Annotated in this window: 162 protein-coding genes, 2 tRNA genes and 2 pseudogenes (1 of these 166 only partly in view); 82 read left to right on the forward strand and 84 right to left on the reverse strand. The window is 42.6% G+C overall.

The genetic code is table 11. The annotated features are described in order from the left end of the window. The 5 genes from HMPREF9447_RS17075 to HMPREF9447_RS17095 form a co-directional block, all read left to right on the forward strand. Window positions 1–916, forward strand: the final stretch of a protein-coding gene (locus tag HMPREF9447_RS17075) for an ATP-binding protein (protein ID WP_009131006.1). The gene continues 1,040 nt to the left of window position 1, outside the view; the window shows 916 of its 1,956 coding nt (coding positions 1,041–1,956); its start codon lies beyond the left edge, outside the window; its stop codon occupies window positions 914–916. A gap of 95 nt (window positions 917–1,011) precedes the next feature. Further along, window positions 1,012–2,331, forward strand: coding sequence for a signal recognition particle protein (ffh, locus tag HMPREF9447_RS17080; protein ID WP_009131007.1), 1,320 nt, complete (start codon window positions 1,012–1,014; stop codon window positions 2,329–2,331). Between the two features lie 173 nt (window positions 2,332–2,504). After that, window positions 2,505–3,386, forward strand: coding sequence for a bifunctional methylenetetrahydrofolate dehydrogenase/methenyltetrahydrofolate cyclohydrolase FolD (gene folD / locus HMPREF9447_RS17085; protein ID WP_009131008.1), 882 nt, complete (start codon window positions 2,505–2,507; stop codon window positions 3,384–3,386). A 164-nt stretch (window positions 3,387–3,550) separates the two neighbouring features. After that, entirely contained in the window at window positions 3,551–4,687 is a 1,137-nt protein-coding gene (locus HMPREF9447_RS17090; protein WP_009131009.1) for a CapA family protein, read from the forward strand. Between the two features lie 92 nt (window positions 4,688–4,779). Then, window positions 4,780–4,856: transfer RNA gene (locus tag HMPREF9447_RS17095), tRNA-His, on the forward strand. Between the two features lie 260 nt (window positions 4,857–5,116). Here HMPREF9447_RS17095 and HMPREF9447_RS17100 read toward each other — a convergent pair. Continuing rightward, window positions 5,117–8,722, reverse strand: a complete 3,606-nt coding sequence (locus tag HMPREF9447_RS17100; protein ID WP_009131010.1) for a PL29 family lyase N-terminal domain-containing protein — start codon at window positions 8,720–8,722, stop codon at window positions 5,117–5,119. 426 nt (window positions 8,723–9,148) lie between these two features. Here HMPREF9447_RS17100 and HMPREF9447_RS27860 point away from each other — a divergent pair. The 6 genes and pseudogenes from HMPREF9447_RS27860 to HMPREF9447_RS17125 form a co-directional block, all read left to right on the forward strand. After that, window positions 9,149–9,382 (forward strand): annotated as a pseudogene (locus HMPREF9447_RS27860) (Txe/YoeB family addiction module toxin); the annotation flags it as partial. 131 nt (window positions 9,383–9,513) lie between these two features. Further along, window positions 9,514–11,430 (forward strand): PAS domain-containing hybrid sensor histidine kinase/response regulator, encoded by a 1,917-nt coding sequence (locus HMPREF9447_RS17105; RefSeq protein ID WP_009131012.1) that lies wholly within the window; start codon window positions 9,514–9,516, stop codon window positions 11,428–11,430. 159 nt (window positions 11,431–11,589) lie between these two features. After that, entirely contained in the window at window positions 11,590–11,886 is a 297-nt protein-coding gene (locus HMPREF9447_RS17110) for a hypothetical protein (RefSeq protein WP_009131013.1), read from the forward strand. 113 nt (window positions 11,887–11,999) lie between these two features. Beyond that, window positions 12,000–13,637, forward strand: a complete 1,638-nt coding sequence (locus HMPREF9447_RS17115; RefSeq protein ID WP_009131014.1) for a B12-binding domain-containing radical SAM protein — start codon at window positions 12,000–12,002, stop codon at window positions 13,635–13,637. A 218-nt stretch (window positions 13,638–13,855) separates the two neighbouring features. Then, window positions 13,856–14,272: an HU family DNA-binding protein gene (locus tag HMPREF9447_RS17120; protein ID WP_009131015.1), complete on the forward strand. Its 417-nt coding sequence runs from the start codon at window positions 13,856–13,858 to the stop codon at window positions 14,270–14,272. Window positions 14,273–14,316: 44 nt separating this feature from the next. Then, complete coding sequence (locus HMPREF9447_RS17125; RefSeq protein ID WP_009131016.1) at window positions 14,317–14,874, forward strand: pentapeptide repeat-containing protein; 558 nt, start codon at window positions 14,317–14,319, stop codon at window positions 14,872–14,874. Here HMPREF9447_RS17125 and HMPREF9447_RS17130 read toward each other — a convergent pair. The 6 genes from HMPREF9447_RS17130 to HMPREF9447_RS17155 form a co-directional block, all read right to left on the reverse strand. After that, entirely contained in the window at window positions 14,823–15,953 is a 1,131-nt protein-coding gene (locus HMPREF9447_RS17130) for a sensor histidine kinase (protein ID WP_244267639.1), read from the reverse strand. The two genes, HMPREF9447_RS17125 and HMPREF9447_RS17130, sit on opposite strands and share 52 nt — an antisense overlap. Window positions 15,954–16,208: 255 nt before the next feature. Next, on the reverse strand, window positions 16,209–17,945 hold the full coding sequence (locus HMPREF9447_RS17135; RefSeq protein WP_009131018.1) for a helix-turn-helix domain-containing protein: 1,737 nt from the start codon (window positions 17,943–17,945) through the stop codon (window positions 16,209–16,211). A gap of 4 nt (window positions 17,946–17,949) precedes the next feature. Then, window positions 17,950–18,387, reverse strand: coding sequence for a Fur family transcriptional regulator (locus tag HMPREF9447_RS17140; RefSeq protein ID WP_009131019.1), 438 nt, complete (start codon window positions 18,385–18,387; stop codon window positions 17,950–17,952). A gap of 5 nt (window positions 18,388–18,392) precedes the next feature. Continuing rightward, window positions 18,393–20,342, reverse strand: coding sequence for a heavy metal translocating P-type ATPase (locus tag HMPREF9447_RS17145; protein WP_009131020.1), 1,950 nt, complete (start codon window positions 20,340–20,342; stop codon window positions 18,393–18,395). A 69-nt stretch (window positions 20,343–20,411) separates the two neighbouring features. After that, a complete protein-coding gene (locus HMPREF9447_RS17150) occupies window positions 20,412–21,293 on the reverse strand; it encodes a methylated-DNA--[protein]-cysteine S-methyltransferase (protein ID WP_009131021.1) in 882 nt (293 codons plus the stop codon). A 41-nt stretch (window positions 21,294–21,334) separates the two neighbouring features. After that, window positions 21,335–21,862: a methylated-DNA--[protein]-cysteine S-methyltransferase gene (locus HMPREF9447_RS17155; RefSeq protein ID WP_009131022.1), complete on the reverse strand. Its 528-nt coding sequence runs from the start codon at window positions 21,860–21,862 to the stop codon at window positions 21,335–21,337. A 222-nt stretch (window positions 21,863–22,084) separates the two neighbouring features. Here HMPREF9447_RS17155 and HMPREF9447_RS17160 point away from each other — a divergent pair, with 222 nt between their 5' ends. Further along, window positions 22,085–22,735 carry an NAD(P)-dependent oxidoreductase gene (locus HMPREF9447_RS17160; protein ID WP_009131023.1) on the forward strand — a complete coding sequence of 217 codons (651 nt, stop codon included), beginning with the start codon at window positions 22,085–22,087 and terminating at the stop codon, window positions 22,733–22,735. A 112-nt stretch (window positions 22,736–22,847) separates the two neighbouring features. Beyond that, a complete protein-coding gene (locus HMPREF9447_RS17165) occupies window positions 22,848–23,273 on the forward strand; it encodes a DUF3795 domain-containing protein (protein WP_009131024.1) in 426 nt (141 codons plus the stop codon). A 61-nt stretch (window positions 23,274–23,334) separates the two neighbouring features. Here the strand turns inward: HMPREF9447_RS17165 and HMPREF9447_RS17170 are convergent, their stop codons facing one another. Together HMPREF9447_RS17170 and HMPREF9447_RS17175 are read right to left on the reverse strand one after the other, a co-directional pair. Further along, window positions 23,335–23,985 carry a DUF1349 domain-containing protein gene (locus HMPREF9447_RS17170; protein WP_009131025.1) on the reverse strand — a complete coding sequence of 217 codons (651 nt, stop codon included), beginning with the start codon at window positions 23,983–23,985 and terminating at the stop codon, window positions 23,335–23,337. Window positions 23,986–24,015: 30 nt separating this feature from the next. After that, the gene (locus HMPREF9447_RS17175; protein ID WP_009131026.1) at window positions 24,016–24,573 is read right to left on the reverse strand and encodes a sugar O-acetyltransferase; all 558 of its coding nucleotides are present in this window, start codon (window positions 24,571–24,573) and stop codon (window positions 24,016–24,018) included. Window positions 24,574–24,686: 113 nt separating this feature from the next. Here HMPREF9447_RS17175 and HMPREF9447_RS17180 point away from each other — a divergent pair, with 113 nt between their 5' ends. From HMPREF9447_RS17180 to HMPREF9447_RS17200, 5 genes are all read left to right on the forward strand, one after another. Further along, window positions 24,687–25,445 (forward strand): response regulator transcription factor, encoded by a 759-nt coding sequence (locus HMPREF9447_RS17180; RefSeq protein WP_009131027.1) that lies wholly within the window; start codon window positions 24,687–24,689, stop codon window positions 25,443–25,445. Between the two features lie 36 nt (window positions 25,446–25,481). Then, entirely contained in the window at window positions 25,482–26,159 is a 678-nt protein-coding gene (locus HMPREF9447_RS17185; RefSeq protein ID WP_009131028.1) for a response regulator transcription factor, read from the forward strand. Next, a complete protein-coding gene (locus HMPREF9447_RS17190; protein WP_009131029.1) occupies window positions 26,156–26,338 on the forward strand; it encodes a hypothetical protein in 183 nt (60 codons plus the stop codon). Before HMPREF9447_RS17185 ends, HMPREF9447_RS17190 begins: the two co-directional genes overlap by 4 nt. An 81-nt stretch (window positions 26,339–26,419) precedes the next feature. Further along, on the forward strand, window positions 26,420–27,898 hold the full coding sequence (locus HMPREF9447_RS17195; protein ID WP_009131030.1) for an IS1182 family transposase: 1,479 nt from the start codon (window positions 26,420–26,422) through the stop codon (window positions 27,896–27,898). A gap of 301 nt (window positions 27,899–28,199) precedes the next feature. Then, window positions 28,200–30,326 carry a Tex family protein gene (locus HMPREF9447_RS17200; protein ID WP_009131031.1) on the forward strand — a complete coding sequence of 709 codons (2,127 nt, stop codon included), beginning with the start codon at window positions 28,200–28,202 and terminating at the stop codon, window positions 30,324–30,326. On the opposite strand, the gene HMPREF9447_RS17205 is transcribed toward HMPREF9447_RS17200, so the two are convergent. After that, the gene (locus HMPREF9447_RS17205; protein ID WP_009131032.1) at window positions 30,244–31,176 is read right to left on the reverse strand and encodes a CPBP family intramembrane glutamic endopeptidase; all 933 of its coding nucleotides are present in this window, start codon (window positions 31,174–31,176) and stop codon (window positions 30,244–30,246) included. The genes HMPREF9447_RS17200 and HMPREF9447_RS17205 overlap by 83 nt on opposite strands. A 112-nt stretch (window positions 31,177–31,288) precedes the next feature. On the opposite strand from HMPREF9447_RS17205, the gene HMPREF9447_RS17210 reads away from it, so the two are divergent. From HMPREF9447_RS17210 to HMPREF9447_RS29445, 3 genes are read left to right on the forward strand one after another with little or no spacing between them, the layout of a single operon-like run. Next, a complete protein-coding gene (locus HMPREF9447_RS17210; protein WP_009131033.1) occupies window positions 31,289–32,347 on the forward strand; it encodes a leucine-rich repeat domain-containing protein in 1,059 nt (352 codons plus the stop codon). Window positions 32,348–32,387: 40 nt separating this feature from the next. Next, complete coding sequence (locus HMPREF9447_RS17215) at window positions 32,388–33,140, forward strand: DUF1016 N-terminal domain-containing protein (RefSeq protein WP_394330298.1); 753 nt, start codon at window positions 32,388–32,390, stop codon at window positions 33,138–33,140. Window positions 33,141–33,153: 13 nt separating this feature from the next. Further along, on the forward strand, window positions 33,154–33,423 hold the full coding sequence (locus tag HMPREF9447_RS29445; protein WP_374937427.1) for a PDDEXK nuclease domain-containing protein: 270 nt from the start codon (window positions 33,154–33,156) through the stop codon (window positions 33,421–33,423). A gap of 68 nt (window positions 33,424–33,491) precedes the next feature. On the opposite strand, the gene HMPREF9447_RS17225 is transcribed toward HMPREF9447_RS29445, so the two are convergent. Further along, complete coding sequence (locus HMPREF9447_RS17225) at window positions 33,492–35,108, reverse strand: ABC-F family ATP-binding cassette domain-containing protein (protein WP_009131036.1); 1,617 nt, start codon at window positions 35,106–35,108, stop codon at window positions 33,492–33,494. A gap of 217 nt (window positions 35,109–35,325) precedes the next feature. Here HMPREF9447_RS17225 and HMPREF9447_RS17230 point away from each other — a divergent pair, with 217 nt between their 5' ends. From HMPREF9447_RS17230 to HMPREF9447_RS17250, 5 genes are all read left to right on the forward strand, one after another. Beyond that, on the forward strand, window positions 35,326–35,961 hold the full coding sequence (locus HMPREF9447_RS17230; protein ID WP_044138327.1) for a nucleotide exchange factor GrpE: 636 nt from the start codon (window positions 35,326–35,328) through the stop codon (window positions 35,959–35,961). Window positions 35,962–35,971: 10 nt separating this feature from the next. After that, entirely contained in the window at window positions 35,972–37,144 is a 1,173-nt protein-coding gene (dnaJ, locus tag HMPREF9447_RS17235; protein WP_009131038.1) for a molecular chaperone DnaJ, read from the forward strand. A 226-nt stretch (window positions 37,145–37,370) separates the two neighbouring features. Beyond that, the gene (locus HMPREF9447_RS17240) at window positions 37,371–39,998 is read left to right on the forward strand and encodes a zinc-dependent metalloprotease (RefSeq protein WP_009131039.1); all 2,628 of its coding nucleotides are present in this window, start codon (window positions 37,371–37,373) and stop codon (window positions 39,996–39,998) included. A 177-nt stretch (window positions 39,999–40,175) separates the two neighbouring features. After that, window positions 40,176–43,442: a SusC/RagA family TonB-linked outer membrane protein gene (locus HMPREF9447_RS17245; RefSeq protein WP_009131040.1), complete on the forward strand. Its 3,267-nt coding sequence runs from the start codon at window positions 40,176–40,178 to the stop codon at window positions 43,440–43,442. 20 nt (window positions 43,443–43,462) lie between these two features. Continuing rightward, the gene (locus tag HMPREF9447_RS17250; protein ID WP_009131041.1) at window positions 43,463–44,791 is read left to right on the forward strand and encodes a RagB/SusD family nutrient uptake outer membrane protein; all 1,329 of its coding nucleotides are present in this window, start codon (window positions 43,463–43,465) and stop codon (window positions 44,789–44,791) included. A 90-nt stretch (window positions 44,792–44,881) separates the two neighbouring features. Here the strand turns inward: HMPREF9447_RS17250 and HMPREF9447_RS17255 are convergent, their stop codons facing one another. From HMPREF9447_RS17255 to HMPREF9447_RS17425, 35 genes are all read right to left on the reverse strand, one after another. Next, window positions 44,882–45,586, reverse strand: coding sequence for an SGNH/GDSL hydrolase family protein (locus HMPREF9447_RS17255; protein ID WP_009131042.1), 705 nt, complete (start codon window positions 45,584–45,586; stop codon window positions 44,882–44,884). A 71-nt stretch (window positions 45,587–45,657) separates the two neighbouring features. Next, the gene (locus tag HMPREF9447_RS17260) at window positions 45,658–47,811 is read right to left on the reverse strand and encodes a glycoside hydrolase family 97 protein (protein WP_009131043.1); all 2,154 of its coding nucleotides are present in this window, start codon (window positions 47,809–47,811) and stop codon (window positions 45,658–45,660) included. A gap of 2 nt (window positions 47,812–47,813) precedes the next feature. Beyond that, window positions 47,814–48,983: an FN3 domain-containing metallophosphoesterase family protein gene (locus HMPREF9447_RS17265; RefSeq protein ID WP_009131044.1), complete on the reverse strand. Its 1,170-nt coding sequence runs from the start codon at window positions 48,981–48,983 to the stop codon at window positions 47,814–47,816. Window positions 48,984–49,003: 20 nt separating this feature from the next. Next, entirely contained in the window at window positions 49,004–50,206 is a 1,203-nt protein-coding gene (locus HMPREF9447_RS17270; protein WP_009131045.1) for a glycoside hydrolase family 27 protein, read from the reverse strand. A gap of 33 nt (window positions 50,207–50,239) precedes the next feature. Beyond that, on the reverse strand, window positions 50,240–51,319 hold the full coding sequence (locus HMPREF9447_RS17275) for a PHP domain-containing protein (RefSeq protein WP_009131046.1): 1,080 nt from the start codon (window positions 51,317–51,319) through the stop codon (window positions 50,240–50,242). Window positions 51,320–51,339: 20 nt separating this feature from the next. After that, window positions 51,340–53,334, reverse strand: a complete 1,995-nt coding sequence (locus HMPREF9447_RS17280; RefSeq protein WP_009131047.1) for an NPCBM/NEW2 domain-containing protein — start codon at window positions 53,332–53,334, stop codon at window positions 51,340–51,342. A 311-nt stretch (window positions 53,335–53,645) separates the two neighbouring features. Then, window positions 53,646–54,788, reverse strand: coding sequence for a glycan-binding surface protein (locus HMPREF9447_RS17285; protein ID WP_009131048.1), 1,143 nt, complete (start codon window positions 54,786–54,788; stop codon window positions 53,646–53,648). 31 nt (window positions 54,789–54,819) lie between these two features. Next, window positions 54,820–56,547 carry a RagB/SusD family nutrient uptake outer membrane protein gene (locus HMPREF9447_RS17290; protein ID WP_009131049.1) on the reverse strand — a complete coding sequence of 576 codons (1,728 nt, stop codon included), beginning with the start codon at window positions 56,545–56,547 and terminating at the stop codon, window positions 54,820–54,822. A gap of 14 nt (window positions 56,548–56,561) precedes the next feature. Beyond that, window positions 56,562–59,813, reverse strand: a complete 3,252-nt coding sequence (locus tag HMPREF9447_RS17295) for a SusC/RagA family TonB-linked outer membrane protein (RefSeq protein ID WP_009131050.1) — start codon at window positions 59,811–59,813, stop codon at window positions 56,562–56,564. 100 nt (window positions 59,814–59,913) lie between these two features. After that, window positions 59,914–61,470, reverse strand: a complete 1,557-nt coding sequence (locus HMPREF9447_RS17300) for a DUF4434 domain-containing protein (RefSeq protein ID WP_009131051.1) — start codon at window positions 61,468–61,470, stop codon at window positions 59,914–59,916. Between the two features lie 13 nt (window positions 61,471–61,483). After that, entirely contained in the window at window positions 61,484–63,034 is a 1,551-nt protein-coding gene (locus HMPREF9447_RS17305) for an ADP-ribosylglycohydrolase family protein (protein WP_009131052.1), read from the reverse strand. A 200-nt stretch (window positions 63,035–63,234) separates the two neighbouring features. Continuing rightward, on the reverse strand, window positions 63,235–65,421 hold the full coding sequence (locus tag HMPREF9447_RS17310; RefSeq protein ID WP_009131054.1) for a DUF4434 domain-containing protein: 2,187 nt from the start codon (window positions 65,419–65,421) through the stop codon (window positions 63,235–63,237). Then, window positions 65,418–66,827, reverse strand: coding sequence for a sialate O-acetylesterase (locus tag HMPREF9447_RS17315; protein WP_009131055.1), 1,410 nt, complete (start codon window positions 66,825–66,827; stop codon window positions 65,418–65,420). The genes HMPREF9447_RS17310 and HMPREF9447_RS17315 overlap by 4 nt, the downstream gene beginning before the upstream one ends. A gap of 8 nt (window positions 66,828–66,835) precedes the next feature. Continuing rightward, a complete protein-coding gene (locus HMPREF9447_RS17320; RefSeq protein WP_009131056.1) occupies window positions 66,836–67,900 on the reverse strand; it encodes a DUF4434 domain-containing protein in 1,065 nt (354 codons plus the stop codon). Window positions 67,901–67,913: 13 nt separating this feature from the next. After that, on the reverse strand, window positions 67,914–69,089 hold the full coding sequence (locus tag HMPREF9447_RS17325; RefSeq protein ID WP_009131057.1) for an AGE family epimerase/isomerase: 1,176 nt from the start codon (window positions 69,087–69,089) through the stop codon (window positions 67,914–67,916). Window positions 69,090–69,126: 37 nt separating this feature from the next. Beyond that, a complete protein-coding gene (locus HMPREF9447_RS17330; RefSeq protein WP_009131058.1) occupies window positions 69,127–70,530 on the reverse strand; it encodes a sugar porter family MFS transporter in 1,404 nt (467 codons plus the stop codon). 7 nt (window positions 70,531–70,537) lie between these two features. Next, window positions 70,538–71,962: a calcineurin-like phosphoesterase C-terminal domain-containing protein gene (locus HMPREF9447_RS17335; RefSeq protein WP_009131059.1), complete on the reverse strand. Its 1,425-nt coding sequence runs from the start codon at window positions 71,960–71,962 to the stop codon at window positions 70,538–70,540. A 1-nt stretch (window position 71,963) separates the two neighbouring features. Then, the gene (locus tag HMPREF9447_RS17340; RefSeq protein WP_009131060.1) at window positions 71,964–73,064 is read right to left on the reverse strand and encodes a DUF4434 domain-containing protein; all 1,101 of its coding nucleotides are present in this window, start codon (window positions 73,062–73,064) and stop codon (window positions 71,964–71,966) included. Between the two features lie 630 nt (window positions 73,065–73,694). Next, on the reverse strand, window positions 73,695–75,254 hold the full coding sequence (locus tag HMPREF9447_RS17345) for a DUF4434 domain-containing protein (protein WP_009131061.1): 1,560 nt from the start codon (window positions 75,252–75,254) through the stop codon (window positions 73,695–73,697). A gap of 32 nt (window positions 75,255–75,286) precedes the next feature. Further along, entirely contained in the window at window positions 75,287–76,294 is a 1,008-nt protein-coding gene (locus HMPREF9447_RS17350; protein WP_009131062.1) for a GRP family sugar transporter, read from the reverse strand. Between the two features lie 35 nt (window positions 76,295–76,329). Continuing rightward, window positions 76,330–77,226: a ribokinase gene (gene rbsK, locus HMPREF9447_RS17355; protein WP_009131063.1), complete on the reverse strand. Its 897-nt coding sequence runs from the start codon at window positions 77,224–77,226 to the stop codon at window positions 76,330–76,332. Between the two features lie 64 nt (window positions 77,227–77,290). After that, complete coding sequence (locus tag HMPREF9447_RS17360; protein ID WP_009131064.1) at window positions 77,291–78,928, reverse strand: DUF4434 domain-containing protein; 1,638 nt, start codon at window positions 78,926–78,928, stop codon at window positions 77,291–77,293. A 5-nt stretch (window positions 78,929–78,933) separates the two neighbouring features. Next, on the reverse strand, window positions 78,934–80,451 hold the full coding sequence (locus HMPREF9447_RS17365) for an ADP-ribosylglycohydrolase family protein (protein WP_009131065.1): 1,518 nt from the start codon (window positions 80,449–80,451) through the stop codon (window positions 78,934–78,936). A gap of 14 nt (window positions 80,452–80,465) precedes the next feature. Then, on the reverse strand, window positions 80,466–81,569 hold the full coding sequence (locus HMPREF9447_RS17370) for an SGNH/GDSL hydrolase family protein (protein ID WP_009131066.1): 1,104 nt from the start codon (window positions 81,567–81,569) through the stop codon (window positions 80,466–80,468). A gap of 10 nt (window positions 81,570–81,579) precedes the next feature. After that, window positions 81,580–82,965 carry a DUF4434 domain-containing protein gene (locus tag HMPREF9447_RS17375; RefSeq protein WP_009131067.1) on the reverse strand — a complete coding sequence of 462 codons (1,386 nt, stop codon included), beginning with the start codon at window positions 82,963–82,965 and terminating at the stop codon, window positions 81,580–81,582. Between the two features lie 15 nt (window positions 82,966–82,980). Continuing rightward, complete coding sequence (locus HMPREF9447_RS17380) at window positions 82,981–83,964, reverse strand: metallophosphoesterase family protein (RefSeq protein WP_009131068.1); 984 nt, start codon at window positions 83,962–83,964, stop codon at window positions 82,981–82,983. Between the two features lie 7 nt (window positions 83,965–83,971). Further along, a complete protein-coding gene (locus HMPREF9447_RS17385; protein ID WP_244267640.1) occupies window positions 83,972–85,009 on the reverse strand; it encodes a glycerophosphodiester phosphodiesterase family protein in 1,038 nt (345 codons plus the stop codon). Window positions 85,010–85,097: 88 nt separating this feature from the next. After that, window positions 85,098–86,771, reverse strand: a complete 1,674-nt coding sequence (locus tag HMPREF9447_RS17390) for a DUF4434 domain-containing protein (RefSeq protein ID WP_009131070.1) — start codon at window positions 86,769–86,771, stop codon at window positions 85,098–85,100. A 69-nt stretch (window positions 86,772–86,840) separates the two neighbouring features. Beyond that, complete coding sequence (locus tag HMPREF9447_RS17395; RefSeq protein WP_009131071.1) at window positions 86,841–88,259, reverse strand: DUF5018 domain-containing protein; 1,419 nt, start codon at window positions 88,257–88,259, stop codon at window positions 86,841–86,843. A gap of 15 nt (window positions 88,260–88,274) precedes the next feature. Beyond that, window positions 88,275–89,849, reverse strand: coding sequence for a RagB/SusD family nutrient uptake outer membrane protein (locus tag HMPREF9447_RS17400; protein ID WP_009131072.1), 1,575 nt, complete (start codon window positions 89,847–89,849; stop codon window positions 88,275–88,277). 12 nt (window positions 89,850–89,861) lie between these two features. After that, window positions 89,862–92,972, reverse strand: coding sequence for a SusC/RagA family TonB-linked outer membrane protein (locus HMPREF9447_RS17405; RefSeq protein ID WP_009131073.1), 3,111 nt, complete (start codon window positions 92,970–92,972; stop codon window positions 89,862–89,864). A gap of 37 nt (window positions 92,973–93,009) precedes the next feature. Continuing rightward, complete coding sequence (locus HMPREF9447_RS17410; RefSeq protein WP_044138427.1) at window positions 93,010–94,185, reverse strand: AGE family epimerase/isomerase; 1,176 nt, start codon at window positions 94,183–94,185, stop codon at window positions 93,010–93,012. A gap of 85 nt (window positions 94,186–94,270) precedes the next feature. Continuing rightward, a complete protein-coding gene (locus HMPREF9447_RS17415) occupies window positions 94,271–95,791 on the reverse strand; it encodes an ADP-ribosylglycohydrolase family protein (protein WP_009131075.1) in 1,521 nt (506 codons plus the stop codon). A gap of 17 nt (window positions 95,792–95,808) precedes the next feature. Then, entirely contained in the window at window positions 95,809–97,215 is a 1,407-nt protein-coding gene (locus HMPREF9447_RS17420; protein ID WP_009131076.1) for a sugar porter family MFS transporter, read from the reverse strand. Between the two features lie 2 nt (window positions 97,216–97,217). Continuing rightward, window positions 97,218–98,318 (reverse strand): DUF4434 domain-containing protein, encoded by a 1,101-nt coding sequence (locus HMPREF9447_RS17425; protein ID WP_009131077.1) that lies wholly within the window; start codon window positions 98,316–98,318, stop codon window positions 97,218–97,220. A 380-nt stretch (window positions 98,319–98,698) separates the two neighbouring features. On the opposite strand from HMPREF9447_RS17425, the gene HMPREF9447_RS17430 reads away from it, so the two are divergent. Further along, the gene (locus HMPREF9447_RS17430; RefSeq protein ID WP_009131079.1) at window positions 98,699–99,910 is read left to right on the forward strand and encodes an ROK family transcriptional regulator; all 1,212 of its coding nucleotides are present in this window, start codon (window positions 98,699–98,701) and stop codon (window positions 99,908–99,910) included. 2 nt (window positions 99,911–99,912) lie between these two features. Here the strand turns inward: HMPREF9447_RS17430 and HMPREF9447_RS17435 are convergent, their stop codons facing one another. The 5 genes from HMPREF9447_RS17435 to HMPREF9447_RS17455 form a co-directional block, all read right to left on the reverse strand. Beyond that, entirely contained in the window at window positions 99,913–100,371 is a 459-nt protein-coding gene (locus HMPREF9447_RS17435; protein WP_009131080.1) for a WbuC family cupin fold metalloprotein, read from the reverse strand. Beyond that, a complete protein-coding gene (locus HMPREF9447_RS17440; protein ID WP_044138336.1) occupies window positions 100,371–100,721 on the reverse strand; it encodes a UpxY family transcription antiterminator in 351 nt (116 codons plus the stop codon). Before HMPREF9447_RS17440 ends, HMPREF9447_RS17435 begins: the two co-directional genes overlap by 1 nt. Further along, the gene (locus HMPREF9447_RS17445) at window positions 100,697–101,809 is read right to left on the reverse strand and encodes a GNVR domain-containing protein (protein WP_009131082.1); all 1,113 of its coding nucleotides are present in this window, start codon (window positions 101,807–101,809) and stop codon (window positions 100,697–100,699) included. Before HMPREF9447_RS17445 ends, HMPREF9447_RS17440 begins: the two co-directional genes overlap by 25 nt. Before the next feature lie 9 nt (window positions 101,810–101,818). Next, the gene (locus HMPREF9447_RS17450) at window positions 101,819–104,257 is read right to left on the reverse strand and encodes an SLBB domain-containing protein (protein ID WP_009131083.1); all 2,439 of its coding nucleotides are present in this window, start codon (window positions 104,255–104,257) and stop codon (window positions 101,819–101,821) included. Window positions 104,258–104,393: 136 nt separating this feature from the next. Then, entirely contained in the window at window positions 104,394–106,070 is a 1,677-nt protein-coding gene (locus HMPREF9447_RS17455) for a polysaccharide biosynthesis protein (protein WP_009131084.1), read from the reverse strand. Window positions 106,071–106,270: 200 nt separating this feature from the next. Between HMPREF9447_RS17455 and HMPREF9447_RS17460 the strand changes: the two genes are divergently transcribed. From HMPREF9447_RS17460 to HMPREF9447_RS17480, 5 genes are all read left to right on the forward strand, one after another. Further along, a tRNA-Thr gene (locus tag HMPREF9447_RS17460) sits at window positions 106,271–106,343 on the forward strand. 85 nt (window positions 106,344–106,428) lie between these two features. Beyond that, window positions 106,429–107,466: an endolytic transglycosylase MltG gene (mltG, locus tag HMPREF9447_RS17465; protein ID WP_009131085.1), complete on the forward strand. Its 1,038-nt coding sequence runs from the start codon at window positions 106,429–106,431 to the stop codon at window positions 107,464–107,466. 98 nt (window positions 107,467–107,564) lie between these two features. Then, window positions 107,565–109,157, forward strand: a complete 1,593-nt coding sequence (locus HMPREF9447_RS17470) for a thiamine pyrophosphate-dependent enzyme (protein ID WP_009131086.1) — start codon at window positions 107,565–107,567, stop codon at window positions 109,155–109,157. 4 nt (window positions 109,158–109,161) lie between these two features. Continuing rightward, window positions 109,162–109,743 carry an indolepyruvate oxidoreductase subunit beta gene (locus HMPREF9447_RS17475; protein WP_009131087.1) on the forward strand — a complete coding sequence of 194 codons (582 nt, stop codon included), beginning with the start codon at window positions 109,162–109,164 and terminating at the stop codon, window positions 109,741–109,743. A gap of 21 nt (window positions 109,744–109,764) precedes the next feature. Then, entirely contained in the window at window positions 109,765–111,072 is a 1,308-nt protein-coding gene (locus tag HMPREF9447_RS17480) for a phenylacetate--CoA ligase (RefSeq protein ID WP_009131088.1), read from the forward strand. Window positions 111,073–111,684: 612 nt separating this feature from the next. Here HMPREF9447_RS17480 and rplT read toward each other — a convergent pair. The 11 genes from rplT to HMPREF9447_RS17535 form a co-directional block, all read right to left on the reverse strand. Then, window positions 111,685–112,035 (reverse strand): 50S ribosomal protein L20, encoded by a 351-nt coding sequence (gene rplT, locus HMPREF9447_RS17485; protein WP_007214085.1) that lies wholly within the window; start codon window positions 112,033–112,035, stop codon window positions 111,685–111,687. 94 nt (window positions 112,036–112,129) lie between these two features. Then, window positions 112,130–112,327, reverse strand: a complete 198-nt coding sequence (rpmI, locus tag HMPREF9447_RS17490; protein WP_007214084.1) for a 50S ribosomal protein L35 — start codon at window positions 112,325–112,327, stop codon at window positions 112,130–112,132. A 67-nt stretch (window positions 112,328–112,394) separates the two neighbouring features. Then, window positions 112,395–112,979: a translation initiation factor IF-3 gene (gene infC, locus HMPREF9447_RS17495; protein ID WP_044138338.1), complete on the reverse strand. Its 585-nt coding sequence runs from the start codon at window positions 112,977–112,979 to the stop codon at window positions 112,395–112,397. Between the two features lie 124 nt (window positions 112,980–113,103). Beyond that, on the reverse strand, window positions 113,104–115,044 hold the full coding sequence (gene thrS / locus HMPREF9447_RS17500; RefSeq protein ID WP_009131090.1) for a threonine--tRNA ligase: 1,941 nt from the start codon (window positions 115,042–115,044) through the stop codon (window positions 113,104–113,106). 78 nt (window positions 115,045–115,122) lie between these two features. After that, window positions 115,123–117,174, reverse strand: coding sequence for a tetratricopeptide repeat protein (locus HMPREF9447_RS17505; protein WP_009131091.1), 2,052 nt, complete (start codon window positions 117,172–117,174; stop codon window positions 115,123–115,125). Between the two features lie 116 nt (window positions 117,175–117,290). Then, entirely contained in the window at window positions 117,291–117,845 is a 555-nt protein-coding gene (gene def, locus HMPREF9447_RS17510) for a peptide deformylase (RefSeq protein ID WP_009131092.1), read from the reverse strand. Window positions 117,846–117,903: 58 nt separating this feature from the next. Then, window positions 117,904–118,326 carry a Holliday junction resolvase RuvX gene (ruvX, locus tag HMPREF9447_RS17515; protein WP_009131093.1) on the reverse strand — a complete coding sequence of 141 codons (423 nt, stop codon included), beginning with the start codon at window positions 118,324–118,326 and terminating at the stop codon, window positions 117,904–117,906. Between the two features lie 612 nt (window positions 118,327–118,938). Continuing rightward, window positions 118,939–120,060, reverse strand: coding sequence for an OmpA family protein (locus HMPREF9447_RS17520; RefSeq protein WP_009131095.1), 1,122 nt, complete (start codon window positions 120,058–120,060; stop codon window positions 118,939–118,941). Between the two features lie 50 nt (window positions 120,061–120,110). Then, complete coding sequence (locus tag HMPREF9447_RS17525; RefSeq protein WP_394330300.1) at window positions 120,111–120,860, reverse strand: YjbH domain-containing protein; 750 nt, start codon at window positions 120,858–120,860, stop codon at window positions 120,111–120,113. 48 nt (window positions 120,861–120,908) lie between these two features. Then, window positions 120,909–123,011, reverse strand: a complete 2,103-nt coding sequence (locus tag HMPREF9447_RS17530; protein WP_009131097.1) for a carboxypeptidase-like regulatory domain-containing protein — start codon at window positions 123,009–123,011, stop codon at window positions 120,909–120,911. Between the two features lie 15 nt (window positions 123,012–123,026). Beyond that, window positions 123,027–124,043 carry a hypothetical protein gene (locus HMPREF9447_RS17535; RefSeq protein ID WP_009131098.1) on the reverse strand — a complete coding sequence of 339 codons (1,017 nt, stop codon included), beginning with the start codon at window positions 124,041–124,043 and terminating at the stop codon, window positions 123,027–123,029. Between the two features lie 301 nt (window positions 124,044–124,344). On the opposite strand from HMPREF9447_RS17535, the gene HMPREF9447_RS17540 reads away from it, so the two are divergent. From HMPREF9447_RS17540 to HMPREF9447_RS29455, 6 genes and pseudogenes are all read left to right on the forward strand, one after another. Further along, entirely contained in the window at window positions 124,345–125,484 is a 1,140-nt protein-coding gene (locus HMPREF9447_RS17540; protein WP_009131100.1) for a site-specific integrase, read from the forward strand. Between the two features lie 757 nt (window positions 125,485–126,241). Next, window positions 126,242–127,492: a hypothetical protein gene (locus tag HMPREF9447_RS17545; RefSeq protein WP_009131101.1), complete on the forward strand. Its 1,251-nt coding sequence runs from the start codon at window positions 126,242–126,244 to the stop codon at window positions 127,490–127,492. A gap of 12 nt (window positions 127,493–127,504) precedes the next feature. Further along, window positions 127,505–128,452 (forward strand): DUF3869 domain-containing protein, encoded by a 948-nt coding sequence (locus tag HMPREF9447_RS17550; RefSeq protein ID WP_009131102.1) that lies wholly within the window; start codon window positions 127,505–127,507, stop codon window positions 128,450–128,452. Window positions 128,453–128,501: 49 nt separating this feature from the next. After that, on the forward strand, window positions 128,502–129,257 hold the full coding sequence (locus HMPREF9447_RS17555; protein WP_009131103.1) for a YjbH domain-containing protein: 756 nt from the start codon (window positions 128,502–128,504) through the stop codon (window positions 129,255–129,257). 56 nt (window positions 129,258–129,313) lie between these two features. Next, window positions 129,314–129,767 (forward strand): annotated as a pseudogene (locus tag HMPREF9447_RS29450) (OmpA family protein); the annotation flags it as partial. Between the two features lie 410 nt (window positions 129,768–130,177). Beyond that, window positions 130,178–130,507, forward strand: coding sequence for an OmpA family protein (locus HMPREF9447_RS29455; protein WP_394330303.1), 330 nt, complete (start codon window positions 130,178–130,180; stop codon window positions 130,505–130,507). Window positions 130,508–130,598: 91 nt separating this feature from the next. Here HMPREF9447_RS29455 and HMPREF9447_RS17565 read toward each other — a convergent pair whose 3' ends face one another. From HMPREF9447_RS17565 to HMPREF9447_RS17630, 14 genes are all read right to left on the reverse strand, one after another. Then, complete coding sequence (locus HMPREF9447_RS17565; protein WP_044138340.1) at window positions 130,599–131,573, reverse strand: PCMD domain-containing protein; 975 nt, start codon at window positions 131,571–131,573, stop codon at window positions 130,599–130,601. 91 nt (window positions 131,574–131,664) lie between these two features. After that, window positions 131,665–132,771, reverse strand: a complete 1,107-nt coding sequence (locus HMPREF9447_RS17570; RefSeq protein ID WP_009131106.1) for a sulfotransferase family protein — start codon at window positions 132,769–132,771, stop codon at window positions 131,665–131,667. 101 nt (window positions 132,772–132,872) lie between these two features. After that, window positions 132,873–134,336 (reverse strand): sulfate adenylyltransferase subunit CysN, encoded by a 1,464-nt coding sequence (gene cysN / locus HMPREF9447_RS17575; protein WP_009131108.1) that lies wholly within the window; start codon window positions 134,334–134,336, stop codon window positions 132,873–132,875. A 120-nt stretch (window positions 134,337–134,456) separates the two neighbouring features. Further along, entirely contained in the window at window positions 134,457–135,365 is a 909-nt protein-coding gene (cysD, locus tag HMPREF9447_RS17580) for a sulfate adenylyltransferase subunit CysD (protein ID WP_009131109.1), read from the reverse strand. Window positions 135,366–135,375: 10 nt separating this feature from the next. Beyond that, entirely contained in the window at window positions 135,376–135,981 is a 606-nt protein-coding gene (gene cysC, locus HMPREF9447_RS17585) for an adenylyl-sulfate kinase (RefSeq protein WP_009131110.1), read from the reverse strand. Window positions 135,982–135,988: 7 nt separating this feature from the next. Further along, entirely contained in the window at window positions 135,989–137,542 is a 1,554-nt protein-coding gene (locus HMPREF9447_RS17590) for an SLC13 family permease (protein WP_009131111.1), read from the reverse strand. An 18-nt stretch (window positions 137,543–137,560) separates the two neighbouring features. Then, a complete protein-coding gene (gene cysQ, locus HMPREF9447_RS17595; protein WP_009131112.1) occupies window positions 137,561–138,382 on the reverse strand; it encodes a 3'(2'),5'-bisphosphate nucleotidase CysQ in 822 nt (273 codons plus the stop codon). A gap of 257 nt (window positions 138,383–138,639) precedes the next feature. Then, on the reverse strand, window positions 138,640–142,011 hold the full coding sequence (locus tag HMPREF9447_RS17600; protein ID WP_009131113.1) for a glycoside hydrolase family 2 TIM barrel-domain containing protein: 3,372 nt from the start codon (window positions 142,009–142,011) through the stop codon (window positions 138,640–138,642). 62 nt (window positions 142,012–142,073) lie between these two features. Further along, window positions 142,074–143,318 carry a glycoside hydrolase family 88 protein gene (locus tag HMPREF9447_RS17605; RefSeq protein WP_009131114.1) on the reverse strand — a complete coding sequence of 415 codons (1,245 nt, stop codon included), beginning with the start codon at window positions 143,316–143,318 and terminating at the stop codon, window positions 142,074–142,076. A 126-nt stretch (window positions 143,319–143,444) separates the two neighbouring features. Then, on the reverse strand, window positions 143,445–145,118 hold the full coding sequence (locus HMPREF9447_RS17610; RefSeq protein ID WP_009131115.1) for a RagB/SusD family nutrient uptake outer membrane protein: 1,674 nt from the start codon (window positions 145,116–145,118) through the stop codon (window positions 143,445–143,447). Window positions 145,119–145,130: 12 nt separating this feature from the next. Continuing rightward, window positions 145,131–147,908: a SusC/RagA family TonB-linked outer membrane protein gene (locus tag HMPREF9447_RS17615; RefSeq protein WP_044138341.1), complete on the reverse strand. Its 2,778-nt coding sequence runs from the start codon at window positions 147,906–147,908 to the stop codon at window positions 145,131–145,133. A 30-nt stretch (window positions 147,909–147,938) separates the two neighbouring features. After that, window positions 147,939–149,801 carry a RagB/SusD family nutrient uptake outer membrane protein gene (locus HMPREF9447_RS17620; RefSeq protein ID WP_009131117.1) on the reverse strand — a complete coding sequence of 621 codons (1,863 nt, stop codon included), beginning with the start codon at window positions 149,799–149,801 and terminating at the stop codon, window positions 147,939–147,941. A 12-nt stretch (window positions 149,802–149,813) separates the two neighbouring features. Continuing rightward, entirely contained in the window at window positions 149,814–152,963 is a 3,150-nt protein-coding gene (locus HMPREF9447_RS17625; RefSeq protein WP_009131118.1) for a SusC/RagA family TonB-linked outer membrane protein, read from the reverse strand. 279 nt (window positions 152,964–153,242) lie between these two features. Further along, entirely contained in the window at window positions 153,243–157,211 is a 3,969-nt protein-coding gene (locus HMPREF9447_RS17630; protein ID WP_244267641.1) for a hybrid sensor histidine kinase/response regulator transcription factor, read from the reverse strand. A 309-nt stretch (window positions 157,212–157,520) separates the two neighbouring features. Between HMPREF9447_RS17630 and HMPREF9447_RS17635 the strand changes: the two genes are divergently transcribed. The 3 genes from HMPREF9447_RS17635 to HMPREF9447_RS17645 are packed head-to-tail and all read left to right on the forward strand — an operon-like array spanning window position 157,521 to window position 163,247. Beyond that, the gene (locus tag HMPREF9447_RS17635; protein ID WP_044138342.1) at window positions 157,521–159,899 is read left to right on the forward strand and encodes a glycoside hydrolase family 95 protein; all 2,379 of its coding nucleotides are present in this window, start codon (window positions 157,521–157,523) and stop codon (window positions 159,897–159,899) included. Between the two features lie 41 nt (window positions 159,900–159,940). Next, the gene (locus tag HMPREF9447_RS17640; protein ID WP_009131121.1) at window positions 159,941–161,050 is read left to right on the forward strand and encodes a glycoside hydrolase family 88/105 protein; all 1,110 of its coding nucleotides are present in this window, start codon (window positions 159,941–159,943) and stop codon (window positions 161,048–161,050) included. A 46-nt stretch (window positions 161,051–161,096) separates the two neighbouring features. Continuing rightward, window positions 161,097–163,247 carry a polysaccharide lyase 8 family protein gene (locus HMPREF9447_RS17645; RefSeq protein ID WP_009131122.1) on the forward strand — a complete coding sequence of 717 codons (2,151 nt, stop codon included), beginning with the start codon at window positions 161,097–161,099 and terminating at the stop codon, window positions 163,245–163,247. A gap of 188 nt (window positions 163,248–163,435) precedes the next feature. On the opposite strand, the gene HMPREF9447_RS17650 is transcribed toward HMPREF9447_RS17645, so the two are convergent. Both HMPREF9447_RS17650 and HMPREF9447_RS17655 read right to left on the reverse strand, forming a co-directional pair. Beyond that, window positions 163,436–163,942, reverse strand: a complete 507-nt coding sequence (locus HMPREF9447_RS17650; protein ID WP_009131123.1) for an SPOR domain-containing protein — start codon at window positions 163,940–163,942, stop codon at window positions 163,436–163,438. A 50-nt stretch (window positions 163,943–163,992) separates the two neighbouring features. Then, on the reverse strand, window positions 163,993–164,403 hold the full coding sequence (locus tag HMPREF9447_RS17655) for a lipocalin-like domain-containing protein (RefSeq protein WP_044138343.1): 411 nt from the start codon (window positions 164,401–164,403) through the stop codon (window positions 163,993–163,995). 626 nt (window positions 164,404–165,029) lie between these two features. On the opposite strand from HMPREF9447_RS17655, the gene HMPREF9447_RS17665 reads away from it, so the two are divergent. From HMPREF9447_RS17665 to HMPREF9447_RS17675, 3 genes are read left to right on the forward strand one after another with little or no spacing between them, the layout of a single operon-like run. Continuing rightward, entirely contained in the window at window positions 165,030–165,236 is a 207-nt protein-coding gene (locus tag HMPREF9447_RS17665) for a YtxH domain-containing protein (RefSeq protein ID WP_009131127.1), read from the forward strand. 32 nt (window positions 165,237–165,268) lie between these two features. After that, complete coding sequence (locus tag HMPREF9447_RS17670; RefSeq protein WP_044138433.1) at window positions 165,269–165,628, forward strand: phage holin family protein; 360 nt, start codon at window positions 165,269–165,271, stop codon at window positions 165,626–165,628. A gap of 7 nt (window positions 165,629–165,635) precedes the next feature. Then, complete coding sequence (locus HMPREF9447_RS17675) at window positions 165,636–165,896, forward strand: hypothetical protein (protein WP_009131129.1); 261 nt, start codon at window positions 165,636–165,638, stop codon at window positions 165,894–165,896. Window positions 165,897–165,959: 63 nt separating this feature from the next. On the opposite strand, the gene HMPREF9447_RS17680 is transcribed toward HMPREF9447_RS17675, so the two are convergent. Further along, window positions 165,960–166,937, reverse strand: coding sequence for a type I phosphomannose isomerase catalytic subunit (locus HMPREF9447_RS17680; protein ID WP_009131130.1), 978 nt, complete (start codon window positions 166,935–166,937; stop codon window positions 165,960–165,962). A gap of 198 nt (window positions 166,938–167,135) precedes the next feature. On the opposite strand from HMPREF9447_RS17680, the gene HMPREF9447_RS17685 reads away from it, so the two are divergent. The 3 genes from HMPREF9447_RS17685 to galK are packed head-to-tail and all read left to right on the forward strand — an operon-like array spanning window position 167,136 to window position 170,824. Further along, entirely contained in the window at window positions 167,136–168,233 is a 1,098-nt protein-coding gene (locus HMPREF9447_RS17685; RefSeq protein ID WP_009131131.1) for an aldose epimerase family protein, read from the forward strand. 44 nt (window positions 168,234–168,277) lie between these two features. Beyond that, window positions 168,278–169,621 (forward strand): MFS transporter, encoded by a 1,344-nt coding sequence (locus HMPREF9447_RS17690; protein WP_007214525.1) that lies wholly within the window; start codon window positions 168,278–168,280, stop codon window positions 169,619–169,621. A gap of 48 nt (window positions 169,622–169,669) precedes the next feature. Next, a complete protein-coding gene (gene galK / locus HMPREF9447_RS17695) occupies window positions 169,670–170,824 on the forward strand; it encodes a galactokinase (RefSeq protein ID WP_009131132.1) in 1,155 nt (384 codons plus the stop codon). 127 nt (window positions 170,825–170,951) lie between these two features. Here galK and HMPREF9447_RS17700 read toward each other — a convergent pair whose 3' ends face one another. From HMPREF9447_RS17700 to HMPREF9447_RS17710, 3 genes are read right to left on the reverse strand one after another with little or no spacing between them, the layout of a single operon-like run. After that, entirely contained in the window at window positions 170,952–171,932 is a 981-nt protein-coding gene (locus HMPREF9447_RS17700) for a glycoside hydrolase family 43 protein (protein ID WP_009131133.1), read from the reverse strand. A 5-nt stretch (window positions 171,933–171,937) separates the two neighbouring features. Beyond that, on the reverse strand, window positions 171,938–173,920 hold the full coding sequence (locus tag HMPREF9447_RS17705; RefSeq protein ID WP_009131134.1) for an alpha-L-arabinofuranosidase C-terminal domain-containing protein: 1,983 nt from the start codon (window positions 173,918–173,920) through the stop codon (window positions 171,938–171,940). 26 nt (window positions 173,921–173,946) lie between these two features. Further along, window positions 173,947–175,434: an arabinan endo-1,5-alpha-L-arabinosidase gene (locus HMPREF9447_RS17710; protein ID WP_044138346.1), complete on the reverse strand. Its 1,488-nt coding sequence runs from the start codon at window positions 175,432–175,434 to the stop codon at window positions 173,947–173,949. A gap of 170 nt (window positions 175,435–175,604) precedes the next feature. Between HMPREF9447_RS17710 and HMPREF9447_RS17715 the strand changes: the two genes are divergently transcribed. Both HMPREF9447_RS17715 and HMPREF9447_RS17720 read left to right on the forward strand, forming a co-directional pair. Beyond that, on the forward strand, window positions 175,605–179,867 hold the full coding sequence (locus HMPREF9447_RS17715) for a hybrid sensor histidine kinase/response regulator transcription factor (RefSeq protein ID WP_009131136.1): 4,263 nt from the start codon (window positions 175,605–175,607) through the stop codon (window positions 179,865–179,867). Window positions 179,868–180,240: 373 nt separating this feature from the next. Continuing rightward, a complete protein-coding gene (locus tag HMPREF9447_RS17720; protein ID WP_009131137.1) occupies window positions 180,241–182,532 on the forward strand; it encodes an ABC transporter permease in 2,292 nt (763 codons plus the stop codon). Between the two features lie 174 nt (window positions 182,533–182,706). Here the strand turns inward: HMPREF9447_RS17720 and HMPREF9447_RS29150 are convergent, their stop codons facing one another. Further along, window positions 182,707–182,985 (reverse strand): hypothetical protein, encoded by a 279-nt coding sequence (locus HMPREF9447_RS29150; RefSeq protein WP_244267642.1) that lies wholly within the window; start codon window positions 182,983–182,985, stop codon window positions 182,707–182,709. 476 nt (window positions 182,986–183,461) lie between these two features. Here HMPREF9447_RS29150 and HMPREF9447_RS17730 point away from each other — a divergent pair, with 476 nt between their 5' ends. The 29 genes from HMPREF9447_RS17730 (at window position 183,462) to HMPREF9447_RS28520 (ending at window position 221,156) form a co-directional block, all read left to right on the forward strand. After that, window positions 183,462–185,309 carry a LamG-like jellyroll fold domain-containing protein gene (locus HMPREF9447_RS17730; RefSeq protein ID WP_009131138.1) on the forward strand — a complete coding sequence of 616 codons (1,848 nt, stop codon included), beginning with the start codon at window positions 183,462–183,464 and terminating at the stop codon, window positions 185,307–185,309. Window positions 185,310–185,382: 73 nt separating this feature from the next. Then, window positions 185,383–188,448, forward strand: a complete 3,066-nt coding sequence (locus tag HMPREF9447_RS17735) for a SusC/RagA family TonB-linked outer membrane protein (protein ID WP_044138434.1) — start codon at window positions 185,383–185,385, stop codon at window positions 188,446–188,448. A 5-nt stretch (window positions 188,449–188,453) separates the two neighbouring features. Then, the gene (locus tag HMPREF9447_RS17740) at window positions 188,454–190,208 is read left to right on the forward strand and encodes a RagB/SusD family nutrient uptake outer membrane protein (RefSeq protein WP_009131140.1); all 1,755 of its coding nucleotides are present in this window, start codon (window positions 188,454–188,456) and stop codon (window positions 190,206–190,208) included. A gap of 21 nt (window positions 190,209–190,229) precedes the next feature. Further along, window positions 190,230–193,439, forward strand: a complete 3,210-nt coding sequence (locus tag HMPREF9447_RS17745) for a SusC/RagA family TonB-linked outer membrane protein (RefSeq protein ID WP_009131141.1) — start codon at window positions 190,230–190,232, stop codon at window positions 193,437–193,439. 19 nt (window positions 193,440–193,458) lie between these two features. Further along, window positions 193,459–195,273 (forward strand): RagB/SusD family nutrient uptake outer membrane protein, encoded by a 1,815-nt coding sequence (locus HMPREF9447_RS17750; RefSeq protein WP_009131142.1) that lies wholly within the window; start codon window positions 193,459–193,461, stop codon window positions 195,271–195,273. Between the two features lie 77 nt (window positions 195,274–195,350). Further along, window positions 195,351–195,794, forward strand: coding sequence for a hypothetical protein (locus tag HMPREF9447_RS17755; RefSeq protein WP_009131143.1), 444 nt, complete (start codon window positions 195,351–195,353; stop codon window positions 195,792–195,794). An 85-nt stretch (window positions 195,795–195,879) separates the two neighbouring features. Next, window positions 195,880–197,793: an arabinan endo-1,5-alpha-L-arabinosidase gene (locus tag HMPREF9447_RS17760; protein ID WP_009131144.1), complete on the forward strand. Its 1,914-nt coding sequence runs from the start codon at window positions 195,880–195,882 to the stop codon at window positions 197,791–197,793. Window positions 197,794–197,818: 25 nt separating this feature from the next. Further along, window positions 197,819–197,995, forward strand: a complete 177-nt coding sequence (locus tag HMPREF9447_RS28515; protein ID WP_157225282.1) for a hypothetical protein — start codon at window positions 197,819–197,821, stop codon at window positions 197,993–197,995. Between the two features lie 161 nt (window positions 197,996–198,156). Next, a complete protein-coding gene (locus tag HMPREF9447_RS17765) occupies window positions 198,157–199,296 on the forward strand; it encodes an aldose epimerase family protein (protein WP_009131145.1) in 1,140 nt (379 codons plus the stop codon). 25 nt (window positions 199,297–199,321) lie between these two features. Next, window positions 199,322–201,016, forward strand: coding sequence for a sodium:solute symporter (locus HMPREF9447_RS17770; RefSeq protein WP_009131146.1), 1,695 nt, complete (start codon window positions 199,322–199,324; stop codon window positions 201,014–201,016). Window positions 201,017–201,026: 10 nt separating this feature from the next. Then, window positions 201,027–201,704, forward strand: coding sequence for an NUDIX hydrolase (locus tag HMPREF9447_RS17775; RefSeq protein ID WP_009131147.1), 678 nt, complete (start codon window positions 201,027–201,029; stop codon window positions 201,702–201,704). Window positions 201,705–201,716: 12 nt separating this feature from the next. After that, the gene (locus HMPREF9447_RS17780) at window positions 201,717–202,400 is read left to right on the forward strand and encodes an L-ribulose-5-phosphate 4-epimerase (RefSeq protein WP_009131148.1); all 684 of its coding nucleotides are present in this window, start codon (window positions 201,717–201,719) and stop codon (window positions 202,398–202,400) included. A 34-nt stretch (window positions 202,401–202,434) separates the two neighbouring features. Further along, complete coding sequence (gene araA / locus HMPREF9447_RS17785; RefSeq protein ID WP_009131149.1) at window positions 202,435–203,943, forward strand: L-arabinose isomerase; 1,509 nt, start codon at window positions 202,435–202,437, stop codon at window positions 203,941–203,943. A 2-nt stretch (window positions 203,944–203,945) separates the two neighbouring features. Continuing rightward, window positions 203,946–205,544, forward strand: a complete 1,599-nt coding sequence (locus HMPREF9447_RS17790) for a xylulokinase (RefSeq protein ID WP_009131150.1) — start codon at window positions 203,946–203,948, stop codon at window positions 205,542–205,544. A 169-nt stretch (window positions 205,545–205,713) separates the two neighbouring features. Beyond that, on the forward strand, window positions 205,714–208,092 hold the full coding sequence (locus HMPREF9447_RS17795; protein ID WP_009131151.1) for a beta-L-arabinofuranosidase: 2,379 nt from the start codon (window positions 205,714–205,716) through the stop codon (window positions 208,090–208,092). 41 nt (window positions 208,093–208,133) lie between these two features. Beyond that, window positions 208,134–209,678 carry an alpha-N-arabinofuranosidase gene (locus HMPREF9447_RS17800; protein WP_009131152.1) on the forward strand — a complete coding sequence of 515 codons (1,545 nt, stop codon included), beginning with the start codon at window positions 208,134–208,136 and terminating at the stop codon, window positions 209,676–209,678. A 177-nt stretch (window positions 209,679–209,855) separates the two neighbouring features. Next, a complete protein-coding gene (locus HMPREF9447_RS17805; protein WP_009131154.1) occupies window positions 209,856–211,865 on the forward strand; it encodes a transketolase family protein in 2,010 nt (669 codons plus the stop codon). A 104-nt stretch (window positions 211,866–211,969) separates the two neighbouring features. Then, entirely contained in the window at window positions 211,970–212,404 is a 435-nt protein-coding gene (gene rpiB, locus HMPREF9447_RS17810; protein WP_044138348.1) for a ribose 5-phosphate isomerase B, read from the forward strand. Between the two features lie 325 nt (window positions 212,405–212,729). Continuing rightward, entirely contained in the window at window positions 212,730–212,855 is a 126-nt protein-coding gene (locus tag HMPREF9447_RS29280; protein WP_262482451.1) for a hypothetical protein, read from the forward strand. A 29-nt stretch (window positions 212,856–212,884) separates the two neighbouring features. After that, complete coding sequence (locus tag HMPREF9447_RS17820; protein WP_009131156.1) at window positions 212,885–214,288, forward strand: glycoside hydrolase family 28 protein; 1,404 nt, start codon at window positions 212,885–212,887, stop codon at window positions 214,286–214,288. A gap of 170 nt (window positions 214,289–214,458) precedes the next feature. Continuing rightward, entirely contained in the window at window positions 214,459–214,734 is a 276-nt protein-coding gene (locus tag HMPREF9447_RS17825) for a tetratricopeptide repeat protein (RefSeq protein WP_009131158.1), read from the forward strand. Between the two features lie 21 nt (window positions 214,735–214,755). Next, window positions 214,756–214,983 (forward strand): indolepyruvate ferredoxin oxidoreductase subunit alpha, encoded by a 228-nt coding sequence (locus HMPREF9447_RS17830; RefSeq protein ID WP_007663880.1) that lies wholly within the window; start codon window positions 214,756–214,758, stop codon window positions 214,981–214,983. Window positions 214,984–215,002: 19 nt separating this feature from the next. Beyond that, the gene (locus HMPREF9447_RS17835; protein WP_009131159.1) at window positions 215,003–216,088 is read left to right on the forward strand and encodes a 3-methyl-2-oxobutanoate dehydrogenase subunit VorB; all 1,086 of its coding nucleotides are present in this window, start codon (window positions 215,003–215,005) and stop codon (window positions 216,086–216,088) included. Then, a complete protein-coding gene (locus tag HMPREF9447_RS28220; protein WP_007215001.1) occupies window positions 216,085–216,258 on the forward strand; it encodes a hypothetical protein in 174 nt (57 codons plus the stop codon). Before HMPREF9447_RS17835 ends, HMPREF9447_RS28220 begins: the two co-directional genes overlap by 4 nt. A gap of 12 nt (window positions 216,259–216,270) precedes the next feature. Then, a complete protein-coding gene (locus HMPREF9447_RS17840; protein ID WP_009131160.1) occupies window positions 216,271–217,032 on the forward strand; it encodes a thiamine pyrophosphate-dependent enzyme in 762 nt (253 codons plus the stop codon). Between the two features lie 25 nt (window positions 217,033–217,057). After that, window positions 217,058–217,600, forward strand: a complete 543-nt coding sequence (locus HMPREF9447_RS17845; RefSeq protein ID WP_009131161.1) for a 2-oxoacid:acceptor oxidoreductase family protein — start codon at window positions 217,058–217,060, stop codon at window positions 217,598–217,600. A 198-nt stretch (window positions 217,601–217,798) separates the two neighbouring features. Beyond that, the gene (locus HMPREF9447_RS17850) at window positions 217,799–220,000 is read left to right on the forward strand and encodes a putative porin (RefSeq protein WP_009131162.1); all 2,202 of its coding nucleotides are present in this window, start codon (window positions 217,799–217,801) and stop codon (window positions 219,998–220,000) included. Window positions 220,001–220,012: 12 nt separating this feature from the next. After that, entirely contained in the window at window positions 220,013–220,849 is an 837-nt protein-coding gene (locus HMPREF9447_RS17855) for a transporter substrate-binding domain-containing protein (protein WP_009131163.1), read from the forward strand. Window positions 220,850–221,009: 160 nt separating this feature from the next. Next, on the forward strand, window positions 221,010–221,156 hold the full coding sequence (locus HMPREF9447_RS28520; RefSeq protein ID WP_009131164.1) for a hypothetical protein: 147 nt from the start codon (window positions 221,010–221,012) through the stop codon (window positions 221,154–221,156). Between the two features lie 27 nt (window positions 221,157–221,183). Here the strand turns inward: HMPREF9447_RS28520 and HMPREF9447_RS17860 are convergent, their stop codons facing one another. Continuing rightward, on the reverse strand, window positions 221,184–223,109 hold the full coding sequence (locus HMPREF9447_RS17860; protein WP_009131165.1) for an NAD(+) synthase: 1,926 nt from the start codon (window positions 223,107–223,109) through the stop codon (window positions 221,184–221,186). A 137-nt stretch (window positions 223,110–223,246) separates the two neighbouring features. Between HMPREF9447_RS17860 and HMPREF9447_RS17865 the strand changes: the two genes are divergently transcribed. The 4 genes from HMPREF9447_RS17865 to HMPREF9447_RS17880 all read left to right on the forward strand — a co-directional run bounded on the left by HMPREF9447_RS17865 (window position 223,247) and on the right by HMPREF9447_RS17880 (window position 230,624). Next, a complete protein-coding gene (locus HMPREF9447_RS17865) occupies window positions 223,247–225,130 on the forward strand; it encodes a sensor histidine kinase (protein ID WP_009131166.1) in 1,884 nt (627 codons plus the stop codon). A gap of 132 nt (window positions 225,131–225,262) precedes the next feature. Beyond that, window positions 225,263–225,673 carry a Fur family transcriptional regulator gene (locus HMPREF9447_RS17870; RefSeq protein WP_009131167.1) on the forward strand — a complete coding sequence of 137 codons (411 nt, stop codon included), beginning with the start codon at window positions 225,263–225,265 and terminating at the stop codon, window positions 225,671–225,673. Window positions 225,674–225,724: 51 nt separating this feature from the next. After that, window positions 225,725–226,282, forward strand: coding sequence for an NADH peroxidase (locus tag HMPREF9447_RS17875; RefSeq protein ID WP_009131168.1), 558 nt, complete (start codon window positions 225,725–225,727; stop codon window positions 226,280–226,282). A 334-nt stretch (window positions 226,283–226,616) separates the two neighbouring features. Beyond that, window positions 226,617–230,624: a hybrid sensor histidine kinase/response regulator transcription factor gene (locus HMPREF9447_RS17880; protein ID WP_407918963.1), complete on the forward strand. Its 4,008-nt coding sequence runs from the start codon at window positions 226,617–226,619 to the stop codon at window positions 230,622–230,624. Window positions 230,625–230,686: the final 62 nt, after the last annotated feature.

Below are 230,686 nucleotides of genomic sequence, written 5' to 3' on the forward strand. Positions count from 1 at the left end.
GGAAGCTTTGCCACTCTATGAAAAATCCAATCGTATTCAGGATTCATTAACTGTGGCCATATCAGCCAAACAGCTCGAAGAAATCAAAGATATATACCACCTTAATCAATTAGTATGGGAACAAGGAAAACTGAGAAGCCACGTGCAAGTGACAATTCTCCTCAGCCTCTCAATTATACTTGTTCTATGTATCGCCTATATGTTCCGCATCAACCGGATAAGAAGGGCTCTGAAAATATCGGAAAAAGAAACACAGAAAGCCACCCGGCAGACAGAAAAAGCTAATGAAATGAAAAATCGCTTCCTATCTAATATGAGCCATGCCATCCGGGTACCACTGAATGGAGTATTAGGCTTTTCACAAATCATAGCCAACGAAGTGGAGGTAGACGAGCTTACTCGCAAAGAATATGCAGACATCATTCAGCAAAACACAGAACAGTTAATGCGTTTGGTAAACAATGTGCTTGACCTGTCACGCCTGGAAGCCGGTATGATGAAGTTTCAGATGAGCGATTACGACATCGTACAACTCTGCAACGATGCCGTAGGGATGGCACATATGCAGAATCCTACTTTGCACACTCATTTCCACAGCAACATTGACGAGTACATTATCCATACAGACACCAACCGGATTATGCAACTCATTGTCAGCATCCTTATCTGCCCTCTTGCTTCCTTCAAAGAGGAGCGTGACCTTCAATTCACTTTAGACAAAAACGGAGAGATATTATGTTTCAAAGTTACTAACTGCCCATTGGCAGACCTTAAATACGCCAATCAAGACTCTGCTTTGCGCAACGATGTCAACCATCTGTTGCTGAAACACTTCGGTGGCACCTATCAAGTAATTCCCGACAGCAAAGAAGGTCCGACTATTCTTTTCACCTATCCCGCTACCTCGACTGAATAATATTCTTGCCTCAAATGAAGGTAGATACGTGGATTTTTTGTACTTTTGCGCCTCAATAAGAGTAATTTGTAATTTATAAATAGAATTATATCATCATGTTCGATAATTTAAGCGAAAGACTGGAAAGGTCGTTTAAAATTCTGAAAGGTGAAGGAAAAATCACCGAAATCAATGTTGCAGAAACCCTGAAAGATGTACGTAAGGCATTGTTGGACGCCGACGTAAACTACAAAGTAGCTAAGACTTTCACAGATACCGTTAAGGAAAAGGCATTGGGACAAAACGTGCTGACAGCCGTAAAACCCAGCCAGTTAATGGTAAAAATCGTGCACGATGAGCTGACCCAGTTGATGGGTGGCGAAACGGCCGAGGTTGACTTGGAAGGAAAGCCGGCAGTTATCTTGATGTCCGGTCTGCAAGGTTCGGGTAAGACGACGTTCTCAGGTAAGCTGGCGCGGATGCTGAAAACAAAAAAGAACAAGAAACCGCTGTTGGTGGCTTGTGATGTATACCGCCCTGCTGCTATTGAACAATTACGCGTATTGGCAGAGCAGATTGGAGTTCCGATGTACTCAGAACCGGATAGTAAGAGCCCGGTGAAGATTGCGGAAAATGCAATTCAGGAAGCTAAAGCAAAAGGATATGATGTGGTCATCGTCGATACTGCCGGACGTTTAGCTGTAGACGAAGAGATGATGAACGAAATCGCAGCTATCAAAAAAGCGATTAATCCGAATGAGATTCTTTTTGTAGTAGACTCCATGACCGGCCAGGATGCTGTGAATACGGCAAAAGAATTTAACGAACGTCTTGACTTCAATGGTGTAGTACTGACAAAATTGGATGGTGATACTCGTGGTGGTGCCGCTCTTTCTATCCGTTCGGTAGTGAACAAACCCATCAAGTTTGTCGGTACGGGTGAAAAGCTCGATGCTATCGACCAGTTCCATCCTTCGCGTATGTCAGACCGTATCCTCGGTATGGGTGACATTGTTTCACTGGTAGAACGCGCACAGGAACAATATGATGAAGAAGAAGCAAAACGCCTGCAAAAGAAGATTGCCAAAAACCAGTTCGATTTCAATGACTTCTTGAGCCAGATTGCCCAAATCAAGAAAATGGGTAATCTGAAAGACTTGGCTTCCATGATACCGGGTGTGGGCAAAGCTATCAAAGATATTGATATTGATGACAATGCATTCAAGAGCATTGAAGCTATCATTTACTCCATGACCCCGGCAGAACGCAGCAATCCTGCTCTTCTGAACGGCTCGCGTCGTCAACGCATTGCTAAAGGTAGTGGCACGAATATTCAGGAGGTAAACCGCCTGCTGAAACAATTTGACCAGACTCGCAAGATGATGAAGATGGTGACAGGCAGCAAGATGGGCAAAATGATGCCGAAGATGAAATAATAAAGATAAACTGTAAGCATAACAATCCCGCTAATTTCATTTTCTTAATGAAGTCAGCGGGATTGTTGCTATATTCGGTTATTTGCTCTATATTTGCGATGCATGAAGTCACAAAAAATAGTAAGTGACGGAAATAATACAAGATAAATTATAACTAAAACAAGAATATTGATATGACATTAATTGACGGAAAAGCAATCTCAGAACAAGTTAAGCAAGAGATTGCTGCGGAAGTAGCGGAAATTGTGGCAAAAGGTGGTAAACGTCCTCACCTTGCTGCGATTCTCGTAGGTCACGATGGTGGTAGTGAAACATACGTTGCTGCTAAGGTGAAAGCATGTGAAGTTTGCGGATTTAAATCCAGCCTTATCCGCTATGAAACGGATGTAACAGAAGATGAACTCTTAGCTAAAGTACGCGAACTGAACGAAGATGCAGATGTAGACGGATTTATCGTACAACTCCCGCTACCAAAACATATTTCTGAGCAAAAAGTAATAGAAACTATTGACTACCGTAAAGACGTGGATGGATTTCACCCCATCAATGTGGGACGTATGTCCATCGGACTGCCTTGCTATGTATCGGCAACTCCAAATGGTATTCTGGAGTTATTGAAACGCTACCAGATAGAGACTTCCGGAAAGAAGTGCGTGGTATTAGGACGTAGCAATATCGTCGGCAAACCAATGGCAGCACTCATGATGCAGAAAGCTTATCCAGGAGATGCAACCGTAACCGTATGCCATAGCCGCAGCAAAGACTTGGTAAAAGAGTGTCAGGAAGCCGATATCATCATCGCTGCATTAGGGCAACCCAATTTTGTGAAAGCTGAAATGGTAAAAGAAGGCGCCGTAGTTATCGATGTAGGTACTACTCGCGTACCGGATTCCACAAAGAAATCAGGATTTAAATTGACCGGTGACGTAAAGTTCGACGAAGTAGCTCCGAAATGTTCATTCATCACTCCCGTACCAGGGGGCGTGGGACCGATGACTATCGTTTCTTTGATGAAGAATACACTACTGGCAGGTAAAAAAGCAATCTATCAATAATCCCGAATACCGGAAGAAGACAAACGGACATAATTGTCTTCTTCCGGTATTTATTTTAATCTATAATACTCATGAACACACAACAAAAAAAATCACAAGTTTTCTTTTTCTTACTTGTGCTACATACACGCCAAACAAAAAAGAGTTTTAATTCCTAAATAGTTATGAGAAGAACATTCCCCCTCGCACTACTTTTCTTTTTTGTATCATGCAGCAGTGTAGCACAAGAACAAGTAGTACCCGAAGCATCTGACACTGTTTTTCCTGCTAAGGTCACACTATTATTTGTCGGTGACCTGATGCAACATAAAGCGCAACTTGAAGCTGCACGTACAAGCCAGGGGACCTATGATTATTCTCCATGTTTTTCTCTCGTGAAAGAGCAAATCAGTAAAGCAGATATTGCTATTGCTAATCTTGAAGTCCCTTTGGGTGGAAAGCCTTATACAGGCTATCCTGCTTTCTCTGCACCAGATGAGTTTTTATACGCCATCCAGAATGCCGGTTTTGACATTCTATTAACTGCAAATAACCATTGTCTTGACCGCGGAAAGAAAGGATTGGAGCGCACCATCCTAATGCTAGACTCCTTGCATATTCCATACACAGGCACTTATAGAAACAAAGAAGAACGCCACCAACATTATCCGCTACTTATCCATAAAAATGGATTTCGTATTGCCTTTCTCAACTACACCTATGATACTAACGGCATCAAACCCTCTTCACCTAACATAGTGAACTACATCGACAAGAAAGTCATACAGCAAGATATTGATACTGCACGGGCATGGCAACCCGGCGCCATCATTGCTTGCATGCATTGGGGAAATGAATATCAGTCACTCCCCAGCCGGGAACAACGACAGTTGGCAGATTGGTTATTGGAACAAGGGGTAACACATATCATCGGTTCACATCCACATGTCATACAGCCAATGGAGTTACGCACTGATAGTCTTACCGGAATGCAGCATGCCGTAGTCTATTCTTTAGGGAATTTCATATCCAATATGAGTCAGATAAATACTGACGGTGGCCTCATCTTCACATTAGAGTTGGAAAAAGATACAGTTGCTTCACTTATCCCCCATATTCGCGTTCGCCATTGCGGATACAATTTAGTATGGACAGCTCGTCCTACCCTCTCCAACGAAAAAAATTATATCATCTATCCAACTGATTCCATACCTGCCTCAAAGCTCCCGGATACAGCACGTAACTCTCTGAATATCTTCGTCAAAAACGCCCGAAAGCTCCTCCAGCAACACAATGTAGGCATTAGGGAAGATAAAAAATAATGCAGGTATCTACAAAAATATCCCTCTAAATATTTGCAATATAAAAGATAATGTCTATCTTTGCACCGCGTTTGAGAAATGACGCAAATATGGTGACTGTAGTTCAGTTGGTTAGAGCGTCAGATTGTGGTTCTGAATGTCGTGGGTTCGAGTCCCATCAGTCACCCCAAAAGAAAGAGGAATTTCAGTAATGATTTTCCTCTTTTTTGCTATATATCAGGCTTTTAAGAGGATTAGGGGATGTACTTGTTAAGCCGAGGTATTGTTGCATGCATCATTTATTTTAGTATCTTTGAACCATTGGAAACAGCACATCCGAACTTAGATACCGCCCGGACACAATTGTGACTTACTTTCATTCTAGTATCAAAAACAGCACTTACTTTGGTAAGTGCTGTTTTTGATACTAAACCTTCACGAAGAAAGAACTCAAGGATTATTTCCTGAAATAATAGACCATTCTACAGAATTATAAGATGATTGATATATTCTAACATAGTTAGAGCTCTCCATTATTCCACCTCTCGAAAAAGTTGCCTTCAAAATCAAGGTACCATCATAAGTGATATTTTGCCTAAAAAACATAGATAAGCTTGTTGATTGCATAGGATGTTTCCCATCTGAAGATAATTGACCAGCAATTGTTGTTTCTTTATGTTCTATTGCCCCAACAGGCAATGTATTTACGCATTCGATAGAAGCAAATCGTAAGAACAACCTACCAGTACAATCCCAATAAATCACATCACTTCCTTTTGAACTTCCTCCGAATCCACCTGTTCCCCAATCTACAAGTGTGTCACTTGTCCTATTTGGGCGTCCCAAACCAGTAATTTTAATTGTTGGAGTTTCGTTATAATCAAAAATATCCGATGCTATTTCCACATCGTCTTGCCCATAAACATCTCCTGTATTATTATATTCATAATAAGTAAAAAACACTTTACTCTCTTTTAATTGTGCATGATACCTTGTCCAGTCTATATCATATTGAGTTTCAGAAATACCAATCATATGAGTTTCCGTATTTGCTTCTGGATCAGTCCCGACTATCCTACGTGAATATCCAGTAATGCCTTCTATCCCAAGATGACCATTATATTTTGAGGAATTCCCAATCACTAATGGATTATCTTCAAAAAAATATGTAATTTTATATTTGTTTCTCCATTCTATTCCTGTGTTATACACATTACTTATCTCATCCCCTACATATTCTACCTTTACATCCTTTAACGTTTTCCAATTCACATAGAAACTCTTTGTTCCGTAATCTTCATAAATTTTATCTGTATTCTTCTCGACAAAAACTTTTAATGAAAGTTCGTTTGTCCCTGCATACAAATTATCAAAATCTATATAGGTTTCTCCCCCTTTCTTTATCATAACAGACTTTACTTGAGCATACTGTTGATACCCACTAGGAAAACAAGTACACTCTATATAAGAAACAACTTCTTCTTTAGGAGCAAAACCACTGACATTAAAATACATTCTATATGAACCTGTCTTTTGGGAGATTTTATGAATTCTCATAAGTCCAACATTAAAACCATCTCCAAGATACCCATCAACCGTATCCGGATCTTTTTCTGTTGTAAAAGTCTGTATATCACCATACTCATAGTCATTATCACACTTTACATAAGCACGCCAATAATAAGTTTGTCCTGCTATAAGTTTCCCTATGTTGACCGAAAAGTTTCCATCTAAAATATTATGCGCAGGAACTATTACTTTATTTACAAAACTTGGGGTTGTTGAATAGCAGATCCCATACATATCTGTACCAGTTATATCATACCCAATAACCCTGCCAGATAGGGTAACACTATTTTTCGTAATATTATTTGCACTTCCTGTTATTATTTTATTATTCAAGGAAGCTTTAAAATAAACAGGCTCTGATATATCTTTCTCTGTTATTCTATCATAAACAACTGCCCTAACAAGCTGCTCTCCATGTTTTCCTAAACTCCAATCAATGCTTGCCGTCTTGGTTACCGGATCTATATCTACATTTTTTACATTTCTTTCCCCTACATAGCCACCACCAGAAACCACTTGAAATCTTACGACATGATAGTCTCCAAACATAATCTCTGTTCCATCATCAGCTATAGTTTTCACAGAGACAGTCAAAGGTAATTTAAGCGTTTCACCAGATAACCCCGACTGATTATTACCGCTGACTATTTTTAATTCCGTCTCTGTACAACAAGTAACACCACCTATATTATACGAGCATAAATGAAAATCTATTGAAGGCTCAGCACGGTATGCTTGAAAAATTCGCGTATAATTATTTCCTATACCTTTCAAAACATCATATACAACAATTAATTTGCTAATTACTTTTGTTGCTTTTTCCAAGTTCAAAGCCCCTATTTTCTTTAGCTGCTTATAAAAATTAGTTCCTTCTACAAACTCATCAACAGCACTTCCAAATACCTTTTCCACCCAAGACACTCCTTCATTCTTTAATAAAGAGATGAGAACCTCACGTATAAAATTCCAGCCATCAGGAGGAGTTATTCCAGCATAAACAGATGATATATAAGACTGAAAATCAAAACCATGCGTAGCTACTAAACCATTATTTATCAATCCATTTAACTCAAGATCACTATATCCTGCTCCAAGTATTCCCCAAAGATCAGACATTAATGTCCAAGATAGTGCCAAAATAGCTCTTTCTGTATATTTTTCAAAAACAAAATAATAACTACCTTCATCAGTAAGAACAAAATCAATAGGTTCCCCATAGTGATTTGCACCCATATTTTGAGACAGAATATCCAAAATTCCATGACTTGAAGCAGAAGGAATTATTTCATCAGCAATCCTCGAATTGCTATAAAATACCTGGCATTCATAAGGAGGTTTCAATCCTGTATTCCGTATAGAGACAGTTTTCCCTATAGCCCTAACATCTAAATGATGATTATCAATCCCTGTGACAACACTTCTCGTTTGGTTAGGAACACATATGTTCTCAATTAGTTGGCCTACCGCCGCAAATAAAGTAGTATTCTCTGTACTAAAAATATCCTTTTTTTCAGCTATAATCCGACTCATTTCACTAACAATAATTGGGAAATTAGCCGAATTAGCTATAGTAGTAGTCAACTCATTAAAGTTTTTATTCGCGACACTAAGAAAAGGAGGCATCAATGATATAAAAGCCAACGCAGAAGTCGTAGCATTAATTTCCAATGGCTGATTTTGAAAAAAGCCACGTGCCATCATTAAAATTTGATCACTAGAATCAGTTATATAAATCAGCTGTGGAATGGAATCATTGAAAACCTCAATATTAAAACCATTCTCCGACAAGACTTCTTCCGCAAGAGGAGAAGCCACGAACAAACCATCAGATTCCTCTATTCTTACAGTGCCATTAATTAACATAGTGGCATTACCTTTATTTACAATTGACATCTTCAACACTGTTCCATCTGCCAAAATTAGCGATAAAACATCATCTTCTACTGTTACAGATTTAAAAAGAGAAATATTGTTATCTATCTTACCATTGTCAATCACTTGAATAGTATTCCCATTCTTATCTAAAAGGGGAATATATGTTATACCTTTATCATAACTAATAGCCCAACATCTCTCCTTTTCCATTATTTTCAAATTAGGGATAGTTCTATTTGCACGATTATTATTGCCTTTTTCATCCGTCAAATAAGTTTTCACCCCTCCACTTGTCAATGTCCAGCAATAGCCACCTTTCCATTTTCCAATACCAACAAGAGGAACCTCATTAATACTTGTCCCATTTTTAACAGTAATCTTTTTCCCATCAGCAAATGAGATTTGACAACCATCCCCTTCTTGAGTGATATTCGCAACAAGAATATTATTATCAAGAGCATTTGCCAAAATACTCATGCTGTTAATATCTTCATTTATTCGATTTAATTGCTCTTTAAATAAAGTAACATCCAATACTATATCATTATCTGATTTACAAGCAATAGCTCCTATCAACAATAAAGCTAATAATAAAAAATGCGTTCGTTTCATAACAGTATATATAAGTTTTTTGTATTTCAAATCACTAGTCTTCACTCTTTTTCTCACTAAAAACCAAAAGTGCGACTACCAAGGTGAAAAATAAAGAACAATAGTTCCAACTTCTTTATTACAGTTTTTCTACTTGCAAAAATAATACCTTCAAAACAAAGAAGCAATTGTACGCTTATCAAAAAGATAGATAAGCAGTCGTATTTACGGATATTATGCAGAAATAAAGGATTAAATGGGATAAAATATCCAATTTACAAATATACAAAGGCTACAAATAGTCTCTTTCATTCTCTAGAAATCTTGTATAGCTTTTCAATAAAGAACAGCATTTATTATCTAATTTCAACAAAGCTGTATCCAATAAAAGAACATATTATTTTTATGTCATTATGAAGTCTCCTGCTATGATACTTAAATAAGCTAAAAACAGACTTGGAGCATCGGAAGAAAACAGACAATAAAGCAATTATGAATAAAATAACGGCTCTGCTTAAACATATTTCTGAACATCCATACACTGGCATAGGAAAACCTGGGCCCCTAAAATATGAACTCGCAGAAAAATGCTCAAGGCGGATTAATTCAGAACACCGAATCATCTATTCAATAGATAAAGATACGATTGAAATCTATCAACCTAACTACGTTCCTTGCTAAGATTACCCAGCTTCTCTATGATATTATTGTAGGATGCTACAAATAATTATTCTCCATAAATTATAAAGTTCTGTTTTTTTGCATAGATTTGCAGATTCTTATAAAAAAGACATCAGAGATGCAATAAAAACATGGAAAATGAGCTTCTTTCGCTTGTCCCTGAGTATATACCATTGGGACTTGGTGTTTATGACAGAGATGGTTACCTGAAATACGCCAATAACACCACACTAAAGATGTTCGGTGTAACCATGAAAGACATCTACAATATTAATATTTTCGATGATCCTAATATAACAGCGGAAGATAAGGAACTGCTTAAACAAGGACTGAATGTATCCTTTGAAACAGATTATGACTTTGACCTCTGCGAAAAATTCTACGAAACAGCCATCAAAGGAATCCGGAAATACTTCGTTACTAAAGTTACCATCATGCAAGACTCCGAAGGTAACCGACAGGGATACATATTAACTTGTGAAGACGTAACCCTGAAAAAGATGCAAGAACAGAAAATCATTGAAAGCTACAAAAAGATTAAATCGACACAAAAGGAACTATCATTGGCTTTAAATGCAGGAAAACTGACTTCATGGAATTACTACGTAAGCGAAGGCATGTTCTACAAATTCGATGTCCAAGTCGAGAATATCGAAAAACGGTCACTTCAATTCATATACGAAAGCATCCATCCTGACGACAGAAGTAAATTCGTGGCATTGCTGGAAGCCGTTACCCACAAACAAAAGCTCCCGGAAAACAAAATCACATTAAGAGTCCTGGAAATAAATTCGGAAAACTACTGTTATTATAGCTTCGTTTATAGCGCAGTAGAGGACGAAGAAGGACGTGTAGTTATCATCACTTTTATTCAACGGGATATCACTGAAGACATTATATATCAGCAAAATTTGATTATGGCCAAAAACAAAGCGGAAGAAGCAGACAAGCTGAAGTCTACGTTCCTCGCTAATATGAGCCACGAAATCCGTACTCCACTTAATGCAATTGTCGGTTTCTCCGAACTACTGACGGAAACTGACGACACAGAAGAAAAGTTAGAATATAAACAACTGATTGAAACCAACAGTGAAATACTTCTAAAATTAATCGGCGATATTCTTGATTTGTCTAAAATAGAAGTAGGCTCCATTGACATAAACCGCCAGAAATTGAACTTATGTCAGCTTTGCGACGAATTATACCGATCTTTCCAGCAACGTATTAAAAATCCCAAAGTCACCCTCAAATTTATAAACCCGTATACCAAATGCGTAGCATATTTCGATAAATACCGCTTCATACAAGTGTTCACCAACTTTGTAACGAATGCCATCAAGTATACACCACAAGGTGAAATTACAATGGGATATGAATGCACACCGGAACGGGTGAGAATCTATGTAAGAGATAGTGGTATCGGTATTCCTGATGAAAAGAAGCACCGTATCTTCAACCGTTTCGAAAAGCTGGATACTTTTGCCCAGGGAACCGGTTTAGGACTTTCCATTTGTAAAGCCATCGCCGACACTACAGGTGGTGAAGTGGGCTTTGAGTCTAAAGTAAATGCAGGCTCTGAGTTTTGGTATATCGGATATTCCGAGGTCGAATACATCGAAAAGTCTGAAATGTCGGATACAGAAAAAAGTCCCAAAGACATAGAACATTCCTTAGTAACTTCCTCCATAAAAATAAAAGACCTGAGTATCCTTATTGCGGAAGATAACAACAGTAATTTCCTGTTAATAAAGAAATTGCTTAAAGATAATCAGCTGACTCGTGCAATTACCGGAGTAGAAGCCATTGAAAAAATCAAAGCCCAAACCTTTGATATCGTCTTTATGGATATAAGAATGCCGGTAATGAATGGTTTGGAAGCAACTGCCTCCATCCGGGAGTTTAATCAGATTACACCAATAATAGCTCTCACTGCCAATGCTTTCGAGTCTGACAGAGAAAATGCTTTAGCGGCGGGATGCAATCATTTTATGACGAAACCAGTCAAAAAGCATGAATTAATGGAGTTGCTTTCCAAATATTGCCGATAGTAGGTTTATTCCTGATTCAACCAACGATTTCCGATAGTGACTTTTAGGGTTCTCTGCATGAAAGCATTTGTAAAAAAGGTGAATGCATGAAACCATAAAAACGTTTCAATTGTTATTTTGAAGATAGCATGACAACATGTATAACTAAAATAAATAATTATGGAAACAAACAAAAAACTAATCGCAGTCGTAGAAATTGGTGGTGACAAAGCAATTCAATTCTGGGCAAGAGCCGATGACTTGGCGCAGCAATATAATGAAAAGTCAACGGATATAGTTTATACAGTGGCGAAACTTCCCGACTCTGATAATCTGTTCCGCTTCTTTGCCACTTCAAAAGAAGAAATGACACAGGAAACTTTGCTGGAATGCAGCCGTGAGTTTCTGGATGAATTGCTGACATTAGTCCCCAGCGACTGTGTCAGGATAAAGATTGCGGAAGGTAAAGAAGAATAAAAAGAAGTACACCGGATACAGGTGGGACGAAGGATTGGGGGCACAGAAAGAGAGCAAATAGAAATACATTCACTATCTTTGCAATCGTTTTTGTAAACCCAACCCTATATAAAATGAAGTTACTCTGGCTCGACCTGAACAGTTCATACGCCCACTCCTCACTGGCACTCCCCGCACTGCATGCACAGATAGCCGACGATGCCTCCATCGAATGGGACATCGTATCCGCCACCATCAACGAGAATGTGGGCATGGTAGCGGGCGAAGTCTACCGCCGCCGCCCCGACCTGCTTGCCGCCACCACCTGGTTGTTCAACCACGAGCAACTGTTGCACATCATTTCAAGAGTAAAAGCCCTGCTGCCCCAATGCTGCATCGTATTGGGCGGACCGGAATTTCTGGGAGACAACGAATTCTTCCTGCGCAGCAACCCGTTTGTCAGTTGCGTGTTCAGGGGAGAAGGCGAAGAAGTGTTCCCGCAATGGATACCCCACCGCAACCATCCGACGGAATGGAAGAATATCCCCGGACTCTGTTACCTCGACTCCAATGGAAATTACATCGACAACGGCATCGCCCGCGTACTGGATTTCCATCACCTCGTTCCCCCCGAGAAAAGCCGTTTCTTCAACTGGAGCAAGCCTTTCGTTCAACTGGAAACCACACGGGGCTGCTTCAACACCTGCGCCTTCTGTGTCAGCGGCGGAGAAAAACCCGTGCGCACCCTGTCCATCGAAGCAATCCGCGAACGGCTGCAAATCATCCACCGACACGGAATAAAGAACGTGCGTGTGCTCGACCGTACTTTCAATTATAATACCCGCCGGGCAAAAGAGCTGTTGGAACTGTTTCTTGAATTTTCCCCCGATATACGTTTCCACCTGGAAATGCACCCTGCCCTACTTTCCGAAGAGCTGAAAGAGGAGTTAAAACGTCTGCCCGAAGGGTTACTGCATCTGGAAGCCGGCATACAAAGCCTGCGCGAACCGGTGCTTGTGCAAAGCCGCCGGATGGGGAAATTGGCGGATGCGCTGGAAGGACTAAAATTCCTGTGTGCCCTCCCCAACATGGAAACGCACGCCGACCTGATTGCCGGGCTCCCGCTCTATCACCTTTCGGAGATATTCGAAGACATCCGCGTACTGGCGGAATATGGTGCCGGAGAAATACAACTGGAATCCCTGAAGCTGCTTCCCGGTACGGAAATGCGCCGGAGAGCGGAAGAACTGGGCATACAATATTCCCCATTCCCGCCCTACGAGGTGCTGCAAACCCGCGAAATCAATGTGGACGAATTGCAAACCGCCCGGCAACTTTCGCGTCTGCTGGATGGATTTTATAATGCCCCCGCCTGGCAAGGTATAACCCGAAGACTGATTCTGGATAACGAAACGTTCCTGCACGAGTTTCTGGAACATCTGATACGGATAGGATTGATAGACCAACCGATGAGTCTGGAAAAGCGGGGCCTCATCCTGTATGAGTTCTGCAAGCAGCATTATCCTGAATATCAGTCAGAAGCAAGCATCGCTTGGATAGAAGCGGGCATGTCGCTAAAAAAGCTCCCGGCAGAACGGGTAAAGACCAAGCGGCAGGTTCCTCCCGTACATTGGGAAGTGCTGTATGGGGAATACAGGGAGAACCTCCGGCTTTGTTTCCTGCCGGTCGGCGAGGAAGAAAAGCGGGGATATTGGTTCGGCTTTGAGTCGGAGATACAGAAAATAGAGCCGGTGTTCAAGGCAAGAAATTAATTTATCGTACGAGGCTGAAATACTACCTTTGCCATACACAGGTTACGGATTAGTTATGCTACCTTTGCGACTCGGCATATCATCATTGGCATTGATGGTAGCCATCATTGGCATTGATGGTGGTCATCATTGGCATTGATGATAGGCTAAGGATATAGGTATGCCCTGCTTAGTCATGGCATCAACGTAGCTAAATCATAAAGAAAGGAGAACTCAACATGGCTTTTTACAAGAAACAGAAACTGAATGGGAAATGGTATCCGAGAGCAATAACCAAAGGTCGCACAGCTACAACGGATGATGTGGCAAAACGTCTGTCGCTTATATCTACGGTAAGTCCGGGAGATACGTATGCAGTACTCGTGAATTTGGGTGAAGTTCTGGGCAAACTGATGAGTGAAGGCCGGTCAGTACGACTGAAAGGCGTAGGTACATTCTATCTCTCCTGCCGGTCGTCAAGTCAGGGAGTGGACACGCCCGAAGAAGTCAGTCCCCAGCAAATCACTGATACAAAAGTGCGCTTCATCCCCGAATACAGCCGTGAGCAAAACAACCGAGTGACCGACCGAACCCTCATCGACCCTTATCTGGAATGGATAGACTTTGACGAAATAGGCAACAACAGCAACAAATAACCCCTCTTCAAGAGGCTGAACAAGACCAATTTCAACCCCACTATATGGAAAACCAAATCATCGAAAAAGTCGATTTCACCATCGACGAACTGGAACCCAATTACTACGAATGTACCTTCGACAAATGTAACTTCTCCGGCCAGAGCATCGGCAGAGTTATCTTTGAGAGATGCACCTTCAAAGAATGCAACCTGTCACTGGTGAAAACCAACAACACCTCCTGGCTGGATGTCCTCTTCACCGACTGCAAGATGACAGGCATCAACTTCACCCTCAGCAACCGCTTCGGCCTGTCCATAGAGTTCCGCAACTGCCTCCTCTCCTACGCCCTGTTCACCGAAATGAAACTGAAAGGCACCCGCTTTATCCGCTGCGACCTGCAAAATGCTGACTTCATGGAGACGCAACTCCCCGAAGCCAAATTCACCGAGTGCGACCTCTGCTACGCCTCTTTCCACCACACCAACCTGGAAAAGGCCGATTTCAGCACCGCCCGCAACTATGCCTTGAACCCTGCCGCCAACCGCCTGAAGAAAGCTAAATTCTCCCGCTACGGGTTGGAAGGACTGCTGACAGGGTTAGGAATAGAGGTAGTTGACTGACGGGATTCATAAACCAACTTAGGAGCGGGTGCCGTGCAACAAGGCAATGAAACCCAGAACGTACTGCCTGCCCCCACTTCCGAAGTCAACCCGATGGTTCCGCCCATACTTTCGGCAATAGACTTGCATATGGGCAACCCTAACCCAACTCCTTGCATGAACGAATTCACCTTCTCGAAACGTTCGAAGATAACTGATTGCTTGTCTTGCGGAATACCACATCCCGTATCCGTCACACTAATCTTGATACCTTTTTCCGTTACGTCGTAAGCTATATCTATACAGCCGCTTTGTGTATTTTTCAAAGAGTTCGACAGAAAATTATCCAGTATCTGCTTGACGCGCTGCGCATCAAGTTCCACCATGTAATCCTGTTCGGGTTTATCCACACGGACTTCCAGTTTCCCTTCGCCCTTTGCCCGGCAGTTTGCAGCACTCTCCGCAACAAGGTCCGACAGGCAGAACCACGTAGGATATAAGTCGATGTGTCCCGCCTCTATCTTCGAAATGTCCAGAATGTCATCCACCAATTTCAGCAACAACATATTGTTATTATGAATCAGGTGGTTATATTCCTCCTTTTCCGCTATGCCCTCCGTCTGGGCCATTATGCTGGAAAAACCGACAATCGCATTCAGCGGCGTACGTATCTCATGACTGATATTGGCAAGGAAGGCAGACTTCAACTTATTAGCTTCCTCCGCTTTCTCCTTGGTCTTCTGCAACTCCGTGATGTCCATGGCCGCACTAATCAGCCAACGGGGTTCACCTTTATAATATAGCAACTGCTTATGCATGCTCAACACATGTTCGCATCCGTCAGACAGCACCAGGCGCTGAGTGGTATCCGAGCAACCGGAACGTATCGCCTCATCATCTGTCTGCCTGAAAGCCGCATAGACTTCAGGAGAAAGAGCACTTGCATTCTTCCCGATTAAATCGTCTTGAGAAACACCATATAATTCTTGGGATTTCTTGTTCCAAAAGAGGTAGTTACAATCATTCTTAATATCCTTCACCGTGGCCGGAATAGGAAGATTATCCAGCAATTCGCGCATCAGGAAATTGTCTTCCTGCATTTCTTTCCATTCCTTTACCGATATGCCATGAAGTTTATACAATCGAAAGTAATAGACTACCGCTATTATTGAAACAACAAAAGCAACTTGGATTGCTAGACACAATATAGACATTGTATATACAGATTTTTTGCCATTATAATATTACAAAGGAATAAAATATCACAAAAACAACCGATATACAATTTGTCATACATATAAAGAATTGTCCTCAACTATATTAAAAAAAGTAATACCACACTGATATACAGAATATTACTTTCTCAATTCTTTCTCTGTATTCTTAAATTCGGAAGGAGTCATTCCCGTCCTTGCCTTGAATAATTGGTGGAAAGTAGGCATACTGTTGATGCCTGACGCTTCGGCAATGGCACGCAATGTATATTCAGGATGTTCCTTCAATAAATGCATGGCATAATTCAAGCGGAGATTATTGAGATATCCGTTCAGATTGGTATCCGTATTCTCTTTTATCATCCGGGCAAAACGGGTATTGTTCATCTTGACCATCCGGGCAAGTTCTTCTCTCGATATGTCAGCGGACAGATACAGGTTATCCCGTTTGATAATATAATCCAGTTTGCCGAAGATTATCTTATTCATCTCTACTTCTTCTTCATCGCCATCGGACGCTTCCGACTCTGTCTGCTCCGTCTCCGGGAAAGGTTGGTCTTCCGACACTCTCTCGGCATCAGCCTGCAAGCGGTTCATCTTCGTCTGCATGGACATCTGCTCGTTGATGCGCTCCACCAGCACTTGGTTCTTACGCTTGATTTTGCGGTTCTGCACCCACATACGCCACAGGAAGAACAGCGACAACAACGAAACGCAGAGGATGAAGACTAACGTAATGGTACGTATGGTAAGCTGGAAAGCCTGTTCCGCAATGCGGGCTTCCTTCTCGTTCACTTCGTAAAGGTTGTCCAGTTCCAGCGCGGCATTGGTTTTATCGCGCCGATAGATGCTGTCCGTTATGGACAGAATGGAAGCACGCAGTGCAGCAACTTTCTCATACTCTTTCAGGGCAAGATAGGCGTCTATCTCCCGTTGCAGAACGCCGACGTACTGAATATTCAAGGTGTCTTGCCGGCGCATCAGCTCCTTGAAGTCGCGGCAATGGTCGAGTACGGCCTGATACTGCTTGGTTACGAGCAGGTACGGGGTGGCATCACGCTTACCGGCAGGAGTGTTATAGGCATGGGTGGACTGGTATTTTTTATGGTACTCTTTCCCACGCTCCACATCTCCCAGCAAATGGCAGATGCGGGACAATTTGGAATAGACATATCCGTATTGCTGGTCGAGGAAAGCCTCACGCACTTCCGGATTGCCTTTCATTCCGTCCAACAGTTTCTCACGTTGCAGGCCTATCTGCAAGGCGTCTTCCAGCCGGTTGTCATTAATCAGGTATCCCATCTTTACCCCATAGAAATAAGAGAGCATCGACTTGTTCTTCACATCTTCCGTAGTATCCAGCAGGGCAATTGCTTTATCGAAGAACTCATACCCTTCGTCTTTTAATGACAGCATCCATTTGTTCTCGCCCATACAGAAAAGCAGCTTACACTCCGCTTCCCGGTCGTTGAGCCTGCGGGCCAATTCCAGACCTTCAACCGCGTAACGGTTGCTTTCTTTGTATTCGCTCAGGGTATGGGAGAGGTCGGCCAAGGTTATGGTCATCTTCAACAAGTGGTCAGGGTGGTTCCCGGAGATAGAATCATGTACATAGGCCCGGCGGGCATAGTGGAATGCCGATTTGTCCTGATACAGATGCGAGTAGACCATGCTACGCAAACCATCCACCATGTATATGGGTAACGCTTGCTTTGTTTCAGCTTCGTTCAGCAGTTGCAACGCGCGTTTCGGCTCATCCATATAGATGTCCGCGATATACTGTTCCGTATATATATCCTTTGTTCCTTTATCTCCGCTTGCCAAGGCAGATACCGGCAGAAAGCCTAACAAGAGGAGACATATATAGAAATGTCTCATACGTTCAATCGTCTGTGTCTATTCCCTTATGGACTGCGCAGTCGGCGCAAATCCCTTTGATTACATAATTAATTCCCGTCTGCATGAATCCCTCCGGAAGCGTGACTGACGGGGCGTGCACACTCCGGATGCAATAGGTTTTATGACAATGTTCGCAATAGAAGTGCATGTGCTGGTCTTCCACCGTACACATGCAGCAGTCTTCGCAAACGGCATACTTCAATGAACCACTTCCATCGTCCACACCATGTATCAGGTGGTGGGAAAGGAACAGGGTCAGTGTCCGGAAAATAGTGGATTTATCAACCGTATCGAGTTTCTCTTCCAAATCTGCCATGGACACAGCCCGCCTCATCTCCATCATGGTGCGGAGAATCAACAGCCTCATCGCTGTAGGTTTGATATCCCGAAGGGACAATTTATGTAGATATACGTCTTTCATACTACTCAGAACTTCTTACCTAATATGCGGACCGAATTGAGAACAACCAGCAAAGCCACTCCGACATCGGCAAACACCGCCGCCCATAGTGTGGCAAAGCCAAAGGCGCCCGCAATCAGAACCAATATTTTCACGGTGATAGCACCGATAATATTTTGCATCACAATCCGTCTTGTGGCCCGTCCGATGGAAATGGCTGTCGCCACCCGCGACGGTTGGTCGGTCTGGATAACTACATCTGCACTTTCGATAGCGGCATCCGAACCCAGCCCTCCCATCGCAATCCCCACATCACTGAGAGCCAGTACGGGAGCGTCATTCATACCATCGCCCACAAAGGCTACGGACACGTCCGGGGCAGAATTGAGCTGTTCCAGATGGACGGCTTTATCTTCGGGAAGCAGGTCACCGTAAGCCTTATCAATGCCCAATTCTGCGGCAAAGATATCAACAATCTCCTGTTTATCACCAGATAACATTTGAATATTATCTATTTTTAAAGCCTTTAATTTTTTTATAGCATCCGTGGCATCCTCCTTCAGAGTGTCCGAAAGCAGCAGACAACCGGCATACCGCCCGTCGACGGCACAGACTACGACAGTGGCTACACAGTCTGTCAGTTCTTCGGGTACGGATATCTTGCGGTCCTTCAACAGGCGGATGTTGCCGACAAGGGCTTTGCGGCTCCCTACTTCGGCCTCCAGACCATAGCCTGCCAGTTCATTCAATGTAGTTACTTCCAGAGGTTCTACACCCCGTTCGGCTGCGAAGCGGGCAACGGCTTGTGCCACAGGATGGGTGCTCTTCTTTTCTACGGACAGCACCAGGCGCAGCAATTCATCTTCCGGAAGACCTGCCGCCTGTATGGATGTCACGCTGAAACTGCCGGTGGTCAGCGTACCCGTTTTGTCGAAGACGATGGCATTCACGCGGGTAATGGCATCCAGATAATTACTTCCCTTAAACAGGATACCCATACGGGAGGCCGCCCCTATTCCTCCGAAATAGCCCAACGGGATACTGATAATCAGTGCGCACGGGCAGGATATTACGAGAAACACCAGGCCACGATAGAGCCAATCGTTGAACACATAGTCGAAGCCCGGATGCACCGCCGCAACAAGTGCGGGAAGGGCTACTATCAGGACAGCCAGAAGCACGACTATCGGTGTATAGATGCGGGCAAACCGCCGGATGAATAGTTCGGCAGGCGCTTTCCGCTCTGCTGCGTCCTGTACAAGGTTAAGGATGCGTGCCAGCGTGCTGTGGTCGTAAGGTTTCGTCACCAGTATGCGCACTGCCTGTCCGCTGACAATCATACCGGCAAGGACATCACCGCCTGCGGAAACATTGCGGGGCATGCTCTCCCCGGTCAGCGCCGAAGTATCGAAAACGGCCTGCGGGTTTTGCAGAGTTCCGTCCAGAGGGACACGTTCGCCTGGTTTTACTTCAATGGTTTCTCCCACATTGACGTCACGGGGAGAGACGGTGCGGAGCGTGTTTTCACGATACACATCCACCCGTTCGGGACGCACATCGAGCAGGCCACGGATATTGCGGGTAGCCTGGTTCACGGCTTTATCCTGCAACATCTCTCCTAAAGTATAGAGCAGCATCACGGCAAGCGCTTCCGGATATTCTCCGATATAGAATGCTCCGAGGGAAGCTAAGGCCATCAGGGAGAATTCATTGAACCAGTCTTTCCGCAAGATGCCCTCCCATGCTTCGCGCATCACAGGAAGTCCCACGGGCAGGAAGCCCAGCAGGAACCAGCAGAATTCAACCACCGGATGGCTGAACCATCCCCATTCCTGATGCTGGAAGATGATACCTAAAATAAGGAATATACCTGATAACACCGGAGCTCCTATCTTACGGATCATAGATTGCTCTTTCTCTTTGCTTTGCGGAGAGGTATGTGTATGTGCACAACAACACTGACATTTTGTTTCCATAATCTGAATCTTATTATTTTGTCCGGTGCAAAGGTAAGAGATGAGGAGTGCAACCGGGTTGCAAAAGGCTTATACTTTTTCTTTCGGGCAAGCGAAAGAAAAAGTATCAAAAAGAAAGTACGCCGCTTCCCAACCGATAATCGCATTCTTCCGCACTTCTCCCCAATGGTAATTTCCTATATCCCCGGTAGATTTTATCACGCGATGGCAAGGTATCAGGAAAGCAACCGGATTTCTCCCGATAGCCGTCCCTACGGCTCTGCAAGCCCCTTCATGTCCCGATTTCATTGCCAGGTCGGCATAAGTAGTCAAACCACCCGCCGGAATTTTCAATAACGTCTCCCATACTTTCAACTGGAATGGAGTGCCTTTTAAGTGAAGTTTAATTTCATCCGGTTTACTCCAATCCCGATTAAAGACAGAGAGAGCATCTTCCTGTTTCCCGTCGAGACTTTTTTCATAGACAGCATTAGGAAAAAGCTGTTTCAAAGAACCCAATGCCTCCTCCTCCCCTTCATCCACAAAAGCGAGATGGCAGATTCCCTTATCAGTAGAAGCAACAATCACCTGACCGAACGGAGTGTCAGCAAAAGAATAGTTGATATGGAGAGCCTGACCACCGTTTTTATATTCCCCCGGCGTCATCCCCTCGATGTTGACAAACAAATCATACAGACGTCCCGTCCCCGACAAACCAACCTCACAAGCTGTATCGAAAAGTGAAGCATGCGTCTGTTTCAGAATACGCTTGGCATACTCAATATTCAAATATTGCAGGAAACCCTTCGGACTTATCCCTGCCCACTCCTGAAACATCCGTTGGAAATGAGCCGGACTCATATTTACATGCCCGGCTATCGTCTCCAACCGGGGCTGTTCCTGCCTATTCTCCTTGATAAAGCGAATGGCAGCAGCAATGCGTTCGTAATTCAATTCCTGTTGTCGCTTCATTTAGGCAAAGGGATTATGGCAAAGCCTTATTAATAAAAGAATCATAGCAAAGACACCGCCGATATCTCCAGTTCCAGCAAGAACTGTTTGGCAGGAAGCCCCCCGCCATACCCCGTCAGCTTCCGATTACTGCCGATGACACGGTGGCAAGGCACAAATATGGAAATAGGATTCGCCCCATTCGATGCCGCCACGGCACGGACAGCCTTGGGATTCCCCAACTTCCGGGACAGTTCTCCATACGATACCGTCGTCCCATAGGGAATATTCAACAGCTCATGCCACACAGACTTCTGAAACTCCGTCCCTACAAAGAGTAGCGGCACACTGAACGTAGTCCGTTTACCCGCAAAGTATTCATCCAGTTGGGTAACGGCTTGCGCCGTCACTTCCGAACTACCTGTTTCATAACCGGCATGCAGTCCATCCTGCATCCTCTTGTCAATGATACCTCTACGTTTTTCATCCACCCAGTCGCACATACAGAGCTTATCTCCGAAAGAGCCAAGTATCAACTCTCCACATGGGGATTGATAATGTTGTATCAGAATTGTATCTATCGCCATCATACACGTTTTTTGATTTTATTCTTGTTCAGCATACAAACATACGGACTTTACACATGAAAAACGACCCGAAACATGCGAAAATCACTTCCACAGTCCTATTTTTCCTTTTTCGACAAGTATCAGTACTTAGAAGATTAAACATTCCCTAAAAGAATGCCGTCCGTAAAACTTCTTTCACAGAAAGACAGTTGTTATCATATAAACCCTAAAAAAACGAACAACATGAAGAATGTAGTATTGATAGGAGCAAGTGGTTTCGTAGGAACCGCCATCCTGAACGAATTGCTGAACAGAAACCATAAAGTAACCGCCATTGTGCGTGATGCTAAAAAAATGAACGCCAGCAACCCGAACCTGACAATCGTCGAAGCCGACGTCACCGACACAGATACCCTGAAAGAGGCCAGCAAAGGAAAAGACGCCGTAATCAGCGCCTACAACCCCGGCTGGAAGAATCCCCATATATATGAAGACACCTTGAAGAACTATCCCCTGATAGTGGAAAGCGCGAAACAAGCCGGCGTGAAGCGTCTGCTCATTGTAGGAGGTGCCGGAACCCTGTTCTATGCCCCCGGCAAGATGGTGATGGATGCTGATGATGTGCCCGCACAGCTTCTGCCCGGCATTAAGTCTCTAGGCGAATTCTACCTGAACACGCTCCGCAAGGAAAAAGACATCGACTGGATATTCCTCTCTCCCGCCGCCAACATGACACCCGGCAAACGCACCGCAAAGTTTCGCATCGGAAAAGACGACCTGGTGGTGGATGCCAACGGAGACAGTAACATATCTGTTGAAGACTTTGCCGTAGCCATGGTGGATGAACTGGAACAGGAAAAACATCATAAGGAACGGTTTACCATAGGATATTAAAAAAATAGAGTGTAACGAAGAATCTTTCTTTTTACTTAAATAAAGAAAAGATAGATTCTTCGTTACACTCTATTTTTCCGTATCTTTGCAACATTAACAAACACCTGGTACTATGTTCAAGGAAAATATGATTGCCCCCTGCGGACTTAATTGCGGCATCTGCCACGAAACCTTACGAAAAGAGAATCCCTGCACCGGTTGTCTGGGTCCCAACGAAACAAAATCCGACTATTGCGCCAATCACTGTAAAATCTCCGTTTGCGATATTCGCCAAACACTACCCGATCGCTTTTGCGACCAATGCCCACAATTCCCTTGTAGCGAAATGACGGATAAAGAAATCTGGTATGCCAACACCTATCCCATGGTGGAGTCGCTGATGGGAAATTTAGCCCTCATACGAAAAGAAGGTATGGAAAAGTTCCTGCAATTGGAAGCAGAACGGTGGGGATGCCCGTGCGGAGGAACTATTTGTGTGCACACAGGCATTTGTTCCGGTTGCGGAAAGGAGTATACCATCAGAAAACACAAAGAGTAGCTGTTCCTGACCGGACAGCCACTCTATGCTCTATTACCTGAAGTGGCATAAACACAGCGTGTTATTCCGCATTCTTCTTCAACCAATCCAACCTGCGCATATCAGGCAGATGCTTCACCTTAAAATTCTCAAACTTAACCTTAAATCCGTCTCCGTCCGGGCAGGCTGCCATCAACCCCACCTTAACGGGAATATTGTCTTGTAACCATGCATTGCGCATCATTATATACGTCTTATCATCAAAGGAATAGAAGATTTCAACCGCATCCAGACGACGGACTGCCTTAATCCAGATATATGGAACCGGCTTATCCAGAGTAATCACACTCCAATCACTTGTCTTATGGGTGACTACTGTACTCACATTAAACTTTCCGTCCACAAACTCTATACCTGCTTTGATATAGTTCTCATGGTCGATGCGGAGCATTAGTCCCGCCTGGTCGAAACGCGCTTTATAATCACCTGTTATCTTCACCTTCGCCTCGAACTCGCCACCATAAACCGAATAATAGAAAGGAGCGTCATCTACCGTAAAACCATAATGGGAGATGCGCCAGTAATCGCTTTGCGGAGTGACAAACATCGAAAGGGTTTTATCTTTTATCTCCCACTGTTCGGGTTCATTAAACCATTGCATTTTCTCTAACGTCTGCGCAAAAGAAGTTTGCGCCACAACAGCCATCAACAGACCAAAAAGTAATTTCTTCATTTTCCGTGTTATTTTAATTAATCGTTATTCTTATATCTGACGAACCACCCGGCAAGGATTGCCGACAGCCAGCACATTGGCAGGAATACTTTTTGTAACCACACTCCCAGCACCAATAATCGTATTATCACCAATCGTCACTCCCGGCAACACACAGACCTGGGCACCAATCCACACATTATTTCCGATAGTGATAGGATAGGCATATTCAAGCCCCTGGATTCTCTGTTCCGCATCCAAAGCATGCCCGGCAGTATAGAAACCACAATTCGGAGCCACAAAAACATTATCGCCAAATGTAACTTTCACTCCATCCAGAATGACGCAATTCACATTCGAATAGAAGTTCTCCCCTATTTCGATATTATATCCGTAATCACAATAAAACGGTTGTTCTATCAGGAAAGATTTTCCGGTCTTACCGAACAATCGGCGGATAATGTTCTCCCGTTCCTTCTTTTGTGAAGGACGCAAGCTATTCAGTTCATAGCACCTCTCCTTGCAGACGTCTCTCTCCGCTAAAAGTTCCGCATCACTATTGGCATCATACAACTTTCCGGCCTTCGCCTTTTCCTTTTCAGTCTCCATAATTTCCTTATTTTGATGAAATAACAATCTGTTTTACTTACCTTTGCAAAGGTAAAGGCTTGCAGGCAAACAGGCAATACTGATTAATAACCATTTTCGCCCCCTTACATACCATGGACATCGTAGATAAACTGAATGAAGAATTGCTGAAACAAACGTTCGCGGAAGAACAGAAACTGACGGAACATCTGGACGAATATAAGCACATCGCCTCCATGTATGCACGTACCGAGAATGCCATAGCCGTATTGAGCGACATGAAAACAAACACCAGCTACCTATATTATGGCGGGGTAGCGGAAAAGCTCGGACTAGCAGAACGGGACACCAGCAAGACGGTTCATTCGATATGGGAAGAAGAAATATTCGGCCTGATGCACCCGGACGATTTACTGGAAAAGCATTTGCAGGAACTCCGCTTCTTTCACTTCCTGAAAAGCGTCCCAAGCCGGAAACGCCGGGACTATTACCTTACGCACAACATGCGTATGCTGGATAATTCCGGCAGATATATGCATGTCCTGCACCGGATATTCTATATAGCCAATGACTCAAACGGCAGTGTATGGCTGTCCCTCTGCCTCTACAACTTTTCCATAAATACCTCTCTGAACTGCATCATCATCAACTCCACCAACGGACAAGCCTTGGAATTGGAAAAGCAAAACTGCAACAATCTGCTGTCGGACAGGGAAAAAGAAGTCCTGCAATTAATTGATAAAGGGAAAATGAGTAAAGACATTGCCCGGATATTATCAATCAGCATAAATACCGTGAACCGGCACCGGCAGAATATTCTGGAAAAGTTGCAAGTGAGTAACTCCATTGAAGCCTGCCGGGTGGCTAAGGAGTTGAAATTGCTGCACGCCTGACAAATGACTCATCAAAGTATTTATATTATCCATCATATGAAGCTACTGATTATTGAAGACGAACGTGAACTGTCGAACAGTATTGTCACTTATCTCAGTTCCGAAAATTATTTGTGCGAGCAAGCTTTCACTTATAATGAAGCAAAAGAAAAGATCGACTTGTATGATTATGACTGCGTACTGCTGGACCTGATGTTGCCGGGAGGAAACGGACTCGATATTCTGCATCGTATTCGAACAAAGAATAACCCGGTAGGGGTTATCATCATATCTGCAAAAGATTCTTTGGACGATAAAGTAAAAGGACTCGAAATCGGTGCGGACGACTATCTTGCCAAACCCTTTCATCTGCCTGAACTCAGAATGCGCATTTATGCCATCATCCGAAGAAAGAACTTCTCTGTCAGCAATATCCTGCAAAGCAATGGAATCAGCATCAATCTACTGAGCAAGGCAGTCAGCATTAACGATGAACCAATTCTATTGACGCGGACGGAATATGACCTATTGCTATTCCTCATCAGCAACAAAAACAAAGTAATTTCCAAAGGAGCCATAGCGGAACATCTGAGCGGAGATATGGCGGACATGCTGGATAACCACGATTTTGTCTATACGCATATAAAGAATCTGAAAGCCAAACTGGCAGAAGCCGGTTGCAAGGACTGTATTAAAAACGTTTACGGAACCGGTTATAAATGGACAGAACAATGAAAAAGAAGAGCCTGCTAAACAAGACGCTTACGCAGTTCATCATCTGCACAGCCATTATACTGCTGTTAGCAACACCTCTATTCTATCTTCTGACAAAGCATTATTATGCCGAAGACATGATAGACATCATAGAAGCGACACAGCAAGGGCATCCTCTACCCGAACTGGAGGTTGTGTAAAAAGTAAGAATCAAGTGTTCTTTGACATATTGTATAAAAAGGATTTTATATCTTTGCTTTGATAACAATAGGATTAATTTTATGGGCTATATTCAACCTTTTGATCGAAATCAACTGACTCTTCCCGAGTCTTTAGATTCTTATATCTCTTGTGAGAACCCTGTTCGTCTGATTGATGTTTTTGTCGATCAGTTTATCAAATTGCACCCTGATTTTTCATCTTATAAAGGTAACAGTCCTACAGGCCGTTCGGCTTATAGCTTTGGTACTTTACTCAAGCTGTATGTCTACGGCTATTTAAACAGTATCAGTTCTTCCCGTAAACTGGAGCGCGAGACTCTGCGTAATATGGAGTTGATCTGGCTTCTGGGTAATCTCCATCCCGATCATAAGACTATTGCCGATTTCCGTTCCAAACAAACTTCGGGCATTCATGAATGTTGCCTTGATTTCCGCCGCTTTCTGGTCAGTTCCGGTTATATTTCAGGCAAATTGGTAGCTGTTGACGGCAGTAAAATCAAAGCCAATACCAATCGTGACGGTCTTACTTTAGATGGTATTAATCGACAGTTAGCCTTGTTGGATACCCGTTTAGAGAAGTATCTGCACCAGCTTAATGAAAATGATCTGGTGGAAACAGCCCAGGAACAATTATCCGAACTCTCGGACGAGCTCGGTGTGGAGAGCTCCCTACTGGAGAAGATAGCCCGTTTGAGCCAACAGGTTGAAGAACTTCAGGCGGAAAAACAGCGTATGCTGGATGAAGGTTCCAAAAGAAGCTTTCCCTCTGACCGCGAAGCTCGCCTGATGAAGACCCGCAACGGTTTTCTTCCGGCTTACAATGTCCAATCAGTGGTAGATTCCCAACATCATCTGATAGGTGCCATGCAGGTTACCGACCACCCGAATGACTTTGAAGACCTTCAATCTTCGATTCATGCCATGCAGGAAGACCTTCAGGTAGAAGTAACCCAAGCCGTTGCCGACACCGGTTATGCCAATGAAGAACAGATCCTGGCCCTTGAAGAAGAAGGCAAAGTGATTGCCGTTCCTTTCAATGAAGGAGACCATTCTCCTAAAGAAGATCGGGAGCACGGAATCTTTTTTACCTATGATGCAGACAATGACTATTATATATGCTCCCAAGAAAAGATATTACCTATTAAAGACAGGCAAGTTCGTAAACATGGAAAGCTTTATAGAAAATATCAGGGAAGAGACTGCAAGGGTTGTCCCCTGATAAAGTTCTGCACCACATCGAAAAAAGGTCGGATTATCTACCGAAGGGCAGATGCCGAACCCATAAGACAGTATATGAAGAAGTGTAAGGGGATGAAATACAAAGCGCTTATACATTTACGAAAAACATTGGTAGAACATCCCTTCGGAACTCTTAAATACTGGATGGGGCAAATACCACTCCTACTCAGAGGAAAGGAAAAGGTACAGGCTGAAATAGATTTGTACGCAACATGCTATAACCTAAGAAGGGTGACTAACATTCAAAGCATACAGGTACTATTGCAACAAGTCCACTATTGGGGTATTAAGTATACCTAATAGCGGTCATTTGCCAAAGGACAACAATAGAAATTCCAAAATAAAGAGATAAAGAGCATTTCCTTTTTAATACAAAATGTCAAAGAACACTTGATTCTTACTTTTTACACAACCTCCCGGGAGGAGGAGAATTGAGATAGTGTTGTTTATCATTTGCCTCATTACTAATCACTAAACGCTAATCACTAATCACTTTTGTTCCTTTCTTATATCAATATTGAGTTTAATTCAACTCCCCATTCGCATTTTTATATAATTCTTTTGTACCTTTGACGCTCATTATTCAAAAAAACGATTCAACATGATGCAATTATTCCACCGAATGATTTCCGCCGCCCTCGGCATTTCCGAAAAGCAAATCGGCCATACGCTCGATTTACTGGGAGACGGAGCCACTATTCCCTTCATCAGCCGTTATCGTAAGGAAGCCACCGGCGGACTGGATGAAGTGCAAATCGAAGCTATCAAAACGCAATATGAAAAGCTGAACGAGACTGCCAAGCGGAAAGAAACCATCATCAGCACCATCAACGAACAGGGGAAAATGACCCCTGAACTGCAAAAGCGCATTGATGAAACATGGGACAGCACCGTACTCGAAGACATCTACCTGCCCTATAAACCCAAACGCCGCACCCGCGCAGAAGTGGCCCGGCAAAAAGGTCTGGAACCCTTGGCAACCTTATTGATGCTGCAACGTGAACCCAACCCCGGAAAGCGTGCGGAAGCATACGTCAAAGGAGAAGTGAAAGATGCCGAAGATGCCCTGAAAGGTGCACGTGACATCATTGCCGAGCAGGTCAGCGAAGATGAACAGGCACGCAACACCGTGCGCTTTGCTTTCTCCCGGCAAGCCGTCATCACGGCCAAAGTGGTGAAAGGCAAAGAGAGTGAAGCTGATAAATACCGGGATTATTTCGAATTCAGCAAACCGCTCAAGAAGTGCACCTCGCACCAACTGCTCGCCATCCGCCGCGCCGAAGCCGAAGGACTGCTGAAAGTCAGCATTAGTCCTGACGATGAAGAGTGCGTAGAGCGGCTGGAACGCCGCTTCGTGCGCAGCAACAATGCTTGTGGCGAACAAGTGGCAGAGGCCGTGCAGGATGCTTATAAACGTCTGTTGAAGTCGTCCATCGAAACCGAATTTGCCGCACAGAGCAAGGAACAGGCGGACGAAGAAGCCATCCGGGTGTTCGTCCAGAACCTGCGTCAATTGCTGCTTGCCTCCCCACTGGGACAAAAGCGGGTGATGGGCATTGACCCCGGATTCCGCACCGGTTGTAAAGTGGTGTGCCTGGATGCGCAGGGCAACTTGCTGCACAATGAAAATATCTACCCGCATGCCCCGGTGTACAAGACCGCAGATGCCGTATCCAAAATACAAAAAATGGTGGAAGCCTATCAGATAGAAGCCATTGCCGTAGGAAACGGAACAGCAAGCCGTGAAACGGAAGAGTTCCTGAAGCACCAGACGTTCAGAAAGGAAATTCAGGTATTCGTGGTGAGTGAACAAGGTGCTTCCATCTACTCTGCATCCAAGATTGCCCGTGATGAATTTCCCGAATATGACGTCACTGTGCGCGGAGCGGTATCCATTGCCCGTCGCCTGATGGACCCATTGGCAGAGTTGGTTAAAATCGACCCGAAATCCATCGGCGTAGGACAATACCAGCATGATGTGGATCAATCCAAGTTAAAGAAGTCACTGGATTCTACCGTAGAAAGTTGCGTGAATCTGGTCGGAGTCAACCTGAATACGGCAAGCAGCCACCTGCTGACTTACATCTCAGGTTTAGGGCCCCAACTTGCACAGAACATCGTGAACTACCGTGCTGAAAACGGTGCATTCACCTCCCGCAAGCAACTGATGAAAGTGCCGCGCATGGGTGCCAAGGCATTTGAGCAATGCGCCGGCTTCCTCCGCATTCCGCAAGCCCAGAACCCATTGGATAACTCGGCCGTGCATCCCGAAAGTTATTGCATCGTAGAGCAGATGGCAAAAGACCTGGGTTGCAGTGTGGCAGAGCTCATCGCCAGCAAAGAACTCCGCCTGAAAATTCAACCGGAGAAGTACCTCACTCCCACCGTGGGAATGCCGACTCTGAAAGATATCTTGCAGGAACTGGACAAACCGGGACGTGACCCGCGAGGCCCGATAAAGATTTTTGAGTTCGACAAGAATGTGCGCACCATCAACGACCTGCACGAAGGCATGGAACTGCCCGGCATCGTGGGCAACATCACTAATTTCGGCGCTTTTGTCGATATAGGAATCAAAGAAAACGGCCTGATTCACCTTTCACAACTGGCTGACCGCTTCATTTCAGATCCGAACGAGGTCGTATCTATTCACCAGCATGTCCGGGTTCGGGTGCTGAGTGTGGACATGGATCGCAAGAGGATTGCCTTGAAGCTGATTTCAGAATAATTACAGTCATTATAATCATCAACGCGGTGCACACCACAGAGCCTTCGAAGCCAAAAGCACCGCCGTTGATGATATTTTTTTCAGGAAGCTCCAGGCTCAACAGGGTGTTGCCGAATTGTCCGCCACTCACCTCGAAACCAAGAACCGGGCCTTGCAACCAGTTCCAGAAAAGGTGGAGGGCAATGGGAAACCACAAGTTTCGCGTATAGATATAAGAGGCGCCCAGCATCAATCCGGCCAGCAGAATATTCAGAAAAGCAATAAGGGAGAAATTAGGATTAAAGATATGGAGCAGGGAAAACAGGGCTGCTGAAATAAACAATGCCATAAAGCGGTTAACTCCTGCATTCAGCAGGCGTCCCAGCACAAAACCACGAAGGGCGGTTTCCTCTGTAACGGCTACCAACAGCATGAATATCCACATCAGCAACAAGTTAGCTCCATCCCATTGCACTCCGGTTATTTTAATTTCACCGGAAAGATACAACACGCCAAAGCCAATGCCATAGAGTGCAAATGCAACAAATGTTCCCCAAAGAAAGTCCTTCAATCTTCCTTTCACAGATAGTCCCAAGTCAGAAAAGGGTAAGCGGTCCCACCACCTCAACAAAATGAATGCAGCTACCAAAACACCGGCCAGGAAACAACTCTCCTGTACAATGAGCTCCAATGCCCCATTCTGTGCCAAAGCCGGAACCAATGCGAGTAAATCACCCGCCAGAAAAGCAAATGCAGCAGCAAATCCTAATATCAAAAACACATAGACTACAATCTTCGCCGCCACAGACAGATAGATGACTACTTTCGACTCTTGCAGAACGGCACCTGCATTTTCATTCATTGATTCCATATCTCTGTTTCTATATGTTAATACCCCGGCAAAAATACCTATAAAATTAAAACATAGAAAATAACTTCCTGTAAAAAACCGTATATTTGTCTGAAACATATCTGTAACAGCTATGAAAATAAAGAAAGTCTTCACTATCATAATGTTGGCTGCATGTACTTATGTAGCAGCTCAAAATACAGGCACACCCGCCGGAAACAAAACATTTTTCGTCTCCAAAGCCGGTACTTTGGTATCCATGCTCACCGAAGATGAAGCCAACAGCATCACCCATCTCACCCTGACCGGAAAATTGAATGCCATTGACTTCAAACATCTGCGGGATGAATTCAAAAACCTGCAAGTGCTGGACATTTCCAATGCTTCCATCAGTACATACGCCGGCAAGGGCGGCACTTTCCCCGACCGTTTTTATATTTACCCACCCAACTGCGTGCCTGCATATGCATTCTGCCGGCAGACAAGCGACAGCACTTTTACCGGAAAGTCCACTCTGCAAAAAGTTATCCTTTCGGAGAAAATCAAGAATATAGAAGATGCGGCATTCAAGGGTTGTGAGAATCTGAAAATATGCCAGGTGAGAAAGAAGACCGCTCCCAATTTATTGCCGGAAGCGCTGGCAGACAGCATAACAGCCATTTTCGTGCCCCTGGGCAGCAGTGATTCCTACCGTGCCAAGAAGCACTGGGATACGTTTGCTGTGATAGAGGGTGAGCCGGTAGAGGCATTTGTACAGGTAGGTTTGATGGGAAGCCTCGCCAGTGAATTGGTAGAAGCCGGCCTGCAACCCAAAGATGTGAATTTCCTTACTGTAGAAGGAAAACTGGATGCAGCGGACTTCATCCTGATACGAGACTATATGCCCAATCTGGTAGCTATCGACCTGAGTAATTGCAATGCCACCGCTATTCCCGAATATACATTCACACAGAAAAAGTACTTGTTGCGTATTCAGCTTCCAAAGGGGTTGAAAAGCATCGGTCAACGGGCATTCAGTGGTTGCGGACGCCTGTGCGGCACACTGGTGCTGCCGGCAGGAGTAACGGCTATCGAATATGGGGCATTCATGGGATGTGATAACCTGCGGCATGTGGTAGCTACGGGAAATAAAATCACGACGCTGGGAGATAATCTGTTTGGAGACGGGAAGAGTAAGTTGATATATAAATAAACTGCCTCTATACAGGTATTAATTATTCAGTTAAATGACAATGGAACAAAGTCAATTATCACCGTCAACATACAATCATGCCGCGGAAGTAATAAAGACCGCCATACTGCAAGGCCAGTACGAAGCTCTTAAAGGTGAAAACCGCATACAACTTGCAGTCTATTTCGGCATAGGTAAATATGTGTCTCAAAACTCTCGCAAGGAAAAGTGGGGCAGCAGTGCACTTGCAGTCATCAGTGAACGGCTAAGAAAGATTCTGCCCGGATTACGAGGATTCTCTGCAGAAAGTCTCAAGAAAATGAGACAATTTTATGAGAGTTGGACAATGTTAGAATCTGAAGCCACCGTTGCTGTACAAAATGGGTATGAAAACAATTCGGTAATTGCAATTACCGAATTTGACGAAAACGAGATTGACATCTATCATGGAATGTCCGTACCTAATACGACTGATTTCCCAGCCACAGAGTTTTTGACAGTTCCCTTCACTCACCACTCACGTATTTTGAGCAAGGCGAAAACACTGTCAGAGCGGTACTATTATATCCGGCGTTGTGCTCACGAACATTTGTCGGTTGATGCCGTGGTACAACTGATGAAAGAGGATGCCTTTCATACCCAGCAATCAATTCCGAACAATTTCTCCAAGACTATGATGAATGCCAAGGGGGCACGTAAGGCTGTTATGATGTTCAAGGACGAGTATGCCCTCGACTTTATCAACGTAGAGGAAATTGGCGAGCGCGACAGTGAGGACATAGACGAACGTGTGGTAGAGCAGCAGAGAGCTTAATGCCATGGTTTGTGTGGAATTAAAAACGGGAAAGTTTAAGCCCGGCTATCTCGGACAGCTCATGGCCTATCTACGCATCCTTGATGACCATGTGAAGAAACCACATGAGAACCCCACCATCGGCATCGTGCTTTGTAAAGAAGCCAACAAGGAGTACGTAGAATACATCATACAAGATTATGACAAACCCATGGGTGTGGCAACTTATACCAACTCCTCAGACATGCCCGAACGGTTGCGCATGGCTCTGCCGGATATTGAAGAATTAAAGAAACTGCTTTAACAAAAAAAACATCGCCTTGCAATAACTGAATATTGCAAGGCGATATTTTTTATTGCAAGAGCAAATCTTTAGTTTCCGTACATCTTCGCCCTCAGTTCCTTGATATGATCCGAAGTGATATATTCATCGTATTCCATCATCTTATCAATGATACCGTTCGGCGTCAATTCAATAATACGATTGGCTACAGTCTGAATGAACTCGTGGTCATGAGAAGAGAACAGGATGTTGCCTTTATACGTCTTCAGATTGTTATTGAATGCCTGAATAGATTCCAAGTCCAGATGGTTGGTCGGAGTATCCAATATCAGACAGTTGGCATTGCGCAACTGCATGCGGGCAATCATACAACGCATCTTTTCACCTCCCGACAATACACTTGCTTTTTTCAGCACCTCTTCACCGGAGAACAACATACGGCCGAGGAAGCTCTTCATATAGACTTCATTCCCTTCGCCAAACTGGCTCAACCAATCCACCAGGTTCAGGTCGGTATTGAAATATCTGGTATTATCCAGCGGCAAGTAAGCAGTAGTGATGGTGACACCCCAGTTGAAAGTTCCCGCATCCGGTTTCGTCTCTTCATTTATAATCTCGAAGAATGAAGTCATGGCACGGGGATCGCGTGAAAGGAACACTATCTTGTCTCCCTTTTCCACATTGAAGTTAACGTCGCGGAAAAGTACCGTACCATCCTCCAGAGTCTTGGTCAGACCGGAAACTTCCAGAATCTGATTACCCGGCTCACGTTCGGGAGTAAAGATGATACCCGGATATTTACGTGAAGACGGCTTGATTTCTTCCACATTCAGTTTCTCCAGCATCTTCTTACGGCTGGTGGTCTGCTTGCTCTTTGCCACATTGGCACTAAAACGGCGGATGAATTCTTCCAACTCTTTCTTTTTCTCTTCAGCCTTAGCTTTCTGGTTCTGCTGCTGACGCAAAGCCAACTGGCTTGACTCGTACCAGAAGCTATAGTTACCGGCAAAGAGGTTGATTTTGCCATAGTCTATATCGACCGTATGCGTACAAACAGAGTCGAGGAAGTGACGGTCGTGGCTCACAACCAATACGGTATGTTCAAAGTTTGCCAGATACTCTTCCAACCACATCACGGTTTCCATATCCAGGTCATTGGTAGGCTCATCCAGCAACAGGTTATCCGGATTACCGAAAAGAGCTTGCGCCAACATTACACGCACCTTCTCCTTTCCGCTAAGGTCCCCCATCAACATATAGTGTTTGTCTTCCTTGATGCCCAGGCCACTCAACAAAGCGGCAGCGTCACTCTCGGCATTCCAGCCATCCAGTTCCGCAAATCTCTCCTCCAGTTCGGAAACCTTCAAACCGTCTTCATCGGTGAAGTCTTCTTTGGCATAAAGCACTTCACGTTGTTTCATTATATCCCACAGGACAGTATGCCCCATCATCACTGTATCCATTACCGTAAGTGCATCCCACTTAAAGTGATCCTGGCTTAGCACGGAAAGACGTTCGCCCGGGCCTAGCATAATAGAACCGGTAGTAGCATCCAGATCACCCGATATGGTACGCAGGAAAGTAGATTTTCCGGCACCGTTGGCGCCAATGATACCATAACAGTTACCACTCGTAAACTTCAGGTTTACATCATTAAATAACACTCTTTTTCCAAACTGTACGGAAACGTTCGAGACTGTAATCATTGAATTATTTACTATTTATCGATTTACAATTTACTATCTAACACCTATCATTCTGCATTTTGCGGGTGCAAAGATAGGCATTTTTCTACGAATACTCGTAGAAATGCGCTGTCAATCTGACATAAAAGTATTACCTTTGCGGCGTTTTCGACAAAAGCTGCCCGTTTGGCAAAGTTTTTGTTGTATAGCGGTATACTAACTTAAACCTTTGACAGCAATGAAAACAAATCCTTTTTTTAAGAATAATAAAAATAGAAATATGGACCCGAAAGAAAAAGAAAACATCAACGAAGAAGAGTTGGAATCCGGAGCTGTTCAAGAAGAAGCTGCGGAAAATGAAGAGATTCACGAAGAAGAAGAAGTGCAGGAAGAAGCTCCTCTGACCGAGGAAGAAAAGCTCGCCAAGGAACTGGAAGAAGCCAACAAGGTGATAGAAGACCAGAAGGACAAGTATCTGCGCCTCTCTGCTGAGTTTGACAACTACCGTAAACGCACCATGAAGGAAAAGGCTGAACTGATCCTGAACGGCGGTGAGAAAACCATCAGCACCATCCTTCCTGTAGTAGATGACTTTGAACGCGCCCTGAAAAACATGGAAACTGCCACCGATGTGGCAGCCGTGAAAGAAGGAGTGGAATTGATCTATAATAAGTTCATGGCTGTACTGGCACAAGACGGCGTGAAAGTTATCGAGACGAAAGACAAGCCTCTCGACACGGACTATCACGAAGCTATCGCCGTTGTTCCGGCACCGGATAAAGCCCTGAAAGGCAAAATCCTGGATTGCGTACAGACAGGTTACACGCTAAACGACAAAGTAATCCGCCATGCCAAAGTGGTGGTAGGAGAATAACATAATATATATGGAAAAAAGAGATTACTACGAAGTACTGGAAGTAGAGAAGACAGCATCGGTAGAGGAAATTAAGAAAGCTTACCGGAAAAAAGCCATCCAATATCACCCTGACAAAAACCCGGGTGACAAAGTGGCTGAAGAGAAATTCAAAGAAGCGGCAGAGGCATACGATGTACTAAGCAATCAGGACAAGCGTGCCCGTTATGACCAGTTCGGCCATGCCGGAATGAGTGGTGCTGCCGGTAACGGAGGTCCGTTCGGTGGTTTCAGCGGTGGTATGTCCATGGATGATATATTCTCCATGTTCGGAGATATCTTCGGTGGACGTGGCGGTGGCTTCAGCGGCTTCGGAGGAGGCTTTGGCGGCGGAGGCTCGCAGCAGCGTGCACGTTTCCGCGGTTCGGACCTGCGCGTAAAGGTGAAGCTGAACCTGAAAGAAATCTCCACCGGTGTAGAGAAAAAATTCAAACTTAAAAAATACGTTCCCTGTAATCATTGTCACGGAACAGGTGCCGAAGGTGATGGCGGTGCGGAGACTTGTGCAACCTGTAAAGGTAGCGGTACGGTGATCCGTAACCAACAGACCATTCTTGGCACAATGCAGACACGAGCTACCTGTCCCACTTGTGGCGGTGAAGGTAAAATCATCAAAAACAAGTGTAAGGAGTGTGCCGGAGAGGGTATCGTTTACGGCGAAGAAGTGGTAAGCGTAAACATCCCTAAAGGTGTAATGGAAGGCATGCAGCTTTCTATGGGCGGCAAAGGAAATGCCGGCAAGCACAATGGTGTGCCGGGCGACTTGCTGATTCTCGTGGAAGAGGAACAAGACAAGGATTTGATTCGCGACGAGAACGACCTGATTTATAACCTGCTTCTCAGTTTCCCGACCGCCGCCCTGGGCGGTGCGGTAGAGATACCGACCATTGACGGAAAGGTGAAAGTGAAGATTGAATCGGGAACGCAACCGGGCAAAGTACTCCGCCTGCGCGGAAAAGGTCTGCCGAGTGTGAACGGATACGGTACGGGTGACTTATTGGTAAACGTCAGCGTATATGTGCCGGAAACTCTTAATAAAGACGAAAAGAAAGCGCTCGAAGAAATGGAAACGTCAGACAACTTCAAACCGAATACCTCAATTAAAGAGAAGATATTCAAGAAGTTCAAGAGCTTGTTTGATTGACAAGATTCCGAATTCTTAAAAAGCATAATATAAACAGTGTCAGTTAAAGTTTGTATTCATTCTTTAACTGATACGTTTTTTTTATAAATCAACGAACATTTGGTTTATTAAACAAAAAACGTCAAAACGAACCACAATCATCCATTCGTATAGATAGTTTTACTATATTTGCAATCCTTTACTCTATAGAGTAGAGTAAGGGGATGATGATAATTGATAATAGCTGATGAAACTTAAAACAATCCTACTGACTACAGTGGCCACAGGCGCTTTCATGTGCGAGCCTGTTGTGTTGCATGCTGTAAATTCTACACCCGATTCTATGGGATGGTTCCGAAAGAAAAAGAAAAGCGAACCTAACGACAGTGTTAAATCCCCAAACGAGTACGAAAAACTGACCGGAGACGGTAGCACCCTGCGCCGTGGTATGTTCAACGTGTACCAAAAAAAGAATGATTATTACTTTGAGGTACCCACCCACCTGCTGGGCAGGGACATGCTGGTAGTGAACAAGCTGCAACGCGTTCCATCCGAGCTGAATGAAGCCGGAGTGAACCGTGGCACGAACTACGAGAACCAGATGGTGCGCTTCGAGCTGGACAAGGCAACAAATAAATTGCTGATTCGCCAGAGCCGCCCTCTCCCACTCGCTCCTGCCGGAGATGCCATCAGTCAGTCCGTACGCGATAATTACATCTCACCGCTGATAGCCGGTTTCAAAATCGAGGCATTCAATAATGACTCCACTACCATGGTTATCAAGGTGAACGATATTTACGACGGTACGGAAACAAGCATCAATAACGTATTCACGAACATCAACCTGGGAACTTCTTCTATCAAGAACCTTTCCCGTATCCTCTCGATCAAAGCATTCGAGAACAATGTGGTGGCCACCTCCGAACTGACAACGAAAGTGACCGAAGGAACGACTTCTGTTTATGTGACGGTTGAAGTAAGCTCCTCGCTGATGTTGCTGCCGGAAACGCCGATGGCGGGACGACTGGATAATGCCCGGGTGGGGTACTTCACCAATCCATTGCTGAGCTACAGCGACGGACAGCAACGGGTAAACAAACAGCAATTCATCACCCGCTGGCGTCTGGAACCGAAACCGGAAGACCGCGAACGCTATCTGCGTGGTGAATTGGTGGAACCGACAAAACCCATCGTGTTCTACATAGAAAATTCTACGCCGTATCGCTGGCGTAAATACATCAAACAGGGCATTGAGGACTGGCAGGTAGCCTTTGAGCGTGCCGGCTTTAAAAATGCAATCATTGCCAAAGATATCACCGACAGCATGGCGATAGATATGGACGACGTGAATTACTCCGTCCTGACTTATGCCGCCTCAACCAAGGCTAACGCCATGGGTCCCTCAATCCTTGACCCCCGTTCAGGAGAAATCCTGGAAGCGGACATCATGTGGTGGCACAATGTGTTGAATATGCTTCAGGAATGGATCACCGTACAGACTGGAACCGTCCGCCCCGAAGCCCAAGGTATCAAGTTGTCCGACGAACTGATGGGCGACGCTATGCGCTTTGTGGCCTGCCATGAAGTGGGGCACTCATTAGGTTTGCGCCACAACATGATGGGTTCGTGGGCATTCCCCACCGACTCACTCCGTTCCAAGTCGTTTACCGGCCGGATGAACTCTACTTCCTCGTCTATCATGGATTATGCCCGCTTCAACTATGTGGCACAGCCGGGTGACGGTGTCACTGCACTATCCCCGCATATCGGTCCCTATGATATTTTTGCTATTGAATACGGTTACCGTTGGTATGGCAAGGAGACTCCGGAGGAAGAGAAGGATTTGCTTTATGATTTCCTGAGTCGCCATACCGACCGTCTGTATAAATACAGCGAAGCGCAGGATGTGCGCGACGCCGTAGACCCTCGTGCACAGAACGAAGACTTGGGAGATGATGCCGTACGCTCCTCCCAATATGGTATTGCAAACCTAAAGCGGATCGTTCCGGAAATTATAAAGTGGACGACGACCGGAGAAAAAGGACAGACTTATGAGGAAGCTTCACGCTTATACTATGCCGTAATCAATCAATGGAATAACTATCTGTACCATGTACTCGCCAACATCGGTGGTATCTATATAGAAAATACAACTGTGGGTGACGGACAGAAGACTTATACTTTTGTAGAAAAAGAAAAGCAGCAAGCTGCCCTGAAGTTCTTGCTGGATGAAGTGCTGACTTATCCGAAGTGGTTATTTGACACGGAAGTTGGCGAATATACTTATCTGCTTCGCAACACTCCGCTGGGTGTGGTAGAAAATGCACCGACGCAGATATTGAAGAATGCACAGTCGTATATTCTTTGGGATCTCTTGGGCAATAACCGCCTGGTGCGCATGCTCGAAAACGAAGCGGTGAATGGTAAGAAAGCTTTCACGGCTGTAGAGCTGATGGACGGCTTGCATCGCAGCATCTTCGCAACTACCGAGCGTGGTGCGTTGCCCGATGTCATGACGCGTGCCTTACAGAAGAACTTTGTGGATGCGCTGATTACGGCTGCTGCCGAAAGCGAAGGCGTGAAGATCAATAAGAAGTTAATGGATAATCATTTCCTGCTGGATAATCAGTTGCCGCTATGTAGTTGCGACGAGCATGCCCACCGTTCATTGGATGCCGACCGCATGGGTGCCCGCCGCGAATTGAACTTCTACGGCTCGCAACTGAACCGCATCTCAGATGCCATTTCCGTGAAACGGGGCGAATTGCTCCGCATCAAAGAGTTGCTTCAAAGTCGTCTGGGAACATCGGACGTAGCAACCAAATATCATTATAAAGACATGATTCTCCGTATCAACACGGCATTGGGACTTTAAGAAATGACTATTTATCAGCGTTAAATAAATAAGAGTATCTTAATTCTCCTCCTAAGAGGAGGGGAGTTGAGATACATCACGTTGATAAATTATCATCCTGAACCATTTCTAAGAAGGATGATTAAAACACACCTTTTACAGTTTTCAATATAAGTATTAATTTTATTTTTTTAATAGATGAAAAGACGCTTATCTATCACATTCCTATTACTAATAGGAGCCCTTAGTTACGCCCTTGCCGCAAACCGGCAGATAGAGGGTGTAGTAATTTCTTCGGAGGATAATTTACCTCTCATCGGTGCTTCCGTCTATGTGACGACTGATGATTTGAAGAAAAACGGGAATAACCAGTCGACTATCGGTGTCATTACGGATATTGACGGTAAGTTCTCAATCTCCATTCCGGAAGGTATTACCCGCTTTTATTGTAGCTATGTGGGCTATGATGTAGTGGAAGTAAAGCTCATACCGGGCAAAAATAAATATGATATCACTCTTCAACCTTCCGCCCACATGCTCGATGCGGTAGTTGTGACGGGATATCAGACTGTAGAACGTCGCAAACTGACGGCTGCCGTATCGAAGATCGATATTTCGGACCAGATGGTAGGTGCCACCAAAAGCATAGACCAGGCATTGGCCGGACAGATTGCCGGACTTTCCGTAAGCAACATTTCCGGTACTCCGGGTGCTCCTGCCAAAATCCGTATTCGCGGTACATCCTCCCTGAATGGTACGCAAGACCCTTTGTGGGTGTTGGATGGTATTCCATTGGAAGGAACCAATATTCCCAATATGGAGGTACTGAAAGACATCGACAATATTGGTCAGACTGCCATTGCCGGACTTAATCCTGCCGACATCGACAATATCACCGTACTGAAAGATGCTGCCGCAACCGCCATTTACGGTGCCCGTGCAGCCAATGGTGTAATCGTGATTACTACCAAGAAAGGTAAAGTAGGCAAACCGGTTATCAACTTCTCCACCAAACTAACCTATTCTCCGAAGTTGAACATAGACCGCTTGAACCTGTTGAACTCGGAAGAAAAAGTAGGTCTGGAACTCGACCTGCTGGCAGCCGGCTATCCTTACAGAGAAACCAAAGGTGAAGTATACCGCATCATCTCTGGCATGAACGAACTCAAAAACTTCAAAGACGGAGGTTGGGACGCTTTGTCGCCAAACGCTCAAAGTGCCATCAACAAACTGAAAGCAACCAATACGGATTGGAGTGATATACTTTTCCGTGATGCATTTACGCAAGAGTATAACCTGTCTCTGTCCGGTGGTAGTGAAAAGGCAACTTACTATACTTCTTTCGGATATATGAAAGAGAATGGTAACGTTCCGAATGTATCGGCCGAGCGATTGAACTTAGTGATGAAGACCAGCTATAAGGTGAACAGTATCCTGAAAGTCGGTGCTTCGATGTTTGCCAACCGCCGTAAGAATTCGAGTTATCTGCCGGATTCAGATGGCTTAACCAATCCGATATTCTACTCGCGTCTGGCTAATCCTTACTTCACGCCCTATGATGCCAACGGTAACTACAATTACGACATCGACGTGGAGAATGATGTGGACATGGACTTTGGATATAATCCATTTGAAGAACAAAGAAATACCACTAACGAAACCACCATCAACGGGCTTTCCTCCATCTTCGATGCAGAGTTACGTTTTGACGACCGGTTCAAGCTTACTACTCAACTCGGACTGCAACTCGATAAGACTTCTATCGAAAAGATTGCCGACGAAGAATCTTTTGCCATGCGTAAGGAAAAAAAGAACCATCGCTATAATGGTGTGACTTATCTGCCGGAAGGAGGATTCCATAAGGCTAACGAAAACTCGTTGTCTCAACTCACCTGGAAAGCGATGGGAGAATATCGAGATACCTACAACGACATCCATGAGTTTGAAGTAATGGTGGGAACGGAAATCCGCAAGACATGGGAAGAGAAACTGTATAGTGCCGGTTATGGATTTGACCGTAAAACGCTGACAACAAAGCCGATTATCTTCCCGGAAGAGAGCCAGGCTTTCAAGTTGCATGAAAAGGGTCATGTGGAGAATGCATATGTATCCGCTTTCTCAACCCTGTCTTATTCGTTGCTGAACCGCTATACATTGGGCGGAAGTATCCGCTTCGACGGTTCCGACCTTTTCGGTGTAGACAAGAAGTACCGCTATCTGCCCTTATATTCAGTAAGTGGTTTATGGCGTGTTTCTCAGGAACCTTTTATGGCAGGCGCCAAATGGATAGACAATCTGGTAGTCCGTGCATCCTATGGTTTGCAGGGAAACATAGATAAAAACACCTCTCCTTTCCTTTTGGGAAACTACAGAGTTGAAAACATCCTGCCGGGAGGTTCAGAAGACATGATTGACGTTTCCGGCGCACCGAATAAAAAACTGCGCTGGGAAAAGACCCACTCAGTAAATGCCGGTTTTGACTTTGCAGTCTTGAATCAGGGTATCAACCTGAGCGTGGATTACTATTATCGCAAAGGGGTAGATTTGATTGGTACGCAGATGCTGCCGCTGGAAACTGGCTTTGAAATGCTGACCGTCAACTGGGCCAGTATGCAGAACCAGGGTGTCGAAGTTGCCCTCAGCACACGCAATGTCCACACCAAGAACTTCATGTGGACCACTAACTTCAACTTCGCATACAACAACAATAAAGTACTGAAAGAAGCACTGCGCGAAGATGCTCTGGAACCGGGACGTGAAGGTTATCCCGTAGGAGCCTTGTTTGCCCTGAAAACAGCCGGGCTGGATGAAGAAGGTTATCCGAAGTTTCAGGATAAAGACGGAAAAGCCGTATCGGCTATGGAATTCTTTAAATTGCAGGAATGGGGATTCGGAGCAACCGACCTGACAGCCCGCGAGCGTCGTGAACTTTACACGTATGTCGGTACTGCTGACTGCCCTTATACAGGCGGTTTCAATAATACTTTCACCTATAAGGCTTTTGAACTGGGCGTCAACTTCAGTTTCGACTTTGGTGGAAAAGTACGCAGCCAGCCCACCTACTCTATCGTTGATTTCGACAAAGGACGTAACACGAACCGTGACATCCTGAATCGTTGGACTCCGGAAAATACAGAAACGATCTTCCCGGTTCTGCTGAGTCAGAACGAACGTCTGGACGAATATATGTGGTATTCAAATCAAAGTGAAATATACCGTAACCTGGATATTTGGATCAGAGACCTGAACTATGTGAGACTGCAAAATATTCGGTTGGGCTATACATTGCCCACTAACTTCAGCCGCACGTTGGGAATGACTTCCGCCACGGTTGCCATAGAGGGACGTAACTTATTGGTATTCGGCTCAAGCTATAAAAACTATCTCGATCCGGAAACCATGTCCAATGCTTATGCAACACCGGCTCCCAAGTCCGTGACCTTGAGCCTGAACCTGATTTTTTAATTTTATAGAGAGTAACAACAATGAGAAAGATATATATCATGTTATTGATGAGCAGTGTAGTATTGCTGACTGCTTGCGATATGCTGGATATCCAGCCTACGGGAAAAGTGATACCCCAGACCTTAGCTGAGTACAGAGCGCTGATTGCCACAGCTTATAAGAGCGTTCCCGATGCCAGAGGACTGGCTTGCTTCCGCTCTGACGAATTGTATGTAAAAGATGATAGTTGGGAACAGGATCGTTACGGAAAAATAGAATGTTGGGATGATTTCAGTGCTCCGGGACAGACTACTTCCTTTGAGTGGAAGAACTTCTATAGCATCATGTTCACCGTGAACTATACTATGGAAGAACGGAACTCAATCAACGAAGGAAGCGAAGAAGATATCAACCAATTGATTGGTGAGTGTTATCTGCTCCGTGCCTACATGCATTTCCTGTTGGTAAACCTTTACGGACAGCCTTACACCCGTCCGGGAGCGTTAGAAACGAAAGCTGTGCCGTTGAAACTGAACAGTGATATCAACGAAATTCTGAAGAAGAATACAGTTGCACAGATTTATGAGTCTGTACTCTCAGATATCAATGAAGCTGAAAAGTTGATTAATAAGGAATCCTGGGAACAGAAGTTTTCTTATCGTTTCACCACCTTATCCGTAAAAGCTCTCCGTGCCCGTGTATATTTGTATATGGGACAATGGGACAATGCATATAAGGCTGCTGAATCCGTTCTTGCCGAGAAGAATACACTGGAAGATTTCAACGACGAAGCGTTTATGCTGCCGAACAACTACCAGTCCGTAGAGAATATTACAGCTTTGGAGCGCGGCATGTCCTCCAACTACACTCAGGCGGCTGTTCTATCCGAAGCTTTGGCATCTTCATACGGAGAAGGAGATTTGCGTCTGGATGCTTACTTCAAACCGGCTGACAAGAACGGTTACCGTTTTAGTCAGAAGAGTGGAAAAGATGATTTCCGTTGCTCCTTCCGTGTGGGCGAAATGTATCTGAATTCAGCAGAAGCGGCTGCACAATCGGACAAACTCCCCCAAGCACGCACCCGATTGCTGGAGTTAATGGAGAAACGCTATACACCGGAGGCATATACAGTAAAAGCAACTGCCGTGAACGCAATGAACAAAGAAGCCCTGATACAGGAGATTCTGGATGAACGTGCGCGTGAATTAGCTTTTGAAGGACATCGCTGGTTCGACTTACGCCGTACCACCCGCCCTCGCATTGAAAAAGTGCTCAAAGGAGGAACCTATGTATTGGAACAGGATGATTCGCGTTATACAATTCAAATTCCAAGAGAAGCGATAGCTGCTAATCCGGAGTTGTCAAACTGATAAATAAGTAGAGTTGATAAACAAGAAAACCTCCTTTCTCATCCTGTTATGGTAATTGAGAAAGGAGGTTTTTATTGTGAGTTATCTATCTTAAAGCGTATCTTCAATAGCCTTTTTGATAATTGGTTCCATTATATCATACCCTTCACTTGTCGGATGTACTCCATCCTTCGTATATTGAGGATTTAATGCTCCGCTTTCATCCAACACCATCGCCTGGTAATAATCCACATAAGGAATCTTGTTTGCTTTTGCATACGCTGCCACACGGGCATTTAATGATTGGATTTTCTGAGGAGCATCCTTTATTTCCGGTCTCCATTTAAAAGTTGCTGCCGGCAGCACAGATGTCAAAATCACTTTTATCTTATTTGCTTTAGCCAACTCTACCATAGAAATAATATTTCCAAATGTATACTCTTCATTGTAGGAACCTACATTTTCAGCAACATCATTAGTTCCAGCATTTATGACTACTAAAGCCGGAGAAAGATTAATAACATCCTCACGGAAACGCAATAAGAATTGGTAAGAGGTTTGTCCACTAATGCCGCGGCCTATATAACCATTTGTTTTAAAGAAGTCCGGATGAGTTCTCACCCACCCTTCCGTAATGGAATTTCCCATGAAGACAACTCTTTTCTCTTTCTTTACGGGCTTTGGAAGTGCAGCGTTTTCTTTTGCATAACGAGCTAAATTGGCAAAATTGTTCTTTTGAGCATATGCCTCACTGATTGATAATCCTCCCAGAATAGTAATTAACAACAAACATTGTTTTAATCTTTTCATTTTCATACTTAGATATTAATTATTAGGATATGCAAAGATAAAAAGATTCCTGCAAAGAAATTGTTTCTTCTACCACTTTACTTCCATTTCTTCACAGCCTTTTTATCTACTCCCATAGCCTCAATCAAGCTCAAAGCAAACCCACCACTGCGTGCCATTTTTACAGATATTTTGGTCTTATTGGTTACAATACCCTTCTTTATCTGATATGCAGCAGGATTCTTTTCATAATCAGCAGCTTTGCCATCAGCATACAGCGTAGCTACGTACTCTTTTCCCGGTTCCAGAAAGTCGAGAGTAAAAGTAGAAACACGGGCATTTTCATCCGTAATGCCACCCACAAACCAGTTGCCTGTACCCTTAGCTTTACGAGCTACGGTTATATAATCGCCCGGTTCAGCTTCAAGATACTTACTGTCATCCCAATCAACAGCAACATCTTTAATGAATTGGAAAGCATCCAAATGGCGTTCATAACTTTCCGGCAGGTCAGCCGCCATCTGCAACGGACTGTAAAGAGTGACATACAAAGCCAGTTGCTTAGCCAGAGTCGTATGAATCTGACCATGATTCTCACGATTCAGGAATGTCAGGCAGATATCAAAAATACCTGGAGTATAATCCATCGGACCACCTATTAGACGGGTAAAAGGAAGCAATGTAGTATGAAATGGTTTATTCCCATCATAAGGTTCAAACTCAGTACCACGAGCAGATTCATTACCGATCAGATTCGGATAAGTGCGGCACAAGCCGGTAGGACGTACTGCCTCATGAGCATTTACACAGATTTTATACTCAGCAGCTTTCTTCACTGCATATAGATAATGATTATTCATCCATTGCCCGTAATGGTGTTCACCCCGAGGAATGATATCACCAACATAGCCGCTCTTCACTGAGTTGTATCCATTATCTACCATAAACTGATAAGCTTTATCCAGATGACGTTCATAGTTACGAACGGAAGCCGACGTTTCATGATGCATCATCAATCTTACTCCTTTACTCCGGGCATAATCATTCAGCATTTTTACATCAAAATCAGGATAAGGAGTAACAAAGTCAAAGACAAAATCTCTGGAACTTCCTCCCCAACTTTCCCAACCTTCATTCCAACCTTCCACCAAGACCTGATCCATGCCATGCTCGGCTGCAAAATCGATATATCTTTTCACATTCTCATTATTGGCAGCATGACGGCCGTTTGGCTTGATCTTCGTATAATCGTTTTCACCGAATCTCATAGCAAGCAACTCATCTGTATAGCTCCATGACTTCATGCCTGTAATCATCTCCCACCAGACGCCGATATACTTCACCGGCTTAATCCAAGAGACGTCCTCATAAGCACAAGGTTCATTTAGATTCAAAGTCAGTTTCGATGCCAGAATATCCCGTGCATCATCACTGACTATAATAGTACGCCAAGGAGTTCTGGAAGGAGCTTGCATATAAGCTTTGTTACCCAAGACATCAGGTGTCAACCATGACTCAAATATCAGATTATTATCATCCAAGTTTAGGTGCATACAGGAGTAATCGACCAAAGCGGCTTCATGCAAATTGATATAGATGCCATCATCCGTCTTCATCTGTAAGGAGGTTTGAACACCTGTAGGAGAAAATACAAATTGTGAAGCATTTACCGTTACGGCACTTTCCATTAAACCCCGTATTTCTGATAATTTAGACTCAGTATAGTCATACTCCTGTGTATCATAGTCACCCGGTATCCAAAAGGCAAGATGATCGCCTGCCATGGCAAACTGGGTATGTTCTTCTTTCACTATAAAATAGTTCAGATTCCTTTGCAAGGGAAATTCATACCGGAATCCTAAACCATCATTGTAAAGCCGGAAACGAATAATCATATTACGATTCTGAGCTTTCTGTTCCAGAGTCACAGCCAGTTCATTATAGTGATTACGAATTTGCGCAACTTCTCCCCATACCGGCTTCCAGGTTTCATCAAAAGTTGAAGTCTCAGTACCAGTTAATGTAAAATTATTCATCAATCCGGGATCATCTTTCAATTCCAAGCCCAATTTTGAAGGTTTCACTACAGCCTTGCCTTTATAGAAAAGCTGATATACCGGTTCTCCCTGTGCATTTACTGTAAAATCTAAATGAAGATTTCCATCCGGTGAAGTGATACTTTCAGCCATTATTGCTCCACAGGTTAGCAGAAATAGCAAGAAACTAAATAATCTTTTAGACAAACATTCCATATTCAATGATTTATATATATTTTATCTACCAAATCTCCATTCATATTCTTTATTTCCAGATACAGTTTATCTTCCTGCACCACGCCTTTCAACACTGTATTACTGGAATTATCAATAACCGGGAAACGTACTTTTTCCGTCGGTTTATTATTAAAGTACTGGTGTAAATGCCCACAAAGCATCACGTCTACTCCGGCTTCATTCAATATAGGAACAAATTTTTCCGCAACTTCTGCCTGCCCATGCCATAAGTCTTCATCGGGAAGAGGAGGCATATGGGCAATAATCACCTTAAACTTCGCATCCAGAAATTCCTGCGACTTTACGGCTTCGGAAAGCCACTTGGCTTGTTCCGTACGGTAATTGTCATAATCCGTTATACCATGATACTCTATATCCGAGTCAGGTTTGTCCTCGCCTGTATCTAGAAAAATGAAACAGACCGGACCTTGACGCAACAGGAAGTACAGATGAGGTTCCTTAGGAGAGAAATAGTGCTGGAAGGAAGTTGCAAACAAACCACGGGTCTCATGATTTCCACGAGCGTAATACATCGGTTTCTTTGTAGCAAACAGTTCGATGGTGATATCCATAAAACCTCTGAACAGGTCTTCTTCATCCATCAACCAGTTCATCATGTCACCGTTGTAAATAATCATATCCGTTTCTTTGTAACCGGCAATATCCAACAGTTTCGGGATATAATCTGTATTGCCATGAATGTCGTTCAGCATGATAAAAGAAGTCGTCGGCTTATTGCGGTCATTTGTCGTGAACTTCAGAGTGCGACGATCATAAATACTGGGAGCAGCCACATTTCCATAAATGATTTCTTCTCCTTTACGCTCCAAAACTTCCTGGGAGTAAATACGATAACGATAACTGGTGCCTGGCTTAAGACCAGTAACCCGGACGGTATGCAACTGCGATACATTCTTCACCCCGTTCGTCGCATCGAAAAATTTGGTTCGTTCAAAACGGTAATAACTTGTACCATCATCCGGTGCCACCTCTACCCAGCCAACAGAGGCTTTATTGGATACCCATACAATTGTAGTCTCCGTCTCTTTCAGGTTCTGAAGATAAGGGCCGTGTTTGATAGCGATTTGTTCCTGGGCAAATCCGGCAATAACCGTAAGCGCACATATTACGCTAAATAAAAATCTTTTCATGACAATAAAGTTTATCTATCTTATTTTTTATTTTTAGGAGTCAACTTTACCAATACAACCCCATGCGCAGGAACCTTAAAACTCAGATTATCACTGGAAGTTCCAAGATATTTGTTTTTGTTCCAGATGTCATACACATCATACTCCAGTTCCCAAAACCTGATATCTGCAAAATGATAGTTGTCTTTTCCAATCTTATACTCGAATGTCCAGGGCTGTTCATCACGATTAAAGAAACAAACAGCGGCTTCTCCATCCGCCAATTGTTTTACCCATACCTCATGTTGTTCTATTTTCATATATCGGCGTCCTTGTACACCCAGCTTATCCTGATTTACAGCAATCACATCCTTATTCGTCAGAATAGATAACGTCTCCTTATCCATGTTCCTCAAATCATTTCCCGCCAACAACGGTGCAGCCAGCATACACCACATTGTGAAGTGTGAACGATTTTCGTCAGTGGTCAATACCCCATTACCCACTTGCAGCATATCCGGATCGTTCCAGTGTCCCGGACCGGCATAAGGATACAAATCAGCATTCTTATCAATGATGTCTACCACACTACAGCCTCCCCAGTGCACCGTACCTTTAAAGGCATTGATAATATCGCCCGTAGTTCTCCACAAATGGCCGACACCCTTTGCCCACGTCCAAGGTTTGCTGCTTCCCCATTCGCAAATAGAAAATACAATAGGGCGACCACTGGCTCTTAAAGCATCGCGCATAGTACGATAAGCTCCCTGAGGACTTTGGGCCTCATCAAAACACCAGTCATATTTCAGGAAATCAACTCCCCATTCCGCATAAGTACGGGCATCCTGAAACTGGTATCCACGGCTTCCCGGGCGTCCGGCACAAGTCAGCGAACCGGCACAGGAATAGATACCGAACTTCAGTCCTTTGGAATGTATATAATCCGCCAGCGCCTTTATGCCGGAAGGGAAACGTACTGAGTCGACCACGATATTCCCGTCTGCATCACGGCCCACCTGCCAGCAATCATCAACATTTACATAAGTATAACCGGCATCTTTCATCCCGTTTGCCACAATCAGGTCTGCCATATCCCGTATCTGTTGCTCATTGACATCACAGCTAAAACAGTTCCAGCTATTCCAACCCATAGGGGGAGTTAACGCCAGTGAATCGGCACCCTCAGCACGAACAATAATGAACGTACACACAACTATTACAAAACACAAAATTCTTTTCTTCATAGTACTATTGGTTTTAAAATTAAAAATAGAGTTCTATCGCAAAGACGCCACATCAATCACCAACTGGCTGTTATCCGTAATATAAGTATTAGTGAACTTCACCTTATCATTCAAGCGAACCTTGAATTCTACTGTAGCATTTCCTAAAATAGTACCCGCCTTATTATCCAGTAAAATTTCAAAATTCAGTGTCGACTTATTCACTACCTTCACCAGTGCCTGGTTACCGCTTACCTCCTTCACTTCGTATGCCAGACACGCCTTTACCAAAGCTGTCAGATTCTTTTCCGAACCAATCAGAATATCCCCGAACTTCACAACGGAACGTCCGGCAAACAATGCTTCTTTCACACCTTCGTGCGAACGTTCCCTGGCAAAGATTATAGTCATCGGACCATACTGTTTGTCTGTTCGATAGGTCTGTTTATACACACCGTGGATATCGGTATTGCCCATATACGTCAGATTATACTCCTTACAATAGTTAAATGCTTTCGGATAATACTCAAAGCCGTTCACCAACTCCACACCATGTATCTTCTTTTGCTTAATCAAATCCTTATGGACTTTATAGATAGTGCTCGTATCATTCGGCCAACCCGGATGATTCCACATGATGAAGGCCCCCTGTTCCAAAGCATTGTCTATGGCCACCAACGGGTCTTCTACATCCAAAGCGTTCGCATCTTTCAGGAAAAGAGCATTGATATGCCCCAGTGGTTTGGAACGGGTTATCTCAGCACCCGGAATCACAACCAGATTAGAACTGTTTTCCACAGTTTTCGCTCTTTTATAGGACTCATTATGATCGGCTGTGATAAACTTGTTCGGACGATACTCTATGTGATCAGTTATAGCAATCACATCCAATCCGCGGATAGCACCTTCCCATACCCGGTTTTCAGGTTTCACATCTCCGTCAGAGAAGATGGTGTGAGTATGGAAATCACACTTCAAGGTTTTGTATCCCTCTACGTCGGGAATATAGACATACTCTCCCGAATAAGGCTGCTGTGCCTCCGGAACCTTCACCACATCCAGGCCCTGCAATTGTGCAGAGACCCGGAAAGTGAAAGCCGACAAAAAAGCTAAGGACAGATATAACTTTTTCATTCTTTTCTATTTTGCTGATTTTATTTCGTCGGAGTGATCTTTACGAAAGTAACACCATGATAGGGCACTTTAGTCTGGAAGCTGCCATTCACCTCTCCCAAGTCTTTTTGCCGCCACAAATCACGAACCGTTGCCTTGCCGTCAATACCCAGTTGCTTCAAATCGAAGTTAAAGCCATAGTCACGCATCTGCATAGCCTCGGCATCATCCTGATCCCAAAGGATAAAATAAGGATCTACGTGGAAGAAACCTACTGCATAAGAACCGTCATACAACTTCTTAGACCAGATTTGCCCGTTCTCCACCATCATCTTCCTGGCAGGAGCTACCAACGGATCCTGGCTGACTGCTATCACTTCATTGTTCGTCAGAAGATTCAACGTGAAGTCATCCATATTTGCCATGTCACAACCGATCAATAAAGGAGATGAAAGAAGACACCACAAAGAGATATGAGAATATTGTTCGTCCGCGGTCAGATAAGAATCGTGCACCTTGCTTCCCCAACCCTGGCCGAGTTTTCCTACCACCAGCATATCAGGGTCATTGTTTCTGCCCGGAGCAGTAGCCTCGGCACAAACATCCTGGAAAGTACCGATGGCAGTCACCACATTCCACTCATCCGTAATATCGCGGGTGGTACGCCATTGGTTGCCGCCTGCTTCGGGAGCCCAGTTCCATACATTGGGCGCTCCGTAACCCACACAATAAACGATGTCGCGGTTCACCTTGTCCAATGCTTTGCGCATTACGATATAGGGTTCCTGGATTGTTTTTTCTTCCGAGTTTTTCTCAATCTCCAGATAACCGCAATAGTCATACTTCAAGTAGTCGACGCCCCAGCGCTCCCACGTCTTGGCATCAATTTCTTCATGCTGGTAACTGCCCACATGTCCACCGCAAGTAATGTGTCCCGGAGAAGAATAAATACCAAACTTCAGCCCCAGACCATGAATATAATCAGTCAGTGCTTTAAAATCAGGAAACTTGTCATTGGAGAGAATTTCACCTTTTTGGGTACGCTCAGGTGCTTCCCAACCATCGTCGATATTTACATATTCCCATCCGTAAGCATGTAACTTCTCATTCATCATCCGGGCAGCGTCACGCACTTTCTCATCGTTAACGGAAAGTCCCCAGCAGTTCCAACTGTTCCAACCCATTGAAGGAGTCAATGCAATCTCGTCACCGATTTTAATGGTCACCTCTTTTACAGCTGTACCTTTATCGTTGGTAGCCTTCAACTGTACTTTATACTCACCTTTAGTGGTTGCTTTACCAGTGATATGACCAGTAGACGGATTCAGTTTTACACCTGCAGGAAGTCCGGTAGCCTCAAACTTCATCGGACGGTTGCCGGTAGCCATGACCGACCACAAAAAAGGATTTCCCGGACGTGCTCCATACACCAACGGATTATTGATGACCGGAGCTTCGGGAGCCGGCGGTGTCAGGATGTACTTTTCCTTAGCAACCGGTTTAGCCCATGCGGGGATAGGTTTCACATCACCACGGGTAGTAATCTTCACATTCAGCCAGTCGGCATGGTCGTACATGATGCCGTCGCCACACTCTTCTACCAACAGCAGCACTTTATCCACTCCCTTCAGTTTCACATCGAACTCCTTAACCGGATCGCCTTTCTTCATAACGCCGCTCGTCCAAAGTTCCTTCTTATCGCCAATGATCTTGAATTGAAGTTTTCCTGCAAACAAATTCTTATCGTCAGCACCTGCCAAACCGGATATTGACACTGCCTTGCCACCAAGATCATAGAGTAAACGGCTGATGGAGTGGGCACCAAGTCCACGTTCATAAACCACTCCATTCACCGTAAGAGGTGTATGCACCACGGAACGATTAATCTCGACCATACCCCAATCCTGAACATAACAGGAGTCTTGCCCGAATTCGTCTAACCAGACTTCTTTAGTAGGCCCATTATCACAAGACTGCAAACTCCAGGTGCCTATCAACATTGCAGCAAAGAACGCCGCGCATTTTTTTATTTTCATATTCTTTTAATTCTAATAAACTGTATTTCAAAATGTGGTTCATCCGGCAAATGCGTAATTTAATAGATATCCATCTATAATCTTATTTATCAAAGCATTGCATTTACCGATATTTTTTCATAGATGTAAAAGCATTTACCACTGTATGTAACGACCTTTACCCCTTATTGTAACGGCCTTTACCTCCTATTGTAACGACCTTTACCTCGGCATGTAAATGGAGTTACCATTCAGTGTAAACAGAGTTACCATTGGGAGTAAACTGAATTACCACTACTACATTCACCGGATGAACCTTAAATAGTTTGGTTTTAATCACCCTTTTTATAGATACGGATATTGTCGAATGAGAAATTACGGGCAATATTGGCATCTATTTCAAGACGCATATTGAAACTGGTATAAGATCCCGGGTAGTTATCCGGATAGTCAGTAGATTGAATGACAGTAAACGGCAATGTAATGGTTTCCCAGCGATTGAAGTTCTGAATATTGAAATCCGTTGCAATCCAGTCACAAGTAGGAGCCGCCCAATAAAGGTAATTACAGAACTTAATCTTATCCAGAATAAACTGGTTTGCCGTGCGGAACTCACATTTCACCACATAGTTTTTACTGGATTCAAGTCCCAGCATATCGGCAGTGTATTCAATACCTCCCCTTTCGGCAATATACCACCAACCGGAATATTCTGATTTATCGTCGATACGCAGGAAGTTACCGCTAAGGCGTTGAGGATCTTTGATGTCAGTCACCACATTGGTCATACTGGTAGGCAAGTATTCGTCAAAATCCATAATCATGAACTCACGGTCATAATAACGGCCCGGACAGATAGCTTCCACATCCCACTTCGTACCCTTCACCTTTACTTTGATATTCTTATCAACATTTACGGGCACCTGGGCAGTCAGGTAATTATTACCACTGCTGATGACTTTGGAGACTTTACCGTTAAAATCGACTACCGCATTCAGAGAGTCTATTTCATAAAGTTCGAAGAAGTCGCCATAAATCATAATGGTATCGCCCGGACTGGTATATTCATTGAACATACGATCCAAACGGAGTTGGGGAGCATTAGCCTTGAAAGGCACTTCCTGGCAACCGTGAGCATTATATATATAAATCTTATCCGTCTCTTTCTTAGGAAGTTTCACCGGAATCTTCATGAACAGAATATTGTTTTCCGTATATACTTCCAACATATCCAACGCCACATCATTAATCAAAACCGAATCGATATTGCGTACATCAAGCCCTGTGCCGTGTACGGCTATAAAGTCGCCCATAGCAGCCTCCGTAATCGGAGTATTCATATCATCAAGAGTTGTCACGTTGGTAAGCTGTATAGGCATTGAATTATCCTCATCGTCCGAACAAGCCGTAAACGACAGTCCCAGCAACAGCACACCACCCAAACATATATTTCTGAAATTCATTATATTTTTCATTGCATTATCTATTAATCATTAATAAATAAGATTACCATCCCGGATTGTTCCTATCGATATAAGGATTCGTATTGACAACATCCGGCGGGAACGGCAATAACAGATGCTTTTCTTCGCGGCGTTTTACTATCTCATTTTCATCCACAGTGCCAATGGCATTCATCACTTGCAGATAGATACCCCAACGAAGCAGGTCATAACGACGGATACCTTCGGCTGCAAATTCCTTTGCACGTTCTTCAAGAATAAATGAACGGAAAGATTCTTTAGTGAACGGGGTCTTTTCATTACGCTTACTTACCAATGTACTGTTGTTGCGTTTGTTCAGCAACTCCATCTTATCAAAAGCATCCGTTGTAGGGCCGTTCAATTCATTGTCTGCTTCACAATAGATAAGAACCAGATCGGCATAACGCAGATAAGGCCAGTTCCAATCCGTACGGTTACCATTGTTTTCAGCTGTTACGGCTGTGAACTTTTCAAGTTTGGCTCCATATTCGTGGGCACCGTTTCTGACAACGTCTGTCGGTTCGTAATTATACGGACATCCTTCATACGGTGGCAATCCCTGGCGTACTTTCACACTGTCGCGTTCGGGATAGAAATACCACTCCATTTTCTCGTAAGTCTTGTTCCAGTTATACGGAACACGGTGCTTAACCCCCCAGGTGATACGTTCGTCATCCCAGTCGTCGAATGTTTGCAACCAGTGGTCTCTCTGAACATAATAGCCGGAAGTCCACTCCCCGTTATATGCCGGATCGGGCCATCCGTAATAGTCTTTGCTGACGTAATTGTAGAAATCGTCACCCTGACCGGCCATGGTTTGCAGACAGAAAAGAAATTCCGGTCCGTTCTTGTAGGCAGGGCTCCACAATTCTTTTTGGCTTGCCGCCAATGAAACCTCACCGCTGCTGATTACTTCTCCGGCTTTTTCTCTTGCCAGACGATAATATTCCTGAGAGTCAAATTCCTCGTAGCCCGCTACTACATTTTTACTGTGAGTGATAGCCACCGGCATCAGACGTGAAGTTGAGCCATCAGGATTCAGCTTGCTTCCGGGACCACCTTTCACCGTGATTTGTCCACTCTTCATAGAAGCCGATCCGATAGTGGCATATACCTTGGCCAACAGAGCTTTAGCAGTGGCACGACATACATGTCCCTTCTTATAGCTTTCATCGGTACGCGGCACCAGCAGGTTTTCAGCTTCTTTCAGCGTCTCGATGATGTGCTCATAGACCTCTTTTATAGAAGAACGGGGCAATTCGGAGGAGTTACCCTCTGCAATAGAATACGTGTACAAAGGTATGGGACCGAAGAACTGAACCAACTGGAATTGAGACCAGGCTTTCAGGAAGCGAAGTTCACCCAGCGCATTGTTCTTTTCTTTTTCGGTAACTCCCGATATCTTCTGCACCAAATAATAGTGGTAGTTGGCCCTATGGATAGTGGTACAGTAATATTGATAGAAGTTCTTTGTTGAATTCTTGTCGTAAAAGTTACCGGCACCCTCGTCACCAAAAGCCCAGCTCGGCCCAGTCTGGTAGTCACAATCGAAGTTTACGACATTATGATAGTTACCCCATGTGAAAGGCCAGTGTAAAGTGTGATAAGCACCTGCCACCAATTGGTCATACGAACCTTCGGCAGCAACATCTTCACCTGCAACAAAGGTAAATGTTTCCTCCTCCAAGTCACAAGAGGTAGTCAGAAACAACCCTGCAGCACATAAGCTTAATATTTTTAATAGTTTCATATTCCTACTTTTTTTTAGAATGCTAATTGAATACCTAAGTTAAATGTACGGGCACTCGGATATGAAGACATATCCACACCTCTACGAGTCGGATCGCTGCCGAAGGCGTTTACATCCGGGTCATACCATTCATAACCGGAAATCGTAAACAGGTTAGTAATACTCGCTACAATATTGACAGACTCTACAAACTTCACCGGACGAGTCCAGTTATAGCTCAAGCTGATATTCTTGCAACGCAGATAAGAACCATCTACAATATAGCGATCGGAAGCTTTCATCGCGCGAGTAAACGTACCATCGGCACGCGGCCACTTAGCATTCGCCCTGTTTTCGGGTGTCCAACGGTTGTCGAACACGAAATAAGGCATGTTACCTGAACCTACAGCTACATCAAACTGCTTCAGATTCACATTCAGGATATCATTTCCCTGTGTACCTTGCAGGAAGAAACTGAACGTCCACTTCTTCCAGTTCAACGTACTGGTGATACCGTACTGGTAATCGGGATTCGTATCGCCGATAATAGTCTTGTCACGGTCGTCAATCACCGGATCATCATCCAGATTCTTATATTTCACCTGACCAACCATAGACTTAACTTTAGAGGGAGTAGCATCTCTGTAATACGGATCGGCACGCACCTCCGCCTCATTATCATAGAAACCATCTTCTACATAGCCGTATAAAGTGCCGATGGGATGGCCGTTTCTTCTCAGGAACATACTTTCAATACCCCAAGCCACATCCGAAAACTGGTCGGCATTCAAACCGCCAATCTCATTGCGGTTGAAAGATATGTTGGCATCCAATGTCCACATCCAGTCACGGGTTTTCACCGGAATGACGTGTGCGGTGATTTCAAGCCCTTTGTTGGTAACGCTGCCATAATTGCAGGCTATCTGGTTGAAACCGGAGCTCATATCAATATAGCGGTATTGCAGCAAGTCGGTAGTTTTCTTATAATACAAGTCCACAACCAGGTTTACCCGATTATTCAAGAAGGCCGCATCCAGACCCGCATTAAACTGATTGGTCGTCTCCCATTTCAGATTGGCTGCTGCCGGGCCTCCCCATCTGTCTTCACCGGCTCCCGGAGTCATCGTTCCGTCAAACGGATAGTTCTGAGCTTCGAAGCGTGAACGGGTAGCATAAGCACTGATACCCTGATTACCGGTCTGTCCGGCACTAAGACGCAACTTCAGGTTGTCAAAGAAATTAAGGTTCTTAATGAAAGCCTCATCAGATATACGCCATGCAAAGGCACCGGAATAGAAGTTAGACCAGCGATTCAGAGGATTGAAACGGCTGGAACCATCACGACGAAACGATGCCGTGAATAAATAACGATCCAGCAAATTGTAATTGGCACGAGCCAGATAAGACATCAACTGTGAACGCCATCTGCCGCTTCCAATTTCTTTCTCACCCACTGCCGCATTCATGTCGTTATCTTCCGTTATGTCATTCGGAAAGTTCTTGGCAAGCATATATTTGCTTCTTCCCATCGACTTTTCATAAGTCATACCGGCAACCAAGTTGATGGCATGTACACCAAACTTCTTATCGAACGTCAACAGAGACTCCAACGTCAGACCTTCGTAAGCATTGTCATCTTTTCTTCCGTAACCGTTGGTAGGATTCTGTCCGGAGCCGGTATAGCGGTTGTAATACTGGCTGCGTTCATTATAGGTATAGCCATAACCGATGTTCTGACGGAACTTCAGCCAGTCGGTGAAAGTTATTTCTCCAAAACCCGAAGCGTAAATACCGTAAGTCTCCAACACATTCTTTTCGGTATGGGCACTCAGATACGGGTTGGCCAAACCGGAAGCAAAGTCTTCGGAAAACTTAGAGTCAGCGTCCGGGTCGAACACCGGGCGGGTCGGATTAAATGCGATTGCAGATTCAATCACACCATAGTTTTCCGTATTGGTACGTGCCAGACGATTCTCCGATTTTGTAAAAGTCAGGTTACTGCCTATCTCCACATAATCATTGATTTTACGATTATTATTAGCGCGAACGTTATAACGCTTATAATAGGAGTTCACAATAACACCCTGCTGATCGAGATAGCCACCGGAGTACATATAAGAGCCTTTCTGGTCACCACCTGAGATATTCAGACTGTATTCCTGACTAAATGCGTCGCGGAAAATTTCATCCTGCCAGTTAGTGCCATAGAACATGTTTCCGTCTTCGCGCAAGTCAAAACCATTGCGGAAATCATCAGGACTGGGTAGATACGTTTTCTCCAGAATGATTTCTTCACCTGTTACCGGATCAGTACCTTTCTTAATAGACCATCTACCGGGGATAGGATAAGGAAGATTTTCATCGGAAACGTAATTCTTGCCATCATACATATAACCGAAGATTGTGCACTCATTCTTGAACTGTGCATAATCGCCCGCACTCAGTACATCAATCAGTTTTACAGGCTTAGACATACTGAAATTAGCACTGAACTGTACTCTCGCCTTACCCTGAGCACCGCTCTTGGTAGTAATGATAACAACACCATTGGCAGCACGCGAACCATAAATGGCAGTTGCGGACGCGTCCTTCAAAACCTGAATGGACTCTATATCCTGCGGACTGATCAAACTTAACGGATTGTTATTGGACTTCGTACCAAAGTCTGTGGAAGGAGCTTCACCGGCCGTAAACGGTACACCGTCCAATATATACAATGGTTCTGTATTCGTTGTGAACGAGTTGGCACCACGAATCTGAATCGTCACACCTGCTCCCGGAGCACCATCGGCCTGGGAAACCTGTACACCGGCCATTTTCCCTTGCAAACCCTGGTTGATACTTGTCGGATTCGTCTTCAGCAAATCCTCGCTTTTCAGAGAAGAGATAGATCCTGTAAGGTCTCTCTTAGGTACGCTACCGTAACCGATAACCACCGTTTCTTCCAACATGTGGCTATCTTCCTGTAACACTACATTGACAGTAGTCTTACCTTTTACCGCTACTTCCTGGGTTTTAAAACCTATGGAAGAAAAAATCAGAGTAGCCGTATTGGAGGCATTGACAGAGTAACGACCGTTTACATCCGTAATAGCTCCCGTATTCGCATTCTTCACGCGAACTGTAGCACCAATTACAGGTTCACCAAAATCATCAGTCACAACACCCGTAATTTTAGACGTTTGAAGGATTTCTGTAGTTTCGGCCCTCAAACCATTCGGAACTATCATCAGTGCCATCAGAAGCACTCCAATAATTCCACTCATCGATTTGTGTAATCTTTTCATAGACTCATTTTTGGATTAATTAAATAAAGAAGTTTTTCAATGTATTGATATTTATGCCACATCACTTTCATGAAAGAATGAATGATACGGCAATTGTTTTCTATTTTATTGCAGGATTAATAAATAATTCATCCATATACACTTTCTGAGGCGCATCAAAAGCAACCTTCAGATAACGTGCATTCTCATTCAACTTATCAAACAGTATCCCGTCAATCCAGGCGTCATACTTGTTATTAGGGAAGTAAGGAGCATCTTTGACGGAGGCCAGACTATAGTTTTTTCCATCTTCTGAAGCATAGACATAAACTTTTAGCGGAGTGTTAATCCCCTCCGGATTATAATTCAGTGTACGAACCATGACACTCTTAACCGGAGTTTTCTTTTGCAAATCCACCACTATTTCATGGTGTCCCTGCTCAAACTTCACCCATCGGTGGTCTTCACTACTTTCTTCAGCCACCTTACCATCCAGCAAGGGTTGCATACCGGCTTCACTCACCATTTCAGAAGTAGCCGCATTCACCAGTTTCTCAAGCAAAGTAGCTTCAAACATTTTCCAGTAGACATCACCGTTTTTCCATGCCATATATTTATTGCATACATCATTGGACCACACCGGTTGGCCCAGTTGATAAGGAGATTCCGGATCTTCAATGATACCGCCAAACATGAATGAAATGATACGGTCTACTCCTGCCGCCGACGCAGTCGCCTGTTGAGAGAGCAGACGGGAATAGGCTGCCGGAATTAACGCCGACTGACGGTCGTTCGTGCCTTCTTCCCATGTAAATGTTTCGCAGTTAGCCCACATCTCAATATTCAGACGATTGTGAATATCGCGCATTCTTTGCCAGTTCTTCTTCAAACGTGGAAGGGTGAATTTATCGCGTACACACCCTACTTCATCCTGATAAGCAATGATATCGACTTTCAGCTTTGCCATCTGCTTTTCATAATCCGGATTATCAAATTCCGACAAGCCAATGCCATAAGGAGAGATCAGAGTTTTTTTGCCGGGAGTCAGAGTTCTGGCTTTCTCAACCAGTGTATTGACTGATTGTACGGCATGTTCGGCAAAAATAGGGCAAAGGCAGTCTTCTACCGGTAAATACCAGCCATAGAAAGCTTTGTGGTTTTTATAAAGGGATGTCAACTCTTCCATAATCTGAAGCTGACGCTCCCTGATTGCCGGGTCGAGCAGATTATCATCCTGGTCTTTCGCCCAACCGGTACTCATAAACACCTTCATTTTGTGTTTAGCCGCTTCGTCAAGAATAGCATCTACCGGGCTTTTCATACCCTTATCGTATAACCAGGGCATCATTTTAGAAGGATAGTAAGCCTTACCCTCATTAGCCACTTCCATGAAAACCAGGTATTCAATGCCCATAGTCGATAGTTCACGCACCTTGGCTTCCCACAACTTCGGATCTGTATTATCAAAGTTCTGAGGATTCGTATATTTATTGCGTACATCCTTATAGGCCAGATTTATCCATGTACCGGTTATGGGTTTTACCTCCGTTGCCGGTTTATCGGCTTTTTCCGTTGCCGGCTTACCGGAAGTGCCATTACCGGCGCAAGCGGTTATTGCCGGTAATGAAATCGACATTGCCAACAAACTCAATAATATCGCTCGAAAATTCTGTTTCATAGTATATATGTATTTAATGATTAAAGTTTTGTTTATCCGAATAAATCACTGCCTCGCCCAAATAGACTTGTGCATCCTTACGGGGATTCAGCCATTTAAAGCCCACCTTATGGGTAGTGTTCTGCAACTGATATCTGTGGAAAAGATCCACTCTCCTGTCGTCAATGGAGGATGCTTTGGCAACCGGCAGGTTGGCGGTTTCAATCAGATTGCCGTCAATATGCATTTCAACCTGTGCCACATAGTCCTCATCCGCACATTTCACATACCCTTTCAACACGAAGCCTATACCGTCGAACATCCATTCCGTCTTATCTTGCAAAACCGTGTTGACGGCCATCTTATCTACGGGATAATGTCCCTCGAATGCTTTTTCATATTTCACGGCAACGGGCTTTTGGGTTTTAATGGTTACCTGGGATTCCTCTACTTTACCACCTTCTTTTTCGATCATTTGCAAAGCATGTTTCAAGCCCAGTTCCGACAACTTATTCAAAGACACATCGGTATATGCAAAAGGTATATCCTCAATTTCATAAAGGCTTTCTTTCCAGATTTCCGGAATATTGGCATACCCTGTTATCGTTCCTAAAATGCCTGCGGCAGTAGCTGCATTACAGTCGGAATCCTGTCCACAACGGGCAGCTATATCAATCGTGGTAAAGAAGTCCTTCCGGCCATACAGCAATCCCATTATCACATAAGCACTGTTTATTTTAGCATCAATATCGAATGGTGCGAACACGCCATCCGGACAGCCCACTTCCGACGTCCACTTCTTCTGACATTCAAACCAAGTTTGTTTCCAGTCGTCCGGATATTGTCTGTACCAACCTATCACGTCTTTCATGCAACGATAGAAATCACTCTGCGCGGGAATAGTCTTCAACGCCTCCGAAACCACCACTTCCACGTCATCCGAAACGAAAGCCATCGAGTACAAAGCACCGACATATACACCACCATACCAGCCATCGCCATAAGTGAAGATGTGTCCTACTCTATCAGATATTTCAGAAGCCGTATTAGGCATACCCGGCGTCATCAGGCCTGCAAAGTCTGCTTCAATCTGATAATCGATGTCGTCAGCATGAGGATTATTCAGCCAATGACCGGACATGGGCGGCATGATGCCTTGCTTTATATTGTACTTGGCAACCTGATTGGCGTGCCACAACGGAAATCCTGCATTGGCAAAACTTATTGCGAATGAATCGGCCGGAGCATCCAAGCCTAAACGTTCAAATACATTAACGAAAATGATATCTACATACAAGTCATCATATAAACCGGGAAAAGTGTCAAAGTAAAATTTCACCCGGTCTTCGGACCATTTTATGGGAGTATAATCTTGAATCATTGTACCGTTGTGCAGGAATTCCACAGGTCCGCCATAGGTGCAGCCAATGGTCTTGGCTGCCCAGCCGCCTTTTATTTTGTCGGCCAGCACCTCTTTCGTCATCGTCACCTCAGACGGAACTGCTGTTTGAGACGGTGCAGAACTGCATCCTGCACACAGTACAACAACTACAAAAATATAAACGATAAAGGTTATATTCTTCATAGGTCTTTTTTAGTTAAAAACAAGATTTATATTTATGACTTCCGCATTCTTTCCCGGAGTAATGCCGCATTGCAGTGTATAGAGGGTTAACCTCTGTTTGGCAAGTGTAAACCTCTACTTGGTGAATGTAATGTTGAGGTTTATGGTATAAAACCTCAACGTTTGCATTCGGCACTACCTTTGGGAAATAATGCATCTATTCATTTTTTATTTATTGCTTTTTGTTTGGCAGACTCTTCATCCAGCACATTGTAGGTGGATACTTCATATACATTATCTTCATTGCCTTCTTTGTCCGTGAAAGAAGTCGGGAAATCATTTCCATGTACCTGAAGTTTCTTTAATAATGTACCGTTACTGTAAATATTGAAACCGGCTACATGCTCCAGGCTACCCGGAATCCAACTGATTTCCATCCCCTTGGATGCCTTTAGCATCAGGACGTTTTTCACATCCTGAGGAACATTCACTTTAGGGAGTTTCCCTTCTTTACAATATTGCAGGTAGGCTTGATGATATTCATTGCTCACCACAAACGGACTGTTGTAATGGCTATAAGCAAAGCAAATAATATTGCTTACATATCCATTCACAATATCCAACTGTTTCTTTACACGTGTCAGCGGAGCGCTAACCCAGAACTGTTGGTCGAACGTCTCTACATTTCCCCAGAACTTCAAGCCCGGTTTGGTATTGACCGCCTGCTTCAATTTAGAAAACCAATCCGACAGATTATCCAGGTTCAGACCACCCGCCCCGACGCAATCCTGCGGAGAAAAAATATCACCGAACCTGAAATGGGTCTGTGCAAAGACAGTCTCCCACATCTTTCCGTACTCTTCCGCATTTCCTCCCACTTTATGATTCATGAAAGGGGACAGCATGAATGGCATATCGGGAGTTATTTCAGAGAGATGATCCAGATTCGTATTCAAAGCCTTTGCCAGAATGGCCTGACGCTCAGCCGTCATGCAGTTCAGATTATCCACTTCCCAAACCCAATACCAACCATACATGGCATCAGGATACTTGCCCTTATATAAAGCGACCAACTCATCCGCTACTTTATTGCCAATCTCCATTTGGCCTACCAGCCAGTCCGCATCGTAATCCACTTTCCACCATCTATCGTTGAAGTTCAGTCCGATAAAAATCTTAATTCCGTTTTTCTGAGCACTACGCAGACATTTCTCCAACGTCTTGTTCTGTTGCTTCTTCTTCGTCAGCGACGACGGGTAATTGGTAGTAGTCTTTCCTTTTTCATCAGTCAGAAGTGCGGGAGCATAGATTAAATACTTCATACCGGCTTCCTTAAACATTTCCATCTCCTGGTCCCAGCGTGCATCCTCCCAGTTGGCTACCAAAAATTCTTGTATAAAAGAGCCACTGAAACGGGGAATACCGGTACCCTGATTTTTCTGTTCGAACGTATAGTGAAAGTAAGTCCCATCCAGGTCTATGATATACGAATCAAAGCTAGCCTCCTCTTCATGCAGGTTGATGACGCGGGCACCCCGGCTCAGAACCTCGTTATAGGCAGAGGGATATCCCGTCTTACGTCCGTAAGCTAAAGCGATATTACCGTTCCAGTCCACCATATAGTCATTATTATGGTCATGCCCCACAAACACACCTATCACGTCTTTCTTCTCGATAAAGGAGGAAAGTAATCCCGAATTGATGTTGGAAGCACAAACTCCTTCTTGCTTTTCACCGAATTCACGGCATACCCACCTTGCTGTTTCATGTTCGGGCAAAGGAATATGGAAGAATGCCAATGATGGCAGAGTACGTTTGTTGCGTGTCGTAAACTGATCGCTCGTCCTACGATACCAGTCAATCTGGTCGTGTTTAATCCAGTCGTAATATCCGAAAGAGCGGTCTTGGGTAAGATTGTGGGAATCCATCAGATACAAGACCCACTTCTCCGATTTCCCGTCAGATGAAAGAACCGGAAGTGCACAGTTGCCGGAACCGGAAAGCTTTTCCGCATCATATGTCAGATTATAGGGAACCGTACGCAGATACTCAAGTATTTGGGCATTGTTCATATCTGTCTCTTCATCGTGGTTTCCGAAAGTTACGGCAAACGGCATCTTTTCTTCTGCAAACAGGCCGGCCAATCTTTTCCAACCCCGAAGGGCATTCCAAGAGACAACTACATCACCCGTCAGAATCACAAGGTCAGGACGCTCCGTGCGGATAATCTCACGCATCAGATTGTAAGTACTGTCATTCTTCAGTTTATAAGAATCGCTTTCCACCCAGTGCAGGTCTGTGAACTGCACAATCTTGAACTTTCCGTCATGGAACTTCAAACCGGAAGTCTGAGCCAAACAGGAAAAGCACAGCAGGCAACTAAATATGATTAATAAATATTTTTTCATTTCTTTCTGTCTGTTCTAAATGGTGCCAATGGCAACCCGTTACTATCAAATAAATCAGGAACCGCATCATTCGTAAAGCAATAGCGCACGGCAACCGGCACTCTTACCTTCGCAGAGGACACGCTGATCTCGCCATTTTTCAGCAGTTTGGCATCTGCCGGATATACTTCTCCCGCCTGATCCACCATCTCAAAATTCCGGATGGTTTTATTTTTACACGTCAATTTACCAAGGGCGGTAGTGGTAACAATCATTTTACGTCCTTCCGTACGGACAGACTTTAACATCGGGGAATAAGGTTGTATCTCCTCCTTGTGGTATGTCTTTCTCAGCGCCATATTGGCCAGACGAACACCCACCTGCTTTTTCAAGCTTGGATGAATATCAGCTATATCATTCACCAAATCACCGACTACCACCATTCCGGTGTTGTGCAACGTTGCAGCAACGTCGGCCTGCTGCTCACGCAGGTAAGCTGCATTTCTGCCGGCATATCCGTTCCACGGAGCAATCTGCACAAAATAGAAAGGCAAAAAGCGATGGAACTCATTTCTCCAGCCTCTTATCATGCCGTCAAACAGAGGACCATAATCGGCAGCCCGCTCATTATTGGCTTCTCCCTGATACCAGATAACTCCCGCAATAGTGTAGTTCTTGATAGGATGGATCATTGCATTGTAAATGGAAGAGTTAGCCGTAGGAGACCAACCGGCAACTTGCTGCTTCTGTGACAACACATACAATTCTTTTTCGTGATTGAAAGTAAATTCATCAATCCAGGGTTCTACGGCTGTTCCACCCCAATAAGAGCCGATTAGTCCCACAGGCACGCCTAACGCTTCATTCAAATGCTGTCCAAAAAAGAAGGCAACGGCGCTGAAATCTTTGTATGTCTCCGGAGAGCAGATTTCCCATTTCCCCTGGATGCGTTCCACCGGATATCTGGAGGTTGCTTTAGATACTTTGAAAAAACGTACTTGCTTATTCTCCAAAGCTTTTGTGATATCACCGGCATCCTGAACCGGATAGCTCATTATATATTCCATATTAGACTGACCGGAACACAACCATGTTTCTCCCATCAGGATGTCATTCACTTCCCTTTCCAACTTGTTTTCCCAACCATAAAAACGAATACTGTGGGGGCCTGCCGATTCGGGAGTACGAATATAGGCTTCCCAGGAACAGTGCATATCTGATTTCGCATGAATCGTATCCGCAGGAGCCCAGCTGCATACAATCTTCAAATCCCATACACTCGGACACCATCCCCAGAGTTTTACCTCGGAGTTCCGTTGCATCACCGCATGATCGCTGATGATGGAAGGAAGAGCAAATTCCGGGTTCTGTGCCGAAACATGGGTAAATGCCAATATGAAGGTTATGATAATAAATAGTCGTTTCATAGTATTCATTATTTAAAGTTCTGCTTTCTATACCAGTTCATATACTGATTATACAGTCTGACTGATTCATCGCGCAACCCGGCGTGAGCCAATGAACCGGGCTTGTTCATAATACCAAGATATTGATATACCAGAATCTTATCTACGAACGGAGATATGGCCTCCATCTGATGGATAATCCTTTTGTCAAAGTCGGCTGAAATCAGGCTGCCATGAGTGGTCTGTTCAAAGTAGAAAAGTTCCATGTCCGCCCATATTCTTGAACGACCGGCTTTCTGATGCGCCTTAGATAGATTTTCAAAGGCACGGGCTGATTGTTCGAATGTAGTCACGCCCACCCCTACACCATCCTGATAGGCTACAATCTCCACATTAAGCTGCTCTAATTGCCTGATAAATGTATCATCGCATTTTTCGGCCTTAATATTATAAGGCGCGATGATATTAACGCAATTGGCATTCAATGATTTGGCTATCTGCGCACACTCATTCACATACGGGATAACATATTCACCGAAATAGGGATCCAACCATGATTCATTAGGAAAATACCAGCCATAGAAACTCTTATGATGCCCGTATCTCGCATAAATCTCTTCCATAGATTTGGCTCTCTTTCTTCCTAACTCTTTATCGGTCATCATCTTCACAGCATCCAGATCCAACGCCCAGTAGTCATTGCTGACAAAGAATTTAACCCCAAACTCATCAGCTGCCGCAAGAACCGTTTCAATGGGATCTTCACATCCCATCTTGAACTTAGGAGCCAAATCCGTATCATAAAATGCGAAACCATGGGAAGCCACATTCATCATAACCAGATATTCCATACCTGTTTCACGGATTTCACGGATTTTCTCCCGCCACTGAGCTGCGGTAAAATTTCTCAAATCCTTATCCCAATACACACCTTCTTTTCCTCCCGGATGCTGAAACTCAAACCAGGAACCGGATATCGGCTTAATTTTAGGATTTTGGACAGCTTCCTGCAAAATCCCGGCCTGCGAAATACCCGGTATTAGCATGCCGGCAGCTCCCAAGCCTAAAGTCGTTAGAAAATTTCGTCGATTCATAGTATTAAATATTTTATTCTGATTTTATTATCTCTTCCAGAACTGTCCAACATTGGTAAAGCCCTCTGGGTACGTGGAAACAGCCTTTCCATTTCCCGCCTTTCAGCGGTAGCAGCACCTCACCCCTCCTGTTCAAGTAACCAAACCACTCTGGATATTCCGAATCTTTGAAATGCCCCCATGTATAGTCATGAACTTTTTCGAACCATTCCAGGCACTTTTTATCACCCGTAAGCTGATATCCTTTCAACAGGGAAATGAGCGTTTCGATGTGTACCCACCAAAGTTTTTGATCCCATTCCAATTGCTGGGGAGGACATCCTTTGCGATCCATGAAGTAGTAAATACCTCCATATTCTTTATCCCAGCCATAATCGAGCATGGTTAAAGTCACATTTTTAGCTTTTTCTATCAGCTCGGGACGGTTCAGGCGCTTTCCTAAATCCATAATGAACCACATAGCTTCAATATCATGTCCCGGAGTCACCTGCCGGCCTTCGAAAGAATCGGAAAGTTCGCCATTGCTCTGCACATTCTCTACAATAATGCCTCCCAGCTCCGGACGGTAAAATACTTCCATCACCTCGCGAATACATACTTCCATCGTTTTCTTCAGGTAATCCTTATCGAGCAAATGTTCTATTTCCAAAGCCAGGTTACACATGATCATAGGAAGAGCAAAATTCTTCAAATCACGCGTGCCGGAATGAAGTTTATTCCACTTGCCTTTCGGATTGTCTACTTTGGACAGAATGATTTCGAACGTTTTTTTAGCAATATCCGCATACTCCTGATTTCCGGTGGCAAGGCTAAGTTGCCCAAAAGCCATGGTTGCGAAAGTGTAGGAGAAAATATTGTAAGGATCGACCAGGGGGCGTCCCATACGGTCAAGAGAGAAATACCAATTGTAATTTCCATCATGACCGTACTTTTTCAGGAACTCTCCGCCTTGAATGGCGCAATCCAACCATTCCCGGCGCTTCTCTACCTTATTGTAGAGCATTGAAAACAACCATACCTCACGGCCTTGCAGCCAAATAAACTTATCTGTATCGAAAACATTACCTTGACGGTCCAGACAGGTGAAATATCCGCCGAACTCGTGATCCTGAGAATGTTTTAGCCAGAAAGGAAGAACGTTATCCATCAGTTCGTCCTTATAAAGAGCAGCCAATTTTTTAAAATCCATAATTCTCTATTTTTATATTGTATATTAAGGTCGATTTCTATTTGGAACTGGTCCAGTAACGTTCTATTTCCTCCAATGACTTTCCTGTCGTTTCGGGAACAAGTTTCCAAACAATAAGTATATAGGGGACGCACATAACGGCAAACAAGAAGAATGTTCCGGCGGGGGTAAGATTCTGGAGCATCCAAGGGGTCAGCTGGCCGATAAGATACGTTCCGATCCATAAAGCAAATCCGGCAATGGACATAGCCAATCCACGAACTTTGGTAGGATACATTTCAGAAAGGAGCACAAACACCACTGCACAAATAGAAATAGCACAGCAGAATACATAAGATAAAAAGAATATAAGCAGGAATATACTTGAAATGCCTAAAGACTCTCCAAACAGGAAATAGATACCGATAAGCAGCAAAGTAACAATCATGCCGGAAACTCCATAATAAACCAGTTTCTTACGTCCGACTTTATCAATGATAATCAGTGCCAGCACCGTAGTCAGAGTATTTACCAGTCCTACCAGAACCTGATAGTAAAGAGAATCTCCACCCGACAAACCCGCATTTTCAAAAATAGACGGGCCGTAATAAAGAACCGCATTTACTCCCATAAACTGTCCCAATATTGCAATGCACACCCCGATAATGACAGCCTTCAGAATTCCGGGTTGCAACAGGAGAGACCATTCGGATTTTGACTCGAAAGTTAATACCGATTTCGTTTCGTTCACCTGGAACGTAGCTTCTTTAGCAGAGACGTAGATTTTCTTCAGAATATTCGTTGCCTTCACATCCTGCCCCTTCAGTATCAGCCAACGCGGACTTTCAGGTATAAAGAATATTATAATAAAGAATAATACAGCCGGAAGAGTCTCCATTCCCAACATTCCCCGCCACACTTCGGTAACAAAAATCAAATCGAACCAATCGGTCCCCGGATTAGTATGGGTTTCCGCGTAGGCAAGCAACTGATAGTTTACCAGATAAGCACCCAAAAAGCCAACTGTCACAGCCAATTGATACAAAGAAACCAGACGCCCTCTATACTGAGCAACGGAAACCTCCGATATATATAGCGGAGAAATAATAGAAACGACTCCAATGCCGATACCACCGATTATGCGGTAAATCACCAACTGATTAAAGTCAGCACACAAGGCACATCCGATAGCTGATGTGGAAAATAGAACCGCTGAAATAACCATAGTAAGTTTACGACCGAACTTATCACTCAAAACTCCGGCAAAAAGTACGCCGACAATGGATCCTACCAAGGCACATCCCACATACCATCCTTGTTGCAAGGCATCAAGCCCGAACAGTTCCGTTACCTGTGCGATGGTTCCGGAAATAACGGCGGTATCATATCCGAACAGGAAACCACCTAAGGCAGCAACCACTGACAGGAAGACAAGATAACCTATATTAATTGTAGATTTCATAGATATATTATTTTATATTTTGCTTATATACATTTCCGAAACGGTCAGTCACGACGACTTCTATAGCTGCATTTTTATCTTGTGGAGTCGCTTTAAACAGATGCTCTGTTTTTATCGGCATAATCCAGTCATACACCATCCGTTCTTTATCGGAGCAAATGATTTTAGCTTCCGGATCGTATCCTTCAAAACGCTGCATTTCACCCATACATTTGCCATTTTCATACCACTCTACTTTCCACTGTTCATCCCAGTTCCATACATTAGCAATAATATCTTGCGGATTTTCTTCAGATGAACCAACCGGATAACCTTTGAACTGGTAATCAAGTGGATATCCGGCACTCTTATATTTCCAAGTCACCTGATTACCATTTACTTCATAAACCCCATAACCACTCGGAGTACCGTCTGTACAGATTTCAGCTTTCCAGAAAGTACCGCAAACCGCAGCCGTATTATGTTCCATGAGTTTATCGTTGAACACAACATTCCAATTGTAATGAGTATGACCGGTAAATATATGCGCGTCATATCCAGCCAAAAGGTCATATATGCTGGAAGCATTACTCGTTTCATCGGGAAGCAAAGCATTGAACTTCAACTCTTTGGTTGAGCTGGTCGGGATATGCATGGTCACAAAAACCAGATGGTCTTTCGGCACAAAGGATAAGTCTTTTTCAATCCATTGTAAAGTACGCTCGTCAATATAGCCGATATAGCGATAATGGCGATTGATGTAGAAACAATTGTTCAGTACAATATAGTGAGCCTTACCGCGATTGAACGAGTAATAGATAGGTCCGAAATATTCCTCAAAAGTTTTGTAAGAATGTTCATAAGAGCGTACGCCATATTCCATATCATGATTACCTACAGCACGATAAAAAGGAAGATCCAAAACATCGGAAGATTGGATATAAGAAGGAAATATAGCCGGAGCATTACCTACGATATCACCGCAGTCCAATACAAAGATATCACTGCTCTTCTGCTTATCAACGAACTGGCGGACATCTTTCAGATACTTCACATACCCTTCAATATCACTCGCCTTTGCTGCTTGCACATCGGACTGTACCAGACAAATGTGTTTATTGTCATTCTTCGGATTCTTCGTCAAAGTAAAATCATAGCTTCCCACCGAACTCTCTATTCTTTTATAATAATGTGGAAGACTCTTTTCTCTTTGAGGAAGATAACCTGCCGGAGTCGTTACATAGACAAAACGTGCATCCCGGTGATATGGCAAAGCATATCTACCTTCCGCATCAGTCAATACACAATCAAAACCATTTGTCACCACAACATTGGAGAGCCCCTTACCTTGACATTTCACCTGTCCCTTAACATCTGCAACCGGCTGAGCCATCACACTCATGTTAACAGCACAGACAAAACAGACAAATAAATATTTCAATAAATGTTTCATATTATTTGATATTAAAGTATTCCTTATATCTATCATACAAATGGCCGGCTTGCAGATAGGCAGACTGAGGACTCATAAAATGAGAAAATTCAAACGTAATAGCTTTATCATATCCGGCTCTCTTCGCAGCTTCCAATTTCATTCTGAGTTTATCAAACTTAATCGGCAAGAAATTAATCGGCATATCCCGGTCAAACGTTTCTGCATTTGTCCAACACTTCATTCCATATTTATCTGCCAGCTTTTTATTAACCGTGAAAAAAGCATCCAACTCATCATAATCAATATGACCGTCCTGAAAAGCACAGGCATCTACCACTTCATGAATCCCGTCAAATATTTCATTCCATTCCCTTTCATGCTCCTGAACTGAAACAGCATCTTCCTTAGTCAATTTATCTGTTCCCATTACAGCTTTCTTGCCATCAATCCAAGGAGATATGAAAGTCGGCAAACCGCCGGACACATCTTTACACTGTTTTCCCATCGCACGGAAAGCATCAATGGCACCTTTCGTTTTACGGCTAATCTCACCACTTATATACCATCCACCAAAACTTTTATATTTTTCGCCATATCCGTTCCACACTTCATCAATGACGTACTTATTATCTTCAATTTCCCATGACAGTTCTCCCGTATCCCAGTATTTCCCGGAATCATATAAACCGAAATAAAATTTCATTTGGTATTTCTCCGCCAACCGAAGGTACATATCCACCAAATCAAAGGATGGCATATAACATCCTTTCTTCAATAAATATGCAGAGGGATAAGTGATAAACTTACGATAACCGGAACGAATCATAATAACAGTATCGATGCCAATACTCTTCATGTGACAGAAATCTTGTTCCCACTCTTTTTCACCCCAATTCTGATGAGGTATATCATGAGAAATTTCATCTAAAAAAGTTCCGGTAATCTTCAAACCATTTGCTTTGGGTATAATAAACTTGTTAGCATCGCCACCACTCCAAGGTATTGAAGAAGATGAAGCCATCCCTATTCCTTCAGCCGCCAGCAATCCAGGAGCTACCAAAGCGGAAGCTCCTGCCAAAGCGGCTTTCTTTAAAAATTCTCTGCGATTACTTGTTTTCATAGTATTTTTCCTCGTATATTATATATGTTAACCTATTGAACTCTAAGTTTAAGCTTTATTATAATGAAGCTTTTATTCATTATAATACGATGCAAATATAGATATATTTATTAAATAAACAATATATAATAAATAATTTCATTATTAAAATCTTATTTATATTCATATTTAACGAAATAAGTCTCTGTTTTTAGCCTAAAACAAAGAAAATAGCAGAATGAATATAAACCTCAAACAAATGAATAGAAAGAGAAGCCATATTTTATTAATCATGTTTAACTAAAACTAAAAGGAAGTATTTATTTTCCATCATAAAACCCTATATTGATAAATATATTAATTATATAAATACAATATAATAAATGCATCAATGACACATATCAGTTTCTTTTAAGAGAAATGAGATTGAATTATAGGAGAAGCATGAAAAAGTGCTCTGTTAATGTCGAATAAGTCTATCTGAAAAAGGAATATAAGTGACGAAGAACTATCAAGTTAAGAAAAAAGAATAGATTATACTAATCTGAAGGAGAAATAAGAAGGGAACGACAGTGCCTCATCAAAGGATTATGACACCCAGTAAGGAGACAATTATCGTTCCCTGAAGAAGAAAGAGATCTTAATATTTTTTTATTTATTTGCCGGATTAATGAAGAATTCATCTGCATACACCTGTTGCGAAGCATCAAAAGCTACCTTCACATAACGCACATTCTCATCTAAACCGTCAAACAGGATATTTTCAATCCATGCATCATGTTTGTTGTTCGGGAAGTGAGGAGCATCCTTGATGGAAGCCAGGTTATACTCTTTTCCATCCAGCGAAGTGAACAGGTAGACTTTCAGCGGCATGCCTATTTCTTCTAAATTATAGTTCAACATACGAAGCATAGCTTTTTGAAGCTTAGTCTTTTTCTGCAAGTCCACCACAAACTCGTGATAACCTTTTTCAAATTTCACCCAACGGGTATCTTCACTATCCTCTTCAGCTACTTTGCCATCCAGCAATGCCTTCAAATCAGCTTTGCCAAGCATCATTTCCGTTGTTGCCCCATTGACCAGTTTTTCCATCAAGGCAGCTTCAACCAATTGCCAGTATTCCGTCCCGTTCTTCCAATCCATATAGTCATTATAGACCTTGTTCGAACCTACTGGCTGTCCCAACTGATAAGCAGATTCCGGATTTTCAATGATACCACAGATCATAAAGGAAATAATCTTATCAACTCCCCCCGCAGAAGCCGCCACCTGCTGGGACAAGAGGCGCGGATATGCAGCCGGAATTAAAGCGGAAGTACGGTCATTGGTTCCTTGTTCCCAAGTGAAAGTTTCACAATTTGCCCACATCTCAATGTTCAGGCGATTATGAATGTCGCGCAACCGTTGCCAGGTCTTCTTTAAACGAGGCAACATAAACTGATCGCGCACACAGCCCACTTCATCCTGATAGGCAATGATATCGACTTTCAGTTTCGCCATTTGTTTCTCATACTCCGGATTATCAAATTCAGACAGTCCGATACCATAAGGTGAAATCAAGGTTTTCTTGCCGGGAGTCAACGCTTTAGCTTTTTCGGTCAATACATTGGCTGATTGCACGGCATGCTCTGCAAAAATGGGGCAAAGACAATCTTCTACAGGTAAATACCAGCCGTAGAAGGCTTTATGATTCTTATAAAGAGCGGTCAACTCCTCCATAATCTGGAATTGGCGTTCCTTGATGGCAGGGTTTAGCAAATTATCATCCTGATCCTTTGCCCATCCGGTACTCATAAAAATCTTCATATTATGCCGGGCAGCCTCATCAAGAATAGCTTCTACCGGGCTTTGCTTATTCTTATCATACCACCAAGGCATCATCTTAGAGGGATAATAAGCCTTACCTTCATTGGCTACTTCCATGAATACCAGATATTCAATGCCCATAGCCGACAGTTCCCGCACTTTAGCTTTCCACAATTCGGGGTCTGTATTATCGAAGTTTTGTGGATTCGTATATTTATTACGAACATCTTTATATGCTAGGTTTATCCAGCTACCGGTAATAGGTTTCACACCTAAGGCCGATTCTGTTGTTTTCTCTTTTTTCTGTTTGCCGGAGGCACCATTACCAGCTAAAGCCATTACTGCCGGCAATGAAACCGATGACATCAATAGGGCAAACATAATCATCCGAAAATTATTTTTCATAGTATACAATCTATTATTCATTTATAAAAATATCAATTACCTCCCGACACAATAATCAATACCAGACCGGAGATAAAAAGAATAAGCATCAGTGTAAGCAGCAGATTGGTGGACTTGGAAGCACCTTTAAATTCCTTCCAGATGAACAGTCCCCACAATGCGGCAACCATCGTTGCACCTTGTCCTAACGCGTAGGATATAGCCGCTCCGGCTTTTCCGGCAGCAATATAACTGCATGCAGTTCCCAACGCCCAGATAATACCACCCAGAATACCCACCATATGAGTATTGAAATTGCCTTTGAAATACTGGCTGTAAGACACCGGTTGTCCCACAAAAGGTTTCTTCATCACCAAGGTGTTGAACAGGAAGTTACTGATAAAGATACCTATTGCAAACACAAACAAGGCAGAATACGGAGTCATCATGCCGGCAGTAGGTGATTCCAGGTTCTCCAAATCCATAGCAGCAGCTACAAAGCGATAGAAAAACGCCATCAGGACACCGGCACAAACAGCAATCAGAATACCTTTCTTCCGGGTAGTCTGACCGGAAGCCTTGGATACTTTTCCGGAAGCTATTCCATTACAAATAATGGCCAGTACAATCAGGAAGACACCCAGGAAAAGAATAACAGGGTCGCCCTTCGGGACACTGAAGTAATTGACAAACACGCCTAACACCAATGCCAGTCCCACCCCTATCGGGAAAGCAACCGACATGCCGGCTAACGACATGGAAGCCGACAGCAATATATTAGAAGCATTGAAAATGACACCACCCAGGAAAGCACTCCAGAAGTTTTCCGGACTAACTTGCAACAAGTCCTGTATAAATCCGCGACCTGCTTCTCCGGTACTACCCAAAGTCAATCCCCAAACCAGAGAGAAAAGCAGGATGCCAATCACATAATCCCAATAGAACAACTCATAGCGCCATGTTTTGGCAGCCAATTTTTGAGTATTCCCCCATGATCCCCAGCACAACATCGTAACCCAGCACAATGCTACTGCCAATCCGTAACTTTCAACTATAAACATAATCGTTATTTTTAGAAGTTAATTCATTCTTTTGATTACAATTCTTCGCGGCGAGGAATAGAAGACTGGGCTCCCATTCTGGTCACAGCTATGGACGATGCTTTGGAAGCCATCACAGCAGCCTGCTTCAACTCCATACCCTCCGCCAATGCAACGCATAAAGCTCCGTTGAATGTATCTCCGGCTGCGGTGGTATCGACAGGTTCCACTTTGAAGGCATCCACACGATAGGAAGCACCGTTTTCTCTTATGAGACAGCCTTTCGAACCCAGAGTAACAATCACATTCTGCACTCCCATGGCATTGATTTCCTTCGCTACGTCTTCGGCATCAACATCGTTGGTAATCTTTATGCCTGTCAGCATTTCAGCTTCGATGCGGTTCGGAGTAATCATATAGAGATACCGGAGCAGCGCTTTCGGAAGATTACGGGCGGGAGCCGGGTTGAGAACAACCTTCACTCCTTTCTCAAAAGCTTTTCTGGCAGCATACTCCACCGTTTGAAGCGGAATCTCCAGTTGCATCAAGAGGATATCTCCTTCGCACATTTCTTCCACTACCTTATCCACATCCTGTTCATCCAACAACATGTTGGCACCGGAAGCCACTACGATGCTATTTTCAGCATGATCGTCCACGCTAATCAAAGCCACTCCGGAGGCTGAATTCTCATCAAGGGCAATGTATCTTGTATCGATGCCTTCCTTCTTGAAATACTCAATCGACTGCTGTCCCAATATATCATTCCCCAATTTCGCCATAAATATCAGATTGCCACCCAGCCGTTCTACTGCAACTGCCTGGTTGGCTCCTTTCCCACCTTGGTTCATAAAGAATTCGCCACCCAGAATCGTTTCACCGGGAGCAGGCAGATGAGAGGTTTTCACCACCATATCCATATTAGAACTGCCAATCACTATAATTTTCTTCATCGTACTATTTTTTTTATGAATAAATTCATATGTTACTTCAAGTTTAATGTTGACCTTGGCAAGTCTAGTATTGACCTTTACAGGCGCAGTGCTGACCTTTGGCAAGATACTTCTTATAACCTTCGTAGGTATCCGTTCCCGGTTTAAAAGTAGCCCAACTGAAGTTTGTGATATGCTCGGTAAACATTCCCGCCACTCTCAACTGCTCCTCCAACTCCACCCAAGGCTTAGTTGTCATAGGTATATCCGGGCACCAACAACTTTTGAACGACTCTATGTCTACTCCAAAAATTACTCCGTTGGCATCGCAGGCTTTCTTTATTTCAGCAAACCAGTTAGGCAGGTCTACATCAAAGTCTACCAGGCAGCGTCCGCCTATATCCTGAAGGTAGAGTACATCGACATCAGGTGTCTGGGCAAATATCTTACCGAACCACTCTCCACAGAGGTCAGCCGGCATCCCACGCCACAAAGCGGGAGCAATGCAAACTTCTTTGGGAGATTTCGATTTTACATAAACAGCTACCGTCTGCAAATAGTTGGCAAGCATGGATAATGCAGGTTCCTGTTGCCATCCCACGGGATAGGAACCGTCATGAAATTCCTCCGTTATATACCAGCCTGCCAGACTGGGATGATTTCCCCAAAGGGCAAACAATTCATCAAAGACCTGCTTATTGCGCTCTACAAGGAATTCATATTGCTCGGGTGTCGTAGTGTCTTCTTTGCTATAGTCACCGGGATAAAGCCCCACAATCAGCTTCATGTCATTGCGTCCGGCAGCCTCGAACATGCGATTCATGATATCATACTGTTTCGTGACCCACGGTAGTTTTGTAGGAGCATAGAAGGAGGATTTCTCTTCCGTGCGGTCATTGAACCCTTCGGCATACTGGATAATCCAGGTGTCGATGCCCACCTCACGGCTTGCCTTGAACTCTTTATCCCAATCAGTATCTTTATAGGCAGCATCCAACTGGATGAAAACACTGGAAAACTTCGGGGTTCCTTTGAACTCGGGAGTATAAGAAGTCAACTGTTCCAGATTATCGATGCAGAATGAGCCGGTACACGCTGCGCCATCATCATTTGTCACTTCAATACGGTATCCTTCAAGGCGGTTCAGCACCAATTGATTATCGCCCATGTCACGTCCTTTGGCAAAGGTAAAAGCCTCGTAAGGCATCACAACACGCGTCCATTCTTCCTTGGTCAGCACATCCTTGTCCACATATTCAAAGAATTGCCAACGGTCTTTGTCATGAAGCGCATCCTGAGTAAACATATCCGTATCCTGGATTACCATAAAACGGAACGTACCTTTGTTGTTTTTATTACCTTTCACCCAAATGGAAAGGGCCAACGGATGGAAGGACAAGTCACTGCGATAGTCTCCGCCGCTTTGCTGGATATATACGGATTCCGGTTCGGGGGAATTGCCGGAGAAAGAGTATTTAATTTCGAAGCTTCCAGTACCTTCTACACAGTCGTCACTGATAAAACGGTCTATCGAAGTTTGAGGCGATGCAGGAAGTCCTTTCATGTCGTACACCACACAGCTCATTTCATCATAAGCGTTCAAGGTCTTCACTGCATGCGTTTTTGCCAGTATCTCCTCTGTTGTGGAAGCCTGCTTATTGACACAAGCCGTCATCATCAGCAGCAGAGAAGAAAAACTGATCAGGGATATTATCTTTTTCATGGTTGCTATTTCGTTGTATAGATTATAATTTCAGTTATCCATATCTTGCCGTTAGGTACAGGATTCTTCCATTTAAAGGTCACGGTGTGTTGCCCTGCCGGACGGTCGTAACAAAAAAACAGTTCACACTTCCGGTGATTGAGTTCCTGAGGCAAAGCGGTGGTTTCATAGAACTTTCCATCTATATATACTTCCATTTCTGCTGTATAATCAGCAGGCAGTCCTCCTGCCACATATCCTTTCACCACCAGTCCCGTGCCCTCGAAAGAAAACGGATTCACATCATCTATCGATTTCTCAATGGTAAGTTTATCGCTGACTTTCAGGTTCTCAAAAGCAACTTCCAGCGCTACGGGGCGGATGTTCTCCCGCCGGATGATAAAGTCGTTTCCGGCTTTCACATTCCCGTGCTTCCGAAGCATGTCACAAGCATGCCTGTAAGTCATATCATAGGCTTTATTCAGGCTTATATCGGTATTGGAGAAAGGAATATCTTCCACTTCATGCAGAGCTTCTTTCCAGTATTCGGGAATATTGCTGTATCCTATCATCGTTCCCAGTATTCCTGCTGCCGATGCCGGGTTACAGTCAGAGTCCTGTCCGGCACGGGTGGAGATGTCGATGGTCTTTGTAAAATCGCCCTGCCCGTAAAGCAATCCCAGAAGTATGTAGGCCCCGTTAATTTTCGTACCTATATTGAAGGAGTTGTGGATGCCTTCGGGGCAACTGATTTCTTCACTCCATTTGTTCTGCAACTCAAACCAGGTACGTTTCCAGTCATTCGGGTACTTTCTGTGCCAACGAATGACGTCGGACATGCACTTATGGAAATCGCTTTCTTCCGGTATGACTTTGAGGGCTTCTTTCACGATATACTCCACATCGTTGCTGACATAGGCCAGAGAATACATGGCGGCAACGTATACGCCGCCATACCAGCCTTCGCCATAGGACATTATGTGCCCCACCCTGTCGCAGATTTCAGCAGCCTGGTTAGGCATCCCCGGTGACATGATTCCGGCAAAGTCAGCCTCTATCTGGAAGTCGATGCAATGTGCATGGGGATTGTTCTTCCAATAACCGCTCTGAGGGGCTTTCATGCCCTGCAACAGGTTGTAGCGTGCCACTTGATTGGCGTGCCACAAAGGGTATTCCGCCCGTCTGAAAGCAGCGGCAAACGAGTCTACTGGAGCATCCAGTCCGCATCTTTCGAAGACTTCGACAAACGTCAGGTCTACATACACATCATCATACAGTCCGGGAAATGTGTCATACCATTTCTTGACCATGTGTTTATCCCAGGGAATAGGAATATAATCCTGAATAATAGTCCCCAGGAATTTGAATTCGGTAGGGCCTCCATAGCTACACCCCAGAGTTTGCCCTGCCCAGGCACCTTTCACTTTATCACGTAAGGTTGGTTCCGACAGAACTACTTCTTTCTTTCCTTTATGGACAGCGGCAGTCATATGGGGCATAAAAAAGAAAGCCAGCAGAATCCATATTATATTTCTTTTCGGCATACTCATTCGTTATTTTATTCAATCACTTTATTAGTCAGTTCCCAACCTGTGATAGTCGAGATATAAGGAATCATCCACATTGCCATTTTCTGATGTCCACGGTATCCAGGATGCCAGGCAGCTCCCATATCAGTGGTACGGTTATAGAGGTCTTTATCCAGTTTCAGCAGAAAGACTTTCGGGTCATTCAACTCTGATACTATAGTTTCATAGTAACTGTACACTGGTGCCTGCATAGCTACAGGATAAATACACAATACAGGAATATTGCCATAATACTCACGTAACTGAGCAATAATCTGTTTATACGCTTTTACGAACTCACTTTTATAAGGATGAGGTTCTGTTGAGAAATCATTCGATCCTAAATTAATTACTACAAGGTCGGGACGATAGCCGGTAAAATCCCATTTATGGGTAAGGTCTTCATCAAACGTATTCAGCATCCGGTCTTTCATCGTTACTTTGGACACGCGCACCGAATCGCCGTAATTGCGGACTGCTCCCCTACCGGAATGTGCTATCAGCGTGTAGTCTGCATCATAATAGCGGGCTACCATGGTAGCAAAGGCCATGTTGCAATTTTCCGTTTCTACCAGGAAAGGATCATTACGGTCTTTTCCTTCCGTACCGTATCCGCAGGTCAGCGAGTTACCGATAAACTCGATATGGCGGGTACGCACCACAGGCTCTTCCATCAAACGCCCCGAAACGGAAAGGACGAACTGATGAATAGTAGTTTTTCCGAATTCACCTTCGGAACGCTTCTGTATCTTCAAGTTATGAAGGCGCTTATCTATCCCTGATACCACATTGATTAGCGTATCTGTTCCGCACACTTTTACAACCCGGTGCAGCTTATTGTCGACAAATACGTTGTAATAACTCGTTCCGGTTTCGGAAACTCTTACTGATACGTTACCACCCGTAAAACGGGTTTCAAAGTATGTCCCCACCCAGTCGAAAGCCACCGAACCATCCGGAGAAACCAACGTTCTGCCAATATATCTCACCGCCGGATCATTCCCATTGAAAACTTTGCCGGTATTTTTAGCTTTTACTTCTGAAAAGCAACAGATCCCTATCAGGATAAACAGGTATAGATAATAGCACTTCATCACTTTTTATTTATTTACGTTTCTTATTTTTAGACTTTAGTTCTTTCAAGTATTTCATGTAACCATTGAATAAGTCGATTGTACGGGCTTCACCGATACGGATGGACATCTTCGGATCATTGAAAACGCCGGGGAACTGGTAACAAAGGATTTTTTCGAAGTTATCCAGCAAATTCAGGTCGCGGATGATTTCTTCCACCGGACGGGGATACAGGGAGTTATCCGGATTGAACAAGAAAGTTTCCAGATCAAACCATAAATGGGACTTTGTCTCATCGCAAACCTTTTGCAGCATGAGGGCAGCTTCCTTACCAGTCAGGTCCCCCTCAGGCATACGGGCAAAGCCAAACGGACATAGAATATCCAGATGTTCCATCAATGACGGATAGGTATCCATTCCATTAGGTACTTCAAAGCTATTGGTGGCCAGCATCACAGGTTTACTTGGTGCGAAACTGTTGCAATAGGCCTTGAATTCCTTGAAGAAGTTCACGATATCGTCTTTCCTTTTCTTCCGCATTTCGGGACGTTGTTCCCAGTTATCCAGACCGCCTCCGCTTTCTTCGGACACATAGAACGAATAAAAGGATTCGTGATGCCCATACATATCCCACAATTCTTTGGCTACCCGCTTGTGCCATTCCAAAGATTCGGGCGTAAAGTCGAACCAGGCAAACATACCTACTCCCACCAACACATTCATGCCCAACTTGTCTGCTTCCGACAAGATAGCTTCAATAGGGTCTTCGGCCGTGATGTCCATGCGTCCGGGATACAATTTGGAGGGATAGAATGCTTTACCAGCATAATTATCAACAGTAGTCGTATGTTTACCTACATACTCCTCATTACGGAACACTTCCTGAATGACTACCAAATTCATTTCCAACTTATTCATAGAGCGTATCAGTTCTTTCCACTGTTCATCGGTCACCTTCTTGATGTCCTGGTTCCAATGTTTTCCTTCTATTTCACTCCAATGATAGATACCTGTCCAAGCACCGGAAATTTGCCGGATGGAACGGATATCCGATTCTATGACTTCAATATCTTTGGTTTTCCGGTAAGTTTTGTCAGCACCAGCTACTTTAAAGATAACTTTATGCTTCCCTACCCGTTCCTTGGTAGGTATCACCACCTTTACCGTTTCGGCTTTTCCTGCGGGGATGGTCACAGTGGTTTCATGCAGCAATGCATCCTTTTTCTCTTTGTCCCAGTATAAAGAAACCTGATAGGTTTGCTGCGAAGCGCTTTCATTGACAATACCTCCACGAATATCCAAATCTACTTTATTGGTTATTTTTCCCGGAGGAATCAAAGTCAAACTTACCTTGTTTTCCGCTTGCAGACCAACAAGGGTGAATAAAGAAAAGAGTAGTAAAAAAATACGTTTCATAATCATCATTTTAAATTAGTAAAAACTACCCGGATAAGAAATCCGCGATTCTATCTCTCCATCGGCCAGACGAATATAAGAATCGAACTTACGCTCACCTTCTTGCAAAATAATCACACGGGCGCCGTTAGCCAGATTATTATATACAGTGTTTCCGCCAGTATAACGTCCATAGGCAAGCAATACTTCCTTATAGGCAACTGCATAATCATTATTATGGTCATGTCCTACGAATGTACCCATGACATCGCCACATTCCTTGATAGCAGTGAATAAACCGGAATTAGTGGTAGGACAAGCCACGCCTTCGCCCTTCACCCCGAACAGTCTGTTCTTGTCTTCCATCACGGCATCTTTATATTCAGGTATCGGAATATGGAAAAAAGCCAATGCCGGAAGAGGAACGCCCTCATTCAGCTCCGTGAACTCCATGCTCTTATTTCTGTACCAGATTATCTGGTCAAGTTTTATCCAATCATATCCGGGTACTGACTTTATCTTTGTATATGAGTGGGAATCAATGCAATATAACAAAGCGGCATTCTTCTTATCTTTTGATGATTTCACCGTCAATACATAATCGGGAGCCACATCCCCTGCACGGGCAGGCATCAAACAACCTTTCTTTTTGGCAATATAATCATAAAGTTCGGGACGTGCATAGTCATACTCATCATCATGATTGCCAAATACAACCCCAAAGGGAATATTACGTTTAATGCAAGGCTCCAAAACAATATCCAGCCCTTTGAAAGTCTCATTGGAAACCACCACATCACCCGTGAAAATAACGAAATCAGGATGTTCCGCATCCAACACTTCGTTTATCCGCTCCAAGGAAATTTGAGAATTGGCCTGGTCATCATATTTATAATGCACATCAGTGAACTGAACGATTTTGAATTTACCGTCACGGCTGAACTTCAACACATCTTTCTGGGCAGAACCCGTAAGAGCACTGAATAATACAGCTAAACATAAAACAAGTTTCTTATACATCGTCTTTCTATTTTAAACTATCAATAATCTTCAATAATAATTCCGGCTCATCAGTGGTAATGTAATCAACACCCAACAAGTAATACTGCTGTAGTTCTTCTGCATTATTCACTGTCCAAACATTAGTTAGCAAACCCGCCTCTTGGGCTTTTCGGGTCAAATCCTTGTCCTTCCGATATGCATAATAAGAATAATCAATTCCTGAGATGTGGTCGTCAACCAGTTCTTTCAGATCCTTCTTTCCTTCCATCAGATAGAGGGTTTTCGCTGTCGGGTCCAGTTGCCGGATACGTTTCAAGACTTCATAATTGAAGCTGATATATTCCACATATCCCTGCATCTTCATGCGATGTACAATGCTGACTACCGAATCGGTCAACTGCAATGTGCGGGCCAATCCTTTTTGGGAGTCTTTTATTTCGATGACAGGATGAGTGGTGTTCTGTGCCCTGGCAGCCAGCAGGAGTTCTTGCAGGGAAGGAACCGGGTCTTTCTCATGAATGGTTTTCTGAAACAGTTGCAGCAAACTCGTATTTTCTACTTCTATTCCATATACATGAGGATCGTGAGAGAGTACCACTTTGTTATCAGCCGTCAGCCAGACGTCCAGCTCCGAACCTTGGCATCCCAGTTCTACTGCGTTCTGAAAAGAACGGATGGAGTTTTGCATCACTCCTTTTTGTTTCCAGACACCACGGTGGGCTACTACTTTATTTTTGCTGAAACCATCTTTCAATAATTCAAAGTCATATTCCTGCCCATCAATCAAAAGAGTAATGCCATATCTATAGGCAGCCTGCCCCTTCGATAAAGTCTTATTCTTTTTCAAACTGATTGTCTTCTCTTTCGGGTCAATTCTGAAAAGAGAAGATGTATCAGAGAGTAAACGAATATCCGATGGTGACGGATAGATATGACCAATCATAATCCCCGGCTTGTCAACAGGAATCAGATAATTATCCAGCACATACTTCGAAATATCACCGGCTCTCAAAACCAAAGAACTCAGGAGCATTCCTGCTGTCAAAATTACATTTCTCATCATATTTTATTAATCATAAATATACACATCTATAAAATATACATTTATATCTGTTTACCACTACACCTTTCGAACAGGGAGTCTTCATTGTTTACAAAAGCCCATTATCTTCCAGGTACTTCTTATAACTTGTATAATTGTTTGTACCCTTCTTGAAAGTAACCCAACTGAAATTCGTTATATACTCGGTAAACAAGCCTGCTACAAATAGCTGTTCCTTTAGTTCACTCCAGCCCTTTTCCCGATAAGGAACATCCGGACACCAGCAGCTCTGGAATGATTCTATATCAACACCAAAATGTACGCCGTTGGCATCACATGCCTTTTTAATCTCAGCAAACCAATTAGGCAAGTCTACATCCACGTCAACCAAACAGCGTCCACCCAGGTCCTGAAGGTATAAGTAATCAATATTGGGTGTCTGTGCGAAAATCCGCCCGAACCATTGGCCGCAAAGATCGGCCGGCATACCTCGCCATAAAGCCGGAGCAATAGAAACAGGTTTATCCGATTTTGTCTTGATATAGGAGGCCACCCCTTCAAGATATTTAGCTAACATGGACAAAGAGGGTTCCTGCTGCCAGCCCACAGGGTAAGACCCGTCGTGAAATTCTTCGGTTATGTACCAGCCTTCAAGACAAGGATGATTTCCGAACTGCTCAAAGACCTCATCAAATACCATCTTATTTCTTTCCAAATTGAGATTATACTTCTCCGGCGATGCCGTGTTCGTTTTACTGTAATCACCAGGGTAAAGACCTACAATCAATTTTATTCCATTCCGTTCGGCAGCCTCGAACATTTTGTCTACAAAGTCATACTTCTCGGTAATCCAAGGCACATTGGTATTCTTATAGAATGAAATACTGGTATTCTCCCCATCCGTAAACTGCTCCACATACTGAATTATCCACGTATCAATACCGATGGCACGGCTATCCTGGAATTGCTTATCCCAGTCTTCATTGATATAAGCGGTATTCAATTGTACAAAAATACTCGAGAACTTGGGTTTGCCGGGTTTCAGTTCGTAGGAAGTCAACTGTTCCAATCCATCGATACCCACCTCGCCGGTGCAAACTTCATGTTTAGTATTTACGATTTCAATACGAAAACCTTCAAAACGGTTTAAAAGCAAGCCATTGGCCGTAGCGCCTTGTCCCTTTTTATATAATTTAAAAGCACTGTAGGGCATAACCAAACGGTTCCAGCCTTCTTTCGATAATATTTCGTCGTCTTCGAAAGCATAATATTGCCATCTCTTACGTGTACTATCATGCGGTTTATCGGCATTAAACTGCTTCTCATCTTCCATGATGATAAAGCGGAAAATACCTTTATTTTCTTTTTGACCTTTTACCCAAATGGAAAGTCCCAAAGGATGAAAAGACAGATCAGGGCGATAATCTCCCCATGTTTCTTCAAAATATACATATTCAGGATTTGCGGTCATAGGAGTACCGGAAAAATGATACTTGAGTTTAAAACTCCCGACTCCTTCTTTATAATCATCACCTAATTCATAATCAATGGTTGCCTTGGTAGGTTCTTCACTACTCGTCGGACCAATACGATAAATCTCACATCCCAATTCATCAAAAGGATTAATGTTTTTAGTAGCTTTCGTGCTATTCAGTACTTTGCGTATCTCTTCTTTCAGGTTATAGTCACCATCCTGACCGTTTCCTCCTCCGTTATGATCATCACTTCCACAGGAAGCCAAAATAAAACAGAACAGACTTACCAATATAGCAGTTGTTTTCATAAGGCATTAGTTTTAAAAGAGAGTGCCGCCGGATTAGCGGCACTCCCGATTTGAATTAATCAATGTGTCTTATTGACGGAAATAACTCATCTTATACATTCTAACAATAGACTGTGATAAATCAAAGCCAACAACAGAGGTTGCAATGTACACGTCATATCCGGTTGAGGTTGCTTCTTTGTAGACAGCAATGTCTCCCCAGCTAAAGTAATTCTGACCCCATGCGGACATATCGCTTGTAAATACACAGAAGTCACTATATCCGTCATCGTCCGGCCCCAGTTCCATCTTAGAGGTATTGGTAATGTCGAATACCTTGAGGGTAGCACCACCACCGGCCCATTGGTCAGCACCTTGGTCATTGAGTGCCAGATAGGTATCATTTTCCACCTTAAATACATTGAAGCCAAGCAAACGGTATTCATGGTCGGCAGCATTCAAGGCCGTAACCTCCATGGATGTCGTAAAGATATTGAAGCGGCTCTTCAAAGCCTCATCACTGTTTCCATTTACCCACTTCGTATAACTGATGTAATGGTCCGAATCATCGGCCAATGAAACACGCTGTATGGCAGGTGCGGCAGTCCAAGAACTTCCGGCCGGTCCGTAACGTAGTTTATTAGGCTGATTGGCAGGAGTTACTAACTGGCCATCTTGTAATTTCCAATAATAAATAGTCATATCATTAGGCCCTGTACCATAAATATAAGCTGTACCGCTGGTTACATCACCCGCTACATTCATGTTATACCCCAAATCTCCCGGGCAACCATCACCGGCAGTATAGTCAAGCAGCAACTTATGTTCCTGATCCGCTTCAGAATAATAGAAGACCATGAAACCTGCACCGTAAATATTTTCACGGGAAGTAATCAAGTGGCCAGCATCATCCGTACGAGCCTTCATCATAAACGATCTTGCTGCATCTATAGTCTTAACCGCTGCTCCCGTCTTCATGTCATACAGGTAGATAGGACCATTGTATTCCTGAACTGCCAGATATTGACCGTATATTGCCAAGCCTGTATTGTTGCGGCTTGCCAATCCCAGATCGGTACAATTCTTTTCCCACACTTTGGAGAACTTGGTTTTAGGCGGTGTCGGTACCACACGAATCGTATTGTTATGACGATTGCCCAATGCATCGATTACAGTTATTTTATAAGGCTCAGTGAAATCCATTTCACCCCCAACTCCTGGAACAACATAACAATTATGCTCCACACTTACAGTACAAATCAGACGGCTTACATCGAGCGGGTCCTCATCCGTGGTAGGAACTTTCACCGTAATTTCTTCTCCCTCTTCATAAGGACCTTTCTTGGTAGCATAAAACTCCGTCGGATTATCAGGTATCTGAATGGTTACATTAAGTAGACCATTTACTTGGCTTTCATGTGCTGTGCTCAAGTCAGGAGACTCACAGGATACCAAGAGCACTGCCCCAAACAAACACGCTATTGCTGCAATTCTATTAAGTATTTTCATAGCTTCATTTTTTAATTATTTCCATTCATCAAACTGTTCACAAGCAGAGTTCTGCTGAATTTCTGCAATAGGAATAGGGAAACGGTTGTATTTTTCCAGATAAACACGCGTTTTACCAGCATCACAATCCACAACATTGTATTCATATCCGTCGCCTACTTTTGTCGGCTTCACTCCTTTCATATGAGTATCATTCAGGACTGTAGTTGCCAGTCCCCAACGGCGGAGATCCCAAAAACGATGTCCTTCAAAAGCTAACTCTACCATTCTTTCGTGGCGGAGAAGTTTCATGAATTCAGTCTTTGTACTGGCAGATACTGCCGGCAAATCAACTCTGTCTCTCACTTCATTCAATGCTTCCAATGCTTCAGTAAGTTTATCTTGCATTGCCATTGCTTCCGCATAGATCAATAAAACTTCAGCATAGCGCATATAATAGAAAGTCAAGTCAGTTCTACGCATTTGGCTTTTACTAATTTCCGGATCAAACAACTTACGCATATAGTAGCCCGTACAAGTAGTACCACCACCTAAGCCATAGCCATCCACACTACCTTCGTATGTATAAAGTGTTTCTCCTTTCCATTGACAACCGTTATAAAGTATGGAAGCGTAGAAACGTGGTTCACGGCCTTCATAGGGATTGGCAGCCATTTCTGGATTGTTCCAGTCAAACTCTTTACCATCAGCCATCTGATAAGCTGATACCAACGTTTCTGTCGGACTGATTTCAGCATAACCTCCATCACTGGGCGGACAATTGAAATAATCAAAAGAATAATCCAACGTTTCATAAACATAGCCAAACTCTATAACACTTTCATTATTTGCAACCGGTTTCGCTCTTCTATTTAAGAACAACTTTCCATAATCTTCATACAATTCATACCCTTGCTTTTTCAATTCGGCAGCAGCATCGGAAGCATCTTTCCAACGTTCAGCATAAAGCATAGCACGAGCTTTCATTCCATAAGCTGCACCACTTGTCAACTTACCGGCCTCTACAGTACCTCTCAGAGGCAAATTTTTAGCTGCAAAGTCCAAGTCCTCTGCTATGAAATCCCAGCAATCATCCGGTGTACAACGTGCATGCTCCTTTTGTCCAAGTTCAGGTAACTGCTTGTACAGGATAAAACTGGCTCCATAACGTTTCGCTAAATCGAAATTAGCCACAGCACGGAAAAAACGGAATTCCGCCTCTGCGCGTTGGACGACCTCCTCGGTAAAGTTTTCACGGTGTTTTTCCAATCCTTCCAAAGCACGACAACAAGTCAATTGCCAGGAATGCCTATTATTCCAGTTATCAAAAAGATTACTGGCAGAAGTAATAGGAGTAGAACCGAATACAAACAAATTAGTATTGGCAACCGGATTGTTGGCTTTCAAAAGATCAGCACATGCATCATCAGTGATTGAATAATATCCTCCGATCAAAGAATAAAAGCCATTAATATACAATTGCAGATTCGTTTCATTCGACCAAGTGATATCGTCAGGATAACTACTTGTCAGAACAGGATCAATATCACAACTACTCAGCGTGAAGCAAGCAGAAGCAAATACTGTTAATATCTTATTTACTGATTTCATTGTATTAGTTTTTTAGAAAGTTACATTTAATCCAAATTCATACGTACGCTGTTGAGGATAGTATCCCTGATTTACACTTGGCATTTCAGGGTCCATGTGCTCCAGATGGGATAAAGTAAACAGATTACCACCAGCCACATAAGCACGAATTCTTTCAAAGCCAGCCTTTTTACTCCATTTCTTTGGTATGGTATATCCCAACTGAATAGATTTCAGACGTACATAAGAACCGTCTACTACCCACCAGGAAGAGAATTTTCCACCATTTGATCTCGAATCGATTCCTAAACGAGGATATTTAGCATCGGTATGATCCGGACGCCAAGCACCTTCCACTAAATAATAAGGAGTATTTCCATCAGCATAGAAAGGACGTGTATAGAATGTATCATCACGAATTCCACTACTATACAAACCGCATAAATTTACATCAAACAGAGCGGCACCTTGCAACAGCATATTAAAATCAAAACCTTTCCATTCAGCACCTAGATTCAAACCAAACATCATTTCCGGTGTATTGCTACGACCAATTGGAACCATATCCTGATCCCAGGTAATCTTACCATCGCCATTAATATCCTTCAGTTTGATATCACCGGGCAACGTCGGACCGAAAACAGCGCTATGGGCTATTTCTTCTTCCGATTGGAATAAACCATCTGCAACAAATCCCCAGTATCTTCCCATTGAGCCACCAGTAGCACGTTTATAATCAGGCACATTGGCATCTTCCGTCATTTTCAACACTTTGTTACGAGCCCAAGAAAGATTACCTCTTACGCGATAAGTAAAATCTCTTATCTGATTATTATGAGATAATACGAGCTCAAAACCACGGTTATCATGAGAACCATAATTGATATATGTTGGATAGTAAGATCCCAATGAAGGTGGGAAGTTGGCTGATTGCGACTCCAATGAACGGGTAGTCTTCATATAGAACACGTCCAATTCAACGCCTAACAAACCATTCCACATGCTGGATTCGATACCAATATTATAAGTATCAGTCAACTGCCACTTCAAAAGAGGATTTACCGGACTACTCAATCCCAAATATTTCTGAGGACTGGTACCGAATAATACTGTCGGGTCAGCTGATAAACTGGCTGTAGAGAAATAAGTCATCGTATTGCTAATGGCACGATCGCTACCCAAACGCCCTACAGATGCGCGAATCTTCAGATTTTCCATAAAAGGAACGGCTTCTTTAAAGAAATCCTCCTGAGAAAGTCTCCATCCTACCGAAACACCTGGGAATATACCCCATCTGTACTTCTTGGGAAGTGCTGTAGAAGCATCAATTCTACTGGTGAACTCTAACAAATATTTATCATCATAAGAATAGTTCAAACGAATTACATAACCGGCACGTTTAGCCTGACTGTGTCCGCCTTTCACCAAATCTTTATTCACCTCAAGTCCATAGTTTAAATCCATGATATCAGTTATAGGAAAATCCGTTCTGCCGGCAGACATACTGGACTCGTCTGTTCTAGAAAATTCATACAAGAATAATCCGGATACGGCATGCTTACCAAATTTGTTTGAGTACTCAAGAGCGGGTTGAATTGTATAACCTTCACTTTCTGTAAACCACTGATTCAAAGAAACTTTATTAGCAATTCTACCCGTTTCCACATTACCTTGCCGAGTAGTCTGATTCCAACCGTACACATCATAAGTTAAAAAGTACTTCTTCTGCATAGTATAATTCTTCAAATAAGAAGCATTCAACTTAACAGATAATCCTTTCACAAAAGGTAACTGATACTTCATGGCAATATTACCCTGGAAATATGTCTTCTTTACGTTATTATTACCAGACAAATCTCGTGCTGCAATAGGGTTGTTATTTCCATTACCAGCCGTATTTATACTGGCTATAGGCATTCCATCAGCCGTATAAGGCTTCAAGTAAGGATATGATAACAACGCTTGCTGGAAAATAGAAGCATAAGAACCTACCCCTGCAGAAGCCCCTGGCTCATCTTGCTCAGAAACATAACCCGATAAGTCAAGAGACAAATCAAAATTATCAGTAATCTTTGCATCCATGTTGGAACGGAAATTATACTTATCATAAGAAGTACGTTTAATGATACCTTCCTGATTGTATGCACCAACCGAAGCAAAGAACTTAATTTTTTCCGTACCACCAGAAACAGAAACATTGTTTGTATAGGTAGGAGCTGTATTACGGAATAACAAATCAAACCAGTCTGTATTTCCATAGATGTGCTCATTTTCTCCCGGGTTAGTAATGCGGTCTATTTCTTCAGGTGAGAATCTCAGGTTTTCCTCCGCAACTCCGTCCAAAAGCTGAGCCTTATTATACCAATAGGCATAATCCGGTCCATTCAGGAATTTCGGAAAATCAGTATTCTGACTCAATGTAAGCGATCCGTTATACGTTACGGTAGGCTTTTGGACAGCACCACGCTTCGTCGTAATAAGAATTACACCAGCAGCAGCACGCACACCATAAACAGCAGCAGCAGTCGCATCTTTCAAAATAGTAATAGATTCTACTTCGTCAGGAGAAAATGATGGAAAGTAATCAGTAATAACGCCATCAATAACAATCAATGGACTGCCATCTCCAGCACCATTACCACGGATGTACAAGTTAGCACCATCGGCTCCTGGCTGTCCGCTGCTCTGTTTGGAAATCAAACCGGGCAAACGGCCGGCCAGCATACCGGAAAGGCTTCCGCTTGGCGCCATCTTCAATTCTTTGTTATCAACTTGCGCAATAGCACCGGTCACATTTATTTTCTTCTGTGTACCGTATCCCACTACCACAACTTCATCCAACAAATTGGCATCTTCCTTCATTATCACTTTCAGAAGTTTTTTTCCTTTCAGTGGCAACTTCTGAGTGATATAGCCCACATAAGAGAAAGTCAAATGCGTATTAGCATTAGGTACCATAATCGAGAAATGACCGTTTACATCAGTAATAGCCCCCGTCTTTCCTCCTTCGGTTACAACGGATACGCCAATCAATGGAATGTCATTCTCATCAAACACATTACCCTCTACCTTAATTTGAGCATGTGCACTCATACTCAGCAAAGAGAATAATAAAAATAGCAAACAAAGATACTTGTTTTTCATATTACTAAAATTTAAAATTAGGAATTGTATTCTCATTTCATACGTTCTTAGTTATATCTTCTAATATTTGCCAGCATTGGTAAAGCCCTCTCGGAACATGGAAACAGCCTTTCCACTTTCCACCCTTCAGAGGCAATAGCACTTCACCTCTCCTATTCAGATAACCATACCATTCCGGGTATTCTTCATCTTTGAAATGGCTCCATGTGTATTCATGTACCTTTTCAAACCAGTCATGACATTGCTTATCTCCGGTCAGTTGATAACCTTTAAGCAATGAAATCAGGGTTTCTATATGAACCCACCACAATTTCTGGTCCCATTCTAGTTGTTGGGGTGGATAGCCTTTACGATCCATAAAATAGTAGAGGCCACCAAATTCTTTGTCCCAACCATAATCAATCATTCTCAAAGTAATGTTCTTTGCTTTTTCGATCAGGTCCGGACGGTTCAAACGAGTTCCAAGGTCCATAATGAACCACATAGCCTCAATATCATGCCCCGGAGTAACCTGGCGTCCTTCGAAAGAATCGGAAAGTTCTCCATTTGCCAGAACATTCTCTACAATAATGCCTCCAAGTTCCGGACGATAGAAAACTTCCATAACTTCATGAATACATACTTCCATCGTCTTTTCCAGACAACCCTTATCCAGCAAATGCTCTATTTCCATAGCCAGATTACATAGTATCATCGGCAAGGCAAAATTCTTCAAATTACGTGTAGCCGGATGAAGCTTATTCCATTTTCCTTTAGGATTATCCACTTTCGATAAGACAATATCAAAAGTCTTCTTAGCTATATCCGCATACTCCTGATTTCCAGTAGCCAGACTTAGTTGTCCAAATGCCATGGTGGCAAAAGTATATGAGAAAATATTATAAGGGTCAACCAATGGACGGCCTGTGCGATCCAAAGAAAAATACCAATTATAATTTCCATCATGACCATACTTTTTCAGGAACTCACCTCCCTGAATAGCACAGTCCAGCCATTCCTGACGTTTCTCCACCTTATTGTAAAGCATTGAAAACAACCACACTTCCCGACCTTGTAGCCAAACAAATTTATCTGTGTCAAAGACATTCCCTTTTCGGTCCAAGCAAGTAAAATATCCACCATATTCATGGTCCTGGGAGTGCTCCAACCAGAAAGGAAGAACATTATTCAAGAGTTCATCCTTGTACTGATTCGCTAATTTCTTAAAATCCATCATCTTCATTAGTTTTTTAGACAGGAGACTGGAAACGTTTTTTATCCGGCATGCATCTAAACCAGTCTCCTCATATTTTTTTTAATTATTTATCTGTCGTGTAGGTGATGACATCTCTTACCCAAATGTCAGCACCTTTTACAGGATTTATCCATTTGCAAGTCACCGTATATTTATCGTAAGGTTGCACATAATTGAAGAACAATTCATGTTTACGGTGATTATACTTCAATGGAAGCTTGCACACTTCTATCAATTTATCATTGAAGTAAACTTCTAATTCAGCAACATATTCTTCGGGAACATTTTCACCTTTAAGTTCTCCTTTGATTACAGCTCCTGTTCCTTCAAATTCTATTGGCGGGAAATTGGCAATCCAATTATCCACAACCACTCTCTTATCGAGTTTCAAACCTTCAAAACTAATTTCCAATTTTGCAGGAACCGGCTTTTGGAAATTGATCTTTACTTCACTTCCAGAAATCTTCCCACCTTCTTTTTCTATCATTTGTAAAGCATGTCCATAACTCAACTCAGAACCTTTATTAAAGCTCACAGTATTATTGAAAGGCATATCTTCAACAATTACCATTTCCGCCTTATATTTCTCCGGAAGACGATTATAGCCAAGCATGGTTCCCAAAATACCTCCGGAAGAAGCCGGATTACAGTCGGAATCTTGTCCTGCACGTGTAGAAATATCAATTGTCTTTTCAAAGTCGCCCTGTCCGTAAAGCAATCCCAAAATGATATAGGCTCCATTTACATAAGTTTCAATGTTAAAAGGTACCTCAACACCATCGGGACAAGCTATATCGTTGGTTCCCCACTTTTTCTCAATCTCTTCCCAACACTTTTTCCAATTAGTCGGATATTGTTTATGCCAGTTGATAACATCAGTCATACACGCATGAAAACGGCTTTCCCGGGGAATAACTTTCAATCCTTCTGTCACGATATACTCGATGTCATCACTCACATAAGCCAAAGAATACATCGCTGCTACATATACACCACCATACCATCCATCTCCGTATGCCATGATATGCCCAACACGGTCACAAATTCCCACTGCACTGTTCACCATACCAGGAGACATAATACCTGCAAAATCAGCTTCTATCTGGAAATCCAGACAATTGGCATGAGGATTATTTTTCCAATATCCACTGGCATGGGGAGGCAAGCCTTGTAACAGGTTATAACGAGCCTGCTGGTTTGCATGACACAACGGATATTCTTTAGCCAAGAATGCGGCTGCAAAAGAATCGACCGGAGCATCCAATCCACACCTTTCAAAGGTCTCTACAAATGTCAGATCTACGTAAACATCATCATAAAGCCCACCACCACCATCAAACCATTTCTTTATTTCACCATTTCCCCACGGTATAAGTACAGAATCAGGAATTATGGTAGATAAATACTGAAACTCAGTTGGACCACCATAAGTACATCCTAAGATTTGCCCAGCCCAAGCACCTTTTACTTTATCAAATAGTACATCTTTCGATAAGGTGAGGTTTAGGTTCTCTTTTTGAGAAGTACCACACGAGCATAATGCCGTAATAAGACAGCCGCTCAATAAAAAATTTCTAATCTTCATTCTATATAATATTAAGGTCAATTTTTAGTTGTCATCCAGTAACGCTCAATCTCTTCCAAAGACTTTCCAGTTGTTTCAGGAACAAGTTTCCAAACAATCAGCATATAAGGTACACACATGATTGCAAACAGCAGGAATGTTCCGGCGGGGGTAAGATTCTGGAGCATCCAGGGGGTTAACTGTCCAATCAGGTATGTACCTATCCACAAAGCAAAGCCGGCAATGGACATGGCGAGTCCTCGTACCCGGGTCGGGTACATTTCAGAAAGAAGCACAAATACCACAGCACATATAGACACGGCACAACAAAATACATAGAAGAGGAAAAAGACCAGAAGGAAAATACTGGAAATTCCCCAAGATTCGCCATAGATAAAGTAAGTCGCAATTAGTATTAAAGAAACTACCATACCAGACACACCATAATAAACCAACTTCTTGCGACCTACCTTATCAATAATAACGAGAGCCAATATAGTAGTCAATGTATTCACCAAACCTACCAAAACTTGATAAAATAAAGAATCACCTCCGGATAAACCAGCATTCTCAAAAATAGCTGGTCCATAGTACAAAACCGCATTCACTCCCATAAACTGTCCCAGCATGGCTATACATACACCTATAATAACAGCTTTCCTAATACCGGGTTGCAATAAGAGGCGCCATTCAGACTTGGACTCAGAAGTTATTACAGATTTAGTCTCTGTCAATTGAAATAAAGCTTCTTTGGAAGAAACATATATTCTTTCGAGAATATCCGTAGCCTTTTCTTCCCTCCCTTTCAAGATTAGCCAGCGAGGACTTTCAGGAATAAAAAAGATAATAATAAAGAACAGTATGGCAGGTAGTGTTTCCATACCTAACATTCCTCTCCACACTTCTGTTACAAATATCAGGCTCCACCATCCTGTAGTAACATCGGGATTACTTGTGGAATATCCCAGAAGCTGATAATTCACAAGATAAGCACCTAAAAATCCAATTGTAACCGCCAACTGATACAAGGAAACTAAACGTCCACGATATTGTGCCACAGCTACTTCTGAAATATAAAGTGGAGAAATGATAGAAACGACTCCTATTCCGACACCACCTATAATCCGATAGACCACCAATTGATTAAAGTCCATACATACAGCACAACCAATGGCAGATGTGGAAAATAAAATAGCTGAAAGGATCATAGTAGATTTTCGTCCGAACTTATCACTCAAAATACCTGCAAAAAGTACTCCGATAATAGATCCGACCAATGCACACCCTACATACCATCCTTGTTGTAAGGCATCCAGTCGAAACTGTTCTGTTACTTGAGCAATAGTACCGGAAATAACAGCAGTATCATATCCGAATAAGAAACCGCCCAAGGCCGCCACTACTGAAAGGAAAACTAAATAGCCTAAATTAATTGTCGACTTCATTTCTATTTTATATTAAAGTATTCTTTATATCTATTATACAGATGCCCTGCTTGCAGATATGCAGATTGCGGACTCATAAAGTGAGAAAATTCAAAAGTTATAGCTTTATCATATCCAGCTCTTGTAGCTGCCTCTAACTTCATTCGGAGTTTATCGAACTTTATCGGCAAAAAGTTAATCGGCATATCACGATCAAATGTTTCTGCATTTGTCCAACATTTCATTCCATATTTATCTGCCAGCTTTTTATTAACAGTGAAAAAAGCATCCAATTCATCATAATCAATGTGTCCATCCTGAAAAGCACAGGCATCAACAACTTCATGAATTCCATCAAATATTTCATTCCATTCTTTTTCATGCTCCTGAACAGAAACAGCATCTTCTTTGGTTAATTGACCTGTTCCCATTACAGCTTTCTTGCCATCAATCCAAGGAGATATGAAAGTCGGCAAACCGCCGGACACATCTTTACACTGTTTTCCCATCGCACGGAAAGCATCAATGGCACCTTTCGTTTTACGGCTAATCTCACCACTTATATACCATCCACCAAAACTTTTATATTTTTCGCCATACAAGTTCCAGACTTCATCAATCACATATTTATTATCTTCGACTTCACAAGATAAATCACCCGTATCCCAATATTTACCAGAATCATATAAACCAAAGTAAAACTTCATCTGATACTTCTCTGCCAAACGAAGATACATATCGACCAAATCAATAGACGGCATATAACATCCTTTACCAAGCAAATATTTAGAAGGATAGGTCATAAATTTACGATAACCGGAACGAATCATGATAACAGTATCAATTCCAATGCTTTTCATATGACGAAAATCCTGCTCCCACTCTTTTTCACCCCAATTCTGATGAGGAATATCATGAGAGATTTCATCTAAGAAAGTTCCCGTAATCTTCAACCCATTATCCTTAGGAATAATAAATCTATTGGCATCTGGACCATTCTTGGTTGCCGGGGAGGACAAGGTATTTTCTCTCTCTTCCGTTGCCAGCAATCCAGGAGCCACCAAAGCAGAAGCTCCCATCAGTGCGGCCCTTTTAAAAAAATCCCTGCGACTACTTGTTTTCATAGCTTTTCTTTTATATAATATATATGTTAACCTATCGAATACTAAGTTTAACCTTTATTATAATTAAGGTTACTACCATTATAACACGATGCAAATATAGATATATTTATTAAATAAACAATAGATAATAAATAATTTTATTATCAAAATCATATAATTCTTTGCATTTAATTATATAGCACCATATTATTAACCAATAATAAAGATGAAAACAGAAGAAACATGAACTAAATATAAAAGGAGAAGAAAGAAAAAAAGAATGATATAGTGATTATAAGCTAAAATAAAAGAAGAAATAATATTCTTTTTCATCCAGAAAGATTGAATTTAATAAAAATATTAATTATATTTGTAGTCAATAATGAAATTAACAAAGAGATATGTATCAGCAATTCCTAAAAGAAATAGAAATGGGGTCTAAAAATGCCCTCATAAAAAAAAGGATTATTACCTATTATATATATAATGGTAGTTCTACAATCCCTGATCTTTCAAAAGAGTTAGATTTGAGTATTCCCACAGTCACAAAATTAATTGGCGAAATGTTTGAGGAAGGTTATATTAATGATTATGGAAAGTTAGAAACAAGTGGAGGACGCCATCCACATTTATATGGCTTAAACCCTCAATCCGGATACTTTATTGGAGTAGATATAAAAAAGTTTTCAATAAATATCGGATTAATCAATTTTAAAGGGGATATGGTAGAACTTAAGATGGATATTCCATATATCTTTGAAAATTCCCTGGAGGGGATGAATGAGCTCTGTAACCTTATTCTTGACTTCATTAAGAAACTTACCATTGATACCGAAAAAATATTAAACATCAATGTAAATGTATCAGGCCGGGTAAATCCTGAATCTGGATATAGTTTCAGCCAATTCAACTTTGAGGAGCGCCCGCTTGCAGATGTATTAAGTGAAAAATTAGACTATACTGTGACCATTGATAATGATACCCGAGCAATGACTTATGGAGAATATATGCAAGGATGCGTAAAGGGAGAGAAAGATATCATCTTTGTAAATGTCAGCTGGGGATTAGGAATAGGAATCATTATCGATGGAAAAATCTATAAAGGAAAATCGGGATTCTCAGGAGAATTCGGCCATGTGAACACATTCGATAATGAAATTATTTGCCATTGTGGCAAGAAAGGTTGCTTGGAAACAGAAGCTTCCGGATCGGCACTACATCGCATTTTATTAGAACGCATACTTAAAGGAGAGAATTCCATTCTATCCAACCGTATAAATATGGAAAATCCACTAACACTAGATGAGATTATAGCTGCAGTGAATAAGGAAGACCTACTATGTATTGAAATTGTAGAAGAAATCGGTCAGAAGCTAGGCAAACAAATAGCAGGACTTATAAATATCTTTAATCCTGAATTAGTCATCATCGGAGGAACATTGTCTTTGACCGGAGACTACATCACTCAACCCATAAAAACAGCAGTACGAAAATATTCCCTGAACCTCGTAAATAAGGATTCAGCCATTACAACTTCTAAATTAAGAGATAAGGCCGGCATTGTAGGTGCATGCATGTTAGCGCGAAGCCGAATGTTTGAAGGTGCTAATTAAAATCAAACCTCCAACATCCGTTTCATATACACAGCTGCACTTTCCAAGTCGGAAGGTGCAGGCGCCCAAGGTGCAATATCTTCAAGAGGAAGTGGCCGATAAGGGCCACTTTTTATTTCAAAAATTACAGTACCTGATTCCAAAGCGATAATACTATGCCAGGTACCAGAAGGTATTTCCAGACCGTAAACTCCGGCTGACGGACTCAAATTTACTTTTTCAGTCACATTACCCAAGTCATCATAAAAAAATGCCAACAGACTTCCGCGTAACACAACATAAGTTTCTTCCTTATCTCTATGGCGATGAGGCGGAAGATAAGTTCCCGGCTCTAACGCATTAAGCAAACGATGGATAGGCGCATCCAATGACTCATGAAAATTATAATTCATACGCAGACGAGGACTCTCTTGCGCCTCATGAGTAACACCGTCCAATAGTTCTTCGGAAATCAGCTTCATCACCATTTCAATAATTGAGCAAACTTCCCAGGAAGATTTGCCTTATCCGACACAATAGAAAGCTCTTTACCGTCAGCATTCACTAAGAAAGCTGCTTTTTGAGAAGCCACAACAGAAGCCATAGCTTTCAAATCCCCTTCTACAAAAACACAACCGGAGAAAAAAGGCACAATAAGTTCCTTTGTTTTTCCATTCCAATTCACATAAACTGTTTGCATAGGACAATAAGTCTTATATCCGGCAACATTCAAATACCGCATCAATTTACGTTCTAATCTTGGTGCTGTATATAGAACATACCAGCAACGCGCATTTTCATCCATCATCATATTGTTGTTTGCTTTTTCCATCCTTTCAATAAATCCTTAACAAATAAAATCCAACCTACACTACCTACTCCAGCTAAGAAAATAAAACCAATCAAAATCATAATTTTATTTGGTTTTGCAGGACGCAAGGGAACCGATGCCGGTTGCACAACTGTGTATACCGGAGTAATTTCTTGCACCTTAGCTTTAGCCATCTGTAACTGTTGGGCAACTTGAGTATATACATTATATGCCAAATTCATTTCATTTTGCAAGCGCTCCTGTTCTGCACGATAACTTAACAAAATAATATTTTGGTTAGCATCTACAAAAGATGCATATTTAGCTTGTGCAGTAGTATAATTATCTTTAGCTTCTTTATAAAGTTTCTCTGTAAAAGCTAAATCATGGCGCGCTTTATTTGTTCGATAATCTGTAATATAGTTCTGCAAACAACGCATCACCGTATCCGTCAATGAAGCAGAAATCAGCGGATCCTGCATTGTAACAGACAAAGTCGTAACCCCTGTTTTCTTATCAACTGAAACTGAAATACGTTTACTCAATGCATCCGCAATTGCAGCTTCATCTCTAGTAAGTCTGAATGGATCTACTTTTGCAGACACTCCTTCTTCTCCTTCATCCTTAAATAAAGAAATCACCCAACCTAATGCCTTAAAAGGAGCCGAAGTGATAGCGCCCCACCAAGGTCCACGTTGATACTTATCCAAATATGCATAAAGAGTAGTATCAATCTTATCTTTTTGATCTTTCACTTTTACATCAAAGAGCTCAATTAAAAAAGGAGTAGAACTCACAATATCAGGATAAAGTTCTGGTGAAAGCGCATCTTCACCACTGGAAGTTCCTAAATTAATACCTGCCATAGCCGCCAGTGCCCCCATACTACCACCGCCTGACTTACTTCCAGTTTCTGGTGCCAGAGTTACACTTGTTGAGTATTCTTTCGGGATACTGAATGCCACAATCAGCCCTACCAGTACAGCATACCCACATGCTTTAAAAACCAGTTTTCTACTTGCCCATACCTTCTGAGCAAGTTCAATCAAATCAATTTCCTGCTCTTCAGGCTGTTGAGGAGTTGTATTCGGTTTGTTTTCTTCACTCATAACTTCTATTTACTTAAAGAGGTTAACCATGGTTGCAATCATAGCAGCAATGGAAGCAGTTGTACTACCCATACCCAATATTTCAGCTGTACTCATCCGTTTCTTTTCTTCTTTACTCGGAACTATAATTTCGCATCCTGGCTCTATAGCCTTTCTATCCCGAGCTTTCAGACGAGATACTGTACCATTCATATATACAACATAAGCTTTCTTCTTCTTAGCCATATTTCCATAACCACCTGCCTGATTTATATAATAACGCAAGCTTTCACCTTTCTTATACAAGACAGTGTTAGGATACATAACGGCTCCACTAATTTTCACAGTATTTATATACTCAGGAATAAATAAAATATCTCCTTCACGTAGGACTAAATCAAAATCACTGCCCGGATTAGATATAGCTTTTCCCAGATCAATACCTACAGTATAGGTATCTGATATATTCAATTTTTCAACAGAAATAGAGTCTTTACCCTCTCCCATCCGTGCCATTCGGACAGCATCTGCCTGGCGGCGTTGTTCTTCCTCTGTCATTCTACGAATCAAACGCGCCCCTTTCACATAAGCATCAGGAGTTACTCCACCAGCTTTTGAGACCAAATCAGATAAGCGCTCATTCTTTTTTATTAAAGCATAATTACCGCCAAAAAGAACTTCACCTGCAACAACTACGTTCTGTTGTTTACGATACGCAGGACTTTTACGAACATATACTTCATCAAATGGTTCCAAATAGAAATTATCTTCTCCCCCGACTACCAAACCATCTTTAACATCAAAAGAGAACGTTTTTCCCAAAACACTGCTGAAAGAGGTACTCTTGGGATCTTTTATGCGACGGGTTACATCTACCTTTGTCGTCGCTGCTGCTTCCAGTAATCCACCAGCCTGAATGAGCAAGTCTTCAATAGTCATCTTATTTGAGAAAAGGAATGTACCTGGATTTGCTACTTCACCATGGATAGATATAGTCTCTTCTTCTTTCAAATCATTGATACTTGGTATATACAGAATATCATTTTTCTGCAAAGGAATATCAGCAACAGTTCCTTTCATCATACCAGCCAAATCAATCGCAATAATCTCATGAGATAAATCTTCATGTTCACGATCCAAAAGCACGCGATTCAGGAAAGCATCACCTCTCACACCTTCAGCTCTCTTTATTAATTGTTTCACTGTATTTACCGTACCACTCAATTCATATAAACCGGAACGGTAAACAGCACCACGAATTTCCACACGATTTTCAAAACGCTTCAAAACACCATCTACAGAGATTGAATCCCCATCATCCAAACGGAAAACAGAATAGTCCATCTCATCAACATTATACACCTGATGTTCACGCCCACTCTTACGTATTATACGGACTGCTTTCTTATAGGCATCTCCGGTAAAACCACCTGAATAATCCAAGATAGTAGCCACTGTCTCAGTTGGTTTCATTTCATAGAACATAGGACGTTTTACCTTACCAGTAATTCGCACCAAAGATTCATAAGGATTAACTATAATCACATCACCTTCTTGAAGGCGTATATCATCCTTCATCTTACCTTTCATCAAGTAGTCATATACATCCAGATCGGCAACCGTCTTGCCATCGCGAATTACCTTAATGCTACGCAAGCTACCTATTTTATTAACACCACCAGCACGATACAAAGCATGGAATACAGAAGAGAATGAAGATAATGTATAAGTTCCCGGAACAACTACCTCACCCATTATATTAATCTGTATAGTTCGAATATCTCCTAAGGTTAATTTTATTTGAGAGTTAGGTTCATTGCCGGATATTCCAGAATATATTTTCGAAAACTCACGTTGCAAATATGCATTAGCATCCTTTACTGTCATTCCACTCAACTGAACAGGTCCCAAGCCACTGACAAGGATAGTACCTTCCGGTGAAATGCTTTGACGGATTGTATTCTCTGAAGCCCCCCAGATATCAATAATAACCTCATCACCAGGTCCTAAACGATAATTTACCGGAGTAGCCAAATTAATACTAGGCTCAAATGTCAAGTTTCTGTTAGTAAATAAATCATGACCAAAGATTTGAGGAGCACTAATTTTTGTAGTAATAGCACTATCTGGTTTCAGTTCAAAAGTTTCACCAGCCAAATCTAGCTCAGATAATTCAGAAGTTCCTCCCCGAGGAGCTCTGCCATCAACAAGAGTACGTTGGCGCAGTTGCGTAGACACATCACTGGATTTACTAATAGAACTATTTCCTGAATATTTCTGCTGTATCCTGGTAACCTGTTCTTTAGTCACTCCCCTACGTAACAACTCTGTAGAAATCTGTTTCTGCGATTTTCCACTTTTATTTGCTTCTTTTACGTATTGAATAACTTGATCATCCGACATCTGTTGGGCTATAGCCATCCCAGACAGGACGAAAATTAAGAAAAAGAGTGTTATTAATCTGCGCATAAGTATTGGACTAATATTTAGTATTCTTAATAATTAAATTTAAATCGGGCACAAAGGTAGCATATTATTTCATAACGCCCATTTATTTTACATCTAAATTTTGGAAAAAGAATTTAAAACGGTCTCTATCAGCACCTCAGACCTCTATTGAAGATTCCGCAATGCTTGAAATTATTTTTTTCATTTCGTTAATTATTGTCAGAGATTCACATGATTCACTATTTTCAATCAAAGAAGCAACCTGTTTACACGCCACATCAGTCCCAGCAATGGTTTCCTTACTTTTTTTCACTCTCACACAGCATGTAGGCTCGTTTTCCAATGTTCCTTCATCTTCAAATACATATATATCACCATTTTCCCCAATATCTCCCACTTCCAATATCAATTGACATGCTTCCGACAATGTCATTAGACTACGAGGAGCATCCGGATACACATCTGCAAAACGAATTATAACTAATTTAGTAGCAAGTTTTTCCTGTACGATTTTTTGAGAAAGACCTTGAATGTAAATTTCCGCTAAGCGTTTACTATATCCCATTACATGAACTGGCGCAAAGGCATGATCAGTAGAAATCATCATACATTTATATACTTTATATTTCATCGCCAGATCTGCAATATTTTTAGTACCGGCCACATTAACCTGAACAGCCTCAGTAACATAATCTTCCAGCATACAAATATTCTTGTAAGATGCAGCATGAAACACCAACTGTGGCATATACTGTTTAAAAATAGCTTCCATACGACTATAATTCACAACATCAGCCACTAATACCCGTACCTCGAGATTTTTCCAATTATCCGATAATTCTAATTGAATATCATACAAAGGAGATTCTGCCTGATCAATCAAAATCAACTGATACGGATTAAGCGCAGCTAGCTGACGAACGATTTCCTGTCCTACAGCACCAGCAGCGCCCGTTATCAATACCCGATGCCCTTCAACATAGGCCGCTATTTTACGAATATCAACCTGAACCGGCTCACGACGGAGCCAATCTTTTATATGGATATCTTTTATAATTCCATCGTTCAGACAATCACTCAAAGGAGGCACAGTCATCACATTAATCTCTTCAGCCAATATCCGTCCCATTGCACCAGATGACTCCAAATCCACCAGCTTATCCGGTGATACAATAATTGTATGTACTTTCTTCTTTCTCAAGTGCTCAAACAACCTATTATCGTTAGCATACACTCTACATCCCATCGTATGTTTACCTATCATCCACGGCTCGTCAGAAATGAAGCCACATATACGATAATGATTGTTCCGGCTTACACGCATAGATTTAGCTATATTTACCCCAGCACCGCGAAAGCCATATATAAACACATTAACGCAATGCCTATTATCAAAGGACAAGGTCTCATGCAGCATCTTCACCAAAATACGCAAACACACCATAAATGTAAAATTAAGAATATATGCAATGAAGATAATCCCGCTAGGCAATGTCTCTCCTAGCCCAAAAGCCGACCAACAAAAATTCCCTATGCCTAGTACTCCATAGCTTATCGTAAGAGAAATGAACACCCTGTAAACATCCACAAATGAAGAAAAGCGAATAACTCCGACATATGTGCAGAAAACAGAAAAGAAACACAGATTACAAAATAGAGAGAAAAAAATCATCCACACATACAATGACGTTTTATATGTCATAGATGATACTCCTAATTGGAGAATACATGCTAAAAGCATAGAAATCACCACCAAACAAATATCAACAGCCAAAATGGTCCATCTTGAAGCGATACGGGATGAGAAATTCTTATAATAAATTTTTAAATTCATAATTATTGTCATATTTTAGATTGACAAAAGTATTTGCAAAGATGTATTTTTTAGTTCGATAAAACAATTTTTTCAAAAGAAAAAATGACAGAATAAATAGAGTGAATAGTAGTAAGAAAGATTTTCTCAAAAAAATCTTCTTTTCTTTTCGTAGTTTCGAAGAAAGCTGTAAATTTGCACCCCGTAAACGAAAAGTCACTGCCGCTATAGCTCAGTTGGTAGAGCAACGCATTCGTAACGCGTAGGTCGCCAGTTCAAGTCTGGCTAGCGGCTCAGAAAGAGAGATGCTTATGCATCTCTTTTTTTATTCCATAGATTCTTCTTACCTTTGCAGGATTAAAGAAAACTGCAGAAACAGATGAAAAAAAAGACAAAAAGAATTCTTATAGGAGGATTAATAATCCTGCTCCTTATTGGTGCAGCTTGCACTGGAACAGTATATTACTATTTATTTTATCCACAATTTCATCCTCAAAAGACAACTTATATTTATATCGACAGAGACGATACAACAGACTCCATATATAATAAGGTAAAAGCACAGGGGCATCCCAAAAACATCACAGGTTTTCTTTGGATGGTTCAATGGCGTGACTACAATTCAAATATCCATACCGGACGTTATGCCATTCGTCCGGGAGAAAATGTCTACCATGTCTTTAGCCGTCTATATAGAGGTTATCAGGAGCCAACAAACCTGACTATTAGCAATGTACGCACTTTAGATAGACTTGCACGCAGTGTAGGAAAACAACTCATGGTCGACTCTGCTGAAATCGCAGTTATAATGAACGACAGCACATTCCAGAAAAAACTGGGATATACCAAAGAGACACTATCTAGTTTATTCATCCCCGAAACTTATCAAGTTTATTGGGATATAAGCGTAAATGAATTCTTCAAACGCATGCAAAAAGAGCATGAAAAGTTCTGGAACCAAGATCGACTGGCTAAAGCTACAGCCATTGGCATGACGCCAGAAGAGGTATCCACCCTTGCTTCCATTGTAGAAGAAGAAACAAACAACAATGAAGAAAAGCCTATGGTTGCAGGTCTGTACATCAATCGGTTGCATAAAAACATGCCATTACAGGCAGATCCTACGATCAAATTCGCTCTTCAGGATTTCGGCTTAAGAAGAATCACCAATGAACACTTGAACGTTCATTCACCTTATAATACATACCTGAACGCCGGATTGCCCCCAGGTCCGATACGCATCCCCTCTCCTATCGGCATTGATGCCGTACTAAACTATGCAAAGCACGATTACATTTACATGTGTGCCAAAGAAGACTTTTCAGGCACTCACAACTTCGCATCCAATTACGCTGACCATATGAAAAATGCCAGAAAATATTGGAATGCCTTAAACGAAAGAAAGATTTTCAAGTAAAATCATAATAAAATAAAAGCAAAAGCCTATATTTGCGAGTGAAAAACGCAGATTATTTCCTTTTTAATAATCCATGACTAACATTAAAATAATCAGATATGAGCAAGCAACTCTTACTTGGCGATGAAGCCATTGCACAAGCTGCATTAGATGCCGGGCTTTCGGGTGTTTACGCCTACCCCGGCACTCCATCCACGGAAATTACAGAATACATCCAGACGGCACCCATTACGGCTGAACAGAATATTCACAGCCGTTGGTCTTCTAACGAAAAGACAGCAATGGAAGCTGCTTTAGGTATGTCATTTGTCGGAAAACGGGCATTAGTCTGCATGAAACATGTAGGTATGAATGTAGCTGCCGACTGTTTTATTAACTCAGCCGTTACAGGCGTAAAAGGCGGATTAATAGTCGTAGCCGCAGACGACCCCAGCATGCACTCCTCGCAGAATGAGCAAGACAGCCGTTTCTACGGTGATTTCTCACTCATCCCCATGTACGAGCCAAGCAATCAGCAAGAAGCGTATGACATGATTTACAATGGTTTCGCTTTCTCTGAAAGAATCAGTGAGCCAATATTACTACGCATGGTCACCCGCTTGGCACACTCCCGTTCCGGCGTAGAACAAAAGACACAGCAACCTCAGAATGAAATATCTTTTAGCGAAGATCCCCGTCAGTTCATCCTACTTCCGGGTAATGCACGTAAGCGCTACAGAGATCTACTGGAACGCCAGGCTGAATTCATCGAAGCATCTGAAAATTCTCCATACAACAAATACATTGACGGACCAAACAAAAAAATGGGTATTATAGCCTGTGGTATCGGCTATAACTATCTGATGGAGAACTATCCTGAAGGTTGCGAATATCCCGTATTGAAAATAGGACAATACCCATTACCCAAGAAACAGCTCCTGCAACTGGTAGAAGCCTGTGACGAAATTTTAGTATTAGAGGACGGGCAACCTTTCGTTGAAAAACAATTGAAAGGTTATCTTGGTATTGGCGTGAAAGTTAAAGGACGCTTGGATGGCACACTGTCACAAGACGGTGAGTTGAATCCGGATAAGGTAGCACGTAGCGTGGGAAAAGAAAATAAATCAGGCTTTGGCATTCCTTCTCTCGTAGAGATGCGCCCGCCCGCATTATGTGAAGGTTGCGGTCACCGCGACATGTACACAGTGCTGACACAGGTCTTAAAAGAAGAATACCCTGCACACAAGGTGTTCAGCGACATCGGTTGCTATACTTTAGGAGCTAGTGCTCCATTCAATGCCATTAACTCATGTGTAGACATGGGTGCATCCATCACTATGGCAAAAGGCGCCGCAGATGGTGGGCTCCATCCGGCAGTAGCCGTGATTGGTGACTCCACGTTCACCCATTCCGGCATGACAGGACTTTTAGATTGCGTCAACGAGAATACAAATGTCACCATCATTATCTCCGACAATGAAACCACAGCCATGACAGGCGGTCAGGATTCTGCCGGAACAGGACGTATCGAAGCAATCTGTACCGGTATCGGTGTAGCTCCCGAGCACATCCGTGTAGTAGTTCCCCTCAAAAAGAACTACGAAGAAATGAAGCAAATTATCCGCGAAGAAATCGAATACCGTGGTGTATCCGTGATTATCCCGCGCAGAGAATGTATTCAAACGTTAGCACGTAAAAAACGAAACAAGTAAAGCCATGAAAAAAGACATCATACTTTCCGGCGTAGGTGGACAAGGTATCCTCTCTATTGCCACCGTAATCGGTAAAGCCGCCCTTAAAGACGGATTATATATGAAGCAAGCGGAAGTACACGGCATGAGCCAACGCGGTGGAGATGTACAGTCCAACTTGCGCATTAGCGACCAACCTATCGCTTCTGACCTCATCCCTTCTGGGAAATGTGACTTGATTATTTCACTTGAACCTATGGAAGGATTACGTTATCTGCCCTATTTAAGCCCTGAAGGTTGGTTGGTGACCAATGAAACACCATTTATTAATATCCCCAACTATCCCGCAGAAGCCGATGTAAGAGCGGAGCTAGACAAACTGCCTCATAGAATTGTTCTTAATGTAGACAAAGTAGCCAAAGAAATCGGTTCCATCCGCGTAGCAAACATTGTTTTGCTCGGAGCTACCATCCCTTTCCTTGGCATTGATTATGAGAAAATACAAACCAGTATCCGCGAAATCTTCGAACGCAAAGGCGAGGCCATCGTAGAGATGAATCTCAAGGCACTTGCTGCCGGAAAGGAAATCGCTGAAAAATTAATGTAAGACCCTCAAAACCCCAAAACCATGAATAACAAATACTGGGAAGAAGAAATAGAAATCATGAGCCGTGAGAAGTTGCAGGAATTGCAGCTTCAACGGCTTAAGAAAACAATAAGCATTGCTGCAAATTCACCATATTACAAGAAAGTATTCCAAGAACACAATATCACCGCCGACAGCATCCAAACTTTGGATGACATCCGCAAAATCCCATTTACAACCAAAGCAGATATGCGTACCACCTACCCATTCGGGCTAGTTTCAGGTAATATGAAAGAAGATGGTGTACGTATCCACTCCTCAAGCGGAACAACCGGTACACCGACTGTCATAGTCCACTCACAACATGACCTAGACTCTTGGGCAAACCTCGTAGCACGTTGCCTGTATATGGTAGGCATACGCAAAACAGATGTTTTCCAGAACAGTTCCGGCTATGGCATGTTCACTGGAGGATTAGGCTTTCAATACGGTGCGGAACGCCTAGGAGCCCTCACTGTTCCCGCTGCAGCCGGAAATAGCAAGCGCCAGATTAAATTCATCACTGATTTTAAAACAACCGCGCTTCATGCCATTCCCAGCTACGCCATTCGCTTGGCCGAAGTATTTCAGGAAGAAGGTATAGATCCAACAAGTACCAGCCTTAAAACGCTCGTTATCGGCGCTGAACCTCACACAGATGAACAACGCAGAAAAATCGAACGTATGTTAGGTGTCAAAGCCTATAACAGCTTCGGTATGACAGAAATGAATGGTCCCGGTGTAGCATTTGAATGTCAGGAACAAGAAGGCATGCACTTTTGGGAAGACTGCTACCTTGTCGAAATTATCAATCCGGAGACAGGAGAACCTATTCCCGAAGGAGAAATTGGCGAATTGGTTTTGACGACCCTTGACCGTGAAATGATGCCACTTTTGCGTTACCGTACCCGCGACCTCACCCGTATTCTTCCCGGAAAATGCCCTTGTGGCCGTACTCATCTCCGCATAGACCGCATCAAGGGGCGCAGTGATGATATGTTTATCATTAAGGGAGTCAATATCTTCCCTATGCAGGTAGAAAAGGTATTAGTACAATTCCCTCAGTTGGGTAGCAATTACCTCATCACTCTGGAAACAGTAAACAACCAAGATGAAATGATTGTAGAAGTGGAACTCAGCGACCTCTCCACTGATAACTATATCGAATTGGAGAAAGTGCGCAAAGAAATTACCCGCCAACTGAAAGACGAAATCTTAGTTACTCCAAAACTAAAACTCGTGAAAAAAGGTTCCTTACCACAGAGCGAAGGAAAAGCAGTCAGAGTAAAAGACTTACGTCAAAACACATAAGCGTTTTCTAAGCCTTTAAAGAACTAAAAGCCGTCCCCGTAAGACAAACCAACTGCCACACGGGACGGCTTTTTATTTAGAAATCCCTCTATTTCCAAATACTGCACCTCAATGAGTTAAATGCCATATCTCAGCATCCCAAATGCCACACCTTAATGTATGTAAAGTGCGGCATTTGCCTTGACAAAGTGTAGCATTTTGGTCGTTAAAGTATGGCATTCAAAAAGAAAAAGGAACGGTAACCAACCAAGATTACCGTTCCCCTTTATAAAAAGCCGCACCGATGATGTGATGAAACTCCGAATGACATGATTTGAGCGCTCGTCCTCTTTGTAATCCACCGACTCAAAGGTTACCCCGAAGGGCGTGGCCCGCCATTGAGAAGCGAAGCTTGTCTCGGTATTTCATAATAGTTTGATGAGTTTCCCGATCCAATCAATGCGGCTATATTTTCTACAACAAATGTAGTAAGTTTCTGTCAAAGAAACAAGGAAAAACATGAAATTGTTTCTTCTATACAGTATATTTTATGCTATATTCTCCCTTATATAAGCAAAAAGTGCCGATTACTCATTCGTAATCAGCACTTTGTAAACTATTTGCTAAATAAACTTAAGCAGCTTTTGCTTTAGCTACGATAGCCTTGAAAGCTTCCGGATGATTCATCGCTAAATCAGCCAAAACTTTACGGTTGATTTCGATTCCTGCTTTGTGCAAAGCACCCATCAGTTTAGAATAAGACATACCTTCCAAACGAGCGGCAGCATTGATACGCTGAATCCACAGAGCGCGGAAGTTTCTTTTCTTGTTCTTACGGTCGCGGAACGCATAAGTCAAACCTTTCTCCCAAGTATTTTTGGCAACGGTCCATACGTTCTTTCTTGCACCAAAGTAACCTCTGGTTAATTTCAAAATTTTCTTTCTTCTTGCTCTGGAAGCAACGTGATTTACTGATCTTGGCATAGTTTTACTAATTTTTGAATGTTAGCGCCATTACTTCACGCAACGGACTTAAAGCTAATGCATTCGGTTAATACTTAAATACTTTGTACGCTTTTTACTTCATTGCTAAGAGTTCCTTAACCTGGCTTACATTCGTCACGTCAACTGTAGTCGAATGGCACAGATTTCTTTTTTGCTTCTTAGTTTTCTTAGTCAAAATGTGACTGTGAAAAGCGTGCTTTCTTTTGATTTTACCTGTTCCGGTAAGAGTAAATCTCTTTTTAGAACCGGAGTTAGTCTTCATCTTTGGCATCTTACTTATTTTTAAATTATTTAAATTATATGGCAACGCACTATACCTGTGGCGTTACTCATTTCTTTTATTCTTCTGTTTTCTCAGCCGGAACTGCTGCTTTCTGTGCAACCGGCTTCTTGGGTGCCTCCTTTTTCTTCGGAGAGAGCTGAATTGTCATCCTTTTCCCTTCCAAAATCGGCATTTGATCCACTTTCGCATATTCTTCCAAGTCATTGGCAAAACGAAGCAGCAATACCTCTCCTTGTTCTTTAAACAAGATTGAACGCCCTTTGAAGAACACATAGGCTTTCACCTTGTCACCATCTTCTAAAAAGCCTATGGCATGCTTCAACTTGAAGTTGTAGTCGTGGTCATCAGTCTGAGGACCGAAACGAATTTCCTTCACGTTCACTTTCACCTGCTTTGCCTTCTGTTCCTTCTGACGCTTTTTCAGCTGATAAAGAAATTTAGAGTAATCGACGATACGACAAACAGGGGGTTGTGCATTTGGAGAGATTTCTACGAGATCCACTTCATGCTCTTCAGCAAGTTTCAATGCCTGAGCTATTGGATACACGTTAGGTTCTACTTCATCGCCCACTATGCGGACTTCTTTGGCACGGATTTGTTCATTGATCCGATACTGCCCTTTTAAGCTGTCATTTTTCATTAAATAACCTCTATTTCCAGTTTGTTTCTTATTTACTACTCCCAAATTATTATTTTTTAATGTTAAGTAAAAGCTATCTTTAGAACATCAATAGTATGCTATGCTTTCACAAGTGGGCGCAAAGTTACCATTTATTTATCATATTCTGAACTTCTTCGTTCAAAATTTTAGCAAATTCTTCAAATTTCATGGTTCCTTTATCGCCTTCCCCCTGCTTGCGGACAGAAACTTCTCTATTTTCAGCTTCTTTCTCACCAACAATCAGCATGTAAGGAATACGCTTCAACTCATTATCACGAATCTTACGTCCGATTTTCTCATTGCGCTCATCCACAATCGCGCGGATATCATATTGTTTCAGGAATTTCTTCACCTCTTGTGCATAATCATTGAATTTCTCACTGATAGGGAGAATAGCAACCTGCTCAGGCGTCAGCCATAATGGGAATTTACCCGCTGTATGCTCAATAAGCACAGCTACAAAACGCTCCATCGAACCAAACGGCGCACGATGTATCATTACCGGACGATGCTTCTGGTTATCAGCACCCGTATATTCCAGTTCAAAGCGCTCCGGCAAGTTATAATCCACCTGGATAGTTCCCAACTGCCAACGACGACCAATAGCATCTTTCACCATAAAGTCCAACTTCGGACCATAGAAGGCAGCTTCACCATATTCAATTCTGGCAGTCAACCCTTTTTCTGCACAAGCTTCAATGATAGACTGTTCAGCTCTTTCCCAGTTCTCATCGCTACCGATATATTTCTCACGGTTCACTTTGTCACGTAAGGAGATTTGCGCTTCCACATTAGCAAAATCCATAGAACGGAATACGATAGAAATAATGTCCATTACGCGTAGGAATTCATCTTTCACCTGATCGGGACGACAGAAAATATGCGCATCATCCTGCGTAAAACTACGCACTCGCGTCAATCCATGCAACTCTCCGCTCTGCTCGTAACGACAAACTGTGCCGAATTCAGCCAAACGTAAAGGCAAATCCTTATACGAACGGGGGGAATTTTTATAAATCATACAGTGATGAGGACAGTTCATAGGTTTCAAGAAGTACTCCTCTCCTTCTTCCGGTGTATGGATAGGCTGGAATGAATCCTTACCATATTTTGCATAGTGACCGGAAGTGATATACAACAGTTTGTTGCCAATCGGCGGAGTAATAACCTCCTGATAGTCATAACGTGCCTGGATACGGCGCAGAAACTCTTGCAAACGCAAGCGCAAAGCAGTACCCTTCGGTAGCCACATCGGCAAGCCTTTACCTACCGTATCAGAGAACATGAACAAATCCATCTCCTTACCAATCTTGCGATGATCACGTTTTTTGGCTTCCTCCACCATGACCAGATATTCATCCAGCATTTTCTTTTTCGGGAATGTAATGCCATAGATACGTGTCATCATCTTGCGGTCTTCATGTCCACGCCAATATGCACCTGCCACCGACATCAACTTGATAGCCTTGATAGGAGCAGTAGTCATCAAATGCGGACCACGGCACAAGTCCGTGAAAGCACCCTGTGTATACGTCGTGATATGACCATCTTCCAGTTCGGAAATCAATTCACACTTATAGGTTTCGCCACGGTCACCGAATTTATTCAATGCATCCGTTTTTGAAATACTTTCTCTTATAACTGCTTCCTTTTTAGCTACCAGTTCCGCCATTTTAGCCTCAATAATCGGCAAATCAGCCTCTTTAATGGTAGTTTCGCCCGGATCTACATCATAGTAGAAACCATTTTCAATGGCAGGACCGATGCCGAACTGGATGCCCGGATATAATTCCTGTAATGCCTCAGCAAGCAAGTGAGCACTGGTATGCCAAAATGCATGCTTACCTTGTTCATCTTCCCATTTATAGAGAACAAACTCAGCGTCCTCATTAATAGGACGTCCCAAATCATAAATCTCACCGTTTACTCCACATGCCAGCACTTCCTGTGCCAGGCGAGAGCTGATACTTTCTGCAATCTGCAGCCCCGTTACTCCTTCGTTATATTCACGTACAGAGCCGTCTGGAAATGTTATCTTTATCATAATGTTGTGTATATTTCAATTTTCAGAACGCAAAAATAGCTAATTCTTTTTGATATTTTATTTTTTAGCAAAAAAATGTTATTCACGCGTATCGGTAAATCGCTTAATGATATTGTAAGCTGACACAATACCCAACTCACCTGCTTTGCTTAAATCCGTTATACCAAGCTTATTGTTACCCAGGAAAATATGAGTCAATCCACGGTTGAAGTAAGCTTCTGCAAAGTCATCATTCAGTTCAATCGCCTTATTATAATCCTCCAATGCCCCACGATAATCTTTCAGCATGGATAACACATTGGCACGATTATAATAGGCATAAACAAAATCAGGAGCCAATTGGATGACATGATCCAAATCATTTTTCACAATATCATAATCCAGTGCTGTTACTTCAGGCTGTTTCTTATTATCGGCCGAAGCACCAGGAACCCCTTCAGTCAAGCCAGCTTCCGCTTTCTTATATTCCAATTGTTTGTAACGTACTAACGCCCGCATAAAATAAGCAGGGAAGAACTTGTCATCCAGCAAGATTGCCTGCGTAAAGTCATCTATAGAACTGGCAAAGTCCTGAACCAAATAGAAGTCAAGTCCACGCAGAAAACGCTTTTTAGCATCCTTATCATTTGCCACAATATCCGAAGTATGGGAATCAACCAAAGCAAAGTGGAACCTCACCTGCTCTTCCGTCAACGGAGCTTCCATATTAGTGATTCGCAACGGTTTCGGGAATATTTTCGAATGGTTCAGCTCTTCAATATATTTATGGAAATGAACAATACGTTTCACCTCACTAGATTTCTCATAATATGTCAACGCATACATTGGTTCCATCTTAATGCTCACATTACGATCTTGTACACGTCCGCGATAATCGCTCTTATACTTCTGGTCCGCTTCCGAATCATCTGCAATCACAATCTTCCGATAGTTCTCCATATTCTTATCGGACTTTTTGCGCGTTTTGTTCCCCTCATCACTATCTGCAAGATCCTTATCATCCGATGCATCTTTACTGTCTTTATTATCCGCAGTGGCACCGTTACGCTTATCAATCTGCATTTTCATGATTTTAAACTCATCCTGTTCCGCCCCTTTACGATCGCCAGCTTTCTTTCTAGCTTCGGCACGATGATAATATCCGGCCATGAAATTAGGATATTCATCAATCACCTTCGAGTAATCACTGATGGCACCACGATAATCCCCCGTCTGTGCACGCAACAAACCACGATTGAAAGTCGCCATCATATTATCTGGTTCTATTTGCAGAACAAAATCAAAATCCTCAATTGCACGGTTGTCGTCACCAACCTGAGCACGCAGCAAACCACGATTATAGTGCCCAAGGAAATTATTAGGATCAATATCCAATGCCAAGTCATAGTCACTCATGGCACCTCTCAAATTCTTTTGGTGAAAACGCGCCAATGCACGGTTGATATAATTACCAGCATTCTTTGCACTTAAATGGATGGCTTGATCCAAATCACCTTCTGCATCCGCATATTTTCCTTGTTGCAAACGAACGATGGCACGCGCTCCCCATCCATCAGGATCATAGCGATCCATATCAATCGCTTTCTCAAAGTCATTCAAAGCCTGTATCGTATCCTTTTGCTTCAACGACACTTCACCGCGCATCAAATAAGCACGTGTATATCGGGGGGCAATTTTCAGCAGTTTTCCCAAGTCTTCTTTAGCTGAATCATAATCTTCCTTCTGCATATGGCAGAGAGACAGATTATGCCAAAGCACAATATTCTCCGGGTCATACTTCAAAGCCATCGTATAATCCTCAATAGCACCATCATAATTATTCTGGCGGATACGCGCCAATCCACGTATCTGATAAGCCCCCACTACAAAGGGATTACGATGGATAGCAGCATCACAATCCGCTTCCGCACCCTGGAAATCATCCAAATTTATCTTTGCCAAACCACGAAAGAAGTAAGGCTCATATAAATAAGGCTTAGCGTTAATTACCTGGTTGAAATATTGGATAGAAAGCACATAATCCTCAAAATATAATGCGTTACGTGCAATTGTCATCACACGTTCCGTATTGATTTGCGCGCACAATAATGTGGGAAGCAACAGGAAAGCCGTCAATATTTTTTTTATCATCTTGTCTTATAAATGCTTGTAAACGAAACAAATTTAATGCTTTTCGTCTACTTGGCAGGATTAACGGAAGACTTTTTATATTTTTTGAGCCTTTTATACCTTATTATAAGATTAAGCTATCTTACGGTCTTCACCTTATATGTACAATGAGCCTTTCCTTTCAGCATCGCATTCAGTTTTCCCTTAACCATTTGCTTACGCAAAGGCGACAAATGATCGATAAACATCTTTCCTTCCAGATGGTCGAATTCGTGTTGCATCACACGTGCCAGATAACCTTCAACAATTTCATCATGTTCCACCATATTCTCATCCATATATGTTACATGAATCTTGTTACCACGTTTCACCGATTCGTGAATACCCGGAAGACTTAAACAACCTTCTTCCATGGATACCTCTTCACCTGACACCTCTAAAATATGGGGATTAATGTACGCCTTCCGAAAATTCTTATATTCAGGATAATCTTCAGACAATACATCCAGATCAACAACTACGACGCGAATAGGAAGCCCCACCTGCGGAGCAGCAAGTCCCACGCCTTCTGCATGTTCCATTGTTTCAAACATATTCGCAATCAATTCTTTCAAGTTAGGATAGTCGGGAGTAATATCTTCCGCCACTTTTCTCAATACGGGTTGGCCGTATACATAAATGGGTAAAATCATTCTTTATCTAATTACAAATTACTAAATCACTATATATTTAAGTATTATACCTTATATATTATAAGGTAAACCGTTTATTCTCTAAATAACTCTGTAGAATAATAGTCGCACTGATTTCATCCACAAGTGCTTTATTCTGGCGATCTTTCTTTTTTAATCCACCCTCCAACATTGTACGGTGCGCCAAAACAGAAGTGAAGCGTTCATCAACGTATTCAACAGGCATGTCCGGCAGCTTTTTCTTTAATGAGCGTACAAAAGGTTCTATGCGTTTCATATTCTCTGAAAGCTCATTGTTCATTTGCTTAGGAAGCCCTACAAGAATACGCTCCACCGGTTCTTTTCCTATATAATCAAGGATAAATGCCAGCAATTCATGTGTAGGCACAGTTGTTAGTCCGTTAGCGATCATCTGCAATGTATCACTGACAGCTATCCCCGTACGCTTCCTCCCGTAATCAATAGCTAATATTCTACTCATAATAGGCTACAAAATTACGATTTAAATTTGATATTTGCCTTCATTTGCAGCCATAATAATAAAAAGACTACCTAACACGTATTCAAATCACCCCCAAAATCACAATCAGAATTCCTATATCGCAGTCCACTTCAAAAATACTATCATCATTTACCCAATTGCAAAAAAAGAACGATCCGGTATACATAAACATATAAATATATTACTAATTATATCTTTTTATCACCCCCAAAGACAGGAATTGGTAATTAGTAGCAATAAAACTACAATACACTGATAATCAACAATAAATAAATATCAAATAAGAAAAAAGAAGCCATTAATGTGTTTAGTGTATTTTTCAGGTATTCACCCTTTATCTCCTCCTATTTCATTCGTTATTTGCTTTTTGCATTTAGCAATTATTTAACAGTAAAGCTAATTCATTCATTGATTACAAAAATAAACCATGTAAACAATTCTAATTTAATAGTAAAATCGTGATATAATTACATATCTATTTTCATAATCAATATATAAAATATTGGATTCTTTATAACAAAAAAGGTGCCTAACTAACGCCAGACACCTTTTCATATTTTTATAGAGTTTACACTCCTGGGCCACTTTTTCTTATTCCAAAATAACTACGCGATTCAGATAGTTCTTACCAAACAAATTAGCCGTACCACCGAAGCCTACGAGCTCAAGTTGATCTTTGCTTACGCCTTCTTTGATCAATGCATCGTAAACACCCTGAGCACGTTTTTCAGACAACTTCTGGTTCCAAGAAGCGCTACCCGTAGCCTTATCAGCATAACCGGCAACTTTATACTTCTTATCCGGATTAGCTTTCAGAATCTTAGCTGCCAACTGGATGTTAACCATACCGTAATCATCGATACGAGCGCTACCAATCTTGAAGAAGATAGCACGGGGACCGGCAACTTCAACTTCCTTCACAACTTCCTTAGTTACAGGTTTCACATTAGCCAAAGCGTTCTTAGCGTTAGCCAGGTCAGCCTGAGCCTGTTCCAATTCACTTCTGTATCTGTTGATTTCAGCGTTGATAGCATCCTGGTCAACCTTTGCGCCACAAGAGATGAATTTCTTGCCGCCGAAAGTATAAGTAACACCGGCAGTCAAAGATACAGCACCGTCTGTATAAGCATTGCTTTTGCTTCCAAACATAGATGGAAACACTTCGCCTCTTGCTTCAATATTAACATCCAGATACCTGTTTACATTGAACTGTCCCATCAAACCGACAGAACCGTTAATCAAAGCGTTCAACTTATCCTGATCGCCATATGTCTTTGCAAAAGTCAAACCAGGTCCGGCAAACACAGATAAAGTAAACAAGCGGTCAGGATTATACCCACCAATGGAATTAGACAGATTATACATAGCATCCGCATGCAGGGTAAAATATTTCTTATTCTTGATTTCTGCATAAGCGCCTTTTATCTGTCCATGCTCTGAATACAACGTTGACCACAATCCGGCAACTTGTCCGCGGACTCCCCAAATAGGGTTGAACAATTTACCCACCGATACATGAATCAACGACGTGATGGCATGCCCAAAGCCATAATCAAAGTTATCAGGGTTGACGCATGCCTGAGCTCCTACACCAGCACTAATAAAGATATTATCTTTAAATTTTTCGCTGTAGTATTTCTCTTTGGTCTGTGCAGTAGCCGTAAGAGCTATTCCTGCCAACATGATAGATACTATACCAAATTTACATTTCATTGTTTTTCTGTTTTTAATGATTAACTCTATGCTTTTTACGCAGAACTTTTTTATTTCAACCGAAATTGGAAGCATAATCCTCCAGTGAAATACTTCATTCTTTGTAACTCCACCTGCATATGCAAGTGTTTGAAAAGCAAATAAGTGGCACCCAGTGCAAAATCTTTTGAGTCATACTCTGCAATCAGCCTTAAATCAGGCGCAAAAGTCGGATTATAACTGACACCTGCCGCTATTCCATTCAGCTTATACTCCCGCCTCTTATTATATAAGTAAGAGAGATGCACTCCAATTTCCTCTGTTCCTATTGCAAAGTGTTTGGTTGCCGCCAGATAAAAACGACTATAATATCCGTTTCCCTCCGTAGAACCTACTTCTCCACCTCCGGATGAGGTAAATGGATCTGATGTACCAAAGACAACAGCCGGCATATATTTCCAGAATTGTCCTTCTTTCAAAGCTCGTAGCCGGACAGAAAAATATCTATCCTGGTTAGTAAAGCCAGAGTATCCGTAAGGCTTTAGACCTAATGCTTCCGCTTTAAAGAGAGTGCAAGTGTAAGCGACCTCTACCCACGGTAAAATAGTTACATTCAAAAAATAATTGTACGTATGATAGTACCACGTAGGAGGAGTTATCTCCTTATTCATAAAGTTCCCTCCCAGCATCACTGTTTTGTCCCTTTGCATTTCTGCCGAAGGAGCATGTAGCAAGCCGGTAGTTCCATAAGTCAATTGAGCCGAAAGCATGGATGATACACTGACAAGCAGCGTTGTAATAAACATTCGTTTCATTCTCATTAGGTATAATCTCATGCTTCGCCTCAATTGCGTTATTCAAGAGTGATTTTATTCGAAATTGATAATACCACCACCTGCATTCAGGTCTTCTCCATTACCACCATGACCGTGAGTATGGCCGATGGCATAATTCGGAGTCAAGGTATAAGAAACAATTCTCTTAACAACTACAGTTACATCTACAACTTTCTTGTTTTTATCGATTACATGAACGGTATAAGACTTCTTAACTTGCTTTCTTTCCAGACTAAAGCTATCAATCTGTTTGTATGCAGGTACTACAATAGTCGTAGAAAGAGCTGTTTTCACATAGGCATTAGTCGGCATAACATTAGCATAATCCACTTTAATCATATTTTTCAGCAGAGTTGTTACATAGCTCTTAGTTTCCGCATTCATACCACTTAAAGCTGCTTCTACAGCCATATCGGGAGTCTTTTCATCGTATGCCGTCCCCCCCATATAACTTCCATTTACAGTTACGTTAGCAGAAGCTGAACCGGTGTAACAAGGTTTATTGATAGGATCATCTTTCAATACAATACTTTCCTTAGAATTTATTTCAGATTCATAACCAAAACGGAATTTAGAGAAGTGGCTGATATTACCAACAAAAGTTTTGGAAGTCATATCATACTCAGCGTAGTTACCTGCATCTGCTCTCCACTCACCTGTTTTTTCATCCAGATAGAGAACGCCTAATACATAATCAGGTTCTACCGTAATAGTCACAGGAGCGGGGAACTTGATTTCCATCGGCTTAGAGAATACCGTACCGCTCGGCTTACCTTCATAGGTACGTACAGATGCTGTAGCTTTTTCTGCAGGGATATCACGGGTTACGCTGATTACCTCTGCAGTTCCACCAACGTAATAGACATTCGTGTTGGCCGGCAACGCTATTTGGTCAGCAACATCTTTGGTTTCCGATGTCATCTCTCCTGTTTCTTCATCAATAATAACTTCTTTAGATACCAATTCTACCACCAATGGCTCTTCTACCGGAACAACAGGAAACTCCTTTGTAATATCTACACCCAGCTCCTTTGCAATTTCTTCAATTTTATTTACAACAGTTTCATCTTCCGTCTTTTTTATATCTTCCACTGTCGTATCCTCTGCTTTGTTTATAGGAACCTCAATATCTTTACTACCGCCCACACTTGGATCTTCGGGAGGAACAGGCTCACCACCTTTCACTTTCAATACGATTTCGAAAGAAGTAACAGAAGTAGCACCAGTTTCAACAAATTTAATAATGCCGGCTTTTGCTTGTGTAGCATAGCCTCCCTTAGATACAGTCACAACAGCCAAAGTAGTCGGAGCTACACTTTCAGCAGGCACCTCTACACTAAAGTAACCATAACCATTTGTTATCAAGTTATCCGTAGATGTACCAATATTAACCTTCACCTCAGCTCCATTTACAGCAACACCTTCTTCATTAGTCACAAAACCACATACGAAATACCTTGCAACTTTAGCAGCATCTTCTTTCTGCATCAACACTGCCACTGCAGAATTTACAATCTGGTCACCTTCGCCTTCTTCAGCAGCAACAGAGGCAATATTAATGGTTGCATAAGCATTTTTATAACCGTTTGCCGTGAGGACTGCATAATAAGTACCCGGCTGAATACCTTCTACAGCAAAAGTGTTACCTGTTGGTGTAACATCCAATCCAGGAATCACAACAGAAGTCAGCACAACTTTAGCACCACTTTCATCAGTAGCCGTACCCTTAATGTTATATTTCACTGTTTTGTAAGTTGGAGCATCCTTACCCGGATACATAGCCGCATTAGCCGTATAAACAGAGACTTGTCCATTCGCAATTTTTTCTACGTAAACTGAAGTAGTTACTGTCCGGAAATCCTCTTTGGTAATCTTCAGAACATTCATACCTTCCTTAGCAATCAACGTATAAGTACCGTCTGCAGCAGTAGTCACATCATTTACTTTAACTCCTTCCAATGGCGCACCAGTAGCTGCATTGGAAACAACACCCGCAATTTTATATACCGGTGCTACAGTGCTTGGCGCCTCAGTCGTCAATTCTTCTTTTTCGTAGCAACTTGCGAACATCCCGCAGATTACCACTAACATCAACGTCAATTTAACGTTAATACCAAACAAACTTTTCTTTTTCATCTCAATAAAATTAAATTAATAAATTAGTAATTCTGATTTAATAAAATATGGGTTAAAACTATTTGATTGCATAATATTGTCGCCCGGCGATGAACGATAGGTGTTATAATAATACTGCTCATTCCCTGCATTATACGCCATTCCCATATTCCTGGAAGAAGTGACCCGGGGAATATATCCTTTCCGTTTATATCTATAGGGCGGAAGAGCAATTTGAAAACGGAAACCACCATTTGCCTTTGCATCCGGACTTTTCATTGCAAAAAAGCCAATAGAAGCATAACGAAAATGCCGGATAACATCTACCCGAATACCTTTTTCTCCCAATAAATACTGTTCAAGTTTCATTGTTGTTTCTATATTATATCGTGGCCAATAAAAAGAACCTCCCACTGACCAAGTCAATTGTTTCTTTGTTCCAAAATGACACGTAAAGCCATCCCAGTACGCAGCGCCTGTATACCCGATGCGAGCTTCAACCCCAAACCTATTATCACGAACCAATCGATGATTCACTTTCAAGTCGACTCCATAACGTTCGCTACTAAAATGCCCCACAGTCAGTGTTCCCCATATATTATAAGGTAGTCTTACCGCCTGCGATATACCTACGAATCCAGGATGTACTTTATCATATAGATAAGGATATCCATCATTATAGACCGGAACCACCATTTGGGTTGTCAGCTTCATTCCTTTCCAGAAAGAAACTTCAACAGCCGGCGCCAAATTAAACAGCACTTGATATATTTGCGTGATTACCAAGTTTTTTAAAGACAATTCCGGATATATCACCACATCTACTTTAAACAAAGAGCTATTCCTTCTTTTTACTTTATCAGTCCTTTTCCAACTATTCCCCAGATTATAACTTACAGTCCAGTCTTTACGAGTTGGCCCAGGCATGCTGTCACCAGTAATCGGCTTATAAAGCAAAGATATCTGAGGTACATTATTATCGAGAACAATGACTCGGCATGGCTTTTTATCCGGAAATGAGGATAAGAGCTTAGATAGATAAATAAAACACACAATATGCTATCCTTTAGTCTATTGCATAATAATAGACAATACTATTGCTCATTCATATTGCTTCTTTTTTAGACAATAATATCATATATTTGTTGCTGGTTTGTTACTATTTCTACATCTTTGCAGGAAGTTTAATTCGCATTTATTTTTCTAATATTCAATAATTTAAACACAAAAAGAAGCAATAGAATGAAACAAAAATCAAATGCACAATCATTTGAAACACATTTTTGTTACCCTATTGTTACCACAAAAGATATTATGTATATTTATTTAACCACAAAGATTTTAAAGTAGCAATATGAAAGAAGAACTAAAAATAAAAGAGCCAATAAAAATCAGAGTTAAGGACTTGACAAACGGAAGTAAATCAATATACCTTGATATGTATATGAATGGGAAACGAAAGTATGAGTTCTTGAGATTATATATCATACCTGAAAACAGCAAATCGGATAGAGTACGCAATAGCGAAACGCTAAAATTAGCGAACGCCATTAAGGCTCAACGAATTATTGAACTACAAAATCAAAGTTACGGCTTCAAGGTCAACAAAGTGTCCAATATAAAACTGATCGATTACTTGCAGAGCATAGCCGAAAGAAAGTCAGAGAATGAAGTTCGTAAAACTGCTTTGCATGCCGTAATCTGTCACCTTAAGCGTTATGACCCTAATGAGATCCAGCTAAACCGGGTAGACAAAGAATATATTCTTGGCTTTTTAAACTACCTCACAACAGTCAAACAAACCCATAGCAAAAAAGAAAAACTGCTTCACGTCAATACACAAAACTATTATTATAAGATACTGAGGTACAGCCTGAATTATGCAATATCCGAAGAACTTATATCTGTCAATCCTATGGATAAAATAAAAAACGAAGAAAAGCCGCATCGCTATCGAACAGAAAGAGAATTTCTCACTATTGATGAACTGAAAAAACTTGCGCAAACTCCTTTTTACAATACATTATTAAAAAAAGCTTTCCTCTTCAGTTGCTTTTGCGGATTAAGACATTCTGATATTATAGCACTCACATGGAGAGATATAGAGATTGATGAGAATAAAAATTATCGTCTGCACATTATTCAGAAAAAAACCAAAGAGGCAATTTCTCTACCATTAAGCCAGGAAAGCGTAAAACAGTTACCCAAACGAGAGAATGAAAAAGATAGTGATAAAATATTCAAAGGATTAATTACCCTGGGAAGGACAAATGAGATCTTACCCAGATGGGCTGAACAAGCCGGAATTAAGAAACATATTACATTCCACACAGCCCGCCATACCCATGCAACAATGTTACTGACTTTAGGAGTTGACTTGTATACTGTTTCCAAATTACTTGGACATACGAATATACTGACTACCCAGATTTATGCCAAGCTCGTAGACGAGAGTAAGAAAAAAGCAATCGATCTTATTCCAAACATAACATAATTGTTTTTTTAGATATAAGAGTATTTTAAAAGTAAATAGTAGACCCTTTGACGGAATTAACCACTAGCCTGGCTTTAGTCAAGAACATATCAAATAGGTATCTGGTCCGTACCTGCTCCGTAGCAAATTCGGTTAGAGATACCTTTAACCGAATTTGCTACGGAGCAGGTACGGACCAGGTACGGATCAGATGTGGACAGAATCCAGTCTTAGTCCTTTCAGATTCAAGAAAGAAAACAAAGAGTATCATTTAGCATCAAACTGTAAAGAATATAATGTTTTTTGGCTTTAATTATTTCAATATTAACACCACGAATAAAGTTATTAGTCCCCAATATTATCTTCTTGATTCATTTCACCTTCACTACATTTCTTTTTTCCACATTAGCCCTTCAAACGCTCACAAACAAACATAAGAAATCGCTTTAGGAAATACAAAACGACAAATTGACATAAAGAATATATCTCCCTTCATATTAAGCAATTAATAATTCATTTTCTACAAAACATACATATAACGAGAATTACTTTTATAGCTATATTTCTCGCATAAATATCGTATTTATTAGTCATTTATTAACCTCTTAATCATGCATTATAAAGTCTTTAGAAAAGAATAGTAGTCTCAGGGAAACGATTATGCAAAAAAAGCTACATTATTTTATTTTTTCATGTAAATTTCTTTGGTATTATTAAAAATGTGTCTATTTTTGCACCATATTTTGTGTCGTAAAGATACAAAAATTGAATAAACAAGATGAGGTATAGAAACTCTAACATGCGAAAGTGTCTAACTACTAAAACAATAGCACAATGTGCAGCGTTCTTTTTATTCTGTTTGCTTCCTTTAAAAGGAGTTTGCCAAACAGGAGAAAGTACGGTAAATACTTTAGTAGAGATGGGATTTGAAAATGTAGGGTGGACGGAAGACGGCAAAGAACGCGTATACGTATTGCAAAATTCCACATATCGTTTGAACGGAGTAGGTATTGGTAAAGCTGTAGATGTCATCCAAAAGATGGGTTTACCGGATAAAAAGCCATGTAGAGTAATCGTTTTAGACAATAATGTACCTCAAATTTCTCTTTACTATAAACCGGTAATCGGTGATAGTATTCCAGAAGCAAGTCGCCGGGATTGGGACGTCAGTTACGATTTAGGCGATTCATGGGAACAAATTCGGAAACAAAAGAGAAAAAATAGTTCTTTGTTTAAGGTAGATATTGTAGTATATCCGGAACTGAAACTGAAGAACCTGGTCATAACACAGATATATCAGGTTCTTTTCAATTTGAATCCTACGATTGAAGTTTCGTTGTGGAAAGGTATGAAATTTATCGGGCAAGTTATTATTCCCGTATATAATGAATATGGAAGTTCTTATGAACAAGTTCGCCAAGGCTATGTAGCTTTATCGCAATCTGTGAGACTTCCGTACAATATTTTTCTGACGGCAACAATCGGTTCATTCAATAATTATCGTTGGGGAGGAACTTTGGATGCAAAACATATTTTTAAAGATGAACGGTTTTCAGTGGAAGGACGCATTGGCTATACCGGGCGTTCACGTTTTGAGGATTGGCGCTGGAAAGTAAGTCCTTTGAAGCGTATAACCTGGAATTTGGGAGGCAGCTTTTACTGGCCTGAGTATAATACATCGCTCTCCTTGAAAGTTGAACAGTATTTGTTAGGTGAAAAAGGAGTTCGTTTCGATATGGTACGTAACTTTAGATATGTGTCTATCGGTTTTTATGGTATGAAAGTACAAAATGCCGGAAATAAAGGATATAATGGTGGCTTTCGTTTTCAAATCGCATTGCCGCCTTACAAATATAAAAGAAAAGGATATATACCAAGGGTTATGCCCTCGGAATATTTCGGAATGTCGTATAATGCGGGTAACGAACAATATTATGGGCGTTCGTTCAATCCTCGTGTAGACGACAATATGGCAACAGAGAATAGTTTTAACCCATATTTTATTAAATCAGAATTATTAAATTTTTAATTTTTTATTGAGATGAAAATGAAAAGTAATTTTTTTGGTGTTACCGCTAAGTTAGCGATAGCCATTTTAGCAGTCGGTACTATGTTTACAAGCTGCTATGATTCAGAAAACGGTGATGTTTCAAAACCGTATAAGGCACCGGATGCAGTTTATACATTTGTTGTTACGGTAAGCAATGGTATTACAGGCGCCCCTGTAAGTAATGCTACTGTTACTGCTGGTTCTACTGCATGTGCATCTGTAGGTAATGGTGTTTATCAAGCAGTTGTTACTAACGACCAAACAGGAACTAAGATGCCGGCTACAATGACAGTATCAGTTGCAGCAACTAGCGAGTATGAAAAAGCAGAAGCAACAGTAAACATAGCTACTATTGAGAATGGTCAAGCTATTACTTGCTATGCTAACATTATCGTAAATCCGACTGGATATGTTCCAGAAGGATTGAAAGTAGAAACTTCTTCTAATCTGACTTCTGAAACAGGTTCTTTCACTGGTGATAAGACTCTTGAAGGCGAGAATGTTGAATATGTAGACAACATGGATATCATCAACTCATCTGATGATCCGATGCAAGTTACTAAAAACATTAAAGTTTTCATTGGTGCTAAATATCTGCAACAACCTGCTGAAACAAAAGCTATTGATGTTATTGCTGAACTTAAAAAGTACATTGAAAGCGTAGAAGGTACAGTAGGAACTGATTTCTCAACAGAAGTAAGACCTTACTCTTTCTTGTTGCCTGCTAAGTCTGCTTTGCAGAAGATTTCTGTTCAATACATGTATGATGATAAGACATTCAACTTTACATATAATGGTGTTTCATATGTTGCTAAGACAAGACGCGTTGTTAGTGTAATCTTCAGCAATACTCCGGTATTGACAGAGATGTATCACGGACATGGACACGGTCATGGTCATGGTGGTGATTTGAATGCCGGTGGTGGTATCTTTGAATAATAATTCAGTCAGAAAGATAGCGCAATAAAAAAATGAAAAGAAAGCAAAGATGAGGTATATATTGGGAAAAGTAATCCTTATAGGTTTATTGCTGTGTTGTCCTCTCTTGCTTTCGGCTCAATTGACGTATGGTACCACCGGTTTATTGCATGCCCCTTCGGCAGAAATGCAAAGGGATAAAACGGTGATGATTGGTGGTAACTTTTTGAATCAGGAGATAACTCCTCCTACATGGTACTATCATACGTACAATTATTTTCTGAATGTGACCATATTTCCCTGGTTAGAAGTGGCATACACATGTACACTTTTTAAAGCGGAAGCACTGGGCCTTGGTCCTTATGGTTACACAGGATTTACAAATCAGGACAGATATTTCTCTGTCCGACTGCGAGCTTTGAAAGAAGGACAATTCTGGAAACATATGCCGGCTGTGGTAGTGGGAGCTTCGGATCCTTATACTGAATCCGGTGATGGACAGATATCATCAGTTGACGGTAACGGTTATTTTTGCCGCTTCTATATTGCGGCGACAAAACATATCCCGGTAGGAAAAGAGACGATAGGTGTACATCTCTCCTATCTTTTCAACCACCGCAACGATTATCCCTTAAACGGACCAGCTGTAGGCATTACCTACAACCCTTCTTTTCATCCGCAATTGCGAGTAATCGCAGAGTATGATTCGAAAGATTTTGCGTTGGGTGCCACCTATTTGCTTTTCAACCATTTGCATGCGCAGGTAGAATTGCAAAAAATGAAATACTTTACCGGCGGACTTACTTACAAGATTTATTTGAAGTAAGCGAGTGGTCGGAGCAAATAATTAAAAAAGAGTTGAAATACAAAAATAAAAAAACAATGAAAAGTAAATTAGTAATATTATCTTTGATGTTGGCTGGTGCTACTGTTGCAACAGCTCAGACAAAAGAGAAATTCGTCAGCGAAAAAGCCGGAGACAATATCTTCGTGAGCGTGACTGGTGGAGTTTCTTTGGTAAATTCGGGTAAGAGTGAGGGTAAATTTGGAGACCCGGCTCCCCATATTACCGTATCTCTTGGTAAGTGGTTTACTCCGGTTTGGGGTGTGCGTGCTCAAGGTGGCTTGTGGAAAGCTAACTTTAACACACAATGGTCTGAAGGTACTTATGCTGCTGACGGTAGCATGGTAGGTTCAAAAGTAAACAATGACAAGAATGTAGGTCAAATTCGTTTGGATGGTTTGTTCAACCTTTCAAATGCTATTGGTGGATACAATCCTGATCGTTTGTTCACTTTGTCTGTATTTGCAGGTCCTGGTTTGACTATTGCTAAGGGTGCAAGCTCTTTCGAAATTGCAGAAAATCAAGCAGGTACTGCTTGGCATAAAGTTCGCCCCGCAGGTGCTGATGATAAGACTGGTGCTTATATCAACGGTTCTGCAGGTTTATTGGGTAAATTCAATGTAAACAACTACCTCGATATAGATATCGAAGCTCGTGGTGAATTAGCTTCTTCTTATCTGGGTTATTTGTCATCTTCAAGAACTGTAGGTGGCGTATATGTTGGTGCAGGTCTTACTTATACTTTCGGCGGCAAGAAATTCATCTCTTGTGGCGCAAAGGTTGACCAGGATGCTATCAACGCTGAAATCAACAGATACAGAAGTGAATTGGCACAGGCTCAGGCTGACCTGGCTAACGCTAAGAACGCTTTGGCTAACGTGAAACCTGTAACTAAGGAAGTTGTGAAGGAAGTTGAAGTTGCCGGTCCTCGTGCTATCTTCTTCAAGATTGGTAGCGCTCGTATCGATGATTACGGTATGGTTAACATCCAGTTGGCAGCTAAGATTCTGAAAGCTAATCCGGATAAGAAGTATAAAGTTGCCGGTTATGCTGATAAGGCTACGGGTAGCGCTTCTTGGAACCAGAAGTTGTCTGAAAAACGTGCTCAGGGTGTTTACGATGCATTGATCAAAGAAGGCGTAAGCAAAGATCAACTTGAACTCGTAGGCTTCGGTGGTACAGCTAACATGTTCGGCAAGAACTACTTGAACCGTGTAGTGATTCTGGAATAAGATATAGGGTTAAAGAGAGCTTAAAGCTCTAAACGAGAGAGGGCGGCTAACTTGTGTTAGCCGCCCTCTCCATTTTTATTCTATTAATAAATCAATATATCAGTTTTACATTATCAATCCAAAGTGAATTGCCCGGAGAACCGATATATGCTCCTCCATGACTGGAAGTGAATTGCAATAATAAATGGGTAGGAACATCCTCTTCCGTTCCCCATGCCACTTCTTTCACAGGAACGCTTTCACCTTTACTGTTGATTGCATAACGTTCTTCTACCTGAAGGCGCATCATATGTGGCTTATAGGCAGGATCACCGGTTATATCGCCGTACATAATTGAATAAGTGGCATTATCACGCCAATCGGGAGTAGTATTATAATAGCGCACTACCATAGTTCCTACACGTTTGGCAAAAATGTTACCATCCTTATCTTCCCAACGTTTCTGCAAGAATAGATTCACTTCCGGAAAGTCTTTACCATCCACATCAGTGATACGGCTGAAACCGGTAGCACGAATGCGCTTCTCTCTATCAGACATCTTTACCTTATAATCGAACTGGACAGCAATAGGCTTCTTAGTAAAAGGAATACCGGAATTCAGCATTTTTTGCGGATTTTTGGTCCCCTTGATTGGCTCATGCACTGACCCCAGAAACATAGAGCCTGCGGCAAGCACTGTGATATCAACAATCCCCAATACTTTTACACTCTCCATACGAGTATCCATGCGTGCACAGTAGCCATCTCCACGCTTTTCAGGAAATACGGAGGTATTCGTTTTAGTAATACCAGCCACACGCGCCATCACGTTGGAAGTTGCCCACGGCGAACCACCCATATTCGTATAAGCTTTGTTCTCACGAATAGTTGCTGTCGGTCCGATGGCATACACATTCTTCATTGCACCACCGATAATGCCCGACTCTTTAATCTGCCGATCTATCCACTGGTCCATATTACCAAATGGAATCATCTCCACAGTATGCTGTTGCTGCTGCGCAGATGCCATTCCGCAACATAAAAAAGCGGATAGCAGACCATACATACAAATTTTCTTCTGCATCATCTTCTTAAATTGAGAGTTATAAATTGAAAATTAAAAATTGAGAAATAATAGACACGCAATCATTCATTTCTTAATTTCCAATTTTTAATTATTATATATCGTACTTCCACTGATCCAATGCAAAGTTCCAGTTATCCTGAACCAATTGCACAGTGCGATCATCATACTTATATTTATTCTTCTTGTATCCTTTTTTTTCACCTACATACTTCTCTATATCAGCCCGCGCTTCTGCAAATCCGGGAATGGATAAATCCCGATAAATCTGCTCAGTCATTCCCATAGCATCCGCCTCAAAATCCTCGAATTTAACTTCTATCAGATTACCGGCAGGAATGAATGACTTATCCGCCTCATATTTATGATACAACTTAGCATAAATAGAGAGAATGTTACTTTCCAATTCTTCATTACTGATATCCTGCAATTTCAATGGTTGAATAGTATTCGTAAAGAAACTACGGGTACTCTCGAATACCGTATAAGGATTACGCATCAGATAGATAAATTTAGCATTGGGGAACATCTTAACAAGCTCCTTTACGCGCCCTGTATGTGGCGGATTCTTACTCAGGAATTGCGTTCCATTCGTGTTCCACAGTGATATTTTAATCAGCTTGACAAACACTTCCTCAAAAACTTTCAATTCCGCCTCCGTAATATCATCGAACAGTAAATATTTATCTGCATATTCCTGCTGATATTTAGGAAGGAACCAGAAGTTATAATAAGTATAAGGCATCATATTGGCAAGCGCAAACTCTTCTTCCTGCGGCAGGTCTACAGCAAGTTCCATGTTATCCGTGGGACGCTTGTCAGGCATCAGCCAACTCATGTTCTTCTTGAAGAAAGGTTGTCCCCACATCATCAGATGCGGAAAAACGGTCTGATAAGTGGTATTATAGCCAAAATGTTTGTCGCACGAAAATACATTATGCACAAAGGTAGTTCCACTACGCCAATGGCCAAGGATGAATACCGGATCATGTTCTAAAGCTTGAGAAGCTAATTGTTTCTCGTAGCGTCCATTCTGTAAAGGAGCCAACGTAGAGAGCAAACGACATACTGCTTTAGTCAGACGATACTTGCCTTTATACGCTGCATCTATTTCCCGCCCCTTGGTTATGGCATTAAATGTCTTCCAATCGGCACCTACCAATGTATTTATAGGAAGTTTATTAAATTCAAGTAAACCCATAGTTATTAAATTGAGAATTGAGAATTGAAAATTAAAAATTGAGAAATAGCCATGCGGACTAAAAGCTGATGTATAATTTCCCAAGTATCATTTTTCATTTTTTAATTTTTAATTAAAATAGTGATACCCTGACGTTCCAAGTCCTTCACTGCCTTTTCTATGGCTTCATAATGCTCGGGAGCAATGCCGAGCTTCGGTAGATCCAGAACAGGAAGGTCAGCAGAAAGATGCATGTCCTTATCCTCTACCCTATTGATAATCATACCAACAGCACAAGTATTATTGGTTATCGGGTCAATCAGGATGAATGCACCTGTAGCCTTATTCTTTTGATAAGGGTCAAAGAACATTTCTTTGGCAGTAGTGAACACCACACGAGCTATTTGATTCAACTGCATCGGCAGACTATCAGCTGTCAACTGACCATTGTCAATTGATAACTGCTCCATCGTATTGACATCTACCTTATACCTTATGTTATCAATACGCGAGCGGCTCAGATTGGTAGTTTGCTTAATGAAAAAAGACTTATTAAGATCCATCGGTTCCTCATCCATCCACACCAACATGGCTTCAAAATTGCGGTCTACAACGGGCAAATTACCAGGATGCACCAACATCTCTCCTCTCGATACATCTATTTCATCCTCCAGAGTCAACGTTACGGACTGAGGCGGAAAAGCATATTCCAATTCGCCATCATAAGTAACAATACTTTTGACACGTGATTTCTTACCTGATGGCAACGCTATAACTTCACCTCCTTTGCGAATGATACCTGACGCTACCTTACCGCAGAAACCACGGAAATCAAGGTTAGGACGCAACACATATTGCACCGGGAAACGAAAATCCGTCAGATTATGATCGTTATCAATATGAACAGTTTCCAAAAAATCAAGCAAAGAAGTGCCATTGTACCAGGGAGTACGTTCAGATCTCTCCACCACATTATCACCATCCAAAGCCGATAACGGAATACAAGTTACATCCGGAATAGCCAATGGAGCAATAAATTCCTTATACTCTTTAACGATTTCATTGAAACGTTCTTCCGAAAAATCTACCAAATCCATCTTATTAACAGCAAGCACCACATGCTTGATACCTAACAAAGATACCAGGAAAGAGTGACGACGTGTCTGCGTGATGACGCCTGTACGAGCATCTACAAGTATAATCGCCAAATTGGCCGTTGAGCCTCCGGTAATCATATTACGCGTATATTGCTCGTGTCCCGGAGTATCAGCAATGATAAACTTACGGTTATTAGTAGAAAAATAACGATATGCCACATCAATCGTAATACCCTGTTCACGCTCAGCTTTCAAACCATCCAGTAACAATGCATAATCAATATGATCACCCGCATTTCCCATGCGTTTGCTGTCGCGTTCCAGTGCATCCAACTGGTCTTCATATAATTTTTTGCTGTCAAACAACAAACGTCCAATCAGCGTGGATTTACCATCGTCCACCGAACCGGCTGTCAGAAAACGAAGTAAGTCTTTCTGTTCGTCTTTATCCAGAAAAGCCTTAATATCTAATTTAGAGTTATTCTCCATCACTTTTTACTTTATTAATTGTCACCTTTATTTTCTTAAACCTAAGCTTTAAACTTCTAAAGGTCAGGTTTAAGATTCCAGTCCTCAGGTTTTATTTTTTAATTCTTTAATTTTTAATTCCTAAAAGTATCCTTCACGCTTCTTCTGCTCCATACTGGCATCCTGGTCGAAATCAATTACACGAGTAGTGCGCTCACTCTTTGTGGTGGTCATCATTTCCTCTACAATCTTTTCAATGGTATCAGCACTGCTCTCCACAGCTCCAGTCAACGGCCAACAACCCAATGTACGAAAACGAACCATCCGCATTTTTATCTGATCACGATACTTTTCGGGCAGACGATCATCATCCGCCATAATCAGATTACCATCCATTTCCACGCAAGGACGCTCCTTAGCATAATACAACGGAACAATAGGAATATTCTCTAAACGGATATATTGCCAGATATCCAACTCTGTCCAGTTACTCAATGGAAATACGCGAATACTCTCTCCTTTGTGTACGCGGGCATTATAAATATCCCACAATTCCGGACGCTGATTTTTCGGGTCCCACTGGTGGAACTTATCACGGAAAGAAAAGATACGCTCTTTGGCACGCGATTTCTCTTCATCACGACGGGCACCACCAAAGGCCGCATCGAATTTATACTTATCCAAAGCACTCAAAAGCGCCTTAGTCTTCATCAAATCCGTATGTACTTTACTTCCATGAGTAAAAGGCCCTACTCCTGCATGAAAGGCTTCCATATTGCTCTCAACAATCAGATTCCAGCCATACTTTTTAGCATATTCATTACGGAATTCAATCATCTCCTTAAATTTCCACTTCGAATCAATATGCATCAACGGGAAGGGTACTTTACCGGGATAAAAGGCTTTTTCGGCAAGACGAACCATCACCGAGGAGTCTTTACCGATACTATAGAGCATCACCGGGTTTTCAAATTCCGCAGCCACTTCACGGATGATATGAATAGACTCAGCTTCGAGTTCTTTCAGATGGCTTAATTTATATTCTTCCATTTTTATATAATCACTTTTTAGTCTGTATCTTCGGTAAAATGAGTTCAAGCAACTTATTGACTGATTCTTCCAGGCTGAGCACTGCAGTATCCAGTGTTAGTGCCGGACATACAGGAGCTTCAAACGGGGCGGAAATTCCTGTGAAATTCTTAATCTCCCCCCGACGTGCTTTGGCATACAAGCCTTTCACGTCTCTGCGTTCACACTCAGCTAAAGGGGTGCTGACGTATACCTCAATGAAGTCATCCTGCCCAATGATATTAGCCGCCATTTCACGGATATCATTGTTAGGACTGATAAACGCAGCAATAGTAATAATGCCTGTATCAAGAAAAAGTTTAGAAACTTCAGCTATACGGCGGATATTTTCCACGCGGTCAGCTTCGGTGAAACCCAGATTATTGTTGATGCCACTACGGATATTATCACCATCCAGAATACGGCACAGCAAACCGCGTTTGTGCAACTCACGCTCCAAAGCAATAGCTATTGTACTTTTGCCGGAACCACTTAATCCGGTAAACCATATCATTACACTATGTTGACCGAGAAGCTCTTCTTTGTCCTCTCTCGACAACATCCTATCAAAAATCGGATATATATTATTATCTGTCATAATCTAATTAAAAGGGCCAAATTAATGGAATCAGGAATATGGATATTAGGAATGCTATAATATTTAAAGGCAAACCGATACGGACAAAGTCAGTAAACTTATAGTTTCCGATACCTTGTACGATAAGATTCGTCTGATAACCGATGGGTGTAGAAAAACTGGCGGAAGCAGCCATACAAATCACCACAAAGAAAGGCATAGGGCTGACACCCATTTGCGAAGAAATGGAGAGTGCCAACGGAAAAGCCAATGCAGCAGCAGCATTATTGGTTATCAGTTCGGTAAATAAATTCGTAATGATAAAGACAGCGGCCAACAGCACTTGCGGTCCGTAATGCTCAGTCATACCGATAATATAGCTTGCTACTATATCTGCCACACCAGAGTTGACCATTGCTTTACTAATGGCAAAAGCACAAGCAATTGTTATCAGGATATCCCAAGAAATATATTTGGTATACTTACGTGCCGGAAAGATTTTAGTCCATGCCATAATAATCGTAGTCACAGAAACAAAGAAAAACATATCCAGCTTGATATTCGGGAAGGCTTCCTTCACTGCCGGCAATTCGCCCACCGTGGCACCGGTAATCATCAGTATCAGTAAGACAAGGGCAAACCAGCGCTTCCCTTTCCCCGGAACAGGTTCATTATCCTTGCCATTGGCCAGCAAAACGAATACAGAAGATTCGCCCCACGTCTGAACGAAAGAATCATCCGCCATTACTACCAATGTGTCACCGTCACGCAAAACTTCGTTATCCAGATTCTCCGTAATGCTTTGACCACTTCGCTTTATTTCCTTAACAGCAGCCCCATAGTGACGTTGGAAATTGAACTCACCCAACTTTTTATTAATACCGGGAAAACGGGGACCCAGCACTGCCTCAACCCGGTGCAAACTACTATCCTCTTCCTCTTCATCATCCAATTTCACCGCATCCGTACGAACATCCGGCAAGAGTTTGGACGAGAACAAAAACAGATAAATAATACCTGCAACAGCTATGAATATCCCGACCTTTCCCAATTCAAACATGGTGAATCCTTCATAACCGGCTTCCAGTATCATACCATGTACCACCAGATTAGTAGAAGTGCCAATAAGGGTGCAGATACCACCCAGAATAGTCACGTAAGAAAGAGGAATCAGAAACTTGGTAGCAGGTAATTTTACCGATTCTGCCCAGCGTTTAATAATCGGGGCAAATATAACAACAACGGGAGTATTATTGAGAAAAGCGGAAATAAAAGAGATAGTAGGAAGCATACGTAACTGGGCTTTAAACACTGTTGTTCTGCCCTGAGGAAGCAATTTCTTGATGACCTGCCCCAATGCACCGGACTGGCGGATACCTTCACTGACCAGAAACAGCATGGCTACAGTAATCATCCCTTTATTACTAAACCCTTCCAGCATCTCTTTAGGCGTCAGGATACCTGCACACAAAAACAAAACTACAACAGAAAATAGCACCATTCCGGGACGCATTTTATCCAGCACTAATGCAACGACCATGCCCAAAAGTGCCAAAAGCACGAATACTATATCAAATGTCATATACTACACTGTATCTTATTAATTTTTCATTCGCTTGGGTTCAACGATAAACCACGGATTTAGCAGATTCTCTTTATTATAGCAAAGTGGCTCTTCTTTCCCGGCCTGGTAGATTTCCATTCCGGCAGCACGCACAATGGCATGTCCTGCAGCCGTATCCCACTCCATAGTAGGTGCAAAACGAGGATATACGTTTGCTTTCCCTTCCGCCACAAGGCAAATTTTAATGGAACTGCCACTGGACACAAGTTCTACTCCCGAATGCAGGCGTTTCATATCTTCAATATAAACCTCAGTCTCCGGCGACAAATGCGAACGGGAAGCAACTATCACGAACCTATCTCTTACAGTCGTAGCCGGCAGGCGGGTGGCAGATGCAATCAATTCGTTCAGTGAGGCACCTCCGCGCGAAGTTACACCGGACAATTTATATGCACCAAGTTGTTCTTCTGCAAAATAAAGTTCTTGTTTCACAGGGAGATAGATAACTCCCATCACCGGTACAGAATTATGAACCCATGCAATATTTACAGTAAACTCTCCATTCCGCTTGATGAACTCTTTAGTCCCGTCCAGCGGATCCACAATCCAGAAAGCATCCCATCCGGAACGCTCTGCATAGGGCAAATGTTTGCCTTCTTCACTAAGAATGGGGAAAGGGGTATTGCATAGAAACCCGGTAATAGTTTCATGCGCTTTACGATCGGCAATTGTTAAAGGGGAGTTATCCGCTTTTCTCTCTATTTCAAAGTCAGATGCCGGGTCGTTATAGATGGCAAGTATGTCTGCACCGGCTTGCAGAGCTGCATCTATCGCGTTTAAGATATATCGTTGTTCCATATATGGTATCTATACTTATATATAGTGTGCAAAATTAAAAACTTTTTCATCCTCAAAAGTTTCCACCCTTTGTTTTATAACTTCTTTTAAACTACCTAACACATTTATAAGCACTTTTCACAATCAATGAAACAGAAAAGGTACTTCAATGAAATATCGAAGTACCTTTTCCTAAAAACAGTTCTTTTTTCAACCTATTTTTTATATTGTTATATGTCCTATTTATAAGGAATCTATTATTTTATAACATATAAGTTTCAATATTTATAGCGGAGCGACTTATCCAAATCAGACTTCGCTTTCATCGGTATAAACGTAAATCCCCATTCATAATTTTGGTTGGCAGGTATCGTATAACCAGGCTGAACTTTTGCTCCCCAACTATCATAACCGGCTACCCCCTGCTGCTTCATATCTACACATACTTCTACAAAGTCCCGGGGAACAATATCATTGATATGAGTCATTTTCCGCATAACATTTCTGGCTTCATCCACATTATGATCATTTATCTCCTCCGGAGAACGGTTACGCCATTGATAGGGATGTGATGATTCTTCCGAATCAAAATCTTCCACGGTATTCCTCAAGGCATTGAAACCTATTGTCTGGTCTGCCTGTATCAGTAGTCCACTACCCTCCTTATTCGTTAAAGCCACCCAACGGGTATCAGTACGATGTCCATTTTCCTGTGGGCGCACATAGCCTACATACATATCATCAGCAGTTGTCCTATAACGTCCCACCATGGTTCCCGCATTGCGGTCTATGTAATTTTCTTCCGGTCCACGACCAAAATATTCTATGACATTCATTTCTTGCGGTATGCGAAAACGTACACCAATACGAGGTACTTCAAGCGTATTTTTCTTTTCTTGCTTTTTACCGGGAGTATAAGTAGCAAGGTGAGTATCTTCCAGTATATTGGTTTCTACTGCATTCTGATTGGTTGAGGTAAACTTCACCGCTACATTGACCACTCCATCCGGATATATTTTATAATCTACCAGATATTGATTACCAGCCGGCAAGGTATATACCGCACTCACCACCGCATTTTTTCCTTCCGTTCTTACGGATGCATCACTTACCTTAAAATTACGGCTTGACATCTTCCATATCTGCAAACGCTTCGGATTGGTGTTACCGTAATCATTATCATTAGGTGCACGCCAGAAGTTAGGCTGTACTCCAAAACCCTTATCAAAATATTCAATGCCATTCACTTTATAGGAAATAACCATTCCTGAAGCACGATTGAACTCAAAATAGACCTTAGGGGAAGAAACAACCAAGTTACTTCCTTCTTCTTTCGGATTTAAAGCCGGACCTGATGTTTTATATACCACTTTATCGGCATCTGCCGGTAATCTAAACTGTTCATAAGCTATTTCATATCCTGCCGGTATCAGCGGCTCAGGTTGAGTGGTAAGTACGCTAAAATGTACAAAGTATTCCACTCCGGCTTTTCCTTTCATATTTTTCACGGGAATAGAAAACTCTTTTCCCGCCTGTGGGGCTACATCTAATGTCAGTTTTCCTTTTCTCACGACAATGCCATTTGCGCGTAATTCATACTGAACAGCATACTTTTTCAGATTAGTAAAATAGAAACGATTTACGACCTGATACTTACCGGCAGCTGCATCAACAGCATTGAAAGCTACATTCTGGTGCGCATATTTCACTTCTGCTATGGCAGGATGGGGTTTGCGGTCAGGACCAACCAAACCATTACAACAAAAGTTACCGTCACTCGGCATATTCACACCGTAATCACCTCCGTATGCCCAGTACTGGCGTCCATTTTCATCCGTTCTCAGCAATCCCTGATCCACCCAGTCCCAGATATATCCGCCCTGGAGATTGGGATATTTATAAATCTCTTTCCACTGATCCCATAGATTACCATTCGAATTACCCATGGCATGAGAGTATTCCGAAGGGACTACCGGACGGTCAGAACCTGTTTCTCCAATATATCTCAGCCATTCCGCACTGGGGTATTGCGGTACATACATATCCGAATTCCATTCCCACTGTGCACGCTCATAATTCACGGGTCTATCCATCAGATTTTTATCCTGATTTTTCAACCATAGGTATGTCTGATAGAAATTGTAACCATTACCTCCTTCATTTCCCAAAGACCAGAATGTTACGGAAGGATAGTTCTTATTGCGTTCATACATATTCATTGTACGATACATATGCGGCTTCAGCCATTCCGGATCGTTACCTAATGTTCCGCCTCTGCGCAAATCGTAATACATTCCATGTGATTCTATATTGGCCTCATCATATACATACAGTCCGAATTCATCACATAATTCATAAAAACGGCGATCCTGAGGATAATGACAGAGACGAACCGTATTTATATTATTACGCTTCATCAGTTCAAAATCCTTGCGCATCAGTTCTTCCGTTACATAGTGACCTGTTCGTTCATCATGTTCATGGATATTGACTCCCTTCAACTTTAAAGGTTGACCGTTAATCATAAGTACTACATACGGCTTTCCATTCTTAGCTTTCCGAGCGATTTCCTTGATTTCAATTCGCCGGAAACCAACATTGAAAGGAATCACCTCAGTCACCTTATTTCCTTCTTTCAGTGTAATCAACAGTTTATATAGATTAGGAGATTCAGAAGTCCAGTTTTTTACTTCCGGCAGGTTTGCATCAAATGTGACTGTCTGGACGCCTGCACCTTTCACATCGCAGTTCTCTGCGGAAGTCACAACAATCTTTCCGGAAGACTTATCTATCAATTCATAAAGCACCTGCAAGTTTTTACCCGACGAAACATTATTACGGATATCAACAGCCAATTTAAAAATACCATTTGTATAACTATCGTCCAAAGTAGAAACCACTCGGAAATCTTTCACTGCCGTTTTGGGCTGAGAATAAAGAAAGACGTCACGTTCAATACCGCTCAGACGCCAAAAATCCTGACACTCCAGATATGAGCCGGTACTCCAGCGGAATATTTTCAGCACCAGTGTATTCTTGCCGTCCCGTATATACTTGTTTATCAAAAATTCTGCCGGATTTTTAGAATCTTCATTATAACCTACTTCCTGTCCGTTCAGGTATACATAGACTCCGGATTTTGCACCTGCTATATGCAGGTAAATATCACGTGACATCCAATCTTTCGGAACCGTTATTTCCCGGCGATAAATACCTACCGGTATATCATCGGGCAACTGCGGAGGTTGTGGATTAAGTGCCTTAAATTCATATCCGTGATTGGTATAAATAGGTATACCATATCCTTGCGCTTCCCAGTTTCCCGGAACCTGAATATCATTCCATCCCTTCATCTCAGCTACCGTTCGAACAGCATCTGCGGGTAAATTACGATGTGAATCAGAATAATAGAATTTCCAGGTTCCATTGAGCAACTTATAATATTTGCTGTTTTCATACTTCCCATTCAATGCCGCCTGACGAGTGTCATACGTCATGAAAGCTGTACGAGGGGCTTCCCTATTCACGGAGACGGTCTGGATATCTTGCCAATAAGGGAGAACATGCGCAGGCTTTTCGCCGGCATTTGCTACTGCTGCAGAGAGACTTAATATGCAAGCTCCCAATAAAGCCATTCTACTTCTATTCATACTATTAGATTATGTTACACAGATAATTTGCAAATTAAACTAATTTTTCAATATATATATACTCAATTATTATCTTTTTTGCCCTTTATTTTGTCCTCATATCTCATCAAAGCTTCCAAATAATAATAATCAGCATATATCAAAGGAACATCAATCTCTTCGCCATGCGGTATACTTCCTACACTATGCATCAATATAAAATTGCAATTCGTATCCGGTTCCGCCAGATAGGCGGGAGAAGAAAGAGACTGTAATATGTGTATTGCTGCAGCATTATATTTTTCCCCCTCTGCCACATAATCCGCCAATTCCAGAAAGGCAGAGGCTGCAATCGCCGCTGCCGAAGCATCACGCGGTATGACTTTATACTTCTGCGGATCATAATTCCAGTCAGGTACATATCCCTCCTGACCAGCATTAAAGTCCCAATATGGTATTCCATCTTCCGGCAAATTCGGATGATTCAGCCAGAAATCTGCCGTATGAACAGCCATCTCCAAAAAATCGTTTCTATGAGTCTCACGATAGGCCATCGTGTACCCGTAAATGGCCCAAGCTTGCCCACGAGCCCATGCTGAGTTATCAGAAAATCCCTGGCAGGTGGCCTGATTCAGCACCTCCCCTGTTTCTTCATCATAATTAACAACATGATAATTACTATAATCTTCACGGAACTGATTCCTGGCCGCTGTCTCGGCATGCCGATTAGCTATTTGAGCATAAATGGAATCTCCAGTCACTTTGGTGGCAAAATACAATAGTTCCAAATTCATCATATTGTCAATAATAACCGGATAAAACCACTCATCTTTGCCATTCCATGCTTTCCGGTAATTCCACGACTTAATACTACCTGTTTTTTCATTAAAACGAGTACACAATGAGCGGGCTGATTCAACCAGAATATCCTTATAAGACTCATTCCCAGTCAAACGATATGCATTTCCAAAACTACAATACATCAGAAAACCAATATCATGATGATTAGTCAATTTCTTTAAGGGTTCAAGTGCCTCTGTCCATTTCAAAGCAGCATTTTTCCAGATTTCCTTGCCCGTATATTCATATACATACCACAAACATCCGGGATAAAATCCCTCCGTCCAGTCATTTTTATGAGTTACCCTAAGTTTACCATCCTTGCCTATCGTACGAGGATAGTCTGTTGATTCAGGCACAACCTTTAACTGATTTGATAATTGTTGTTCCGCTCGGTCAAACCCACGTTTTACAAATTCTGTATTCTCTCTTCCGCCACATGCAATCAACACTAATATCGATATGCATAAAATGTAAAATATTTTCATTATATATATTTTATATCTTTTACAACAGTACATCTTTGTTCCATCCTTAATTTCTATTTTCGTCATCGTTTTTATAGAAAGGCCACGCCTATATTACCATCGGTGTGGCCTTTTATATGAATTTGATTATTCCCAGCCAGGATTCTGATCCAGATTCTTATTTTTAAAGAGCTCTGTATTTGCTATCGGATAGAAATACAATTTATCACTTATCTTTCTGGAGTCTAATGTAAACTTCTTATAGTTCACTTCATCGCCATCTTTCGTGATTTTCACTCCATAAATATCTTTGGATTCATCCAGTTCTTTCCAACGGCGAAGATCCCAAAAGCGGTGCCCTTCAAAAGCCAATTCCACCCTGCGCTCATGTTTCACGCGCTTTAAAAACATCTCAGGTGATAAAGTACCTGATAAAGCGGGCATATTCACTCCTGCTCTGCCACGAACAGCATTCACGGCAGCTAACGCAGTCATGCCACATTTATCTGTAGTTTTGTTTATATCTCCATAAGCATTTACCATTGCTTCGGCATAATTTAGCAATACCTCGGCATATCGGAACAATACCCAGTTATGATGAGTTGCAGCAGAAGAGGAGCCTGCTTCAAAACTAATACTCTTGTCTACATACTTGCGCAGATAATAACCGGTGGAAGTAGCATTGGTCAAAGGCAAGCCATTGGCGCCACCTTCATATATTTCCACAGCATTCGAAGCCGGCCATGCCATGCCATTATGCACAAGAGTCAGATAGAAACGGGGATCTCTGTTTTCATAAGGATTCTTGCTCATTTCCTCATTATTCCAATCAAACTCCTCACCTGTTGCCATTTCAAAGGCACTTGCCAGATTTTCCGTCGGACAAGTAGTTGTTTTACCACCAGTTACCCCCATAGGAAAGTTAGCAGCCTCAAAACTTGTGCTTGTTCCTGTAGGACGTACCAAAATCATTTCACCACTTGCAGTACTGGTTGCACCGAACAAATTAGAGAAACTGCCATCCAATTTATATCCTAAAGTAGAACTCTGTCCGATAAGCTCATATGCAGCTTCGGCAGCAGCCACCCACTTATTCTTATCATTACTTGTATTAAACAGCGGACTGGCTGCATACAAAGCAACACGTGCTTTCAAGGCCAGGGCGGCACCTCTCGTGGCACGGCCTAATTCACTGCCAGGCATCTTCTTATAATCTACAGGAAGCTTTGCTGAAAGTTCCGTACACTCAGAAACGATAAAATCAAAGATTTGTTCTGCTGAAGCAGGTTCCGCTGTTTTAGCTTCTTCCTGAGTCACAACCTTAGTTATCAGGGGTACATTCTGATAACGTCTTGTCAACTCAAAGTAAAAATAGGCACGCAGGAAACGAATTTCATACTCAAAATTAGGATAAGTAACCATCCAGTTATCATAGTCATTCGTGTTTTCCCATGTTTCAAATTTCAACCCGGTCAAGTTATCCAGATAGAAATTTGCATCATGAATGCCGTTGTAATAATTGGCGAACTGATCATCTACCGTATAATTAGGCGACCAAGTACCATTTACAAAGCGCTGTATGGTGGATGATTCATAAATATGGACGGCATCATCTGTCGCAGCATCCAGCATGGCACCATCGATATTACAAAAGTTTGAAGGCAGATAGCCATAAACATCCGTCACAAATTGCTTAACGCGATTATAGCTCCCCTGAATTTCTTTCAAAGAGTAATAATCCGATTCATTGCAATCCATAAAATCACAGGATGCCAAAAAACTGACGGAGATAAGTATTGTAAATAATTTCTTTAGTTTCATAACATTCATTTTTTAGAAAGATAAATTAAATCCGAAGGCATATTGAGTCATAGTAGGGTGCTCGGCACCAATAGACTCCGGATCACGAAGGTCGATTCCATCCAGACAGAACAAGTCATGCCCGCGGGCAAATACTTTCACACCGGCCAGGAAACCTGTTTTCTTCAATAATCTGGTTGGGAAGTTATAATACAATTCCAATGTTCTCAACTTCAAAAAGGAGGCATCTGTTACCCACATAGAGTTGGTATTGTAATTATTGTCCGATCCGGAATAAGTCAGGCGCGGCAAAGTTCCATTCGGATTTGTTTCACTCCAGCGGTTTTCCCAATAGTAGGTAGAGATTGTATTGTTGCTTACAATCGGGCGATAAATACTTGCAGTATTCAGTACCTTGCTATAATTACCTACTCCTTGAAACAGCGCATACACTCCAAACCCTTTATACTCCAATCCTAAATCAAATGAATAATAAATTTCAGGGCAAGTGGCATTGTAACCCAAAGGCACCTCATCGTAAGCGTCAATCTTATTATCACCGTTCTGATCCTTGAACATCAAATCACCCGGACGCACATTACCTAATAATTGTTCCACGCCACGATTATCTATCTCATCCTGAGATTTATAGATTCCTACTACCTCATAACCGTAGATTTGGTTTAAAGAATTTCCGGTACGTTTCAGATAGTCATAGGGACGATATTCTTCATTCTGATTCTTAATCTTGTTGCGGGCAAAAGTGAACTGTCCGCCCAAATGGTATTTTACATTTCCAATTTTATCATCCCAAGCAAAAGAAGCCTCAACACCCTTGTTATCTACTACACCATTGTTAATCTTCGGTACAGACATACCAAATATCTGGGATATGGAGCCACCATTGCTCACCAGAATATCCGTACGATGATCATAGAACGCATCTAATGTTACCGATAACTTGTTCCAAGCTCTAAAGTCGATACCGACGTTCAGTTTATGAGATTTCTCATAAGTCAGACCATCAATCCCCATTTGAGTGTACTTCATACCGGATGATGAAGCGGGCACATTAGTGGCATTCTGAAAATAGAAAGAATTTCCACTACCATAAATATCCTGAAACAGATTTACGCTATAATCAGCACGACCGGAAATACCATAGGAAGCCCTGACTTTCAAGAGATTCAGCCAATCTCTCTGCATGAAATCCTCTTCAGACAGAATCCAGCCTGCACCAATTGCCGGAAAAATCCCCCAGCGGTCGTCCGGATCAAGTATACTGGAAGCTGAGCCGGATAGTGAGAAGTCAACCAGATAGCGATTATTGTAAGCATAATGCGCACTACCCACTATGTCCATAAATGCACGCCCGGAGTTCTGGCTCTTTGTTTTTGCTTTATCCATTGAGTAAAGCAGGGTTGCATTTAAACTGTGTTTATTCCACTGCTTTATATAATTGGTATAAAACTCCAGATTAAAATGAGTGGCAACTGACCCTACACTCTTCGAAAAGCCCAATGTACCTTCATTACGAAGGGTGGAATAACTCTTCTCACCGGTAGCCAGGTCAACAGAAGCCGACTCATAACCAAAATTCTTGGTATTGTTATCCCAATAAGAGGCTGTATTATCTATACCTACTTTAAAGCCTGCTGTCCAACCGGGCAATATGGCAGATAAATCCTGCTTCATGTGTACATCTGCATACATGGCACGTGTTTGAGACCGTGCATATCCTCTGCCGGAAATAAGAGCAACCGGATTGTTGGAATAGTTAGTCGTACCTCCCCATATTCCTCTGTCAGTTTTTACTGGGAACGCACCCGAAGGCACTTGGAATAATGCAGAGAAAATATTATCCGTACTCTCACCGGGACGATTGTGTTCTGTAAAGTTACCCAATAAATTCAACTGTACAGTAGTCGTTGGAGTGACTGTAATATCCAGATTTGTACGAATATTCAATCTTGTATATTTCAATTGCGTTGAGTAACCATCGTTATCCGATGTAGGTTTCAGTATCCCCCGGTTATCCAAGAAGTTCAGCATTGTATAGTAACGCACAAACTTACTTCCTCCCTGTGCCGTGAAATTCACATTGTCACCATAGCTCATATCTCTCAGTGATTCATCCAGCCAATCCACATTCGGATAAACGCCCGGATAAGTCTGATTCTTGAATGCATCCAATTCTGTGTTTGAGTAACGGGGAGCCAGCCCATCGTTCCTCATCGCCTCATTCAAAGCAGTGGCATACGTATAGCCATCTGCAAATTCAGGCAAGCGTTTAGGAGTTGCCATATTAAACTCATAGGAAAAAGTTATCTTGGGTGCACCTACAGTTCCCCGTTTGGTTTTTACAAGAATAACGCCATTGGCACCACGTATACCATACAAACTGGTAGCCACCGCATCTTTCAGGACACTTACGGATTCTATTTCCTCAGAGCTTAATTCATCAATCGAGCGTTCGAAGCCATCTACCAGTACCAGCGGGCTATTGGAACTCGAAGAACCGTTTCCACGTATATACAATGTTGCACCATTTTCCCAGACTGTACCGGCTTTCTGCAATACTGCCAGTCCCGGAAGCGTACCAAACAACTGGTTAGACGGTTTAATGCTATTCTTATGTGAGAGATTTGAAGTAACAGAGATTGCACCTGTCATCTCCTTCGTATCGAGAGCGACAGAACGTCCCAGTTCTATCACCTCATTATTCTGACGGACTGACAATGTATCTTCTTGCGCCATCACGCCAAGTGAACACAACACACCAGCCAAAAATATATTGAATCTTTTATTCATAATCGTTTTCATTTCTAATTTCCAGAAATATTATTCCCAACCCGGATTCTGTACCAATCCGTATCCTTTGTTCACCTCGTCCTGCGGGAAGGCACTAAAATACCAGATAGAAGAGAATCCACCGGCATTCCACCAGGCACGGTTCCTATCAGTTTCAGCCAGAGAGAAAGGTTCGCAAATATACGTACCATCTTCTTTGTTCTTATATACATTCAGTCCATGCAAAGGTGTAGTGAATTTATCTTCCATCTTCCAACGGATGAGGTCGAAGAAACGCACCTCTTCATAACCAAACTCACATGCACGTTCACGAAGAACCGCTTCGCGGAATTGTTCTTGCGTCATACCTGTTTTCAAACCTCCCAGACCTACACGTGCCCGTACATCATTCACACATTGATATGCCTGACCGGTAGGACCGCCGTTATATTCATTCAAAGCCTCTGCATAACTCAGATAAAGTTCTGCGATACGCAGATGTGGCCATTGGATAACATGCCCACTCAGTTCACTACCACGGTCCAAACCCCACTTACGGCAAGCCAGTCCGGTTTTTAAGCTTAGGCTGTGCATTGCTCCTTGTCCCCAGTCCTTACCTTTCGGATAGTTGATTTTATCATTGGGATATTCCTGAGTTAATTCCACAGTTCTTCCCTGATAAATATCGCCATCCAGTATAAAAGTCTCATTCAAACGAGGGTCACGGTTAATGAACGGATTAGCAGCATGTTCAGGGTTATTCCAGTCAAAGTCCGAACCGTCAGCCATCGGAAACATATCAAAATATTCTTTAGTAGGATTATAACCTCCCCAACGAATGGCATTCCACAGTACCAATTGTCCGGCACTCAAACTTGCCGAATAGATATTCCTGTGTACAGAAATCAAGGTCTCGGTAGTTCCACGATCAAAATAAGCATTACGGAAAGCATAGCGATATTCATTAGGCGAAACATCATTTTTCTGCACCAGGCGATAAAAACCATTCTGACTGAGAGCATTGAAGAAAGCTTCACAAGCATCTACAGCCTTTTTCCAACGTTCACGGTCGTAATTGCCAAACCAAGTCATGTGCTGATTTGAAGCTTCTCCGGCAGCATAAGGCTGATCGCTGTTTAACAGCGGACTTGCAACAAACAGTAATACTCTTGCTTTCAGGCCGTAAGCACCAGCTTTAGTCAGACGACCGTCCCACTGTGCCATATCTTCATCCGAAATTCTCCATGGAAAATCCTGGCAAGCTATGACATCATCCAAAAGCCCAATGATGAAATCAACCGTCTCTTGCAAAGTTGCACGCTTAGGCATTTCATCGTCTGCTGCAATCACCTTATTTACAATAGGCAACCCGCCATAATGACGCAACATGTGCGCATAGTAGATGGCAACAAGCATTTTAGCTTCCGCCTTCAAACGTTCTTTTTCAGTCTGAGCCATATCGGGCACACGGTCTACATTATTGAAAAGTATCCATGCGTGACGAATGGCCGACCACATGTGAGTCTCGCTTTCATTAAAACGAATCTTAGTAGTCATATAAGTTGCTCGCGGAGTATTCTCGACAGAGGAATTATAACTACCGGAATAATATACACGCTGAACACCGGAATATCCTACATTATCGCAATTCAGGTCAGTAAGACCTTCAATAGTACCCAGCCACATCGTGGTATAATAGCCACTGGTTTCCAAGCCGTAAGGCAAATATTGATAACTATAGGACAATACACGGCGAGCATACTCTGCCGTAGAGAATACGGTATCAATCGTAACATCCGTACTGGGTGGCTTCTGCAGGAACTTATCCCCGAAAGCCAGGTCCTCGCACGCCATTGTCACAAACAGGCCTAAGGCCAATATTATAACGTGAAAATGCTTTCTTATATTTTTCATAATAACTGTTTATTAAAATCCTATTTTTAAACCGAAATTCACGACTTTAATCAACGGATAAGCACGTCCATCCGGATTAGATTCAGGGTCACAGAAATCCAGGTCACTAAATGTCAAAAGGTTATATCCTGAAAGAGACAGACGCAAAGAGCTTATACGGAATTTCTGTAACAACACCTTCGGGAAAGAATACCCTACCTCAATATTCTTCAGACGAATATAAGAAGCATCACGCAGCCATAAATCCGAATCTTTGTAATTATTGGTCTTACTGCCGCTCAAAGAGATGGCAGGTGCTTTTGCGCTATTACCTTTTTCAGGTGTCCAGGCATCATCAATCATATATTGAAGAAGTGAATTCGTACCCGTCTCTCCGAACGGAGTACGATAGATGCGACTTACAAGGCGAGAAGTCTGGAATGCACCAGCCCATGTCATGCTCAAGTCAAAACCTTTCCAAGAAAATCCCAATTGCATGTTACCATTCAAAAGCGGATAGGTTGGATAGCCGATGGCCGAAATGTCGTTTGCATCGATCTTACCATCCTTATTCAGGTCTTTGTACTTCACATCTCCGGCGATAGGTGAGAAACCGGAACCATGATCGGGAATACCATTCTCTTTTCCTTTCAAAGATTCATAATTAGCAGCATCCTCTTCTGTAAAGAAGCCATCGTTTACATAACCGAATTGCTGTCCTACGGGACGTCCGGTTTCACACATCCATTCATAAGGTTGGGGAATCTCATCCTTGTAAATTATCTTATTCTTGGCATAAGACCAGCTTGTACCGATATAGTAACTGAAATCTCTTATCTCATCTTCCCAACGTGCAGTTACTTCGAATCCCTTGTTATCTACTTTACCCATATTTACAATAGGCAGGGAAATTGCCAGATAACCGGGATTCACCTGACGGGAAATCAGAATATCTTTGCGGTGCTCAATGAAATAATCCAATGAAGTCTTCAGGTGGCTATCGAAGAAATGCAGGTCCACGCCGTAATTCTGTTTAGCTGAAGTTTCCCAAGTTACATCGGGATTTCCAATCTTCGACTCTTTGGCACCCGGAAGGAAGTTATTGGTAGTAGAGCCAAAACTGTAGATACCGGTGGTATTATTACTTCCTGCAGTACTGATGATATAACTGTCAGGCAGATAGAGAAAGCGTGATCCGTCCGAAACAATATCATTACCCACAATACCATAAGATGCCCGGAACTTCAGATAACTGACATAAGGTTTCAATGGCTCCATAAATTTCTCTTCCGAAATAATCCAACCGATTGAACCTGCAGGGAATGTACCAAAACGCTTGCCTTCTGCAAAGTTCTCCGAACCGTTATAACCAATACTGAGGTCCAACAGGTAACGGGTATTGTAATCATAAGTGGCGCGTCCTACAAAACCTACATAACTACGCGGAATACCAGTATTCTTACTTGGATAATATTTCATTGTCTGATTATACATAGCCAAAGCAGACACATGATGCAGGCCAAAATCTCTCTGATAATTCAAAGCACCTTCAAGATACCAGTCGCGCGACTGTCCTGTTTGCTGTACCCAGCCCATTGTTTGTGCTTCCTGTATCTTTCTAATCAAGGTCTCACCACCTTCCGTGAGATAAGCCTCATATTGGTCAGCCTTTCCTTCACGACGGCGGTTGTCAGTCACACCGCTATTATAGGCTCCTTTGACATGCGCCTTCAGACCTTTTGTCAGGACATCGAGTTTCTGTTCCAGAGAAAAGTCGAAGTTAATCACATTTCCACTGGTTGTATTGTATCCTTTACCATAATAGGTATTCAGACCGTCATTAATCACACCAAAATTTCCAAACACCTGCCGATTGACCGAAACCCATTTACCATCTACAATACCGGCACCCGAAAAAGGAACGGCACTGTAAATGTTGTCATACAAATAAGAAATATCAGTATAAGTACCATTGTTATAGTTGGGTTCTGTTTTATCAGTCAGACGGCCTCCTAAATTAATCTTCATAGAAGTCGTTTTCGTCACATCTATATCCATATTAATACGATAGTTGTAGCGGTTATAGTTGAAGCCACGGTCGTTTTCATGGAATGTTTCGAAAAGCCCCTTCTGAGTAAATACACCTAATGAGGCAAAGTAGCGCACACGGTCGGAACCACCGGAAATAGTCATGTTATGCTGTGTCTGTAATGCCGAATTCTTAATCAACAGATCCGTCCAGTCCGTATCGGCGTAAAGAATCGGATTACTATGCGTTCGGAAACCATCCAGCATTGTATCCGTAAACATCAGTTTATCCTCGGCCACACCGTCACGCCGTTGGGCAGCATTATACGTCATGGCATAGTCGTAGCTGTTGGCAAAGTCCGGAATATTGGTTGGCATCTGAAGACCTGCACTGGTTGAGAAAGTAATCTTAGCCTTGCCGGACTGTCCACGCTTCGTTGTCACCAAGATAACGCCATTGGCACCACGCACACCAAATACTGCCGTAGCAGAAGCGTCTTTCAATACGGTGATGTCTTCCACCTCATTGGGATCCAGTTGAGTGAACGAACGTTCCACTCCATCAACCAGACACAAGGGAGCTGACAAACCGGTAGACAAAGAACCGACACCACGTACATACAGTGCAGCATCATCAGCACCCGGCTGACCACTGCTTTGTACACTGGACAATCCGGGAACTTTACCGCTCAAAGCATTAGCAATGCTTCCTACCGGAGATTTCATAATTTCATCTGATTTCACTGAGGATAAAGCACCGGTAACGGTTACTTTCTTTGTTGTGCCGTAAGCAATGACTTGTACTTCCTCTAATAATGTAGTACTCTCAGCCATGGAAATCTTCAGTTTGCTCTCGCCTTTGTAGACAATTTCCTTGTCTTCGTATCCCACAAAAGACACCACAATGGTAGCGCCAATCGGAACATTCAACGTGAACTTACCGTCCATATCCGTAATTTTACCTATCTGGGTACCCTTTACCCTGACAGTAGCACCAATAATCGGGCCCAGGTCATCAAGAACCTCTCCCGTCACGACTTTTTCCTTACTCTGTTGTGTCGCTGCTACAGCATCGGAACGATTCTCGTTTCCGATACTCTTGCCGGGACAGACAGCAAAGAAAGTAAAAATCAAAAGCCACAATTTGTTTTTCATAAAAAAGTGATTTTGTTAATATAAGGAATAACTATGGTTTAATCTCAGCGACCTATATACGTCGCTAAAACAGTGCAAATAAAAGGAATCGACTGAACAAATATCTGACCATTAAGTCATAGAGAGTGGCACAGATTGTTTCGCAGACAATCTGTGTCACATTTAGGACTATTTTCACCCATAGACTCCTATTCAAAGGTTCTTTAAAAACCAAGATGTATCGAAGCAGATAATCGGATAGTAGTTTATATATGATAGGAAAATTTTAATAAAGGATTCCTATACCTCTTTCCCCGCTTGAGACTCATCTCTCGGAGTATCTTTCCGATAATATAATGGGGCAACCCCATAAAAGGCCTTAAAACAACGACTGAAATAACGTGGAGAAGTAAATCCCAACTTATACGAAATTTCCGAAATATTAGATTGCGGTTCTTCTTGCAGCAGTCTTAAAGCTTCTTCCAATTTCAACTTCAACGTAAACTCATTTGGTGTTAGTCCTACAACTTCTTTCAGACGAAGAAACATTTTGCTCCGGCCCATATTTAATTCAGAGGCTAACATGTTCATATCAAAATCCGGATTATCAAAGTTACGTTTTATCACTTCTGCCGCTGTATCCAGTAACTTCTGATCGGCTATTGTAAGCCCACCGATTTCCTGCGATGCAACAACCTCTGCCCTACTCAGTCTTTTCAACAGCAGTTGCCTGTTTCTTAACAGACTACTGCAACGTGCCAGAAGCAATTTTACATTAAAAGGCTTTGTTATATAATCATCAGCCCCAAACATATACCCTTCTATAGTATAATCTATCGAAGACTGCGCCGTAAGCAGCACAACAGGTATATATGCCAGTTCCAGAGAATTCTTAATTTTATAACACATTTCCTTACCGGACATTACCGGCATCATTACATCACTCACCACTAAATCCGGTTGTAACTGTTGAGCTTGTTCAAATCCCATCTGTCCGTTTGTAGCCTTATATACAATATAGGTTGGCAAAAAAATCCCTTCCAACATATCCAGAACGCCTTCATCATCCTCCACCAGCAGTATGCGAGGTTTTCCAGATTCTTCTTTCTCCAATACAGCCTCATTGTCATCTTCCTCCGCTTTTTCTTCCGGCAGCGGTTCAAAACCGTCAGTGACAAGTGCCTCCCAATCCGGAGCCAGCACAATTACTTTCTCATGTTCCAACTCTTCTTTGGTAAAATGCTCATTTCCCAGTAGCAATTGTATCTTGAAACTACTACCTTTCTCCAATACACTCTCTACCGTTATATCACCCTTATGAGCTTCAACAATCCCCTTAGTAAGAGCCAATCCGATGCCGCTCCCCATCCCCCCTTGTTGTGTCTTCTCATTCCCTTGATAGAAGCGTTCAAAAATCCTGGTTAAATCATATTGAGAAATTCCACATCCTGTATCCGCTACAGTTATTTCCATCATCTGCTGTTGCCTTTTCACAGAAATTCCAATGCTTTTTCCGTCAGATATATATTTAAAAGCATTTGATAACAGATTAAACACAGCCTTCTGCATCTGTACCGGATCAATCCAGACTTCCATTTTTTCATTGCTGTGTTCGAAAGTATATATTATGTTCCTTTTCCGGGCAAGCTCCCAAAACGAACGGTAGATATCTTCTAGAAAAGGCACAATATCTACACACTCTACCTTCAATTTCATGAATCCCTGTTCTTGCTTCCTGAAATCTAATAATTCCGTAATTAAAAAACGCAAATTCATTGCATTCTTATGTACACTTTGCAATCTGCGATACACAGAAAGTGAAAGCTTTTCCGACTGCAATAGCATTTCTATCTGTCCAATAATCAAAGTCAACGGAGTACGGAATTCATGAGATATGTTGGTAAAGAAACGGAGTTTCATTTTATTCACTTCCTCCATACGTTCTTTTTCATCCTTTTCCTTAGCCAATGACAAAGCCAGTGCCTTACGGGCATTTCGTATTCTCAAGAAAATATAAACAACGCTTGCTATTATCAGGAAATACACCAAATAAGCCCAGAAACTACGGTACCAAGGATAGTGTATCACAATAGCAAGTGCAATTTCTTCACCTTCTTCATCACCTAATCTGCTTTTTGCTTCACGTACTTTCAAAACATAGTTTCCCGGAGCAAGATTCGTGTAAATCAACCGTAACTGATTAGTAAATATCCAGTCTTTATCAAACCCCTCCAATTTATACTGATACCAGATACTTTTCTCTAACTCAATATAATTAGAACTGGAAAAATCTACCATTAGATTATTCTGCCAAGATGCTAAATCTATATACTGTACAAATGGCAATGACTGTTCCAATACATGCTGGGCATCTCCCGGACATACCTCGACATTATTTATAAAAAGATTAGCAAAATAAAGTTCGGAGGCATCACTCCCATCATTTATATATAAATCTTTCTCACGAAACGAAATCATACCATCTACCCCGCCGATGTAAACCATGTCATCATCCGCAACACAAATTCCTCCCCCATCTGCAACCGCAGAAATCATGCCTTTTATGGCACCTAGCTCTACAGAATACATGGAATGATTGAAAGGTGAATAGATGGAAATCCCTTTATCATTAGTTATCAATATATTATTTAACGGGGATTCTGCCAGATTATAGCAGAAATTACTCAACAGGCTATTTTGCTCGGCTGTGTAATGTTCCCATTGTTCCGTATCATAGCTATATGAAAACACACCATTACCTATGGTAGAAACATAAATTGTGCCATCTGTAGCCTCCATTATCTTGGTAATTCTGACTTTACGATTTTCTAAAGTGTCAAAATGCACAGATTCCATCTCATCCCAATTACTCAAAGACAATCTATACAGGTCCAGATTGGCAGCCAACCAAACATAGCCTTGAGAATCAATTTCAAATGTCTGAAAAAAGTCTTTATTACTTATTAGCTGGAACTCTCCTTTATCCGGATGCATACGCCAAAAACCATTTCTGGCTGTCACATACAACCAACCGTCCTTAAATAAGGAATAATAAATAATGTGGTCTGGTCCCTTTCCACTACGTTTATAGTCTTCAAAATAATTATGAAAACGATTCGTTGCCTTATCATAGAGACTTAGCCCTCCCGTATATGTACCTATATATATCTGGTCACGACTTTCATCGTAAGCGATAGTCTTTACATTATCATGCAAAATTGATTTTTTACCAGATTCAGTAGTATAATAGGTAAAAGTCTCAGTTTTCCGATCAAAGCGGTTTACCCCACCTCCATCAGTACATATCCAAAGATCACGCTTCTTATCTTCTATTATTTGCCCTATAATCGGATAATTCAGACAATTTTTGTTTGATTCAGCATAAACATAGTACTTAAATAAATCTTTTTTCAGATTGAAATAGTTCACACCTCCATAATAGGTACCAACCCAGATAGTCCCTTGCCTGTCTTTAAAAAGTGAAAACACTGACTCATGCGATAACGATCCCGGATGAAAATTAGGACGATATACACAGTAAGCATCTGCGTTTGGGCTATACATTTGCAACCCATCAAAAGTGCCGAACCAGACATTTTCCTGATCATCTTCCACAAAACTACGAATTTGTTCGCTTACTACACGATCAGATGCACATTTCTCTTTTCTTAAAACACCATCACAGCCTATCTTATATAAACCTTTCATTCGAGAAGCAATCCACAGTTCCCCCCTGCTACTTACAAACAATTTAAAGATTTCTACCTCCGGCAACAAACATTTTACCATTCCCCCTTCCAATACATACAAGCCTTTTGCTGTCCCAATCCATGTTTTATCTTCATTTTTAGCCATACACCAAATTATGGGAGTATTCAGCTTTTGATAAAAACATAAAGAATCAGTGCAGGCATTATATCTGAAAAGTGAATCACTTGCGGCACACCACACCTCATTATCAAAAATAGCAATAGAAGTTATTCCCGCAGGATATAATTCTTTAAAACGCCCTTTTTTTATATCATATTTGATTAATGCTCCATCAGTTCTCAAAAAGACATCACCATAAAAGTCACCTACAATTTGGTCAACCATTCCATTGATAAACTTCTTCTTCCGGAGCTTATTGTCTATAATATCATAAGATTTATAAGTAGAGAGCCGTTCACCATCGTAAATATTGACTCCTTCGTTTGTCCCAAACCACATACGTCCTAAAGTATCTTGATAGATAGCCAAAACAGAAAGATTTGAAAGTCCATCTTTCATATCTATTTTTTTGAAATACTGCCCATATGTGTTAATACAAAATAACAATAAGGCAGATGTCACATAGCATCTGATTCTGTTCATACATAGTATTAATTTAGCTAAGACAAAACTATAGAAATAATTCAAATAAGACAAATAAACTTTTAAAATTACACCCTTCCTGGTCTTAATAGTTTCAAGCTATGCCAATTGCGTCCATTTTTGTAGCACATATTGTGTAATTGCTTAAAAATGGAAGATACTAAGAAGACTATTTTTAAATGTTTCTATACCTTTGCACTATTCCTAAAATCAAAATACAAAAACATGAAAAGTCTTTTTTTATCAATACTATTACTTTTGTCGACTCTCAGCATACAAAGTACAGAGCTTAACAAAAAATATACTTTATGGTATAATCGTCCGGCATACAACCGTGGAGGAGATTTCAGCCGAATAGTCTCAAGAGGCTTCCCTTATGATGAAGATTGGGAAAAATGGTCACTTCCCATTGGGAATGGAGCTATGGGAGCTTGCATTTTCGGAAGAACCGATGTAGAGCGTATCCAATTAGCTGAGAAAACAATGGGAAATAAAGGAGCTTATAGCATGGGAGGTTTTACCAACTTCGCAGAAATATATCTGGATATTCATCACAACTATGCCCAGAATTACAAGCGCACACTGCGTTTGAATGATGCGATTTCTACGGTGAGCTATATACATGAAGGAACTGAATATAACAGAGAATACTTTGCCAGTAATCCAGCCAATGTAATCGCAGTAAAACTGAAAGCCAGCCAACCCGGTATGATATCGTTCACAGTTCGTCCTGTTTTGCCCTATCTCCATTCTTTCAATAATGAACAAACCGGACGCAGTGGGCACGTACAAGCAGAAAAAGATCTTATTACACTGGAAGGAGAAATACAATATTTCCATTTACCTTATGAAGGACAGATAAAGATAATAAATTACGGAGGAACACTGTCTTCTGTAAATAAGGGTGATAATAACAGTTTTATAAACGTAAGCAAAGCTGACAGTGTAATATTATATATCACAGTCGCCACTTCATATGAATTAAAAGACAGTGTCTTCCTTTTACCGAATGCAGAAAAATTCAAAGGTAATGCACACCCACACGGCCAAGTTAGCAAACGTATCAGGGAAGCGATAGAAAAAGGATACGAATGTCTTCGTAGTAAACATATTGCCGACTATCAGCACTTTTTCAACAGAGTTGACCTCCAACTGACAGAACATACTCCCTCTATCCCCACTGACAAATTACTGAATCAGTATCGCAACGGAAAGCACGATACATATCTGGAAGAATTATTTTTCCAATACGGACGCTATTTGCTGATATCTTCTTCACGCCAGGGTTCCCTGCCTGCCAATTTACAAGGAGTCTGGAATCAATATGAATTTGCTCCCTGGTCCGGAGGATATTGGCACAATGTAAATGTACAAATGAACTATTGGCCGGCATTCAACACCAACCTGGCCGAACTTTTTATCCCATATATGGATTACAATGAAGCTTTCCGCAAAGCTGCAACTGGAAAAGCTGTCGATTATATCACACAGAACAACCCGGAGGCACTCGATCCTACAGTCGAAGAAAATGGCTGGACAATCGGCACCGGAGCCACAGCCTTCGGCATATCAGGTCCCGGAGGCCATTCCGGTCCGGGAACGGGAGGTTTCACAACCAAACTATTCTGGGATTACTATGACTTCACGCGCGACAAACAACTACTGAAAGACCATGTTTATCCCGCCCTTATGGGCATGGCTAAATTTCTGTCCAAGACCTTGAAACCTCAGCCGGACGGTACATTATTGGTAGATCCTTCTTTCTCGCCGGAACAGATTCATCAACAGGGATATTATCGTTCCAAAGGATGCATATTCGATCAAAGCATGATCCTGGAAACCTATCGTGACTTACTGATTGCGGCTAAGATTCTGAATGATAAAAATCCGTTCCTGAAAACAGTAAAAGAGCAAATAGGAAAATTAGATGCTATACAAATCGGTGAGTCCGGACAAATAAAAGAATTCCGTGAAGAAAAGAAATATGGAGAGATAGGACAATATCAACACCGACATATATCCCAGCTATGTGCTATGTATCCGGGGACAACCATCAATGCAAGCACCCCGGAATGGTTGGAAGCCGCAAAAGTAACTCTGCAAGAACGGGGTGACAAGTCAACAGGATGGGCTATGGCACACAGATTAAACCTATGGGCACGAGCAAAAAACGGTAATCGAGCTTATAAATTATACCAGGACATACTGACCTACGGAACATTAGAAAACTTATGGGGTTCACACCCGCCTTTTCAAATAGATGCCAATTTCGGAGCAACTGCCGGAATGGCGGAAATGCTTTTGCAAAGCCATGAGGGATATATCGAACCGTTACCAGCCATCCCAGACAATTGGAGCAAAGGAAGTTTCAACGGATTAATGGCACGCGGTAACTTCAAAGTCTCTGTCAAATGGGAGAACGGTACAATCCAAAGTATCCAAATTTTATCAAAAAAAGGAGAACCTTGCCGAATCAAATGCAAAGAAGCAGCCATTGCCCAAGTAACCGATGAGCGTAATAAACTTGTAAAAGTTAAGCGTTTCGGTAATGATATCCTCGAATTCAAAACCCGAAAAGGGGAGAACTATGAAATCATTTTCTAATACTTCAACCATTTATCATCAACAGCATTATGAAAAAAGAAATGAAGCGTTTAATCATTTATTCTATTTTATCCATCGCTGCCATATATGCATATGGGCAGAGCAATTTCAGTAAAACAGATATAAAATCTATTATGAAACGTGTTGCCGACTGGCAGATAGCCAATCCGGCAAAAGGACATGAACATGATGACCTCAACTGGACACATGCCGCACTCTATATGGGAATGATAGATTGGGCCGAATTAACGGAGAAAGAAGACGGTGACAGTTCCTACTATGAATGGTTGATGAAAATTGGCCGTCGCAATGCCTGGCAAGTAGGGAAATATATGTATCATGCGGATCATATAGCTGTGGGACAGGTATTTCTGGATATGTACCAGAAGTATCACGACCGCAACATGCTGCTTCCCACACTGGCACGTACGGAATTCGTCATCAATCACCCGTCAGCCAGCACATTGGAACTGGACTACAGGAACATGAGCAGTTTAGAACGTTGGTCATGGTGCGATGCCTTATTTATGGCTCCCCCCGTATATGCCAAAATGTATATGCTGACAAACGACTGGAAATACATCGAATTCATGAACCGGGAATATAAGGCAACTTACGACTATTTGTTTGATAAAGAAGAAAAACTGTTCTACAGAGATCATCGCTATTTCAAGCAAAAAGAAGCCAATGGCACAAAGGTATTCTGGGGACGTGGAAACGGTTGGGTCTTAGGAGGTCTTTGCGAAATTCTACAAACCCTGCCACACAGCAACATGCACCGCCAGTTCTATCAGGATTTATTCATCACCCTATCCGAGCGCATAATTCAGTTGCAAGGCAAAGACGGATATTGGCATGCAAGCCTTCTGGACCCGGATTCCTACCCGTCTCCCGAAACGAGTGCCACAGGATTCATCGTATACGCATTAGCCTATGGTGTAAATGAAGGATTATTGGACAAAACAACATTTATGCCCGCCATCGAAAAAGGATGGAAAGCACTGGTAAAAGCCGTGGAAAAAGATGGAAAACTGGGCTATGTACAACCCATCGGTGCCGACCCGAAGAAGGTAACCCGCGAAATGACGGAAGTATATGGTGTAGGAGCATTCTTGTTGGCCGGAAATCAGATATATGAAATGGTTGAGTAGAAAAAAGATAATTATCATAGTATAAAATAATAACGTTGAAAATAATATGAAAATCACAGTTCATCTTATTATATTGTTCATCATGAGCAGTATGATATCGGTAAAGGCAAATGCAGTAACAACCCTCAATCCTCCGGGCAACAATGACGATTTTGAAGTATTGATGCAAAAAATCAGGATTGACTTTGCTCAAAACCCTTCCATTGACGAAGCTTTGAAGAAATACAATGAGGCTGACGGCTCATTTACAGATGTAGACTACGGTAGTATACAGCGAACTAATTGGCCTCCCCTGGAACACATCGACCGTCTGTATAATTTCGTATTTGCATATACCAATCCGAGTAATAAATATTATAAGGACGAAAATCTCTTTGCAAAAATACAGCAAGGGCTGGAATACTGGCATGAACGCAATCCCTGGTGTCATAACTGGTGGTACAATCAAATTGCCGAACCCCAACGCCTGGGGATATTACTGATACAAATGCGAACAGGAGAAAAACAGTTGAACAAAGAATTAGAAAACAAAATACTGGAAAGAATGAAAACAGATGGTGGAAACCCCGCCAAATGGACAGGAGCCAACCGCACAGACATTGCCTTGCACTGGATATATCGTGCATGTCTTTCCGAAAATGAAGCAGACCTGAAATTTGCACTCGAAAATGTTTATAATCCAATTGTATATACTACAAAAGAAGGGTTTCAGCATGACAACAGTTACTTCCAGCATGGACAACAACTCTATATAGGTGGATACGGAGACGAAATCCTGAAAGGGGTAACTCAAATAGCCATGTACACTAAAGGTACACAATATGCAATACCACAAGATAAGTTAGCCCTACTAAGCAAATTTATGCGCGAAACCTATTATTCTACCATACGCGGTCAATACATGTTATTTGACGTGCTGGGCAGAGGTGTAAGCCGCCCCGGAGTCACCCAAAAGACACATACAATGCTATTTGCCAAACGCATGGTCGAACTGGACCCGGATCATGCCAATAAATTCAAAGAAATCATAGCCCGCCTGGACGGCAAACAGCCTGCCAATTATGCACTCACAGCAAAGCATACTCACTATTTCCGAGGAGATTACACCTTGCACATACGTCCCACTTATACTTTTGACGTACGCATGGCATCTAACCGCACAGCCCGTTGCGAATATGGAAATGGAGAAAACCTAAAGACCTACTTCATATCCGACGGATGTACCAACATAGCTGTCGATGGAAACGAATATGATGAAATCTTTCCCGTCTGGAACTGGACACGCATTCCCGGAACAACGGCTCCGCAAGTGGACGAAATTCCTATGGCAGCCAGTGATTGGCAGACTCCCGGAACTTCAACCTTCGCCGGCGGCGTATCCGACAGCCTATACGGAGCATCAGTCTATTCGTACACAGACTCGTATGCCGGAATCAACACCAGTGCACACAAAGCATGGTTCTTTTTCGACGATGAGGTAGTATGTCTTGGAGCAGGCATACACTCCACATCATCGTACCCTATATTCACGACAATCAATCAATGCCTGTCATCTACCGAGAATGCCATAGTCTGCCAGAAAGGAAAAATATCTGAGATTAATGACGGAACTTTCAATTACAATTCTCCTGAGTGGATTCTACACAACAAAGTAGGATATTTACTGCCTGACGGGCAACAAGTGGTTGCAACCAACCAAGTACAAACAGGAAGTTGGTACGATATCAATCATTCCACTTCCAAAGGTAGCATACAGAAAAAAGTATTCACCCTGGGGCTAAATCATGGTATTACCCCGGAACTGGCAACTTATGCTTACATTGTTGTTCCCGGCATTCAATCCGCTAAGGAGATGAAGAATTACCGACGAAAAAATAATATTGAGATTTTAGACAATACAGAAAATGCACAAGTAGTAAGAAATAAAAAGAGCGGCATTTGGCAAATGGTATTTCATAATGCAGGAGAATTCACCAGCAAAGATATGACGGTAAAAGTAGATAAAGGTTGCGCTTTGATAATCAAGAACATTGATAAAGATAAAGTGGAAGTTCATATTGCCGACCCTGCACAGTCCCAGTCCGGCATAACCGTGAATATTTATACCAGAAAACGTTCAGGAACCGTAAATTGTGACTTCAGCGATAGTGGTGTCTATGCCGGACGTACCCAGGCATTTGAGGTTCAACTTAGATAAATAAGACCTTTAAACCAAACGACTTGCACAATCCCCCAAGAAGAAGCCTCAATCGGTTGAGCAGTTCAACTTTGGTTGAAGCTTCTCTCTTCTTGCCTCATAAACAGAAAAAAGGCAGTAACTTCCCAGCTACTGCCTGATTTTGAAAGAGAAAATTCCCTTTCTATAATTACCAAAAAGAATTTAAATTATTTGAGGCGATACAATAACCAAGCACCCTGGAAATCCTTACGGTTAGAGTACTTAGACTTGAAAGCGTCGCGTGCATCAGCCGCAGAAGCTCTGTCAGCAAACGTGCTGACAATCACACGATACATAGCTGCATCCGGATTAAAAGCAATAAAAGCATTGTAACCTTCCTTATCCAAGAAATCCTTCAAGCTTTCAGCATTAGCTTTCACACTGAAACTACCGCAAACCACACTGTAGTCTTTCAAACCACCAACACCCGATACAACTTCGACTTTTTCCTGACGTACACCAGCAGTTGCCACAGGCACACTTTCTACTACTCTTGCTTCAACCGGAGCACTAACTACCGGAGATACTTCTACCGTTTCGGCAGTCTGAGGTTCGGCCAGTTCCTGTTGTTTCGCCTTTTCATATGCTTTTTTATAAGCGCTTTCACTCGATTTGCAAGAAGAGAATGCCAATACAACACACAGTCCCATTCCTAAAATTGCTAATTTTCTCATAATCATATTGTTTTTATTAATAAATTCTATCTCAATTCTTTAAACTATATTCAATATTTACGGAATAAATAACGAATACCTTCATATTCTAAACGCAGGGATGAAGAGGTCAGTTCTTCCACCGTAAACGTCCGTTCTCCATTTTCCCACCCTATATAGAACGCATAATTTTCGTCTTCCATGCTTTCGGGCAGCAAAATAATAGAAATTTTATCTCCTTTCAAAGAATAATTCCCAAAAAACGTTTGATAGCCACCATTTTTCAACAAACAAATGGCAGAAAAGCTGCCTTTCTGAAAATTATAGAAGATACTATCCTGTCGTTCCACGGAACCATCGGTATATTGATATTGTCTAAGTTGCCACTTATTATCCAAATCGCCATCCGTATTGCTACAAGCAACCAGTACAAGTGCTATCAACCCGATAATCAAAAATATCTTTCTTTTCCGTATCTCCATGTAGCTCATATTCCGAATAATAGGACAAATGTACACGGAACAATCAATCTGAACGCTACTCTTGTAGTTAAATTTAATTAAACGAATAAAATGATAAATCTGGTTTTGGTCAGAAACTCTTCCGATTCATATCTGCTCCATGTCTTGTTCGCTTCTATACGGAGATAGACAGAGCGAAGCAGGTACGAACCGGATACGAAGCAGATACGAGCCGGGTACAATGAGGGGTGTTTTGGTCTGTTTATCGGTTAGAAAATCAGGATGAGTCAACCAGTCTCATTACTTATTCAATGTACTCTTACTGGTTTTACGCTGTTTAGTGCGATTACACAACTTAACAATGAACAGAATAAAGTAATTAAGCTCATAAAAGGGAGACATGTAATAATAATCAAATTTGGTCTTCATAGTGCAATATTTTATGAGGTTTTCCCAAATATAGCTTATTTTTCTGAGAAAAACAAATAAACTAGAATGAAAGTGGTAGAGAAAAACATCAACCCTCTCATTCAATCAGGTATAAAAAATAAATATATTCAAAAAAAAGAAGTTAAGCGAACAACTTCTCAAAGAAAAATGTTAGTTTTGTAGTATTAACCTCATTAAAAAATAGAAAGGACAACATTATGAAAGGATTAAATGTACTTGCAGCTTTTCTGGGCGGTGCAGCAGTAGGCGCAGCCGTTGGTATTTTATTTGCTCCCGAAAAAGGAGAAGATACTCGTCACAAAATCGCAGAAATTCTCCGTAAGAAAGGTATTCGCTTGAACCGTAGCGAAATGGAGAACCTGGTAGACGAGATTGCAGCTGAAATTAAAGGTGAAGCCGAATAAATCAATTCTACAAAAAAAACAGAGCCACTATGATGTTTGCAGACGATAAAAGCATTGACACTCTCCAACAGTTATTCTTCGAGGTTAAGAAGTATCTGAAACTACAAAAAGAATATACCCAGTTGGAGATAACCGAAAAATTATCAATCCTGCTTTCCGCCTTGATTTTACTCTTGGTGGTGATTACTCTTGGCATGGTGGCACTGTTTTATTTGTCGTTTGCATTGGCTTACATTTTAGATCCGCTTGTAGGCGGATTGACAGTAAGTTTCAGTATCATAGCCTGCTTTCACATTCTGCTGATTTTATTAATAATTATTTTCCGTAAACAACTCATCATCAATCCAATGGTAAGTTTTATTGCGGGACTGTTCTTTGATAATAATAAATGATTTCATCATGAATAATACGCCGGATACAACCTTCATCACTCTTGAAAGCATTGCGCAACGAAAAGGAGAAGTGCGTAAAAAATTGCATCTGCAGAAACAGATAATGACGGATACGGCCAGAGAGTTGTTCGCTCCGCTTGCCCCTGCAGCCGACAAAGGTAACGCCATCATGCGTGCTTTCAATACAGGTATGGCCGTCTTTGACGGAGTAATGCTGGGATTAAGGATGATGAAAAGGGTCAGGAGAATGTTTAGCTCCAAAAAATAATAAAATCAAAAAAGGCTGCGCTTCAAATGAAACGCAGCCCTTTTTGTATCAAATCGTAGCATTTTACACGTACGTTTCGAGTAGTTTCACGCTGCCACCTTCTTCGGGCACAATCGTAACTTCCTGCGTAGACGCAGGCAGCAACACTGTCTCTCCGGCACGGAGTGTAATCTCATTCTGACTGTCATCCGTAAGGCGGCATGCACCTTCCACACAAATGAAAATCACAAATGAGTCCAGTTCCGAATAGTCACACGTGATTTCTTCCGTCATGTCATAAAGCGAAGTAGTGAAGTAAGGGCTGGCAACCAGTTCCACCGGCTCATTCTCCAGATGCTCGTACTCAGTGCGGAAGTCATCCTGCACATCGGCAAAGTTGATGGCTTCAGTAGCCTGAGTAGTATGCAATTCACGGGATTTACCCTCATCGTCTTTCCGATTATAATCGAAAATACGGTAAGTGATGTCCGAAGTCTGCTGGATTTCGGCAACAAAAGCACCGGCACCGATACCATGCACACGACCTGCAGGAACATAGAATACATCCCCCGGTTTCACATCGCATGTTTGCAGCACTTCAGCAAATGTTCCGTTGTAAACTCTTTCCTTATAATCCTTCGGAGTAATTTGCTCGGAAAAGCCGGAAATCAGCTTTGCCCCCTTATCCGCAGATACCACATACCACATTTCATTCTTACCAAAAGAATTGTGGCGTTTTCTCGCCAACTCATCTCCCGGATGCACCTGGATGGAAAGATCCAACCTGGCATCAATGAACTTTATTAACAAGGGAAATTTGGTACCGAAACGAGAATAATTCACTTCACCGACCAGTTCCTGACGGTATTTTCCCACCATCTCCGGGAGCGTAAGGCCTTTGTCAGGGCCATTGGCAACAACAGACTCGTTGTTTTCTACAGCCGAGATTTCCCAGCTTTCGCCTACTCCGGATAGCGTTTCATTCAATTGCTTAAAAGCAATAATTTTGTCGCCCCCCCAAAGCGTTTGCTTCAGAATAGGCTCGAATTTCAAAGGATACATTCGTAGTTTTTGTTAGAGCTTTAAATAAAAATGTTACATTTTTTTAGATTAACGCGACAAACTTACAAAAAATATCAATTCGCCTCGTAAATGTTAAACGCTAAACTTTCCTAAAATGTTCTTCACATTTCAAGATAAACACTTGGGAGTACGGAAGAATTTCTTTTTATTTGCAAGAAATTTAAATTATACCATGATATGATAAACACCGTGTCAACGGAAAGTAACTTGTCAGGTTTGGACAAGAATGACTTTCAAAAAGATATAAATAATAAAAAGACTGATTTATTTATTCTGAAAAATGCTCAGGGAATGGAAGTTGCAGTAACTAACTACGGATGCGCCATCCTTTCCATTATGGTACCTGACAAGAACGGGAAGTACGCTAATGTGATTTTGGGTCACGATAGTATAGACCATGTAATCAACAGCCCCGAGCCTTTCCTCAACACTACCATCGGACGCTATGGTAACCGTATCGCCAAAGGCAAATTCACTCTTTACGGCGAAGAGCACAATCTGACAATCAACAACGGACCAAATTCTCTGCACGGCGGACCCACAGGTTTCCACGCCAGAGTATGGGATGCAGTTCAACCGGACCCAACTACCGTTGTATTCAACTATACATCTGCTGATGGCGAAGAGGGCTTCCCCGGAAATCTGGAAGTAGAAATGACCTATCGCTTGGAAGATGAAACCAACGCACTGGTTATCGAATACCGGGCAACCACCGACAAAGCAACTGTCGTAAACCTCACCAACCACGGCTTCTTCAATCTGGCAGGTATTGCCAATCCCACCCCTACGGTTCTGAATCACTCCATTACCATCAACGCTGATTATTATACTCCCATTGACGAAGTGTCTATCCCGACAGGAGAAATCCTGAAGGTAGAGGGTACTCCTATGGATTTCCGCACACCGCATACAATAGGTGAACGCATTGATGATAAATTCCAGCAACTGGTAAATGGTGCCGGCTACGATCATTGCTACGTACTGAATAAGACTGAGAGTGGTGAATTAAGCCTTGCCGCCACTTATACGGAGCCGGAAAGTGGACGTACCATGGAAGTATATACCACAGAGAACGGCGTGCAACTCTACACCGGAAACTGGCTGGGCGGCTTTGCCGGCGCACATGGAGCAACTTTCCCTGCACGAAGTGCTGTTTGTTTCGAAGCACAATGCTTCCCCGACACCCCTAACAAACCACATTTCCCGTCGGCAGTACTGCTTCCGGGCGACGAATACCAACAAGTAACCATTTACAAGTTTGGTGTACAAGAATGAATATAACTAACCTAATTTTATAAACTAATAATTTATTAAAAACCATGACACAACAAAAACAGAACGGTAATCTTGTCGCTATTATTACAATGTTCTTTATTTTTGCGATGATTTCCTTTGTTACGAATCTTGCTGCACCATTCGGTACAATATGGAGAAATGAATATGCAGGTTCTAACACTTTAGGTATGATGGGAAACATGATGAACTTCCTGGCATATCTGTTTATGGGAATTCCTGCCGGTAACATGCTCGTTAAAATCGGTTACAAAAAAACTGCATTGATTGCAATGGCAGTAGGTTTCCTCGGTTTGTTCACACAATACCTTTCCAGTTTATTCGGAGCAAATGCCGAAGTATTTGCATTCGGTGAATATGTCATCAAATTAAACTTTGTCATCTATCTGCTTGGTGCATTCATCTGCGGTTTCTGTGTTTGTATGCTTAACACAGTGGTGAACCCGATGTTAAACCTCCTTGGCGGTGGTGGTAACAAAGGTAACCAGTTGATTCAAACAGGTGGAGCTCTTAATTCTTTGTCCGGTACGTTGACTCCGCTCTTCGTAGGTGCCTTGATTGGTACGGTGACTTCCAAGACAGCCATGTCAGATGTTGCTCCTCTCCTCTTCGTTGCCATGGGTGTATTCGTAGCTGCATTTATTATCATTTCATTTGTAGCGATCCCTGAGCCACATCTTCAGAAAAGTGGAGCGAAGAAAGAAAAATTCTCTCACAGTCCATGGAGCTTCCGTCACACTGTATTGGGCGTAGTTGGTATCTTCATTTATGTAGGTATCGAAATTGGTATCCCGGGTACACTGAACTTCTATCTTGCCGATGCAAGTGATAAGGGTGCCGGAATTATGATGAACGGTGCTGCTATCGGTGGTGCTATTGCTGCCATCTACTGGTTGTTAATGCTTGTAGGACGTACTGCAAGTAGTGCTATTAGTGGTAAGGTTTCCAGCCGCACACAGTTAATCGTTGTATCTGCTACCGCTATTGTTTTTGTATTGATTGCTATCTTCACTCCGAAAGATGTAACAGTTTCAATGCCCGGTTACACCGTAGGTGAAGGATTTATGATGGCACAAGTACCTGTCAGCGCATTGTTCCTTGTACTTTGCGGTCTTTGTACTTCTGTAATGTGGGGTGGTATCTTCAACCTTGCAGTAGAAGGATTAGGAAAATATACAGCACAAGCATCCGGTATCTTTATGATGATGGTTGTTGGTGGTGGTGTATTGCCGTTAATCCAACAAAGTATCTCTGACTCTGTAGGTTATATGGCCAGCTACTGGCTAATTATCGCAGCTCTTGCTTATCTGCTGTTCTACGGCTTGGTAGGTTGTAAAAATGTAAATAAAGATATCCCAGTAGAGGATTAACGCAATTAATAGGTAATTAATTTATTCACTTATAAATTTGAAAAGATTATGGATATAGAACACGTAAGAAGCCGTTTCATCAAGCATTTTGACGGAACAACAGGAGCAGTTTACGCTTCTCCGGGACGCATCAACCTCATTGGTGAGCATACAGACTATAACGGTGGTTTTGTATTCCCCGGAGCAATCGACAAAGGCATGATTGCTGAAATTAAACCGAATGGCACTGACACAGTGAAAGCTTATTCCATCGATTTGAAGGATTATGTAGAATTCGGTTTGAAGGAAGAAGATGCTCCTCGTGCAAGCTGGGCAAGATATATCTTCGGCGTATGTCGTGAGATGATTAAGCGTGGCGTTGATGTAAAGGGCTTCAATACAGCTTTTTCCGGCGATGTACCTTTGGGTGCGGGAATGTCTTCATCTGCCGCTTTGGAGAGTACATATGCGTATGCGCTGAATGACTTATTCGGTGACAACAAGATAGACAAGTTCGAGCTGGCTAAAGTGGGACAAGCTACTGAGCACAACTATTGTGGTGTGAATTGTGGTATTATGGACCAGTTTGCTTCCGTATTTGGCAAGCAGGGTAGCCTCATCCGTCTGGACTGCCGTTCACTGGAATACCAATACTTCCCATTCGATCCGCAAGGCTATCGTTTGGTATTGGTAGACTCTGTGGTTAAACACGAATTGGCCTCTTCTGCATACAACAAGCGCCGTCAAAGTTGCGAGGCTGCTGTTGCCGCTATCCAGAAAAAACATCCGCACGTAGAATTCCTGCGTGACTGTACCATGGAGATGTTGCAAGAGTCAAAAGCTGAAATCAGCGAAGAAGACTTCATGCGTGCAGAGTATGTAATCGAGGAAATCCAACGCGTACTCGATGTTTGCGATGCTTTGGAAAGAGGTGATTACGAAACTGTAGGTTTGAAGATGTACGAAACACATCATGGTATGAGCAAACTTTACGAAGTAAGTTGCGAAGAACTCGACTTCCTGAATGACCTTGCATTTGACTGTGGCGTAACAGGTTCACGCGTGATGGGCGGTGGATTCGGTGGTTGTACAATCAATCTGGTAAGAGATGAATTGTATGATACATTCATTCAGAATGCCAAAGATAAATTCAAAGAAAAATTCGGCAGAAGCCCGAAAGTTTATGATGTAGTTATCAGCGACGGTGCACGCAGATTAGTTTAAAAACAACTCAACTCAATTTTAAAAGGGCGTCTTCCCATCCACGGGGAGACGCCCTTCTCTTTTTGCCTTTTCAATAAACTAATTAACTAACCTAATCTAATCTCTAAATATATTCTAATCTCTAATCCTATTGTACTCCTTCTGTCGTCATCTGAATCCGCTTGATGGTTCCATCTTCATTATAGTACAGGCGTTCAATGCACACAGAACGCCTATAGCTTCCTCCTGTGGGATTTATTCCGCCATTGTGATAGATGAAGTACCAGTCGCCTTTGAATTCGATAATGGCCTGATGATTGGTATTTGAGTTACCGGCTATTTCATTCAGTATTCCTTTATATTCCCAAGGACCGGTAATCCTACGGCTCATAGCATAGCAAATCTTCTCGGGAAACTCAGATGCATAAGAAAGGTAATACCACTCTCCGCGCTTATGTATCCAGGGAGCTTCCGTGAAACGAGACAAATCTACATAAACAATCGGACCATCCAGTTCTATCATATTCTTTTTCAATTTGGCATAATAGCACTGGGTATTGCCCCAATACAAGTAGGCTTGTCCGTCATCGTCTATAAAGACTGTCGGGTCTATATCATCCCAATAGATTTTAGTTCGTTCTGTGGTCATATCGTTGGTTATTAAAGCAGAACCACGGGCATCGACAAAAGGTCCGATTGGTGAATCGGAAACAGCCACACCGATAGACTTTCCGGGAACATCCTTATGCTCCACAGTGACATACCAATAGAACTTACCATCACGCTCAATAACCTGACTTGCCCATGCTTCCCCCTTTGCCCAGGAGAAATCTTTTGCTTTCAAGGGCACGGGATGCTCTGTCCATGTTTTCATATCAGATGAAGAAAAGACGCACCAGTCATTTAAGAGATAATGTTCAGCCGGTGGCGGACACTCATCATGTCCGGCATAGATATACACTTTGCCATCATGCACCATCGCACCAGGGTCAGCTGTATATTTATATTTGATGATCGGATTGCCGTCAGCTACAAAAGTGGTATCTTTTTGTGCTGATAGCCCTTGCGAGGCTACCAGTACAAAAGAAACCAATCCAAATCTAACCTTATTAAACCTTAACTTATCCATTAATTTCATCCTTTTTTAAAGATATAAACAGCAAATGTCTTCGGTTCCAACTCTACATTCAGCATCTGACCATCCATTGAAACCGGAGTTTGCTGAGGCTGAATGGCAGACGGCTGCTCAATCGTATTATCTTTGTCAAGATCAGCCGAACGAAGCTTAATGCAACGCCCATCAGACAATACATCCTGTTTCTTCAATCCTTCAAACTTCAATGACAGAGGTTGGGCCTTATCGGAAGTATTAGCAACCTTTACTATGATTTCATTCTTATCTTTATCATAAACCGCACTTGCAAACAAACCATTCTGGTCTGCGGCGCCTGTTACAGCTTTCTTGTTCATCGTCAAAGAAAGCACATTAGTTCCCTTGTGATGCCCATAAAGTTGCTGCACATAGTAACTTACAGTACGGACAGAGTTGAGATTATCAAACCAAATCATATCCGGGCGCCATTGCCATCCTTCCACATGAGCAAACAAAGGAGCATAAGTAGCCATATGTACAATATCCGCATTGCGCTCCAATCCGGTCATAAATGCAGCTTCAAGCAGAGCGGCATTAAAATGGTTCCATTTTTTACCTTTACCATGACAAGCATATTCTCCTGCAAAAACTTTCGGACCTTTACGATCATAGTTATCATAGCGTGCTCCCTCATTCAGGAACCAGTTTTCAGGACGATAGAAATGCTCATCCACCAAGTCAACTTTCAGGCGTTTCATTTCCGGCCACAGATATTCGAATTGTTTTCCTTCAGAGTCCGGACCGGAGCTTCCGATAATCTTGATATTCGGATAGGCTTTACGAATAGCTTTGATGAACGGTTCGAGGTGTTCTGGATATTCTGGCCCCCACTGCTCGTTGCCTATACCTATAAATTTCAGGTTGAACGATGCCGGGTGTCCCATATCAGCACGCAGTTTTCCCCATTTCGTAGTCACATCTCCATTGGCAAATTCAATCAGATCAAGAGCATCCTGTACATAGCTATCTAAATTACAGACAGCTACATGTGCCTCTGCATCAGGATTTTGGAACTGACAAGCCAGGCCACAACTCAATACAGGAAGTGGCTCCGCCCCTATTTCTTCCGAAAGTTGGAAGAATTCAAAGAATCCCAATCCATAGCTTTGGAAATAATCGGGATAGAAACGATGCGGGAAAGTATATTCCCAACGGTTCTCATTTAAAGGACGGTTTTCTACCGGACCCACAGACTTCTTCCAATCATAGCGTGTAGCTAAATCCGTTCCTTCTACGATACATCCGCCAGGGAAGCGGAACACACCCGGCTTGATATCAGCTAAAGCTTGCGCAAGGTCTTTACGCAAACCATTCTCATGTCTTTTCCAAGTATCGACTGGGAACAGAGAAACATGTTCCAGGTCAACCGTACCCTTCGATGCCAGGAAAATACGAAGAGTTGCCTTCGGATCAGTTACACCCGGTTTTAGGATAACCTGATACTTTTTCCATTCTTTCGAATCAATCGTCAATGTCTCAGTAGCAAAAGCATGGTGCTCACCCATAGATTTGGTATCTACAAGTTCAATACGGATTTTTTCGGATGTTCCGCCTTGGGGCAAACGTGCCCATACAGAGAAGCGATACTCCTCTCCTGCTTTTACACCGATACCGAAGAAACCTTCATTATCCAGTCCCGTATGCTTATGCGGATGCCCCGGGTCAGCCAGGCGGACATAGTGCGGATTCCTTTCAAAAGGCCCATCATCTTGCAAAGTTACATTGCCATAGGTTTTCCATCCCATCAGATGTTGCGGGAATTCAAACGAACGGTTCTTCACTAACTCGGCATAAAGTCCGCCGTCAGCGGCATAGTTGATATCTTCAAAGAACAGCCCATACATAGTAGGCTGAATCTTCGCGCCTAATTTCTTGGTTTGTATCACAAACTCATTAGTTTGTGCCTGAAGCGCTATGCCCGCGGTAAGGGTCAGCGCCGCCAATAATCCAGTGTATCTTTTCATGGTTTCAAAATAAAAATTATAATTGATTATTTAATTCTTTTTCCCCATACGGAACGCCCACGGCTATCCAGACCTGTAAAGAGAACTGTCTCTGTTTCATTCTCCCAATCGTGCCCGGCAAACACAATCAGGTTCTTTACCACTTCTCCATTGAGTGTCAGTTGCAAGGATTGATCTTCTTTGGCAAAATCCCAGATTCCTTTATTCTCACCTAACTTTCCATCTTTCTCCAGATATACGAAGTAAGACATATTCCACTCTTCATCTTGCAGTTCACCTTCGCCCCACAATATCTGTCCGGCTTCCAGCTGGCGTTCATACAGAGGTTCCTGTACACGGATCACTTCCCATTCGCCAACCAAATCTGCTGCAGAGAACTCCCGAGGATTACTACCTGCATACCGTTCAGGCGACACAACAGGCCAGCCATCTTTAGTAAAGAATACTTGCCGCACATGGAGGTCCATCATCTGGTTTTGTGGTGACAAGCGTCCCTGATGAGCCATAAAATATTGTCCGTCATCTGAAGTGAATACTGCACAATGCGCCGTTCCAGCCCAACCCGGATGGTTCTTGAAACGGTAAGGAGCTGTCAAAATAGGAAAGTTATTCGTCGTATCTTTCAATTCTTTACCGAAGTAATCAATGAACGGACCTTCCGCTTTATCTGAACGTCCCACACGTACATTGTAAGTTGTCATCAATGGATCATAGGATACAAACAGATAGTATTCTTTCAAATCAGGATTGTAAATAATTTCCGGAGCTTCCAGATTATCTTTCTTATAATTGGCGCGGCGTGCCACCAGATGGCCCCTGTCACCTTCTACTAGAGGAAGTCCGGTTTCCGGATTCAATTCTACACAATACAAACCACCGAAGAATGAACCGTAGTGCATCCACCATTTACCATTTGAAGGGTCTACAGTAATACTGGGATCAATGGCATTCATGGCTGTCGTATCATCTGTCTTAACAGCATACCCGGCCAATGTCCAGGGGCCTTCCGGAGAATTCGACTCAGCCAGCCCGATATAGGATGTCTTACGTCCGAAAGCCGACACACAGTAGTATAGTCTATACTTATTATTATAGGGAATAATATAAGGCGCCCAGATGTTTGTTGCCCCATGCCCTCCTGCATGAGAGTGCACCCACTCCACCGCTTCCTGCGGAATCTCGGGCAATGCCCAGCCAAGAAATTCCCAATTCACCAAGTCTTTGGAACGGCGCATCTGAATAAAGCCTAAAGGCACCCCCTTTTCTTCTGCTTCTTTACGATTTTCCCGGAAGATAGCATCCGTGGAATACATATAATAATAATCGCCTATCTTGCAGCAAGACGGATCATGTACGTTGTAAGTTCCCCATGAACGGTAATTCTCCATGGAAGATAGTGAAGAGTAATCATCTGCCCACGGATTAGGTGATGCAGTGGGGGTAAAAACAGAAGAGGTGCAGCCGGTAAACAGGCTGCCCATCAGCAGTACAGCTATGTGTAGTAAGTTTCTCATAATATCAACAAATAATAATTTCTGCTGCAAAAATACGCCCCGCCAGATGTTGGCAGGTGGACAAACGGATATTTAAGGTGGACAATCAACCAATTCAATTCAAAAAATACTATCTCTACTTTAAAACTTCCAGATAATCTTCTAACTTTGCTTTAATAATACGAAACAAGATGAAAAACCACTCCTTTATATACCTTATTATATATAGTTGTTTTATTATGTCTGCATCCTTACAGGCACAAGAGCATTTCGCAGACCAGTATAATGTCTCTTACATCACCATGGACGATGGGCTACCCCACAATTTCATTGATGATATTTATAAAGATACCCGTGGTTTTCTCTGGATATCCACTGCCGGAGGCGGACTCTCCCGCTATGATGGCTATGAATTTATAAATTTCAATCCCAATACTCCTCACTGCAAACTTAAAAGCAATTTTATACGCAATGTATATGAAGATAATTTTCAGCGTCTTTGGATTGTGTCCGAAGGAGGTACGGATATTATCGACTTGACCACCCTACAATCTATCATACCTAATGACCCCAAGGAATTTCTACCCCGATTAATAAACCAACCCGCCTATACCATCATTCTCGATTCACAGGGTTGCATCTGGTTGCAATGCAGCAATGCCCTCCACCGGATAACCTTCAGTGCGGAGGGTGACATAGAGACACTATCTACTTTAGATTTGCCCGAACTGCATGAGCCGGACCTCATATTAAAAGATATCGACGAAGACGGCAGAATATGGACTGGAATTAATGGTACCATCTACAAAATCAATCCGGCAGCACAAGATAAATTAGAGAAAAGTCCTATTTCAGAACAACTGACCTTTTGGCCTGAGCTCTATTTTAAAGATATGCTGGCCAAAGAAAATGAAGTATGGATAGCTACACACGTAGGGTTGTTTCGCTACAACAAAAATAACAATACAAGAAAACTATATGAGAATGTTCAGGATGATCCTCATTCGTTATCGCAAAATTATCTGACCAGTCTCGCTATTACCGATAATAAACAGTTGATTGCAGGAACTTTACGTGGGGCCAACATTTACAATCCCATCACCGATAACTTCGAACGACTTACTCATAATTCAAATGGCAACAAGCAATTAAACAGTAACTTTATTAATTGTATAAAAGTAGACGGACAGCACATCTGGTTCGGCACTGAAAGTGGTGGAATCAATCAATTGACTCCGAAGCGCTTGGCGATACACAATTATCAACATGATAAAGAAAATCCCTCAAGCTTGTCAGATAACCCGGTAAATGTTATTTATGAAGACAAGGAAAGCAATTTGTGGGTAGGTACAGTAGAAGGAGGACTGAATCTGAAAAAACAAGGAACTGAACATTTTCTCCACTATAAATGGGAACGTGGTGAAATAAGCCATAACTCAGTTAGCAGTCTTGTCAATGACAATCAAGGCCGATTGTGGGTAGGCACTTGGGGCGGCGGAATCAATATAGTGAATCCTAAAGCACCCAATCGTCCCCTTCAAGTGATATATACACACCCGGAAACAGGATTTCCATTATTCTTCATAGCAGTACTTGTTTATGATCCTATCAATAATGGGATGTGGGTAGGTGCCAATAGAGGGCTCTTTTTCTATGATATGGCAACTCAAAAGTTCATTTCTCCTTTTGCTAATCGTATGGCAGAAAATATCCGTGGTTGCCTCGGCGCCATTATTGATAAAGAAAATAAGCTATGGGTAGGTTCTACAGAAGGTGCTTACATCATAGATCTTAATTCCCGGTCTCCCCAGTCAAAGGAAGGAGAATTCCAGTATCGTCATTTAAACTATAAACTGAATAATCCCCAATCGGGACTAATAGAGAAAATCAGTTGTTTTTGCGAAGCTAAAGACGGGACATTATGGTTGGGCAGTAACGGATATGGCATATACAAACGGATGACTGATGAGCAAGGCAAAGAAAGATTCATTTCTTATAATACAGACCAAGGTTTAATCAACAATAATGTACGAAGCCTGGAAGAAGATGTCAATGGAAATATCTGGATAGGAACCAATAACGGACTTTCCTGCTTTCATCCGAGCGAGAACCGTTTTACCAATTACACTAAACAAGATGGCTTGCCAGATGCACAATTCTATTGGAATGCCTCATGTCGTTCTTCGGACGGTACACTTTATTTCGGCAGCGTAGCAGGACTGACAGCCATCGAAAGCAATTTACCGGTTGTTACTGTTCAATCTGCCAACATACGCTTCACACGATTGAGAATCGGAAATGAGAATATTCTGCCCGGCAATAAGTATCTACCCAAAGACATTGCCGTTATTCAGGAAATAAAACTGCATGAAAAAGAGAAGTCTTTCTCTCTGGAATTCTCTGCCTTGAATTTTGAGCCCGATAATACAGCCACTTATAGCTACCGGCTACTTGGTTTTGAGGACAAATGGGTACAAGCACCCGGAAACAGACGGTTTGCGAGCTATACTAACTTGCGCCCGGGCACCTATACCCTGCAAGTGAAATATACACCTGATGGAGGAGACGGGGCTGAGAATATGACAGAGCTAAAGGTCACCATCCTACCTTACTTTTATAAAACAACCTGGTTCATATTGCTACTTGTAGGCTTGGCACTACTTGTTACATGGCAAATTTACCAATGGCGCATACGAAACTTCAAACGGCAACGGGAGTTATTACATCGCACCGTGGAAGAGCGCACCTACCAACTGGAGCAACAAAAACTATTATTAGAAAACCAGACAGAAGCACTCTCCCGGCAGAACAGGATGCTGACACAGCAAAACGAGAAAATCACCCGGCAAAAAGCTCAATTGAGCCGTATGGCACACAAAGTGCAAGAACTGACGTTAGATAAGATAGCTTTCTTTACCAACATAACGCATGAATTCCGGACGCCGATAACTTTAATTATCGGTCCTATCGAACGTGCACTAAAGTTGAGTTATAATCCACAAGTAATAGAACAATTAAACTTCGTGGAACGTAACTCCAAATATCTGCTATCCCTTGTCAACCAACTGATGGATTTCCGAAAAGTGGAATCCGGTAAACTGAATATCGTTAAGGTTAAAGGTGACTTTGTGAGCTTTATACATTCATTGCTTACTCCTTTTGAAGTATTTGCCGGAGAACGGAATATTGCAATAAAACACTATTTCCACATGAAAAATTCCGAGATATTCTTTGATGAGGAAGCTATGCACAAGGTTATCACCAACCTACTAAGCAATGCCATCAAATTCACACCGAATGGCGGAAGCATATCCATATACATAGCCACTCTTCCGGCTAAAAACGATAAAGAAGAAACACTTTATCTCTGTGTCAGCGACACCGGGACAGGTATTCCGGAACAAGACGCTGCACAAATATTCAGCCGTTTCTATCAATCTAAAAAGCAAACGAAATACCCTGTATACGGTCAAACAGGTACAGGAATCGGATTATACCTTTGCAAACGCATCGTGAAGATGCACGATGGAGAAATCTGTGTGCACAATAACCACACTGCCGGTAGCTCTTTCCGCATCCTACTTCCACTTCCAAAAGAAGAAAGCATAAACGACCAACTTATCGTTGAAAATAATATACCATCGACAGCAGCAACGACAAAGAACGAATTGCCCAAAGAGCGAGTTGCCCTGACCATTCTTGTAGTGGAAGATAATGCAGACATGAGAGGATATATTCGTTCCATTCTCCGTGATTATTATAATGTACTCGAAGCTACCAATGGTGCAGAAGCCCTTGATGTGCTAAACAACCAACCTGTAGATTTTATCATCAGCGATCTGATGATGCCCATAATGGATGGTATAGAGCTATCGCGTCGGGTCAAAGAAACATTTACCATCTCACATATTCCTTTCCTTATGCTAACTGCTAAAACATCGCCGGAAACCCGACTGGAAAGTTACCGCACGGGGGTAGATGAATATCTATTAAAGCCCTTTGATGAAGCTCTGTTATTAACCCGCATCGAAAACATCCTGAATAATCGCAGACGCTATCAACGGAAGTTCAAGACAGACATGGATGTGGAGATACTTAATATAGAGGAGGAATCCGGAGACAAGAAATTCATCAACCAGGTGATGGAGGTTATAAAAGAACACTATAAAAACCCTTACTTCGAAGTAAGTGATTTCAGTGAGGCCGTTGGAGTCAGCAAAAGCTTGCTGAATAAAAAGCTCCAAAGCCTCATCGGACAATCAGCTGGACAATTTATACGTAACTACAGATTAAATACTGCACGGGAACTACTCCTCAAAAACCGGGAAACAAAACATATGAATATTGCTGAAATAGCGTATGAAGTAGGCTTTAATGATCCGAAATACTTTGCTCGTTGCTTCAGCAAGCAATTCAATATGACACCAAGTGAACTGATGAATAATGAAGAATAGGGACTTCAGTTACTTTTCTTACTTATCTTCATTGATAGTCAATTATGGTTAATAAAAAAGCGTGTAAGAACTCGCCTCACACACATAGTTTCAAATCAATATTTCACCTAATATTATACTCCACTCCTAGTACATTCTAAATACAGTTTCTCTCTTTTGAACACTTTTCCAATAATTGGGTGGTCCAATGTATACTATACAATGTGCGAATATGCACAAAAACAGTGCATATTCGCACATTATATTGACATCTTAAAATTGATATATAACTAATAAACAAGATGTTACAATTTTGGCATAAGATTTGAAAACTAAGTATTAGAAATTCTATAAAAGTCATCAAGAATAAATAACAGATAAGTAAACATAAACTATGATACAACATTATTTTAAGATAGCATTCCGTAATATATGGAAGTACAAAACACAAAATATTATCAGTATCTTTGGTCTGGCGTTAGGCTTCACCTGCTTTGCCCTTGCCACCTTATGGATACATTATGAAATGACGTATGACGATTTCCATGAGGGGACGGATAGAATATATTGGGTTGGTCGAAAAGATATTATAGACATCAATAACATTGCTTCATACGGCCTGCCTTATGCAGTGCACAAGCAATTGAAACTGGATTTTCCAGAAATAGAATCATCATGTGTATTATGGAATTATGAAAAAGTGCAAATAGACAGTACTCAAGTTCCGCATACCCTTGCACGTATCGACTCTTCCTTTATAAAAATGTTTAATGTCAGAATCCAAGAAGGAAGTAGTGTTGATTTTTTATATTCTCCAGATAAAGTTGCAATTACCGAAGAGGTAGCAATGAAACTTTATGGACATACATCCGTAATAGGAAAAAAGATTAATGAACGGCAAACTATTTGTGCAGTTGTTTCTGGATTTGGCAAACATACGAACTTTCCATATGACTTCCTCGGTAATCTTATACAAATGGATGATCCAGCAAGGGAAAACTATACAACTCTTATCCGACTACGTAAAGGGAGCAATGTGGATGCATTCCAAAAAAAATTAGCGAAAACTAAAATAGAAATTGAAAACAACCGTGGTGGAACTTATACTAGCAGAAACTTCTGCATGATACCTATAACGGAATATCATTATAGAACTAAAGATATTCCTGTACAGATTCATTATTTGAAATTATTTGCTGCCATAGGCGGACTCGTCATTTTTTGTTCACTGATTAATTATTTATTCTTATTCGCCTCCCGCCTGCATATACGTACAAGAGAAATCAATCTTAGGAAGGTTTGCGGATCATCTATGAGTCATTTGTATCTGATGCTGACTATAGATTTTTTGCTTATCCTGCTATTTTCCGGTTTATTGGGCATGTTTTTTATAGAACTTTTCTCTGAATCCTTTAAAAAGTATTCGTTGGTAGAAGGAAATATTTACACTGAAGCTTCGCTGTACTTTGTAATCATGAGCATTCTGGCTCTTTGTATGGTATCTCCTATTATTTTAAAGCATAAAAACACTATTAAAGGAAATCGACATTTATTCCGCAAATTCGCTCTTATACTTCAATTTAGCATCGGTATGCTTTTCATTTTTAGCATAACTGTGCTTATTAAACAGACTCATTTTCTACGAAATACAGATGTTGGTATCGAAAGAAAAGGTATTGCAACCATAACTTGTTGGAATACATCAGAAGGAGAATTAGCACAAGTTAATCATGAAATAAAAAAAATGCCCTTTGTAAATGAAACTTTGCTTAATGCCTGTAGCCTCATACCTTATAAAGGAAGTGTTGCAGGGGTCTTCTCCTATTGGGATGATAAGAAAGAAGAAGATGCTCCTGTTGCATTTAGCATTATGTATCACACACTGGGGCTGGTACGTTTTTATGGAATAAAACTAAAGGAAGGAGAGATGCTGAATGAGGATGATACGGATAGAATACTGATTAACGAAACAGCAGTTAAGAAACTCGGAGTACAACATCCGTTAGGCATGAAGATAGGAATGTATACAGTTATTGGTGTCGTAAAAGACTTTCATAATACTGCTCCTACTGTACCTATACCTCCAATGATGTTTCTTCAGAATGTTCACTCCGGCGACACCAGAGGCCCTTGGTGTTGTGAAACTGACATTATAGTTAAATACAAAGTCGGTCAATGGAAAGAACTTAAACAAAATGTTGATTCCATTATGGAACTCCAATTACCGGGCAAACATTATATCCTGCGCGATGCAGAGAAAGAGTATGAAAAAGAGATACAATCGGAAAACTCGCTCATAAAGGTATTGGCCGTCATGTCTACGGTTTGTATTCTAATATCCGCTTTCGGTATATTTTCCTTTGTAACCCTCAGCTGCGAACAACGTCGCAAAGAAATTGCCATTCGTAAGGTGAATGGAGCCACAATGAAAAATATACTTTACATGTTTGCAAAAGAATATTCGATTTTATTAGTCGTTGCCTCTGTTTTTGCCTTTCCTTTGGGATACGTATTGATGAAGCGTTGGTTAGAGGATTACGTAGAACAAACCAATATAAGCGCATGGATATATTGCGTGATATTCATTGGCACCGCATTTATTATAACTCTCTGCATAGGCTGGCGTGTATGGCTGACTGCACGGCAAAACCCGGCAGAAGTAATTAAGAGTGATAGAACTATATAACCAGCATAACCTTTCGCCCAAATATAGCGCAGCCCCTTGTCAGCTCATCTTTTAATGAAAAATCGCTCATATCGCATTGTATTAAATGAAATGAGAAATAAGACTATATATTAATAGCATAAAGATTATGATAAATAAACCTTGCCAAAGTCTTATCTTTGCTGTCTTTCTCTTTCATACTTTACATACGAAATAATTCCCCATACTCATCACCTGAACTTTTTCATCAACGCATATACGACACATACGAATCTTGTAATCGCCATCTGACACAGGTTCCAAAATCCTATCATATTCCCAAAGAGATAACTTACCTTTAGCCGATATTGGTTCAGGGAATAAGATAGGATTAGCCAATACCCCATTATACACACCTTTATCCGCCCAAACAGATGCATGGTTCTGTACACAGTCTACAATCTCCACACTACCGATGATGGAACCAAAAGGCAAATCGTCAAAGTCAGTGCTATAAAGTACGGAGTGAGCCTGATTGAGTATTGTTTAAAATCCATCCTCTACGCTTGTCTGCTCCGGCATGAATTAGCACCCTCCGCCCAATATACTTATTAGAACACGCCCATGTCCGGTTCTCAATATTTTTGATACCGTGAACTGTCTAAGAAGCCCACGGTTGTTTTATTGTTATTGCTTTCATTTCTGCACAGATTTGAGTTAAATGATGATTCACTGAGTATCTTCATTTCTTATCAGTTTTGAATTAATTCCGCCCTAACAAAGTATCTTAATAGATCTCATATAAGTCAATGATCAGAATAATTGTAGTTTCTACACTTATATGCTCATTTGTCCACCTCTAATATTCGTTTGTCCACCTCTAAAAGCATGTATGAGCGTACTTTTGCATCACTACTCTACATCTCAGGTAAAGTAGAATAACTAATTGTTAAACCAATAATATCTGTATTATGAAGACAAGAAAGTGGCCGACACTCATGCTGACGGCATTTACAGTCCTTTCATTTTGGGCCTGCGAGGATTGGGGGCAAATGGATCCTCCGGCAGGAAATCAGAAGACTCCCAAATTAGAGCAAGTTGTAAAGATTACTTTTGAGGATAAAGAATTCGATCCTCAAAGCCTCAACTATTATGCCTACGAAGGCGGAGACATAGCTGAGATTGAAGACGACGATGTACATGGCAAAGTACTTCACCTACCTGACGGTTATGCCCGTATGTTCAATCCACTGAACAGAGTCGAAGTACAGAATGGCGTATCACTGACGTTCTGGGTGAAGCAGGCACTCCGCATCGACGAAGAAACGGAAGAAGAATTGGAGTCGGACTTAACAGGTGCCCTCTTCTCTTTCCAAAACAGCAACGGCACACAGCGCATGTTCCTCACCGCCAACGGCTGGCTGAAGTATGAAGGTGTGGACGGCGAATACGAGGTCAACAACCCCGAAACAAACAAAGTATCTCAAAATCCATTACTGCTACCCGCCGGAGAATGGCACTATATGGCCATTACCGTCCGCAATGACGGCTACAGCATCTATGTGGACGGCAAACAGCGTATCGACAAGACCGTACAGAAATCAGATTTTGACTTCGGAAAGATTGTACAGTTCATGGCTGGTACACCTTATGTATATATAGGTAATGGTTCAGACTCTCCTACACAAGAGATGTGGATAGACGATATCGCAATTTACCGCAATCAAATTACCGACAGCCAATGCCAGGTGCCGAACATAGACGGCGAAGGTGCATTCGAATATCTTGTTGGCGACCCCATTATCACTGTAGGTGCAGAAGACAACTCAGCAGCTTGGTGGACAGCATTCTCCAATTATTTCAGAATGCCCGTCAACGGCAGCATGAAGTTCGAGTTCACCAACCACACCAGCGGCGCTAAAAACTGGAACAACTGGTGTTTTGCCCTCTGTACCGATGACGAACGAGGCGGAAGTGACTATGCCGAATACTTCGTTATCCGTTCCGACCTTTACGGATGGGGTGACAGTTATGCCTCGGGCACATGGACCAGCGAGGGCTATGATAACTTGGATACTTTCCGTGCCGACATGGAAGGTGCAAAAGTGACTGTGACCGTCCAACGCAACGGAGCAACGGTAGCTGTAGAGGCAGTGGCCAAAGCCATCAACGGCAACGTGTACAAAGAAGCTTTCACCACCACTTGCGGTGACGGCACACAAGTAGTCCGAGCCTTCTTTATAATGGATGGTTCACATATCGTATTCGACGCTGAAAAAACCACAGCATTGACCACAGTACCAGTGGCAAAGACTACTATCGGTGCTGAAGACTGTTCGGCTGCTTGGTGGACAGAATTTTCAGACTATTTCCAAATCCCCGTCGGACAGAATCTGCATCTTGAATTCGAGAATCACACCAGTGGCGTTGGCAACTGGAACAACTGGAATCTCTGCCTCTGCACCGATGCCGAACGGGGTGGAAGTGACTATGCCGAATACTTCGTCATCCGTTCCGACCTTTACGGATGGGGTGACAGCTATGCCTCGGGCACATGGACCAGCGAGGGATACGGTGACTGGGACACTTTCCGTGCCGACATGGAAGGCGCCAAAGTCGTTATCGACATCCTGCGTAGCGGCGCTACGGTGACAACCACTGCAGTAGCTACCGGCAAGAATGGCAACGTGTATAAAGAAACCTTTGTGACAGACTGCGGTGACGGAAGCCAGACGATACGGGCATTCCTTATTGTAGATGGAGCTCATCTTAAGATGGATAATTCAAATTGTTATCTGTACACTCCGTTATTCAAGTAATAACTTCTATAAACAAAAATATATTATGGACAACAAAACAATCACAATATCAGCAGCCCCGCGCTTGGCGGGTATGCTGCTGGCATTAGCCTTCCTGCTGACCGGACAAATGCTCTTTGCACAATCCAAGCAAGTGACAGGTGTAGTGAAAGATGTCACCGGTGAAACTGTTATCGGCGCCAGTGTAGTAGAAAAAGGAACTTCTAATGGTACAATTACAGATTTTGACGGTAACTTTAAACTGACAGTAAGCGACAAAGCCGTGTTGCAAATTTCATTCGTAGGCTATACTACGCAAGAACTTCCTGTAGCAGGCAAAACCTCTTTCAACATCACTCTTAAAGAAGACTCTGAAATGCTGGACGAAGTCGTAGTAGTAGGTTATGGCGCACAGAAAAAAGAAAGCGTGGTAGGTGCCATCTCACAGGTATCTTCTAAAGAGTTGCTCCAATCTCCTGCCGCCAACGTATCCCAAGCCATTGCTGGTAAGATTTCAGGTGTTATCACCTCACAGACTTCCGGTGCCCCCGGTTCGGATGATACACAAATCTATATCCGTGGTCGCGCCACATTTGCCGGTGATGCCCAACCACTTGTCTTGGTAGATGGCGTAGAGCGTGAATTCTCGCAGATTGCCCCAGACGATATTGAAACAATCTCAGTATTGAAAGATGCTTCGGCAACGGCTGTTTATGGTGTTCGCGGTGCAAACGGTGTTATGTTGATTACTACCAAACGTGGTAGAGAGCAAAAACCGGAAGTTAGTCTGACCGCCAACTGGCAGATACAAAGCCCGACGCGTACAGATACTTACCTGAATTCTTATCAATCAGTCAGCTTGCTGGAAGAAGCCCTTGCCAATGATGGACTTCCTTCACAGTATTCTGCCAGCGATCTAGAAATGTATCGCAAATCAAGTGCCGGTGAATTGAGCGGTTTGGATGCAATGTTATATCCCAATGTAAACTGGTATGATGAAGTATTGAAAAGTTCTTCTCCTGCACAACGCTATAATGTCAGCGTGCGTGGCGGTACAAAGCGTATGCGCTACTACGCTTCCGGCGAATTATACGACCAGAAAGGTTTGATTAAGAACCTGAGCAACGACAAGTATGGTAATTCTTCAAGCCCCAGCTTCCGCCGTTATGCATTCCGTGCTAATATGGACCTGTTCCTGACGAAAGACTTGACTTTCTCCGTCAACTTTGGTACTCGTTTCGAAGAACGTAAAGGTTCCAATACTACTGAAAGAGCAGATTACAGCCAGATTTTTTATGAAATGAATCATACTCCCGGATGGCTCTTCCCCGTATCTACAGTGGTACAAAACGGTGAAAAGCAGGAAACCATCTATGGTGGTAGCTCACAGTACCAGAATAATATCGTAGCATCCTTGACCAAAGGCGGATATTACAAAGCCACGAATACCATCAACGAAACCAACTTCATCCTTGATTATAAGATGGATTGGCTGACCGAAGGATTGAGCGTAAAAGGTATGGCTTCATTCGACTACGACTCTTATGACAAAACCCTATACGGGGCTAGTTTTGCCACTTATGAATTGAACAACCGTGATGATTTCGGAAATATCGATGCCTACAACCGTTTCAACACCGACGGTGAAATGGCAGGCAGCAAAGATTCTTATACCATCTACAAACTCTATATGGAAGCTCAAATCAACTATGCCCGCAAGTTCGGCAGGCACGATGTTACAGCCATGGTACTTTATAACCAGAACGACTATCGTTACAGAGCTGATTTGGCAAAACGTTACCAAGGTTTGGTAGGTCGCGCCACTTATGGTTATGACGATCGTTACTTAGCCGAAATCAACTTCGGTTACAATGGTTCGGAGAACTTCATGAAAGGTAAACGTTTCGGTTTCTTCCCCGCCTTCTCTGTAGGTTGGCGCATCAGCAACGAATCTTTCATGGAAAGCACCAAAGATTGGTTAAACAACCTGAAGATTCGTGCTTCTTACGGAGAAGTGGGTAATGATGTATATAAGGTGAACGGTGTGGACCAACGCTTCCTCTATGAAGAGAAATGGAGCCAGATCAGCAACGACTATATATTCGGTACCAGCGGCCAGTCAGGAATCTACGAAACACAGTATCCCAACTACGCTGTAACTTGGGAGCGCGCCCGTAAGTATAACTTCGGTCTGGAATTCGGATTGTGGAACGGACTGTTGAATGGTAACATCGACCTTTTCCACGAAACGCGTAACGACATCCTGACCAACTACCTGACACGTCCGGAGTGGGTAGGTGTAACGATGGCAGCCGGCAATTTGGGTAAAACTGTAAACAGTGGTTTTGAAATCGAGTTGAAACATAACAACCGTATCGGCAAAGATTTCTCATACAATGTTGGCCTGACATTCTCTCATGCCAAGAATGAAATTAAGAACATGGATGAACCGGCACTGAAAACAGATTACCGCAAACGCGAAGGTCATCCTATTGGTCAATATTACGGACTGGTATGCGACGGTTTCGTAACTGCTGCCGACCTAGCCGATCCTAATTTTCCGACATCTACCTTTGGCAATGTACAGGTAGGTGACTTAAAATACCGCGATATGAACAAGGATGGTTTTATTGACGAACGGGACGAAACATTCATTGGTTATAGCGATGTACCTGAAAACACATATGCACTCACCTTGGGATGCAACTACAAAGGCATCGGGTTCAGTGTAATGTTCCAGGGTGTAGACCACGTGAGCCGTTATTATGACGCAGAAGCTATGTACGCTTTCGTCAGCGGTGGTAAAGTGAAAGAGCATCATATGGATCGTTGGAATCCCGCTAAATCGGAATCCGAGAATCTGGTAAGTGCCAAATACCCATTGCTGCACTACGATAGTTACGGTGACCATAATCAGCGTCAGAATTCCTTCTTCCTGAAAAATGGTGCTTTCATGCGTCTAAAGAATATCGAACTGAGCTATACGTTGCCCACCGAATGGGTGAAAAAAGTGGGTATGAGCGACTGCCGCCTTTACGTAAACGGTAATAACCTCATCACTTGGGATCATCTGGATGACCTGTGTGACCCGGAAAGCAACGGCTCCAACCGCTATCCGATTATGAAGACTGTGAACTTTGGTGTAAACATTAAATTCTGATAAAAATGAAGAAGACATTATTATATAGCATTTTTGCCCTGAGCATTGCCTCTGCCACGCTTACTTCCTGCGAAGATATGTTTGGAGGCTTCCTCGACAAGCAGCCTAGTAATGAGTTGACGGGCGAAGAAGTGTTCGGCGACTGGAACTTAATGACACAGTTCCATTATGACACTTACAACTTTTTGCGTCACGGTGCCTGCCGCATCAACAATTCTTGGTTGGATGCTGCTACAGATTTGGCAGAAACCAGTTATGCAACTGGTGGTGTGCGTACCACATTCAATATAGGCAACTATTACGGTAGCGGCGGTTCAGCCGAACTAAGCGCCACTTGGGAACACTACTACCGCGGTATCCGTAAATGTAACATGATAATTACACGTATAGAAGATGTGCCCAAAAATCCAGATTTGACAGAAGATAAACATCTTGAGTATAAAACCAACTACATCTCCGAAGCTCGTTTCCTCCGCGCTTGGTTCTATTGGGAACTCTTCCTGCGTTACGGTCCTATTCCTATCGTAACAGAAGTACTCGACCCTAATGGTGATTTATTGAGTGACTATAAGATTCGCCCCACTATAAAAGAATACGTGGTAGACTTTATCCTGAAAGAACTGAGTGAATGTGAAAACGGTTTGATGAATTATGCAGATGCTTCCGCTCAAAATCTCGCCGGACGTATCGGTCAACCCATGGCACGCGCACTTTATAGCCGCATCATGCTTTACATGGCAAGTCCGCGCTACAGTAGTGAATCAGGCGTTACCTGGCAACAAGCTGCCGATGCCGCAAAAGGATTCATCGACACCTATGGCAGCAATTATGCACTGATGCAAGGTACCGATTCAAAAACGGCATTAACCAATGCTTGGTTGCTGACTCCATATACAGAATCCAATAAAGAAATGATCTTCTATCGCAATGACGGAACTATTTCATGGAGTGGTATTTCAAATGACACTCCGGTAGGTGAAGGTGGCAATGGTGGCCTCTGCCCATCACAAAATCTGGTAGATATGTACGACATGATTGACGGAAGTTCACCTTTCCAGGAATATGACCAAACAGGGGCTCCGGTTTACAATGGAGTTACTCCGGCCATCAATGCGTCAAGTGGATATAGCGACGCCAACATGTGGGCTAACCGCGATGGACGTCTGGCAGCATCCATCCTTTACAATGGCATATCTTGGGGCGGAGGTGTAATCAACGTAGTCAGAGGGCAACGCGATAATCCGGTAGGTAATGCCAATGCAACCCCAACCGGCTACTATGTACGCAAATACATTCCGGAAACTATTCTGAGTGCAAACCACAGCGGTAACTCGCGCCGCCTCTGGACTATCATCCGCTATGCGGAAATCTTGCTGAATTACGCCGAAGCCGTGAACGAAGTGCAAGGTCCCTGTCAGGAAGTATACGACCAACTCGACCTGATTCGCCATCGCGCAGGCATCACTGGCAATGTTGCTGACCGTACAGATCTGAACACCAAGGAAAAGATGCGTAATTTCATCCGCAAAGAACGCACCATAGAATTGGCATTCGAAGAGCATCGCGCATGGGATGTACGTCGCTGGAACGTAGCAGAAGAAGCACTGGGACGCGATATCATCGGTATTGATGTAGCTACCAACGGTACCATCACCCGCAAAGTAGCCCAAAAACGCGTATTCCAAAAGAAGATGTATCTCTATCCTATCCCTGAAGGGGAATACTGGAAGACAGGAATTGAAAACAATCCGGAATGGTAATCCTTAAATCAAATATTGAATATGTATAATTTGAATCATATCATAAGAAAATTAACAGGAGCAGGCAAAGCCTTGCTACTGGGAATCCTACTCTTTGCGACCGGCACAGTCTGGGCACAGACCACACAAACATTGAAAGGTCGCATTGTGGACACCGAAGGCAACCCGGTTGCCGGAGCCGTAATAAACGTCGCAGAAGAAAGCCGCATCGTCCTCTCCGACGAAAATGGTTACTTCAGTCTGAAAAACGTAAAAGCGTCTGACGAAATCTGTATCAGCAGTGTGGGATACAAAAAAACACAAATACCGGTTGATTTCAATGAAGGCTTCAAAATTGAGTTGGAATCAGATCTCGATGAATATCTCCATACTACTCCTATAGCATTCGGACGTAAAGCCAAGAAGTTGGTTACCGAATCAACCTCTGTAGTAACCGGCGAAGAATTACAAAAGCACCCTATCACTGTACTTCAGAATGCTTTCACCTCTACCGTTACCGGTATGGAAACTTACGAATGGTCCAGTGAGCCAGGTTGGACGGAAACAGCCATGTATATCCGCGGTATCCGCACCATGAATACCGGAGCACGCGCCCCGCTGGTTATTGTGGACAATGTGGAACGTGACCTTTCTTTCCTCGACGCATTCCCCATCGAAAATATCACCATCCTGAAAGATGCTGCCGCTACTGCCATTTATGGTATGCGTGGTGCCAATGGCGCCATCTTGGTAACTACCAAACGCGGTAGCGCCGGAAAGACAAACATCGACTTCACACAGGAAGTGGGTTTCCAGATGTTAAGTAACAAAATGGAAAACCAGAATTCTTACAACATGGCCCTGACACGTAACCGGGTAAAATATCTGGACGGACAAGATCCTATGTACACTGATGAACAAATTGAGATGTACCGCCGTGTATCCAATGGAGAAGAACTGGAAGGCATCGACAAGTATAGATACTTCAATACCAGTTGGGCCGACGAACTCTATCGTGAAACGGCTCCGATGTATAAGACCAACCTGCAAATCAGTGGTGGTAACGAACGTGCCCGTTACTATGTTTCATTCTCTTATCTGCGTCAGGAAGGTATGTGGAATGACAAATGGACCAACTATAACAAAAATTACAATACCGGACATACCCTGAACCGCTGGAACTTGCGTTCGAATATCGATATCGACGTAACCAAGTACCTTAATGTATCCCTCGACTTGGGTGGCCGTATCGATAACATTACCCAGCCCACGGAAGGTGTGTTCAATTTAACTACATTTGGAGTTGTCGAAGCTAACCCTATGGAACCGGTATATACACCGAATGGACAGATTTATGCTTCCAGTACTGCCAACAACGCCGGCCGTTATTTGGCTGCTTCCGGTCAGGAAAAGAACCGCCGCCGTAACCTGTACTCCACAGTAAACATCAACGGCGACTTAAGCCCAATACTGAAAGGTTTGAAAGTGAATGCAACCATAAGTTTCGATTCTTACGAAACATTCGAGTCTACTCAACGAAACAGCGTCAACTCATATAACTATGATTATATGAATATGGACGTGACCGATCCGTCGCAATTCAAATATACGCAATACACCACCTATTCTGCATTGAGTGACCCGACGCCCAACCAGCGTGAGTTCTACTACAACCTGAACTTGATGGGTGGCTTAGGTTACAGCAATAAGTTTGGCCAGCACACAGTAGAAGCCCGTGCTTTTGCCCGTGCTTACCGCAACCAGCCTAACACGTATGTATCTTCCAACCGTTATCTTTCGTACAACGGACAGGTGACTTACGACTATGCCAACCGCTATATCTTCTCCGGAAATATCTCACGCATGGGTTGTGATAATTTCAGGGAAGACCAACGTTGGGGAACTTTTTACGGTGTATCTGCAGGTTGGGTAGCTTCTGAAGAGCCTTGGTTGAAAAATAAGAACATTGGTCTTCTGAAACTCCGTGCTTCCTATGGACGCTCGGGACAATCCACTACTGGCGGAGGTCGCTATGCTTACCAGAATACGTATGGTTCTGCTACCGGTTACGGTTTTGGTTATTCAGGTTCATACGTCAACGGATTCGCAGAAACGATGGCAGGAAACGCCAACAACAAATGGGAGATTTCGGACATGCTGAATATCGGATTGGACTTCGACTTCTGGAACAAAAAGCTCTATGGTGCAATCGATGTATTCAAAGAATGGCGTTCCAATATTTTGGTCGACCGTACCAGTGTACCTTCTCTTTTAGGAATTGCCGTAGCAAAAGACTCTTACGGAAAAGCTGAAACAAAAGGTTTTGAAGCAACAATCGGCCATCGTGGCCATATCGGTGACTTCAATTACTACATTGAAGGTATGGTGACCTACAACACCAATAAGATTACTGAAATGGACGAAACAGAGCCTAACGTGGAATGGCAGCGTAAAACGGGTAACCGTATCTACGACTATACCTCCGTAGCCGGCTTGTACGAAAGTTCATTCAACAATGGTGTCGGCGGCTGGAATCGCTACAAATTCATACAGTGGGCCACTGACCCTAACTTGATCGCAACCAGTCAGCAGGATGCTATTGACCATCCTGAAAAATATCCGTATAACGCAGCTTCCAATGGTGCACAGAAACTAGGAACCGCCATATTCAAGGACTTAAACGGTGACCGTCAGATTGACTCCAACGACATGGTACCGGACACTTACACCATTATTCCTGAATTGATTCCGACCATCAACCTCGGTATCGAGTGGAAAGGCTTCGACGCACGCGCCGTGTTTACCGCTTACCTGAACCGTGATGTATTCCTCTCTCCGGCTGTAGCTTGGTCAGGATGGGGTAACCAAGGTACTCATGAAGTAGTTAAAACATGGGGTTACTATACAGACGATCCGCTCGACCCGCGCAACGTGAACGCCACCTACCCGCGTCCTACCTATGGCAGCTACAATGCTATAGACAGTGACCGCGATACGGGAACTTACCAGAATGACATCTGGATTGTAAATGGTAACTTCTTGTCTCTGCGTAACATTGAAGTTGGTTATTCGCTTCCCAAACGATTAATTGCAAAGGCAAACCTGACCAAGTGCCGCCTCTACTTCAGTGGATACAACCTCTGCACCTGGAGCAGCGTACCCGATGGTTGTGACCCGGAAAAGCCGATGAGTTACGTATGGTGGTATCCGAAAACCCGGACATTTACATTCGGTATAAACATTGGTTTCTAACATGAAAAACAGAGAAAATATGAAAAAGATATTCAGATATATAGCAGCCACACTGTTGGCTATAAATTTCACCTCTTGTAGCGACTTTCTGGACAAAGAGGTAGACCTGAGCCTGGATGCAGAACAAGTGTTCCAGAAATTTGAAAATACCCGCGGCTATCTGGCAAACATCTATGCCTACCTTCCGGATGCATTTGTAGGGTATACGGACGGCCAGTTCCGTGGCGCATCACGCGACTGTATGACAGATAATGCACTCTCTTTCTGGAGTGTGCATTACTATCACAGTGTATTGACAGATGCTTATTCCTCAACCAAACATTCGTTTGCAGAAGATTTCTGGCCTAAAAATTTCAGAGGTATCCGTGCTGCCAACAACTTCCTGAAGTATGCCCGCGAAAGCGTAGTGAAAAATACAGAAATGGAGGGTGACGACAACCGTCTTTACGACCGCTATATGGCCGAAGCCCGCCTGCTCCGTGCTATCTTCCATTTCGATCAGGCCAGTTGGTTTGGCGACATCCCTATCATCGGTGAAGATGAAAACGGTGAACCCATCCTTTTCGAATACACTAATCCGGAACAAATGAACATGGCACGCACCAATTGCGCCGATGCACTGAAGTGGATTGCCAACGAATGTGATAAAGTTAAGGATGTACTGCCTTTCCGCTATGCACAGGAAGAATTGAACTGGGGACGCGTGAACGGTGCAGCAGCATATGCGCTAAAGGCAAGAGCACTATTGTACAGAGCGTCAGCCTTGCACAATCCCAATAACGACGCTTCCTGGTGGAGAGAAGCAGCAACCGCTGCAACAGACTTCATCATGAAGAACAAAACCCAAAGTAACCCGTACAAACTGTACACTACGACGGATAACGATCCAAACAAAAACTATTATGAATGTTTTATATCCACCCCTCACTTGAACAACGAATATATCTTGAGCCGTTCAGAGTGGAATACCCGTGAAATTGAACTATTCTTAGCTCCTTGCGGATTCAGTGGCAGTGTAAATTCAACCGGACGTACAAATCCAACACAGAACCTAGTGGACAGTTATGAAACCAAGAATGGCTTGTCTATCGATAAGGATGCGTCTTACGACCCACAGAAGCCCTATGTCAACCGCGATCCACGCCTTGAACAAACCATCCTGCACCATGGCTCCATTTGGGGAGATGCCAAACAAGATGAAGAACGTGAAGTAGATGTTACTTATGGTTCCGGTAAGGATTATCATGAATTGCATGGTGGAACACTCACCGGATACTACACCAAGAAGTTCCTGAATAACATGTCATTCAAGAGTCCGACTACCTACACACATGCCTGTCCTATCTTCCGCTACGCTGAAGTATTGCTGAATGCCGCCGAAGCCATCAACGAAGCAGAAGGTCCGGATAATGCCTATCAGTATGTGAACGAAGTACGCGCCCGTGTAGGTATGCCGGCATACAGCGGAATGACTCAATCTCAACTTCGCGAACGCATCCGCAACGAACGCCGCATCGAACTTTGCTTTGAAGATCACCGCTTCTTCGACGAACGTCGCTGGAAACTGTTCGAAGGCAAAACTGCTGCGAGTGAAAGGAATTTGCCCTACTACCAACAGGTTTACAACCTTTACGGTGTAGCTGTAACTCCGGAACAAAGCACAGTATTCAATTACGGTCCGGCAGAAATGCACCAGTCACGCGCCTTCAACAGCCCGAAAAATTACTATTTCCCAATACCGGATGCTGAAATCAAGAGATTACCTAATCTGGGACAAAATCCCGGTTGGGAAATGGGTAACTCTTCAAACGAAGCTGCAACACCTACTGAATAATAAAAAAACATTGTAACTCCCCCGGATAATGCAATATCATCCGGGTAGTTACCTAAACTCATTAAAACTCCGAAAATATGAAACTTAATAAATGGTTAAGCATACTAATGGTGAATTGCTCACTGCTTATCGGCTTTACTGCCTGTGACGACGATGACAATGATAGCCATGAACTCTCTCTCGGTGCACCTGTACTGACCGAGATTGCTGCTCCTACTGCTATAGCAACTTCTGATGTAATGGTCAGTCAGCAAGATTTGGATGAAGGTACTATCAGAGTAATGGCTTATGGCTTCTGCTATGATATCTCCAAGAATCCTACCATCTACAGTGCTACGGTGAAGACGCTTCCCGAAAATGGTAAAATGGAAGCTACGTTAACGGACTTGGCTGATAATACCGTGTATTATGTACGTGCTTTCGCGACTCTCTACCCTAACGGAGTAGTGTACTCGCCGGAAGTAGAAGTTACGATAGGGACAATTGCACCGGAACCAGAGCCGGAAACGCCTGCTGAATAAAACTATACTGGAGGATATGTCAAAAAGTTTTTTTTGGCATATCCTCTTGTTTTTTACAGTACTAATTATTAATAACGAATTACTTATGAAATTCTCCAAATGGCCCCTATTACTAATCGGTTTTCTCGCTTTATCAGGAGCGTGCAGTAGCGAAAGCAATGAACCCGATACAGAGGCAACGACTGTTTCTATTTCAGCACCCACTGTCGCAAACGTCACGGAAGATAAAGCAAACATTATTGCGACTATCACGACAAATACCCCATCCGCTATTTTAAAGAAGGGTTTTTGTTATGATACTCAATCCAATCCGACAATTTCCAACCAGACTGTTGAAATGAGCAGTGCAGGTTTATCACTTAACCTGACACTAACAGCGCTCGAGCCCGAAACAAAATATTATGCCAAGGCTTTTGCCACTGTAGTCAATGGGAACCCTGTTTATTCATCAGAAATATCATTCACCACAACAGCTCGCAGCGAAACCTCTGAGCTAGACAATTATACAGCACCCACATATCCGGATAACTATACGAATATTACAGACTGGAGCAGCAGAAGTCAATGGAACTTAGCTAACGTGCATGACCCCAGTGTGGTATTAGCCGAAGATGGCTACTATTACATGTATCAGACAGATGCATCATATGGCAATGCACACGAAGCCGGGGGACATTTTCACGGCCGCCGTTCCAAGGATCTGGTGAATTGGGAATACTTGGGAGGCACTATGCAGTCATTGCCTGAGTGGGTGATTCCTAAATTAAATGAAATACGCGAAGCCATGGGGCTGAGCGCTGTCCAACCCGACACAAAAAGTTTTGGCTATTGGGCACCTTGTGTCCGTAAAGTCAGAAACGGGCTCTACCGTATGTATTACTCCATCGTCTGCCCTGGCCTGCTCAACGGTGAAAATACCTGGAGTGAACGCGCTTTCATCGGTATGATGGAAAATACCGATCCTGCCAACAATGCAGGATGGGAAGACAAAGGATACGTCATTACGAACGCTTCGGACAGAGGCCTGAATTTCAACGTTAAGCCGGATGACTGGACAAACTGTTACTATAAATGGAACGCAATCGACCCCAGTTACATTATCGACAAAGATGGGAAGCACTACCTGATTTATGGTTCATGGCACAGTGGCATAGCAGCACTGGAAGTAGATGCAACCACCGGAAAGCCACTCAATGTATTGCCCAATCCCTGGGGAACAGAACAAGATATAACCTCCTATGGACAATTACTCGTAACCCGCCAAATGGGAAACCGCTGGCAGGCATCCGAAGGACCGGAAATCATCTACAACCCGAATACCGGATATTATTACCTGTTCGTGGCTTATGATGCATTGGAAGTACCTTATAATACACGCGTATGTCGTTCCCAAAATCTGTTAGGCCCATATACCGGCATTGACGGTACTGATCTTACCAGATATGGTGGCGAAATGCTTCCTGTTGTTACACACCCTTATAAATTCAGCAACAGCAACGGATGGGTAGGTATCGCCCACTGCGCCATCTTCGATGATGGAAATGGAAATTGGTATTATGCCTCGCAAGGACGTCTGCCAAAGGATATACCCGGCATTCATCTGAGCAATGCCGTCATGATGGGGCATGTACGCTCTATCAAATGGACGAGTACAGGATGGCCGGTAGTAATGCCGGAACGCTATGGCGCCGTACCCACAGTGGCCATTACAGAAGATGAACTGGCAGGAAATTGGGAACACATAGACCTCGCCTACTCTTACGGACAACAAAAAGCATCCAGCACTATGACACTTTCTGCCGATCATAAAGTAACCGACGGCTCCTGGAAAGGTGCAACATGGAACTATGATGCCAGCAACCAACGCATTATATTCAGTAATGGAGTTGAAGTCTGCCTACAACGGGAAACAGATTGGGAAGCCAGTCCGAGAACTCATACGATTGTTTATGCAGGTTATACCAATAGTAAGACTTATTGGGGCAAAAAGAAAAAATAAGAAAGAAATCTGCCCATACCTGCATATGGCTAAAAGCATATCATCTCCGTACCATCTCCATACCAAGTCCGTATCAACTCCGTACCAAGCCCGTTTCTATATATACAGAGATGGTACGGACCTGATACGGAGATGGTACGGAGTTGATACGGACTTGGTATGGAGATGGTACAGAGATGGTATGGAGATGGTACGGAGATAGTATCCTGAGAATCTAAAAATGACCATACATATGCGGCACATAAGCAAATTTTTCGCTTTTATGTTACATAACATATAGTAGTGTAGCTAATACACTCAAATAAAGTGTTACTTTTACACCCAAAATCGGATAATTATCTCATTTACATTAAAAATAGAACCATGAAAAACAAATTTCTACTTGCAGGAATTGCCGCAATAATGCTATCTGCGTGCAATAACAAGCCAGCTCAGGAGTTGACTTTGTCCGGTCTCAATCCGGCGGATTTCCAAACAGAAGTGAACAATGCCAAGACGAATCTTTATACTTTAAAGAATAAGTCAGGCATGGAAGTGTGCATCACTAACTTCGGTGGTCGCATCGTTTCTATTATGGTGCCCGATAAAAACGGGAATATGCAGGACGTCGTTCTGGGTTTTGACAGCATTGCTGACTATGTAAACATTCCGAGTGACTTCGGCGCCTCTATCGGTCGTTATGCAAACCGCATCAACCAAGGAAGAATAGTATTGGATGGAGACACTATCCAATTACCGCAAAACAACTTCGGACATTGCCTGCATGGTGGTCCCAAAGGTTGGCAATATCAGGTATATGAAGCCAATCCTATTGATGATACCACTTTGGAGCTAACTCGTATATCACCGGACGGAGATGAAAAATTCCCTGGCAACGTAACAGCTAAAGTTCTTTTCAAACTGACTGATGACAACGCTATAGATATAAAGTATAGCGCTACCACAGACAAGAAAACGGTTATCAACATGACTAACCACTCCTACTTCAACTTATCCGGTAATCCTGCAAATGCTGCAACAGATCATATCTTATATGTAAATGCAGATAATTACACTCCGGTAGACAGTACATTTATGACTACAGGAGAAATAGTAACGGTAAAAGATACTCCGATGGACTTCACTACTCCCAAGACTGTAGGACAAGATATTACAAACTTTGATTTCGTTCAGCTGAAAAACGGAAATGGTTATGATCATAACTGGGTGCTGAACACAAAGGGGGACCTCTCTCAGGTTGCCGCAAAGATGACATCACCGGTGAGCGGCATCACATTGGAAGTATATACCAACGAACCGGGTATACAAGTTTATACCGGCAACTTCCTGGATGGAACGGTAACCGGTAAGAAAGGTATTACCTATAATCAACGTGCTTCCGTTTGCCTGGAAACACAACATTATCCCGACAGTCCCAACAAACCTGAATGGCCCAGCGTAGTATTGGAACCGGGACAGACTTACAACAGCGAATGTATCTTTAAATTCTCAGTAGAGAAATAATAGTTAACTTTTAAACATAAGTATTGTGGAAGCATTAGATTGGATTGTAATCGGAGTCTTCGCCTTGGCTCTGATAGGTATTATTGTTTGGGTTGTCAAACAAAAACAGAACGACTCGGCAGATTATTTTCTGGGTGGACGTGACGCTACGTGGATTGCGATTGGTGCATCTATTTTCGCATCAAACATCGGTTCAGAGCACTTGATTGGTCTGGCAGGTGCAGGAGCTTCCAGTGGTATGGCCATGGCTCACTGGGAAATTCAGGGATGGATGATTCTTATTTTAGGATGGGTATTCGTGCCATTCTATTCAAGAAGTATGGTATACACAATGCCAGAATTCCTGGAACGTCGTTATAATTCTCAATCACGCACCATATTGTCCGTAATTTCTTTAATCAGTTATGTACTGACTAAAGTAGCAGTTACGGTGTATGCCGGCGGTTTGGTGTTCCAACAGGTATTCGGCATTGAAGAACTTTGGGGAATTGACTTTTTCTGGATTGCAGCTATCGGTCTGGTTTTGATAACTGCATTATATACAATCTTTGGCGGCATGAAATCGGTGCTTTATACTTCTGTATTGCAGACACCGATTCTGTTATTGGGTTCACTGATCATCCTCGTACTTGGTTTCAAAGAACTGGGTGGATGGGACGAAATGATGAGAATTTGCGGTGCAGTGACTGTAAATGATCAAGGTAATACAATGACGGAATTAATCCGTAGCAATAGTGACCCTAACTTCCCTTGGTTGGGAGCATTGATAGGCTCTGCCATCATCGGTTTCTGGTATTGGTGTACCGACCAGTTCATCGTACAACGTGTACTTTCAGGTAAGAACCAGAAAGAGGCACGCCGCGGTACTATTTTCGGTGCCTATCTGAAACTGTTGCCTGTATTCTTATTCCTGATTCCGGGTATGATTGCTTTTGCATTGCATCAGAAATATCTTGGTGCCGGCGGTGAAGGTTTCTTACCGATGCTGGACAATGGCGTGGCAAATGCCGATGCAGCTTTCCCGACATTGGTTGCAAAACTGTTGCCGGCAGGTGTTAAAGGCCTGGTAGTTTGCGGTATCCTGGCAGCTTTAATGAGTTCACTGGCATCTTTATTCAACTCTTCAGCTATGTTGTTTACAATTGACTTCTACAAACGCTTCAAACCGAAAACATCTGAGAAGAAACTGGTGGGTATCGGTCAGGCAGCAACTGTAGTGATTGTTATTCTGGGTATTTTATGGATTCCTATCATGCGTAGCGTGGGTGACGTGCTTTATACCTACTTGCAAGACGTACAATCTGTTTTGGCACCGGGTATTGCTGCAGCTTTCCTATTGGGTATCTGCTGGAAACGTACTTCTGCACAGGGTGGTATGTGGGGATTGATTGCCGGTATGGTTATTGGTCTGACACGTTTGGGAGCCAAAGTATATTATAGTAATGCAGGCGATGTAGCCGGTGGTACATTCAAATACCTGTTCTACGATATGAACTGGCTGTTCTTCTGCGGATGGATGTTCTTGTTCTGTATCATTGTGGTTATTCTGGTCAGTCTGGCTACGAAAGCACCGTCGGCAGAAAAGATACAAGGGTTGGTATTCGGTACCTCTACTCCGGAACAATTAGCGGAAACGCGTGTCAGCTGGAACCATTGGGATATAATCCATACGTTGATCATCTTGGGTATCACCGCTGCTTTCTATATCTATTTCTGGTAAAATATATATTATGAATAAGTATTATAGTTCAAATCCAACCTTCTATGTTGGTATCGACTGTATAATCTTCGGTTTCAACGAAGGAGAACTGAACCTGCTGCTGTTAAAACGAAACTTTCAGCCGGCAATGGGCGAATGGTCTCTGATGGGTGGATTTGTGCAACAAGGTGAAAGTGTGGATGACGCGGCCAAGCGTGTACTGGCAGAACTCACCGGACTGGAAAATGTGTATATGGAGCAAGTAGCTTCGTTCGGCGAAGTAGAGCGTGACCCGGGAGAACGTGTTATTTCCATTGCTTACTATGCACTGATTAACATCAACGAGTACGACCGCGAATTGGTACATCAGCATAATGCTTATTGGGTAAACATCAACGAACTGCCTCCTTTGATTTTCGACCATCCGCTAATGGTGGAACAGGCACGGGAACTGATGCAACAAAAAGCATCTACAGAACCTATCGGTTTCAACCTGTTACCGAAGTTATTCACTCTGTCTCAACTGCAAAGTCTTTACGAGGCTATTTACGGTGAACAGATAGACAAACGTAACTTCCGTAAACGGATAGCCGAAATGGATTACATCGAGAAGACGGACAAGATTGATAAAACCGGTTCCAAACGTGGAGCTGCCTTGTACAAGTTCAATGAAAAGGCATACCGCAAGGCACCGAAATTTAAACTGTGATTTATTAATATTATGTTGGAAGAACTGAAAGAAAAAGTATTCCATGCCAACCTTGAATTGGTGAAGCATGGACTGGTTATATTCACCTGGGGAAATGTATCGGCTATCGACCGTGAGTCAGGGCTGGTGGTCATCAAACCCAGTGGCGTAAGTTATGACGATATGAAAGCGGAAGACATGGTAGTAGTCGACCTCGACGGGCGCGTGGTGGAAGGACGATTAAAACCGTCATCGGATACACCGACGCACGTGGTTCTCTACAAGGCTTTCCCTGAAATCGGTGGTGTAGTACACACCCATTCTACTTATGCTACTGCCTGGGCACAAGCCGGATGTGACATTCCGAATATCGGAACGACACATGCAGATTACTTCCACGATGCCATACCTTGCACGGCAGATATGACAAAGGAAGAAGTGGAAGGAGCCTATGAGATGGAAACAGGAAACGTTATCGTGAAGCGTTTCGAGGGATTGAATCCTGTACATACACCCGGAGTACTAGTGAAAAATCATGGTCCTTTCTCATGGGGAAAAGATGCGCACGATGCTGTACACAACGCAGTGGTGATGGAACAAGTGGCAAAGATGGCAAGCATAGCTTATGCAGCCAACCCTAATTTGACTATGAACCCATTACTAATAGAAAAGCATTTCAACCGGAAACATGGGCCGAACGCTTATTATGGACAATAAAGAAATAAATTAAAGAATTAAAAATTAAATTATTATGAACGCATTTGATCAATATGAAGTATGGTTCGTAACCGGAGCACAGCTCCTGTACGGAGGTGACGCAGTTATCGCAGTAGACGCACACAGTAACGAAATGGTAGCCGGGCTGAATGCCAGTGGAAATCTGCCTGTTAAAGTGGTTTATAAAGGTACTGTAAATTCTTCCAAAGAAGTAACTGCCGCTTTCAAAGCTGCCAACAATGATGAGAAATGTATTGGTGTTATTACTTGGATGCATACTTTCTCTCCAGCAAAGATGTGGATTCACGGTTTGCAGGAACTGAAAAAACCGTTGCTGCACTTCCATACACAATTCAATAAAGAGATTCCCTGGGATACAATGGATATGGACTTCATGAACTTGAACCAATCCGCTCACGGTGACCGCGAATTCGGTCATATCGTAACCCGTATGCGTAAGAACCGCAAAGTGGTTGTAGGCCATTGGCAAGACGAAAAGGCACAAGGCCAGATTGCAGCATGGATGCGTGTTTGCGCTGGATGGGCTGATGCTCAGGATATGCTGATCATTCGCTTCGGCGACCAGATGAACAACGTTGCCGTGACAGATGGTGACAAGGTATCTGCTGAACAAGTACTGGGTTATCACGTAGACTATTGTCCGGTAAATGACCTGATGAAGTATTACAACGCGGTGGAAGACAAAGACGTACAGGCAATGGTAGATACTTATTTCAAAGAGTACGATCATGCTCCCGAACTGGAAAAAGCCGGCACAGAAGCTTACGTAAAAGTATGGAACTCTGCAAAAGCAGAAATCGCACTCCGCCGTATTTTGAAGGATACAGGTGCAAAAGCATTTACTACTAACTTCAATGACCTGGGTGACTTCGACCAGATTCCCGGATTGGCATCACAGCGCCTGATGGAAGAAGGTTATGGTTTCGGCGCAGAAGGCGACTGGAAAACGGCTGCATTGTACCGTACTACTTGGTTCATGAGCCAGGGCATGCCGAAGGGATGTTCTTTCCTCGAAGACTATACACTGCACTTCGATGGCGAAAAGAGCGCTATCCTGCAAGCACACATGTTGGAAGTTTGTCCGCTGATTGCCGAAGCAAAACCAAAATTGGAAGTACATCGTCTGAGTATCGGTATCGACAGCGAAACAGCACGCCTCGTATTCACCAGCAAGCAAGGTGAAGGTGTAGCTGCTACGATTGTTGACTTGGGCAACCGTTTCCGTCTTATCGTGAACAAGGTGGAATGTATCAAGAGCAAGCCGCTTCCGAAACTTCCTGTTGCCAGCGCATTGTGGATTCCGCAACCCAATCTCGAAGTAGGTGCCGCTGCATGGATATTGGCAGGTGGTACTCACCACACCAGCTTCTCATACGACTTGACAGTGGAATACTGGGAAGATTATGCAGAGATGGCAGGTATCGAAATGGTTGTTATCGACGAAAATACAACTATCAGCGAGTTCAAGAAAGAACTGCGTATGAATGAAGTATATTACATGTTGAACAAAGCACTTTGTTGATTATGAAATCAGATGCAAAATCAACCATCGAAACAGGCAAAGCCATTCTTGGTATAGAGTTCGGTTCCACCCGAATAAAGGCTGTTTTGATTGACCAGGAAAACAAACCTATCGCTCAAGGAAGTCACACCTGGGAGAACCAGTTGGTTGACGGACTTTGGACGTATAGCGTTGAAGCTATCTGGTATGGGCTGCAGGATTGCTACGCTAACCTTCGCTCGAATGTGAAGGACTTATATGACATAGAGATAGAAACGCTGGCGGCAATTGGTGTAAGTGCCATGATGCATGGTTATATGGCATTCGATAAGAAAGAAGAGATTCTCGTTCCTTTCCGCACTTGGAGAAATACCAATACAGGCCAGGCAGCAGCTGCTTTATCAGAACTATTTGTCTATAATATTCCTCTGCGATGGAGTATTTCTCACTTGTATCAGGCTATTTTGGACAACGAAGAACATGTCAAAGACATTGATTATCTGACAACTCTTGCAGGTTATATCCATTGGCAGATGACAGGTCAAAAGGTGTTGGGTATAGGCGATGCATCAGGCATGCTCCCCATAGATCCGGCAACCAAGAATTACTCTGCCGAAATGGTGGCTAAGTTCGACAAATTAATTGCCCCACAGGGATTTGACTGGAAACTACAGGACATTCTGCCAAAGGTATTGCCAGCCGGTGAAAATGCCGGTTTCCTCACACCCGAAGGAGCTAAAAAACTCGACGTATCAGGCCATCTGAAAGCAGGAATACCTGTTTGCCCACCCGAAGGGGATGCCGGTACAGGCATGGTGGCAACCAACGCTGTGAAGCAGCGCACAGGAAACGTATCGGCAGGTACCTCATCATTCTCTATGATTGTATTGGAGAAAGACCTGTCAAAGCCTTACGAAGTGATTGATATGGTCACAACTCCTGATGGAAGCCCCGTAGCCATGGTACATTGCAACAATTGTACTTCCGACCTCAACGCATGGATCAACCTGTTCAAAGAATACCAAGAACTGTTGGACATACCTGTAGATATGAACGAAGTATATGGAAAACTCTATAACCATGCTCTTACAGGCAATGCGGATTGTGGAGGTCTCATTTCATACAATTATATCTCAGGTGAACCAGTAATGGGATTTGCTGACGGAAGACCGATGTTGGTACGTTCGGCCAATGACAAGTTCACCCTGGCAAACTTCATGCGGACACATCTGTATGCTTCTGTCGGTGTTCTCAAGATTGGTAATGACATCCTTTTTAAAGAAGAAAAGGTCAAAGTGGATAGAATCACAGGACACGGAGGACTGTTCAAGACCAAGAACGTAGGCCAAAGAGTACTTGCAGCAGCATTAAACTCACCGATTTCTGTTATGGAAACAGCAGGTGAAGGTGGTGCTTGGGGTATTGCCTTGCTGGGTTCTTACCTTGTGAATAATGAGAAGAAACAACCTCTTGATGCTTTCCTTGACGAACAGGTGTTCGGCGGAGACGCAGGCGTTGAGATATCACCTACAGCTGAAGATGTAGAAGGCTTTAACGCATACATCGAAAACTACAAGGCGGCACTGCCCATCGAAGAAGCAGCGGTAAGATTCAAAAAGTAATGATTCAGTTCAACTGATAACCATACATTCTGTCATGCTGAGCGCAACCGAAGCATCTCTTCTCTCATCAAAAAGAGAATAGATCCTTCGACAAGCTCAGGATGACAGATAGTAATTCTTATTATATTTTTTGATACCTCTCCCCCACACTCAAAAAACCTAATACAATATGAAATTAACCCTTACCTACCTATTACTTTTTTTCTCCCTTTTAACAGGGAAAGCCCAAAACCAACCCCAAGTCACTTATTTCCCCCTTCAGGCCGTCAATCTGTTGGAAAGTCCCTTTCTACAGGCTCAACAAACCGATTTGCATTACATTCTGGCTATGGAGCCGGACCGTCTGCTCGCCCCTTTCTTGCGTGAAGCCGGACTCGCTCCAAAAGCTCCCAGCTACACCAACTGGGAAAACACCGGACTGGACGGACACATCGGCGGACACTATATTTCCGCACTCTCCATGATGTACGCCGCCACCGGAGACACAGCCGTATACAATCGGCTGAACTATATGCTGGACGAGCTACATCGTGCACAGCAAGCCGTAGGCACCGGCTTCATTGGAGGAACTCCCGGAAGCCTGCAACTTTGGAAAGAAATTAAAGAAGGGAACATCCGCGCCGGAGGCTTTGACCTCAACAGCAAATGGGTGCCCCTATACAATATACACAAGACTTATGCCGGACTCCGCGACGCTTACCTCTACGCCGGAAGCGACCTTGCCCGTGAAATGCTAATTGCTCTCACCGACTGGATGATAGGCATCACCGCCGGACTCACCGACCAGCAAATGCAAGATATGCTCCGTAGTGAACATGGCGGACTGAACGAAACATTTGCCGATGTAGCCGCAATCACAGGTGATAAGAAATACCTGGAACTGGCGCGCCGTTTCTCGCATAAAGTAATTCTCGATCCGCTTATCAAAGACGAAGACCGTCTGACAGGAATGCATGCCAACACACAGATACCCAAAGTAATTGGCTACAAACGCATTGCCGAACTTTCACAAGATGATAACGTGTGGAATCATGCTACCGAGTGGGATCATGCCGCCCGTTTCTTCTGGAATACTGTAGTCAACCACCGTTCTGTTTGTATCGGTGGCAACAGCGTCCGCGAACATTTCCATCCGGCAAACGACTTCTCACCGATGCTCAATGACATAGAGGGACCGGAAACCTGCAACACTTACAACATGCTGCGCCTTACCAAGATGCTCTATCAGGATTCTCCCGACTCACGTTTTGCCGACTATTACGAACGTGCGCTCTATAATCATATTCTGGCATCGCAAGAACCGGATAAAGGCGGATTTGTCTACTTCACTCCTATGCGTCCCGGACACTACCGGGTTTATTCACAACCGGAAACATCTATGTGGTGCTGTGTAGGTTCCGGCTTGGAAAACCACACTAAATACGGAGAATTTATCTATGCACATCAGAAAGATACACTTTACGTCAATCTTTTCATTCCATCCCAACTTACCTGGAAAGAAAAAGGAGTAAGTTTAGTGCAGGAAACACGTTTCCCCGACAACGGACAAGTGACATTGCGTATTGACAAAGCATCTAAAAAGGCTTTCACCATTAGTATACGCCAGCCGGAATGGGCCGATTCCTCCAAAGGATATAATCTGAAAGTAAACGGCAAAGAACAATCATCTGCTACAGCAACAAATAGCGGCTATCTATCGGTCAACCGAAAATGGAAAAAAGGAGATGTAGTAACCTTTACTCTTCCCATGCAGATAAAAATGGAGCAAATCCCTGATAAAGAGAATTACTACGCATTCTTATATGGTCCCATCGTGCTTGCTGCTTCCACCGGCACCGAACACTTGGATGGGTTATATGCAGATGACAGCCGCGGCGGACATATCGCGCATGGCAAGCAAATCCCAGTATCAGAGATTCCCATGCTAATAGGAAATCCTGAAGCTATCAGTCAGTCTCTTCACAAAGAAAACAGTACTCAACTGGCATTCAACTACGACGGAAAGGTATATCCGGCATCCGGCAAAGCAATGAAACTAATTCCATTCTTCCGCCTGCACAATTCCCGCTATGCCGTTTATTTCCATCAGGCCAGTGAAGAAGAACTCCAAACATTGCGGGAAGAAATGGTAGTAGCTGAAAAGAAAGCAAACGAGTTGGCCAATCAAACAGTCGACCTCATTTTCCCCGGAGAACAGCAACCGGAATCCGACCATGGTATTCAATATGATAAGTCAGAAACAGGCACACACAAAGACCGCCACTTCCGTCGTGCCAAAGGATGGTTCAGCTATAATCTAAAAGTGAAAGAAGAGGCAAGCCGGATAATGATTACCGCACAAAAAGAAGACCGCAATAAAGTAGTTATTCTTTTCAATGGTGAGAAACTATCCACCAACCCGGTCATTAGTGAAGCAGACAAGGATGGTTTTATCACAATTTGCTATTCTCTGCCTCAGAAAATAGGAACAGGAACTTATCCGATACGTTTCAGTCCCGACGGAACAGAATGGACGCCTGCCGTCTACGAAGTACGTTTATTGAAATAACAACTTACTACATTACAAACATCATATAACTAATAACCATTATGAGAAACAAACTTTTTTTCAGCAGTGTCCTTTTAGCTGCTTCCGTATCGTTGTCTGCACAGAAAAGTGCAACGATTACCGTACACGCCGACCAAGGCACACAAATCATTCCTAAAGAAATCTACGGTCAGTTTGCCGAACACCTCGGTACTTGCATCTATGGCGGACTTTGGGTAGGTGAGAATTCAGATATCCCTAACATCAAAGGTTATCGTACCGATGTATTCAATGCGTTGAAAGAGCTTCAGGTTCCCGTCCTCCGTTGGCCGGGTGGTTGCTTTGCCGACGAATATCACTGGATGGACGGTATCGGCCCGAAAGAGAACCGCCCCAAAATGGTAAATAACAACTGGGGAGGTACGATTGAAGACAACAGTTTCGGTACACATGAGTTCCTCAACCTCTGCGAAATGTTGGGCACTGAGCCTTACATCAGCGGAAACGTTGGGAGTGGTACTGTAGAAGAACTGGCTAAATGGGTAGAATACATGACTTCCGAAGGAGACTCTCCCATGGCAAGACTCCGTCGCCAGAACGGACGTGACAAGGCATGGAAAGTGAAATATCTCGGTGTAGGTAACGAAAGCTGGGGTTGCGGCGGAAGCATGCGTCCTGAGTATTATGCAGATTTGTATCGTCGTTACTCTACTTACTGTCGCAACTATGACGGCAACCATCTGTTTAAGATTGCCAGTGGCGCCAGCGATTACGATTATAACTGGACTAAAGTCCTGATGGACCGTGTAGGCGGACGTATGAACGGCCTTTCTCTCCATTATTATACTGTAACCGGATGGAGTGGCAGTAAGGGAGCAGCCACCCAGTTCAGTAAAGACGATTATTACTGGACGATGGGTAAATGTCGTGAGATAGAAGACGTAATCAAAAAGCATTGCGCCATTATGGATGAATATGATCCTAAAAAGCACGTAGCCCTTATGCTCGATGAGTGGGGCACATGGTGGGATGAAGAACCCGGTACTATTCCCGGACACCTTTATCAGCAAAACACCCTGCGCGACGCTTTCGTAGCCTCTCTTAGCTTTGATATCTTCCACAAATACACCGACCGCCTGAAGATGGCAAACATCGCACAGATAGTGAATGTACTGCAATCTATGATTCTCACGAAAGACAAGGATATGGTACTGACTCCTACTTATTACGTATTCAAGATGTATAATGTACACCAGGATGCCACCTACCTCCCACTCGACCTGAACTGCGAAATCATGGATGTACGCGACAACCGTAAAGTACCCATGATTAGCGCCACAGCTTCCAAGGACAAGGATGGTAAGATTCATATCTCAATGTCCAATATCGATGCCGACAATGCACAGGAGATTACAATAAACCTGCCGGACGTGAAGGCAAAAAAAGCCATAGGCGAAATTCTGACTTCTGCCAGCCTGACTGATTACAACTCTTTTGAAAAACCTAATAATGTAAAATTAGCTCCATTCAAAGAGGTAAAAATCAATAAAGGAGAGTTGAAGATAAAACTACCAACCAAGTCAATTGTTACTATTGAGTTACAGTAAATCAGTCGAAAAGACTTATTGTATTTTAAACAAGAAGCAGGTAGAAGGGGCGAGAAAAAAGAGACTCTATCTATGTTGCGAATTACGCATAAAGAGTTATCTTTGTCGCTGTTAAAATTAACAAGTAGCACATCAACCCGCTTTTAATATAGTATTCAATATATAATTAATATCAATATGAACGACAACAAACTTATGAACCGCGCAGCGGATAACATCCGTATCCTCGCTGCTTCTATGGTTGAAAAAGCCAATTCCGGTCATCCCGGTGGCGCCATGGGTGGTGCCGATTTTGTGAACGTACTCTTTTCCGAGTTCCTGGTGTATGATCCCGAAAATCCTTCATGGGAAGGCCGCGACCGTTTCTTCCTCGATCCGGGGCATATGTCACCGATGCTTTACTCTCAATTGGCGTTGATTGGCAAGTTCACACTGGACGAACTGAAAGAATTCCGTCAATGGGACAGCCCTACTCCGGGACATCCCGAACGCGATATCAAGCGTGGCATTGAAAATACTTCCGGACCGCTCGGCCAAGGTCACACTTATGCCGTAGGTGCTGCCATTGCCGCTAAGTTCATGAAAGCACGTTTCGAAGAAGTAATGCCGCAGACTATCTACGCTTACATTTCAGACGGTGGTGTGCAGGAAGAAATCTCCCAAGGTGCTGGCCGTATCGCAGGTGCACTGGGTTTGGACAACCTTATCATGTTCTATGATGCCAACGACATTCAGCTTTCTACTGAAACGAAAGATGTAACCATCGAAGATACTGCCAAGAAATACGAAGCCTGGGGCTGGAAAGTTATCAAAATCAATGGTAACGATCCCGATGCTATCCGTGGTGCTTTGAACGAAGCTAAAGCTGAAAACGAACGTCCGACCCTGATTATCGGTCATACCGTGATGGGTAAGGGTGCACGCAAGGCAGACGGCAGCAGCTACGAAGCTAACTGTGCTACTCACGGCGCTCCTCTGGGTGGTGACGCTTATGTTAATACCATCAAGAACCTTGGCGGTGACCCGACGAATCCATTCGTTATCTTCCCTGAAGTGGCAGAACTGTATGCTAAACGTGCTGCTGAACTGAAAGAAATCATGGCGAAAAAATATGCAGCTAAGGCTGAATGGGCGAAGGCTAATCCTGAAAAAGCAGCCAAGCTTGATTTATTCTTCTCAGGCAAAGCTCCGGAAGTGAACTGGGCAGCTATCGAACAGAAAGCAGGTTCGGCTACACGTGCAGCATCGGCCACCGTACTGGGTGCCCTCGCTACTCAGGTAGAGAACATGGTTGTTGCTTCTGCCGACCTTTCAAACTCAGATAAGACAGACGGCTTCCTGAAAAAGACCCATGCTTTCAAGAAAGGTGATTTCAGCGGTGCATTCTTCCAGGCTGGCGTTGCCGAGCTGACAATGGCTTGCTGCTGTATCGGTATGGCACTGCATGGTGGTGTGATTCCGGCTTGTGGAACGTTCTTCGTATTCTCCGACTATATGAAACCTGCCGTGCGTATGGCTGCCCTGATGGAAGTACCCGTGAAGTTCATCTGGACACACGATGCATTCCGTGTAGGTGAAGACGGTCCTACTCATGAACCGGTAGAACAGGAAGCTCAGATTCGTCTGATGGAGAAACTGAAAAACCATAAAGGACACAACTCCATGTTGGTTCTCCGTCCGGCAGATGCAGAAGAAACAACTATAGCATGGAAGTTGGCAATGGAAAATACAACTACTCCTACAGGCTTGATTTTCTCCCGTCAGAATATAGCTAACCTGCCCGCAGGAAATGACTACGAACAGGCAGCCAAGGGTGCTTACATCGTGGCAGGTTCTGATGAGAACCCAGATGTGGTGCTCGTTGCTTCCGGTTCGGAAGTATCCACATTGGTGGCAGGTACGGAATTGTTGCGCAAAGATGGTGTAAAGGTACGTATCGTATCTGCTCCATCCGAAGGTTTATTCCGCAGCCAGGCTCCGGGTTATCAGGAAAGCATTATTCCTGTGGGTGCAAAGGTATTCGGCCTGACGGCTGGTCTGCCCGTCAACCTGCAAGGCTTGGTAGGTACCAACGGTAAGATTTGGGGATTGGAATCTTTCGGTTTCTCTGCTCCTTACACTGTGCTGGACGAAAAGCTTGGCTTTACGGCTGACAATGTTTACAAGCAAGTGAAGGCAATGTTATAAGAATTATTCAATGTGCTGATGTGCTAATATACTAATTGGCTGCGCTATATACGTTGCATAGCCATTGGCATATTGGCACATTGCCATATTATCACATTAATGACATGAAAACAATTGGAATTTGCTCCGACCACGCCGGATTTGAATTGAAAGAATACGTTCGCGGTTGGCTGGAAGTTAAAGGTTGGGAGTACAAAGATTTCGGAACATACTCTACGGAAAGTTGCGATTATGCAGACTTCGCCCATCCTCTGGCACTCGCTGTTGAAGCCGGAGAATGTTATCCGGGAATCGCTATCTGTGGAAGCGGTGAAGGCATCAGCATGACGTTGAACAAGCACCAAGGCATCCGCGCTGCACTGTGTTGGACAGCAGAGATTGCCCATCTGGCACGTCAACATAATGATGCCAATGTGCTCGTGATGCCGGGACGCTTTATCAGCACGGAAGAAGCTGACATGATTATGAGGGAATTCTTCAGCACACAGTTTGAAGGAGGACGTCATCAGAAGCGAATCGATAAGATACCAGTGAAGTAAAAACAAGATAGAGCGATGTGTCTCTTCCTATTGAATACCCCATTACAATTAGTCATCATTCATTATACAGACTGATTGTGATGGGGTACTTCTTTTATATTCGGGAAATTCCAATGGCGAAAGGCAAAAGGAATTGAGCATTTTTTACAAATAAAATCACTTTAGCAAAGTTCTTCACCACCAATAATGGATTGATAATATTTCAGTCGCAACATGAACCTATTTCAGTCGTATACTGATTGTTATCCTTTTCAAAACATGCTCTGAAGTGGGTGAAGATAATACAGACCGATTGCAAGGCAAATGCAAATATAAATTCAAAAAAATGAGACATTCCATCTATACATATCACCAAGCTACTTATGATAGAAACGTCAAATATTACACATTTTCTATCAAAAACTCATCTTCATCGACGGGAGTGTTCCGTACCTTTGCTGCCGACATCTAATAACCACTTAAAAGAAAAACAGGAAACGCATGAAAAAAGTATTCGGAATTCTTTCCCTGCTTCTCTCGGCCTCATTGGCAATCGCCAACCCGATAGACTTCGACAAAGCTTTCAAGGAAAGCGTAAAGATTGAAAAGCAAATCAAGAAAACCTCTTTCCCCAAGCAAACGTATCTCATCACGGACTTCGGTGCCAAACCCGATACTCCGGATGCGCCTTGCCATGAGGCAATCAACCAAGCCATCGTAACTTGCTGCCTGAATGGTGGCGGCACGGTTATAGTTCCCAAAGGCACATTCTATACAGGCCCCATCACGCTAAAAAGTAACGTCAACTTTCATGTAGAAGAAGGGGCCATATTGAAATTCTCAACCGACCAAAGCCTCTATTTCCCGGGGGTCATCACCCGTTGGGAAGGATTAGACTGCTATAATGCCCGCCCGCTGATTTATGCTTATGGTGAAACAAATATCGCTATCACCGGTAAAGGTACCATTGACGGACAAGGCTCCAACGATACCTGGTGGCCAATGTGCGGTGCTCCCCGCTATGGCTGGAAAGAAGGCATGGTGGCACAGCGCAACGGCGGACGCGAACGTCTACTAATGTACGGCGAAACCTCCACCCCTGTTTATAAGCGTGTAATGACACCTGAAGATGGGTTGCGCCCGCAACTCATTAACCTGTACTCATGTAATACAGTGCTGATAGAAGATGTAACCTTATTGAATTCTCCTTTCTGGGTTATTCACCCACTATTCTGCGAAAGTCTCATCGTACGCGGCGTATACGTTTATAACCGTGGTCCCAACGGTGACGGCTGCGATCCCGAATCCTGCAAAAATGTATTGATAGAGAACTGTACTTTTGATACTGGAGATGACTGTATTGCTATCAAATCCGGTCGTAACCAAGACGGACGCAAGTGGGGCATTCCCAGCGAAAACATTATCGTACGTGGTTGCTATATGAAGAAAGGACACGGCGGTGTAGTCATTGGCAGCGAAATCTCCGGCGGATATCGCAACCTATACGTAGAAAACTGTAAGATGGATAGTCCCGACCTTGACCGCGTCATCCGCATCAAGACCAGCACCTGTCGTGGCGGACTGATTGAAAACGTCTTCGTGCGTAACGTCACCGTAGGCCAGTGCCGAGAAGCCGTGCTGCGCATCAACCTGCAATACGAGAACCGTGAAAACTGCAACCGTGGCTTCACTCCTACTGTCCGCAACGTTCATCTGAAAAATGTGACCTGCGAAAAAAGCAAGCTCGGCGTCCTCATTATTGGTCTCGACAATGATGACCACGTATATAACATCAGCGTTGAAGATTCCCACTTTAATAATGTTGCCAAAGATGGAAATGACATAAAAGGTGCAAAAGACGTTACGTTCAAAAACCTCTATATAAACGGAAATCTTGTAAAGTAAACAATCTACATTTATCATAGTTAAAGCCCAAAGTTGTGACATTCTGATAGAATTTCATTCAACTTTGGGCTTTTTATTTCCTCATTTTTCTTATTTTTCACAGAATACTTGCTTATTGTCTCTAAATAAAAACTATCTTTGTATTCCAATAATCCGAAATTCAATACGATATGGAGCAACTGAATATAATCAAAGAGCTTATCAATAAGGGAGATATAGTCGATGCTATCAATCTGCTTGAGGTTTATGTGCTCAACAACTCCACTCACCTGGATAAGGCTTTCTATCTTCTGGGGAATGCTTATCGCAAACAAGGAAATTGGCAGCAAACTTTGAATAATTATCAACGTGCCATCGACCTCAATCCAAACAGCCCCGCCAAAGAAGCCCACCGTATGGTAATGGATATCCTGAATTTCTACAATAAGGATATGTACAATCAATAACATATAAAAGTAACGTGAATTATGGCAAAGATTAAAGGAGCAATCGTAGTGGACACCGAACGGTGCAAAGGCTGCAACCTATGCGTGGTAGCCTGTCCCCTGCATGTAATAGCCCTCACCAAAGAGGTGAACGTAAAAGGGTATAACTATGCCCATCAAATACTGGAAGATACCTGCAACGGCTGTGCGTCGTGCGCCCAGGTTTGTCCGGACGGATGTATCTCTGTTTATAAAGTAAAAGTTGAATAAATCTGTAAATCAGTAGAATATGGCAGAAGAAGTTGTATTAATGAAAGGAAACGAAGCCATCGCCCACGCAGCCATCCGTTGCGGAGCGGACGGATACTTCGGTTACCCTATTACTCCGCAATCGGAAGTATTGGAAACTCTTGCCGAACTGAAACCCTGGGAAACTACCGGCATGGTGGTGCTGCAGGCAGAAAGTGAAGTGGCAGCTATTAATATGGTGTACGGCGGTGCCGGAAGTGGAAAAATGGTGTTGACATCGTCTTCCAGCCCCGGTGTAAGCTTGAAGCAAGAAGGTATCTCCTATCTAGCAGGTGCCGAATTACCCTGTCTGGTGGTAAACGTAATGCGTGGCGGTCCCGGATTGGGAACCATCCAGCCAAGCCAGGCAGACTACTTCCAGACCGTAAAAGGTGGAGGACACGGTGACTACCGTTTGATTACATTCGCTCCCGCTTCCGTACAGGAAATGGCCGACTTCGTAGGACTGGCTTTCGACCTTGCCTTCAAATACCGCAATCCGGCTATCATCCTTGCCGACGGTGTTATCGGCCAGATGATGGAAAAGGTGGTATTGCCTGCGCAAAAACCACGCCGCACCGATGCAGAAGTTATCGAGCAATGCCCATGGGCTACTACTGGCAAAGCTAACGGTCGCAAGCCCAATATCATAACTTCTTTGGAACTAAAGCCGGAAGAAATGGAAAAGAATAACATCCGCTTTCAGGCTAAGTACAAACTGATAGAAGAAAACGAAGTGCGCTTCGAAGAAATTGACTGTAAAGATGCCGATTATCTGATTATCGCATTCGGCTCCATGGCCCGTATCGGACAAAAAGCAATGGAACTTGCACGCGAAGAGGGTATCAAAGTTGGCATATTGCGCCCCATTACTCTTTGGCCATTTCCCACAAAAGCCATCGCATCTTATGCTGAGAAGGTAAAAGGTATGCTGGTCACCGAGTTGAACGCCGGACAGATGGTTGAAGATGTACGCCTCGCTGTGAATGGTAAAGTGCAAGTAGAGCACTTCGGACGCCTCGGTGGAATCGTACCTGATCCGGAAGAGATTGTAAGTGCGTTGAAAGAAAAAATAATAAAGAAATGAACCCTGATAAAATAAGAAGCGTATTAAATATACTCTTCATGATACTCGCTTTGGCAGCTATCATCGTATATTTCGTTGCAAAGGATGACTTCAAACTATTCATCTATGTTTGCGGCGCAGCAATATTCGTCAAGCTGATGGAGTTTTTTATACGGTTCACCAACAGATAAGGAGAAGTGATTATGACAAAAGAAGATATTATCAAGCCTGAGAATCTGGTTTATAAGAAACCGACTCTGATGAACGATAATCCCATGCACTACTGTCCGGGATGCAGCCACGGTGTGGTACACAAGCTGATAGCCGAAGTAATCGAAGAAATGGGCATGGAAGACAAAACAGTAGGTATCTCCCCAGTGGGATGTGCCGTGTTCATCTATAACTATCTGGATATTGACTGGCAGGAAGCTGCACACGGACGTGCGCCCGCACTTGCCACCGCTATCAAGCGTCTCTGGCCGGACCGCCTGGTATTCACTTATCAGGGCGACGGTGACCTGGCATGTATCGGTACTGCCGAGACTATCCATGCATTGAACCGCGGTGAGAACATCACCATCATCTTTATCAACAATGCCATTTATGGTATGACGGGTGGCCAGATGGCTCCTACTACACTGGTCGGCATGAAGACTTCTACCAGCCCTTACGGACGTGATGTTCACCTGCACGGTTATCCGTTGAAGATGGCTGACATCGCTGCACAACTGGAAGGAACAGCTTACGTAACCCGTCAGAGTGTGCAGACTGTCGGTGCTATCCGCAAAGCAAAGAAGGCTATCCGCAAGGCATTCGAGAACTCTATGGCAGGCAAAGGTTCTAATCTGGTAGAGATAGTCTCTACTTGTAACTCCGGCTGGAAGCAGACTCCTGCACAATCCAACAAATGGATGGAAGAGCACATGTTCCCGTTCTATCCGCTGGGTGACTTGAAAGATAAATAATCACATGCTAAAAGACTTAAGAACAATGAAAGAAGAAATCATTATAGCAGGCTTCGGCGGACAAGGCGTATTGTCTATGGGAAAGATTTTGGCATATTCGGGACTGATGGAAAATAAGGAGGTAAGCTGGATGCCCGCCTACGGACCGGAACAACGAGGTGGTACGGCCAACGTAACGGTTATCGTGAGTGACGAGAAAATCTCCTCTCCTATCCTGAGCAAGTACGACGCTGCCATCATCCTGAACCAACCGTCTTTGGAAAAATTCGAAAGTAAGGTTAAGTCAGGCGGTATCCTGATTTATGATGGATATGGCATCATAAATCCGCCTACTCGTAAGGATATCAAAGTATACCGTATCGATGCAATGGATGCAGCTAATGAAATGAACAACGCCAAAGCATTCAACATGATTGTGCTGGGTGGGTTGCTGAAACTGAAACCAATGGTTACACTGGACAGTGTACTCAGAGGCTTGAAGAAGACATTGCCCGAACGCCATCACCACTTGATACCGATGAATGAAGAAGCAATTAAGAAAGGTATGGAATTGATTAAAGAGGTATAACTCCATAAACCCTTACAATAAAAAAATTAGCCCTTGCAAAAAGAAATTATTGCAAGGGCTAATTTTTTTAAAGATGTGCCAAAAGTCACTTTATACATTCCGTGAAGCGGGGAGTTGAAATAGTACGTTTGCAAAAATAGGCAAAAAAGGCTGAATTCCGCAAGCGAATAATTTTTTATTGTATCTTTGCGCCTAATTATGAGACGCATTCTACTAACATACATACTTCTATCCGTATTGGGATTGCTGACAGTACAGGCACAGCGTAATCTCAATACACTGGATAACCGTGACCGTTATGGAAACCAGGTTGACCCATCAACACAACCGGACAGTCTGGACACCAATACCGATGTACAAAGCATTCCGCCTAAACTCTATATGTGGCGAATAAGCGAGACTCTGGGTAACCGGACTATCGTACCTGCCGATACTGCCAACCTTAATTTCCAGAATACAAACCTGGTAGATGGCATGACGGGACAATATAATTTTCTGGGTAATCTTGGTTCTCCCCGCCTTTCACGTATCTTCTTTGACCGTGAAGATAATGAACCAACCATCTTTATGGCACCATTTTCCAGTTTCTACTTCCGTCCCGACCAGATGTTTTTCACCAATAGTAACGTTCCTTATACGAATCTGACTTACTATAAAGCAGGTAACAAAATAAATGGTGAAGAACGGTTCAAGTCCTATTTTTCCGTCAATGCAAACAAACGTCTGGCTTTTGGTTTCAATATCGATTACCTGTACGGGCGTGGGTATTACGCCAACCAGTCCACCTCGTATTTCAATGCCGGTATATTCGGCAGTTATATAGGCGAACGTTATCAGTTACAAGCCGTATACAACAACTTTTTCATGAAGATGAATGAGAACGGCGGTATAACGAATGACGGTTATATCACTCGTCCCGATACCTTAGCAGAAGGTAAAAAGGAATATGAATCCACTACCATTCCAGTAAATCTGGAGCAGACCTCAAACCGTAACAAAGACTTTTATGTTTACCTTACACAGCGTTACCGACTGGGCTTCACGCGAAGAGTGTTGAAAGAAGAAGCGGCTCAAAACAATATTCAACAAAGTTTTGCCTCCCCAAATGCTGCTACACAAATAAGGAAACCATCAGCAATTGCAGATAGCCTGAGCACAATCGGCCTTTCAGCAGACAGCCTCTCGACAGATAGCCTTATGCAGGCAAATAATCTACGCCTGGACAGCCTCAATAACAGCAGTTCTCTTCCGGAAGATACGAACTTTATCGAAGAGTTCGTTCCGGTCACGAGCTTTATCCACACCATCAAGGTGGAACGGTCACGCCACCATTTCCGCTCAATAGAAGCAGCCAACGAAAATGCCAACTATAACAAGTTGGGAGTAAGCCGTGACTCCACTACAGCATTTAGCGTGAAGAACGTTTTCGGTATAGCTTTACTGGAAGGATTCAATAAATACGCCAAAGCTGGGCTGACCGCCTATATTTCTCATAAATACAGCCGTTATGACCTAATGAATAAAGATTCCATAACGGTAGATCGTTTCACCGAACAGGAGATCTTCGTCGGCGGTGAACTCGCCAAACGGCAAGGCAAAACCCTGCACTATTCTGTAGACGGCGAGATAGGGATTATGGACAAAGCACTGGGGCAATTTCGTGTTAATGGAAACATGGATTTGAATTTCCGTCTTTGGAAAGACACAGTCAATCTCATTGTACGAGGCTTTGTAAAAAATACATTGCCTTCTTTCTACATGCGCCATTACCATTCCAACCTATTCATTTGGGATAATGACAATATGGAAAAAGAATTCCGTACCCGTGTAGAAGGTGAACTAAAAATCGGTCGGTGGGGTACTAATCTTCGCGCCGGTGTGGAAAATATAAAGAACTACACCTACTTCAACCAAAGCGCCATGCCTACACAGCATAGCGGCAACATACAAGTCCTTTCCGCCACGCTGAAACAAAATTTCCGCGCAGGTATTTTCCATCTGGACAATGAAGTAGTCTGGCAGAAATCAAGCAATGAAACGGTTCTCCCTCTGCCACAAATCTCACTATATTCCAACCTCTACATCCTGACTACAATGGCGAAGAAGGTACTTACTGTGCAACTGGGTGCCGATGTACGTTATTTCACCAAATATCACGCACCAGCTTATACACCTGCCATCCAGCAGTTCCATCTGCAACCGGACAATGACCAGGTAGAAATCGGAGGTTATCCGATAGTCAATATCTATGCCAACATACATCTGAAGCGTACACGTCTCTTTGCCATGTACTCTCATGCCAATCAGGGTATGGGTACACGTAATGCTTTCCTCGTACCGCATTACCCCATTAATCCGAGCCTCCTCAGACTTGGCGTTTCATGGAATTTCTACGATTAAAACCTTTTCTATATGAGAATATCGAAAGCTAAGATTCTGAAATATGCTGCGATGGGCATTATTGCCGCCTGCATTACCACCTTCTTTCTTAAAAAGGAGAAGTTTCAAGGGCATCCGCGCGACTATGCAGAAATAGCTACCGAGAAAATTATCCGTGCTGCTACAGAGTATAACTCCATCAGTTTCTATGTAGACGGTGATACATTGTCGGGGTTTCATTATGAATTGATTGAAGCTTTCGCCCGTGACCATGGTTGGAAAGCTGCCATCACTCCCGAAATGAGTTTCGACAAACGATTGGAAGGACTAGCAGAGGGCAAGTTTGATGTGATAGCCTATGGCATCCTGGCCACCAGCGAACTAAAAGATTCTTTGCTCCTTACAAGTCCGATTGTACTGAACAAAGAGGTCCTCGTACAGCGGAAAGCCAGCTCACCTACCGACTCTCTCTTCGTCAAAAGCCAGTTGGACCTGGCAGGCAAAACCCTGCATGTAGTGAAAGGCTCACCATCTATCCTCCGCATTCACAACTTGGGAAACGAGATAGGTGACACCATATATATTAATGAAATAGACAAATATGGCTCGGAGCAGCTAATATCTCTCGTAGCTCACGGAGATATAGATTATGCCGTATGCGATGAGAGCATCGCCCGTGCCGTGGTGGATAGTCTGCCTCAAATAGACATCAATACGGATATCAGCTTTACACAATTTTATTCCTGGGGTGTCAGCAAGCAATCACCGGTCCTTTTGGACAGCCTTAACGCTTGGCTCCAAACTTTCCGCAATAGTAGTGAGTTCAAACTCATCTACCGTAAATACTACTCGCCTTCCGGCAAGAAATAGCCTTCTTTTCATACTTGTAGAGCGTTCACCAAAAATTAGAACATTATTCTAAAAAAGGGGAACGCAATTTCAGCTATCATAATTTGTCAGATTCCCCTATTGTTTAGAACTTTGCAGCGGATATTTATAAGAGACTATTCATTTAAAGTACTAAACAAAGATGAAAAAGAGACCTCTATTCTATTTATTCTGTATCGTTGCAACCATTGGACTATTGATCACCTTTTGCAACGATGATGATTATCCGGGTGCAGCGCCCGGTGAAATCACAGCCCATTACAACCCACTAATAGAGTTCTTCTTTTAAAGTACTTGTCCTATATCCTTTTTTATATCACAGACTTCCTACTTCCCTTAACCACGCTTCCGACGAGGCATCACTCGGCATTCGCCAGTCGCCACGTGGACTGATGGAAATACTACCTACTTTAGGTCCATCGGGAAGACAAGAACGTTTAAACTGCTGATTGAAGAAACGGCGAAAGAATATCTGCAACCATTTCTTAATAGTCTCTTCGTCATATACCCCCTTGAAAGTACGAGCGGCAAGGAAGAATATCTTGGAAGGACGGAAACCGCAACGCAAGAAATAATACAAGAAGAAATCATGTAGTTCATACGGACCAACCAGATCTTCCGTTATCTGCTTGATGTTTCCGTTTTCATCTGCTGGAATCAGTTCCGGACTAATCGGTGTATCTACAATATCCAGCAACGTAGCACGCGAAGCCTCATCCATATCATTTTCAGCCACCCACTTCACCAGATGTTTCACCAACGTCTTAGGTACACTTCCATTAACACCGTACATGGACATATGGTCACCGTTGTAAGTAGCCCATCCCAGCGCCAGTTCCGACAGATCGCCCGTGCCTATCACCATTCCATTGGTCTGGTTGGCTATATCCATTAATATCTGTGTGCGCTCCCGTGCTTGAGCATTCTCATAAACCACATCGTGTATATCTATATCATGGTCTATATCTTTAAAATGCTGGATACAGGCTTCTTTGATGCTAACTTCACGGACGGTTATGCCTAAAGAATTCATCAAATCCACAGCATTTGTATGCGTACGGTCGGTTGTTCCGAATCCCGGCATAGTTACGCCAATAATGCCCTTACGCGACCATTCCAATTTATCAAACGTCTTAACACATACCAATAGTGCCAACGTGGAATCCAGTCCACCGGAAATCCCAACAACTGCACTCTGGGCATGGGTATGCATTAAACGCTGTGCCAGACCAGAAACCTGTATGGAGAAGATTTCTTCGCAACGTTCATTCAATGCAGCTCCCTGCGGAACAAACGGATGCGGTTCAAAAGTACGCGTCAGGTTTAATTCTTTACTATTGACATATTCCGTAGAGACCCGTACCGCCGATTCCGGTGCACAATGCGCCCGACAAGCCGCGAATGTCGTATTCACACGACGTTCCGTACGAATATGTTCCACATCTATTTCACTGATAACAACCTGCCCTTCAAAAGAGAAACGTTCACTGCGAGCCACCATGCTCCCGTTCTCAAAAATCAATCCGTTCCCTGCAAATACTACATCTGTGGTAGACTCACCAAAACCACACGAACAGAATACATAACCGGCAATGCAACGTGCCGATTGCTGGCTGATAAGTGAACACAAATAGTTGTGTTTGCCTATCCCTTCATTATCCGCCGAGAGATTGAATAAGATCTCGGCACCTTGCAATGCCAATGAGGAACTGGGAGGAATAGGTGCCCATAAGTCCTCACAGATTTCAATACCGAATGTAGTATCCGCCATTTCAAATAGCAGATTAGCCCCCATAGGAACCACCTGTCCGCAAAGACGCATGCTTGTTTCCGACACATCAACAGCAGACGTAAACCAGCGTTTCTCATAAAATTCCTTGTAATTGGGAAGATAAGTCTTGGGGACCACGCCCAGCACCTTCCCCTTTTGAATCACGACAGCTGTATTCAGCAACACACCATTCAATGCTACCGGCATACCCAATATAGCAATGATGTCCAATTGCCTCGTGTTGTTTACAATCTGTATCAGCTCCATTTCCGCCTCTTCGAGCAGCAATTGCTGGGCAAATAAATCGCCACATGTATATCCGGTAACACACAACTCCGGGAAAGCGATGATTTGCACACCTTTACCTTCAGCAATGATTATTTCCTTTTCAATCTCCCGGGCATTGAACTTACAGTCCGCCACCTTGACACGGGGCACAGCCGCCGCTACCTTTACATATCCGTAATTCATAAGGATGTCATTTATAATATTTGACGGCAAAAATACAGTTATTTATCCACAAACACAAAATTATCATTTCTTTCACTCCGTATATCCTAAATTATTAGTACTTTTAGCGGCATTTTAAAACACACTATACAAAACTCATGAAAACTCACAGCATACTCCATAGATGGTTACTTTCCCTGATACTTTTAGTAGGGTGTCTCTCCCTTTCAGCCAAAGAAAAAGAGTATGTGTTACTTCTCAGTTCAGTTAATGCAGAAGAAGCATGGATACATGGTTTCCAAAATGAACTTCAAAAGTGTTTTCCTTATGAGAGAGAACTCGAACTGCGTTCTTATTTCCTCGCAGTACCGGTACTTCAAAATGAAGAAGAAGTCAAACAAGTTCAAAAAAACATCCTACAAGCATTCCCTACTCCGCCTAAGGTCGTCATAATCATAGGCGATCCGGGCTGGCTGGTCAGCGCTCCCATCTTCGATGGGCCCTGGAAGGATATCCCTGTCATACTTTGCTACTCCCGCGGACGCGTCCCGTCTACGCTACAAACATTGCTGGACAGGTCTCCCCTGACGGAAGAAAACAGTATACCCATCGAAGAATTCAACAAGAACTACAATATCACCGTACTGAAGCAACCTTATTATATAAAGCAAACGCTAGAACTCATCAAACAGCTCCAACCAGAAGTCAAGCAGATTGCCTTTATTTCCGATGACCGTTATATCAGCGTTGTCACCCGGCAATCCGTAGAAGAAATCATGCAAAAGGACTTCCCAAATCTGAAACTTGAATTATTATCTTCGGCACAAATAGCTACTGAAGAGCTGCTGGATACACTCACTGATTATAATAAAACAACCGGAGTAATTTATTATGGCTGGATGCGGCAATATGGCAATAAACAGAATTATTACCTATCCGACCACCTTAAAAAGATACTTCCCACCTTCTTGAAAGTTCCGGTTTTTACACTGGCTGATTTAAACTTACAGGAAAACTTATATGCGGGTGGACATTATATCTCCATTCCGGATTTCACGAACACAGTAATGTCCATAATCAGTCGGATTCTGGCAGGAGAAACCGCTTCTTCCATTCCTTACCAAAACGGTGGAATTCCGCGTACATACCTGAATTTCGCCGACTTGAAATGGTGTAACATATCAGAAGATTTATATCCGGAAGATGCTGTTTATTATTTCCAGCCTCCCACTTTCTACCAGCAGTATAAAACCTATATGTGGATGACAGGCATATTCCTTGCCTGCCTGATCATTTTTTATATTTTCTATCACATACACTCTCTGAAACACCAAAAAGAGCTCATTCATGCCAAGGAATGTGCTGAAGAATCCGATCGGCTAAAATCAGCTTTCCTCGCCAACATGAGCCATGAGATACGTACTCCACTCAATGCAATCGTCGGTTTTTCCAGTATTCTTGCCGAAACCGCAGATACTCCCGAATGCCACGAATACATCAGAATCATTGAAGATAATAATTACCTATTACTGCAACTTATCAATGATATTCTCGACCTCTCCAGGATAGAAGCCGGCTTGTTGGATTTCAGTTATACTGACGTGGACATCAATGAATGCATGCGTAAACTTGAAGATGCTTTCCACTTCAGAATGCCTGTAAACGTAGTGTGTATTACAGAACTCGGTATGAAGAAATGTCATATACATACTGAAAAGAACCGTTTGCTGCAAGTGCTCGGAAACTATTTTTCCAATGCTATCAAGTACACCAACAGAGGAAATATTACTATCGGTTATAACCCACCCAAAGACGGCAGATTGCATTTCTATGTTCGCGACACAGGTTGTGGCATTTCTCCCGATAAGCAACAAGCTATTTTTCAACGATTTGTGAAACTCGACTATTTCAAGCAAGGTACAGGACTCGGTTTATCCATTTGTCAGATGATTGCTGAAAAGATGGATGCCACTGTCGGAGTTTCTTCCGAAGTAGGCAAAGGCTCTGAATTCTGGATAGAAATCCCTTACCAACCTGTATAAAAAAGCAGAAATTTATATTTTATAGAATAATCATGCAAAAAAAGATAGAAAATCTTTTGGAAACATCAGAGAAGTCTTTATCTTTGCAAGCGAAATAAAAATGTAATTATTACAAGTTTGAATTAAAAGAATATGGAAATAGTAGTAGAAAGATTGCAAGAACATAACATTAAGCCATCAATGCAACGTATCGCCATCATGAAATATCTTATGGAACATCGTACGCATCCGACGGTAGATGAAATTTATACAGCACTGTCTCCTACTATACCGACGCTTTCAAAAACTACAGTTTACAACACACTGAAGATTTTGAGCGAACAAGGAGCTGCACAAACTCTGACTATCGACGAACGTAACACATGCTACGATGCCGACACCAGTCCTCATGCGCATTTCTTATGTAAGAGCTGCGGAAAAATTTACGATTTGCCGTGCGACGATGCTGTAAAAAAAGTGGTAGATACGGACATGGATGGACACGAAGTGCAGGAAATCCATTATTATTACAAAGGAATCTGTAAACAATGTAAAGAAGACTAACGTCTTATTATAAGACGAACGAATAACTAATTCAATTAAATCAAAAAGAAAATGAAAAAATTTAGATGTACTGTATGCGGTTACGTATATGAAGGTGATGCCGCTCCTGAGAAATGTCCATTGTGTAAAGCACCTGCAAGCAAGTTTGTAGAAGTAGTAGAAGCTACAGAAGATGGTCCTCTTACTTTTGCTGACGAACACGTTATCGGTGTAGCTAAAGGTTGTGACGAAGAAATGATTAAAGACCTGAACAACCATTTCATGGGCGAATGTACAGAAGTTGGTATGTATTTGGCAATGAGCCGTCAGGCTGACCGCGAAGGTTATCCCGAAGTAGCAGAAGCTTTCAAACGCTATGCTTGGGAAGAGGCAGAACACGCTTCTAAATTTGCTGAACTGCTGGGCGACTGCGTATGGGATACAAAGACTAACCTTGAGAAAAGAATGAACGCTGAATCAGGTGCTTGCGAAGATAAAAAACGTATTGCTACCCGTGCAAAAGCTCTGAACTTGGATGCTATCCATGATACTGTTCATGAAATGGCTAAAGATGAAGCTCGTCACGGTAAAGGCTTTGAAGGTCTGTATAACCGTTACTTCAAGAAATAATCCTTTTTATATTTCATAAAAAGAGGGGGTTGCCGGGAGTTTTCCGGCAACCTTTTTTATTTCTCCCTCACCACATATGATTGATGTGTAACATATCAATTATCTAATGTTACACATGCCTCTGGATGAGATAAAAAAGAGGCTTTTCTTTAGATATTCTTAGGGAGGTATTACTTTTTTCAGCTATTTTTGCATTGAAATCGTTAACCTCAATAATAGAGTCATGAAAACACTATTATCTTTTTTATTTCTCTTCTTTACAATATGTGGATATGCGCAGTCTGAGAAATAATTCACAGTAGACCGTGAATTATCAAACAGCAACATCAATCAAATATATCAAGCTAAAAATGGAGTTATATGGATAGCTACGGAAGACGGATTGAATCGTTATGACGGTGCTAAATTCAGTGCGTATAAACATGAAGAAGGAAAGAATTGCTCCTTGGTAGATAATAATGTACGAGCCATTTTTGAAGATAGCAAAGGACACTTTCTAATAGGTACACAGCGTGGATTACAATTATATGACCCGGCAACCGAACTATTTAAAGAAATACCGATCTTATACCAAACAGGAATAAACATGAATGCACACATCTCCATAATAGTGGAACGGAAAAATGGAGATATCTTAATTGGCACGGCGGGGCATGGTATCTATTCGCTACGTTTAGATGAACCAGAAGCAGTCATCACAGAAAACCAGCTTGTACCCAGTTTTTTTATCAAATATATATTCGAAGATCAAGCTGAAAATCTTTGGATCTCTACAGAAGGGAAAGGTGTATACTGTATTGATATCTCAGGAAATACACATCACTACTTCACCGGGAAGGAAAATGCCTGGAACATCGTTACCAATATATGCGAAGATGAGAAAGGACGTATTTATGCCAGCAGCATAAGCAAAGGGATGTTCATTTATGACCCCAAAAAAGATATATTCGAGCCCATTCCTTGTCCAATACTTCCCCGCCTCCCCATTAATACTTTGCATGCTGCCGGACAAGGGAAAATCTATATAGGTACGATAGGTTATGGTATAAAAGTATATGATACTTATACACAGCAAATAAAAGAAAGTGAATTTAGCTTCACTACTTTTGACTTCAATAAAGCAGATGTATATGCAATCATGAAGGATAAAGCAGATAATTTGTGGCTAGGTATCAACGCAAAGGGAGTTATGCTACTCCCTGCCACAACTAACCAATTCAAATACATGGGGCATAAATCATTAACAACAAACCAAATTGGTTCAAACAGCATCAAATCAGTTTGCAAAGATAGCGAAGGAACATTATGGCTTGGAACTGCTAATGATGGTATTTACGGATTAAAAGGCAAGAACAGACCAACAATACATTTTGAACACAAAGACAATGGACAATCTGTGCCCTCTACTATTGTTAGTATCCATCAGACACCAGACGGACGCATATGGCTGGCCTCTCCATTGGAAGGATTAGCTGAAATGGATCCGAAAACCGGAACATGCCGCTATTACAAACTACAAGACAGGAATCAAAACGATGTCAGGAACATCTCATGCCTGACTTCTGACAAAGATGGAGAACGTCTATGGATAGCAGCTATGGGGGGAGGTCTCTTCTATATGGACCTAAAAACGGGAAATATTAACAGATGTGGTTCTTTTGAAAACGGTAAAGAATACCAGGAAAACTACAATGTACTTCATAATGGCTGGATAGCCTCACTGCTCTATACCCGAAATCATAAATTATACATTGGAACATACGATGGTCTGGGTTGCCTGGATACAAAAACAATGAGTTTCACCTCAACTTACGGCAAAAACAGATTATTCTCAGGGAGCATTATTCAAACACTTTTCGAAGATGAAAAAGGAGATATCTGGGCAGGAACAACCAAAGGACTCCTCCATATTGACGGACAAAATGGTAGCTCCCAAATTTATACTACACATAACGGATTACCCAACAATACAATTTGTGCCATACAAGGTAACAATGAAAACGGATTATGGATTAGTACCAACTATGGTATTACAAACCTGAATCTGCAAACAAACAATTTCATCAATTACTACGCTGGAAATGGATTACAAGGGAATGAATTCAGTAAGAATGCTGCTTGTACTGACGAAAATGGATACCTTATCTTCGGTGGTATTAATGGCATCACTTTTTTCCAACCATCAGAGATCACCATGGAAGTTAAGAAGCCGGAGGTGAGAATTGCAGATTTCTATATCCATAACAAAGCCGTTAAAAAAGGAACAAAATCCGGTAAACACACAATCATCAATACGAGTTTGCAGGATGCAAAACAATTCCGTTTATGCTATAAAGACAATTCATTCAGTATAGAGTTTTCAGCTATGGAATTCTATAACCCAGAACGCATCACATATCTATATTCCATGAACGGAGCTACCTGGACTGCATTGGCACCAGGTGTCAATAGAGTTTCATTTAGTGACCTGGCTCCGGGAATCTATCATTTCAGAATGAAAGCTAAAAACTACACAGTTTACTCAGAAGAAAAAGAAATCACCATACAGATAGATCCAGCATGGTGGGTGTCAGGTTGGGCTAAATTAATATATACGATATTACTACTGACAGTAATCGGCTTTATCATCATGCAGATACGGCATCGCTACCAGATACGGCAACAGATGTTGCAACACATTCATGCTGAGCAAATAAACGAAGCCAAACTACAGTTTTTCATCAATATTTCACATGAAATACGAACACCGATGTCCCTCATCATAAGCCCTCTGCAACAATTAATGGTCAAAGACAAAGATGCAGAATGCAGAAAGCTCTATGCCACTATACAACGAAATGCAGAACGTATTCTACAACTGGTAAACCAACTAATGGATATCCGGAAAATAGACAAAGGGCAAATGTCACTCACATTCAGGAAAATGGAAATAGTGAGTTTTACACAGGATATCTTAGCAACTTTTGATCAGCAGATAAAATCCAAGAAGCTCCAGCTGAACTTCCAGACATCCGCCCCTGAAATAGATTTGTGGATAGATGTCAAGAACTTCGATAAAATCATATTAAATCTGCTTTCCAATGCCTGTAAGTTTACCCCTGAAAACGGACAAGTGGAAGTCAGCATCAACACAGGTGAAGATAATACCCAGCAAGAAAATGCACCTTTACGCCACTATATTGAACTGACAGTAACAGATAGTGGCATCGGAATTGCCCCTGCTGAACGCGAACATATATTCGAACGCTTCTACCAGATACGGAACAGTTCTAATAATTCAAATATCGGAACCGGCATCGGACTGCATCTGACACGGTCTTTGGTTGAACTACATTATGGAAACATCCGCGTAGAAGATAATGGAGAAGGACAAGCTGGTTCCCGTTTTATAATACGGCTACCATTAGGACATGCTCACTTGAAAAAAGAAGAAATTGAAGAAGATACAATAACTAAAACTAACGTTACAACAGAACATACTGAAACCAACTATATGCAGACTGTCCCCTCTTTGCCATGCGATGACAATGAGGAATCAGACAGTAAAGTGCGTGCCCGCAGCCGCCGGCACGTACTTATAGTAGAAGATGATGAAGAAATCCGCCGTTACATCTGCCGTGAATTGAGCAATGACTTTTATATGACTGAATGCAGTAATGGCAAAGAAGCATTAGCGGCGATATTAAAACAGGCACCTGATCTCGTAATCAGTGATGTAATGATGCCAGAAATGGACGGTTTAACACTATGCCGTAAGATACGCCAGAACGTAAATATCAATTATCTACCTATTATCCTGCTCACTGCCCGTACTCGCGAAGAAGATAATCTGGAAGGATTAGAAACAGGTGCTGACGCTTACCTGATGAAACCATTCAGTATTGAGCTATTAAGAAAGACCGCTCTAAGCCTGATCCGTAGGCGGGAGCAACTGCGCAACACCTTCAGTGGCCGTCAGAATCAAGAAGAGCAGGTATCAATCCCTGAAGTAAAATCTCCCGATGACCGGCTAATGGAACGTGTTATGCGCGTTATCAATGAAAATCTGGGTAATCCGGCATTAACGGTAGAAATGATCAGTTCGGAAGTCGGCATCAGCCGTGTTCACTTACACCGTAAACTTAAAGAGTTAACAAACCAAACCACGCAGCATCTCATCCGTAACGTACGCTTGAAACAAGCTGCCTCCCTGCTGGCAGAAAAGCGGCACAGTATAACAGAAGTGGCGACATTAACCGGATTTACACATCCGACCTATTTTGCCACGGCATTCCGTGAAATGTATGGTGTATCCCCATCTGAATATATGGAACAGCATGCAGGACAAGATAAAGCTAATTGATTCCATTCCATCATTCGGGAAAATAAGAAAATGAAGTCCATTCTTAATGCCTAAGGCCAATC

It is taken from the genome of Bacteroides oleiciplenus YIT 12058 (assembly GCF_000315485.1).
Classification (GTDB): domain Bacteria; phylum Bacteroidota; class Bacteroidia; order Bacteroidales; family Bacteroidaceae; genus Bacteroides; species Bacteroides oleiciplenus.

Bases quoted from the DNA above. Each gene is read 5' to 3' on its own strand.
- HMPREF9447_RS17340 (WP_009131060.1), bottom strand. From the start codon at position 73,064: ATGAAAACAAGTAATCGCAGAGAATTTTTAAAGAAAGCCGCTTTGGCA.
- HMPREF9447_RS17320 (WP_009131056.1), bottom strand. From the start codon at position 67,900: ATGAATCGACGAAATTTTCTAACGACTTTAGGCTTGGGAGCTGCCGGC.
- HMPREF9447_RS17840 (WP_009131160.1), top strand. From the start codon at position 216,271: ATGACAAAAGAAGATATTATCAAGCCTGAGAATCTGGTTTATAAGAAA.
- HMPREF9447_RS17780 (WP_009131148.1), top strand. From the start codon at position 201,717: ATGTTGGAAGAACTGAAAGAAAAAGTATTCCATGCCAACCTTGAATTG.
- HMPREF9447_RS17530 (WP_009131097.1), bottom strand. From the start codon at position 123,011: ATGAAAAAGAAAAGTTTGTTTGGTATTAACGTTAAATTGACGTTGATG.
- HMPREF9447_RS17105 (WP_009131012.1), top strand. From the start codon at position 9,514: ATGGAAAATGAGCTTCTTTCGCTTGTCCCTGAGTATATACCATTGGGA.
- HMPREF9447_RS17795 (WP_009131151.1), top strand. From the start codon at position 205,714: ATGAAATTAACCCTTACCTACCTATTACTTTTTTTCTCCCTTTTAACA.
- dnaJ (WP_009131038.1), top strand. From the start codon at position 35,972: ATGGAAAAAAGAGATTACTACGAAGTACTGGAAGTAGAGAAGACAGCA.
- HMPREF9447_RS17335 (WP_009131059.1), bottom strand. From the start codon at position 71,962: ATGAAACATTTATTGAAATATTTATTTGTCTGTTTTGTCTGTGCTGTT.
- HMPREF9447_RS17680 (WP_009131130.1), bottom strand. From the start codon at position 166,937: ATGTATCCTTTGAAATTCGAGCCTATTCTGAAGCAAACGCTTTGGGGG.
- HMPREF9447_RS17275 (WP_009131046.1), bottom strand. From the start codon at position 51,319: ATGAAAAAGTTATATCTGTCCTTAGCTTTTTTGTCGGCTTTCACTTTC.
- mltG (WP_009131085.1), top strand. From the start codon at position 106,429: ATGAAAAAAAAGACAAAAAGAATTCTTATAGGAGGATTAATAATCCTG.
- HMPREF9447_RS17735 (WP_044138434.1), top strand. From the start codon at position 185,383: ATGCTGCTGGCATTAGCCTTCCTGCTGACCGGACAAATGCTCTTTGCA.
- HMPREF9447_RS17230 (WP_044138327.1), top strand. From the start codon at position 35,326: ATGAAAACAAATCCTTTTTTTAAGAATAATAAAAATAGAAATATGGAC.
- HMPREF9447_RS17405 (WP_009131073.1), bottom strand. From the start codon at position 92,972: ATGAAAAACAAGTATCTTTGTTTGCTATTTTTATTATTCTCTTTGCTG.
- HMPREF9447_RS17200 (WP_009131031.1), top strand. From the start codon at position 28,200: ATGATGCAATTATTCCACCGAATGATTTCCGCCGCCCTCGGCATTTCC.
- HMPREF9447_RS17640 (WP_009131121.1), top strand. From the start codon at position 159,941: ATGAAGCGTTTAATCATTTATTCTATTTTATCCATCGCTGCCATATAT.
- HMPREF9447_RS17445 (WP_009131082.1), bottom strand. From the start codon at position 101,809: ATGAGTGAAGAAAACAAACCGAATACAACTCCTCAACAGCCTGAAGAG.
- HMPREF9447_RS17425 (WP_009131077.1), bottom strand. From the start codon at position 98,318: ATGAAAACAAGTAGTCGCAGGGATTTTTTTAAAAGGGCCGCACTGATG.
- cysD (WP_009131109.1), bottom strand. From the start codon at position 135,365: ATGGAAGAATATAAATTAAGCCATCTGAAAGAACTCGAAGCTGAGTCT.
- araA (WP_009131149.1), top strand. From the start codon at position 202,435: ATGAACGCATTTGATCAATATGAAGTATGGTTCGTAACCGGAGCACAG.
- HMPREF9447_RS17820 (WP_009131156.1), top strand. From the start codon at position 212,885: ATGAAAAAAGTATTCGGAATTCTTTCCCTGCTTCTCTCGGCCTCATTG.
- HMPREF9447_RS17670 (WP_044138433.1), top strand. From the start codon at position 165,269: ATGTTTGCAGACGATAAAAGCATTGACACTCTCCAACAGTTATTCTTC.
- HMPREF9447_RS17205 (WP_009131032.1), bottom strand. From the start codon at position 31,176: ATGGAATCAATGAATGAAAATGCAGGTGCCGTTCTGCAAGAGTCGAAA.
- HMPREF9447_RS17440 (WP_044138336.1), bottom strand. From the start codon at position 100,721: ATGGAAAAAGCAAACAACAATATGATGATGGATGAAAATGCGCGTTGC.
- HMPREF9447_RS17430 (WP_009131079.1), top strand. From the start codon at position 98,699: ATGTATCAGCAATTCCTAAAAGAAATAGAAATGGGGTCTAAAAATGCC.
- HMPREF9447_RS17700 (WP_009131133.1), bottom strand. From the start codon at position 171,932: ATGGATAAGTTAAGGTTTAATAAGGTTAGATTTGGATTGGTTTCTTTT.
- HMPREF9447_RS17505 (WP_009131091.1), bottom strand. From the start codon at position 117,174: ATGATAAAAAAAATATTGACGGCTTTCCTGTTGCTTCCCACATTATTG.
- HMPREF9447_RS17155 (WP_009131022.1), bottom strand. From the start codon at position 21,862: ATGATGGCGATAGATACAATTCTGATACAACATTATCAATCCCCATGT.
- HMPREF9447_RS17250 (WP_009131041.1), top strand. From the start codon at position 43,463: ATGAGAAAGATATATATCATGTTATTGATGAGCAGTGTAGTATTGCTG.
- HMPREF9447_RS17110 (WP_009131013.1), top strand. From the start codon at position 11,590: ATGGAAACAAACAAAAAACTAATCGCAGTCGTAGAAATTGGTGGTGAC.
- HMPREF9447_RS17705 (WP_009131134.1), bottom strand. From the start codon at position 173,920: ATGAAAAGATACACTGGATTATTGGCGGCGCTGACCCTTACCGCGGGC.
- HMPREF9447_RS17790 (WP_009131150.1), top strand. From the start codon at position 203,946: ATGAAATCAGATGCAAAATCAACCATCGAAACAGGCAAAGCCATTCTT.
- HMPREF9447_RS17315 (WP_009131055.1), bottom strand. From the start codon at position 66,827: ATGAAACGACTATTTATTATCATAACCTTCATATTGGCATTTACCCAT.
- HMPREF9447_RS17260 (WP_009131043.1), bottom strand. From the start codon at position 47,811: ATGGAATGTTTGTCTAAAAGATTATTTAGTTTCTTGCTATTTCTGCTA.
- HMPREF9447_RS17090 (WP_009131009.1), top strand. From the start codon at position 3,551: ATGAGAAGAACATTCCCCCTCGCACTACTTTTCTTTTTTGTATCATGC.
- HMPREF9447_RS17455 (WP_009131084.1), bottom strand. From the start codon at position 106,070: ATGAATTTAAAAATTTATTATAAGAATTTCTCATCCCGTATCGCTTCA.
- rplT (WP_007214085.1), bottom strand. From the start codon at position 112,035: ATGCCAAGATCAGTAAATCACGTTGCTTCCAGAGCAAGAAGAAAGAAA.
- HMPREF9447_RS17130 (WP_244267639.1), bottom strand. From the start codon at position 15,953: ATGCAGGAAGACAATTTCCTGATGCGCGAATTGCTGGATAATCTTCCT.
- HMPREF9447_RS17745 (WP_009131141.1), top strand. From the start codon at position 190,230: ATGTATAATTTGAATCATATCATAAGAAAATTAACAGGAGCAGGCAAA.
- HMPREF9447_RS17410 (WP_044138427.1), bottom strand. From the start codon at position 94,185: ATGGATTTTAAGAAATTAGCGAATCAGTACAAGGATGAACTCTTGAAT.
- HMPREF9447_RS17730 (WP_009131138.1), top strand. From the start codon at position 183,462: ATGAAGACAAGAAAGTGGCCGACACTCATGCTGACGGCATTTACAGTC.
- HMPREF9447_RS17150 (WP_009131021.1), bottom strand. From the start codon at position 21,293: ATGAAGCGACAACAGGAATTGAATTACGAACGCATTGCTGCTGCCATT.
- HMPREF9447_RS17590 (WP_009131111.1), bottom strand. From the start codon at position 137,542: ATGACATTTGATATAGTATTCGTGCTTTTGGCACTTTTGGGCATGGTC.
- HMPREF9447_RS17865 (WP_009131166.1), top strand. From the start codon at position 223,247: ATGAAAACTCACAGCATACTCCATAGATGGTTACTTTCCCTGATACTT.
- galK (WP_009131132.1), top strand. From the start codon at position 169,670: ATGGATATAGAACACGTAAGAAGCCGTTTCATCAAGCATTTTGACGGA.
- HMPREF9447_RS17830 (WP_007663880.1), top strand. From the start codon at position 214,756: ATGGCAAAGATTAAAGGAGCAATCGTAGTGGACACCGAACGGTGCAAA.
- HMPREF9447_RS17385 (WP_244267640.1), bottom strand. From the start codon at position 85,009: ATGATGAGAAATGTAATTTTGACAGCAGGAATGCTCCTGAGTTCTTTG.
- HMPREF9447_RS17310 (WP_009131054.1), bottom strand. From the start codon at position 65,421: ATGAAAAAATATTTATTAATCATATTTAGTTGCCTGCTGTGCTTTTCC.
- HMPREF9447_RS17125 (WP_009131016.1), top strand. From the start codon at position 14,317: ATGGAAAACCAAATCATCGAAAAAGTCGATTTCACCATCGACGAACTG.
- ruvX (WP_009131093.1), bottom strand. From the start codon at position 118,326: ATGAGTAGAATATTAGCTATTGATTACGGGAGGAAGCGTACGGGGATA.
- HMPREF9447_RS17255 (WP_009131042.1), bottom strand. From the start codon at position 45,586: ATGAAAATGAAAAGATTAAAACAATGTTTGTTGTTAATTACTATTCTG.
- cysN (WP_009131108.1), bottom strand. From the start codon at position 134,336: ATGGAGAATAACTCTAAATTAGATATTAAGGCTTTTCTGGATAAAGAC.
- HMPREF9447_RS17550 (WP_009131102.1), top strand. From the start codon at position 127,505: ATGAAAATGAAAAGTAATTTTTTTGGTGTTACCGCTAAGTTAGCGATA.
- HMPREF9447_RS17345 (WP_009131061.1), bottom strand. From the start codon at position 75,254: ATGAAAAATAATTTTCGGATGATTATGTTTGCCCTATTGATGTCATCG.
- HMPREF9447_RS17775 (WP_009131147.1), top strand. From the start codon at position 201,027: ATGAATAAGTATTATAGTTCAAATCCAACCTTCTATGTTGGTATCGAC.
- HMPREF9447_RS17115 (WP_009131014.1), top strand. From the start codon at position 12,000: ATGAAGTTACTCTGGCTCGACCTGAACAGTTCATACGCCCACTCCTCA.
- HMPREF9447_RS28520 (WP_009131164.1), top strand. From the start codon at position 221,010: ATGAAAAAGAGACCTCTATTCTATTTATTCTGTATCGTTGCAACCATT.
- HMPREF9447_RS17290 (WP_009131049.1), bottom strand. From the start codon at position 56,547: ATGAAACTATTAAAAATATTAAGCTTATGTGCTGCAGGGTTGTTTCTG.
- HMPREF9447_RS17280 (WP_009131047.1), bottom strand. From the start codon at position 53,334: ATGAAAATAAAAAAATGCGCGGCGTTCTTTGCTGCAATGTTGATAGGC.
- HMPREF9447_RS17285 (WP_009131048.1), bottom strand. From the start codon at position 54,788: ATGAAAAATATAATGAATTTCAGAAATATATGTTTGGGTGGTGTGCTG.
- HMPREF9447_RS17555 (WP_009131103.1), top strand. From the start codon at position 128,502: ATGAGGTATATATTGGGAAAAGTAATCCTTATAGGTTTATTGCTGTGT.
- HMPREF9447_RS17665 (WP_009131127.1), top strand. From the start codon at position 165,030: ATGAAAGGATTAAATGTACTTGCAGCTTTTCTGGGCGGTGCAGCAGTA.
- HMPREF9447_RS17325 (WP_009131057.1), bottom strand. From the start codon at position 69,089: ATGGATTTTAAAAAATTGGCTGCTCTTTATAAGGACGAACTGATGGAT.
- HMPREF9447_RS17215 (WP_394330298.1), top strand. From the start codon at position 32,388: ATGGAACAAAGTCAATTATCACCGTCAACATACAATCATGCCGCGGAA.
- HMPREF9447_RS17240 (WP_009131039.1), top strand. From the start codon at position 37,371: ATGAAACTTAAAACAATCCTACTGACTACAGTGGCCACAGGCGCTTTC.
- HMPREF9447_RS17300 (WP_009131051.1), bottom strand. From the start codon at position 61,470: ATGAAACAGAATTTTCGAGCGATATTATTGAGTTTGTTGGCAATGTCG.
- HMPREF9447_RS17860 (WP_009131165.1), bottom strand. From the start codon at position 223,109: ATGAATTACGGATATGTAAAGGTAGCGGCGGCTGTGCCCCGTGTCAAG.
- HMPREF9447_RS17190 (WP_009131029.1), top strand. From the start codon at position 26,156: ATGAAAAAGAAGAGCCTGCTAAACAAGACGCTTACGCAGTTCATCATC.
- folD (WP_009131008.1), top strand. From the start codon at position 2,505: ATGACATTAATTGACGGAAAAGCAATCTCAGAACAAGTTAAGCAAGAG.
- HMPREF9447_RS17545 (WP_009131101.1), top strand. From the start codon at position 126,242: ATGAGGTATAGAAACTCTAACATGCGAAAGTGTCTAACTACTAAAACA.
- HMPREF9447_RS17710 (WP_044138346.1), bottom strand. From the start codon at position 175,434: ATGAGAAACTTACTACACATAGCTGTACTGCTGATGGGCAGCCTGTTT.
- HMPREF9447_RS17600 (WP_009131113.1), bottom strand. From the start codon at position 142,011: ATGAATAGAAGTAGAATGGCTTTATTGGGAGCTTGCATATTAAGTCTC.
- ffh (WP_009131007.1), top strand. From the start codon at position 1,012: ATGTTCGATAATTTAAGCGAAAGACTGGAAAGGTCGTTTAAAATTCTG.
- HMPREF9447_RS17225 (WP_009131036.1), bottom strand. From the start codon at position 35,108: ATGATTACAGTCTCGAACGTTTCCGTACAGTTTGGAAAAAGAGTGTTA.
- HMPREF9447_RS17750 (WP_009131142.1), top strand. From the start codon at position 193,459: ATGAAAAAGATATTCAGATATATAGCAGCCACACTGTTGGCTATAAAT.
- HMPREF9447_RS17760 (WP_009131144.1), top strand. From the start codon at position 195,880: ATGAAATTCTCCAAATGGCCCCTATTACTAATCGGTTTTCTCGCTTTA.
- HMPREF9447_RS17765 (WP_009131145.1), top strand. From the start codon at position 198,157: ATGAAAAACAAATTTCTACTTGCAGGAATTGCCGCAATAATGCTATCT.
- HMPREF9447_RS17675 (WP_009131129.1), top strand. From the start codon at position 165,636: ATGAATAATACGCCGGATACAACCTTCATCACTCTTGAAAGCATTGCG.
- HMPREF9447_RS17615 (WP_044138341.1), bottom strand. From the start codon at position 147,908: ATGAATAAAAGATTCAATATATTTTTGGCTGGTGTGTTGTGTTCACTT.
- HMPREF9447_RS17370 (WP_009131066.1), bottom strand. From the start codon at position 81,569: ATGAAGTGCTATTATCTATACCTGTTTATCCTGATAGGGATCTGTTGC.
- HMPREF9447_RS17120 (WP_009131015.1), top strand. From the start codon at position 13,856: ATGGCTTTTTACAAGAAACAGAAACTGAATGGGAAATGGTATCCGAGA.
- HMPREF9447_RS17855 (WP_009131163.1), top strand. From the start codon at position 220,013: ATGAGAATATCGAAAGCTAAGATTCTGAAATATGCTGCGATGGGCATT.
- HMPREF9447_RS17395 (WP_009131071.1), bottom strand. From the start codon at position 88,259: ATGAAAATACTTAATAGAATTGCAGCAATAGCGTGTTTGTTTGGGGCA.
- HMPREF9447_RS17195 (WP_009131030.1), top strand. From the start codon at position 26,420: ATGGGCTATATTCAACCTTTTGATCGAAATCAACTGACTCTTCCCGAG.
- HMPREF9447_RS17435 (WP_009131080.1), bottom strand. From the start codon at position 100,371: ATGAAGCTGATTTCCGAAGAACTATTGGACGGTGTTACTCATGAGGCG.
- HMPREF9447_RS17245 (WP_009131040.1), top strand. From the start codon at position 40,176: ATGAAAAGACGCTTATCTATCACATTCCTATTACTAATAGGAGCCCTT.
- HMPREF9447_RS17565 (WP_044138340.1), bottom strand. From the start codon at position 131,573: ATGATGCAGAAGAAAATTTGTATGTATGGTCTGCTATCCGCTTTTTTA.
- HMPREF9447_RS17740 (WP_009131140.1), top strand. From the start codon at position 188,454: ATGAAGAAGACATTATTATATAGCATTTTTGCCCTGAGCATTGCCTCT.
- HMPREF9447_RS17635 (WP_044138342.1), top strand. From the start codon at position 157,521: ATGAAAAGTCTTTTTTTATCAATACTATTACTTTTGTCGACTCTCAGC.
- HMPREF9447_RS17850 (WP_009131162.1), top strand. From the start codon at position 217,799: ATGAGACGCATTCTACTAACATACATACTTCTATCCGTATTGGGATTG.
- rpmI (WP_007214084.1), bottom strand. From the start codon at position 112,327: ATGCCAAAGATGAAGACTAACTCCGGTTCTAAAAAGAGATTTACTCTT.
- def (WP_009131092.1), bottom strand. From the start codon at position 117,845: ATGATTTTACCCATTTATGTATACGGCCAACCCGTATTGAGAAAAGTG.
- HMPREF9447_RS17160 (WP_009131023.1), top strand. From the start codon at position 22,085: ATGAAGAATGTAGTATTGATAGGAGCAAGTGGTTTCGTAGGAACCGCC.
- HMPREF9447_RS17650 (WP_009131123.1), bottom strand. From the start codon at position 163,942: ATGAGAAAATTAGCAATTTTAGGAATGGGACTGTGTGTTGTATTGGCA.
- HMPREF9447_RS17420 (WP_009131076.1), bottom strand. From the start codon at position 97,215: ATGAAGTCGACAATTAATTTAGGCTATTTAGTTTTCCTTTCAGTAGTG.
- HMPREF9447_RS17835 (WP_009131159.1), top strand. From the start codon at position 215,003: ATGGCAGAAGAAGTTGTATTAATGAAAGGAAACGAAGCCATCGCCCAC.
- HMPREF9447_RS17415 (WP_009131075.1), bottom strand. From the start codon at position 95,791: ATGAAGATTAGAAATTTTTTATTGAGCGGCTGTCTTATTACGGCATTA.
- HMPREF9447_RS17270 (WP_009131045.1), bottom strand. From the start codon at position 50,206: ATGAAGAAAAGAATTTTGTGTTTTGTAATAGTTGTGTGTACGTTCATT.
- HMPREF9447_RS17360 (WP_009131064.1), bottom strand. From the start codon at position 78,928: ATGAAAAAGATAATATCCCTGATCAGTTTTTCTTCTCTGCTGCTGATG.
- HMPREF9447_RS17295 (WP_009131050.1), bottom strand. From the start codon at position 59,813: ATGAAAAGATTACACAAATCGATGAGTGGAATTATTGGAGTGCTTCTG.
- HMPREF9447_RS17100 (WP_009131010.1), bottom strand. From the start codon at position 8,722: ATGAAACGAACGCATTTTTTATTATTAGCTTTATTGTTGATAGGAGCT.
- rbsK (WP_009131063.1), bottom strand. From the start codon at position 77,226: ATGAAGAAAATTATAGTGATTGGCAGTTCTAATATGGATATGGTGGTG.
- HMPREF9447_RS17630 (WP_244267641.1), bottom strand. From the start codon at position 157,211: ATGAAAGATGGACTTTCAAATCTTTCTGTTTTGGCTATCTATCAAGAT.
- HMPREF9447_RS17330 (WP_009131058.1), bottom strand. From the start codon at position 70,530: ATGAAATCTACAATTAATATAGGTTATCTTGTCTTCCTGTCAGTGGTT.
- HMPREF9447_RS17480 (WP_009131088.1), top strand. From the start codon at position 109,765: ATGAATAACAAATACTGGGAAGAAGAAATAGAAATCATGAGCCGTGAG.
- HMPREF9447_RS17365 (WP_009131065.1), bottom strand. From the start codon at position 80,451: ATGCCGAAAAGAAATATAATATGGATTCTGCTGGCTTTCTTTTTTATG.
- thrS (WP_009131090.1), bottom strand. From the start codon at position 115,044: ATGATAAAGATAACATTTCCAGACGGCTCTGTACGTGAATATAACGAA.
- HMPREF9447_RS17390 (WP_009131070.1), bottom strand. From the start codon at position 86,771: ATGAAAACAACTGCTATATTGGTAAGTCTGTTCTGTTTTATTTTGGCT.
- HMPREF9447_RS17450 (WP_009131083.1), bottom strand. From the start codon at position 104,257: ATGCGCAGATTAATAACACTCTTTTTCTTAATTTTCGTCCTGTCTGGG.
- HMPREF9447_RS17655 (WP_044138343.1), bottom strand. From the start codon at position 164,403: ATGGAGATACGGAAAAGAAAGATATTTTTGATTATCGGGTTGATAGCA.
- HMPREF9447_RS17715 (WP_009131136.1), top strand. From the start codon at position 175,605: ATGAAAAACCACTCCTTTATATACCTTATTATATATAGTTGTTTTATT.
- HMPREF9447_RS17475 (WP_009131087.1), top strand. From the start codon at position 109,162: ATGAAAAAAGACATCATACTTTCCGGCGTAGGTGGACAAGGTATCCTC.
- cysQ (WP_009131112.1), bottom strand. From the start codon at position 138,382: ATGGAACAACGATATATCTTAAACGCGATAGATGCAGCTCTGCAAGCC.
- HMPREF9447_RS17605 (WP_009131114.1), bottom strand. From the start codon at position 143,318: ATGAAAATATTTTACATTTTATGCATATCGATATTAGTGTTGATTGCA.
- HMPREF9447_RS28220 (WP_007215001.1), top strand. From the start codon at position 216,085: ATGAACCCTGATAAAATAAGAAGCGTATTAAATATACTCTTCATGATA.
- HMPREF9447_RS17210 (WP_009131033.1), top strand. From the start codon at position 31,289: ATGAAAATAAAGAAAGTCTTCACTATCATAATGTTGGCTGCATGTACT.
- HMPREF9447_RS17870 (WP_009131167.1), top strand. From the start codon at position 225,263: ATGGAAATAGTAGTAGAAAGATTGCAAGAACATAACATTAAGCCATCA.
- HMPREF9447_RS17350 (WP_009131062.1), bottom strand. From the start codon at position 76,294: ATGTTTATAGTTGAAAGTTACGGATTGGCAGTAGCATTGTGCTGGGTT.
- HMPREF9447_RS17570 (WP_009131106.1), bottom strand. From the start codon at position 132,771: ATGGGTTTACTTGAATTTAATAAACTTCCTATAAATACATTGGTAGGT.
- HMPREF9447_RS28515 (WP_157225282.1), top strand. From the start codon at position 197,819: ATGGCTAAAAGCATATCATCTCCGTACCATCTCCATACCAAGTCCGTA.
- HMPREF9447_RS17470 (WP_009131086.1), top strand. From the start codon at position 107,565: ATGAGCAAGCAACTCTTACTTGGCGATGAAGCCATTGCACAAGCTGCA.
- cysC (WP_009131110.1), bottom strand. From the start codon at position 135,981: ATGACAGATAATAATATATATCCGATTTTTGATAGGATGTTGTCGAGA.
- HMPREF9447_RS17610 (WP_009131115.1), bottom strand. From the start codon at position 145,118: ATGAAACTAAAGAAATTATTTACAATACTTATCTCCGTCAGTTTTTTG.
- HMPREF9447_RS17825 (WP_009131158.1), top strand. From the start codon at position 214,459: ATGGAGCAACTGAATATAATCAAAGAGCTTATCAATAAGGGAGATATA.
- HMPREF9447_RS17180 (WP_009131027.1), top strand. From the start codon at position 24,687: ATGGACATCGTAGATAAACTGAATGAAGAATTGCTGAAACAAACGTTC.
- infC (WP_044138338.1), bottom strand. From the start codon at position 112,979: ATGAAAAATGACAGCTTAAAAGGGCAGTATCGGATCAATGAACAAATC.
- HMPREF9447_RS17380 (WP_009131068.1), bottom strand. From the start codon at position 83,964: ATGTATAAGAAACTTGTTTTATGTTTAGCTGTATTATTCAGTGCTCTT.
- HMPREF9447_RS17620 (WP_009131117.1), bottom strand. From the start codon at position 149,801: ATGAAAAATATAAGAAAGCATTTTCACGTTATAATATTGGCCTTAGGC.
- HMPREF9447_RS17800 (WP_009131152.1), top strand. From the start codon at position 208,134: ATGAGAAACAAACTTTTTTTCAGCAGTGTCCTTTTAGCTGCTTCCGTA.
- HMPREF9447_RS17145 (WP_009131020.1), bottom strand. From the start codon at position 20,342: ATGGAAACAAAATGTCAGTGTTGTTGTGCACATACACATACCTCTCCG.
- HMPREF9447_RS17720 (WP_009131137.1), top strand. From the start codon at position 180,241: ATGATACAACATTATTTTAAGATAGCATTCCGTAATATATGGAAGTAC.
- HMPREF9447_RS17520 (WP_009131095.1), bottom strand. From the start codon at position 120,060: ATGAAATGTAAATTTGGTATAGTATCTATCATGTTGGCAGGAATAGCT.
- HMPREF9447_RS17140 (WP_009131019.1), bottom strand. From the start codon at position 18,387: ATGAAAGACGTATATCTACATAAATTGTCCCTTCGGGATATCAAACCT.
- HMPREF9447_RS17525 (WP_394330300.1), bottom strand. From the start codon at position 120,860: ATGAGAATGAAACGAATGTTTATTACAACGCTGCTTGTCAGTGTATCA.
- HMPREF9447_RS17625 (WP_009131118.1), bottom strand. From the start codon at position 152,963: ATGAAAAACAAATTGTGGCTTTTGATTTTTACTTTCTTTGCTGTCTGT.
- HMPREF9447_RS29280 (WP_262482451.1), top strand. From the start codon at position 212,730: ATGAGACATTCCATCTATACATATCACCAAGCTACTTATGATAGAAAC.
- HMPREF9447_RS17185 (WP_009131028.1), top strand. From the start codon at position 25,482: ATGAAGCTACTGATTATTGAAGACGAACGTGAACTGTCGAACAGTATT.
- HMPREF9447_RS17400 (WP_009131072.1), bottom strand. From the start codon at position 89,849: ATGAAATCAGTAAATAAGATATTAACAGTATTTGCTTCTGCTTGCTTC.
- HMPREF9447_RS17845 (WP_009131161.1), top strand. From the start codon at position 217,058: ATGAAAGAAGAAATCATTATAGCAGGCTTCGGCGGACAAGGCGTATTG.
- rpiB (WP_044138348.1), top strand. From the start codon at position 211,970: ATGAAAACAATTGGAATTTGCTCCGACCACGCCGGATTTGAATTGAAA.
- HMPREF9447_RS17690 (WP_007214525.1), top strand. From the start codon at position 168,278: ATGACACAACAAAAACAGAACGGTAATCTTGTCGCTATTATTACAATG.
- HMPREF9447_RS17165 (WP_009131024.1), top strand. From the start codon at position 22,848: ATGTTCAAGGAAAATATGATTGCCCCCTGCGGACTTAATTGCGGCATC.
- HMPREF9447_RS17135 (WP_009131018.1), bottom strand. From the start codon at position 17,945: ATGAGACATTTCTATATATGTCTCCTCTTGTTAGGCTTTCTGCCGGTA.
- HMPREF9447_RS17265 (WP_009131044.1), bottom strand. From the start codon at position 48,983: ATGAAAAGATTTTTATTTAGCGTAATATGTGCGCTTACGGTTATTGCC.
- HMPREF9447_RS17685 (WP_009131131.1), top strand. From the start codon at position 167,136: ATGATAAACACCGTGTCAACGGAAAGTAACTTGTCAGGTTTGGACAAG.
- HMPREF9447_RS17875 (WP_009131168.1), top strand. From the start codon at position 225,725: ATGAAAAAATTTAGATGTACTGTATGCGGTTACGTATATGAAGGTGAT.
- HMPREF9447_RS17375 (WP_009131067.1), bottom strand. From the start codon at position 82,965: ATGAAACGTATTTTTTTACTACTCTTTTCTTTATTCACCCTTGTTGGT.
- HMPREF9447_RS17805 (WP_009131154.1), top strand. From the start codon at position 209,856: ATGAACGACAACAAACTTATGAACCGCGCAGCGGATAACATCCGTATC.
- HMPREF9447_RS17755 (WP_009131143.1), top strand. From the start codon at position 195,351: ATGAAACTTAATAAATGGTTAAGCATACTAATGGTGAATTGCTCACTG.
- HMPREF9447_RS17540 (WP_009131100.1), top strand. From the start codon at position 124,345: ATGAAAGAAGAACTAAAAATAAAAGAGCCAATAAAAATCAGAGTTAAG.
- HMPREF9447_RS17305 (WP_009131052.1), bottom strand. From the start codon at position 63,034: ATGAAGAATATAACCTTTATCGTTTATATTTTTGTAGTTGTTGTACTG.
- HMPREF9447_RS17170 (WP_009131025.1), bottom strand. From the start codon at position 23,985: ATGAAGAAATTACTTTTTGGTCTGTTGATGGCTGTTGTGGCGCAAACT.
- HMPREF9447_RS17645 (WP_009131122.1), top strand. From the start codon at position 161,097: ATGAAAATCACAGTTCATCTTATTATATTGTTCATCATGAGCAGTATG.
- HMPREF9447_RS17175 (WP_009131026.1), bottom strand. From the start codon at position 24,573: ATGGAGACTGAAAAGGAAAAGGCGAAGGCCGGAAAGTTGTATGATGCC.